The following is a 229220-nucleotide window of genomic DNA, read 5'->3' on the forward strand; positions in this document are numbered from 1 at the left end:
CAAGGTCACCACGCTGGAGGGCAAGCCGTTCGATCTTTCCGCTCAGCACGGCAAGTGGGTGATCGTGAATTACTGGGCCACCTGGTGCGTGCCGTGTATCAAGGAGATGCCCGACATTTCCGCGTTCGTGAAGAGCCGCAAGGACGTCGTGGCGATCGGTCTCGCCTTCGAGGACACCGACGCGAAGGAGATCAAGGCCTTCGTCGACAAGCATCCGGTGGTCTACCCCATCGCTCAGCTCGACGTCACGGCACCGCCGAAGGACTTCGACCCGCCCAAGGGTTTGCCCACCACCTACCTGATCGCGCCGGACGGCCACGTCGCCCAGCGCTTCGTCGGCCCGGTGACGGGCGAGAAACTGAGCGAGGCCATCGCCAGGGGGTCATGAGATGAAAGCCGCACGCTTCATCGTGAGAGGCAAGGTGCAGGGCGTGTTCTACCGCGCTTCGGCGCGCGAGCGGGCCGTGGCGCTGAAGCTCACCGGCCATGCGCGCAATCTGCCGGATGGCAGCGTCGAGGTGGTCGCTTACGGTGATGCCGCGGCGATCGACCAGCTCGAGGTCTGGCTGCGTGACGGACCGGAACACGCGCGGGTGGACGAGATGTATCGCGAGGACATCGGGGCGCACGATGCGCCCGTCGATTTCCTCATCCGGTAGGAGCGCGCCTCAGTCCTTCGGGCCCGTGGCGTTCGCCGGCCGTGCCACGAAGCTCACCGGCAGCTTCTTCCCGTCGGACAAATCGAAGGTGATGGTCAGCGTATCGCCCGCCTTCACCGGATGCTTCGGCTTCTCCAGCATCACGTGATAGCCGCCCGGGTTGAACTCGACTTTGCCATTCGCGGGCAGGGGCACGCTGTCCACCATTTCCATGCGCCCCATGCCACCTTCGGTACTGCTGCGGTGGATCATGGCTTCGGCGTAGTCGGCGCTTTCCGCACCGACGATCTTCAGTGCGGTCGTCGACCGGTTCTCGAACGTCACGTACGCGCCGGCGGGCAGGCTGCCGGGGAGGACGCGGATCCATGCGGCGCTGGCGTCGACGACAGGCGCGGTATCGGCGGCATGCGCCGTCGTGGCGAAAACGAGCAGAGCGGCGGCGAGCGAGCGAAGCATCATGCGTGGGGTTCCAGCGAGGTGAGCAGGGTCAGGTCGTGGACCATGTCGTCCTGTGACGCCGACGGTGTGGCAAGCAGGCGTGCCTTGCCCTGAGCATCGAAGAAGTAGATGGCCGAACTGTGGCTGACATCATAAGCGCCGTCGCCCTTGTCGGGCTCACGGGTGAATGCGGAGCGATAGCGCTTGGCCAGCGCTTCCACATCGGCATCGGAACCGACCAGGCCCACGGCGTGCTTGTCGAAGGCGTTGACGTAGTCGTGCATGATCTGCGGGGTGTCGCGCGCCGGATCCACGCTGACGAAAAGGATGCGGACCTTGTCGGCGGCAGGCCCGAGGCGGCCGAGCACGACGTGCAGCTGCGTCAGGGTCAGCGGGCAGACGTCCGGGCAGTGGGTGTAGCCGAAGTACATGAGCGTCACCTTGCCGCGGTAGTCGGCACCGGTCACCGCCTTGCCGTTGTCGTCGGTCAGCCTGAAGTCCAGGTCGGGAAGGTGGCCCGACACATCGTTCAGTCGCCACTCGGGCTGAGGCTCGTGCTGGCAGGCGCTCAGCGCGGCCAGTGAGACGAGGGCGAGCAGGGTCAGCAGGACCCGGCGGGCAAGGAACGGCTTCATGCGACACTCCGCGGGATATCCTGCGCAGGATACGACACCCGTGCCGGTTCCCAGGCACGCCCTTATCCGGAACGAACCGAATGCGACAACCTGTCAGTGGTACCCATGCTCTCCTCGTCGGCGTGGCCGGTGCTTCGGCCGTGGGGCTAGGGGCTTTCGGTGCGCACGCCTTGCGTGGCGTGGTTGACGATGCCGGGCTGCAGGTGTGGCACACCGCGGTGCAGTATCACTTCTGGCATGCGCTGGCGATGTTCGTCGCGGTGGTCGGGCTGGCGCCGGGACGGGCGCGATCGGTCGCCGTCGCGCTGTTCGCGGTGGGCATCGTGCTGTTTTCGGGGAGCCTCTACGCCCTGGCACTGGGGGCGCCACGGTGGACGGGGGCGATGACGCCGTTTGGCGGGGTGGCGTTTATCGTTGCGTGGATCGCGGTCGGGCTGTCCTTGCGGCGGGCGCCGTAGGATCGCCAGCAGGGCCGGTTCCCTGCAAGAGCGTCTCCATCACCCGCCTTTGCCAGCTCCGCCGCCCATGTCACCCATGCTCGGTGCCGGCATGTCCATCAGCGACGATGCCGGGATGGCGCGCTCGATGCGGACCCTGCCCAGGACCGACATCGACGAGAAGAAGCGCCACGGTTCGCCGTCACCCACGCCCAGTGCGATATGCGTGGCGTCGAAGCGGCGTTGTGCGGAGTCGAAACTCACCCAGCGGTTTTCAATCCACGCCTGTGCCCAGGCATGCGGGATGAAGACCCGGTTCACGCCGCCAAATCGCTCGACGTAGACGACGCCGGTAACCACGCGTGTGGGAATGCCCAGCGAGCGGGCGAGGGCGGTAAGCAGCACCGCGTGTTCCGTGCAGTCGCCACGCCGGGTCTGGATCGTCTCCAGCGCCGAGGCGTAACCGACGTCCAGCCCTTTCTCCGTGATGTAGTCCGAGAGGTAGGAGCGCAGGCGTCGCATGCGTTGAATATCGGTCGCCGCGTCGCCCACGATCGATCGCGCCATGCTGAGTACTTCAGGCGAGTCGGATTGCACCCAGGGATTGGGCGCCGTGTCCTCCGGAAGCGGGCCGGGCTCGCCGCTGTGCGACTGGGAAAACCCGATGTCCAGCTGATAGAGCCCATCGCCGATCGGGGTGACGCGTTGCTCGTCGGTCTGCACAAACGGACTGGTGTAGCCGCCGCGCACGAGGATCGTATATCGGACCGGTGCGAAGCGAAGGTTGGCGGTCATGGGGCGGGGTGCGCCGATCATCGCCGCGCGCAGCAGGTCGACGTCCTGGTCCGGTGCATTGGCACAGGCCTCATCGCATGCCGTCATTTCCATGCGGAAGCCGAGCAAGGGTGCGATGCCGCGACGGACGAAGCCATGGTCGTCGACCCACAGATCGACCGACGGGTTGTTCTTGCCCGAGGCCAGGGTCTGCCGAAGGTGGTGCAGCGATTCGCGCCCCAGCGGCATGTCGACCATCTCGTCGCCGATCACCTCCATGTCGACGGTGGCGACCTGCTGCTTCACCGCATCGAAGCTGCGCATACGGTACGTCGTGCCCGGCTTGAAACCATGAGTGGCCATGGTCAGTCGCTGGCCTTCGATCAGCGCCGCCCCGGATGGCCAGATCAGCAGGTTTACCTTCGACTGGCCGCCCACGGTGTTGGATACCTGAAAGGCTCCGTCGTCGCGAACGGTGCCCTCGACGGTGTTCTCCTGCGCGGACATCCTGCTACGCGCGTAGAACGCGAGGGGAGCACCTGCACTGGTCTCGACCGAGCGAACATCGGTATGCATCGCAAGCGGCGTCTTCACGCGGGTGAGGCGGAAATCCAGGCTCTGCGAGGTAGTCACCCGGTCGCCGACGACGTCACGGTCGATGCGGACCTTGCCGACCTTGCGCCCGTCGAGCAACACGGTCATCCAGGTCTCCGTCGCCAGCGCACACGCGGGCAGGAGACACAGCAGTACGGCGAGAACGACTGGATACCGTCTCATGTGCGTACGTCCGGATGGGCGGGAACGGCTCCATCACAGCACTTTTGCCGTCACAGTCAAGCCCCCCCGTGAGTCGGGGGGTATGCCCGGATCAGCGACGGCCGCCCGTCTGGCCGACAGGGCCCACCGGGTTGAACGATGGGGTCGCGGGCTGCTGCGACGGCGCCGGACCCTGCATGAAATCGGGCATCGATCCGGAGATCTTGACGTCGGCGACCTGCATGCGTCCCAGCGATGCCATCGAGGCGAAGAAGCGCCAGGGATCGCCGCTGCCGACGCCGAGAGCGATATGGGTGGCGTCGAAGCGCGACTGCGCGGAATCGAAGCTTTCCCAGCGCCCGTTGATCCACGCCTGCACCCAGGTGTGCGGGACGAAAACCCGCGATGCGCCCGCGAATCGCTGTGCATAGACGAGGCCGGTGACGATGCGCGTCGGAATGCCTTGCGATCGCGCCATGGCCGCCAGCAGCACGGCGTGTTCCGTGCAGTCGCCACGGCGCGTCTGGATAGTTTCCAGCGCGGAGGCGTAGCCGACTTCCAGACCGGTCTGGTCGATATAACTGGTCAGGAAACTGCGAAGGCGACGCATCCGGTTCAGATCGCTGGATGCATTGCCGACGGCCTCCTTGGCCAGCGCGATCACCTCGGGTGCGTCCGACTGCACCCAGGGGTTGGACGCCGTGTCTTCAGGCGTCGGGCCGGGTTCGTCGTCATGCCTCTGCGGATGGCCGACGGTGATCTCGTAATCGCCGTTCGACAGCTTTTTCACCTGCTGCTCGTCCGTGCTGACGAACGGTGCCGGCAGATCGTCGCGCAGGTGAAAGCGATACGTCATCGCCTGTCCCTGCGACCCGTTCGGAATGATCCGCGGCGACTGCAGCATGGCCGAGCGAAGCACGTCGATGTCCTGGTCGGGCGCCGTCGCGCAGGCTTCGTCGCACGCGGCGACTTCCATACGAAAACCGAGCAGTGGCGAGATGCCGCGACGCACTTCACCGCGGTCGTTCACCCACATGTCCAGCGACTGTGCGCCACTGCCGCCGGCCAGCCGCTGGCGCAGATGATGGAGACGTTCCGTGCCGCCCGGCAGGTCGATCATCTCGTCGCCGATCACCTCGACGTCCAGCGTCGCGACCTCCTGCTTCATGGCGTCGAAGGTCTTCAGCGGGTAGTGGCTGCCCGCCTTGAAGCCGCCGGCGACGATGGCGAGCCGCTGTCCTTCACTGAGCACCGCGCCGGGCGTCCACGCCAGCAGGCTGACGTGCGCATCGTCGCCGACGCGCGTGGTGACCTGAAACGTTCCGTCTGGGCGCGGCTGGCCGTCGACGGCGTTCTCCTGCGATGAGCCGGTCTTGCTGGCGTGGAAGGCCAGAGGCTTGCCGTCGAGGCTCTCCGTCGCGACCGCTTCGTTATGGGTGACCAGTGGCGTGCTGCCACGCGTGACGCGCAGATCGATGGCCTGGCGGGTGGTCACGGTGTCTGCGGTGACGGTACGTTCCGTCACCAGCTTGCCGACTTTGCGCCCGTCGAGCATCACGCTCATCCAGGTCTTCGAATCTTGTGCATGGGCGGTGGCGAGGCTCGACAGGAGCGCGAGCGCGACGATCTGACGACGCATGGGCATACATCCACGTTGTAAGGCCAGATCGCATGAAAGCACGATTAGCTGTCGTGTCAATGATGCAAACCTTCATGTAAGGCCCGCTGGCACCCCTGTGGCGCGCCACCTAGAATGTGCGATCACGCTTTCCTGGACCTCGCTCGCATGAATACCTTCGGTACGCCGCACTCCCATACCGCCCTCAAGGTGCTCCTGCTGGGCTCCGGCGAACTGGGCAAGGAAGTCGCCATCGAGTTGCAGCGCTTCGCTGTCGAGGTGATCGCCGTGGACCGTTACGCCAATGCGCCGGCGATGCAGGTGGCCCACCGCAGCCACGTCATCGACATGCTGGACGGTAAAGCCCTGCGCGCTCTGATCGAGGAAGAGAAGCCGCATCTGGTGGTGCCCGAGATCGAGGCCATCCACACGCCGACGCTGATCGAGATGGAAAAGGAGGGCCTGAGGGTCGTCCCGACCGCGAAGGCGGCCTGGCTGACGATGGATCGGGAGGGCATCCGTCGCCTCGCCGCCGAGGAGCTCGGCCTGCCGACCTCGCCTTACCGGTTCTGCGACACCTACGAGGAGTTCGTCGAGGCGGTGAAGGTGCTCGGTACGCCGTGCGTCACCAAGCCGGTGATGAGCTCGTCGGGCAAGGGTCAGAGCGTGCTGCGCACGCCCGCCGATGCGCAGGCGGCATGGGAATATGCGCAGGCCGGCGGTCGTGCCGGCCGGGGCCGGGTCATCGTCGAGGGCTTCATCGACTTCGATTACGAGATCACCCTGCTGACGGTGCGCCACCGGGACGGCGTGTCGTTCTGCGCGCCCATCGGCCATCGCCAGGAAGACGGCGACTATCGCGAGTCGTGGCAGCCGCAGCCGATGAGCGATACCGCGCGGGCGTCCGCCGAACGCCAGGCCGACGCGATCACGGCCGCGCTCGGTGGCTGGGGTGTGTTCGGGGTGGAGTTCTTCGTCCGTGGCGACGAAGTGATCTTCTCCGAAGTCAGCCCGCGGCCGCACGATACCGGCCTGGTCACCCTGATCTCGCAGGATCTGTCGGAGTTCGCCCTCCATGCGCGCGCCATCCTTGGTCTGCCCGTGCCGGAGATTCACGCCTTTTCGCCCGCCGCCTCCTGCGCGGTGCTGGTGGAAGGGGAGGGGCACTCGCCCACTTACCATGGCGTGGCGGAAGCCCTTGCCGAGACCGGCACCATGCTGCGTATCTTCGGAAAGCCCGAAGTGCGCGGCCGCCGACGCATGGCCGTGACGCTGGCCCGCGCCGCGACGGTCGACGAGGCTCTCGAGAAGGCCAAGCGCGCGGCCAGCCGGATCCGCGTCGAAATCTGACGTGCGCGGCCTACAACGGCCGTTCACGCCTGAATGTTAAGCTGCTCCGCTCCTAGGGAAGACCCACGCCCATGAGCGGACGCAAAGACAACCACGATCACGACCATCGCGGTCGCACCGAGCCGACGCTCGGCCGGCTGGATGACCTCGACCGCCCGGCCGCGCCGGTGGACGATGGCCTGCCTCGCATCGTCGTCGACGAGCCGCGTCGGCGTACGGGTGGACCCACGCCACCGCCGCCACGGCGCGAGCGCAAACGCGGCTGGCTCATTCCGATGCTGGTCCTCGTGCTCATCGGTGGCGTCACCGGCCTGTGGTTGCAGCAGGACCGGTTGCGCAATCTGATGCCGGCGACGGAGCTCAACGATCTCCTCGGTCAGGCCAACCAGGCCCTCGCGGCCGGCAAGCTCGATGGCACGGCGGGTGACAGCGCCCGCGAACTGTTCGAGAAGGCGCGTGACCAGCAGCCCGACAGCGATCAGGCGCGCGACGGCCTGCGCCGCGTCGGCATGGCGGAAGTGGCTCGCGCCGACGCCGCCCTCAGCGCGGGCAACCTCGACGAAGCCGAAGCCGCGCTCAACGTCGCCCGCGAACTGCTCGGGGGTGGCAGCGACGTCGAACGCCTCACCCAGCAGCTGTCGCAGGCGCGTAATCCGCAGGGCCACACCGAATCACTGATCGACCGGGCGCAGGCGGCGTTCGCCGCCGGCAAGTTCGACGGTGACGACGGTGCGGGGGCGCTTTACCGCCGGGTGCTCGACGCCGACCGCAACAATACGGTGGCGGCACGCGGTCTCGATCGTGTGGGCGACGCGCTGGCGGCGCAGGCAAGGCAGGCGATTTCCGACAACGATCGCCCCAGGGCGAATGCGCTGGTCGATCGTATCGCCATCCTCGTGCCCGGCTACAGCGACCTTCCGTCGCTGCGTGCCTCGCTGGCGGAAACACGCAAGCAGGACGACCAGGCGATCGCCACGCTCATCCAGCAGGGCAACGATGCGATGCGCGCGGGGCGCTTCACCGGTGACGGCGACGACACCGCGCTGGCGCGCTTCAACGCCGCGCTCGCCGCGGACCCCGACAACGCGGGCGCGAAGGCCGGGCTCGGCCAGGTGGCGCAGGCGCTGATCGTGCAAGCCAATGCCGCCCTCGACAGCAATGACGACGCCCAGGCGGCGAAGCTGCTCGATCAGGCGACGAAGCTCGCCCCGAAATCCGCCGAACTCGCCGCCGCACGCGCACGACTGGGCGGTGGCGACGGGCATGCGGCCGCTGGCGTCCCGCCCGCGGCAGGCGCGCAGGCAGGTGACGACAACGCACCGGAAGCCTCGCTCGCGGTCAGTCCGGAGCAGAAAGCCAAGGTCGCCGATCTGGTTCGTCGTGCACAGGCCGCGGCGTCGCGCGGCGACATCATGGATCCCCCGGGCGACAGCGCCTACGACCTCTACCGCAATGCGCTGGCGATCGACGGTAACGACCCGACCGCTCGTGCGGGCCTGCAGGGCCTGCCCGCACAGGTCGAGAAGCAGATGCAGCAGGCCGTCGCCGCTGGCAACGTGAAGCGCGCCGAAGATCTGTACGGCACCCTGTCCGACCTGGCGCCGGGCGATGCTTCCCAGGGCGAGATGCGTCATCGCCTCGGCAGCGCCCTCATCGATAACGCGCTGCAGCGCGCGTCCAGTGGCGATCGCCAGGGCGCCTTCCAGTCGCTCGACCACGCACGACGCTACGTGCCGGACGATCCGCGACTGCAAAGCGCCTATGAGCGCATCGCGACAGGGCGCTGAGCACGATGACGGTATTGGTGATGGGCGCGTCCGGCCAGATCGGGCACTTCCTCCTTCCGCGACTCGAGGCGGAGGGATATGCGTGGATGGCGGTCAGCCGGCGCCCGCCGGGCAACGACCCTCGCTGGCGGTCCGGTCATCTTCCGGACGGCATGCCGGAGCTGCCGCCGCTGCAGGCCGTCGTCTCGCTGGGGCCCATCGATCTGCTGGCAAAGTGGCTTGCCGAGATGCGGTTGCCGGGCATTCCCCACATCGTCGCCACGTCGTCGATGAGCGCCGAAACCAAGCGCGAATCGCAGGTGCCCGAAGAGCGGGAAGTCTCGCGCCGCCTGCGGGACGCGGAAACGATGCTGATAGCGACCTGCGCATCGCGCGGTATGCCATGGACCGTCTTCCGGCCGACGCTTATTTACGGGGCCGGCATGGACAAGAGTCTGACGCCTATCGTGGCGTCCGCCCGCCGGCGCCATATCTTTCCGCTGCCGGCAGGTCGGGGGCAGCGCCAGCCGGTGCACGCGGACGATATCGCCGCGGCTGTCGTCGCCGCTCTGCGGACACCGGCGGCGCGCGGCCGCACCCTCTCCATGGGCGGCGGTGAACGGCTCACGGCCGCGGACATGTTCCGGCGGACGCAGCGGAGCGCCGGCGGCTTCGTGTTGCCGCTCCCGGTCCCTCGTCTCGTGCTCGAACTTGCCGCGTCCGTGTCGCCGCTCATGCGCGGACCGGTGAACCGGCTCGATACCGACCTGATTGCCGACAATACGGACCTGGAGGCCATCCTCGGTGTGCATCCGCGGCCTTTCCGGCCGCAGCCCGGCACCTGGCAGCCGGTCCGCTGATCCGCATCGCCCTCACTTTGCCCTCATCCGTTCAGATGGGCGCCGGTGAACTGCCCCTATCATCGGTCTCCGATCTCTCTCGCAGGACTTCCCCGCGTTGGCTTTCCTGAATCGTCTTGGCTCCCTCCTGCGCACGGCCTGGCCGTGGCTGCGTATTCCCTTCTGGCTGGTGATGGGGCTGCTGTTCGGCTTCCTCTTGCCCTACACGCTGATTCTCAATGCGCGCCTGCAGGAGCGCTTCAACGACCTCGTGTTCGCGGTGCCCACCCGCGTCTATGCCCGGCCGCTGCCACTGGAACCGGGCAGGGCACTGACCCCCGCGGCCCTCGAGCTGGAACTGACCTTCGCCGGCTACACCACCGAGGGGGCCGGCAAGATTCAGGGCAGCTACTCGAAGAACGGCTCGCGCTTCATCATCGCCTCGCATGGCTACTTCGGTCCGGATGGCGGCGAGTTGCCGCACCGCATCCGTGTCGTCCTGGCCAACGGTCAGGTCGCCTCGGTGGTGGACGACACCAACGACAAGCCGATCAAGTCGATCCATCTTGATCCCGCGCGTATCGCGACGTTGTATGGCGCGCAGCAGGAAGAGCGTCGCATCGTGCGTCTGGAGAACGTGCCGCCGCTGCTCGTGCAGGGCCTGCAGGCGGTCGAGGACCGCGACTTCAAGAATCACATCGGCCTGGATTTCTCGGCCATCGCGCGCGCGTCGGTCGCCAACATCCGTGCAGGTCATACGGTGCAGGGCGGCTCCACGCTGACCCAGCAGCTGGTGCGCAACCTGTTCCTCGACCGCGACCAGAACATGCTGCGCAAGGTCAACGAGGCCATTCTCTCGTTGCTGATGGAAGCGCATTATCCGAAGGGACGCATCCTCGAGGCCTACGTCAACGAGGTCTTCCTCGGCCAGCAGGGCAATCAGGCGGTGCACGGTTTCGCCGCCGGCGGCGAGTTCTTCTTCGGCCGCCGTCTGGAAGACCTTCGTCCTCAGGAGATCGCCCTGCTGATCGGCCTGGTCAAGGGCCCCAGCTATTACGATCCGCGTCGTTATCCCGACCGTGCCCTGTCGCGTCGCAACCTCGTCCTGCAGCAGTTCCACGACACCGGCCTGCTCGACGACGCGCAGACGAAGGCGGCCCAGGCCGCGCCGCTGGGCATCGCGCCCAACGCACAGCTGCCGCACAACCGCTTCCCGGCCTTCATGCAGCTGGTGCGGTCGCAGATCACGGCGGACTTCGACGAAGCCGCGCTGCGCGACGGCAGCCTGAGCATCTTCACCACGCTCGATCCGACCGCGCAGCTCTATACCGAGCAGGCCATCGTCACGACCATGAAGAGCCTCGGCAAGCGGGGCGCCGCCGCGCAAGCCGCCGCCGTGGTGACCGATACCACCAACGGCAGCGTGCTGGCCGTGGTCGGTTCGCGCGATCCGGGCGAGCAGGGTTTCAACCGTGCGCTCGATGCCCGTCGCTCGATCGGTTCGCTGGTCAAGCCGCTGGTGTATCTCGTCGCGCTGGCGCAGCCGTCCAAATGGTCGCTGGCGTCGATCGTCGACGATTCGCCGATCAACATGCGTCAGCCCGACGGTACCCCATGGACGCCGCAGAACGATGACCGCGAGGTCCACGGCCAGGTACCGATGCTGGACGCGCTGGTCCATTCGTGGAACCTGGCGACGGTCAACCTCGGCATGCAGGTCGGCGTCGGCCGGGTGAAGGGTTTTCTCGAGTCGTTCGGGCTCGAGGGCGTCAATCCCAGCCCGTCGCTCCTGCTCGGCGCCATCGACATCTCGCCGCTGCAGGTGGCGCAGCTGTACGAGTACATCGCCGCCGACGGGCATGCCTTGCCGCTGGTGGCCGTGCGCGGCGTCATGGACAGCAAGGGCCAGGCAATCAAGCGCTACGAAGTGAAAGAAGGCGAAGGCGAGTACCAGACCGCCGCGCGTCTCACGACGTGGGCCATGCAGCAGGTGGTCAACGGCGGCACGGCCGCGGCCATCGGCAATTCGAACCTCGCCTACCTGCACGCGGCGGGCAAGACCGGCACCAGCGACAGCCAGCGCGATGCCTGGTTCGCCGGCTTCACGGGCGACCGTCTCGCGGTGATCTGGATGGGCCGTGACGACAACAAGCCCACCGGCCTTTACGGCGCCACCGGCAGCATGAAGGTCTGGCAGGAGCTGTTCCGCAAGCTGCCGACGCGTCCGCTGTCGGCGGCGCCGGGCGAGGGCCTGGAAATGGCCTCTGTGAATCCGCAGACGGGTAAGCGCACGGACCCGTCGTGCGAAGGCGCGCGTCAGTTCCCGTTTGTGTCCGGTTATGTGCCGGAAGCGGAGGAGGGCTGTTTCTGGCAGCGATTCAAGGGTATGTTCGGCGGCGGTGACGGAGCTGACCAGCCCGCGCCGCCCGTTCCCAGTAATCCTACGGATTGACCCATGCATCGCTTTCGCTTCTGCGCCATTGCCGCCGTCACCCTCGTCGCCGCCTGCAGCCAGCCGGCGCCGCCGCAAGCCACCCGCCCCAGCAAGCCGTCTTACGACATCGTGGCGCAGATCCGCGCCGCGGGTGAGCGTGAAAAGTCGGCGATCGAAGTCGCGCCGCTGCGCGATCCGGGCGTCCAGGGCCTGCAGCAGGCCGCCTCGGCCGACGAGCGCGCGGGCAACTATCCCGATGCCGACGCCAAGCTCGCGCAGGCGCTGAAGCGCGCACCGGACGCGCCCGAGCTGATCCAGGACCGCGCGGAAATCGCCGTGCGCATGCAGGATTTCCCGCGCGCGGAGCAGCTGGCCAAACAGTCGTTCGAGATGGGCCCGAAGTCCGGCAGCCTCTGCGCACGTAACTGGCAGACGGTGGTCGAGATGCGTCTGCAGGCGAACGATCAGGCCGGCGCCGCGTCGGCGAAGACCGAGCTCAACAAATGCCACATCGCGGGACCGAACCGGTTCTGAGATAAGACCTAGGTAGGAGCGCGCCCTGCGCGCGATATCTTCTGGCGCGAACACGTTCGCGGTCAGGAGCATCGCGCGCGGGGCGCGCTCCTACAGGGGTAGGGGGGCTCAGCGCCCCCGGATCGCCCGGCCGTGGGCGTGCACGGTATCGACGAGAACCTTTACGTTCTCCGGATTCACTTCCGGGGTGATGCCGTGGCCGAGGTTGAAGACGTGGCCCGGATGGTTGCCGAACGAATCCAGCACCGCGCGGGCCTCACGCGCCACGATCTCGGGTGACGCGCGCAGGACGGCGGGGTCGAGGTTACCCTGCAGGGCGACCCGGTCGCCCACACGACGACGCGCCTCGCCGATGTCGATGGTCCAGTCCACACCCAGGCCGTCGCAGCCGGTATCGGCCAGCGCTTCGAGCTGACCGTGCGCACCTTTCGAAAACAGGATGACCGGCAGGTCGCGGCTGACCGGGTCGGCCTTCAGTGCGTCGACGACCCGGGCCATGTAGCGCAGCGAGAACTCGCGGAACGGCGCGGGACCGAGCAGGCCGCCCCAGGTGTCGAAAATCATGAGGGCCTGCGCACCGGCGTGCGCCTGAGCGATCAGGTAGGCCGCGACCGAACGCGCGATGGTGTCGAGCAAGCGGTGGGCCAGCGCGGGATCGTTCCAGGCCAGTGCCTTGACCTGCGCGAAGTCCTTCGAGCCCTGACCCTCGACCATGTAGCAGGCGAGCGTCCACGGACTGCCGGAGAAGCCGATCAGCGGCACCCGTCCGTCGAGTTCCTTGCGGATGAGGCGCACCGCGTCCATGACGTAGCGCAGCTCGCCATCCATATCGGGCACGACCAGCTTGTCGATCGCGGCGGCGTCGCGGACGGGGCGTGCGAAGCGCGGGCCCTCGCCCGCTTCGAAGGACAGGCCGAGACCCATCGCATCGGGAATGGTCAGGATGTCCGAAAACAGGATCGCGGCATCCAGCTCGAAACGCTCGAGCGGCTGCAACGTGACTTCGCAGGCGAATTCAGGATTCGTCGCCAGGCCCATGAAGCTGCCGGCCCGCGCACGGGTGGCGCGGTATTCCGGCAGGTAACGGCCGGCCTGGCGCATGACCCAGATGGGGGTGGTGTCGACGGGTTCGCGACGAAGCGCGCGGAGAAAACGGTCGTTACGCAGGACGTCAGCGGCCATGCGCCGACTCCTGACCTTGGCTGAACATCACTTTGAAGCCTTTCTTCAGTTGCGCGTCGCGCGCTTTTTCGAATGCCGCCAGCGCGCTGTCGCGTTCGATATGTACCTCGCGCTTGAGCGAGGCCTTGCCGCCCTGCACGCCGCTTTCGCGGTACAGGGTCCAGCCGCCGAACAGGTCCTGTTCGAGCGTGATCTGGACGTAGCGGGGTGCTTCGGTCCCCGCTTCGGGCATGGTTTGCATGTAGATCCGCATCGAGCGATCCGGGCTGGCGCAGGGCCGATCATTGTAGGCGCTCCCCCGGAAGGGCGCACCCTGTGCGTCAAATGAGCACGCCGAGGACGTCGTCCTCGGCCACGCCGGCGACGATCTCCGCCCGCCCGATACCTCGCCAGAGGATCAGTCGCAGCGTCCCGGCCGTGTTCTTCTTGTCCAGTCGCATCAGTTCCAGAAGTCGGCTGGCGGCATGCTTGCCCGAGGGTTCCGTGGGCAGGTCCAGTCGCCGCAGCAGGGTGACCAGACGCTGCGTGTCCGCCGCCGGGGCCATGCCCAGCCGTTCGGAGAGCTTCGCCGCCAGCACCATGCCGATGGCGACGCCTTCGCCGTGCAGGATCTCGCTGTAATTGCCTGCGGTTTCCAGCGCGTGCCCGAAGGTATGGCCGAGGTTGAGCAACGCGCGCTCGCCTTGTTCGGTTTCATCCCGCGCGACCACGCCCGCCTTGTAGCGGCACTTGCGGGCGATCGCCTCGATGAGGGGGCCGGTTTCGCGTCCGGCCAGTGCATCGGCATGGTCTTCCAGCCAGGTGAAGAAGTCCGGGTCGCCGATGGCCGCGCCTTTGACGATCTCGGCCAGCCCCGCGCGAAACTCGCGCTGCGGTAACGTATCGAGCACATAGGTATCGGCCACTACGGCGCGCGGCTGGTGGAACGCCCCGGCCAGGTTCTTGCCCGCGGGCAGGTTCACGCCCGTCTTGCCACCAACCGACGAGTCGACCATCGCCAGCAGGGTGGTCGGGATCTGCACGAAGTCGATGCCGCGCATCCAGCAGGCGGCGGCGAAACCGGCAAGATCGCCGACGACGCCGCCACCCAGCGCGATCACGCAGGCGTCGCGTGTGGCGCCGAGTTCACCGAGCGCTTCGAGCACCTTGCCGACGTTGGCGAAGGTCTTGTGCGTCTCGCCGTCCTCGAGCAGGTACGACGACCAGCGCAGACCATCCAGCCCCTGGGCCAGCGCGTCGAGATAGAGCGGCGCGACGGTCGTATTGCTGACCACCAGCACGTGGCGGCCGCGGATCGCCGTGCGCCAGCGTGCGTTGTCGGCCAGCAGGCCGGGACCGATCCAGACGGGGTAGCTGCGACCGGCAAGGTCGACGTCGACGGTTGCGATGTCCATCAGGTGCGTTTCCAGTGACGGTCGAGGAGGGCGACGGCGCGGGGCACCGCGGCGTCCACGTGTTCGTGGCGACCGTGGAAGATCAGGTCGGCGATCTCTTCGTAGAGGTGGTTGCGATGTCCGGCCAGCGCTTCGAGTTTGCCGCGCCGGTCGATGCCCGCGATCATCGGCCGTGCCCGGTCGTGCCGCAGACGGTCGAACTGCTCGTCGACGTTGACTGACAGCAGCAGCACGGTGCCGCGCTCCGCCAGCGTCGCGCGATTGCCTTCGTCGAGCACGGCGCCCGCGCCCGTTGCGAGCACGATGCCGTCGGCGCGACTAAACTCGTCCAGATGCGCGGATTCCAGCGCGCGAAACGCCGCCTCACCTTCGCTCTCGAAGAGGCTGGCAATCGTCACGCCGAGGCGGGCTTCGATCTCCACGTCGAGATCGACGAACGGCAGGCCATAATGCGCCGCGAGGCGTTGTCCGATCGTGGTCTTGCCGGCGCCCGTGGGGCCGACCAGAAACAGGTTGGGCGAGGGATTCATCGCATCCATGCTAGCAACAAGCCATCCCCAGAGGTACGAAACCGTGCTCGTCGCGGGCGCGGGTGACGTCGGCACGCGCGTCGCCCGGCGTCTCGTCGAGGCGGGGCATCGCGTCTTCGCCCTGCGCCGGAGCGAACGGCCGGACGGCGACGGCATCCGCTGGCTGCGTGGCGATCTCACGCGCCCCGACACTTTGAAGGCCCTTCCTCACGCCGATGCCGTGGTCTATGCGCCCACGCCCGGCGCGCGCGACGAAGAGGCTTACCGCGCCATCTTCCCCGACGGTCTGCGTCATCTGGTCGATGCGTTGCCTGTGCCGCCGCGTCGAACCGTGTTCGTCTCGTCGACGGCGGTCTACGGTGAGCACGGCGGCGACTGGGTCGATGAAACGAGCGTGCCCGCGCCGATGGGATTCAACGGGCGCGTGTTGCTCGAAGCGGAGCGGTGGCTCGCGTCGCGCGATATCGGTGGTGTCAGCGTGCGTCTGGCGGGCTTATACGGACCGGGGAGGACGCAGCTGCTCGACCGGCTGCGTGAGGGAAAGGTCGTGGTGCCGAGAGGGTGCGGGATCTACGCCAACCGGATTCATGTCGATGATGCCGCGGCCGCGCTGGCGCTGGTGCTTTCGCTGGAGCAGCCCGCGCCGGTGTACGTGGGGGTGGACGACACGCCCCTGCCGATCGACGTGTTGTATGACCATCTGGCGGGATTGCTCGGTGTGGCGTTGCCGGGCGAGGGGCCGGGGCCCGTGGGCATCGGGAACAAGCGCTTGTCGAACGGGTTGTTGCGGGACGCGGGATTCCGGTGTCGCTGGGAGGATGCCCGGGATGGGTATGCGGCTCTGATCTGAGAGGCGTATCGCCCACGGCGCCGACTCCTGCGCTGGCACGCTCCCGCGGGTCCGGTGGGCGCGACGAAACGTCCGGAGACGCCTCGACCGGTCGTGCTAGCATCCGGACACTATGCTGACTTCCGACATTCTCGATACCTTCCGCGGCCTGCTCGACGAGGCGAAAGCCAGCGGCGATCGCGAGCCGACGGCGATGAATCTCGCCACGTCCGATGCCAGTGGCCGGGTGCATTCGCGCATCGTGCTGCTCAAGGGCATCGATGAGCACGGCCTGCGTTTTCACACCAACCGCGAGAGCGCGAAGGGCCGCGAGATCGCCGAGCATCCGCAGGTCGCGCTTTGCTTCCACTGGAAACAGATCCGCGAGGGTGTGCAGGTGCGTTTCGAAGGCCGTGTGCAACGGCTCGACGACGCGGAATCGGACGCTTATTTCGCCAGCCGTCCGCGTGGCAGCCAGATCGGTGCGTGGGCGTCGAAGCAGAGCCAGACGCTTCCGGACCGCCACACCTTCGAGGAGCGCGTCGCGCACTTCGAGCAGGAGTTCGCCGGGCGTGACGTTCCGCGCCCGCCGCACTGGGGTGGCTATCTGGTGAAGCCCGACCGCGTGGAGTTCTGGTACGGCGCTACCTTCCGTCTGCACGAGCGCATCGTGCATGACGAAGACGACGCGCGGTGGTCCACGCGCATGTTGTACCCCTGAGTTACAGCAGCAAACCCAGGTCTTCGGCGCGACGCACGAGTTCCACCGTGCTGTGTACGCCGAGGATCTGCATGATCATGTATTTGTGCGCCTCGACCGTTCGTGCCGACAGGCCCAGCTGTTCGGCGATCTGCCGCGAGCGCAGGCCCGTTCCGACCAGACGCAGCACTTCGCGCTGTTTGGGCGTGAGTTCGCGCAACTCGTTCGGTGGCCGGCTGGTGGAGTGCACGCCGAGCGACGGCGTGACATACGTACTTCCCGCGAGCACTTCGCGCAGGGCCAGCAACAGTTCTTCGCCCGCGGCCATCTTCAGCACGTATCCGTTGGCGCCGGCCTTCATCGCCATCGCGGCGAGCGCCGGCTCGGCGTGCATGGTGAGGAAGACGAAGGGCGTGTTGTCGCCGCGTGCCCGCAGTGCCTTGAGCACTTCGAGCCCGTTGCCGCGTGGCATGTTCACGTCCGAAAGCACGAGGTCGGGCGTCTCGCGGGCGATCGCTTCCATCAGCGTTCCACCGTCCTCGACCAGGGCGACCAGATCGTAGGTGTCCTCCAGCAGACGCTCGATACCCTGGGCGACCATGCGATGGTCGTCCGCGAAGACGATGCGCGGCGGCCCATCGTGGTTCAGTGGTCTTTCAACGGTATGCGTATGCATAGTTCGACTCCTTTGCCTGGCGCACTGCGGAGGTCGAAGCTGCCACCGAGCAGCTTCGCCCGTTCACTCATGCTGATGAGACCGATGCCGGAGGGGTGAAACCGAAGATCGTCCGGGTCGAAACCCTGACCGTCGTCCGCGATCCTCAATACCGCCTGGCTGTCCGAAACCGCCACCGCGATGTCGACGCGGGAAGCCTCGGCATGACGCAGCGCGTTCCGCAGGGCTTCCTGGGCGACCCGATAAAAACACAGAGCGACCTCGCCGGATAGTGCGCCAACCTCGGGAGGCACCGACAAGCTTACATCGGGTTCGCCGGCGTGCCGCGGCGAGGCGCATAACGCCTGCAGCGCTTCCCGCAGTCCGGCATGGCTCAGCCAGCCCGGATGAAGCTGGTGCGACATCAGCCGGAGGTCCTCCGACAGCTCGATCACCTGGGTCTGCAAGGTGCCCACGTCGGTGGAGGCGGGCTGCGGAAGGCGGCGGCGCAAGGCGCTCAGGCCGATGGATGTCGCTGCAAGTCGTTGATTGATATCGTCGTGAATGTCGCGTGCCAGGCGCGCGCGCTCCTGCTCCTGGGTGGCGATGAGATGGCCGGCCAGTTCGCGCATGTCGATCCGCGCGAGGTCGAGAGCGCGCTGGCTGGCGTGGCGCTGCTCCACGATCGCGCTGACGACAAGGGCGCACACGGTGGCGCCGAGCGTCCACAGCTGTACGCCGAGCGTCGTGCTTTGCAGGCTGTCCGAGACGAAAGGACCATGCCGGTCGACGCTCATATGCGCGGCCATCACCACGATGACGAACATCGCCGCAGCGCTGCCGGCCATCTGGGCACGCAGGCAGGCCGCCGTGAGGATCGGCGCCGGCGCCAGACAAAGCAGCGGCAGCAGGCCCGGCCGGTCGCCGAAGGTGTACCAGACGGTACCGAGGAGAGCGATCGAGGCGGCCATCCCGATCAGGAAGAGAACCGATACAGGCCCCGAATGACGCACCGCGGCGTCGGAACTGCGCACGCTGATCCAGGCGGGGATGTACAACACGTAGCCCAGCGAATGGGCCAGCGCGACGTTGGGCCAGTCGCTGAGGATGTAGCCGGGGAAGGCGGTATACGGGGCGACCAGTCCGATCAGGGTGGCGGCCCCGGCCGGCAGGGCCACAATGACGATCGTGCCGAAGGCCATCAGCTTGCCGAAGTCCTGCAGCAGCGGCGAGCCACCCCGCACCTGCAACAGCAGCCAGGCCGTCGGAGGGACGAGCGCCGTCGCCGCGATCAGTACCATGGCGGTATCGAGCACGGGCAGGTGAAACAGGCCGACGCAGGCGCCGATCAGCCCGGCCAGCGCCGATGCCGTCAGCCACGGCCAGCGACACAGCGGCGAGGCGAGCAGGGCACCCAACAGCACGGCGCCCGGGAACCAGACGATGTGCGTGCCGCCCTGCTCACTCCAGAGCGCGGCCGACAGGAGCTGCGCGCCCGCCGTGCCGACAAGGACACCGCTGCACCACAGGGCGGTGCTGCCCGTCGCGCGTTTCATGCTCTGCGGCACAGGCCCTCCCGATACGTCCACGGAGCCGGGCCAGGGCCCGGCGCGCCGCGACGATACCAGCTTGGCATGGGCGCGTCAGGCACGCCGGTCGCTCCAGCCGTGGATGATCCGGCGCAGTTCGGCCAGGCCGTCGGTCAGCGCCGCCGGACCCGGCTGCAGGATCAGCGGCGATTTCACCTCGTGGAGTTCGCCGTCACGGATCGCCGGGACGTTCTCCCATCCCGCGCGTGCGGCGACGTGTTCGGGGCGGAAACGCTTGCCACACCACGAGCCGATGATGATCTCCGGTGCCGTCGAGACGATCTCCTGCGCGTCGCCGATGATCCGGTCCTTCGCCAGCGGCTGCACGGCGCGATGTGGAAGCACGTCGTCCCCGCCGGCCAGCGTCACCAGCTCGGAGACCCACCGAATGCCTGAAATAAAGGGCTCGTCCCATTCCTCGAAATACACCCGCGGCCGTCGTGGCAGACGCGCGGAGGCTTCGCGCGTGGCGTCGAGACCGCGCTCGAGCTCGTCGGCGAGCTGGTTTGCGCGGGTGGCCGCACCGACGAGCGCGCCGAGTCGGCGGATGTAATCGAGGATGCCTTCCACACTGCGGTGGTTGGAAATCCAGACCTCGACGCCGGCCTTGATCAGCGCCTGGGCGATGTCCGCCTGGATATCGGAGAAGCCGATGGCGAGGTCGGGCTGCAGTGCCAGGATCCGGTCGACCTTGGCGCTGGTGAACGCGCTGACCTTCGGTTTGTCGCGGCGCGCTTCCGGCGGGCGCACGGTAAAGCCGCTGATCCCGACGATACGGTCCTGCTCACCGAGACGGTAAAGCGTTTCGGTGGGTTCCTCGGTGAGGCAGACGATGCGGCGCGGGCCCATGGCGGTTCCGATGCGGGACAGGCCCCGATTGTCGTCGCTCGTGGAGCCGGGAGCCAACGTCGGGCCTTCACCTATCGGCAGCCCGGGTCAAAGCTTTACCCGATCGCCCTGGCCGATGACGACATAGCGGACACCCGTGGTGTCGCCTTCGGACAGCTCGCGGGCGATCAGGGCGCGTGGGTCGCGCCCCGGTTCCAGGCTGGGTTTGATGTGGTCGACGATGACGGGAAGCCCGCGCAAAGCATGCAGGTCGCCCGCCTGCGTAGCCAGGGCGGCCAGCTCGCGATGAAGCCAGGCGGGCGTCATGTGTCCGAACAGCTGCGCGTCGGGTACGTCGCCGGGCGACGACACCTCAATCTGCAGTCCTTTCAGCCGATGCCCGCGCACCAGTGGCGCCAGCACCTGCCAGATGTCGGCAAGCCGATGCTGCCCTTTCGAAAGCGCGTCCGGGCCGGTATCGCCGAAGTACGCGTAATACGCATCGCCATGCCGCAGCAGGATCATCGACGACACGGCGCTGTCGTGCCACAGCGGATAGATGGCCGCCTGCATCGAGGTACCGGCGACCTCGAACCAGCGACCGGGCGGTTCGGCGGTGAGCGTATATCGGCCGAGGGCGGGTGCCTTGCCGGTGTTGGCCAGGTTGGGCCAGGCGTCCCAGTTGAAGTAATCTGCGCTGAGGCGTTCGGTGGTCGAGGCGAGCCCGTACAGCGGCTTGCTGCCGCGATCGTCGGGCGATGCGATGACGAGGCCGGCGATATGGTCCAGATGCGCGTGGCTGACGAAATAGCCCGCGATGCCGTTGCGCAACATGTTGCCGGCCGCCGCGAGATCGCTGCCATGGGCCTCCGGCAGCGCGCCGTGCGCCAGGGCCACCTGGATGCCCGAGACCAGCGTTCCGGCGTCGAGACCGAGATACCTGTCGTCACCGCTGGCCTTGAGCAGGTACGCCGAGAGGTTGTCGGTGCGGATGCCGCCTTCGACGCCCAGCGCGACCAGTTCGAACGAGGGCGCGACGTCGGTCGTAGAAGGAGGCGATGCCGCGGCTGCGTCGGCTAAGGCGAAGGCGAAGCACGCCGCGCGGATCAGGGGCAGGGATGTCATACCCGCATGATCGCCGCTCAGGGCGTCTCGATCCAGCGCCCATGCTTGCGGATTTCCAGCGGATGGAAGCGCCGCTTGTAATCCATCTTGGGATGCCCGGCGATCCAGAACCCGAGGTATACGTACGGAATGCCGCGGCGCTTTGCGAGCGCGACCTGCTGCAGGATGCCGAACGTACCCAGGCTTCGCGCCGATTCATCCGGATCGAAAAACGTATAGACGGCCGAGACACCGGCCAGCGCGATGTCGGTCACCGCGACGCCGAGCAGACGTTCGCCCTGGCGCATTTCCAGAAACACGGTCGGGCTCCAGGGCGCGGCGAGAAAACGCTGGAAGTCCTCGGCATCCGCCGCGTCCATGCCGCCGCCAGGGTGTCGCGCGCGGAGATAACGTTCGTAGAGTTCGTGGCGTTCGCTGGTGAAGCCCGGCAGCGTCTCGGTCACGCTGATATCGGCGTTACGCGAGGCGCAACGGCGCTGGGTGCGGTCCGGCGTGAACCGATCGGCGTCGATCCGGCAGGGCACGCAGGCCTGGCAGGCGGCGCACTGTGGCAGGTAAAGATGCCCGCCGGCGCGGCGAAAGCCCTTGGCCAGCGCGGGCCCGTAGAGCTTGTCCAGATGCGGCGCGCCGGGATCGACCACCAGGTTCTGTGCCGTCCGCTCGGCGAAATAGCCGCAGGAATGCGGCAATGTCTGAAACAGGCGGACTCGATCGGTCATGGACCGATCTTATTACGCCCGGTGGTGGACGGACATCCAGTGCGTGATGGTGCCGGTGGCATCGGTGACGGGTTCGAGTTCCAGGCGGCCTTGCAGCACGCCGCCGTCGGCCTTGCGCAGGGCGACATCGATGCGCGCGGCTTCGGCGGCGTCCAGCGTACCCGCGCGACGGGCGAACATGGCGTCATCGCCCACCAGAATGCTGCCGATATGCAGGCCCGCCAGGCTCTCGACGCGATGCCCGGTGGCGCGGACGAAGGCGCCGTTGACGAAGACGATCTGGCATTGGCGCCAGTCGGCATGGCTTGCGTCGGTGATGACGATGGCGTCGGGCAGGCGGGAGAGCGACGCGCGCATCAGCGCGAAGCTCTGCTGGTAATGCTTGCGCTCCATCATCTCGATCAGCACGCGCAGGCCGCGGGCGGAGTCGAGGTGCTGGCGCGACCACGGCCGCGAGCGACCGCGCACCGTTTCCTGCCACGACGAAAAACTCTGCCGGGGCGACAGGCGCGCGCCGGGGATGACCTCGAGCTTGGCCAGTGAGGGGTTGCCTGCCCAGCGTACGTTGCGCACCTGCTCCGCGCGCGTCCAGACCACCGCGTTATGCGAGTCGGCCTGCAGCGGCATGAAGATCACGCCCGCCGCGAGACCGGCGAATTCGGGTCCGGCCAGCTCGGGATAGTGCCTGCCGACCTCGTCGGTATTGAGCACGCCGGTGATGCTGTCGGCCATCATCGGCGTATCCGACGTGCCGACGACATCGCGGATTCGCAGCAGCGCGGCTTCGTCGGGCAGATGGCCATGGCGGATGACGCGGTTGCCGGCGAAGATCGCCACGCCATCGGCGTCGACCACCTCGAGCAATTCCGGTGCGAGCGTGGCCAGCAGTTCGGGATCGATACGATCGCTTTCGTTGAACGCGGTGATCAGCTTTTCGCGGACCGTGAGCAGGGTGCTCTCGACCTCGATCTTATCCATCTCCTCGATCGCGGCGACGCGCGTGGCGAACGCGCGCGCGACGGAATCGGCCACCTGACGCATGCGGTGGTCGCAGAAGAACGGACTGTAGTGATGGCAGGCGATCAGGCCCCAGAGGCGGCCGTTCGCGATGATCGAGGCAACCAGTGTGGCGGTGACGCCCATGTTGCCGAGGTATTCCAGATGCACCGGCGACACGCTGCGCAGTGAGACATCGCTGAGGTCGGTGGCTTCGGACGTCTGCGGATCGTAGGGCGGGAGAATGCGCGACGGGATGTACTTGCAGTCGCTGATCTGGCGGACCCGGTTGCGCAGGTACAGCGCGCGCGCCTGCACCGGAATGTCGGTGGCGGGATAGTGCAGGCCCAGATAGGGCTCCAGCTCGTCCTTGCGCGACTCCGCGACGACTTCGCCGTGCCAGTCGTGATCGAAGCGGTAGACCATGACGCGGTCGTAGCCGAGCAGGCCACGGATGGTGCGCGCGACACGCGTCGCCGCGCGCTGCACGTTGCCGTCGATTTCCAGCTTGTGCGTGAGGTCGTAGGCGACGCGGAGCGGATCGTCGTCGAAATAGTCTTCGCGCGGCTCGATCTCGATCATCCAGCGCGTGTCATAGGCATGCACGGTGGCATACCAGCCCGACTTGTCCACGTCGTGCGGGAACACCACGGGGACCCAGGAGCTGTGCGCCGGCCGCTCATCGTCGATGAACAGGTCGTCGGGGAGGCCGATCACTTCGTGGAGCGGCGCGTCCAGCACGGCGTCGAGGTCGACACCCAGCACGTCGGCCGCGTTTTCGCTGATCTGCAGAATCGTCCGCGTCGCCGCGTCGGCCACGATCAATACCCCATGGGGCTGGATCGAGCCGGGGATGTGGATCGGCTCGCGGTCGCAGGCGTTGAGGTCGGGCAGGTCAGACATGCGCGGCAGGCTCCATCAGGGTCTGTCGAAAGCGGGCGAACATGCGTCGCGCGCCGTCAACGGCGGCGCGACGCGAGGCGTCGTCATGCAGCTGGGTGTCGAGGATGTGCTGGAAACGGCGCCAGGCCGAGGGGGCTTCCTCGCCGATGGCGTAGAACCGGTGGTCGCGGTCGGGGTAGAGTTCGCGCAGGCGGCGGACGATCAGGCGACCGCCGAGGGCGGAGCCTTCGATGACGTAGAGTTCGCCCCAGCAGGTCGCGGAGTCGCGGGTCGAATCGCCGGAAGGGCTGGCTCCTACAGGGGCAGAGGCAGGAGCGTCGCGAGCGGGGCTCGCTCCTACGGGGGCAGGGGCAGGGGCAGGAGCATCGCGAGCGGGGCTCGCTCCTACAGGGGGGGCGTGGCCTTCGACGGGGCGGCTCGTGTAGGAGCGAGCCCCGCTCGCGACAGCCAGATCGCCCCGCAGCAACGACGCCCGCGACACATAGCTCCAACCCGCCTGAGGCACGTCGGAAGCCAGCCACCCGGCACGATCCGCCTCCCACTCCTCGAACAACGCCAGCTGCGCACGCAGCAGCGCCTCATACCCCGCCACGTCCAGCTCACCGTCCATCAGCCGGCGCATGCCGCCCGAGGCTTCGGTGTCCTCGTGCGCTTCGCGGGTTTCCTCGCGCAGCAGGAGATGGGCGGGGCGCGGCGCCACGATGTCGTCCACTCAGAGGACCTGGGTGGCCTTGAGGAATACCACCAGCATCACCCCGGCGACGATGGTCAGCACCATCAGGCGCACGCGGGACGCGGTGCGCTGCGCGACCGGACGGCGGTCCGGCGTGCGGTGCAGCTGGAGTTCCTCCTGGAAACGCACGACCGGTTCGATGCCGATGTCCTTCAGCAAGGCGCGGGCCTGCGGAAAGTCGTCGGCGCTCTTTACCCACACCTGCGGCCAGGTATCGCGGTCGGACTGGCGCTGCGAATAGCTGAAGCGCTGGTAGGTCGGGCGATTCCAGGTCGAACGGTTGGTGACGGTCGTCTCGATCGCGTGCTCGGCGAGCAACGCGACGATACGGTCGATGTTTTCGGGGCGGGGGGAGGTATAGATCTGGCGCATGGCCCGATTCTACGGGATTGCCGCCCCGTCCGCCGTTCAGTGGGCCGGTGTCGCCAGCACGCCCTCGACATCCTTCAGGTGCCCGTCGTTCGGCAGCGGTTCGATGCCGATCAGGTGGGCGAGCAGCGGGTAGACGTCGACGTTGGGGAACGGCGCGATGGTCACGCCATGGCCGATCGACGGACCGCGGGCGACGAACAGCGCGCGCATGGTCGGATCGAGGTTGTCGTAACCGTGCTCGCCGCGCGACATCGGCCCGTTCCGCTTCGCCAGCTGCTCGTGGCTGGTAATCGCCCAGCCGGTGTCGGCGAGGCACAGCAGCGCCGGTACGCGGCGATGGGTGCCGTAGTTCAGGCGCGCCGGCAGGTCTTCCTTCCGATAGCAATGCATGTGCTCGTGCGGACCGAGCAGCCGCGCCACGGCGGCGGTCGAGTCACGATCCGGCTTCGGGTTGAAGGTGGCCATGACACCGAACGACACCGCGTCGAGCGCGTCGAGGTCGGTCTCCTGGTCGGCGAAGACGATGTTGCCCCTGGGCACGTCGGCCATGCCGTGGTCGGACAGCACGATCAGGTTCATCCGGTCGTAGAGCCCGCGCTGGCGCAGCTGCGCGGTCAGGTAGCCCAGCGCGTCGTCCACCTCGCGCAGTGCGGCGTTCACCTCGGGCGAATCGGGGCCGAACTCGTGGCCCGCGTGATCCACCGTGTCGAAGTACAGCGTGTCGAACACCGGCTTCGGACCCGCCTCGTCGATCCATGAGAGCAGCTTGTCGACGCGGGCGCGTGAGGTCAGCGAATCGTCGAAGGGAATCCAGTGGTCCGGGCGCACGCCGTGAATCGCGGCCTCGGTACCCGGCCAGAACATCGTCGCCGTGCGCAGGCCCTGCTTCTGCGCCGTCACCCAGATCGGTTCGGCATCGGCCCACCAGCGGCCGTCGCTCGTGGCCGCGCGGTTGCCCAGGCTGAAGCTGCCCAGCGCCGGATCGCTCATCGTGTTGTTGACGATGCCGTGGTGGTCCGGCACGCGTCCCGTCACCAGGGTGTAGTGGTTGGGGAAGGTCAGGGACGGGAACGACGGCAGCATGTAAGGCGCACGGGCGCCGTCTTTCGCCATGGCGACGAGGTTCGGGGTCAGTCCGCGGTCGAGATAGTCGGGACGGAAGGCGTCGATCGAGATCAGCAGGACGGGGGGATGGGCGGGAGCGGTAACCGGGCGCGTGGCGCAAGCGGTGACGGCCAGCGTGGCGATCAGTGTGAAGATCGCGGCGAGGCGGGGAAACGTGACGTTCATGACGGAAAACGTAGGCTCTGAGCTAATCAATACCCACCATGATGGCGGACTCTCATGACCAATTCATCACGCAACATCTTGCTGTCGGTGCTGTTCGTCGCCGTGCCCGCGCTCGCGGCCGCGCAAACCCCGCCCGCCAAGCCCGCCCGGCCCGCCGCGGCCGCTCCGGCTGCGACACCGCGTCCCCGCGCGGTCGTCTCCACGCCGTCGCAGACGGCGCAGTTCCAGCGCCAGGTCGATCGTCAGCAGCTGCAGAACGCGCAGAACCAGAGCAACGTGCGCCAGCAGCTGCAGCAGAACAACACGGCGATCCAGCGCACCAACGCGACCGACCCGGCCATGCGCAACCAGCTGGACAACGCACAGCGCAGCCAGCAGCAACTGAACCGCGCGCAGCAGGATTCGGCCGCGCGCCAGTACGAGACTACGCCCTCCAACCGCGGCGCCGTGGCTCCGTCGCGACCGTCCACCAGCGGCCAGTAAGCGCCGGCTTTGCTGCGCCGCCGCTGGCGGGCGGCGGCGCGGCGCGCCCATAATCCGGGATTCCCCGAGCTCCGGAGCATCCCGATGACGGCTGTCACGCGCATCGACACCACCCGCACCATCCGCGCGCCGCGCGGCACCGAACTGACCTGCCGCAGCTGGCTGACGGAAGCGCCGTTCCGCATGCTGCAGAACAATCTCGATCCCGAGGTGGCGGAAAACCCGGCGGAACTGGTGGTCTACGGCGGTATCGGGCGTGCCGCGCGTAACTGGGAATGCTTCGACGCCATCCTGCGCAGCCTGCGCGCACTTCGCGACGACGAAACCCTGCTGATTCAGTCCGGTAAGCCGGTCGGCGTGTTTCCGTCGCACCCCGACGCGCCGCGCGTGCTGCTTGCCAATTCCAATCTGGTGCCGGCGTGGGCCGACTGGGAGCACTTCAACGAGCTCGACCGCAAGGGCCTCATGATGTACGGCCAGATGACCGCCGGCTCATGGATCTACATCGGCTCGCAGGGCATCGTGCAGGGTACCTACGAGACGTTCGTCGAGATGGGGCGTCAGCATTACGGCGGATCGCTGGCCGGTCGCTGGATTCTGACGGCGGGCCTCGGCGGCATGGGCGGCGCGCAGCCGCTCGCCGCCTCGCTGGCCGGCGCCTCGTCGCTGACCATCGAATGCCAACAGAGCCGCATCGATTTCCGCCTGAAGACGCGCTACGTGGACGAGCAGGCCAGCGACCTGGACGACGCGCTCGCGCGGCTGGATCGCTACGCGAAGGAAGGCCGCGCCGTGTCCGTGGCGTTGCTGGGCAACGCGGCCGACGTGTTGCCGGAGCTCGTACGCCGGGGCGTCCGTCCCGACGCCGTCACCGACCAGACCAGCGCCCACGACCCCGTCAACGGCTACCTGCCGTCCGGCTGGACCGTCGAGGAATGGTTCGAGCGCCGCAAGGCCGATCCGACCGGCACCGCCCATGCCGCCAAGCTCTCCATGCGCCGTCATGTCGAGGCCATGCTCGCCTTCCATCGGCAGGGCGTGCCGACCTTCGACTACGGCAACAACATCCGTCAGATGGCCAAGGACGAGGGGCTGAGCGAGGCGTTCGCGTTCCCGGGCTTCGTGCCGGCGTTCGTCCGGCCGCTGTTCTGTCGGGGTGTCGGGCCGTTCCGCTGGGTCGCCCTGTCAGGCGACCCGGAAGATATCTACAGGACCGACGCCAAAGTTAAGGAGCTGATTCCAGACGATCCGCATCTGCACCGCTGGCTGGACATGGCGCGCGAGCGGATCAGCTTCCAGGGCCTGCCGGCGCGTATCTGCTGGGTGGGTCTGGGGCAGCGGCACCGGCTGGCGCTCGCCTTCAACGAGATGGTGCGCAACGGCGAACTGAAGGCGCCCATCGTGATCGGCCGCGACCACCTGGATTCCGGCTCGGTCGCCAGCCCGAACCGGGAAACCGAAGCCATGCGCGACGGCAGCGACGCGGTCAGCGACTGGCCGTTGCTCAACGCGATGCTCAACGTGGCGGGCGGGGCGACCTGGGTCAGCCTGCACCACGGCGGCGGTGTCGGCATGGGTTACAGCCAGCACAGCGGCGTGGTGATCGTGGCCGACGGCAGCGAGGCGGCGGACAAGCGACTGGCCCGGGTGCTGTGGAACGACCCCGGCACCGGCGTGATGCGGCACGCCGATGCGGGCTACGAGGATGCCGTGGCCTGTGCGAAGGAGCAGGGCCTGAACCTGCCCATGATCTGATCGCTTATGTAGGAGCGCGCCTGCGCGCGACCCGGATATCGCCCTGCGCGACCGGGATATCGCGCGCAGGGCGCGCTCCTACACGAGATTGCGGGTTCTCAGCGGCCGTTGGCCCAGCGGGCCACATACCGCTCCGGATAAATGCGCTGCAGGGCCAGCACCTTCGGCCGGTCGTTGATCGCGATGTACATCGCGTCCGGATTCAGACGCATATAGTCCTGGTGCTCGTCCTCCGCGAGGTAGAAACCCTTAAAAGGCGTTACCTCCGTCACGATTTTCGACGAAAACGCGTGCGCCGCGGTCAGCTGGGCGATATACGCCTCCGCCACCTTCTTCTGCTCCGGCGTCGCATAGAAAATCGCCGACCGGTACTGCGTGCCCGAGTCGGGCCCCTGCCGGTTCAGCAGCGTCGGATCCTGCGCCACCGAGAAGAACACCTGCAGCAACTGCCCGTACGACACCTGTGCCGGATCGTAAACGACCTTTACCGATTCGGCGTGTCCGGTATCACCGTCGCTGACATCGTCGTAATTGGCGTGGGCGGCGTCACCACCCGAGTAGCCGGTGCGGACGCTTTTCACGCCGCGGACGTGCTGGAACACACCCTCGACGCCCCAGAAGCACCCGCCGGCAAACACGGCGGTGGCGTCGCCAGCGGCCGGTGCGGCGTCGACGGTGGGAGCGGGCAGGCGAACCCCCTCGTCGCGCGCCGAAGCGGCCGAGCAGGCGGTGAGGGCGAGGAGCAGAGCGGGGATGAGGGAAAGGCGAGGCATGAGTTTCTCCCGGTCGACATGACCTGATACACCAGACCGGTGTACCCGGGAAAACCTCACACTTTGTGAAGGCCACCTTCACAACTCTGTACCTACAGAATCGGGGTGCAGGGCCGATAAGCCATCGACACGCGCAACACGCTAGAGTCGTGCGCGTATTCGGCCAGCGTGGCTAAAGGAGCGAGGGGAAACGTGGCGTACGATTTAGTGGAGCGACGTGTCTTCGTGTCCGACCTGGAGGTCGGCATGTATGTCAGTCGCCTGGACTGTGACTGGTCCGACACGCCCTTTCCGTTGCAGGGCCTGCCCATCGAGTCCCGTGAGGACATCGAGTCGCTCAGTCGTTTCTGCAAATACGTCTTCGTGGACATGCACCGTCAGGTCGTCCCCGACAGCCGGTTCACCCCGCAGCGCATCGCGCCGAAGGCCGTTGCCACCCCCGCACCGCGTGCCGTGGCGAGCCTGCGTCTGGTCAGTCGGCACGCGTATACCGACACGGCATCGTTCGACGACGAAATGCCGCGCGCCAGAGAGGCCTTCGACACCGTCGCCGAGTTCGCCACGCGCATGGTCGACGACTTGCGGCATGGTCGGCCGGTCGAGCCGCAGGCTGTCGAGAACGCGGTACGCCCCATGGTCGAGAGTGTGCTGCGCAGCGGTGACGCGTTCTTCTGGATCGAAAGCCTGCGGCGGCGCGATGGCTACACCTATCAGCACGCGATCGGCTGCAGCACGCTCGCCGCGGCGTTCGGGCGGCACATGGGCTTCGAAAGCGACGCCATCGTCAGTCTCGCCGCCGGCGGTCTGCTGATGGATGTCGGCAAGTCGCAGCTGCCTGAGGAACTGCTTAGTCGCGACGGGCCGCTGAACGACGACGAATGGGGCCTCGCACGTCAGCACGTCAATGAAGGCGTCGCCATCCTCGATCACTCCGGTGTCCTCGACAACGAAGTGCGCGACATGGTGCTCACCCACCACGAACGTTACGACGGTACCGGCTATCCCGCGGGACTGGCCGGCACCGCCATTCCGCTCGCCGGGCGTATGGCCGCGATCATCGACACCTACCACGCGATGTCGACGCCGCGTCCGTACCGTTCGGCCGTGTCACAGCATGTCGCCTTACGCGAGCTGTACGCCGGCCGCGATCGCGAATTCCAGGGCGAACTGGTCGAACAGTTCCAGGCCTGCCTGGGGGTTTATCCCACGGGCACGCTGGTCGAACTCAACACCGGTGAGGTGGCCATCGTGATGGTGCAGAACCAGTCGCGCCGCCTGCAGCCGCGCGTCGCGATTCTCTCCCGGCCGGACAAGAGTGCGCTCGACGATTTCCTTATCGTCGATCTCATGCGCCAGGTGGATCTGGTGCGCCGTGAGATTCTCCGCACCTTGCCAGCCGGTTCGCATGGCATCGATCCGCGCGAGTACTTCGTCGCATGAGCGAGCGGGCTTACATCCTGCCGGCGGTCCAGTCGATTCTCGACCGGTCGTCGCCGGATGCCGGCCCGTGCGCCGTCCTGATCGTGCGTCTGCAAGGTATGCGCGAGGCGCAACTGCGTTTCGGTTACGACTTCGGCAGCGACATCATGCTGGCCTCGCGCGAACGCATCGTCGATGCCGTACGCCATGTCGACACCGTCTTCGTGGCGGGAGATGACACGTTCGTGGTGGTTCTTCCGATGGTGCGCAACCGCACCCATGCGCTGCTTGCGGCGACCCGCATCGTCGGCGCGTTCGATGGTCCGCTGATGCAGGGTGAGCGTCCCTGGCACGGTCGCGCCGTCGTCGGTGTCGCCATCCATCCCGAGCACGGTGTGACCGCCGATTGGTTGTACCGCCGCGCTGAACTCGCTCACGACGAAGCCCTGCGCATCGGCGAGGCCTTCGCCATCTACAAGCCCGACGTGACACCGGTAGAAATCCTCTACGGCGAGTTACGCGAGGACATCGAAGCCAACCGCCTGCAGGTCGCCTTCCAGCCGCTGCACGATCTGCGCTCGGGTGAAATGAACCGCGTGGAGTCGCTGGCGCGCTGGACCACCGCCGCCAACATCATCGTCCCGCCCAGCGATTTCATCCCCTTTGCCGAGCGCAGCGACCTCATCGTGCCGCTGACCCGCTGGAGCATCAACGCCTCGCTGCGTCATGCGGCGGCCCTGCATCGGGGTGGCTGTGCGCTCGACGTGGCGATCAACCTGTCGCCGCGTGTGTTCGTCGAGCAGGGCTTCGCCGAACAGGTGCTGGGCGCCATCGATATCTGGGGCGTGCCGCCCCAGTCCGTGATCGTGGAAATTACCGAGACGGCGCTGCTCACCGATCTGGACATGAGCGTGCGGGTCCTGCGTCGCCTGCGCGACTGCGGTGTACGCGTCGCCATCGACGACTTCGGCACGGGGTACGCGTCGTTCGCCTACCTGCGTCACTTCCCGGCGACCGAGCTGAAGATCGACCGCAGCTTCGTCGATGCCATGACCGGCGACAGCCGCACCGAACTGCTGGTACAGGCGATGATCGACGTCGCCCACCGCCTGGGGCTGGAAGCGATCGCCGAGGGCGTCGAGGACGAGGCCACGCTGCGTCGCCTCGTCGAGATGGACTGTGATCTGGTGCAGGGCTACCACATCGGCCGGCCCACCCCGGCGGAGTCGTTCGTCAGCGAGAGGCTGACCGCCGCATCAATGGTTTAGGAGCGCGCCTGCGCGCGACAAGCTTTCGCGAAGTCGTTTCGCGCGCACGGCGCGCTCTTACAACGACAGGGTGCGGTAGCGGCGGTCGAGCATCTCCACCTGCGCATCCAGGTTCGCTTCGTCGCCATCGTTGACGAGCACATCATCCGCGATCGCCAGCCGGTCTTCCCGGCTCGCCTGCGCCGCGATCATCTTCCGGGCCAGCGCCTCGTCGATGCCATCCCGACGTACCAGCCGGTCGATCCGCACCGCCTCCGGCGCATCCACTACAAGCACCCGGTCGACCCACGCGTAATGGCGGTGGTTCTCCACGAGCAACGGAATCGACAGGATGCAGTAGGCGCCCGTATCGGCTGCGACAGCCTCCCGCAACCAGTCACGAATGCGCGGATGGAGGATGCCCTCCAGTGTCGTCCGGGCCGACGGATCGTCGAACACGCGCCGGCGCATGGCCGCGCGGTCCAGGCGGCCCTCGTCGTCCAGCGCCCCGGGCCCGAACACACGCGCTACCTCGGCAAGCGCCTCGGACCCCGGCTCCACCACGGCGCGCGACGCCGCATCCGCGTCGTAGGCGTGCACACCGCGCGCTTCGAAGCGGCGCTCCACCGCGCTCTTGCCCGATGCGATCCCGCCGGTAAGCGCGACGACGAAGCCGCTCATCGAATGCCGCTGACCTGCATGTAGAGGGCGAGCAGGCGATCGCCCACCAGAAACCAGACCCAGCCCGCCGCGGCGAGATAGGGCCCGAAAGGAATCGGCACCTCGCGTCCGTGGCGACGAAACAGAATCAGCGCGCCGCCGACGATGGCGCCGATCAGCGACGACAGCATGACGATCGGCAGCAGCGCGACCGGGCCCATCCAGGCGCCCAGCGCAGCGAGCAGCTTGAAGTCGCCGTGACCCATGCCTTCCTTCCCGGTCAGTAGCTTGAACAGCCAGTAGACGCTCCACAGGCTGAGGTAGCCGAGCAGGGCGGCGAGGATGGCGGAGGTCGGGGCGATCGGCAGGGGTTGCCAGGAGGGGATCAAACACAGGCCGAGACCGATCCACAGCAGTGGGTAGTTGAGCTCGTCCGGCAACAGCTGCGTGCGCGCATCGATGCCGGACAGCGCGATCAGGAAATACGTCAGCACCAGCCCGGCCAGGGCTCCCGGCGTCGGCCCGAAACGCCAGACCACCGCGGCACTGGCCAAGCCCGCCAGCAGTTCCACCAGCGGGTACTGGATCGAGATTGGTTCGTGGCAATAGCGGCAGCGGCCGCGCAGCATGAGCCAGCCGAACAGCGGGATGTTGTCCCGGGCGGCCAGCGGGTGCTTGCACTTCGGGCAGTGCGACGACTCTTTCACCACGCCGGGCGGCAGCGCCTCGTCCACGGCGTCCAGTTCGAGGACTTCACGCGCCTGCTTGCGCCATTCCGCCTGCATGCGCGCAGGGACGCGGAGGATCACGACGTTGAGGAAGCTGCCGAACAGCAGGCCGAAGACACCGGCGAGGCCGATCCAGAGAGCGAGGGGCAAGTCGGGCATGGAAGATCCGTGGTCAAGAAAAAACCCTCCGCCCGCGAGGGCGAAGGGTTCCTATTGTGCATGGCTCGGCGGGTGTTCGGTCAGACCGTGCCGGCGAGCTTGAAGATGGGCAGGTAGAGGGAGACCACCATGCCGCCGACGAGCACGCCAAGGATCACCATGATCATGGGTTCCAGCAGCGTCGCCAGATTGTCCACGGCGTTGCTGACTTCCTCCTCGTAGAACTCCGCGACCTTGAAGAGCATCGCGTCGAGCGAACCGGATTCCTCACCGATGGCGGTCATCTGGACCACCATGTTGGGAAACAGCCCAGCCTGACGCATGGACAGCTGCAACTGGTGACCGACGGCGATATCGTCACGCATCTGCATGACCGCCTCGCCGTAGATCACGCTGCCAGTGGCACCGGCCACGGCTTCGAGAGCCTCGACCAGCGGTACACCCGCGTGGAAGGTGACGCCAAGCGTACGCGCGAATCGGGCGATGGCCGACTGGTGCATGATGTTGCCCATCACCGGCAGGCGCAGCATCACGCGCTCCAGGAAATGGGCGAACTTCGGCGAGCGTTTCTTGAAGTAGATCAAAGCAGAGACGCCGCCCACGATGCCACCGATCACCATCCACCAGTACGACTGCATGAACTCGGACGCGCTGACCACGAACTGGGTCGGTGCGGGGAGTTCCGCCCCGGCATCCTTGAACGTCTGCTGGAACACCGGTACCACGAAGAGCAGCAGGATCATGGACACCAAAAGCGCGACCACGAGAACCATGATTGGGTAGAAGAGCGCCTTCTTGATCTTCTTCTTAATGCTCTCCATGCGTTCTTTGTAGGTCGCCACGGTGTCCAGCACCGTATCGAGTACACCGGCCGCTTCGCCAGCATGAACCAGGTTACGGTAGAGCTCGTCGAACTCCACGGGATACAGGGCCAACGCCTCATGCAGCGACGAGCCGCCCTCGATCGACTGCTTGACCTCGATCAGCATGTTCTTGAAACGAGGGTTCTTCTGGCCGCCGGTGATGATCTCCAGCGCCTGCACCATGGGCACGCCGGAGGCCATCATGGTGGCAATCTGGCGGCTGAAGATGGCGACATCGCGCGCCTGCACTTTCTTGCCAGAGGCGCCAAACAGCGGTTTCGAGCGCTCGCGCACCGTCTGAGGGTTCATACCCTGCCGACGGAGTTCCGCTTTGACGAGCGAGGCATTCTTGGCCTGCATCTCGCCCTTCATGCGCTTGCCGCGCTTGTCCAGCGCGGTCCAGTCGTAGACGATCAATTGACTTACTGATGCGCGCGCAGCGCCGATGGCGCGCGCGTTCTTGGTGGCGGTGGCAATGGCCATGACGCGGTGTTCCCCCGGGTGGATGCCTCAGGTGGCCGCCGGCTGGCGGTCGGCCCCTGTTCTTATTCTAGTGTGAACGCAACGCGAGGTGGCTTTCTGCCATCCAGCGCACATCTTCACACGTCTCGTCCCCTGACGAGACGTCAGTCCTTGGTGACGCGGTTGATCTCGGCCAGACTGGTGACGCCGTTGCGGACCTTCAACAAGGCTGATGCCCGCAGATCGTTGATGCCGGCTTTTTTTGCCACCTCAGCGATCTGCATGGCGTTGCCGCCCTCCAGAACGATCTTCTGGATGTCCTCGACCATCGGCATGACCTGATAGATACCTACGCGGCCCTTGTACCCCTCGTTACAGCTGTCGCAGCCGACGGCCTCATACACGGTGATGCCAGCGTCGATTTCTTCCTGGGTAAAACCCTCGGCGAGCAGTGCGGCCGGTGGCAGGCTGATTTCCCTTTTGCAGTCGTGCAGCCGGCGGGCAAGGCGCTGGGCGATGATCAGGGTGACCGACGAGATGATGTTGTACGGGGCGATGCCCATGTTCATCAGGCGCGCGATGGTCTGCGGCGCGTCGTTGGTATGCAGGGTGGACAGGACCATGTGACCGGTCTGCGCGGCCTTGACCGCGATTTCTGCGGTTTCCAGATCGCGGATTTCGCCGACCATGATCACGTCCGGATCCTGGCGCAGGAAGGAGCGCAGAGCGGCCGCGAAGGTCATGCCGCGCTTGACGTTCTGCTGGACCTGATTGATGCCCTCGACGCGGATTTCGACCGGGTCTTCCACCGTGGAGATGTTGCGCCCCTCGGTGTTGAGGATGTTAAGGGCCGTATACAGCGACACCGTTTTACCGGAACCGGTCGGGCCGGTCACCAGGACCATGCCGTAGGGCTTTTCGATGGCATCGAGGTAGAGATTCTTCTGGACCTCCTCGTAGCCGAGTTTGTCGATGCCCAGCTTGGCGGACGAACCATCGAGGATACGCAGTACGATCTTCTCGCCGAACAGGGTCGGCAGGGTGCTGACGCGGAAGTCGATGGCGCGGGTCTTGGTCAGGTTGAGCTTGATACGACCGTCCTGCGGGACGCGGCGCTCGGCGATGTCCAGACCGCTCATGACCTTGAGGCGCGAGGCGATGCGGTTGCCCAGCTTGATCGGCGCCGTGGCGACGACGCGCAGGATGCCGTCCATGCGCAGGCGTACGCGGTAGACCGTTTCGAACGGTTCGAAGTGGATATCCGAGGCGCCGCGCTTGATCGCGTCGACCAGGACCTTGTTGACGAACTTGACGATCGGGGCATCGTCGTTGGCGTTGGCGTCGATGCCGGTAGTGGCGTCGCCGTCTTCGTCGCCGCTGTCCAGCGCCAGGTCGTCGAGGTCGCCTTCGCCGAAGGCGGGCACCGAATTGCTCGCCGCAGCCAGCGCGGTTTCGATCACCCGGCGCAGCTGGGCTCGATCGACCAAGACGGGTTCGACCATGTGGTTCGAATGAAACTTGATTTCGTCCAGCGCATGCGACTGCATAGGGTCGGCGATGCCGACGAAGAGGCGCTTGCCGCGTTTAAAGAGCGGCAGGGCCTGGTGCTTGGCGATGAGCGCCTCAGTCACCAGATCCAGCGGCATGTTGGCCGGGACCATGGCGCCAATGTCCATCAGCGGCATGCCGAACTCGGAAGACGCCACCTGGGACAGCTTGGCGCTCTCCACCAGGTTGTGGTCAACAAGCCACGCGGACAGGGACGAGCGCTTTTCGGCGGCGTCCTGGACGGCCTTGCGAACGTCGGCCTCGGCCATGACGCCTTCGGTGACGAGTCGTCGGGCCATGCCCGTGAGGCCCGCCAGCATGGGCGAATGCATTTGTGAAGCCATGTTGGGTCCCGTTTCCCCGAGATACGCGCCTGAATCTACTCCAGATTGTTCATTTGGTCACGCGTGGACCCGTGAAGCCCGTCGCGGTTCCTCTTGGCCGGAGCCCGCGGAGAACGTCTCGTTTCGCTGCGGGGATATCCCTTATCATTTAACGACCAAAGGGGAGTTCTCTTGAGCCGTATAAGCATCATCCTGCCCGCCAAGAATGAGGCGGCTGCCTTGAAAGACCTGTTGCCTCGCCTGGTGGCCGCCCAGCCGGGCGCAGAGATTATCGTGGTAGACGACGGGTCGACCGATGACACGCCAGGCGTTTGCGCGGCGGCAAACGTCACCTGTCTGTCTTCTCCTTACTCGATGGGCAACGGTGCGGCGATCAAACGCGGTGCCCGCGCGGCGACTGGCGAGATCCTCGTGTTCATGGACGGCGATGGGCAGCACGATCCGGCGGATATCGCCCGACTTGTGGCAAGGCTCGAGCAGGGCTACGACATGGTGGTAGGTGCGCGTGACTGGGAAAGTCAGGCGGGGGTGGGGCGGGGTGTCGCCAATACGGTTTACAACTGGCTCGCTACTAAGATGACTGGGCAGCCGGTGGCGGACCTTACTTCGGGCTTTCGCGTTGCCCGGGCAGGACGCTTTCGCGAGTTCATCCATTTATTGCCTAACGGGTTCTCGTATCCGACGACCAGTACGATGGCGTTCTTTCGAAGTGCGTACGGCGTGGCTTACGAGCCGATCAAGGCGGGGCAACGCGTGGGTAAGAGTCACATCAAGCCGCTGAAGGATGGTGTGCGCTTCTTGCTGATCATCTTCAAGATCGCGACGCTGTATTCGCCGCTAAAGTTGTTTTTCCCGGTGAGCCTCGTGTTTTTTCTGCTTGGCTGCGTGAACTATGCATGGACTTTCATCCATGACGGTCGCCTGACCAACGGAAGCACGCTCATGTGGAGCGCTTCGGTGATCGTCTTCCTGATTGGCCTCGTTTCTGAGCAGATCACCTCGTTGACTTATCGCCCCGGTGATGTTTCGGAGCATCGTCGATGAGCGCCGCCGATCAGCAAAATGAAATCGAGCAGATCCGAAAGTTCTACGATGAGGAGTACTACGGCCGTAAAGGCCTGTCTCGTCGTTTGCCATGGCACTGCCGTCGCGCGGCCGGCCTCTTGGGCGATGTCCGCGGCAGGGCCGTGCTCGATGTCGCTTGCGGGCTCGGTGACTGGCTTGGGTATTTCCGCGACCGCGGTGCGTCCGGCATCAGCGGCATCGACCTATCGGCGCGTGCCATCGAGGCATGCCGCGCAAGCTACCCCTCCGGTGATTTCAAGGTTGGCGAGGCGGAGACGCTTCCCTTTGCCGATGCAAGTTTCGACATCGTTACCTGCATGGGGTCACTCGAGCATTTTGTTGACAAGCCCGCCGCGCTTCGCGAAATGTTGCGTGTCGCCCGCCCCGGTGCGCGCTTTGTACTGCTTGTGCCCAATTCAGGATTTCTCACCCGTCGGCTTGGGCTCTATTCCGGTACGCAGCAGGCAAAGATCAAGGAGGACGTGCAGTCCCTGAACGCATGGGGCGCGCTCTTTAACGCATCTGGCTTGCGCGTGACACGTCGCTTGCGTGATTTGCACCCGCTCAGTGTCTCGTGGATCACGATGGGTAAGCCGCTGAACTGGCCGGTGCGCGCATTGCAGGCACTTGCCCTGACGTTGTGGCCTCTGTCGTGGCAGTATCAGGTGTATCACTTCTGCGAGCGAAGCGCGCCATAGTCAAGGATCCTGATATGGCCTCCCTGCCTTCGCTTCTGCTTATTACGCGTAACCTCCCGCCTTTGCGCGGGGGCATGGAACGCCTCAATGCGCACATGGCCGAGGCCCTCGCGGTCGACTACCGGGTAACAGTCATCGCGCCTCGCGGCAGCTTCGTCGGTGACGACAAGCGCGTGCGCATGCTGCGTTGTCCTGTGCCCGGTCTGGTAGCGTTTCTTGCATGGGCGTTCGTTGCGGGCGTTTTCAGGGCGCTCGTCGACCGGCCACGTTGGGTGCTCGGCGGGAGCGGTCTGGTCGCGCCCATGGTGCTTTTGGCTGGTTGGATCTGCGGCGCGAGTCGTGCCGTCTATCTGCACGGGCTCGACATCGTCGTACCCAACGGCCTGTATCAGCGAGTGTGGCTTCCGGCGATCCGAAAGATGCATCGCTGCATCGTCAACAGCCACAACACGCGCGACCTTGCGGTTAACGCAGGTGTGGCGGCGGATCGTGTCAGCATCGTTTTTCCGGGTGTGACCTTGCCCGAGAAACCACCGGAAGCCGACCCCGAACGATTCCGGGAGCTAAGAAACCTTGGTACGGGCCCCATCATCCTCTCGGTGGGCAGGCTGACGCGTCGCAAGGGGCTCGCGGAGTTTGTAGAACGGGCGCTTGCGACATTGATCGCGGCCGCACCTGATGCCCAGTTGGTCGTCATTGGTGATGACGCGCCCGACGCATTGAACGCATCGGGTATGGGACAGCGCGAGCGCATTGAAGCAGCTGCACGGAAGGCGGGTGCGCAGAGCGCGATCCATCTGCTGGGGGCAGTTCCCGAGGACGAACTGGATGCGGCCTTCGCCGCCGCGGCCGTTCATGTTTTTCCCGGTATCGACGTGCCCGGGGATGTCGAAGGTTTCGGTATGGTGGCCATTGAAGCTGCCGCGCGCGGCCTTTCCACCGTGGCATTTGCCGTCGGCGGCGTGGGCGACGCGGTGGAGGATCCCGCCAGCGGTACGCTCGTGCCAGCGGAGCGCTACGAGCTACTGGTCGAGGCGCTGGTCAAGCGCATAAAGCAAGACGGTAACGATGTGCGCGACAGCTGTCACCGGTTCGCCGCGCGTTTCGCATGGCCGGTGTTCGATCGTGCCATTCGTGCGGCTCTTACGAAGGATGGGAGAGCGTGAAAAGCGAACAGCCGATACATGTCTGGATGCCGAACGTGCGGGGCAACAGCGGCTCGGACGTCTTTATCGAACGCCTAGCCGAAGGCTTGCGCGATCGAGGTGTCACCGTAACGGTCGACTGGTTCGATCGGCCCTTCGAGTTTGTTCCAGAACTTCTGGCGCTGCGTCGTGCGCCGGCGGATGTGAATGTCATTCACGCCAACGGGCTGAACGCGTTTGCCTTTCGCAGGCACGGGTTGCCCCTTGTGGTCTCCGAGCATCACTACGTCCTTGACCCCGGCTACAGGCAGTTCAAAACCCGAGTTCAACATCTCTATCAGCTCACGATAACGGGCCGGTCGTCGAAGCGCTCGTTCGCCGCGGCGTCGATGCTCGTGTCTCCCAGTCGCTTTACCCGGCGCGTGTTGATGGCGGTGGCACCGACGACGCCGCAAGCGACAATTCCACTCTGGGTCGATACCGAGCGATTCTCGCCTGCTGCCGATTCGCAGCGGCGGCCTGGTCCTCTTCGGGTGCTATTTGTGGGTAATAGCTCGTTCCGGAAAGGTGCGGATGTCATCGCGCCGCTTGCGGAGCGACTTGGCCACGGATTTGAATTCCTATGCACCGGTGGCTTGCGTGGAGGGGCGGACGAAAGCGCCGCCGCTTCCGTGCGCCACCTTGGGCGCCTCTCCGTCGACGAACTGGTCGCCGCATATCGCGATTGCGACGCTGTGCTCGTGCCTTCGCGCTACGAAGGGTTTGGCTACGCCGCCCTCGAAGCCATGGCGTGCGCCAAGCCGGTAGTGGCGTTCGCATGCGGCGCGGTTGACGAGATTGTCGACGACGGAGTTACGGGTTTCATGTTGCCCATCGGGGACATCGAGGGCACAGCAGCGGCGATCCGCGCGTTGGCCGACGACTCCTCGCGCGCGGCGGCCATGGGGCGGGCAGGGCGCGCCAGGGCACTGGCGGTCTTCTCCGAATCATCCGGAATCCAGGCGTATCTCGATCTGTATCGTCAATTGCTGCAGGGCACGTCAAGGGGATCGGTCGCATGAAAATACTCAACCTGGGATCTGGCAACGATTACCTCGACAACGCGGTGAACGTTGATTTCTACGCGGCCAAGGCGGATGTTCGGCACGACCTTGAAGCCATGCCATACCCCTTCGAGAATGACTCGTTCGATGCCATTCGCTGCATGAACGTGCTGGAGCACTTGCGGGATCCGATCCGCGTGATTGAAGAGTTGCACCGCATCGGTAAGCATGGTGCCAGGGTGACGATTCGCGTGCCTCACTTTCGAAGTGCGGCGTTGTACGAGGATATAACGCATCAGCGTGGCTACGCCTGGCGCACGCTCGATCACTTCACCGCCGAGGGTGAGGTCTATGGTGACTACACGCGACGTGGGTTTGTCATGGTCGATCGTCAGTACACGCCTTATCTGTTTCCATGGCTGTATCGGATGCTTTCCAAAGTGCCAAGGCTGACCGACAACCTGCTCAGCAAATACATTCCGATGGCGTCGATCCTTTTTACGCTTGAGGTTCGGAAGGCGGCGGAACATCAGGGCTGACGGCGCGCCGCCGCAAGATCAGCAGCATGATGGCGGCGGCGATGGCCACGGTCACTTCCGAGATCATGACCATTCCGACCATGCCGTGCGCCCCGTAACGCGGGATCAGTCGGGCCGCCGTCACAATCATGACAACGCATCCCAGTGCCTCTAGCATGGCGCGCATGCCGGGACGTCCTTCCGCCACCAGCAGGCTGCCGAGGACGAAACGAAGGCCAAAGGCCAGCGGTAACAACGCCAGAAGAACGGCGAAGTCGCCTGCCTGACGATAAGCCTGCCCGAATACCCAAGGCAATGCGGGCGCAAGCACCAGCATCGCGAGGCACCCCGCGAGGGAGCAACCGGCTGCCGTCATGAACACCTTCAACGCGAGGCCTCGGCGGTGCGCGCCCTCCGCTGCAAACAACCTGGGCTGGGCACTCAGAACGAGCGAGGTGGTCGGCGTGCTGAGGGAAGAGGCGAGGCGATACGCCAGGGCGTAGGCAGCTGCGGTCGCAGGCGAGCCGAATCGCACCGCTAGCGATTTATCCATCTCCACAAGTGCATTGTTGGTGAACCAACCGGCGCAGAAACGTAAGGCTTCGGTGGTTGTGCCTTTTGGCACGCCACTGGATGAAGAGGCGGGACGAAGCATGCCTTTGACCAGCCCTATCGTGAGCAGTGCGGCAATCACGGAAGCGATGGCGTGATACGTCAGGTACTCATCGAGCGTCCTGGGGGACGCGGACCCCAGGAACGCAATGGTGCCGGTCAGTCGCGCCGCCGCCATGACGCACGGCAGCGCAGCCGACCACGCGATGCGATCAAAGGCCTGAAAGGCGAAGCCGCCCAGGTAAACCACCGGTAGGCAGATAAGCTCGGAGAGTCCGATGCACGCCAAGGCCGTCGCGGACAGCGAGACATGTAATAGCGAGGGAGCGCTGGCGACGAACAGCAGGGACGAGAAGGTTCCCGTCGACAGGAACATGCGGAGGGCATGCCGCCACGCGGCGCTCCAGAGCGTCGGTCGGGTAGCGACCTGCTTGACCATAAGCATGCCGGTGCCGAGACCAGACAGGCCGGCGGCCGCCGTTGCGAGTCCGGCGGTGCCTACAAAAACGCCATATTGTTCCGGCGCCAGGGCGCGTGCCAGCAGAATGAGGAAGCCGACCTGTAGCAGAAGGCGAAGAAGCTGGAATCCTGTCGCCATCGCTGTGCGGTGGGCGAGGGGGCTTCGCGCCAGCCTTTCGAGTCGCGACTGCAGGGGGAGGCTGTCACTCATGGGTGGGGGCGGCTCTCTTGTGTTCGCTATCGGCCGCTAATGAACGCAAGGTAGCGATTTCACGATCCAGCCGACCTCCCATGTTCATACGGGCGAGGCTTTCAATCTGCGCGTTGGCTTCGGCGAAGTCGCCTGTGCCTGTCGCCATCCTGGCAAGGCCCACTCGATACGCCGTCTCGCGAGGCGACGCGGCGACAGCCTCTTTTTGAACGCGCAGCGCCAGCGGTTTGTCGTTCAGCGTGCTCCAGGCGAAGTTGGCATACATGGCGAGAAGCCGAGCGCTAGGTTTCGGATGATCCATGGCCGCAAGATAGGCGTCGAGCAAGTCCTGAGCGGGGAAGTGGCATGATGCTTCGCGAAGGCAGGCTGAAAGAGCATCGAGTGAACTCTCGTCCTGAACGGTGGGGGGGCGGCTTGCAAGCTTGCGCGTCATGCTCGCCCACCAGACCCGCTCAATCGGCCGGTCCATACGTGAGTTCATGAAGATCAGAGCTTGCTCGGGCAGGATCGAGGAGCCGTCGATGGACGCGGCTCGCTCGAGCGGCGCGCGCGCGAGGTCGGCGTAAGGTGAGTCGGCGCGGTAGTGGGAATAAATGACATAAGTTCGTCCAAGCTCATATTGAGCACGAGGCGAGTTAGGGCTCCGGTAAGCCAGTTCGCTTGCGAGCGCCAGGGGATCGCCCCATGAGCGCGCAGTCAGCAGGGTAAGCCCTGCCTGCCAAGCAACAATGGCGGTGACAAGGGTTACGACCAGCGCGCGACCTGCACGGGCCGTGGCGATGGCCTGCGCAACCAGGTCGGCCACGGCGAGTACCAGGCCGAGGCTGGCGAAATAGTTGCGGTGTTCGTAGACCAACTCGAGCGGCAATACCGTCGCGGTCAGCAGATGGCAGCCCAGATACCACGCGATGCCCAGTGTGAGCAGCGGCCGCGAGTGGCGTAAGCGCCAGGCCAGTGCCGACAGAGCCGCCAGGGCCAGAATACTCGCGAGCGTGGTCCATGGCTGTAGCAGTCCCTGCGAGATGACAAAGTCGTCGTGATAGAACGACAGTGCGCGGGGCGTGGGTACCAGCGTCCAGCCGATGTAATCCACGACAATCCGCGCTTCCGAGAGAAGTCGGGTTCCAAGCGTGAAATCTCGCCTGGCCCAGGTCTGAGGGTCCAGGATCGAGGGCGCCAGCCATGCACTTCCGACCATCATGGGTACGGCAAGCACAAGCATGAAGAAAGCGATCAGGCGGCGATCAATCTTTTGGTCGGACGGATCGTTATGTTGTCTCCATCTGAAAACGATCGCCTCAACGAGAAACGCATACAACGGCAGCATGATCGCCGTCTCTTTCGCCAGCACGCCAATCCCAGTGCATAGGAGGATGCCACCGGCGGAGAGTGCGAATCCTGTGCGCCCGGCAAGCATGCGGGTGCGTCCGGCAACGTATGCATAAAGCCCGAGCAGAACGAAGAAGTTCGCCATGCTCTCCATGCGCTGCACGGTGTAGAGCACCGAGGTGAGGTTGATCGACAGCAAAAGCCACGCGGTTGCTGCGAGTGCGGCGGTTCGGCCTGGATGGAACCGATCACGGGCCTTTCGTAACACTGCCCGTAATAACAGAAAGGTCATTACTCCATTCAAAAGATGGATGACGACGTTTGTCGCCTTCATCGCGGAAGGATCCATTCCAGTGATCAGGAAGTTGATGGCAAAACTAAGAGACGCCAGCGGGCGCTTGAAATCGCTGGACGGCGAGGACAGTGCAGCGTTCAGCAGGGACGGCAGGTCGAATGACCCTGGGTGGACCCCCTGATTGTCGACGATGTTCGGGTAGTCATCGAACAACCATGCGCCTGACAGGCCTGGCGAATAGATCGCGAGTGTCAGCAGCGAGCCGAGGAGCAGCAAGCACCAAGGTGAGCCAACTAGGCGCTTGATCGTTGATGTGCTCATGGGTGGTGGGAATCCTGCAGATCATGTCTCAATGTGCTTTCCAGTCGGGCCCGTTCGCGGGGCCAATAGCCCTGTCGTTTCAAGACCCACTCATGAAGCATTGGCATTCCTATGCCCTCATGAGCGGCTGGCGTCAGTGTGTCGAATGTTTCCAGATGCCGGATACCCTCCGCAGGATAGCCGGAGGATCCCAGGATGGCGGCTTGCTGCATGGCAATCCCTTCGCGAGGCTCGATGGCGAGGGCGTCGTCGAAGGCGGCCAGGGCTGCAGCGGGGTCACGTTGCTCCAGTGCAATCATTCCTTCGACATGCTTGAGGTCCTGGCGGCGCCCTGCGGGAAACTTGGGATTCTGGGCTCCGGCCTTGATCAGCGACGACAGTGCTTCGAGGTCGAGGCCAGGGCATGGATTGTCACGAATGCTGACAATTTCGCGGCCAAACCACGAAACTAGCAGGGCACCCGGATCACGCGCGGATGTCATGGCTTGGCTTGCGTTCTGGACGTCGGCGGGAGTCGCGGTATGCATCGCGCATCGAGCGGCGAGAAGATTTAGAGCAAGCTGTACCTCGTCAGGATGCGCGTCAAGCAAAGGCGCCAGGCGCGCCACGGCTTTTGCCGGGTCGCCGCGGTCCAGATCGCTTTGTGCCGCGTTCACCTGGGCCCTTGGCGATTGGGGATTCAATGCCGCCCAAAGCCGGGCCTGATCGCGGCCGTTGCCCCACAGGGATGCGTTGGCGTAAGTCATCGAGGCCAAGCCAATCAGCAGTAAGCCGCCCAACAGCGCGCGCATCTTCCCTGTGACCGCGATGCCGCCTATGTGAGCCTTTGTCTGGGTAAGCCATCGCGCGATTGGCCAGAACATCAGAAGCGATGGCAGGTAATTGCGGTGTTCGAAGTAGAGCTCGAGAGGGATGGTGGTGGACTCCACCGACTGGCCGACCAGGAAGAAAACGACGGCGGTCGCCAGCACGGGAGCATGTCGGCGTATACCTATTGCCAGAACGACGAGTCCTGCCAAGCCGGCGATCGCAGGTAGTGTCGTCCACGGCTGCAACAGACTGACGGATGCCTCGAACTGGTCGTTAAAGACACCTGCCGTATAGGGGCGCGGTAGCCAGAGAAGGCGCAGGTAGTCCCACAGCACGCGCGGCTCGGTAAGCAGGCGCTGTCCCAAGGTCCATGGCCTTTGGTCGCCGATGCCTTCAGTGAATCCGCGAATTCCTAGCCAGAAAAGTCCGCAGGCGACCGTTGCGGAGATGGCGCCGCATCCGGCTAATACAAGCGTATGAGCATGCGCCGCCTGCGGAAGTCGGATCCGATTGGCGCGGCGTAGCAAGCCGAACTCTATCACCAGTACTAGTGCTGGCAAAAGAATTCCATTCGCCTTGGAGAGGACACTCATGCCTGTCGCCGTTACGAGCGAAGCAATGGCCCAGATCATGCCTGCCGAGATGTGGCCCCGCGCCAATCGCTCACGTCCGCCCAACCAGCCGAGTAAGCCTAGAAGGGTGAACGTGGCCGGCAGCATGGCTTCACGCTGCACGACGTAAAGCGTGGTCGATACAAACAGGGGGTGGAGTATCCAGAAACCCGTGGCAAGCAGCGCGGCGGCGTCGGCGTGTCGTCCGTTCAAATCACTTTCAGGCGAAAGGCCCTTGCCGAGTCGGCTGAGCAAGCAGAACAGCAATACCCCGTTGGTCAGATGAAGTATGAGGTTGGTGCGCTTGAACGGATATGGAGCAGCGGGCCAATCATGTGCATCAACGAGAAAGCTGGCCATGGCGACAGGGCGGCCTGTCGGATCTGCGATGCCGGACGTCACATATCGCGCGAGCGTAGCCAGATCGACCACAGGGCCATCGGCACCGAGCGCAGGCAGATTGGCATAGTCGTCGAACAAAAACGGACCGGAAAGGCCGTTGTCGTAAACCAACCAGCTCATAGCGAGAAGAAGGTAAAGCCCAATGTGGCTTCCCTTGAAGCGGATACGCATCGCCTTTGATCTTGATCCGGATGGTAAGTAACTATGGTGACACGCAACCCATAAAAAAGGAGCCGCTTGCGCGGCTCCTTCGTGTCCAGATTGCTGCTACCAATTAAGCGTTGGTGCGGCAGTTCTGCGGAAGGTAGTTAGCCTTGATCGTGGTGCCTTCCGGCTTGCAAACCCAGGAGATGCTGCCCTGATGCGTGACCGGCGAGAGGATCAGGTGCGCAGCGCTCGTGATTTTTGCGCTGGCTTTGGCGCCGCCGTAAGCTGCGGTGATGATCGAGCCCGCCGCATTGCCCGCAGCCACAGTGATGCTGCTCACGTACTGCCCCTTGATGCTGTCTGCCGGGGCGAGGCCAGCAGACTCGTTGTTGCCCGGGAAGCGGCCCGTGTTCTGATAGAACTCGGCCACGGCTGTCTTGGCGCCATCAGCAAGGACCGGACCTTCCGAGACCTGCGAGCGGATGGTGTAATCCTGGTAAGCGGGAATAGCGATAGCGGCCAGGATGGCGATGATCGCGACGACGATCATCAGTTCGATCAGGGTAAAGCCTTTCTGCACGTTCTTCATGGTGTGTCCTTCAAAGTGGTTAGCTAACCGATTGTGATGCCCCCTGAGCCCCGGTTCCGAATACCCCCTAGGAAGGGTTCGGCCCCCATTCGCACTCACGTGGTCAGGAACGACCAGGAAGCTCGCGTAGTCGACTGCATGTTGCGTGCCAGTGCCGACGGCGCGTATTCCCTCATATAACTGGCACCGGAATTGTGCAGCCTGTCACGCCTGGCAATCAACAGGAAAATTCCCCGATTTTTCAATGCGCTGCACTATGACCCTGCGCGTCATAATGTGACCATGTACGTCAGTTCTCAGGTCGACTGACGACATACGGTTGGCAAATATCGCGCGTCCATGGTGTCGCCACGGCACACCCACACGATGCTTCCCTTCGTCGTGATCGGAGACACGACTAGATTGCTCGTTCGCACATGACTATTGGCTTTGTCGGTCGCATAAGAGACGCGAATGGCGCCATCTGTGGTCACTTCAACTGCCGATACGAAATTACCCGCGATGGATTCGCTGCTGGCAAGGCCTGCAGATACGTTGCTCCTGGGAAGACGACCATTATCGGCAAAAAAATCCCAGATAGCTGTCTTCGCGCCCGTCGAAAGATTAATACCTTCGGAAACCTGAGCGCGGATCATATAGTCCTGATAGGCCGGTATGGCGATCGCCGCGAGGATCGCGATGATCGCGACAACGATCATCAATTCGATGAGGGTAAAACCTGTCGTGGAAGTCTTCGGCGGCATGGTAGTCGGCTGGTGACGGGATGTAACTCAGCCTCAGCACGTTCCGTACCAGAATCCGCCGCGGGCGCTTCGGACTCAGTCTAGCGTGATACTCGTCACGCCTGAGGCGCGTTCCCGTCCATCTTCAGGCATTCCGGGGGGACGGCAGCGCGAGCCCTCCTGAAAAGCCAGTTTACACTACCGATAGCCAGTAGGAACTCACTGCCCCTGAAGGGCACCGCGTACCTGGGCTCTGCTTGAAAGATGCTATACACCACAGTGACATACAGCAGAAGCAAAGCCGGGATGATCAGAGGGCGCAAAGCTCGGCCAGACACGGCAAGAAAGCTGCCTGAAAGGGCAGCTAATGCGATCCAAGGGTTAAGCGCTTGCGCGGCGAGAGTCGTCGCGCGAGCGAGAATATTTGCTTCGAGAGGAGAGTGGCGAGTTGGGAATACATAGAGCGGCGCGGCTGCGATCCGCATTGCCCAACTCCACAGATGCCAGGGCTTGGATGCATACCAGAGTGCATAACAAACGGGCTCGTTTCGCAGACGATCCGCGATCTTGGCTAGCCCAGCCTGCTTATCCCGCACGGCGAGTGTCACTGCCTTGTCGATACGTTTGCTGGTCGCGATGCCGACGGAGTCTCCTCGTAGGCCTGCCTGCCATGAATCATGGTACTCCGGCCATGAGCCCTGGACGAAGTTGATCATTGCCCTCGAACTTGAGCTCGTTGTGGCTGCCGTTACATGAACAGTCGCCAGATTCCTAATCATCCAGATACCCGGTAGCGTGAGCGAGACCAAGAGAAGGGTTGCGTACTGCCGCCTCATCGCCGGCCGTGCGAGACATCCCGCGGCGGCCAGTAGTGGGAGAAACGGTGCGACGACGGCGTTGGTCAAGCCGGCACAGCCAAACAGCAGCGCTCCTCCTTGTAGCCAGCTCATGCGTTGCCGTGCCAATCCCTCCGCGAGGCAGGCGAGGCCCGTGGCCAGAAGAAAACCAAGCAGTGTTTCACTAAGGAGGTAGGCGGGCATCGTGACGGAATGCGGCCAGCAAACGAGAAGGGCGGCCAGCACGAGTAGCCACCCGGCGTTAAGCCATCGTCGCGCTATCAGCAGATAGGCAGTCACGGTGACTGCACCAAGACCGGCCTGGACAAAGGCGACCACAGAGTATCGGAGGGAAGGTTCGCCAATCCACGCCACCCATGGGGTCAAAAAGGCCGGGTACCCAGGATCGCGGTAGCTGTCGGGCAAAACCGGCATGCCAGCCGTTTCCGCGGAGAAGACGTGAAACCGGACCAGATTACTCGCATAGGTTAGGTACTCGCGGGCATCGCCTCTGGCTGGTAGGTCGATTGTTGCTCCATGGATGAACCAGCAACGGAGCGCGAACGCTGCCAGTGTGGCGATCGCGATGATCCAGGCCCTGTAGCGGTGGCTGGCCTGGAACATGGAGCGTCTCGGCAGGGCGGCGGATTTCCGGGAAGTCGATGCTACAGGACGCTGCGTGGGGGACGCGACGATCCGTGGCTTGCGCCGCTCGACGTCACCACTTACCGTCGCCACCAGCTACCAAGGAGCTTCGATCCATGAAACACATCCTAGCCGCGCTGGCCCTCGCCCTCGCGTCCGGCCCCGCCATGGCCGCCGACGCCGACAGCGCCGCCACGCACCCGTTCTCCATCCGCGACCTCGTCATGATGGACCGGGTAGGTGATCCGCAGCTCTCGCCAGACGGCCGCTATGCGCTCTTCACCGTGCGGGCAACAGACTACGCAGCGAACAAGGGTGTGACCTCCATCTACCTGATGGACCTCAATAAGCCGCCGCAGCCGGTCAAGGTGGTGGATAAGGGCTCGTCGCCCCGCTGGGCGCCGGATAGCCAGTCCATTTATTACACGACGTCTAAAGACGGCGTGGCCCAGGTTTTCCATCGTACCTTCGAGGCGGACAAGACCAGGGGTCTGGCGCTGACCGTCCGCGCCGGTGACGCCGTGACCGACGGTCCGCTGGACGTCGGCTCGTTCAAGCTGTCGCCCGATGGCACGAAGCTGCTGCTGAGCTATGAGGTCTTCACCGACTGCGCCGACCTGGCCTGCACCAAAGAGCGTCTGGATGGCCGGGAAAAGAACAAGTCCACTGGCACGGTCTACGACAAGCTGTTCGTCCGTCACTGGGATACCTGGGCCGATGGTCGCCGCAACCAGCTTTATATCGCTGATGCGTCGGCCCCCTCGCCGCCCTTGTTGCTCAGCCGCAGAATCGACGGCGACGTGCCGAGCAAGCCGTTCGGTGGCGAAGACGAGTTCACCTTCTCGCCCGACGGCAAGACCGTCTACTTCGATGCCCGCATCGCCGGCACGACCGAGCCATGGTCGACCAACTTCGACGTCTACAGCGTTCCGGCTGATGGATCGGCCGCGCCGACCAACCTGACGGCGGACAACCTCGCGTGGGACGCTAACCCGCTGGTGTCGCCGGACGGAAAGACGCTGTTCTATACAGCCATGAAGGATCCGGGCTCGGAAGCGGACCGCTTCGGTATCTGGGCGCTGGATATCGCCACGGGCGCGAAGCGCGAGATCGATCCGTCGTGGGACGCTTCGGCAAGCAGCCTGCAGATTTCGGCGGACGGCAAGACGCTTTACACCACGACCGACGACAAAGGCCAGCATCCGCTGTTCGCTGTGGACGTCGCGACAGGCAAGGCGACCATCCTGGTGACCGACGGTGCGGTGGGTGGCTTCTCTGCAGGCGCCAAGAAGATTCTGCTGACGCGCGACGACCTCAAGCGTCCGGCGGATCTGTACACCGCCGACCTCAAGGGGAAGGGCCTGAAGCAGGTGTCGCATTTCAACGCCAAGCGCATCAAGGGTGCGCAGACCGGTGACTTCGAGTTCTTCACCTTCAAGGGTGCGAACAACGACAGCGTGCAGGGCTACGTGGTCAAGCCGGTCGGCTACAAGAAAGGTAAGACCTATCCGGTCGCCTTCATCATTCATGGCGGCCCGCAAGGCGCGATGACCAATAGCTGGAGCTATCGCTGGAACGCCCAGACTTATGCGGGGCAGGGCTTCGCGGTGGTGACGGTGAACTTCCACGGTTCAACCGGATACGGTCAGGCCTTTACCGATGCGATCTCGGGCGACTGGGGCGGCAAGCCGCTGGAAGACCTGAAGCTCGGCTGGAGTGCCGCGCTGTCGAAGTACAGCTTCCTCGATGGCGATCGTGCCTGCGCTCTGGGCGCCAGCTACGGCGGTTACATGGTGTATTGGATCGCCGGTGTTTGGAACCAGCCCTGGAAGTGCCTCGTCGATCACGACGGCGTCTTCGATGCGCGTGCCATGTACTACGACACCGAAGAACTCTGGTTCGAAGAGAAAGAGAACGGCGGTACGCAGTTCGACCATCCGGAGAACTACGAGCGTTTCAACCCGATCAATCACGTGAAGGACTGGCGCGTGCCGATGCTGGTGATCCACGGCGGTAAAGACTTCCGCATTCCGGAAACGCAGGGACTGGGTGCATTCACGGCACTGCAGCGTCGTGGCATTCCGAGCAAGCTGTTGCACTTCCCGGATGAGAACCATTGGGTGGTGAAGCCGCAGAACAGTGTTCAGTGGCATGAGACGGTGAATGCGTGGTTGAAGGAGTGGACGGCTCCCGGAGCTAAGTGACATTTGGGCAAAGCGGCACACTTTTGCGTGTCGCTTTGTCCGTCACGGCTTCTTCTGCTGGTATCTCGGCCCGGGCGGGCGCGTTCTCGCGTAACTGGCGCGGGCGGTGACGAGCGGTGGTCAGTGCCCTACGTTGGCCTATTATTTGAGATCGCCTGACCCTTACCTAATCTTGGCATGGCCTGTTCGACGTGTAATTACATATCGAGCGATCCAAGTCAGGATAACCAGTATGCTGGGGAGCACCCAACCAAGTACCAGACCGAAGGCAGATGCGGCACCGTTCACTTCCGAAGGGTCGCGTATTGTGATCGCCTGAGCAGCAACGACGTATGCGATGTTAAGAAGCCAGCCACTGACCACGCCGACCGCCGCCGCAATTACGTCTGTGGACCAGCGGTGGGACCTAAAGGCGAAAAACACGAGAGCAGGGAGCGTAAGGCTAGTTATCCAGAGGATTCGCAGCGCAAGGTCATCCATGGCGGGGTCGCTCGTGACATTTGATGCAATTATCGCAAGAGTGAAGCAATACGTCGGTATCACGAATTGTCCTTTAGGCGCATGAGCGATGCAGGTGCCGATTGATTTTGCAGGGAGTCGGCCATCGGATCCGCTGCACGGAATAGCGGCAGATGCCCTCGAATACTAACGCCTTAAGTGGTTGACTGGCTTTATGGAGTGGGAAGTAACATGTCGCTCGGTATTTTTTCTGTCCTTCAGGCGCTAAGTTCCGGGCCAGATGCGGGTTATTTTAAGGATGATTTTAAGCGGTGTCGGAACGGAATGGATAACGTGCAGGGCTAGCGTCCAGTTCATTCAGGCGTCTCAAGAAATGCCTTCAAATCCCGTTGGACAAAAACAGTAGGACTGCATGAAAAGGCTGCTTTTGTATCCGTTGATCTTTGTCCTTGGCGCATCGTTCGGCACGCTTCTCTGCTGGTACGCCAGTCCTGTATGGTCGTACAACGAAGCAATTCGCTCTCGCGAGGATCTTGTGGATGCTTCGGTGTTGCAGTTTCGTAGTGGGCGGGTCGCCGAAGCCGCTGTATTGATGCAGCAAGCCAACGAGGTCGCGTCGCGGGCGGATCAATCTTGGCCGGTGATGTTTCCCTGGCATGCGGCGGTTCTGCGTATAACGGGTGTCTTTTCCAGCATTCACGTTTCGAAGGAATATCGCGCGGCAGAGACCGCCTATCTCTTTCGCGCGTCTGGCCAGAATGATCGTGCTGGTCCGTATTACGAGCGCTTGCAGAAACAACGCGGCCGAACACCTGAGCAGTTAGATGCTTCGGCTTCCGCGTTCCTGCGTTCTGCATCGGCTTTCCAAGAGCGGCAGGTGAAAGAGTGAGCTGAGAGAGCTACGGGAAGTCAGGCTGCGTTCTCTAATCAAAAAAACTTGATTCGCCGTGCAGTGGAGCGATCGCCTATAGCGATCCATTTATTCGGCGCCGACGCTTTATCGATGCGTGCGCTCGGGGAGCGGAGTCAGCCATGCACGCATTAGGGGTTGTTCGCTTCATGAGCCTGTCCCGAACGGGAGCCTCCAAGCCTTTACGCTTGCCTTATGAAGAGGCTGGTGCGTGCACCGCGGAATGCTGCACTTACGGCCGATGGATCGTCCGAACCGACACCGCCTTGCGGAAACCCTCCTCTGCTGCATCCGTATCGTCGGGTGTCGCACGGTTGGGTTAAGTCGTTCAGGCTATAGAACGGTCATAACGACCGTGCCCGGCTTGACTCACGTCGTGGCTCCGGTAAAGCTTAACTACAAGAAAGGCGAAGGCACAGGGCTGCTCGACCTCGTGCTCGTCGGCAACTGGTGACGCAATACCCCATGGGCGAGACCTACGATCGCTTCTGGTATCGCGGTGAGGTCTATTCAGATCAGCTCGACCTGCCGGAGGACGCCTTCGGCGATCCACCTTTCAGCAAGTAGCTGAAGGTGATCTCGTGGTCCGTGTATGCCTGGTGGGCCGAGGTCCGGCTGACGTCGGGGCGGACGGGGTCGCCGTCGATGGCGCATCGTTCGATGGCATCGATGGGTGCGAGTGAGATTCAGAGAACGTGTGCATCACATGGAACGGCATTTGAGGTCAGATCTAAACGATCATGAAGAATGTCGAAGTGTTCAAGTTTGGGGTCATGCGTTGGCTACTCCCGATAGTCTCTCTGGGAGTGATCGTTTTTTTTGTCGCCGCGATCGTCGACTCGACCCCGAAAGACCGCTCGGAACACTGGTTTCTGGTGCAGGTGCTTTTCCCCTTCGCCGTCATTTTCCATGTGTGTCTGGCGATGATATGCCGCGATGTGGTGATCTCGACCGAAGGCATTGGACGGTCTTTTCTTGGATTGCGAGGGCGCTTTCTACCATGGGACGCCATCAGTTCCGTTGACTGCTCTCCGCTCCCTTCGTCAGATGGAAAGGTGAAGTACTACCACCTAAGGTGCGGGGGTCAGCGACGTCGCGGCGGCGTTACCCTGTGGAGCGCGATCGATGACGTCGAGCGGCTTGTCTCTCTGATCGAGCTCGAGATCAAGCAGCGGAAGATTCCCATTCTCAAGCGCAATGCGCTGGACACCGGGACGGTTGAGATGGAACGGATGCCGTCACCTGTCACGGATTACAGAACGTGGATCTAAGCGCGCAAGACCTACGGTGAGATCTACTCTGAGCCAGCAAGAGCATTCGTAGCAACCTGCGTGCTTCCGCAGTTTGGTCACCGCCACCCACGTCGGTCTATTATCTCGGGTTTCCCCGTTTGCCTAACGCATCCCATGGGCTGCATCGAGCGTACAGGGGTGGCTTGATTTATGCGACGGGCCAGCAGCAGGGCATAATCAATTACGCTTTGATTGCAGGTCTAGGCGCGGGTGGCACTTGTTAGCGTCCTCGTAACGCAGGAAGGCGCTTGATCGAACCTTGCGTTCGACGAGCTTCGCCCGTTCATCGATGTCGAACTGGAGCGGCATCGCCCCCTATCGGCAAAGCATCGGTCACCGCACGGTCTGTCGGTATCGCAAATACGGATGAATGACCCGCACACCTGCCGTTGGCTGAGTATTTTCTGTGTCGTCCTGCGCGGCGTGTAGCGATGCGGACGCTCCGAGCGCCCGAATATCAGCGCTGCATCGACGGCCTGCTGTCGTCTCGATTCGAGACAACGGGCGCCGTGGACTGCTAGCGTGTGTCACTCGGTCTGTAAGCCATTGGTGCGCTGATCCACGTGCGTATTCGTGTACTACGCAGGCACATGTCCGGGCGTGCGGTGAGCGAGGAGGGCAGTGGGCGGACATCTTCGGTCCATCTTACGGAGCTGTCGCTCCGCTTGAGATTGACGTGACCGTGCGACACACTTACAGAGCGGGCACGAACCCGCGGTGTGGGCGCTAGTCTACTTATCGCTATTCGCCAGGAAATCAGGATATGCACCAGGGCACCAGGGTTTGGACGTCTGTCGCGCTCGGTATGCTGTTTATGTCGGATAGCGCTCGTTCGCAGATGACCCTGCCTCCCGACCCCACTCTCGTTGCTCAGAATGCGGAGCTCCGGCTTCGCCCGTCGTATCAACAGTGTATCGACGCCAGCATGGCTGCCACTCCGTTACTTTTGGAATGCAGTTCGAACGAATTTGCCTTTCAGGATGGGCGGCTGAATGATGCGTACAAGAAGCTACGCGCGTCACTCAACGAGCAGCAGCGGCTGAAGCTCAGGGATGAAGAGCGAGAATGGCTTGCAGGGAAAAAGACTCAATGTTCCAGCGGCGAGGAGCCCGGGCAAGGTGACCTGATCGTCTCGGCGACATGTGAGGTCGTGGAGACGGCGAAACGGGCTAACGAGCTAATCAATCGTTTGAAGTAGCAGAGCCGATTCAACAAGGAGATAGCAATGACGGACCAAAAAGCATGGCAGCTTGGCCATACCTCCTCCATCTTCGAATCTGGAAGTGCCGGACCCGGTACCGTGTCAAGTGGCGCCGGCGATCACGGGGGAGTTTCATATGGAACATACCAATTATCCAGTAAGGCCGGTACGGCCGCAGAGTATGTGGCGCAATCGCGTTACGCAGATCGGTTCAAGGATTTGACGCCCGGAACACCCGAATTTGGCGTTGCATGGGGACGAGTGGCGGCAGACGAACCCGGTTTCGGCGGCGATCAGCACGATTTCATCAAGCGCACACACTATGACCCGCGAAAGGGAGATCTCCTTTCCATAGGTATTGATGTGAACGCCCGCGGGGCCGCCGTGCAAGACATGGTCTGGAGTACGGCGGTTCAGTACCGCGGCCTGACGGCGAGCAAAATTGACCGCGGACTGAAAGAGCGCTTTGGAGAAAGTTACGACGCGTCGAAGCTGTCCGATCAGGACATTGTGGATGCGGTACAAGAATCGAAGCTTCGACATGTCGCCACCGATTTTCGTGGTTCAGCGCAAAACCTTCCGGGTCTGGAAACGCGAATTGCTACGGAGCGCTTAGCCCTTGCGCACTTCGCCATAAGCGGGATGCCAGCGAGCTCTGCTGAAATGAACGCGTACTGGCATGCGTCCGCTCCGCTGGCACAGGGGGCATCCGGTCCAGGTGTTACAGAACTGCAGACCAGGCTGCGCGACCTTGGCTACCACCGAAACGATGGTGCGGCTGTCGTCGCCGATGGTAGCTATGGCCCATCGACGCGTGAGGCAGTGCAGAGCTTTCAACGGACGGTTGGTCTTCCTGCCAGCGGGAACGCTGGTGCGCTGACTCAGCTGCTTCTGAAGGATCAGGAGCAAGCTCGCAACAACGCGATCGAGGCCGTGTCGCAGGCCAATACCCGGAGTCCTGTGTGCCGCCTGGATGACTCTGCACACCCGGATAATGCGAGCTTCCTGCGCACCCGTGCATTGGTCCACGATCTGGATCGAGGTTACGGCCGTGAGCCGGATCAGCGAAGCGACAACCTGGCCGCGTCGCTGATTGTCCGTGCACGAGACGCTGGCCTGGCTCGCGTCGACAAGATAGCGCTGAGTGACGATTGCAGTCGGCTGTGGGGCGTCGAACGCATGCCTGGAGCGCGAGACGCGCTTTTCGATAAATGCACGAGCGTTCCTGTAATAGAGGCGATGAACACGACGATCCTGCAGGCATCACTTCAATGGCCTGAAGCCATGCGATCTTTCGAGCAACAGCAACAACCATCGCGGGCTCAAAGCCAGCAGCATGACATACAGCAAGCGCAGGTTCCGAATAGCGCTCCGACTCGCTGACGTCCCTGATATTCAAAGAGGACGGTTTCGGCGCGGAGGCGATCTAAATCCGGACTGAGATGCTTCAGGGCCGCCGCACCGGGGTGTGGCGGCCCGTTAGAACCGCAGGTCACATCCGCGGACAAAAATTATCCGCAATCTTCCCCGCCCGCTCGTTCTCCACCCGGAGATGAAAGTCCCGCAACATCCGATTCTTCGTCATCTGAAACAACCGCACATCCCCGGTCGCTCCCGGCTCATACGCCGGCAGATGAATCACATGGATATTCACGTGATAAGCATCCGAGAAAATCTGAAACGCCTTCCGGCAAGCCTGACAGGGTGGCTGTGATACCCACGCCGCGATGACCCCGCCCCGTGGGATGTTCCCCGCCAGAATATCGCGCTCGATCGTGCGCAACGCGCGCATCTCCGCGTCATACCCACGCCCGAGACGGGCGGTCGAGTCACCTGCCATCGACTCCTCGAGAATGGAGTGCTCGCCATCGGGAATCCGCGCATACACGTTCGGATTCACATCGGAGTAGTACTGGGCCCAGTCCGGCATATCGAAGCTCGGTACCGGTACGCCCGTCTCGCGCGGCAGGGCCGCCGCGGCCACGCGCCCGGACAGACCGTGATAAAGCGTCGTGCGTGGGCGCCCCGTGCTGTCGATCCACCTGTACTTCACCTGCGCCGCGGTGGCCTTGGCCCATTCCATGCGGAACCCGGTGTAGGCGCGCTCCGTGGTCGTCGCCGGTCCGTGTGCCGCCGCGTAGCGCTGCGCGCCGCGAAGGTGGTACTTGAACGTGCTGACCAGATTTTCCTTCGCGGCGAGCATCGCCTCGGGGGATGTCACTTCGATGTACTTCACCGTTCCCGCGACGGTGATGGACGAGGCGAGAAGCAAGGCGATGGCGGCAGCCGCGCGAAACGAGCGAAACGAACGAAACGATGTCATACGTAAGTCATCCATGATGGAAGGTTCAGAAGCGGCGGCAGAGAAGTCCGGACGAGCGCTCCTTGAGCGCGAGGGCTTCCTCCTCTTCGATCTCACCGGAAGCGGCTAGATCTTCCGCGGCCAGGGTCTCGACGAATTCCGCGGCGGCAAGGACGTCCAGCACGACACCGAACGGGACGAGGAGGGCGAGCACGTTCGCCAGCGGCGACTTCTCCGGCTGGCGTTCGCGGACCAGGCCGGCCTGGCGGCGGAATTCCTCGTTGTACCAGGCGTAGACCGCGCGGTCGCTCGCGTCGACGAAGCACACCGGGCCCTGCGTGGGGTCGAGGCTCGCGACGCCTTCGCGATAGCGGAAGGTCTCCGTGCAGGGCGGCGCGACATACGACTGATTGTCACGATACGCGGCGGCGACGCGCGCGATGCGGAACGGCGTACCGATCTCGCGCAGGCCGCGAAACGATGGCCGGGCGACGGTGTGTCGGTTCACTTCGCTCTCGAGGACGTCGCGTAGATACTGCGCGTCATAGGCATCGAGTGAGCCGCCAGCCGGGGTGGCCATGAAGCGTTCGAGCACGTCGGGCTCGACGTTGCGGACCTCCTGCTGGTCGACCGGTGTCGCGGCGACCCGTTCGCGCAGGATCTGCGCCGCCACGGCGTACTTGGCGGCAAAGGTGCTGTGTGCGCTGCCGAAGATCGTGAGCGACTGGTTAAAAATGTCCGACTCGACGCCCGCCTTGATCGCGCTCAGGGCCGAATGTTCGGACCCGTAGCCGGGGAAGGCGTGGGGCAGGCCCACGTGCTCGGGGTGCGCCTTCGTGAAGCCCAGGTCCCATTGCAGGATCTCCCACGCCTGCTGCCAGTACAGAGGTCGGCCCGGGCGATCGAGCCGTGCCGCGGCGGCGGCGAAGGCGGGATCGATATGGGCGGCGTCAAAAGCGGCCGGCTCGGTATAAGCGTGTGAGGGCAGGTGGCTCGGGCGGAGCAGGCGCTCTTTCCAGTAAGCGTCGTTGAAGCCGGCATCGTAGGCCTCAGCGGGCGTGTGGCGCTCGGCGAGATAGGCCTTGAGGAAATCGACCGGAGGAAGGTCGGCGGCCACGGCCGGCAAAGGGAGCAGGGCGAGGGCCAGGAGTTTGGGTTTGAGGTGCATGGCATCCGTGTCGTGGGCGTCCCTTCAGCGGGACGGGCGACATTGGATCGGATATGCCCTGGACGGTCTGTCGGTGAAAGGGGGTGATGCGTGTGGTTAGAACCACTTGTTCCGTTTCAGCGCGATGAAGATGCCGCCGACGATGCACGCGACCAGACAGGTGATGGCGGGGTACGCCCAGGGCTTATCGAGCTCCGGCATGTGCGTGAAGTTCATGCCGTACCAGCTAGTGATCAGCGTCGGCGCGGCGAGCATGGCCGCCCAGCCGGCGAGCTTTTTCATCACCTCGTTCTGACCGAAGGTCACCAGTGCCAGGTTGACGCTGATGGCGGCCCCGAGCATTTCCCGCATGGCCGAAATCGACTCGTTCACGCGGAACACGTGATCGTAGATGTCGCGGAAGTACGCCCGCAGGTCGTCGTGTATGAGGTGCGGATGCAGGCGTACCAGCTGCGCCACGATGTCCTGCAACGGTACGACCGCCAGCCTCAGCGTCATCAGTTCGCGCTGCATGTCGTACAGGCGCTTGATGGTCTGCCGGTTGTAGGTCTCGGCGAAGATGTCGTTTTCCAGCTCGTGCAGCTCTTCACGGAAGTCGCGCACGATCGGCAGGAAGTTGTCGACGATGAAGTCGAGCACCGAATACAGCGCGTAGCTCGGGCCCATGCGCAGCAGCTCGGGCGACTGCTCGCACGTGCGGCGTGCCGGTGCATACGACAGCGACGCCCCATGCCGCACCGTCACGAAGTACCTCTGCCCGACGAAGATCTGCGTTTCGCCGAAGGCGATGTTGCCGCCGACCAGCTGCGCGGTCTGCGCGACGATAAAGAGCGAGTCGCCGTACGTCTCGATCTTGGTGCGCTGGTGGGCCAGCTGCGCGTCCTCGATGGCGAGGTCGTGCAGGTTGAATTCCTCCTGCAACTTCAGCAGCAGGGTTTCATCGGGTTCGTGCAGTCCGACCCAGACGAAGGTGTCCGGTTCCTTGAGGACATCGCTGATGGCTTCGATGCTGATGTCGCCGATACGGCGGCCATCGGTGCGGTAAGCGACGCAGTTGACCACCATGCCGCCCGAGGGGAAGTAGGTGGGCGCGGATTCGGGAAGGATCGAGACGGAAGCCATGGCGGGCATGATGCCGGGCCGGATGTGACGCGGCAATCGCGACCCGGCGATCCACCGAAAAAGCGCAGGGACTTGCGGCTCAACGCCCCGTGAGGCGTGCAAAAAGTTCCGTCCGGCGCCATCACCTGTGCTTATGCCACCCATAACGAGCAACGATTTCAGCGAAATCCGGGGCTGGCCGACAATGACCCTTCGATTGATGGCATGAAATACAGCCGTCATGTTCATTCATTGCGTCTATTGAAGCCGTAGGAAACCACGATGGCCAAATCGAGCAGCCAGAAGTTCATCGCGCGCAATCGCGCCCCGCGCGTGCAGATCGAATACGACGTCGAGCTTTATGGCGCCCAGAAGAAGGTGAGCATTCCCTTCGTCATGGGGGTGATGACCGACCTGTCGGGTGCCAGCGCGGGCGACCTGCCTCCGGTGGAAGAGCGCAAGGCGCTGGAGATCGACGTCGACAACTTCAATGACCGTCTCGAGTCGACGCGTCCGACCGTTTCCTTCGATGTGCCCAACACGCTGACCGGCGAAGGCAACCTGGCCATCGAGATGCGCTTCAGCCATCTCGACGACTTCTCGCCGGCCGCCATCGCGCGCAACGTCGAACCGCTCGCGAAGCTGCTCGAGGCGCGGATGCAGCTGGCCAACCTGGGCACCTACCTCGACGGCAAGCTCGGTGCCGAGCGGCTGATCGCCCAGGCGATCCAGGATCCGGCGTTGCTCGCGGCCCTTGCCGCGAACCGTCCGGCCACTAACGACGCCAAGGAGGACTGACCGATGGCGACCACGCAGACCCAGGCCGCCGAGGCCCTCGTCGATACGACTGAAGGCAGCGACTTCTCCGCACTGCTTACCAAGGAATTCCGCCCGAAGAGCGAACGCGCTCGTACCGAGGTCGAATCCGCTGTGCGCACGCTGGCCGAGCAGGTGCTCGATCGCGCGGACATCGTGTCCGACGATGTCACGCAGACGATCAACGCGTACATCGCCGAGATCGACCGCAAGCTCAGCGAGCAGATCAACCATATTCTTCACCACCCGGACTTCCAGAAACTGGAAGGGGCCTGGCGCGGCCTGCATCACCTGGTGACCAACACCGAGACGGATCCGCAGCTGAAGATCCGTGTGATGAACCTCTCCAAGAACGACCTCGGTCGTACGCTCAAGCGGTACAAGGGCACGGCGTGGGACCAGAGCCCGATCTTCAAGAAGGTGTACGAAGAGGAATACGGCCAGCTGGGCGGTGAGCCGTATGGCTGCCTCATCGGCGATTACTATTTCGACCACGGTCCGCAGGACGTCGAATTGCTGCGCGGCATGGCCCAGGTGGCTGCCGCGTCGCATGCCCCGTTCATCGCCGCCGCCGCGCCGGGCCTGCTCGGTATGGACAGCTGGGGCGAACTCGCCAACCCGCGCGATCTGGCCAAGATCTACTCGACGCCCGACTACGCCGCCTGGCGCTCGCTGCGTGACGGTGAGGATGCGAAATACGTCGCGCTGACCATGCCGCGCACGCTGTCGCGTCTGCCTTACGGCGCCAAGACCGACCCGGTGGAAGAGTTCGATTTCGAAGAAGACACCAGCGGCGCCGACTCGTCGAAGTACACCTGGCAGAACGCCGCGTACGCGATGGGTGTGAACATCAACCGGTCGTTCAAGCAGTACGGCTGGTGCACGCGTATTCGTGGTGTGGAATCGGGCGGTACGGTGGACAACCTCCCGGCGCACGTCTTCCCGACCGACGACGGCGGCGTGGACATGAAGTGCCCGACCGAGATCGCGATCACCGATCGTCGCTCGGCGGAGCTGGACAAGATGGGCCTCATGCCCGTCGTGCACCGCAAGAACTCCGACATGGCCGCCTTCATCGGTGCGCAGTCGCTGGCCCGTCCGGAAGAGTACGACGATCCGGATGCCACGGCCAACGCGGCGCTCAGCGCACGCCTGCCGTACATGTTCGCCTGCTCGCGCTTCGCGCATTACCTGAAGTGCATCGTGCGGGACAAGATCGGTTCGTTCAGCACGCGTGAGCAGATGCAGGACTGGCTCACCCGCTGGGTCCTCAACTACGTCGACGGCGACCCGATCAACTCCAACGAAGAGACCAAGGCGCGCAAGCCGCTCGCCGCGGCGCAGGTGGTGGTCGAGGAAGTGGAAGGTAACCCCGGTTACTACACCTCCAAGTTCTACCTCAAGCCGCACTACCAGCTGGAAGGCCTCACCGTCTCCCTGCGTCTGGTGGCACGCCTGCCGTCCGGCAAGACCGGCTGACCCTGAGTCTCTCCTCTTCACGCGACACACAAGGAAAAGCGTTCATGGCATTCGACATGCACATCAAGTTCGGCCCCGGTCAGGTCAAGATCGAGGGCGCGTCCAACCACGCCAAGCATAAGGATCAGGTGCCGATCATCGCCTGGTCGTGGGGCGCCAGCAACGCCGGCAACCTGCACACCGGTGCGGGCTACGCGTCCGGCGGTAAGGCCAACGTGCAGGACATCGTGATCACCAAGTACGTCGACTCGTGCTCCAACGCGCTGCTCAACGCGGTGTGCACCGGTGCGCGCGTCGACAGTGCCACGCTGTACGTCACCAACGCCACGGGTGAGCAGACCGACTTCGTCACCATCGAACTCACCGAAGGCGTGATGATCACCTCGGTATCCACCGGTGGCAGCGGCGGCGACGAGCGTCTGACCGAGAACGTCACGCTGCACTTCGGCAAGTTCAAGTACTCGTTCCAGCCGCAGGACGACAAGGGCAAGGCGACGGGCGGCACCAAGGACTTCACGTACGACATGCAGCAGGTGAAGGGTCAGGCCTGATCGCCGCATGGCCGAGCTGACCAACCAGGAGCGTCTCCAGCCGTCGTTGCTGGATCGCCTGCGCGACGACGAGCCACACGTCGCGCAGGAGAGCCGGGAGAAGCGTGTCATGACCGCGGCGCGCCTGCGCGAGTACGTGGTGCGCGACCTGGCCTGGTTGTTCAACTGCACGCGGCACTGGTCGTCCGGGGAACTGGCGGGACTGCCGTACGTCGAGGCTTCCGTTCTCGACTACGGCATCCCGGATCTCACCGGGGCGGCCATCGCGGGCATGGATATCGAGGTACTTCGCCAGCGCATCCGCGCCGCGATCGCCACGTTCGAGCCACGGCTCGATCCGGCCACGCTGCATGTGGATGTGCATGCCGACACCGCGCGGATGGACCGCCTGACGCTGTCCTTCAGCATCGAGTCGACGATGTGGGCGCAACCGTTGCCCCTCAACCTTTACCTGAAGACCGAGGTCGATCTGGAAACCGCGCGTTTCAGTGTTTTCGACGGCCTCGGCTGAGATCATGGACCCCCGACTTCTCCGCTACTACAGCCAGGAACTCCAGCACGTCCGCGAGACGGGTGCGGAGTTTGCCAGCGCCTACCCCAAGATCGCCGGCCGCCTTGGCATGGAGGGGATGGAGTGTGCGGATCCTTATGTGGAACGTCTGCTCGAAGGCTTCGCGTTTCTCTCCGCGCGCGTGCAGATGAAACTCGACGCGCAGCACCCGGTGTTTACCCAGCACTTGCTGCGCATGCTGTACCCGCAATACCTGGCACCGGTGCCCTCGATGGCGGTGGTCGAGATGACGCCGGACCATACCGAGAGCGTGCCGGGCGAAGGGCATCGGGTGCCACGTGGCACCGCGCTGCGCAGCCAGATCGGCTTTGGCGAGCGCACCGCCTGCGAATACCGCACGGCTCATCCGGTCACGCTGCTGCCGCTTTCGCTGAGTGACGCCCGTTACTTCTCGACGCCCGCGGCGATCGCCGCGGCGGGCCTCGCCGTTCCGGCGGGCAAACAGCCCCGCGCGGCCCTGCGCCTGCGCTTCTCATTGAGCCCGGGGGTGACTCTGGATGCCTTGTCATGCGACGAACTGCCCGTGTTCTTCGCGGGGTCCGGCGATCTGGCGAGCCTGCTTCACGAGCAGGTCCTGGGTAACGGCATCGGTTTTTCCGTCGTGGCCGGCGAGCACATCCGGCATCTCGAGCCGTCGCAGATCGAAGCGCGCGGCTTCAGCGACGGCGAAGCCCTGCTGCCGCTGAGCGACCGTTCGTTCAGCGGTTACCGCTTGCTGCAGGAATACTTCGCCTGTCCGCAGCGCTTTCAGTTTGCGGCGTTCACGGGGCTGCGCCGGGCACTGCCTCGCTCCACGGGCCATACCTTCGACATCGTCGTCTGGCTGGATCGCGCGGTCGCAAGGCTGGACAACGCGGTGGACGCCTCCTATGTGCGCCTGCACTGCACACCGGCCATCAACCTCTTCCCGCGCCGCTCGGATCGCATCCATCTGCGTGAGGGGGCGGCGGAGTACCACGTGCTGGCCGACCGAACGCGCCCCATGGATTTCGAGGTGGTGGATGTCGAGGATGTACAGGGCTTCGGTGACAGCCAGGACCCCGAGCAGACGTTTTTCCCGTTTTACGGCGGCAACGCGCGCACGTGGCATCAGCCGGCGTCCGCGTTCTACACGCTGAGGCGCGAACCACGCGTTTCCTCGCAGCGGCAACGCCGCGACGGACCGCGTTCGAGCTACGTCGGTGGCGAAGTGTTCCTTTCGCTGGTGGATGGGCGCGAGGCGCCGTACGCGAGCAGCCTGCGTCAGCTGGGCATGCAGCTGCTGTGCAGTAACCGCGACCTGCCGCTGCACATGCCGGTGGGGAAGGGCGCGACCGATTTTCTGCTCGATACGGATGCGCCGGTCCGGTCGATCCGTTGTGTCGCGGGCCCGACGCGTCCGCGTGCGGCGATGGCCGAAGGGCAGGCGGCCTGGAAGGTCATCAGTCATCTGCAGCTCAATTATCTGTCGTTGCTGGAGCACAGTGACGGCGCCGCCGCCCTTCGCGAGATGCTGTTGCTCTACAGCGACGAGTACGACGCCGCCTCACGACGTTTGATCGAAGGCGTGCGCGACGTACGCTCGGCACCGATCGTGCGTCGCCTGCCGATTCCAGGTCCGGTGACGTATGGCCGCGGACTCCAGATCACGCTCACCTGCGAGGACCGCGCCTTCGAGGGAACGGGTACCTACCTGTTCGGGTCGGTCATGCAGCACTTCTTCGCCCGGTACGTCTCGCTGAACTCGTTCACCGAGACCGTGCTGCACACCCACGAACGCAACGAGGTGGCCCGGTGGACGGCTCGCTCCGGCACGCGCCCGATCCTCTGACGCTCTTCGAAGCGTTGCGCGGGGACCCGTCGTCGTTCGACTGGTTCGAAGCGCTGCGCCGCGTGGAGTGTGTGCACGCCGACCGCCCGCGGCTGGGTCGCTCCGTGCGACCGGCGGACGATCCGGTGCGTCTGGCGCATACCCCGTCGCTCGACTTCGCACCCCGTTCGATCGACCGCGTGGAAATCGCGGCCGGACGCTCGCCGCGTATTCACAGCCTGATGCTGGGGCTGTGGGGCCCCAACGGCGCGCTGCCATTGCATCTGACTGAATACACGCTGGAACGCGAGCGTGTGGCACGCGACGGTACGTTTACCGCCTTCGCGGACGTCTTCCATCACCGCATGCTCAGCCTGTTCTACCGGGCCTGGGCGGACGCGCAACCGACCGTGCAGATGGATCGTCCCGATGAGGATGCCTTTGCGCATTTCCTCGGCGCGCTGGTGGGCATCGACAGCCCGGCGCTGGCCGGACGCGATGCTCTGCCGGATCGCTTCAAGCGCTATATGGCCGGCCGCGTGCTCAGCCAGGCCCGCAATGCCGAAGGGCTTACGGCCTTTCTCGGCGCGTTCTTCGAGGTGCCGGTCCACGTGGAGGAGTTCGCCGTGGCGTGGCTCACGCTGCCGGACGAGGGTCGCCTGCGCATGGGCGTCGCGATGGCCGGGATGGGCACCACCGCCGTGTTGGGCGAGCGGGTGCGTGACGCACAGCACCGTGTTCGCCTGCGCCTGGGGCCGATGCGTTTCGCCGACTACCGCCGTTTCCTCCCGGGCGGCGACGCGCTGGACGAGCTGATCGCCGCGCTGCGTTTCTACGCGGGCGACGCCGTCGACTGGGACGCGCAACTGGTCCTGCGCCGTGAAGAAGTACCGCTCACTCACATGGGGCGGGCGGGTCGCCTCGGCATGTCGTCGTGGATGGGTCGCTTCGCCGGCCCCGGCGATGCCGGGGACCTCGTCGTGCAACCCATGACTCTGCCGAATCGATCGAGGAAACCATCGTGACCGACATTCGTCGTACCGCCCTGTTCGGAAAGCTCAACAGCGTGGCCTACAAGACCATCGAAAGCGCGACCGTGGCCTGCCGGTTGCGCGGCCATCGCGACGTCGAGCTGGTCCACTGGCTGCAGCAGATCCTGGGACTGGGGGATTCGGATCTTCATCGTCTCATTCGTCATGCCGGCATCGATCCGTCGCGTCTCGCGCGCGATGTCACCGAAGCGCTGGACCGGCTGCCGGGTGGCGCGTCGTCTGTCAGCGACCTGTCGGCGGACATCGAGGAAGCCGTGGAACGCGGCTGGGTCTACGCGACGCTCAGCTTCGGCGAATCACAGGTGCGCACCGGCTACCTCATGGCGGGCATCGTGCGTACGCGGCGCCTGCGGCACGTGCTGATGGATATCTCCAAAGAGTTCGCCAAGATCCGCGTGGAGGGACTGGTCGAGGACCTTCCCGCGATGATCGCCGGCTCGCCGGAAGAGCGTCTCGGCGCGACCGATGGGTTTCGCATGGGCGACGGTGCCGCCGATTCGGGCGACACACCCGCGCCGGCGGCGATGGGGAAGCGCGACGCGCTGAAGCGCTATACCGTCGATCTCACGGCACAGGCCCGCGAAGGCAGGATCGATCCGGTCGTCGGTCGTGACGACGAGATTCGCCAGGTCGTCGATATCCTCATGCGCCGCCGGCAGAACAATCCGATGCTGGTGGGCGAGGCTGGCGTCGGCAAGACGGCCGTCGTCGAAGGCTTCGCACAGCGCATCGTCGCGGGCGACGTGCCACCGTCATTGCGCGAGGTGGAACTGCGCGTGCTCGACGTCGGCCTGCTGCAGGCCGGTGCAAGCATGAAAGGCGAGTTCGAAAGCCGACTGCGTCAGGTCATCGACGAGGTGCAGGCTTCCGCGACCCCGGTGATCCTGTTCATCGACGAAGCGCATACGCTGGTCGGTGCCGGTGGCGCCGCGGGTACCGGCGATGCCGCCAACCTGCTCAAGCCAGCGCTCGCGCGTGGCAGCCTGCGCACGATCGGTGCCACGACCTGGGCGGAATACAAGAAACACATCGAGAAGGATCCCGCACTGACCCGGCGCTTCCAGACGGTGCAGGTCGGTGAGCCGGATGAAGCGAAAGCGGTGCTGATGCTGCGCACGGTGGCGGGCGTGATGGAGACGCACCACGGTGTGCAGGTGCTGGACGAGGCGATCGAGGCGGCGGTCCGGTTGTCCCACCGTTACATTCCCGCACGCCAGCTGCCCGACAAGGCGGTGAGTCTGCTCGATACGGCCTGCGCCCGCGTCGCCGTGAGTCACCATGCGGTTCCTGCGCGGGTGGCCGATAGCCGCCGTCGTATCGAGGCGCTGGAAGTGGAGCGCGAGATCGTCCGACGTGAGCGAGCGGTGGGCATCGATGTGACGGAGCGGCAGGCGGCCGTCGATGCCGCGCTGTCGACCGAGACGTCCCGGCAGACGGGACTCGAGGCGGCGTGGCACGAGGAACGCCGGCTGGTCGAGGAAATCCTGGCACTGCGCGCCCGGCTGCGTGGGACGGGCGAACCCGTGGAAGGCACCGGTACGCCGCTGGAACGGGCGGCGCGGGAAGAAGCCGCGGCGATCGTTGTCGATGACGACGGACGTGACGCGGTCCTCGCCGAGTTGCGCGCCCTGCAGGCGACGCTGGCGGAACGGCAAGGCGAGAACCCCATGATCCTGCCGGCGGTCGATCAGCAGGCCGTCGCGGCGGTCGTCGCCGACTGGACCGGCATCCCCGTGGGTCGCATGGTCCGCAGCGAACTCGAGACGGTGATGAACCTCGCGTCGCTGATGGGACAGCGCGTCATCGGTCAGGACCATGCCATGGAGATGATCGCCCGGCGCGTGCAGACCTCGCGTGCGGGCCTGGACAATCCCGGTAAACCGATCGGCGTGTTTCTCCTGGCGGGAACCTCCGGTGTCGGCAAGACCGAAACCGCGCTGGCGCTGGCCGAGACCCTTTACGGCGGCGAGCACAACCTGATCACCATCAACATGAGCGAGTTTCAGGAGGCACACACGGTCTCCACGCTCAAGGGCGCGCCTCCCGGCTACGTCGGTTTTGGCGAAGGCGGCGTGCTCACGGAAGCGGTAAGGCGTCGGCCCTATTCGGTGGTGTTGCTCGACGAAGTCGAGAAGGCGCATCCGGATGTGCACGAACTGTTCTTCCAGGTGTTCGATAAAGGCGTGATGGAAGACGGCGAAGGCCGCCGCATCGACTTCCGCAACACGCTGATTCTTCTTACGACCAATGCCGGTACGGAGACGATCGAGCGCCTTTGCGCGGACGCCTCGCGCGTGCCGGAGGTCGAGGCGATGGCCACGGCCCTGCGCGCGCCGTTGCTCGACGTGTTCCCGCCCGCGTTACTGGGGCGCCTCGTCGCCGTGCCGTACTACCCGCTGAGTCGGCGCATGCTTGGGGAAATCGTGCGGTTGCAGGTCGCGCGGATCAAACGCCGCGTCGAGGAGCGTTATCGCGTGCCTTTCGAGTGCACGGAAGCGGCGACCGCGCTGGTCGTCGGTCGCTGCACGGAAAGCGAGAGCGGTGGGCGCATGATCGATGCCATCCTGACCAACACGATGCTGCCTGAAATCAGCCGCGAGCTGCTGATGCGCACGATCGGTGGCGAACCTGTGGGCCGTGTCGTCGTGGACGCCGGGCACGACGGTTTTGTCTATAGATTCGACGCAGCCACGGCCGACGCAGCCGCCGACGCATCGTTGGCATCGACGGTGGCCGCATGACAGCCTGTCTTTCGGGTCGCGGGTTCTGTCAGGGTCCAGCGAGCACCGGGCACCGGTGCCTCGACTGCCAGAAGGCGGCGCTTGCGCCGCGGCCCGTCGGTGGTCCGGCGTCCGTAACGAACGCGACCATCCGCCCCGCGATCACCCCGGCCGCTGTGCCTGCGGCCGGCACACCCGCCGCGCCGCCCGCGCGCGCAGGCACCCCCGCACCGGTCGGTGGCCCTGGTGCGACCGGTAGGCCCGCGCCCGTCATGCCGCCAGCCAGTGTGGCTCCGGCAGGGGGGAGCGACGCGCCACGGGTGGTCTATCGCGGCGACTCGCGTCTGTTGACGGACCTGCCGCGTGGCTTCGAGGCACGGGTGCCGCTGGAACTGGAAGCGGCGCGAGATTTCATACGCCTCTATACGGGTGTGAAGCAGCTGGAAGACTGCGCATTCGCCGAGGACGTCAGGAAGCGGCGGATCACTCTCGAGAGTGACAGTCCCACCGCCGTGCATACGCCGGTCGATCTGGTCAGGCTGATCATTGCGAGCCGGATTCCGGGGCCCGCCGTTTCGACCGACCCCGACGTCGCCTGTGGCGGTTACGCCAGCGGGCGGCAGATCTATCGCATCGACACGAGCCATCTGCGCGTGGTGCCGTGGAACGAAGCGGTGCCTGGCATGACGCAGCGGCAGACGTCGTTCTGGCCACGGCTCCTGCTCGACAGGGACGCCCGTTCGCTCGACGACGCGACGACGATCGCCGTGTGGAACGTTAAGACAGGTGGCACCCGCGAGGTCATGTTCCTCACACCCATCCCGCGCGACACGATTGCGACGCACACCTCCGCCACGGACGCTTGACTCCAAGGAACCCGACATGCCGGATCTCTACACCAGTCTTCCCAAGCTGCCCTTCACGTATCAGCAATGGTTGCAGCAGACCTCGAAGACGCTGCGTCCCCGCAGTCCCCGACAGGTCGCGCTGGATATTCTGGTCGACGCCTATATCCGCACGCCCAGCGGGAACAACCTGCGTTACCTGAAAAACGGTTTCAGGAACTGGTGTGAAGCGCAGGGCGCCGGCGACGCGTGGATGAAGGCGAAGCGCAACGACCCCGCCAGCCTGCCGTACGTTTCACTCAACGCGGCGCTCAACAAGGACGGCGATACCGATGCCGCGCTCAACGTGCCGTCCTTCATGCAGGCGGACCTGGTGAGTACGCGTCTGGGCCTGCTGTACATGTTCGGTCGGCTCGAATGCGACAGGGACTATTTCAAGATCGTCACCACCGGCGTACTGGACATGGCCGGCGCAGGCCTGGACTACGGTAACGACGTCGGTAGCGACGGTGCCAAGGAAGTCATCGGCAACGTGAAGACCGGCATGGGTGTGGTCCGTCCCGGATTCGACAGCGCCGCCGAACGCCTCGACGACGCCCGGAAAGGAAGCGCGACGCGCAGGACGTTGCCAAGCGGCAGTCGCGATGTGGGCATCATGGATATGGAGCAGATGCGCACGGTCGATGCGCGCCGCCTGCTGGGCGCGCCCAAGCCGTCGCTCAATCCCAACGACAAGCGGACCAGCGACGCCTTGTACGATCAGTTCCGTCGTGCGTGGGAGTTCACGGTTGGCGTGTGGGATGAGCACGCGGGATCCGCCCTGCGGCAGCTTTGCGACTTTCTCACCGGGCGCTATCTGTCGGAGGCGATCGCCGGCACCATCGGCGGGTCGTTCGGAGTGGCGTCCAATCTGATCAAGCTCATCGAATCGAGCTTCGAGCGTTATCGCGTCTGGGCAACGGGTAAGAAGACGCAGGTATTGCTGGGCACGCCTACCGCGATCGTGGATGGCATCAAGCGTGCGATCGACCTGGCCGTGGCCAGCGACCTCTACGCGACCCTCAAGAGCGGCGCGCAGCTGGGCATGCAGATTGCCTCGGTCGGCGCGTCCACCCTGGTCAACCTGGTCAGCTCCATCATCGAGATCCTGATCAAGACCGCATGGCGCTTGTTCGAGATCCACCGCCTGCGCAAGTTCTTCGCCGAAGCGCAGCAGAAGTGGGAAAGCCGCGATACCGAGCAGCTGCATACGCATCCCATCGCCTTCAATCGCTGGTTCCGCGGGTACGCACTCGGTACGCCGATGATCGCCGCCCTCGCGCTGAACAGCGGCATCTGCAACAAGATGCACTTTCTGCAAATGTTCCCCGACGGCAAGGCACCGATCAACCAGGCACAGTACGACGCGGGTGCCGTGCACATCGCCGGCCTGAAGAACTGGAGCTCGAGTTACATCGAGGAATCCGGCTATCACCTGCACAGCACCGACGGCCTGATCATGGAATGGATCAAGCCGAGCCAGCGCGAGGCCGAAACCTCGGTGCGTCGCCACTTGCTGAATCCGATCCTCGGCTTCTTCGAGGGAGGCGGCTGAATTCATGGCGCACGCGATCACGCTGAAGTCCAGCCTGGGCAAGACGTTGCTCTTCGCCAACATGACGGCCGGAGAAGAGCTCGGCCGCCTGTTTTCGTGGGAGCTGGAAGCGATCAGCAAGGATCCCGGCGTGGACCTGCGCGCGCTTCTGGGGACGTCGATGACGGTCACAGTGACGACGCCCCAGGGCTACGTGCGCTACTTCAACGGCATCGTATCGGAAGCGGCGCAGGGTGCCTTCATCAACATCGATAACGTGCGCTACGCGGTATATACGTTCACCCTGGTGCCCAGGCCGTGGCTGCTGCGCAACACGTCCGACTGCCGTATCTACAAGAACAAGACGGTACCGCAGATCGTCCGCGACGTGCTCTCGGAGTTCGGCTATGGCGACGTGCGGCTGAGCCTCAGTGCGAATTACCCGGCCCGCGAGTACTGCGTGCAGTACCGGGAGAGCTACTTCGACTTCATCAGCCGGCTGATGGAGCAGGAGGGCATCTATTATTTCTTCACCCACACCAGCGGCGCGCACACCATGGTGCTCGCCGATGCGCTCGGTGCGCACACCACGGTGCCGGGCTTCGAAACCATTCCTTACGCACCGCCTACCGAGCGCGGCCACCGGATGAAGTCGTCGATCAGCGACTGGACATCCGCCCGTTCGGTCAATCCAACCCGTGTCCGTCTGGACGACTACGATTACCAGCGACCGCGACTCTCGCTGCTGGCCAATGAGCAGGTCAGCGACAGTGCCGACACTCACAATGTTTCGGGGCTGGAGATCTACGACTATCCGTACGGTTCCGTGGGCTACGCGCAGAAGAATGCCGACGGTCAGCGATTCGCCCAGGTGCGCGTCGATGCGCTCAGCGTGCCGCAGGCGACCTCGTCGGGATTCACGGATGCGGTGGGTCTGGCCACGGGCGCGCTGTTCCGCCTGAAGGACTTTCCGCTGGCCCAGGCCAATCAGGAATACCTCGTGATCGGCGCCACGACGCGTCTGGTGGAGGTCGATTACCAGGGCGGCGGTGTCGAACCGGACAAGGACGAGTCCCCGTTCGCGTGCCATTTCCGCGTGATCCGCAGCCGCCAGCCGTTTCGTTCCGCGCAGGTCACGCCGCGCCCTTCCATTGCCGGCGTACAGACCGCCGTGGTGTATGGCCAGACCGATGAGGACATCGAGGTCGACAGCCAGGGGCGCGTGCAGGTCACCTTCTTCTGGAACGCGCCGTCCAAGCCGAAGGCGGATCAGTCGTGTCCGGTCCGCGTCGCGTCGGGCTGGGCCGGCAAGCGCTGGGGTGCGCAGTTCATCCCGCGTGTCGGCCAGGAGGTGGTGGTGGGCTTCCATGAAGGCGACCCCGACCGGCCGTTGCTTCTGGGCAGCGTGTACAACCAGGAGCATATGCCGCCTTACGCGCTGCCCGGGGACAAGACGCGCAGCGGCGTGGTCAGCCGGAGTCTGCGTGGGGCGGCGGGGGAGGCCAACGAGATTCGCTTCGAGGATCGCAAGGGCGCCGAGGAACTGCTGTTTCACGCGCAGCGCGACCTGCGGCATGAGGCCGAGAACGACCACTTCTCGACGATCGATCGCGACGAGACCGAAGAAGTGAAACGCGACCGTTCGCACGAGGTCGGTCGCGACGACACGCTGAAGGTCGGTCGCCGTCTGCGTATCGAGGCGGGCGAAGAGATTGAACTGGTCACCGGCCTGGCGCGCATCGTGATGAAGCGGACCGGCGAGATCCAGATCGTCGGCAGCACACTGCGAGTCAACGCCATGGCGGCGATCAATCTGATGTCCGGCGGCGCGACGTCCCTCACGTCCGGCGCGGCGGTCTCGGTGACGGCCGGCGCCACGGTGACGATCAATGCGACCGCGGCGATCGCGGTCACCTCGGGTGCCGCGCTGATGCTTTCTTCCACGCTGGGACCGGCCGTGCTGAAAGGCATGCCGCCGCTGCTGCTATGAACGGCCCGTCCCTCACGATCGGAACCGCCGCGCGGGAGATGGGTCTCGATCCCTCGTTGCTGCCGTTGCTGCGCGACGACATGAGCGAGCGCGCCGCGGTCCGGACGCTGCTTGCGCATGGCGACGTTCCCGCCGCGCTCCGCCTCGCGATGCGCCTCATGCCCCGCGGCTACGTCGTGCCATGGCTGTGCCAGTGCGTGCGCGACAGCGCGCCCGATGACGCCGCGCGTGAGGGTCTAACGCTGGCCCAGGCATGGCTCGATGAGCGCAGCGAGACACGTCGCCGCGCCGCACTGGCCTATGCGGCGGCCCGCCACTACGTCGGGACCGGTGCGCTGATCGCGGCCACTGCGGGCTGGTCGGAGGGCTTCCTGCTCGATGGCGAGGGCAGGGACGTGGCGCCTGTCGCCGTACCCCTGATGGCCGTGGTCGCGGCGGCCGCGCTGCTGACCCTGGCTTCGTCGTCTCCCGATTTCGATGTCCATTGCCGCGCGTTCGTCGGCTCGGCAATGGAGCTGCTACCACCGGAGGATTTCGCATGAACCGTTCCACCGGACCGAGCCTCGTGCTCTCCATCCTGGGCGACCACGCGGGCGACATCGCCGAGCGCACCTCCGTACGTGCCGAGGCTCACGATCTGAGCATCGGCCGCGCCGAACATTGCGACTGGGTCTTGCAGGCGCAGGGTGTCTCCCGTCAGCACGCCTTCGTCCGCCATCTCAACGGGCTGTATTTCATTGAGGACCGCAGCACCAACGGCATGCTGTTGAACGGCGCGCCGTTGCGCGGTGGCGAGCCGGTCTCGCTCGGCGACGGCGACCGCCTCCAGCTGGACACCTTCGAGATTCTCGTGGCGCTGGAGTCAACCGTCGACGAGCAGGCGACGGCGCGATGCGAGCACGACCGCAGCCTGCAGACGCTTCGTGTGCCGCACACGTCGCCGGCATATCACGACTCGCCGTTGCCGCTGGGCACGGCGCCATCGCTGATCACCGGCGATGCGCATGGCGGATCGTCGCTGATTCCCGGGACCGCCGCGGCACCGCTGGACCCGATGGCGTGGTTCCAGACCGTGATGCCCGTGGTGGATCATGCGCCGGCCGCCGTCGAGGCTTCCGGGCACTGGAACCATGCATCGCCGATGACGGACCGCTTCGATGCACCCACGGTCGATGCGGACCCACCGCGCGTGGCACCCGTGCTGCCCGAGCACTGGGACCGCACCCGAAGTCTGTTCCAGATGCCCCCCGACGTCGCGACGCCCGAAGCGCCCATGGCAGCAGCACCCGCCCAACCCCCAGCCCCCCCTGTAGGAGCGCGCCCCGCGCGCGACCCCACCGCCGATCCCGTTCCATCCACCCCCGCTCCAACACCGACACCACCCAGCCCCACCACCGGCATCGAACCCCTTTTCGCCCTCGTCCTCGACGGCGTCATGGACGTTCTGCGCGCACGCGCCGAACTGAAGAACGGGTTCCGCCTTCCCGCGACCCTGATTCAGCGACGCGAGAACAACCCGCTGAAGTTCGCCCCCACCGGCACCGAAGCACTGGCACGTGTGCTCGCCGCGCCCAACGAGGCCTTTCTCTCCGGAGAGGCGGCGATCGTCGACGCCATGGACGACATCCGCGAACACCAGGTGGCCTTGCTCGCGGGCGTGAGGGCCGCCTTCGACGATCTGATCGCGCAGTTCGACCCGGCGCGTTTCGAAGAGGGCGACACGCGCCGCTCCCGGTTCGGCTTTGCGCCGGCCAGCGGCCCGTGGGAACGCTACCGCGCGCATTTCCAGAAGCTGGCCACCGACCCCGAAGAACGTTTCCGTCGCCTTTTCGGTGACGAATTCGCCCGCGCCTATGAAGACCAGCTCGTGCGCGCCAAGCGCGACAACCGCTGACCGGAACCGACGATGACCGCATTCAACAAGGTGGTGTGGAGCGAAGGTCTGTTCCTTCGCCCGCAGCACATGCAACAGCAGGATCGCTACACCGAACGCTACGTGGAGTTGCGGGCCGCCACCCTGCGGTCGTACCCGTGGGGGTTCGACGAACTGGAACTCGAGCGCGACCTGCTCGCGATCGGCAAGCTCGGCATCCGTCGGGCACGCGGCGTGTTTCCGGACGGCACGCCGTTCTCGATGCCCGACCGCGATCCGTTGCCACCGCCGCTGGAGATCGACGCCAACTGGCGTGACCAGGTGATCTACCTGACCTTGCCGCTGCGTTCGCCCGCACAGGCCGAAAGCCTGTGGCCCGATACGCAGGCGCCGGGCCAGCTTGCCCGTTTCGCCGTGCGTGAGGCCGAGGTGGTCGATGCCTCGGGCAGCACGACGGGGACGGTGGTGCTCGAAGTCGGTGGCCTCAGTACGCGGGTGGTCGCCACGGCGCAGGCGCGCGAAGGCCTGGTCGAGCTGCCGCTGGCGCATCTGGTCGAATGTCGCGCCGACCGGCGCGTGGTGCTCGACGACGGCTTCATGCCCAGCGCGCTCGCGTGTCGCGCCTCGGAGCGTCTGACCCTGTTCCTGACCGAATTGCTCGGTCTGCTTCATCAGCGTGGCGAAGCGCTTGCCGGGCGTGTCGGCGGTGCGGACCGTGCGAGCACGGCGGAACTCACGGACTTCCTCATGTTGCAGGTGGTCAACCGCTACCAGCCGCAGCTCGCGCATCTCGCCGAGGCGCCGCTTCTGCACCCGGAGGATCTGTATCGCCTCCTGCTCGGCATGGCGGGTGAACTCGCTACGTTCACCACGCCGGGCAAACGCAGCGTGACGTTTCCTCCGTACCGTCACGACCGCCTGCGCGAGAGCTTCGAGCCCGTCATTGCCGCGTTGCGACTGAGCCTCAGCGCGGTGCTCGAGCAGACGGCCGTGTCCGTCCCGCTACAACAGCGCAAATATGGCGTGTGGGTGGGTACGGTGGCGGACACGACACTGCTCGATGGCGCCTCGTTCGTGCTGGCGGCGAAGGCCGATATCGCCGCTGCGGACATGCGCCGGCGTCTGCCCACGCAGTCGAAGATCGGGCCGGTCGAAAAGATTCGCGACCTGGTCAACCTGCAGTTGCCCGGCGTATCGGTGGCGTCGCTCGCCGTGGCACCGCGGCAGATTCCGTATCACGCGGGCTACCAGTATTTCGAACTGGATACGGCCTCGCCGATGTGGAAGACGCTGCGTACCTCCGGCGGCGTGGCCCTGCATTTCGGCAACGGCTTCGAGGGACTGGAGCTCGAGTTGTGGGCCGTGAGGACCTGAGCCGATGAACTACGACGAGAGCAACGCGAAACGCGACGCGGACGCCACCGTGGTACGGGCCAGTGCCGCGCGCCAGGACGTACCAGCCCACCCACCGGTACGTGAGCGCGAGCCGGAGCGTGACCTTGCGCGCAGCGTGCAGGACCTGCCGTCGGCGGGCGGAAATCCGCTCGTTCGCGCCGCCAATCCGTTACTGCTGCTGGCCGCGCAGCTGCGCAACAGCGCGGAAGCGCCCGATCCCGGCCTGCTGAGGGATCGCGCCATCGCCTATATCCGGCGCTTCGAAGAGATCGCCACACGCGCCGGTGCCGACGCGCAGACCTCGGTCGCCGCGCGCTATGTGCTGTGCACGATGATCGACGAGGCGGTGCTCGATTCGCCCTGGGGGGAGCAGACCGGCTGGAGCCGGCAGACCTTGCTCGTGACCTTTCACGGTGAGACCTACGGCGGCGAGAAGTTCTTCGCCATCCTCGACCGGCTGTGCCAGGACATGGTCCGGCATGCCGATCTGGTGGAGCTGATGTATCTGTGCCTGGCCCTGGGCTTCGGCGGCAAGTACCTCGTCGAGCCCGGCGGTGTGGCGCGCCTCGCCGATCGCCGCGAAGACGTCTACCGGCGGATCATGGCTTATCGCGCGGCGACGCCCGTCGCGCTGTCGCCGCGCTGGGAAGGTGTCGATCGTCCACTGAAGCCACGGCGTGGCATCCCCATCTGGATGGCCGCGCTGGTGGCGGTGTGTCTGCTTTGCGGGATGTGGATCTACCTGCATGCGCGGCTCAACGGACGTACCGAGCCGGTCAGCGCGAAGCTCGCCGCGATCGGCCTGCGTGGTGTGCCGTTGCCCGTGGCGGCCGCGCCACCGAAGCCGCAGGCGGTGAGCCTGCGTCAGTTGCTGGCCGATGACGCGCGCAGTGGTGCGCTTTCCGTCGAAGAGAAACCCGACGGCCAGGCGACGATCCGCCTGGCCGCCTCGGAAATGTTCCCCTCGGGAGGCGCCGATGTGGCGCCCACACACGCGGCAATGCTGGAGCGCGTCGCCAGGGCGCTGAACCAGGTGCATGGCCGGGTCATCGTCGTGGGGCACACCGACGACCAGCCCATCCGCTCGCTGCGATTCAAGGACAACTTCGAACTCTCCGCGGCACGCGCACGCAACGTCAGCGCGCTGCTGACGAAGCAGCTGGACGATCCGCGACGCGTGGAGGCCAGTGGGGCGGGCGCCTCGCAACCGATCGCCACGCCAGCGAACCTGCCGGCCAACCGCGCGCGCAATCGCCGGGTCGAGATTCTCTTCGTTCCGGAGGCCGGATGAAACGTTTCAACGACATGTTCCGTCACGTGTGGCTGCGCACGGCGATCGGCATCCTGCTCTGCGCGCTGTTGATCGCCTTCGGCGGACCCTATCTGGGAATCGGCGATCGCCAGCCGCTCGCCAGCGTGGCCGCACGCGTCATCGCGATCGCCGCCGTGGCGGCGATCTGGATCGGCGCGGTGTTGCTGCGCCAATGGCTGGCGCGGCGTCGCGACCGGCGCATGGGCGATGCGCTGGCCGGCGAAGACGACGCGCGACGCAAGGACATCGACGCCCGCATCCAGGCGGAGCGGGACGGTCTGCGTGCGCGCTTTCTCGACGCACTCGCCGTGCTGCGCAAGCGCCGCGAGGGTGGCGGCAAGCTGGAAGACCTGCCCTGGTACGTCGTGATCGGTGCGCCGGGATCCGGCAAGAGCACCTTGCTCGAGCATTCCGGGCTCGACTTTCCCCTGGCCAGCACGGCGGGCAAGCAGTCCCTGGCCGGCGTCGGCGGTACACGCCAGTGCGACTGGTGGTTCACCGATCAGGCGGTGTTCCTCGACACCGCCGGCCGCTACACCACACAGGATTCCGATCCCGGCGTGGATGCACCGGCATGGCACGATTTCCTGCGTTTGCTGAGCCGGTACCGTCGTCGTCGCCCGGTCAACGGCGTACTGCTCACCGTCAGTGTCACCGAACTGCTGACGATGGACGTGGCGGGGCGGCAACGTCTCGCCGACACGCTGCGCGAGCGTCTGGACGAACTGGGCACCTGGCTGGGCGTGACCTTGCCGGTCTATCTGGTCTTCACCAAGGTCGATCTGGTCGCCGGCTTCCTCGAAGCGGTCGACACGCTGGATGCCGCGGGACGCGCGCAGGTGTGGGGTGTGACGTTCACGCCGGAGCGCAGCCTCGACGGCGGTGCCTCGTCGCTGCTCGGCGGCGAGTTCGATGCGCTGCTGGAGCGCATCGATGCGGGGACCATCGAACGCATGCACGCCGAACGTGACGTGCGCCGTCGCGCGAGGATCCTTTCCTTCCCGCAGCAGTTGCGTCACCTGCGTGAACTGGCCGTGCCGCTGGCCGCCGCCATCTTCGGCAGTCATGCCTACGGGCGTGCACCCGTGCTGCGTGGCATGTACCTGACTTCCGGCACCCAGGAGGGCACGCCGATCGATCGTGTGCTTTCGGTGGTCGGTCATTCGTTCGGTATTCGTTCGTCGGTTCAGGGCACCACGCGTTCGCCACGGCGTACCTTTTTCGTCGAACGACTGCTCAATGACGTGATTCTTCCCGAGGCGGGTTTTGCAGGGTCGGATCCGCAGCGGCTGCGCCGTCGCCGCCTGGCCGAAGCGGGGGCCATCGCGGCGATTGCCGTGCTGACGGCCGGCTTGCTGATCGGCATGTTCACGAGCGCCGCGCGCAACGCGGATTTTGTCGCCCGTGTCGACGAGGCCTTGCGTGATTATCCGGACGACTCGCGCGTGCCGGTGCCGTCGTCGTTGCGTCAGTACGATGCGCAGGCGCTGCAGCGGCTCGATCCACTTGGCCGCACCGAACAGGTGGCGGCGCAGGTACGCACGGAACGGCCGTGGTCGATGCGCTTCGGCCTGTTCCAGGGCGACGCGTTGTTCGACGAAGTGCGTGCCGCGCACGTGCGCGAGATCAATGCGAGCGTCGTACCGGGGCTGGCGCTGCAGTTCCGTGAAGGCCTGCGCGATGCGGCGGGCGATCCCCAGCGGCTTTATTACGTGCTGAAGGGCTACCTCATGCTGGGCCAGCCGGAGCACCGCGATGGCGAAGCGCTGTCGTTGCTGGCACGCGAGCGCTGGCGTGAGGTATTCCCGGATGAGGACGGGCTGGCGGATGCGCTAGAAGGACACTTCCGTCTGCTGTTCGACGGGCACGACGGGCTGCGCAGCCTGCCTGTCGACGCCGCGCTGGTGGAAGCGGCGCGTGCCTCGTTGCGCGCGGCGGACCTGGCGACCCTGATCTACGGCGGCCTGAAGCTCGACAGTGAGACGCGTCAGGACATGCCGGTACGCCTGGATCGCACCCTGGGGCTGCTTGGCAATGTATTCCGTCGCCGTAGCGGTGCATCCCTGGCCCGGCCGCTGCCGGCGCTCTACACGCGCCCCGTGTTCGCCAACCTCGTGCAGGAGGGCGGCAGTGCCGCGCTGGGCACGCAGGGCGGGATCGCGAAAGCGGTGGATCGTTTCGTGAAGGATGACTGGGTGTTCGGTGCGACGACGGCGGATCCCCTGCGTCGTGCCTCGCTCGTCGCTCAGGTGCAGACGCTATACGTCGCCGACTACATCCGTGCGTGGGACGAACTCATCGGCGACCTGCAGTTGCAGCCGGTGGCCAACGTACAGGAAGCCAGTGGTGTGGCGGCACGTCTGGCCGGGCCGGGGTCGCCGCTGAAGGCTTTGCTGATGCTGGTCCGCGACAACACCAGCGATCTGCTGCGCCAGGCCGCACCGGACGGCGGCGGCAAGGTGGCGACGGTGGCCGAACGCCGGGTGGTCGACCGGGTGAAGAGTCGCAGCGAGATTGCGCGCGTGATCGCCGAAGGCAGCGCACCGGCCGAGCGTGCGACCGTTCAACGTCCCGACGCGACCATCGCCGACCATTTCGCCACGCTCAATCAGCTGACCGATGGCACGCCGGGCAGCATGCCGGTGGATCGCGTGCTCGGTGTGCTGGACCAGATGAGCAAGACGTTGCTGACGCTGCGGCCGGGCGTGGACACCTTCGGACAACCCGACCCCGCTCTGGCGGTGGCGCGACAGGAGGCCGGTCAGTTGCCTCCGCCGCTCTCGACGTGGCTGGGCAGTCTCGTCGGTTCCAGCCAGAGCCTGGTGAGCAAAGGCGCCGACGGCGCGCTCGCCGATGGGTTCCGTCAGGCGGCGGGCGGGGATTGCTCCCGCTTCGTGCAGGGGCGCTATCCGTTCGCGGCAGAGAGCCGATCCGACATCCCGGTGCAGAACTTCGCCGAGCTGTTCGGTAACGGGGGGCGCTTCGACACCTTCTTCAAGCAGACGCTCTCGCGCGCGGTCGACAGCAGTGGCGGCACATGGACGTTCCGCGACGCGGATGGTGCCCGCTCCGGCGGTGCCGTTCTGTCGCAGGCGCAGCTCGCCGACGCGATCCGGCAGGCGTATTTCCGCGACGGCCCCGCGCCACAGGTCGGCTTCACGCTGTCGATTACAACGCCGCCGGCCGGTATCGGTCGCCTGCTGGTGGAGATCGACGGCCAGAAATTCGAGTACAAGGCGGGCGAGGACAGCGCGCCGGTCGCGATGCGCTGGCCGGGACCGACGCCGGGGAGCACGCGCGTCAGCGCGTGGGACACCGCCGGCAATCCGCTGCCGGTCCTCGAGTACCCCGGCGAGTGGGGCTGGTTCCACGCACTCGATGCCGCGTCGCTCCAGCGGCGTACGGAGACCCGCTTCGGTGCCAGCTTCGGCTTCGGCAGCGTGCGGGCCAATGTCGACATCGAGGCGTCCAGCTTGCGCAATCCGTTCGGCGACACCAGCGTGCGCCGCTTCCGGTGTCCGACATGACGCGGGTACTCGTAGGTTTCCACGGCAAGCTGCCCTGCGCGGGAGATTTCGTGCAGCGCCGTCTGCCGGTCGGCTTCGTGGATCGCTGGGATACCGCGATGCAGGCGGCACTGGCCGGTATTGCCGAGGCGCTGGGCGAGGGCTGGAAGGACCGCTTCGGCGCGGCGCCATCCTGGCGATTTGTTCTGGCCGCACACGTATGCGGGCCGCTGGCGTGGGCCGGTGTTATCGCGTCTTCGCACGACCGCGTCGACCGGCCGTTCCCGCTGATGCTCGGCGCCCCCGTGCCGCGCGGACAGAACGGATGGCCGCGGCCGCCTCGTCCCGCGTGGTTCCACGCGCTCGACGCCGCGATGGAGCGCTCGCGTGATGCGGTCAGCGTGTCGATCTTCGACGCGGTGGTCGCCATGCTTCCCGAGCCGGTCGCGGGCCAGCACGATCTGCCCCGCATGCCCGACCACGCGCGAAGCCTCTGGTGGCGCGACGACGTCCCTGGTGACGGCATCGCCATGTCGGGTCTTCCCGGTGTTCCCGATTACCTGCGCCTGCTCGGCGTCGACCGCCTGGAGCCTTTCGCGTGAGCATGCCCTATGTATCCGCCGGCCGGACGGAGACCGGCCATGTGCGTCGTCACAACGAGGACGCGATCCTCGTCGCCGAAGAACGTGGCCTCTGGGCCGTCGCCGATGGGCTCGGCGGCCACAGCGCCGGCGACGTCGCCAGTTCGCTGATCACCGAGCGGCTGCGCGCGTTGCCTCTCGCGCACGACGTGACCGACACGATGGACGCGGTCGAAGACGAACTGCTGCGCATCAATCAGCGTCTGCGCGCGCTCGCCAGCGACAGGCGCGTGGACGCCGTCGCCTCGACAGTGGTGGTGCTCGTACATACGCGCGATCTGGTGGTGGTCGGCTGGGTAGGCGACAGCCGGGCGTACGCATTTGAAGATGGACGTCTGTGGCAGGTGACCCACGACCACGTGCACGGCGACCGCGCCGACGAGACACGGTTCGGAGCACAGACGGCGCAGAAAAACGCCGGTGCACTGACGCGCGCGGTCGGCGCGGAAGATCACCTGTTTGTGGACTGGGTGGTCCATCCGCGCCGTCCGGGCACGTGTTTCGTGCTGTGTTCGGACGGCATCAACAAGGAGCTGACCGATGCGGAGATCGAGGTGCACTGCCGGCGTCATTCCGACCCGGCCGGCCTGATCGATGCGCTGGTCGGTACGGCATTGAATCGCGCCGGCAGGGACAACGTATCCGCCGTGGCGATACGACTGGACGATTACGAGGAGTCGCACCCATGACGCAGCATCCTGGCGACGACGAAACCCGCGTGCTGCCGCTGTCGCCGTCGACGCCACCCCGTGCGGACGATGACGATGATGCGACGGTGTTCAAGCCGCTGCATACCCAGGCCGGTGACGGCGCGGCATCGTCCGCGGCCACGACGGCATCCGCATCGCAGGGCACCGGCGATACCTGGCGCCGCATGTCCGGCATGGCCGAAGGCGAGCGCATCGCCGTCGGCAGCCTGCTCAAGGGTCGCTTCCTCATGGAGCGCGAACTCGGGCGTGGCGGGATGGGCGTGGTGTACCTGGCGCGCGATGAGCGCAAGGTCGAAGCACGCGACCGCGATCCGTATGTCGCGATCAAGGTGCTCAACGACGAATTCCGCAAGCATCCGGACGCACTGATCGCCTTGCAACGCGAGTCGCGCCGTGCGCAGCATCTGGGCAACGATCACATCGTCCGTGTGTACGACTTCGACAAGGACGGCAGTAACGTCTTCATGACGATGGAGTATGTCGAGGGCGACGACCTGCGCACGGTCATCCGTTCGCGCGCGCGTGACGGTATGCCGTTCGATCAGGCGTGGCCCCTGATCGACGGTATGGGCGAAGCGCTTTCCCGCGCGCATGCGGCGGGCATCGTGCATTCGGATTTCAAGCCGGGTAACGTGATGGTCACGCCGTCCGGCGTTGCCAAGGTCTTCGACTTCGGCATCGCGCGGGCGGGTCAGATCGGCCTCGAAGCGGTCGACGACCGTACCGTTTTCGACGCGGGCACGCTGGGTGCGATGACCCCCGCATACGCCAGCCTGGAGATGCTCCAGGGTAGGTCGCCGACCCCCGGCGACGATGTGTATGCGTTCGCCTGTGTCGTGGTCGAATTGCTCACCGGGCGCCACCCTTTCGACAAGGAAAGCGCGGAAGAAGCCATGAACGCGGGGCGTCGTCCGCCCGCGGTACCGGGGCTGGACAAACGCCAGTACAAGGCGCTGTGCGATGGACTGGCGTTTACGGCGGAAAAGCGCACGCGCGACATCGGCGACCTTCTGGCCGGCCTGCGCAAGCGGCGCTGGCGCGAACGCGCGACGCCGTGGCTCGCCGGGGCGGTGTTGCTCACGGTGCTCGCGGTGGGCTTCGCCTGGTATGGCGCGATGCGGATCCACCAGCAGCATGTCGTCGACACATTGCGGCGTTTCGGTCCCGGTCAGGCGGACGGTTTCCGCAACGAAGACGATGCACGCGTCGCCCTGGCGGCGCTCGATGGCGACGAGCGTCGGCGTGTCGTGGTCGACGGTGCGGACGCCATCGACGGTTTCCTTGTCCGGCTGGTGGCGAACGACTGGGATCCCGCGCATGGCCGCTACGACTACGCGGGGGCCCAGGAAGCGTTCCGTCTGCGCGGTGAACTGAAGACCTTCGCACCGCGTCTGGACCGTCGCCGCGAAGAGGTGGCGCACGAACGCGACGAGGCGCTCAATCGACTGGATACGTCACTGAGCCAGGCCATGCTGGCCAATCGGCTTACCGGCACGAGCGACGACGCGGTACCGGCCATCCTGAGCAGAATCCGCGCCATCGATCCTGCGAGCCCCTTGCTTTCCAGCCCGGAGCTGAAACTGAAACTCGCCGCGGTCGCACCGGCGTCGACTGCGGCGCCACCGCCCACGTCGCCTGATATCCGCGCCGCGGAGCAGGCGTCGAGGCTGGAGTCGCTGCGACGCGCTTCCGCGGCGGGGGATCTCGACAAGGCCAGCGACAGCTTTCGCCAGCTCCGCGCGACGCAGGACGGCACGGGAAACGTCAAGGACGAAGCCGCCGATCTGCTGGCGCATGCCTATCTGGGGGCGGCCCGTGCCGCCTGCGCCGCCGGCCACTGGAAAGAAGCCGCCGATCGTATCGTCGCGGGCGTTACCCAGCTTCCGGGGCGCACCGACCTGGCCGCCGCGAACAATCGCTACCAGCTGGCGCTCGCGGTGATGACGGCTGCCAGAGCGTCGACCGTCACGGCGGCCGATCAGGACGGACTGCGTAAGCGGGTCGAAGCGGTGGGCAAGGACGATCCGGAAGGCCTGAAGGATCTCGAGGCCGCGATGGCCGCGTCGAAGGCGCTACCGGACGGCTCCCTGGCCAACGTGGTGAAGAAACTGCGGACGGTGGCGCCGGTCGCCGATCCATGCGCACTGCGCGGGCTGGCAGGCAGCGGGCGCGAATGTTTCGACACGTTTTCCGCCGGCGCCCACGGCCCGGCCATGGTCGTCGTACCTCGTGGCCGCAAGCCGTTCGCGATGATGCGTACCGAGGTACACATCGCCGATCTCGACCAGTTCTGCCGTGCCACGCGGACGTGCGCGATCAAGAAGGACAACCCGCTGACCGATCCCGCGCGCTCGATCGACGCGGCCTTCGCCCGCCGCTATGCGGCGTGGCTGTCGCAGGTCAGCGGGCACGTGTATCGCCTGCCTAGCGAAGACGAGTGGCTGCTGGCCGCGCGTGCGGGCGAGAACTGGGATGCGAAGGAAGCCAACTGCGGCGCTTCGTCATCGGGCCTGGGACGGCTGATGCGCAGCGACGAACTGACCAGCAAGGGCATCGTCAATCCATGGGGACTGATCGATATGACCGGTAGTGTCTGGGAATGGGCGACCCGCGGCGACGCGCTGGTGGTGCATGGCGGCAGTTTCCGAAGCGGTCCGGCGGTCTGTTCCGTCGCCAGCGTGCGCCCGAGCAACGGCTCGCCGGAACGGGATGTCGGCTTCCGGCTGGTGAGGGACATCAAATGACGGCATGGGAGCGGAGCGTCAATCGCGAGCTGAGCGAGCTCAACGACGCCCATAGCGCGGCGCGTATCGATACTCCTGAGTATCGCCGTCGGCGCCGTGCGCTGCTCAACGCGACGTTGCGGCAGGAGGGCACGGCATCGCATACGTTGCGCCGCCCCGCCGCGGCGATGTCCCTGAGCATCCGCGCCGTTCGCGACATGCCGACGCGCCGCGCGATGGTGCGCTCGCGGCGAAGTCTGCGCGGTATCGCCTGGTGGGTGGGCGCGGGGGTCTTGGGTGCTGGAGCGGTCGTCTGGCTGCTGCTGTTTCCGCCGTTCTGACGCCGGGTCCACGCACGTCACGGGTTTTCGTCGTCCCCCGCCAGGGACTGGAATTCGGACAGGCCACCCGGCGCGAGCGTCCGCAACAATTCCGCGAAACTCAGTCCCACCAGGCGACTGGCGCGACGGAGCAGCGGCGGTACCGGACTCGAGGGCTCGTGCCGCGCGTACCACGCGCAGATCTCGTCGAGCATCCGCAGCACGTCGTCGGTGTTGCGCACGGGGCCGTGTGCGGCGACATGCTCCGTTTCCGGACGGGTGGCGTCGCCTTCTCCCGCGGCCTCCGCGTCCTGGCTGGCAAGGGCTTCCGGTGCACGCGACGCGACCTGTGCACGCAGAAACAGATGCAACTCACGCAGGTCGCGTTCGAGCGTGTCGAGGTCGGGGCCGGCACCTGGCGTGCGCGTCTCGAACACGTGTCCGATCGCCTGTACCTGTGAGACGGCCTCCGCAATCGCGGCGTCCGTCGCCAGCAGTTCCGCGATGTCGACGTGCTGCACGACGGCGTCGACGATCTCCTGCGAGACCACCCCGTCGTCCGCCGTCGGTGCGTCGCCTGGCTTCAGCGTTCCGTTAAGCAGGCGCAGGTCGCGCAGGGAGAATGCGCCGATGCGTTCGGCGCGCAGGAGTGGGGTACCGCGCAGATAGCCAGCGGTGCCATCCACCGCCGAGAGCGACGCGAGCGCATTGATCCGCTCGGTCGGATCGTCGCCGTCGAGGCGCGGGTGCACATCGTCCCAGTAGCGCTGAAGCAACCCGGCGATGAGGCCGATGCTCGCCGCCCAGGCCACGACACCGGCGGTCTTCAGCCGTGCGTTGCCCAGGTGAACGGCGACCCGCAGATCGTGCGTACGCCCGGCGACCTGTTCGGCCTGTCGCGCGACGTCGCGCCAGTCGGGTTCCTCGGCCTGCTTCACGGTGTCGCCGATCGCGCGCTCCGGCCGGGGTGCCGCCAGGCTTTCCAGCGTGAGGAAGGCCGCGTCGTATTCGAGATTGGGGCCGCATGGCGCTTCGGCGTCCAGCGGTTCCAGCAGGTGATCAGTGGTATCCGTCACGGAGATGCTCCAGTGGAGGGAAGGGATAGATCTGGCCGCCCGTATGCCGCGTGGGATGCAGTCCACGGCTGATGCGCGTGAGTTCCTCGCGTAGCCATCGGTGGGCCGGTTGCTTGTCGAGCCGGCTGTGCCAGGCCATCGCCAGCGCGGTGTCGGGGATGTCGAAAGGCAATGCGTATGCTTCGATACCCGCGCCGAGCGAGTCGAACATGCTCTGGGGCACCGTACAGACGAGATCGGTCGCGTTGAGCATGGGGCCGATGCTTTCGCCGTTGGATGCGGAGACCAGGACGTCGCGCGCCAGGCCCCGCTGTTTCAGATGCTGGTCCAGCAGACCTTCGAGGCGGCCCGAGGAGGAAACCACCATGTGGCTGAGCGAGCAGTATTCCTCGACGGAGAGACGGTGCGTGCCACGCGGGTGCCCCGCACGCTGCACCATGACGAACTCGTCGGCCATCAGCTGGCGCATTTTCAGCGAGCTGGGTACGTCCTCGTTCGGAACGAGCAGGATGTCGATCTCGCCGCTTTCGAACAGGCCGAGCACGTCCTGGTCTTCGTATCCCGCGCGGAACGCCACCTTGAGGGCACGGTTGCCTTTTTCCTGAAAGGACTGAATGAGGGGAAGCGCGAAGGTCCCCACGGCGCTGGTCGAGCCGGCGATACGAAACGTGGCCGCATCCCGCACGGGATCGAAGGCGCCGCCGGGGTCGGCCAGCGTGCCGAGTTGTGAAAGCGCGTCGCGCAGCGGCGCCGCCATTTCTTCGGCTTTGGGCGTGGGCACCATGCCGCGACCCGTTTCGGACGGAACGAGCAGTGGATCGTTGAACAGGCGGCGAAGCCTCGCCAGTTGCGCGGAAAGCGCAGGCTGGCTCACGTGAAGCTTCGACGCCGCGCGGGTGACGTTACGTTCCTCCAGCAGCATGTCGAGAGAGACGAGTAGGGGCAGGTCGCTCGGTTTGAGATTCATGAATACCGCTGGTCAAACGCGTCGGGGAAGCGCGCAGGTGGCGGGAAAGCAAACGCACCCTCGGGTTGCGCTGCGGCTATTTGTCAGTCAATTCGATGCGTGAAGTGGGTCACGTCATCGCTAACGAAAATTCCTTCCGTGCCGGGGTTTATACGTGGATACATAGGTCATGACATCGTCCACCCGCAGTTGCGTAAACCTGGCCCGAGCGTGACGGGCAACTGTGACATCCTGACAGTCATGACCGACCATACGCAGCCGTCCGTTTCGTGCGGAACGCGTTCTTGCGATGGACTTCGCGTTTTCGCCATGCACGAAATCGGTGACCGACGGCCGTCAGAGTCAGGGAGGGGGATGTCCGTGACCTGCGTCGCACAACCGCGTGCGGCGAAGCCTCGTCAGGCTGCGTTCATGCCCTGGGCTTCGTCTGGAATTAGCCGTCTATTTGCGTGCTTTGACGCGGTGGCGTCAATTACCCGAAAGAGGGAGGGTCAGTCGTGGCGACGGCCGAATGTGGCGAACAATGCGGCCCAGCAGGGCAGTGCGAAAAGCAGCCACGGCATGTTGCGCTGCGGGAAATCAGGCCACAGATGCAGCAGCAGGCCGATGATGCAGGCGGCAAACGAGATTGCTGCGATGCGTGTGCTGAAACGCCCCATCGGGCGACCGGCGCGACGCAGGCGCCAGATGCCGGGAATCAGCAGAAACGCCAGCGGCTGGTAAGCAAGCAGGTTGAAGTTGCCCCAGGCCGAGCGGTGCAGTGTGAAGGCCCACAGTCCCATCATGAGCAGGCCGGCCAGGCCCGCGAAGACGCTGAACACAGTGCCCGCGATCACGAAAGTGAACCTGGCCTCGCGATGCCGCGTAAACGCGGGCAGCGCCAGTGGAACCGCGAGGAGCAGTCCGGCAATCAGCAGGGGCCAGCGGAGGTCCGGCGCCTCGAATGGCGGAGGCAGCAGCCGGCTCTTCGCGAGGATTTCCTCGCCGTCGACAAGGGGGCGTTCGCTCGCGCCATCACCGATACGTACGCGACGCAGCTCGGCTTCGAGCACCATGGGCAGGAAGGCTTCCTTCCATGCTGTCATCGGCTGGTCGGCGTAAGGCCCGAGGCCAAGATCCATGCCGAGCATCAGCCAGGTCTGGTTGCTCATCAGTCGGGCGGTGTGCTCGCGGTAGGTCATGGCGCCGCCCCAGGAGCCGAGCTGGCGGCCAAGCGCGCCGCCGAGTGCCGTGTCGAGTGCGTCGCGCACGCGTGTCGTGCAGTTGTCCGTGTAGTAGTCGTAGTGATAGCCCGCGTTCTCCGGGCGGATGTTCCACAGCATGAAACGGCGCAGTGCGTCTTTCTGTGCGATATCCAGGCTCAGGTGCTGGCGGTGCACATAGCGCCCTTCGCCCGCGTAGAACTCAACATCGGACTGCGTGGTCTCGGCATCCATGCGATAGGCCATGATGCCGCGCGCGAAGTTGAGGATGAATCCCTTCTGATCGAAGTCGAAGACGCCGTAGTTGAACGCGATCGCTTCGCCACTGACGCGGTCACGGATCTCCAGTGCGTCGTGTCCGAACCGTTCCCAGTAGATGTCGCCCGGCCCGTAGGTCATCAGGGAGATATCGAGGTCCGCGGCCGGTGCATCGACGATGCCGGCGCGGGCCATGGGAACGACACAGAGGGCGAGCAGGAAGAGCAGGGCGTGGCGCATGGTCGGGCTTGGATCCTTGCCCGCAGGCATGGCTGTCAGGGGCCGCCGGCCATACGGCCGGCGGTGACGTCATGCGCCGCCGTTGGCGTGCGCGACGTGGAACTGCTGGACGCGACGGTCGTCGGCTTCGGTAACCCGGAAGAGGAAATCGCCCATGGCGATTTCTTCGCCGGCCGCCGGGAGGTGGCCGAACTCCGAGGTGATCATGCCGCCGATGGTATCGAACTCCTCATCGGAGAACCGTGCACCCGCTATCTCGTTGAAGTCGGCGATGGGGGTGAGGGCGCTCACCGCGAAGCCGCCTTCTTCCAGTGCCTGGACCAGGACCGGATCTTCCTCGTCGTCGTGCTCGTCGTCGATCTCGCCGACGATCTGCTCGAGAACGTCCTCGATCGTGATCAGGCCGGCGACGCCGCCGTATTCGTCCACCACGAGCGCCATGTGATTGCGCGTCAGGCGAAATTCCGCCAGGAGCACGTTCAGGCGCATCGATTCGGGAATGAGCACGGCCGGACGGAGCAGCGCGCGCACATCGCCGCCTTCGCTCTGCCCGTAGTATTTCAGCAGGTCTTTCGCCAGCAGGATGCCCAGCACTTCGTCCTTGTCTTCACCGTGGACGGGGAAGCGGGAGTGCCCGGACTCGACGACGGCGGAAAGGATCTCGGGGAGGGAGGCATCGGCGGCGAGGCTGACGATCTGGGCGCGGGGCACCATGACATCGTCGACGCTGAGCTCGGTCACCTTGATGGCACCCTCGACCATGGTCAGGGTGTCGTTGGAAAGCAGGCCGTTGGCCTGGGCGGTACGCAGTTCCTCGATCAGTTCGTCGCGGTTGCGTGGCTCGCCGGAAAACATATGGCCCAGACGGTCCCACCAGGATCGGTGAGTCGGGCCATGGGTACTACCAGGTTCCTCGTTCATCACTCTTTGCGTTTCTGCCCGAAATGAGCGGAACGGTCAGTCTAACGGAATTCCTGTGACGATTCAGGGCGTGTCCCTACACGGTCTCGTAGGGGTCCGCAATTCCCAGACCCGCCAGCACGCGGGTCTCCAGCGCTTCCATCGTCTCGGCCTCGGCGTCGTCGATGTGGTCGTACCCCAGCAGATGCAGCGTCCCGTGCACCGTCAGGTGCGCCCAGTGATCCGCCGCCTTCTTTCCCTGCTCGGCCGCCTCACGCGTGACCACGGGCGCGCAGATGACCAGATCGCCGATCAGCGGCAGGTCGACGCCGGGCGGCAGTTCGACCGGGAACGACAGCACGTTGGTGGCGTAGTCCTTGCCGCGGTACTGCAGATTCAGCGACTGGCCTTCCTCCGCATCGACGATGCGGATCGACAGCTCGGTGCCCTTGCGACGGCGCGCGCCCTTCAACGCCGCCTCGACCCAGCGACGGAAGCTGGCCGGCGCCGGCACACCCTTGCGCGCGGTGGCATAGCCGACGGCCACGTCCAGCTGACTCACTTCGCGGCGTCCTGCTTGTCTTCGAACGCCTCGTAAGCACGGACGATCTTGGCCACCAGCGGATGGCGGACCACGTCGCGCGAGGTGAAGAACGTGAAGCTGATGCCGTCCACGCCGCGCAGCACTTCGACCGCGTGACGAAGACCCGAGCGGATGTGGCGGGGCAGGTCGACCTGGGAGACGTCGCCCGTGATCACCGCGACCGAGCCGAAGCCGATACGGGTCAGGAACATCTTCATCTGTTCGACGGTGGTGTTCTGCGCTTCGTCGAGAATGACGTAGGAATCGTTGAGCGTGCGGCCACGCATATACGCCAGCGGCGCGATCTCGATCACGTTGCGCTCGATGAGCTTGCCGACCTTCTCGAAGCCGACCATCTCGTACAGCGCGTCATACAGAGGGCGCAGGTAGGGATCGATCTTCTGGCTGAGATCGCCGGGCAGAAAGCCGAGTTTTTCGCCGGCCTCGACCGCGGGGCGCACCAGGAGCACGCGCTGTACGCGGTTGGCTTCCAGTGCCTCGATGGCGCTGGCCACGGCCAGATAGGTCTTGCCGGTACCGGCCGGACCTACGCCGAAGTTGATGTCGTGCGTGGTGATGGCGTGCAGATAACGCGCCTGATTGGCGCCACGGCCTTTGATGACACCGCGCTTGACCTTGATGACGACTTCCTGCGAGGACTCCGCCGACTCGTCGTTGATCGCGTCGATGCCCGACTCGGCCAGGTGCAGATTGATCGCGGCACCGTTGAGCACTTCGGTTTCGGTCGCGGCGTAAAGCGCGCGAATGACTTTCTCGCCCGCGCGGGCCGAGCCTTCGTCACCGATGACACGGAAGATGGCGCCGCGATGGTCCACCTCGACGCCCAGGCGCAGTTCGATCTGGCGCACGTGTTCATCCAGCGGGCCACACAGGTTCGCCAGGCGGGTGTTGTCTTCGGGATCGAGGGTGAAATCGCGTTGCGAAAGACCCGGATTCATGCGACCGCAACCTCGTCCGCCAGCAGCACCCGACCGCGCAGCGAGTTGCTCATCGCCTCGGTGATCGTGACGTCCACGAACTGGCCGATCATCCGCGGATGTCCCGGGAAGTTCACATAGCGCATGTTTTCCGTCCGCCCGCTGAGTTCGTTGGGATCGCGGCGGCTGGGCTTCTCGACCAGTACCCGCTGCACGGTGCCTACCATGGCCTCGTTGATCTTGCGCGCGTTCTCGTTGATCGCCGCCTGCAGCCGGCTCAGACGCGCGTGCTTCACCTCGGCCGGAGTCTCGTCGGCGAGGTTTGCCGCCGGCGTACCGGGTCGCGACGAAAACACGAACGAGAAGCTCTGGTCGAAGCCGATATCGTCGATCAGCTTCATGGTCTTCTCGAAGTCGTCGTCCGTCTCGCCGGGAAAGCCGACGATGAAGTCCGACGACACGCAGATATCCGGTCGCACCGCGCGCAGCTTGCGGATGCGCTGCTTGAATTCCAGCGCCGTGTATCCGCGCTTCATGGCCGCGAGGATGCGGTCCGAGCCCGCCTGCACCGGTAGGTGCAGATAGTTGGCCAGCTGCGGCACGTTGGCGTAGGCCTCGATCAGCGAGTCCGAGAACTCCAGCGGATGCGATGTCGTGAAACGAATGCGGCCGATACCGTCGATCTGCGCGATGGCGTGGATCAGCACCGACAGGTCGGCGACGTCGCCGTCGTGCATCGGGCCACGATACGCGTTGACGTTCTGGCCGAGCAGGTTGACCTCGCGTACGCCCTGTTCGGCGAGCTGGGCCACCTCGACGATCACATCGTCGAACGGCCGGCTGATCTCTTCGCCGCGCGTGTAAGGCACCACGCAATACGAGCAGTACTTCGAGCAGCCTTCCATGATCGACACGAAGGCCGTCGGGCCTTCGGCGCGGGGTTCCGGCATGCGGTCGAACTTCTCGATTTCCGGGAAGCTGATGTCGACCTGCGACTTGCCGGTGGCGCGCTGGGCTTCAATCATCTGCGGCAGGCGGTGCAGGGTCTGCGGGCCGAAGACGAGGTCGACGTGCGGCGCGCGCTTGAGGATGGCGTCGCCTTCCTGCGAGGCGACACAACCGCCGACTCCGATCAGTACGGGCTTGCCGTTGGCCTTGTGCGCCTTCCAGCGACCGAGCTGGCTGAAGACCTTCTCCTGCGCCTTTTCGCGGATGGAACACGTGTTGACGAGGATGACGTCGGCCTCGTCCTCGTTCTGCGTGAGTTCCAGGCCATGGGACGCCGCCAGCACGTCGGCCATCTTGGCCGAGTCGTACTCGTTCATCTGGCAGCCGTGGGTCTTGATGAAAAGCTTGCCGCTCATGGGCCGGGTTACCGTGTTTCGTGGGGAGTTTCCGAACCGCGCAGTTTACTCTGCCCCCGGGTCCGTTGCCAGTTGGCCGCCGTGGATCAATGACTTGCGTGAAGAACGTCACGTTTGCGGCCCTTGGCAGGGCAGGGGTGCTCGGGCAAACTCGCGCCCATGGTTGACGACGCGACGCCAGGGGAAAGCGCCGGCCATCACGCCCGCCGTTTCCTGACCTCCCGGACGGCCCTGCGAAGGGTCGCGGGCGCCTGCGTCCTGCTGCTGGGATTGCTGGCCGGGCCGGCGTCGGCGGGTGCGCTCTACCGTTGCATCGGTAGTACGGGCGAGACGGTTTTCTCCGGCGGCACCGCGGGCTACAAGGACTGCAAGCGCATCGGCAGCACGGGCCCCTCGCGTCCGGCGCGGCCCATCGCATTGCCCGCCGCGCCGCAGAAGGCCGTCTTCGAACCGGTCGCCGGGCCCCCGTCGCTTAAAGGCGTGATCGGCTCCGTGGTGCTGGCGCCTGCCGCCGCCGTGCCTTCGCTGGCAGGCGTGACTGGTGGCGTGGTCGGCGGAGCGGATGGTACCGAGCGCGAACCGCTGGCCCTGCCTCCCGTGACCGCGCCAAAAGGGCAGTGGGACTATAAGGAGTCGGCGAGCACCGATTTAACGGCGGCGGCTGCGCCTGCCGCACCTCAGGGCTCCCGGGTCTTGCGTGGCGCGGTCTACCGGATCACCCGGGCGGACGGCGGCGTCGAGTACACCAATATTCCGCCGGGCGGCGGCGGTCAGGGATCGAGCATCAAGATGCTCTTTACCTATATCGCCACCTGCGCCGCCTGCGACGTGCATTCGAAGGTCGACTGGAACAACGTCGGTCTGAATCTGGTCGCGTACGGCGACGCGATCCGCTCGGCGAGCAGCGAGTTCAGCGTGGACGAGGCGTTGCTGCGCGCGGTCATTCACGCCGAGAGCGCGTTCAACCCGCGCGCGCTGTCGGTGGCTGGCGCGCAGGGCCTGATGCAGCTGATTCCGGGTACCGCCCGTGACATGGGCGTCCTGGATGCCTTCGACGCCAATCAGAATATTCGCGGCGGCGCGCGTTATCTCGCGCTGTTGCTGAAGACCTTCAACGGCAACGAGCGCCTGGCCGCGGCGGCGTACAACGCCGGACCCGGTGCGGTGCAGAAGTACAACGGCGTGCCGCCTTATGACGAAACGCAGGTCTATGTCGAGCGCGTCGGCGTGCTGCGCAAGCGCTACGGTGACATGTTGAAGAGCCGCCCCAGCACCGGCGTCCCCCTCGCCGACAACCGAATGTAGCAGCGCGCCCCGCGCGTTATAGAAGCGCCCGGCGCGTTGTAGGAGCGCGCCCCGCGCGTGGTAGGAGCGCGCCCCGCGCGCGAAAAGCCAACGAAGCCCAGAAGCCGCTAACCCCCACCTCCCCCCATCCCCCACCGCGAAAAGACATCGCGCGCAAGGCGCGCTCCTACCGGGCCGCGCCCTGGAGCGCCTGCATCGGCGCCGTGGGCGGCCTCTGCGCCGGCGTTACGGTCGTGTTGAACGCCGCACCGTTGCGCAGCCCGGAGACCTGCACCGGATCGCCCGGTTTCAGCGAGGCCTCGTGCCGGCGCAGATCCGACGGGTCGAGGATGTCCTCATCGCCGATGCGCAGCAGCACGTCGCGTTGCTGGATGCCCGCGAGGGCGGCGGGGCCGCCCGGGGACACGTCGTTGACCACGACACCGCGCGCCGCCGAAGGCAGGCCGCTGTCGGCGGAGACCGGGACGGCGCCGTAGTCGGCACCGATCCAGCCACGCACGACGTGGCCCGTCTGTATGATCTGGTCCAGCACCTCGCGTGCGCTCTGCACGGGGATGGCGAAACCGATGCCTTCGGCGCCGACCGCCTGACCGATCAGCGACGTATTGATACCGACGAGCTCGCCGTGCGCATTGACGAGCGCGCCGCCCGAGTTGCCGAAGTTGATCGCGGCGTCGGTCTGGATGAAGTTTTCCAGGCTGGACAGATTGAGCTGGCGGCCGATGGCACTGACGATGCCCATGGTCACCGTCTGGCCGATGCCGAAGGGGTTGCCGATGGCCAGCACCACGTCGCCGACCCGGGGACGGCTCTCGGCGTCGGTCATGTGGATCGCCGGCAGGTTGCCCGCGTCCACCTTGAGTACCGCAAGGTCCGTCTCATCGTCCGAGCCCACGACCCGGGCCTTGGCCACCCGGCCGTCGTAGAGCAGCAGCTGGATGTCGTCGGCGTTGGCGATCACGTGGTTGTTGGTCAGGACGTAGCCATCTTCCCTGACGATGACGCCCGAGCCGAGGTTCTGCTGACGCCGCGTACGCGCCGGGCCGGTGGGTACGCTGAAGATGCGCTGCAACACGGGATCGGAGTAGAGCTCGCGCGGCTGCTCGGTCACCAGCTTATTCGCATAGATGTTGACGACCGACGGCGCGGCCTTGGCCACGGCATCGGCATACGACACGGGACCCGTGCCCGCCCCGGGAGCGGCCGGCTCGACCGCGGCAGGCTCGTGTTCGGTGACCGGCGGCGTGAAACGCTCACGAAGAAAAGCGCCGCTGCCTGGCCAGAACAGGCCGATGACGAAGGCGACGGCAAGGCCGAGCACGACGAAACGGGCGACGAAGGCAAGCGTACGAGCGGCGTGGTTCATGGAGTAGCGAGGGGTCCTGTCGTCCGGTTTTGCCGAATTTTCCGCATCCTGGCGGGCACTTGGCAGCCCCATCCGTCATGGGGGACAGGGGAAGGTTCAGTTTATTGTACGTGGCTGGTGCTGCCGTTACACTGACTCGATTTAGCGGAAGCCGATTTCCGATACGAGCCGGCGATAGGGGTCCGCATTCTCAATGGCATAAGTTCCGGAGAGCCTGATGGCGAACGAATTCGTCGATCACGGCCGCCGTCGCTTCCTCACCACAACGACCGCGGTCGTTGGCGGAGTCGGGGTAGTCGCGGCGATCGTGCCCTTCATTAAGTCGTGGGAACCAAGCGCAAGGGCAAAGGCAGCAGGAGCGCCTGTTACGGTCGACATCAGTGCCATCGAGGCGGGCCAGAAGGTCACCTTCGCCTGGCGCAGCCTTCCGGTCTTCGTCGTCAATCGCAGCAAGGACCAGCTGGCCCAGCTGAAGGGCCTCGAGCCCCGTCTGCTGGACCCGCAGTCGTCCGATTCGGCGCAACAGCCGAAGTACGCGACCAACGAGAACCGTTCCATCAAGCCCGAGTGGCTGGTCGTCATCGGCCTGTGCACCCACCTGGGCTGCGTGCCGGACTTCGTGCCCGACATCAAGCCCGAGCCGTTCGACGCGAACTGGAAGGGCGGCTTCTACTGCCCCTGCCATAAGTCACGCTATGACTTGTCGGGCCGTGTCTTCGCCGGCGTTCCCGCCCCGAAGAACCTCCCGGTGCCCCCTTATCACTTCGTGGATGACTCGCACATCCAGATCGGTGTCGACCCGGAGGGCAAAAGCTGATGGCCAGCCTTTTCGATTGGGTCAACGAACGCGCGCCGAACCTGGCGCCGACGTTCCGCAAGCACATGACCGAGTACTACGCGCCGAAGAACTTCAACCTCTGGTACTACTTCGGTTCGCTCGCCATGCTGGTCCTGGTCAACCAGATCGTGACCGGCATCTTCCTCACCATGAACTACAAGACGAGTGCGCTCGAAGCGTTCAACTCGGTCGAGTACATCATGCGTGACGTGGAGTGGGGATGGCTCATCCGCTACATGCACTCCACCGGTGCGTCGCTGTTCTTCGTGGTGGTGTTCCTGCATATGTTCCGCGGGATCATGTACGGCTCGTTCAAGCGACCGCGCGAGCTGGTGTGGATCCTGGGCATGCTGATCTTCCTCGTGCTGATGGCCGAGGCCTTCATGGGCTACGTGCTGCCGTGGGGCAACATGTCGTTCTGGGGCGCGAAGGTCATCATCTCGCTGTTCGGCACCATTCCTTATATCGGCTCGTCGCTGGTGGAATGGATCATGGGCGATTTCCTGCCCGCCGACGCCACGTTGAATCGCTTCTTCGCGCTGCACGTCATCGCGCTGCCGCTGGTGCTCCTGCTGCTGGTGGTGCTGCACCTCGCCGCGCTGCACGAGGTGGGTTCGAACAACCCGGACGGCGTCGACGTCAAGCATGGCCCGAAGGGCAATCGCTGGGACGCCGACAAGCCGAAGGATGCCGTGCCGTTCCATCCGTATTACACGGTGAAAGACCTCTTCGGCGTCGGCTTCTTCCTCACCATCGCGGCGTTCATCATCTTCTTCGCGCCGACCTTCGGTGGCTGGTTCCTGGAGCATGACAACTTCACGCCAGCCAACAACCTGGTGACGCCGAGCCACATCAAACCGTCGTGGTACTTCACGCCGTTCTACGCGATCCTCCGCATGATTCCGTCGTTCTTCGGCACGGCGATCTGGGGCGTCATCGGCATGTTCGGCTCGATCCTGCTGCTGGCGCTGCTGCCGTGGATCGATAAGGGAGCGGTGCGCTCCGTGCGCTACCGCGGCCTCGGTTTCCGCATCGCCCTGGGCGTGCTCGTGGTGTCCTTCCTGTCGCTGGGCGCGGTGGGTGCGGGCGTCACGGCGGAGCTGATTCCCGCCTGGTTCCCGCATGCCGACGTCACCACGTGGGAGAACGCCTTCGGTCGCCTGATGGCGCTGGGTTACTTCGGCTTCTTCCTCTTCGTATGGGTCTACACGCGCTTCGGTTTCGAGAAGACCAAGCCGGTTCCGGAACGGGTGACGATGCATGATTAAGCGCTATGTTTTCTCAGTCGCTCTTGCTCTGGGTCTGTTTGTCGCCACGCTGCCCGTCCTTGCCGCCGAAGGTGGCGAGGACCTGCCGTCCGCCGGCACCAACGTCAACGACAGGGCCGCGCTACAGCGCGGTGCCAGGCTCTTCTTCAACTACTGCGTGGGCTGCCACTCGCTGAAGTACGTGCGCTATTCTCGCCTGGCGACCGACCTCGGCCTGTCCGAAGACGAGGTGATGTCCAACCTCAACTTCACTGGTGCGAAGTTCGGCGAACCGGTGCTCTCGCACATGCCTGCCGACGGCGCCAAGGCCTGGTTCGGCAAGGAGCCGCCGGATCTCTCGCTCGAGGCGCGCGCCAAGGGCGTGGACTTCATCTTCAACTACCTCAACGCGTTCTACCTCGACCCGAGCCGGCCGGTGGGCTGGAACAACACGGTGTTCCCGAATGCCTCCATGCCCAATCCCCTGTGGGAATTGCAGGGCCTTCAGGTGGCGGTGCACGGTGAAGCGAAGCCCGGACAGGAAGCCACGGTCGAGAAGCTCGAGCTGCAACGTCCGGGTCGCATGACGCCGGACGAATTCAGGGGCGCCACGCGCGATCTCGCTACCTTCCTCGAGTACACGGCCGAGCCCGCCGCACTCGAGCGCCAGTCGGTCGGTGTGTGGGTGATCCTCTTCCTGGCTGGCCTCACGTTTCTCCTGTACCTGGTGAAGCACGAGTACTGGAAAGACGTTCACGAAGAACATTAAGTTAGGGAGGTCGATGCATGGTCCAGAATGCTCGTTCGCGTGCGGCGCTGACTCTGTACACCAGCGCCGACGACATCCATTGTCACCGGACGCGCCTGGTCCTGGCCGCGAAGGGGGTGGCCTATGACCGGATCATCCTCAAGGCGGACGAGCCCACGCCCGACCTGCTCGATCTCAACCCCTACGGCACGCTGCCGACCCTCGTCGACCGGGACCTGACCCTTTACGACACGCTGGTCGTGGTCGAATACCTCGACGAACGCTATCCGCACCCGCCGCTGATGCCGATCGACCCCTTGTCCCGGGCGCGTCTGCGCCTGGCTACGTGGCGGATCGAGAACGACTGGCTGCCCGAGATCGAGACGATCGGGGAGGGCGGTAAGGCGGCGGAGGGCGCGCGCAAGCGATTGCGCGAGCATCTGTTGCTGTCGGAACCGCTGTTCCGTGCCTCGCGGTTCTTCCTCAATCCGGAAATGAGCCTGATCGACTGCCTCGTAGCCCCCGTGGTCTGGCGTCTGCCGCACCTGGGTGTGGACCTGGGCAAGGAAGGCAAGGCCATCGTGGACTACGGCGAGCGTCTGTTCCACAGCCAGGGATTCGCCCGCAGTCTCACCCCGGAAGAGCGCGACATGCGCCCGGACTTCAATTTCCTGCCCGGTTAGCGTCTTTCGCCGCGTATCCCTTAAACTGTCGTCATGGATACCAATGAAACCGCAGGCATGACCTCCAATCGGCCTTACCTGCTGCGTGCCATCTACGACTGGATCAGCGACAACGGTCTTACCCCGTACGTCCTCGTCGACGCCGGGCAGCCGGGCGTCAAAGTGCCCGCCCACGTCGTGAAGAACGGCCAGGTGGTGCTGAACCTCGCCATGCGCGCGGTGGCCAACCTGGATCTGGGCAACGACCGGATCGGCTTCCAGGCCCGTTTTTCAGGCGTCAGCCAGCAGATCGTCATCCCCGTGCAGGCCGTACTGGCGCTTTACGCGCAGGAAAACGGCCAGGGCATGATGTTCCCGGTCGACGAGAACGACACCGCGCCGGCCACGGCGATCGAAGCGGTCGACGACACCGACGCCCCACCGCCCACCGGTGGCGACGATGACCGGCCCAAGCGCGGCGCGCCGCACCTTCGGGTCGTCAAATAAAAAAAACCCGCCGGGAGGCGGGTTTTTTGTGCCGGGCGACAGGCAAGCTCCGGCAGGAGCCAGCCCTGCTGGCGATTCCGTATCCCTCAGTGCAACCGCCGCCGATCCGCCAGCGAAATCACGTTCGCCCCATGCACGATCGAATCGGTAGCCACCACGGTCTCCAGCTCGGGCGAATCGGTTCCCGGCAGCGAATAGCTGGCGATCTCGCTCCCCGCCATCCAGAGACGCGCCATCTGCCGCGACTGGCCGTCGATGCTTACTTCAAAGCCGTAGCAGCGCTCGAGGCGGCGGACGCCATCGACCCCCTGGAGCCGCACGCCGCGCAGCCCGACCGACTGATCGAGCAGCTGCAGGCCGTAGCGTTTGCATAGCCCTGTCGCGGCGCGTACGGCGACTTCCCTTGCTCGCGTCAGTCGATACCAGCTCGCGATACCGCCTGCGAGGACGAGAAGCCAGAAAAGATCGCTGAAAGATGCCATGGCGTCAGTGTGTGGCCGATTCCGCGTGTCTACAAGTCCCTGGGCGGGAAGCTTGCCGCAGGAGCGCACGACAGGGCGCTCCCTTGCAGGAGCGCACCCTGCGCGAGAAGCCGACTCAACCGCCTGGATGCTTCACATCCAGTCTCAGCGACAGATCGATCGCCCGCACATGCTTGGTCAACGCGCCGCTGGAGACGAAGTCCACGCCGGTCCGCGCGATCGCATGAATGGTGTCCAGCTCCACGTTACCCGACACCTCGAGTGGAATCCGTCCGGCGGTATACGCCACGGCCTCGGTCAGCATTGCCGGGGTGAAGTTATCGAGCAGCGCACGATCGGCCCCCGCCGCGATGGCTTCCGCCAGCTCGTCCATGGTCTCCACCTCGACGATCAGCGGCAGCGTGGGGTGAATGAGGCGCGCCGCGTTGACCGCTGGCCGGATGCCGCCCGCCGCGATGATGTGGTTTTCCTTAAGCATCATCGCGTCGAACAGGCCGATACGGTGGTTGGTACCGCCGCCACAGCGGACAGCGTATTTCTGCGCGCGACGCAGCCCCGGCAGGGTCTTGCGCGTGTCGAGAATGCGCGTGCGCGTGCCCGCCAGCGCGTCGACATAGCGCGAGGTCACCGTCGCCGTCGACGAGAGCAGCTGGAGGAAGTTGAGCGCCGTCCGCTCGGCGGTGACCAGGGCACGTGCCTGACCGGCGAGACGGCAGATGGGTGAGCCGGCAGTCACGCGATCGCCGTCGTGGGCCAGCCACTCGATGCGAACATCCGGATCCAGCTTGCGGAACGCGGCGTCGAACCAGGCGGTTCCGCAGATCACGGCGTCCTCTCGACAGGTCAGGACGGCGGTGGCGGTGGCCTCGGGGTCGAGCAGGTCGGCCGTGGCGTCACCGGGGCCGATGTCTTCGGCGAAGGCGCGATCGATATCGGCAAGGATCTCGGCCGCCGGCGGCAGTGCGTCGGTCAGCGATGGCGAAGCGGTGGAGGTCATCGGAAGGATGCGCCCGTGGAAGAGGGCGCTACCTTATCAAGACTCACCCGTGCGCGGTGTAACCCGCGCGGGTCGGGTCAGGGCCTGGCTTCGGCCTCGGGCGTACGCAGCCGCTCGACGATCGCGTCCATCGCACGATCGAACAGCATCGACGAATCCAGTACGCGGGCATGGCCGCTGGCGAAGGCCTGCGCAAGACCGCCGAGGCTGTGATCGGCGACCTTCAGGCCACGACGGTTGACGAAGAGATAGCGGCCGCTGATCGGGCTGACCCACGAAAGCTTCGCGCGATCGGTGCTGCCGTCTTCGGCGGTGAACTCAAGCCACTGGCCGACTTTCAGTTCACGGGCCTGAGCGAGATTGCGCTCGTCGAAGGCTTCGTCGGGGAGCGATTCGTCCTCGGGCTCCGGTTCGACCGTTGGTTCTTCGATCGCCTGGATGGCCTCGGGCAAGGGCATCACGCTGGTGACGAGCGTGCCCGATTCCGTCTCCGGCACGGACTCGCCGAGCTGCTGGCGATAGAACGCGTGCAGCTGGGCGAGCAGTTGCTCGGTGTCGGCCTCCTGAAAGGCGACGGCGGCGAGACCGCGACGCAGCGAGCGTTCGATCGACGGCAGAATGGCCCGAAGGTCGCGTCGGCCGTTGAGGTCGTAGACCGGACGCGCGCTGGCGATGAAATCGTCGATGAAGCGCAGCGAGTCGCGGAATTCCTGGGCTTCTTCGCCCTGACGCAGGAGGGTGAGCACGATGTAGTTGGCCCACGCCCGCGTCAGCACGCCGTAGATCAGGGGCGGCAGCGCGGCACCGTCGACGCGGCCGACGATTTCCTGAGCGGCGCGGCGGCGCGCGTGCTCGAGCTTCTCGCGACCGCGGGTGGATTCGGCGACACGCTGCTCGGCGAGTTCCGCGCGCTTGCGGCTGATGTCGAGGAAGTCCTGTAGCTCGGCCGCGAGACGGTTGAAGACGGCGACGTCGTCGTCGAAGTCATGCAGCAGCCGCTCGACGATGGATTTGATCTTGTCGAACAGGCGGCCGTCGCGATCGGCTTCGGCGGACCAGCCCTTGGCCGCATCGGCGAGCGCGTCGAGCAACTGACGCGCCGGGTGCGATTTTTGCGCGAACATCCGGCGGTCGAGCAGCGCGACCTTGAGGTAAGGGATCTGCAGGCGCGCGAGCATGACCTGCATCTCGGCCGGCAGGTTGTGATCTTCGAGGATGAACTCGAACAGCATGCCGACAAGGTCGATGGTGTCCTCGTCCACGCCGGACACGTGTGCGGTCTGCTGACCGCGCAACTGGCCGATCTGCGCGAGCAGCTGTTCCTTCAGCTGGGCGACGTCGCGCGTGACATCGGCCTGGCTCGCCATCGGTACGGCGGTCCCGGGCATGCCGGCGATCTGGCTCTGCAGCAGGGTCAGCGCACCGAGCAGCTCCGTCGCGCTGGGCAGCGGGCCGGTAGGCAGCGGAGCGCCTCCGGCGAAGCCCTCTGTACCCACCGTGGTGCCGCGACGCGCCGAGAACATGGCGTGCAGCGACTGCATGAACTCCGCCGCCGCGGCGTCGGTCACCGGCGCGGCCGTCTGTGGAGCGACCACAGACGAGGCTGGGCCTGTCGGGGCGGGCGCATCGCTGCGACGGGTGACGATCTCGTGGCGCAGCTGCGGCAGGACGCCCGCGGCGGCGAGCTCGTTATTGATGTCGTCGTAGAGCTCGTCGATGCCGGCGAGCACGTAGCGATCGAACAGCTTGTAGATGATCAGCTTGACCCGGACCTCGACCATCAGCTCGCGCATGGCCTGGCGGAACGCGGCGGCCAGCGAGGCGGGGCCTACCGGGTTGGACGCGTCGTCCATCCGGGCGCCGCCGCAGATCACCGACAGGCGCTGATTGACGGCAAAGAGGGCGCGCGCAAGGCGCTGCTCGTTCTTGCCGATCATGCTGGTGATCGCGAGAGATTCCTCGAGTTCGTTTTCGCCGACAAGGCTGAGCTCGATATTGGCGAGGGGGCGGGCGTGGGCGTCGGCATCGGGTGCGCGCGTGCGCCCGGCGGAAAAATCGGCCAGATCCCGGGCGACCTGACCCAGGAAGGTGCGCTCGACGATGGCGCGCTTCTTGCGCACTTCACGCATGCCGTCGAAGAACTGGGTCTGCGCGGCGTTGTTCTCGGCCTTTTCGGCCAGATCGAACAGAGCGTCGTCGATGTTCTCGAACATGTTGGTGGCCAGCGCGTGCAGCCGCTTGGTCGCCAGGCCACGCACCGTGACCAGAAGCGCGCCCACACTCTCGCTGCGCGGATCCAGGCGCTGGCTGAGATCGATCACATTGGACGGCTCGCTCGCGTTACTCATCGCGCATCTCTGGATTCAACGGCCCCCGCCTGAGGGGCCATTGTGCGGGAACGAATGCTTTAAATTGTGACGGACGTCACGGATTCTGCGCGAGACCGGATTCCGGAGTAAAGCCCGTCAACTGGAGGGTGCCGATACCCGCTTCGGGGAGCATGACGGGGATGCCGTCCTCGACCCGGTAGACGAGCTGGCCGTCGGTGGTGATCAGGCCTTCGGTCAGTGGCTCGGCCACTTTTTCCCCGGCGACGGTGTCGACCGAGCCGGCGCGGATGGCGCCGTTGAGGTTGTCGCGCTCGGCGGCCGTCAGCGGACGCAGGGGGCGCTTGCTGACCGGGCAGCAGAGGATATCGAGGAGACGCTTGTCCATGAGAGCGGCCGCGGAGGCCAACCTGTAGATCGGGAATGCACTTACAATAGCGACTTTTGGGTGCCCGGGCCATGATTTCCAACGAAGGTAACGAAGCGAGCGCGCCGCGCGTGGGCGTGGTGATGGGCTCGCGATCGGACTGGGAAACGATGGAGCATGCCTCCGCCACGCTGTCCCGTCTGGGCATCGTCCACGAGGTCCAGGTGGTCTCCGCCCACCGCACCCCCGACCTGCTTTTCAGCTACGCCGAAGCGGCCCGTGGCCGTGGCATCCAGGTGATCATCGCCGGTGCCGGTGGCGCCGCCCATCTGCCGGGCATGATCGCCGCCAAGACCGCGCTGCCGGTGTTCGGGGTGCCGGTACAGTCCAAGGCGCTGAACGGTATGGATTCCCTGCTTTCGATCGCGCAGATGCCGGCCGGTATCCCGGTCGGTACCCTGGCGATCGGCCGTGCCGGCGCGACCAATGCCGCCCTGCTGGCCGCCTCGGTCCTGGCGCTGCACGACCCGTCCGTCGCCACGGCCCTCGACACGTTCCGCAGCGACCAGACCCGCACCGTCCTCGATAACCCGGATCCGCGATCGTGAGCCGCAAGCTCCCCACGGTGGGGATCCTCGGCGGCGGGCAGCTGGCGCGCATGCTGACCCTTGCCGCGGCACCCCTCGGCATCCGCACGCTGGTGGTCGACGGTACGTCCGACGCCTGCGCCGGCCAGGTGGCCGAACTGATCGTCGCCGACTGGTCCGACGACGCCGCGCTGGCTGATTTCGCCCGGCGGGTCGACGTCGTCACCTTCGATTTCGAGAACGTTCCCGCCGCCGCCGCCGAGCGTCTGGCCGGGCTGGTCGACGTCTTCCCCAATCCGCGTGCGCTCGCCGTGGCGCAGGATCGTCTCAGCGAGAAGACGCTGTTCCGTGAGACCGGCCTGGACACGCCCGAGTTCGAAACGGTCGACACCCGCGAGGACCTGGTCCGCGCGGTGGCCCGTATCGGCGCCCCGGCCATTCTCAAGACCCGTCGGCTCGGTTACGACGGCAAGGGCCAGTTCCGTCTGAAGACGGCCGGCGACATCGACGCGGCCTGGGCCGCCCTGGGTGAAGCGGCGGGTAAGCACGGGCTGATTCTGGAAGCCTTCGTGCCGTTCGATCGCGAGCTGTCGGTGGTGGCGGTGCGTGGCCGCGATGGCTCGTTCCGCGCATGGCCGTTGACGCGCAACTGGCATGTCGACGGCGTGCTCTCCCTGAGCCTCGCTCCCGCCCCGGGTACGTCCGACGAGCTGGAGCAGGCGGCCACGGCGCATGCCCGCGCCATCGCCGAGGAGCTCGATTACGTGGGAGTCTTCGCGCTGGAGCTGTTCGTCCGCGGCGGCGACCTGCTTGGCAACGAGATGGCCCCCCGCGTGCACAACTCCGGCCACTGGACGATCGAAGGCGCGCACACGAGCCAGTTCGAAAACCACATCCGTGCGGTGCTCGGCCTCCCGCTGGGCGACACCGGTGTACGCGGCGCGAGTGCGATGCTCAACTGGATCGGCGACATGCCGGATCCGGCGCCGGTGCTTTCGGTGGCCGATGGTCATTGGCATGACTACGGTAAAGAGGCTCGCCCGGGCCGCAAGGTGGGCCATGCGACGCTGTGCGCCGCGGACGCCGGCAGCCTGCGGGCGAAGCTGGCCGAGGTCGGTGTCGGCCTTGGACGGGAGAGCCAGGTAGCTCCGGCTGTTGAACTGCTCGGGTGATTGGTTAGGGCGTTTGGGTGTGGTCGGGCTCGGCTTCGCCCTCGCGTTTGGCTTTGTCGCGAGCGTTCGGTGTCGCGGTAAGAGCCGGCGGGTGTGACCCTCGAGGCCACGCCTGCGGCGACCCCTCAGGGAAGGGCCGCTACCGCGGCCGTGTATCAATGGCCTTCGGCCGGGTCGGGCTTCGCCTGGGGGTTTTCGAGTCGGCTGTCCCTGCCTCCCCGAAAACGGCCGGTCATCCCTGACCGTCCCCGCTGCGCGGCCTTGTCCAGTCGAAGCCCTCGCCTGCGGCTACCGGCCTCGAGGGTCACACCCGCCGGCTCTTTCGTGCACTGAGGTGGGGTGGTGATCGAGCGGGTTTCGGCTTCACCGCTTCGTTGGCTTTCGCCGACAAGTCGGCTCCTACGCTAGTCGTCGCACGTCGCACGTCGCACGTCGCACAGCGCTCTTGCCCCTGCGTCGCAACGACCCTGTGGGGTAGGAGCCGACTCCGTCGGCGGACCCTCAACCTGGCTACGGCGAATGAGGCCATACGCAACAGGCAAGCGAGCGGTCCCCGCCACGAAGCGAACCGCCGCTCGACCAACCGATGCCTCACCGTCCGAAAGAGCCGGCGGGTGCCACCCTCGCGTCCGGTAGCCGCAGGCGAGGGGTCCGACTGGAAGAGGCCCGCAGGGGGCCGGTCATGGATGACCGGCCGTTTTCGGGGAGGCAGGGACAGCCGACTCGAAAACCCCCAGTCGGAGTCCGACCCGGCCGAAGGCCATTGATACACGGCCGCGGTAGCGGCCTTTCCTTGAGGGGTCGCCGCAGGCGTGGACGCGAGGGAGGCACCCGCCGGCTCTTGCTCGTACCGCGCGAACGCGGCAAGCCAAGTGCGATGGCGAAGCCGAGCCCTCAAAGCAGTAAACAAAAAAGGCCAGGTCTGAACGACCCAGCCTTTTCATTGAGCAGCTGAAGGAAACCTCAGGCGAGGTTCTTGGCCGCGAAGTCCCAGTTCACCAGATTCCAGAACGCTTCCAGGTACTTCGGACGCGCGTTGCGGTAATCGATGTAATAGGCGTGCTCCCAAACGTCCGCCGTGAACAGCGGCTTGTCGCTGCCGGTGATCGGGGTAGCGGCGTTGGACGTGTTGACGATGGCCAGCGAGCCATCCGGACGCTGCACCAGCCAGGTCCAGCCCGAACCGAAGTTGCCGGCGGCCTGCTTGGCGAACTCTTCCTTGAACTTGTCGACGCCACCGAAGGCCTTGGTCAGCGCGTCGGCGAGCTTGGCCGGCGGCTCGGCGCCGCCGGGGGCGCGCATCGAGTTCCAATAGAAGGTGTGGTTCCACACCTGGGCGGCGTTGTTGAAGATGCCGCCCGAGGACGACTTGACGATCTCTTCCAGGCTCTTGCCTTCGAACTCGGTGCCCTTGATCAGGTTGTTGAGGTTCGTGACATAGGTCTGGTGGTGCTTGCCGTAATGGAACTCCAGCGTTTCAGCGGAGATGTGCGGCTCCAGGGCATTCTTTTCATAAGGGAGCGGGGGAAGTTCGAACGCCATAGCGGGACTCCTTAGCGGTGGCTGGGGGGAAAGGGCGTGGCGAGGGGCGCGGGGCCCACACTGCTACACTACGCAACTAATCGCATTCTAATGATGAAACCCGACCTATGGACGTCGTAGACGAGATCAAGGCCATCGTGGCGGCCCATCCGATCGTGCTTTTCATGAAAGGCACGCCGGAATTCCCTACCTGCGGCTTCTCCGATCGCGCCGTAAAAGCGCTCGACGCCGCGGGCGCGGTCTTCTTTCCGGTCAACGTCCTGGCCGATCCGCGCATCCGTGCGGGGCTGCCGCATTACTCGAACTGGCCGACCTTCCCGCAGCTGTTCCTGCTGGGCGAATTCATCGGCGGCTGCGACATCGTGGAAGACCTGCATTCGGCCGGTGAACTCAAGCGCATGGCGGCCGACGTCGCCGGAGCCGATTCGTGAGTCCGTTGCCGTCAACGCGTCTTCCTGACGACTGGTCTCCCGCGCCGGGCCTGCTCGCGGGTCGTGTGCTGGTGATCACCGGTGCCACGGGCGGCCTTGGCGGCGAGACGGCGAAGGCGGCGATCCGCGCTGGCGCCTCCGTCGTGATCACGGGCCGCAAGGTGCGTGCGCTCGAGAAGCTTTATGACGAGCTGGTCGCGCTCGGCGGTACTGAGCCGGTGATCCATCCGCTGGATCTCGAAAGCGCCACGCCGGCCGACTACGCGTCGCTGGCCGACGGCGTCGAGAAGGAATTCGGTCGCCTGGACGGCATCGTGCATGCCGCCGCGCACTTCAACGAACTGACGCCGATCGCCATGCACAAGCCGGACGACTGGCTGCGCGCGATGCAGGTCAACGTCTCGGCGCCGTTCGCGCTGACCCAGGCCTGCATGCCCCTGCTGGGCAAGGCCGGGGACAGCGCGGTGGTCTTCGTGCTCGACGACCCGGACCTGCTTTCCCGCGCCCATTGGGGCGGCTACGGCGTGTCCAAGGCGGCGGTCGAGCGCATGGCGTCGGTGCTGCACGCGGAGAACGCGCGCGGGGCACTGCGCGTGCATGCCGTGTTGCCGCCGCCGATGCGCACGGCCCTGCGCCGCGCTGCGTACTTCGGCGAAAACACCCTCGACAAGCCCATGCCGACCGCGTCGGCGGAGGCCATCGTCTATCTTCTGTCCGGTGCCGGCGCGGAAACCCGCGGCACCGTACTCGATCTTCGCCCGACCCACTGACCGCGTTATAGGAGTTACCCCATGGAAGCGCAGATGACGACGTTGTCCGCGGGCATCCTGCTTTTCCTGATCATGGACCCCCTGGGCAACATCCCGTTGTTCCTGGCCCTGCTCAAGGATGTGCCCCCCCAGCGCCGCCGCAAGGTGATGGTGCGCGAACTGCTCATTGCCCTCGGCGTGCTGATCGGCTTCCTGTTGGGCGGTCAGTACATCCTCAAGGTGCTGCAGCTGCGCCAGGAGTCGGTGAGCATCGGCGGCGGTATCGTGCTGTTTCTGATCGGCATCCGCATGGTCTTCCCGCCCGTGGAAGGTGGCGTATTCGGCAAGCCGGGCGAGGGCGAGCCCTTCATCGTGCCGATGGCGATCCCCGGTGTCGCGGGTCCGTCGGCCATGGCGGCGCTGTTGTTGCTGACCAATTCCCAGCCGGGCCGTACGGCGGAGTGGGGCATCGCCCTGTTCCTGGCCTGGCTCGCCACCTCGGTGATCCTGCTCAGCTCCACCTTCCTGTTCAAGTGGCTGGGCGAGAGCGTCCTGACCGCGCTGGAGCGGCTGATGGGCATGCTGCTGATCGCCTTGTCGGTGCAGATGTTCCTGACCGGGCTGTCCGCCTACCTGCACATTGCCGTGTGACCTTCCGCCCATTGTCGCAGGAACGTACGCGGCGGTAGGGTTGCTGTCATAATTGCCCGCGAGCATGCACGGGACGGGCGCGGTCCGTCCGGGGCATGCGTCGATGGCCCTGACGAGGGGCAGCTGAGGACGTTCGAAGGCTTATGAGAAACCACGACTGCGCACCGGCCCCGTTCGGTTTGATCCGTTCGACGTCAAGGGAGCCTAAGTCATGCTGAGCATCGATCAGACCCTCCAGGAACGTCTGCCCTGGCTGGCCCAGCACCCGCTGATTCGCAAGCCGCTCGTCGGCATGCTGGAAAAGCTGGCGCATGAGACCCGCTTCAACAAGACGCTGGATCACGCTGGCGCCGCCCTGGGCTTCGACTTCTGCGAACGCACCCTCGACTATCTCGGGGTCAGCTGTCGCATCACGGAGCGAGAGCGCGAGAACATTCCTGTCGAAGGCCCGCTGATCGTCGTCGCCAACCATCCGCTGGGCATGGTCGACGCGATCGCGCTGCTGCAGATGATCGGCTCGGTGCGCCGAGACGTTCGTATTCTCGGCAACGACGTACTGGCTGCCGTACCGCAGCTGGGCCCGCTGCTGCTGCCGGTCGACGTGTTCGGCAAGGGCTCGGCGTCGCGCATGCGCAACGTGTTCCGGGCCATCCAGGCCGGCGAAGTGCTGGTCATGTTCCCGGCGGGCGAAGTGTCGCGTGTCGGTCCCTCCGGCGTGCGTGACGGCAAATGGTCGGATGGCTTCGCGCGCATCGCGATGAAGTCCGGCGTGCCCGTGCTGCCGGTGCACATCGCCGCGCGCAACTCCGTCGCTTTCTATGGCCTGTCGATGCTGGCCAAGCCGCTGAGCACCGCCATGCTTCCGCGCGAAGCCACGTCGGGCCACCAGCGCGTGACCTTCCGCATCGGCAAGCTGGTCGATGCCGATGAACTCAAGCAGGTCAGTGGTGGGTCGGCCGAGCAGGCCGCCAAACTCATGCGCCGCCACGTTTACCGTGTCGGCCGCGGCCGCGATCTGGTCTTCGGCGGGCAGACCCCGCTGGCGCATCCCGAACCCGTCGAGCGCGTCGCGGCGGAGCTGGACAAGGCCGAACTGCTGGCCGAGCTGGCGGATGGCAAACGCATCTTGCTGCTGCAAGGTTCGCCCGACAGTTACGCGCTGCGCGAGATCGGGCGCCTGCGTGAGCTCACCTTCCGTCGCGTGGGCGAGGGCACCGGCAAGCGCCGTGACCTCGATGCCTACGATCCGTACTACGAGCACCTGGTGTTGTGGGACGCCAAGGCGTTGCGCATCGTGGGCGCCTACCGGTTCGGTCATGGCGGTCGCCTGATCGCCGAGCGCGGCATGACCTCGCTCTATACGTCGAGCCTGTTCGATTACTCCCCGGCGCTGGAGTCGCGTCTGGCGCAGGGCCTCGAGCTTGGCCGCAGTTTCATCGCTCCCGCTTACTGGCGCTCACGTGCGCTGGATCAGCTGTGGCAGGGCATCGGCCTGTACCTGCAGCGCCATGCCGACGTGCGTTACCTGTTCGGTCCGGTGAGCATGTCGGTCAGCATGCCGCGCGAGGCGCGTGAGTGGATCGCTGCCGCCCACCAGCATTTCTTCGGTGTGCAGGGGCTCGCGGCGGCCCGCCAGCCGTTCGTGATTCCGCAGTCCACCATCGAATCGGTGCGCGCGGAGCTCGAGGGACTGGATCCGGCGAGCGGCCTGGGCCGCCTCAAGCATCGCCTCGATGCCCTGGGTGTCACCTTGCCGGTGCTCTATCGACAGTACGTCGATCTGGTGGAGCCGACGGGCGTGCAGTTCCTCGCGTTCGGTGAAGACCCGGACTTCGCCGGTTGCGTGGATGGACTGGTGATGCTGGATCTGGCGTCGCTGAAGCCGGCGAAGCGGTCGAGGTATCTGGGGAAGGGCTGACTGGGTCCTCTTGCGAACGTCGCCTGGAGAACCGCTTGGGAGACTGGGCGGTTTTTTTTGTCGCTGATTCTTCGCTGCGTTGGCGGTCGCCAGCAGGGCTGGCTCCTACAGAGCGGCGCGGGGTAATAATTAGCCGGGGTTACGGGGTGATGGCCGCGCTGATTTGCCGCGCTGGAAAAATGCCTATTCCCGATCTGTAAAAAAAGGTCAGATAATCGCTAAACTGTCATTATGTGAGGCTAAGGTGAGGCTTAGCGCTCCGGTCGCTGCGCTTGGTGCGCAACGGCTCTGAAGGCTCCCCAATCCGGTCGTTTCCTTTCGTCCCGCTCGTTGAAGTGGGCGATTCGCTGTGGCCGGTCAAAACGTTTTTTCTTGCGGTGATCGTAATAAATATCGAAAAGAAATAATCGAACTTAATTACGATCAGGGTATTAATTGCATAAACGCGGAAATTAAATAACGGCCTCGCGAGAGGCTCGTCAGGGAAGGCTTTTGGCTTGACTGCCGCGACGCGCACGAGGGGTGCGCGGCGCGAACTCACGATTTCACCCTCAAAACCACGTTCTTTCAGGAAACTGCGATGACCCGTAACTCACTCTCGGCCGCGATCGCCTTGACCCTTCTTGTGGCTACCGGCGCCGCTTCGGCCCAGGACGCCCAGAGCACCCAGGCCAGCAGCACGCAGAGCCAGCGCGCCACGGCCACCAGCACGTCCAACACCTCCAATGACAACGCGACCCGTCGCGCCTCGCAGGCGATGGAAGCCGTGCAGGTGAAGGCCGACTCGCTGTCGCTCGGCGGTGGTCTGATGTCGATACAGGACGCACCGAAGGCCGTGTCCACGGTTTCCCGCGATGCCATCATTCAGGCGGCTCCCGGCGTCAACTTCACCCAGGCGATCGACTCGATCCCGGGCGTCGTGTCGTCCACCGATGACTACACCGGTCTGAACGACGGTAACGCCTCGGTTCGCGGCTTCGGTCTCGACGAAGTGGGCGTCACCGTCAACGGTGCGCCGATCAACGACAGCGGCAACTACAAGATCTACGCCTCGGAGTACGGCGACGCCGAGAACATGGGCGACGTGACCGTACAGCAGGGCTTTCCAGACAACAGCACCCCGATCTCCGGCGCGGCCGGTGGCTCGATCGCGTGGGTGACGGTCGATCCGTCGCACACGGCCGGTCTGGACGTCGCACAGTCGGGCGGCAGCAACAGCTACCACCGCACCTTCATTCGTCTGAACACCGGTGACATCGGTCCGGTGCGTTCGTGGTTGTCGTACTCGGACAACGAGACCAACCTGTGGCGTGGCCGCGGCAAGTCGAAGGTGACCAAGGTCGACGAGAAGTCGGTCTGGCGCATCGACGACAAGAACTCGGTGACCTTCTCGGTGCAGTACAACCGCGAAGTGAAGACCAACTACGAGTCGCTGACCAAGGCTCAGGCCGCCGCCGATTACAAGCAGAGCTACCTCGGCACCTACACCCCGGGCAGCACCAGCAGCAACTATTACGCGCTGCACCAGAACCCGTTCCGTAACTACCTGGCCAGCCTGGACGGTGAGTTCACCCTGTCCGACAACCTGCGCCTGTCCGTGGTCCCGTACTTCCAGTACGGCCTGGGCGGCGGCGGTTCCGGCTCCACCTTCACCGAGAACCCGCTCGCCACCGGCAACTACTACAAGTCGGTGCCGTACGATCTGAACGGCGACGGCAAGATCAGCGGCACGCAGCTGGTCAACTCGTACAGCTACTCGACGACCTACCGTCCCGGCATCATCGCCAAGTTCAACCAGGATCTGTCGGACAGCAACAGCCTGGAATACGGCGTGTGGGCCGAGCGTCCGCGTCAGAGCCAGGGTCAGGTCTTCGTCCCGGTCGACTATGCCACCGGCGTGCCGATCGATACGTGGGCCGAGAAGGGCTCGCGCATCAAGTACCCGGACGGCAGCACGCAGAAGGCGTACAGCCAGTACACGACGACCACCAACGCCAAGGCGTTCGTGACCGACAACTGGAACCCGACCGACAAGCTGACCCTGACCGGCAGCGTGGCGTACATCTGGTCCAAGCGTGATGGCGAAGTGGCGGAATTCCCCGGCTCGGCCGGTGCGATCAATGCCGCCGGCAAGGTCACCGTCACCCCGACCAACGTCGGTTACGGTTCGTCACCGGTGGACACGTTCCACAAGTGGACGCCGACGGCGGGCGCCAAGTACCAGCTCAACGACGAGAACCAGCTGTATTTCGGCATCGGCAAGACCTTCCGTGCGCCGATCAACGGCGCGGTGCTGAGCAACTCGCTGTACGGCTATGGCACGGCCAACGCTGGCGCGCTGCCGAACAAGCCGGAGTCGTCGACCAGCGCCGACCTCGGCTGGCGTTATTACGGTGAGCGCGCGTCGCTCAGCGTCGACGCGTTCGCGGCCAACTTCAACAACAAGCAGGTGTCGGGCTACGACGAGGTCACCGGCCTCAGCGTTTACACGCAGCTGGGCAAGGTGCACAACCGCGGCATGAGCCTCGAGGGTAGCTTCAAGTTCGACGAAAACTGGTCGGTGTACGCCAACTACACTTACCTGCAGTCGCGCATGGAAGACAACCTCGACTCGCTGGGCGACGGCATCTATTACACCAAGGGCAAGACCCTGCTGAATGCCCCGCGCAATGCGGCCTACGTCGCGCTGAACTACAAGAATGGCCCGTTCTGGGCTGCGCTGAACGCGAAGTACCAGGGCGCGATCTGGGGTGACTGGTCGAACACCGAAAAGGTCGGTGGTTACACCACCCTCAACCTCAACGCGGGCTGGGATTTCCCGGACTTCTCGACCACGTTCCGCAAGCCGTTCATCAAGATCAACGTGTACAACCTGACCAACCGTCAGGCGCTTACGTATGCCAGCAACGCCGGCGCCTTCCTCGCCAGCAACCCGAACAAGATCAAGGACGCGAACGGCACCACGCTGTTCACCTCGGCTCCGTACTACTCGGTGCTGCAGGACCGCACGTTCATGGTCACGGTCGGCGCTTCGTTCTTCTGACGAAAGCCGGGGGAGGGCGATACCGCCCTCCCTTCTCAGCGACACGACGATCGCCCTTCGAAAGAGGGGCGATTTTTTTTTGCGTGGCGTTTGCGCCGTTCCGGCCTCTCCCCGCTTGCCCGATGCGGCTTTGGCCCGATCGCCCGAGTCGGCTTTTCCCCGTGCGCCGGATTCGGCTTTTGGTAGGAGCGCGCCCTGCGCGCGACCGGTGCTAGCGGGACCCTCGATCGCGCGCAGGGCGCGCTCCTACAAGAGCCGGTTGGATTCGTGTTGGGCCGGATACCGCAGCGTTTCGCGATTTGGATCGTGACAATCCACGACGCGCCCATGTGTTGTTGCGACTCACATGACCGCGATTCGTTGCGACCGGCTGTAGTGGTTCTTACACGAAGCGAGCGTAAGCTGCCTTTGAAAAATAAATATCCACCAAAAACGGCACGTTAGACAGCAAAACGGCCTGCCTAGGAAAAAGTGGTATTTATCAAACTGGCGTGAAAACGTTACAAATCTGTCATACAATGCCGTTAAAGTTGGCTTAACAACTGTCGCCACCGGTCGCAAGGATGTGAACCGGGTCACACGAGACGACACAGCCACAGATTGGGGAAAGCTCAAGCGAATCGCACCGCCCGGCCCCGGCCAGGCAGCCCATCGTTTGGCAAAAACTTTTTTCGTTGCAAGCCACAGGGTCGACCATTAGATGAATAGCCGAATCCGCGCCAAACTCCTGCCGCTGGCGATCGCCTCGCTCTTCGCGGCACCTGCATTTGCGCAGGAAACGTCCTCCACGATCAGCGGTCGCGTGCTCGACGCCGCCGGTCAGCCGGTGGCCAACGCTACCGTCGTCATCGTCCACGAGCCGTCGGGCACGACGAAGATCACCACCACGGACGCGAGCGGCCGTTATTCGGCCCAGGGTCTGCGCGTCGGCGGCCCGTTCGACGTCACCGCCACGAAGGACGGCACGCCGTCGGCTCGCCAGGACAACGTCTACCTGCAGCTGGGTTCGGACACCTCGGTCAACCTGAGCGCCGGCACCGCCGCCAGCGCGGCTGACGCGACCGCGTTGGATGCGGTCACCGTGTCGGCCGTGTCGGGCCAGTTCTCTTCGGAGAACAAGGGTCTGGGCACGAACATCTCGCAGCAGCAGCTGAAGAACACCCCGTCGCCGAGCCGCAACATCGCGGACATCGCGCGTCTCGATCCGCGCGTCAATGTCGACCACGGCACCGGCGCGATCTCGGCCAACGGCCAGAACACCCGCCTGAACTCGATCAAGGTCGACGGTCTGGGCGTCGGCGACCCGTTCGGTCTGAACTCCACCGGCATGCCGACCGTCGGCTCGCCGGTGTCGATGGACACGATCGACTCGTTCAACATCTCCACCGCCAACTATGACGTCGGCTCCGACACCATCGGTGCGGAAATCAACGCCGTCACCAAGTCGGGTACCAACGACTTCCACGGTTCGGCCTACTACGGCTTCAAGAACGCGAGCAGCATGGTCGGCGAAGCCGGCTGGCTCGACCGCGGCAAGGACTACACCGAGTTCGACCGCAACTGGACGGCGGGTGCCACCGTCGGCGGTCCGATCATCAAGGACAAGCTCTTCTTCTTCGCCGGCTATGAGAAGGAAGAAGTCACGGGCCTCAGCTCGGGCGCCGTCACCGGCCTCGACCCGACGCTGACGGGCTTTTCCACGGCCAACAAGATCTCGCAGACGGATCTCGATCGCACCATCGCCGCCGCCACCGGTCGCGGTCTTTCGCCCGGCACGACCGGCGCGAACGCCGGTACGCTGACCGACAAGCGTTACATCGCCAAGATCGACTGGAACATCACCGACGGTCACCGCATGAACCTTGCGTACTCGCGTACCAAGGAAGTGAAGCCCAATCCTCAGGGCAACTCGACCAACAGCGTCGGTCTCTCGAGCTACTGGTACACCGTCAACACCGACATCAAGAATTACACGCTGCAGTCGTTCGACGACTGGAACGACGTGTTCTCGTCGGAGGCCAAGGTCGGCTACAGCGATTACTCGCTGAACCGTTCGGTCGATCAGCAGCAGCCGATGGTCCAGGTTCGCCTGAACCAGGGCGTCGGCACGTCGGGTCCGTCGGTCTACCTCGGCGAAGACCAGTTCAGCCACTACAACTCGGCGTCGGTGAAGACGCTGAACGCCATGTGGGCGGGCACCCTGTACCTCGGCGACCACACGATCAAGGGTGGTTTCGAGTGGGAACGTAACCGTATCTACAACCTGTTCGGTCGTACCGAGTTCGGTTCGTACCTCTACGACGGTTACGCCAACCTCGCCGCCGGTCGCTACACCAACTATTCGCTGTACCAGCCGGCGCCGGGCTATTCGCTCAACGACATCGCCGCTCAGTGGGAACTGCGTCGCAACACGTTCTTCCTGCAGGATACCTGGCAGGCGAGCGACAACCTCTCGGTGCAGTTCGGTGTGCGCGTCAACAAGTACCTGACCGACGACAAGCCGCTCTACAACGCGACGTTCGCGTCGAAGTACGGCTTCAGCAATGCCAGCACCATCAATGGCAGCCAGCTCGTCGAGCCGCGTCTGTCGTTCAACTACACCTTCGACAGCGAATACAAGACTCAGCTGCGCGGTGGCGTCGGCCTGTTCCAGTCCGATCCGCCGACCGTGTGGATGACCAACCCGTACCAGAACAACGGTATCAATATCGTTACCTATTCGTACAACCGTCAGGGTAACAACTGCACGCTCGGCAATGGCCCGGCCATTCCCTGCCCGGCGTTCAGCGCGAATCCGCTCGCTCAGAACACGAGCGGCGCGGGCACGGTTCCGCAGATGGCGGTCGATACCGTCGACAAGGACTTCCAGCTTCCGAGCGTGTGGAAGTCGTCGCTGGCGTTCGATCGTGAACTGCCGTGGGATGGCATCATCGCGAGCATCGAATGGCAGCATCTCGATACGCGCGACGGCATCTTCTATCAGAACCTCAACATCGGTAATCCGACGGGTATCCTGCCGGACGGTCGCAACACGTACTTCGGTTGCATCGGCGGTGCGCAGGCCGTCGGCGGCGCCACCGGCCGTAACTGTGCGGCGTTCCCGGCGGGCGCGCCTTCCGCGGGGAGCACGACCAACACGGCTCGCTCGCGTTCGGACAACCGCTTCGCCCAGGCCGTTACCTACCTGACCAACACCTCGAAGGGCAAGGCGGACTCGGTCACGCTGTCGTTCAGCAAGGCGATGGAAAACGGCTGGGCGTGGAGCGTGTCGGCCACCGGCGGCCACGCCACGGAAGTCAATCCGGGCACCTCCAGCCAGGCCAGCTCGAACTACTCGAACAACGCGTGGACCAACCCGAACGAAGACATCGCGTCGACGTCGAACACGAACATCGGCAAGCGCCTCAACGCGTCGCTGACGTGGCAGCACAAGTTCTTCGGCGACTACGCCACGACCATCAGCGCGTTCTACGACGGTCATGACGGCGTGCCGTACAGCTGGGTGTTCTCGAACGATGCCAACGGCGACAGCTACTCGCGTGACCTGGCCTACATCCCGAACCGTGGCGACGTGATTCTGCGTAACGCGGCCGGCACGGCGGGCGCCTCGCAGCAGCTGCAGGACCAGTTCTACCAGTACATCCAGGACGACAACTACCTGCGTAAGCGTCAGGGCAAGATCGCCGGCCGTAATGCCACCAAGGCCGCCTGGGTCAACCAGATCGACCTCGGCATCAGCCAGGAAATCCCGGGCATCTTCAAGGGCAACAAGGGCGAGATCCGTCTCGACGTCTACAACTTCCTGAACCTGGTAAACAAGGACTGGGGCCAGCAGTCGTACGTCGGCTTCCCGTACACCCGTAACTTTGCGGCCTTCGGCGGCGTGGATCCGGCCACGGGCAAGTACATCTACAACCTGCCGACCGACGCCAACGGCAACTACCAGCCGGGCACGAAGGCGGTGTATGACGCCCCGACCGACAACAGCGCGACCAAGGTCAACCCGGTCTCGCGTTGGTCCGCCATGCTGACCGTCAAGTACACGTTCTAAGCGAAGGATTCGCTGCTCGATCCCGAGGCCGGTACCCGTGAGGGTGCCGGCCTTTTTTTGCGCCGCCCGGGCCCGGTCTTGACCCTCCGCCGCCGGACGGTGATCCTAGGCGGTCCGCTCCCGATCCGGAGCGGGGTTCGCCGCTAATTCGCGGTCAGAAGGACGAGTAACTCCATGAATGCCATCCATTTCGGGGATCCGGTCAACGGCAGGACAGTCAGCGCGCGGGTGTCCCCGGCCGGCGGCCTCGATATCCTGTCCCGTAATGAGGTCGCGCGCCTGCGCGACGCCAGCGGCTCCGGCCTGCACCAGCTGCTGCGTCGTTGCGCACTGGCCGTGCTGACCTCGGGCAACCTGTCGGACGATCCCGGCACGCTGTTCGAGCAGTACCCCGATTTCGACATCCAGGTGCTGCAGGAAGACCGCGGCATCAAGATCGAACTGAAGAACGCACCGGAACAGGCGTTCGTCGACGGCCGCATCATCCGCGGCATCAACGAGCTGCTGGTCGCCGTCGTGCGCGACATCGTCTACGTGTCGACCCAGCTCGAAACGGGCGCGTTCGATCTCGATGACACCGTGGGCATCACGCACGCCGTGTTCGAGATCCTGCGCAACTCGCGCATCCTGCGTCCGCAGGTCGACCCCAATCTCGTCGTCTGCTGGGGCGGTCACTCGATCTCGCGCGATGAGTACGAGTACACCAAGCGCGTGGGCTACCAGCTCGGCCTGCGTGGCATGGACATCTGCACGGGTTGCGGCCCGGGCGCGATGAAGGGCCCGATGAAGGGCGCGACCATCGCGCATGCCAAGCAGCGTCGCAAGGGTAACCGCTACATCGGTGTGACCGAGCCGGGCATCATCGCGGCCGAGTCGCCCAACCCGATCGTCAACAACCTGGTGATCATGCCCGACATCGAGAAGCGTCTCGAAGCGTTCGTGCGTCTGGGTCACGGCATCATCGTGTTCCCGGGTGGCGTGGGTACGGCGGAAGAGATCCTCTACATGCTCGGCATTCTGTTGCTGCCGAAGAACAAGGGCATTCCGTTCCCGCTGATCTTCACCGGCCCGAAGAATTCCGCCGCGTACTTCGAGCAGATCGATCGCTTCCTTCGTCTGACGCTCGGCGACGACGTGTCCCGGTTGTACAAGATCATCGTCGACGATCCGGCGGCGGTCGCGCATGCCATGGTGTCGGGTATCGAGAAGGTGCGTAACCATCGTCTCGACAACAAGGACGCGTTCTTCTTCAACTGGGCGCTCGACATCCCGCTGCCGTTCCAGCAGCCATTCCGCCCGACGCATGAAGCGATGGCCGGGCTGGCTCTGCATCGCGACCGGCCGAAGCATGAACTCGCGGCGGATCTGCGTCGCGCGTTCTCGGGCATCGTCGCCGGCAACGTCAAGGAGGAGGGCGTGCGTGCGATCGAACAATTCGGTCCGTTCGTGATCGACGGTGAGCCGGAAATCATGCGCGCACTCGACGAGATGCTGAAGGCGTTCGTCGAGCAGCACCGTATGAAGCTGCCCGGCGGTACGGCGTACGAGCCGTGCTACGTAGTGCGTACCTGAAGTCGCTACTTAAGTACTTTCAGGCCGGATTCGCCCGCGGCGATCCGGCCTGCCGTTAGCTGAACGTGACGTGGGAGTGCGGCTTCCGCGTCACATGCTCTAGACGGTTCCACAAGCGACGATGGCTCCCACGCACCACTGCCCGGAGAGTCACCATGCTTGTCACCATCCTGCTCATCGTTCTGGTTCTCGCCCTCATCGGTGGTCTTCCGACCTGGGGTTATTCGAGCTCGTGGGGCTACGGTCCCAGCGGCGGTATCGGCGTCATTCTCGCCATCGTCCTCATTTGCTGGTTGCTCGGCGTATTCTGATCGGGCTTCGCGTCGTCGGTGCCCGCCAGACGCGGGCACCGACCACCGGAGAATGTCATGCATCGACCTCATCGACCCGTTCCCGACACCGACAGTGTGCCACCGGGAACCGCGCCGCCTCCCTACAACCCTGAGCCTGTAAGGCGTCCAGGGCCCGATCCGGATACCGACGGCGCGCCGGTGGAGCCTTAAAGTTGGCTCGTCGCCATCGTTGGCCTGGGGATATCGTTCCGCGATCCTTCTTCCATCGCGATGCACGCGAGGTAGGGCCTCAACTTCTGAACAAACTTCTCGCCAGCGAAGACGGGCGCGCAGGGCGCATCGTCGAGGTCGAGGCTTATGTCGGAGCGATCGATCCCGCCGCGCATACCTTTCGTGGCAAGACCCGACGCAATGCGGTGATGTTCGGCCCCCCGGGCCACATGTATGTGTACTTCACCTATGGCATGCACTGGTGCTGCAACACGGTGTGTGGCGACGAAGGCGAGGGCTCGGGCGTGCTGATTCGCGCGCTGGAACCCATCGACGGCATCGAACGCATGCGTGCCGCGCGCCCGCGCATTCGCAAGGATCGCGAACTGTGCAGCGGCCCCGCACGACTGACCCAGGCGATGGGCATTACCGGCGAGCAGAACGGTATCGACCTTGTCGCGGCGCGAGACGGTTACACCATCCTGGACGATGGCACGCCGCCTCCCGATGAGGTGCCCGGCTCCGCGCGCATCGGCATCCGTGAGGGTACGGATCTGTTATGGCGCTGGTTCGTCGCGGGGAATGTCAACGTCTCGCGTGCCTGAGCGAAGCGAATGGGCTTCCCTTCGCAGTGTCGCGGGTAAGCCAGATCGCGAAACGCCGATCGAATCGTCATCCGGCGGGCTCGAAGGCTATCGTCTCGAGTATTTCAACGGCTGTAAGTCCGTGCAGATCGAGATCGTCAGCGGCAGTTGCTCGATCACGCAGATCGACAGCTGATCGTCGCGCCGGTCAGGCGGCGCTGCTACGAAGCTGCTCGACGTCGCGCCGCGGCGGCGCCCCGAACATGCGCGCGTACTCGCGGCTGAACTGCGAAGCGCTTTCGTAGCCGACGCGGTACGCGGTGGTTTCCACGTTGCTGTTTTCGGCGAGCATCAGCCGTCGCGCCTCGAACAACCGTAGCTGCTTCTGGTACTGCAACGGTGTCATCGAGGTCATGCGCTTGAACTGCCGATGGAACGCGGACGCGCTCATTCGCGCGATATCGGCGAGGTCGTCGACACTCACCGTTTCCGCGTAGCGGTCGCGCAGAGCGTGGATCGCGCCGATGATCGAGGCCTGATGCTCGTTGGCCAACGCGAGTCGTGCGATGGCACCACCCTGTGGCCCTGCGAGCAGCCAGTAACTGAGCTCGCGCATGATGGCCGGATAGAGCACGGGGATGGCTGCGGGGGTGTCCATGAGGCGGATGAGCCGGGTGACGCAGTCGCCGATTCCGCGGTCCAGGTCGGCAACGAATACGCCTGCTTCCGCGTCGCCGTCATCCGGCGGCTGGATGGCCACGAGGACGTCGCGCAGTATCCCCAGATCGAATTCCACGATGGCGCCCAGATACGGCTCGTCCGGACTGGCGGCGGTAACGCGCCCGAGAGCGGGTGTTTCCACACTGACGACCAGCGCCTGTCCCGCGCCGTACTCGATGTGGCGGTCGCCGAACAGCGCCCATTTGGACCCCTGGGCGACGATGCAGAGCGCAGGCTTGTAGATCAGCAGGGCGGGCATCTTCTCGCGAGGCGAGCGTAGCAACGTAAGGCCCGGTACGCCCGTCGACAGAGGGCTTTGCCCGATGGCGCGATCGGTCTGGTGAAGAATCGCGTCGCGCAGGGCTGCAAGCATGGGGGCTCCGGAATCGTCGTGCAGGATCGGGCAGGAAGCGGGTGGGTTCCGGCATTCAGGGCAACGCCCCGTCTGCCTAAGCTGTGATGACTCTTTCCCTGATGGACATGGCGTCATGACTTCAAAAGACAATAACAGTGCCCGCCGTATCGCGGTGGTGACCGGCGGCAGCCGTGGCCTGGGTCGTGCGACCGTGCTCGCCCTTGCCAGGCGCGGCGTCGACAGCGTGTTCACCTACCAGAGCCGTCGGGCGGATGCCGAGGCCGTGGTCGCCGCTGTTGCGGACCTCGGTTCGCGGGCCATGGCGCTCCCGCTCGACGTGGGAGTGGCGTCGTCCTTCGGCCTCTTCGCAACCGAGCTGGCTTCGATGCTGTCGTCCCTGCGCGCCGATCGCTTCGATTACCTCGTCAACAACGCGGGCATCTCGCTGCACAAGGCGTTTGCCGAGACCACGGAGGCCGAGCTGGATGCGGTGTTCAACGTCCACTTCAAAGGTACGTTCCTGCTCTCGCAGACCTTGCTGCCGCTGATTCGAGACGGTGGACGCATCGTCAACCTGTCGTCCGGCCTGGCACGTGTCTCGGCCGCACCGACGGCCGCCTACGGCGCAATGAAAGCCGCTGTCGAGTCACTGACACGGTACATGGCCAAGGAGCTGGGTCCGCGCGGTATCACCGTGAACGCGGTGGCTCCCGGCGCCATCGCGACGGACTTCAGCGGCGGCATGGTTCGCGACAATCCCGAGGTGCAGAAGATGGTGATCGCGAACACGGCGCTTGCGCGGATCGGGCAGCCGGACGATATCGGCGAGATGATCGCCGCGCTGCTCGGTGACGAGAATCGCTGGGTCAACGGGCAGCGCATCGAGGTGGCTGGCGGGATGGCGCTTTAAGCGCGTCGTGCCCGGTCAGGCGCCCATGGGCGAGCAGATCTCGACGATCACGCCGTTGAGGTCACGCAGATGGCCGACGCGCTGACCCCAGGGCTTTTCCTCCATGGGACGAATGGCCGAAGCGCCCTGGGCAATCGCCTTATCGAAGTCGGCGTCGGGCGCGCCGACGCTTAAGAGACGTTCCGAACCATCGCGGCGACCGGTGGCTTATCTCCGAATGTGACGTGGATGGAGCCGGATGCTGCTTTGTAGAGCCCGAACAGCATGGCCAGAAGTCCGGCGCCACCCAAAATCAGCGATTTCCACGTTTTCAGATCGTCAACGTCTTTTTTCGTCGCCGCTGCCAGGTCTGTCAGGTATCTGAGCTCGGTCTCGATGCGCGGAATCGCATCCTTGATCTGGAGCAGGATGGACGCCGCGGTGTTGTCGGTCAGGAATGGACCTCGGGAGGTGGTCGACTCGCCATTCGCGGCTGCATTCCGGTCGTTGGCAAAGGTGTCCATGTCCGCGCGATCTCCTTGTGTGTGCGAGACCCGACTATAGGTGCGCAGCTTTCGCTTGTCCGTAGGCGAACATCGTGCCGACAAAAGAAAAGGGCCTGCATCGCTGCAGACCCTTTCAAAACCTGGCGCCCGAAGTTGGACTCGAACCAACGACCCCCTGATTAACAGTCAAGTGCTCTAACCGGCTGAGCTATTCGGGCGGGGAGCCACGTATTTTGTTGATAACGGTGGGGGCTGTCAAGCGTCTCTAAGCATTTCGTGAAGGACGGCGGGAGCAGGCGGTGGCATCGTCCGACGGAGCGGTGTCGCGCCGGACGCGACCCGCGTTGGATATGACGATGCTGAGCGCTGTCTGCGGCTTGCCGCGCAGGCAGAGGGTGATCCGCTGGTTGCCGCCGCCGGCGCTTCCATCCGGCTGAAAGTCGATCACGGGCGGCTTGCCGTGTCGTGCGGATGCGATGCGCGCTGGGACAATGTCGGACGCGTCGAAAAGGGCGAGGACGTCCCGGTCGCGTGAAATCCAGCCATGATTCCAGCCCGAAGCCGACGAACAGGTCCGCCCATCCGCACTGGCGCACACACGGGTGGAATGTCCGCGGCGGATGGCGGTGGCCCTGGCCCGCTCCAGAGAACCGAAAAGGGCGTCCCCGGTCGCCCTGAGCTGATATCGCCCGATGGCCTCCCCGGCACCGCATACCGCGGCCACGGCAAGCACGGCCGTCACGGCCAGGACGGTCATCAGTTCCGGCAGGGTGAAACCCTTAGGGGGCCAGGGAGGCATGGCGGCTCGCGTCCGGGTGGGGAGGGCGCCTGATCGTGACTGCTGACACCTGCTGTCAGCTGCAGGGGGAAGACGTCACGTCGTGTAGGCGCTGGAGCTTTAAACTCGACCTCCGAACCAGCATATCGTCAGCCATGACCGATCGCTTTCAGCTCGTTTCCCCGTACAAGCCCTCCGGCGACCAGCCCGAGGCCATTCGTCGCCTGACCGAGGGTTTCGAGTCCGGCCTGGCCGCGCAGACCCTGCTCGGCGTGACGGGCTCAGGCAAGACCTACACGATCGCCAACGTGGTCGAGCAGATCCAGAAGCCGACCATCGTGCTGGCGCCGAACAAGACGCTGGCGGCGCAGCTGTACGGTGAGTTCAAGGAGTTCTTCCCGCACAACGCCGTGGAGTATTTCGTCAGCTACTACGACTACTACCAGCCGGAAGCCTACGTGGTTGCCTCGGACACCTTCATCGAGAAGGATTCCAGCATCAACGACCACATCGAGCAGATGCGGCTGGCCGCGACGAAGGCGCTGCTGTCACGCCGCGATTCACTGATCGTGGCGACGGTGTCGGCGATCTACGGTCTGGGTGACCCCGAGGACTATATGAGCCTCCGGTTGATCCTGTCGCGTGGCGAGCATATCGCCCAGCGTGCGCTCATCAAGCAGCTGACCGAACTGCAGTACGTGCGCAACGAAATGGAGCTGCGGCGCGGTACGTATCGCGTGCGCGGCGAGGTGATCGATGTGTTTCCGGCGGAATCGGAAGCGGAGGCACTGCGCATCGAACTGTTCGATGGCGACGTGGAGAACCTCTCGCTTTTCGACCCGCTGACGGGTGAAGTGCTGCGCAAGGTGCCTCGCTATACCGTCTATCCGAAGACGCATTACGCCAGCACCCGCCAGAGCGTGCTCAACGCGATGGAGACGATCAAGATCGAGCTGTCGGAACGTCTGGAGCAGCTGTATCGGGACAACAAGCTCGTCGAGGCGCAGCGGCTGGAGCAGCGCACGCGATTCGACCTCGAAATGATGGCGGAGGTCGGGTTCTGTCAGGGCATCGAGAACTATTCCAGGCATATGACGCGTCGGGGTGCCGGCGAGCCGCCACCGACCCTGTTCGACTACCTGCCGCCGGACGCGCTGATGGTCGTGGACGAGTCGCACGTCACCGTGCCGCAGCTGGGCGCCATGTACAAGGGCGACCGCTCGCGGAAGGAAACCCTTGTGGAATTCGGCTTCCGTCTGCCGTCGGCGATGGACAACCGTCCGCTGCGTTTCGAGGAGTGGGAGCGCAGGGCGCCGCGTGCGATCTACGTATCGGCGACACCGGCGAAGTACGAGCTCGATCGCTCCGACGACAACATCGTCGAGCTGGTCGTCCGTCCGACGGGCCTGATCGATCCCGAGGTCGAAGTGCGTCCGGTGCGCACCCAGGTCGACGATCTGCTTGGTGAGATTCACAAGCGCGTGGCGATGGGCGACCGGGTGCTGGTGACCACCCTGACCAAGCGTATGGCGGAAAACCTCACCGACTACCTGTCCGAGCACGACGTGCGCGTGCGCTATCTGCATGCCGATATCGATACGGTCGAGCGCACGGAGATCATCCGTGACCTGCGTCTGGGTGAGTTCGACGTGCTGGTAGGCATCAACCTGCTTCGTGAGGGCCTCGACATGCCCGAGGTCTCGCTGGTGGCGATTCTGGATGCGGACAAGGAAGGTTTCCTGCGCTCGAACCGTTCGCTGATTCAGACCATCGGCCGGGCAGCCCGTAACGTGCGTGGCAAGGCCATCCTTTATGGCGACACCATCACGGGGTCGATGAAGGAGGCGATGGAGGAAACGGCCCGCCGCCGGGAAAAGCAGATCGAGTACAACACGGCCAACGGCATCACCCCGACGACCGTCGTCCGCCGCATCGCGGACATCATGGAGGGGGCTCGCTCGGATCTGGGCTCGCGAGGCGGTAAGGGGCGCAAGGGCAAGGAAGCGAAGAAGGTCGCCGAGGAACAGGCCGACTACGGCTCGCTGACGCCGGAGCAGGTGGGCTCCACGATCAAGAAGCTGGAGACCCGCATGTACAAGCACGCCCAGAACCTCGAGTTCGAGGAGGCGGGTAAGCTCCGCGATGAGATCCACAAGCTGCGTGAGCGCGCCCTGCGCTGAGCCGCCGGAAAGCTTCGGGTGAAATATTTCACCCGAACCTCTTGCAGACGCGTGCGGGCGTCGGTAAACTGCGCAGCTCTTCGGGCGGTTAGCTCAGCGGTAGAGCACTACCTTGACATGGTAGGGGTCACAAGTTCGATCCTTGTACCGCCCACCACTTTCTTTTGTGGAAGTGGCACGAAGAAGCTGAAAAAAGGAGCCTGAGGCTCCTTTTTTTGTGCCTGTTTTCCGGATCCTCGCTATCGCGTGCGACGCCTGCGGCACTTCCCGGCGCGGCCCGTCGGTTCCAGGGCTTATGGGCGTAAGTGTCGTGGCATCGATGCGTCCTCACGCCGCCGGTCGCCGCGACGGAGAGTCGCTACACTCACGCTATTTCCAGTGGAGCGGCATCCGTGGGCTACCTGCTGATCAAATCCCTGCACATCGTCTTCGTCATCGCCTGGATGGCGACGGTGTTCTACCTGCCCCGAATCCTGATCAACATCGTCGAGGCGGGCAACGAGCCGGCCGTAAAAGCGCGGCTCGAACTGATGGGTCGGCGGCTCTATAAGTTCGGCCACGGCATGTTTGGCATGGCCGTTCTCTTCGGGCTCGTGCTGTGGTTCTATTTTCATATCTACGGCGCCTGGCTGCACGCCAAGCTCGCGCTGGTCGCCGTCATGCTGGCGTATTACATCTGGTCGGGGCGTCTCCTGAAGCGGAGCATGGCGGGCGGGGCGCTGCCGCCCTCCAGAACGTTGCGCATCTTCAACGAACTGCCTGTGCTCGTGCTGCTCGGCATCGTCTACCTCGTGGTCGGGAAACCGTTCTGAGCTTTCGTGCCGCCCCCTTGTTCACCGGAGTCCGACCTTGAGCGCTGGGAACGACGTCGCCCCGGGCCTCATGGTCCTGCATGGCAACCGACTGGAAGAGCTGCGTGACGTTCTGGTCGCGTGGCTTCGTCGTGCACCGTTGCGCCCGCTGGAAGACGAGTGGGTCCTCGTCCAGTCCAACGGTATCGCGCAGTGGTTCCGTCTGGCGCTGGCGCGCGCGGTCGAAGACGGTGGCCTCGGAATCGCCGCCGCCGTCAACGTGCAGTTGCCGGGTCGTTTCCTATGGGTGGCGTATCGCGCCGTGCTCGGCAAGGACGCGGTACCGCCCGAATCGCCGTTCGACAAGTCGCGGCTCGTCTGGCGACTGATGCGGCTGCTGCCGTCGCTGGCGGGCGAGGACGGGTTCGCGCCCCTGGCCGCATTCCTTGGTTCGGATGGCGACGCGCGCAAATGCCACCAGCTCGCCGAGCGACTCGCCGATCTCTATGACGGCTATCAGGTGTATCGCGCCGACTGGCTCGACGACTGGGCCGCTGGACGCGATGTGCTGCGTGACGCGCGTGGCGCGGCGCCGGCAATGGCCGAGGGCGATCGGTGGCAGGCCCTGCTCTGGCGTCGCCTGCTCGACGATGTAGGGCCAGGGGAGGCCGACGGTCATCGCGCCGCGGTGCATGAGCGATTCCTGCGCGCCGTGGCCGCCGCGAGCGAGAGGCCCCCGGCGCTTCCGCGGCGCATCGTCGTATTCGGCATGTCCACGCTGCCGCGACAGACGCTCGAAGCGCTTTCCGCACTGGCGCGCTGGTCGCAGGTCGTTCTCGTGGTCATGAACCCCTGTCGGCACTACTGGGCCGATATCGTCGACGACCGCGAGCTCCTTCGCGCCGAGCGTCGCCGGCAGGAAGCGAAGCCGGGCATGCCGGCTCTGCCGTCCGACGCCGACATGCATCTCTATGCCAATCCGCTGCTGGCGGCCTGGGGCAAGCAGGGCCGGGATTACATTCGTCTCCTTGATGAATTCGATCATCCCGAAAGTTACCGTGAGCGCTTCACGGCGTGGGATCAGCGGATCGACCTGTTCGCCGAGCCTGCCTCCGACACCTTGCTCGGCCAGGTGCAGGCAGCGATTCTCGACCTCGAACCGCTACCGGCCGAACCGCGGCCCGTCGCGACGGACGACACGTCCATCGTTTTCCATCTCGCCCACGGTCCCCAGCGCGAAGTGGAGATCCTTCACGATCAGCTGCTCGCGCGTTTCGAGGCGTCGGCGGACCGGGGCGATCCCATTCTGCCCCGCGACGTCATCGTGATGGTGCCCGACATCGAAACCTATGGCCCGCATATCGATGCGGTCTTCGGGCGCGTGCCGCGCGACGATCCGCGCTTCATACCCTTCAGCGTCGCCGATCGCGCGGCGCGCGGCACCGTTCCCCTCGTCATGGCGCTCGACATGCTCATGGGCATGACCGAGTCGCGCTTCGCGGCAGGGGAGATGGCCGACCTGCTCGACGTTCCGTCGGTGCGTCGCCGTTTCGGATTGAAGGAAGATCACCTGCCGTTGCTTCACCGCTGGATCGAGGGCGCGGGGATTCGCTGGGGACTGGACGCCGCTCAGCGCGGTTCACTGGGTTTGCCGGCGCTCGGGCAGAACACGTGGACGTTCGGGCTGCGTCGCATGCTCCTGGGCTACGCGGTCGGTGCCGGCGAGGCATGGGGCGACATCGAGCCGTTCGACGAGGTGGGTGGTCTCGACGCGGCGCTCGTGGGCCCGCTCGCCGACCTGCTCGACGCGCTCGGCCGTCACTGGCGTCACATGGCGGATCCCGCACCGCCGACGGTGTGGGCCACACGCCTGCGCCAGCTTCTGGACGACTTCTTCGACCGTTCCGATGCCGACGATGCGAAGCTGGTCGAGCGCCTGCTCGACGCCCTCGACGTGTGGGAGGGTGCCTGCGCCGAAGCCGCTTTCGACGAGGCGCTCCCGGTGGACGTCGTTCGCGAGGCCTGGCTCGGGCAATTCGACGACGCCGGCCTGTCGAAGCGATTCCTCGCTGGCGCGGTGAGCTTCGGCACCCTGATGCCGATGCGCGCCATTCCGTTCCGCGTGGTCTGTCTGCTCGGCATGAACGACGGCGACTACCCGCGCGCGCGGCCGCCGATGGACTTCGACCTGATGTCGCGCGCCGGCGCCTGGCGCCCCGGCGACCGATCGCGGCGCGAGGACGATCGTTACCTGTTCCTCGAAGCGTTGCTTTCGGCACGCGATGCGTTGCACATCGGCTGGGTGGCGCGCAGCGCCCGCGACAACAGCGAGCGCGCGCCCTCGGTGCTGGTGGGCCAGCTGCGCGACTACCTGGCCACGGCCTGGCGCGCGTCGTCCGTCGGGGAGACCCTGCTGAACCGGCTCTCCGTCGAGCACCCGCTGCAGCCGTTCAGTCGCGCCTACTTTCGCGAGGGCGATGCGCGGTTGTTCACCTACGCCAGCGAATGGCGTCAGGCGCACGACGCGGCGCCGCATGCGGACCACGTCGAACTTCCCGCTCTGGCGGTCGAGCGTCCGGTCGGCCTGGCGGTGCTTCGCCGGTTTCTTCGTCACCCCGTCAGAGAGTTTTTCCAGGCAAGGCTGGGCGTGCGGTTCGAACTGGCGGACGTCGCGGGCGATGACCTGGAGCCATTTGCGGTCGATGCGCTCGGTCGCTTCGGCATGACCGATACGTTGCTGCGTGCAGCCCTTCACGACGAGCGTGACGCCACGGGTGCGATCGATGCGGCCGCGTCGCGTCTTCAACGCAGCGGCCTGTTGCCGATGGGGGCCTTTGCCGCCCCCGTGCGCAGGGATCTGACGGCGGCGGCTTCCGCGGTATTCGGCAGGTTCGTCACCGAGCGCCGCGCATGGCCGGTCGATGCCGGTAAACGCGAGATTCGTGTCGAAGTGGATGGCGTGATCATCGAGGACTGGCTCGCCGATCTGCGCGCGAACGAGCAGGGCGACCTCGCGTCGTTTCTCCTGTCGCCGTCGAACGTGCTGGATGTGGACGGCAGCCCGCGTGCGCACCGGCTGGTCATGCCCTGGATCGATCACCTCGTGGCGCAGGCAGCGGGTCTGGCCGTCGAGACGCGGTATGTCGGACCGGACGCGACGATCGTCCTCGCTCCCGTCCCGCTCGATCCCGCCACCGCGATGCTGCACACCCTGGTGAAGGCCTGGCGCGAAGGCATGCGTACGCCCTTGCCGGTCGCCGCGCGCACGGCGATCGCGGCGCTTTCCGCGCCGGAGGACGGTGCCCTGCAGGCGGCACGAACCGCCTATGACGGCGTACACGATCGCGCGCGTGGCGAAGTCGACGGCGACCCCTATCTGACACGTGCCTGGCCGAACTTCGATGCCCTGGCGCAGGCGGGCTTCTCTGGCTGGTTGCAGCCCTACCGCGATCTTCTCGGTCTGTTGCGGGTGGACCGGTCGTGAGCATCGATATACAGCCCCTGCGGCCCCTCTCGATGCCCCTGGACGGGGTACGCCTGATCGAGGCGAGCGCCGGCACCGGCAAGACCTGGACGATCGCTGCGCTTTACGTGCGCGCGGTGCTCGGTCACGGACTGGCGCAGCCTTTGCTTCCACCACAGATTCTGGTCGTCACGTTTACCGAGGCCGCGACGCAGGAACTGCGTGAGCGTATCCGGGCGCGTCTCGTCGAGGCCGCGGCCGCGTTCCGCACGGGACACGCGGCGGAGCCTTTTCTCGGCGAATTGCTGGAGGCGTACGCGCCGGATCTGCACGGCGCATGCGCGCGTCGGCTCGACCTCGCGGCCCAGTGGATGGACGAGGCGGCGATCTTCACCATCCACGGCTGGAGCCAGCGCATGCTGGTGCAGCACGCGTTCGGCAGCGGTCACGCCTTCGCGCAGACGCTCGAGCCTGACGAGAGCGAGCTGCTCGCCGAGTGCGTTCGCGATTACTGGCGCAAGGCGTTCTATCCTCTCGACGAGGCCCGGCTTGCGCCGATTCTGGAAGAGTGGCGTACCCCCGATGCGCTCGCCCGTGCGCTGCGACCGCTGTTGTTCGGTGGCGAGGCGACCTTGCGCGTCAATGGTGAGGTGCTCGCGCCTGGTGGCGATACCGATGCCGCGCTGGCCGAGCGCGCGGCGTGGGACGAGGAAGACCGGCGTCGAAACGAGGAGGCCGCGCGCAGCTGGCTGGCGGATCGCGAACGCATCGAATCCATCATCGGCGATGCCGTGCGCGACAAGATTCTGCATAACGGCTGGTACAAGCCCGACCGCATGCCCGCCGACCTCGCCGCCATGCGGCGCTGGGCCGAAGGCGCGGATCGGGCCGACTTCGATATCGCCCGTTATTCGGTAACGCGCCTGGGCCGGGCCACCGGCAAGGGTAAGAGCCGGCCGGAACATCCCGCTTTCGCGGCGCTGGAGCACTGGCACGAGTGGCAGGCAGGCAAGGTTAGTATCAGACACCTCGTACTGGCGGATGCCCTCGTCTGGGTGCGCGAGCGCTTCGCCGCGCAGAAGCGCCGTCGCGCGCAGATCGGATTCGACGACCTGCTGCTGCGCCTCGATCAGGCACTCGCGTCGGACGCGGGCGCCGGTGTCGCCGACACCATCGCCCGGCAGTTTCCCCTGGCGCTGATCGACGAGTTTCAGGATACCGACCCGCTGCAATACCGGATATTCCGCGGCATTTACGCTGTCCGGGAAGAGACGGGGCTGTTGCTCATCGGCGATCCCAAGCAGGCGATCTACGCATTCCGCGGCGCCGACATCCAGACGTATCTCGCCGCGCGTGCGGAGGCGGTCGCGCCACACTACAGCCTGGATACGAACCACCGTTCCAGCGAAGGCATGGTGGCGGCGGTCAACGCCGTGTTCGGCCACGCGGAAGCGCACGCGACGGGCGCCTTCCACTTCGCCGACCGGGGTCTGCCCTTTGTGCCGGTGCGGGCGCGTGGCCGTGCGGAGCGCTTCGTCGTCGATGGTGCGACACCCGCCGCACTCCAGGTCTGGCTGCTCGACGACGAACAACCGGTAGGCGTCCGGATCTATCGCGAGCAGATGGCTGGCGCGTGCGCTACGCGTATCGTCGATCTGCTGACGGCCGCGGAGCGCGGCGACTGCGGGTTCGTCGGTGGCGAGGGTGTGCTCACGCCCTTGAAGCCGGCCGATATCGCCGTCCTCGTGCGCAGTCACAACGAAGCGGCCGAAATCCGCGATGCGCTGTCCGCACGTAACGTTCGCAGCGTGTTCCTTTCCGATCGCGATTCCGTGCTCGAAGGCATCGAAGCCCACGACGTCGTGCTCTGGTTGCGGGCTGTGGCGGAGCCGTCATCGGACACGGCCATGCGCGCCGCGCTGGCCACGCGCAGCCTCGACCTGGGCTATGGCGAACTGGAACGGCTCAACGTCGACGAGCGGCACTGGGAGCATCGCGGCCAGCAATTGTTCGAGTTGCGGGAGACGTGGCGACGTGGCGGCGTGCTTGCCATGCTGCACCGGTTCCTGCACGTCTTCGACCTGCCGGCACGACTGCTTTCAAAACGGGGCGGCGAACGAAGTCTGACCAATCTGCTCCACCTGGCGGAGTTGCTCCAGCAGGCGTCGTCGACCATCGACGGCGAGCAGGCGCTGATTCGCCATCTGGCCGAACGTATCGCCGATACGTCGACGCACTCCGGGGACGATCAGATCGTACGGCTGGAAAGCGACGACGATCTGGTCAAGGTCGTCACCATTCACAAGTCGAAAGGTCTCGAGTACCCCCTGGTATTCCTGCCGTTCGCCTCCGCCGCCGCGGGCGTCCGGGCGGGGCAGGGCTACCGCTATCACGACGGCACCGGCGCGCAGCTCGAGTTGCTGTCGGCCAGTCAGGAGGGGGCTGGTGATTCCGTGCGTGATGCGAAGGACGCCGCCGAGCGCGCCGCACTGCAGGAGGACCTTCGCCTGCTCTACGTCGCGCTGACGCGTGCCCGCCATGCCTGCTGGGTCGGCGTCGCGCCGGTCAGTCATCAGGCGGCGAAAAAACCCCAGCTGCACAAGGCGGCGCTGGGGCACCTCCTGACGGGCGGCGCTGAAATCGACAACGGCGCCATCGAGGGGCTGTTGCGCCGCCTTGCCGACGGCAAGCCCTTCATCAACATCGACTATATGCCCGCGCCCGAGGACCGTCCTTACACACCGCCCCCGCGGATCGAGCGTCCCCTGCCTGCACGGACGGCGCGCGCCTCGCGCGCGGAGCGCTGGTGGATCGCAAGCTACAGCGCGCTGCGACACGCGGAAGATGAGATCGTCGCTCCGGAAACGGCCACCGACGACGTCATCGTCGAATACACGGCCGAGCCGATGGCGGTGCCCGCCCCGGTCGCGGGCGGCGGCATCCACGGGTTCGAGCGCGGCGCGGAAGCCGGTACCTTTCTCCACGACCTGCTCGAATGGATCGCTGAAGAAGGATTCGCCACGATTGCCGCCGATCCCGCGCGCCTGCGCGACATGGTCGCGCGTCGTTGCGAACGGCGTGGCTGGTCGCATGCCATCGACCTTCTGACCGACTGGTTGCTCGTGTTGCTGGCCACGCCGCTTCCGCTGCCGGACGGGGGTTCACTGACACTGGGTGCGCTTGACGACCCCGCCCGTTATCGCGCGGAACTCGAGTTCCTGTTCGAGGCGAAGGGTGTCGATACCCTCGCACTGGACCGTATCGTCCGGACGCATACGCTGGAAGGCGCGGCCCGTCCCGCGCTCGCCGCCGACCGCGTCAATGGCATGCTCAAGGGCTTTATCGATCTCATCGTCGAACACGAGGGGCGCTGGTACGTCGCCGATTACAAATCCAACTGGCTGGGGCCGGATGAGGCGTCGTACACGCCCGAGGCCATGCGTCGCTCCATCCTCGACGCGCGCTACGAACTGCAATACGCGCTCTATCTCCTTGCCCTGCATCGCCAGCTGCGTGCGCGCCTCGGCGACGTCTACGACTACGACACCCACATCGGCGGAGCGGTCTACCTGTACCTGCGGGGCGTGGATGGCCGAGGTCACGGTGTGCACGTCGAACGGCCGCCCCGGGCCATGATCGACGCGCTGGATGCGCTTTTCGAAGGAGGCGTCGCATGACGACCGAGGTCAGTCTGGTCGACGCCATCGGCTGGCTCGACACCGGGGTGGCGGAAGGCCGCCTCCGGGCGGTCGACCGTGCTTTCGCCCGTTTTCTCCTCACGCTGGACCCGGAGGGTGACCGCCGGGTCCTCCTGGCGGCTGCGCTGCTGAGTCGCGAGCTCGGCGACGGACATATCTGTGTCGACGTACGCGACTGGGCGGAAGACGGCGACGCGCTGGCAGGCGTCGACGCCGCGCTCGCCATGTCTCCGCTGGTGGCGGGGCCCGAAGGCGATCCGGCCGCACCGCTGGTGCTCGACGGACACCTGCTCTACCTGCGCCGTTTCTGGCGTGACGAAGCGCGGGTGGCCGAATCGATCATGAGTCGTCTGACGCGGGTGGCGATCCCGGATGATCTGGCCGCGGAACTCGACCGGCTGTTTCCCGCCGGTGACGACGGTCCCGACTGGCAGAAAATCGCGTGTGCCATCGCGGCGCGCGCCGCATTTGCCGTCATCACGGGTGGGCCGGGCACCGGCAAGACCACGACGGTCATCCGCTTGCTCGGGCTGCTCCAGACGATCGCGCATCGCGCCGGTCAGCCGCGCCTGCGTATTCGTCTGGCGGCGCCGACCGGCAAGGCGGCGGCGCGACTGAACGCGTCCATTTCCCTGCAGATCGAGCAGTTGCGGGTCGATGAGGCGGTGAAGCAGGCGATCCCCGCGGAAGTGACGACCTTGCATCGTCTGCTGGGCAGTCGTCCGGACAGTCGGCGGTTCCGCCACGATGCCGATAATCCGCTTCACCTCGATGTGCTCGTCATCGACGAGGCGTCGATGATCGACCTCGAAATGATGGCCGCGACGCTCGATGCCTTGCCTCCGCAGGCGCGCCTCATTCTCCTGGGCGACAAGGATCAGCTCTCGTCGGTGGAGGCGGGCGCCGTCCTCGGCGACCTCTGCGCGCGCGCCGACCGCGGGCACTACGACGAGCGTACGCGCGAGTGGTTGAGCGAGGTGGCCGGTGTGGACGTCACCGCCTGGACCGTCGAAGACGACGCCCGGCCGCTCGACCAGCAGGTCACCATGCTTCGTCGCAGTCGCCGCTTTGGTGCCGACAGTGGCATCGGCGCACTGGCGCTCGGGATAAATCGGGGTGAGATGGCCGGCGCGATGGCCAGTTTTTCCGCCGCGTCGGGTGATGTCGCGATGCTTCCGCCATCGACGTCCGCCATCGCCAGCCTGGCCATCGAGGGGCGCGGGCAGGCACCGGGATACCGGCATTATCTGGACTGGATCGAAAAGCGACGGCCTGCGCTCGATGCGGCGTTCGCTGATTTCGAGGCGTGGGGCGCCGGAGCACTCGCGGCGTACGCGCGCTTTCAGCTGCTGTGCGCTACCCGCCATGGCGACACCGGCGTCGACGCGCAAAACGAACGTATCGCCAGAGGACTGCTCGAGCGTGGCCTGATCGATGCCGTCACGGGCTGGTACGAAGGCCGTCCCGTCATGGTGACGCGCAACGACTACGCGCTGGGCCTCATGAACGGCGACGTGGGTGTGACGCTCTGGGTGCCGGATGGGCAGGGCGCCATGGCGTTGCGCGTGGCGTTCTCCGTCGCGGACGAGCAGGCGGGCGAGCGCATCCGTTTCGTGGTTCCGAGCCGCCTCTCCGCCGTCGATACGGTATTCGCCATGACCGTGCACAAATCGCAGGGCTCGGAATTCGAGCACACCGCGCTCGCTTTGCCGCCCGAACCGTCTCCCGTCCTCACACGCGAACTCGTCTACACCGGTGTGACGCGGGCGCGGAAGGCATTCACCCTGCTGGCATCGGCCGACATCCTCGGCTATGCCATCGCTCGCAAGACCCGCCGCGCCTCCGGACTGTTGCGTCGTCTTATCTGATCATCCGACCTTGTAAAAGTCCTTGTACCACTCGGCGAACTTCCGCAGCCCCTCGTCGATCGACGTCGATGGTGCGTAACCCACATCCCGGCGAATCGCCGATACGTCGGCCCAGGTATCCGGTACATCGCCCGGCTGCATCGGCAACAGTCGCTTCTCCACCGTCCGCCCGAGGTGCTTCTCCAGCAGGCCGATGAAATCGAGCAGCTGCACGGGCTCATCGTTGCCCAGGTTGTAGACGCGATACGGAGCCGCCGAACTTCCCGCATGCGGATCCACGGGATCGTAGGTGGGGTCAGGCTGCGCCGGATGGTCCAGCGTACGGATCACCCCCTCGACGATATCGTCGATGTAAGTGAAATCGCGGCTGTGATTTCCGTGATTGAACACGTCGATCGCCTCGCCGCGCACGATGCGGTTGGCGAAGAGGATCGGCGACATGTCCGGACGACCCCATGGGCCATACACGGTGAAGAAGCGCAGGCCCGTCGTGGGCAATCCGAAGAGATGGCTATAGGTATGCGCCATCAGCTCGTTGGATTTTTTGGTGGCGGCGTAAAGGCTGACCGGATGGTCCACGGCATCCTCGACGGCGAACGGCATCTTCCGGTTCGCGCCGTACACCGAACTGGACGAGGCATAGACCAGATGCCCCACGGCGTGGCGACGGCAGGCCTCGAGGATGTTGACGAAGCCGACCAGGTTGCTCTGCACGTAAGCATGCGGGTGGGTCAGCGAATAGCGCACGCCGGCCTGCGCGGCCAGGTTGACCACGCGCTCGGGCTGGAACTCCGCGAAAGCCTTGTCCACGGCCGCCTGCCCGGCGAGGTCGGCGCGGACGTGGGTGTAATTCGGGTGATCCACGAAACGGGCGACGCGTGCCTCTTTCAGGCCCGGGTCGTAGTAATCGTTGTGATTGTCGAATCCCAGCACGGTATCGCCGCGCGCAAGGAGGCGCTCGGCGAGGGCCGAGCCGACGAAGCCGGCGGTGCCGGTGACCAGGATGCGCATGGGGATGTCCTGCCAGTGGAGCGAGTCGCCCATTGTAGCGGACGCCCGGATTGACACGGCAGCGCCCCTGATCTAGCTTTTACGGGTATCCAACCGACGAAGGTGGCCCGCGGCAACGCTGGCCGAGTGTGCGACATGCGGACTACGCGCTCTTCAATCTGACCTCCCGCCACGTCTTCGTCATTGTCGAAGGGCGCATGGCGCCCTTTTTGTTTGTCCGGAATTCGCATTCATGATCCAGATCACGCTACCCGACGGCAGCCAGCGGCCGTTCGATCACCCCGTATCCGTGCAGGACGTCGCCGCCTCGATCGGTGCCGGCCTCGCCAAGGCCACCCTCGCGGGCAAGGTCGACGGCAAGCTGGTCGATGCCAGCTTCACGATCGATCACGACGCCGCCCTCGAGATCGTCACCGAAAAGAGCCCCGAGGCGCTGGATATCCTGCGTCACTCCACGGCCCACCTTCTGGGTCAGGCCGTGCAGCGCCTGTTCCCCGGCGCGCAGGTCACGATCGGCCCGGTCATCGACAACGGCTTCTTCTACGATTTCGCCTACGAGCGCCCGTTTACGCCGGACGACCTGGAGACCATCCAGGCCGAGATGGAAAAAATCGTCAAGGAACAGATTCCGGTCACGCGCTCGGTCAAGAGCCGCGACGAGGCGATCACGTTCTTCCGCGGCCTGGGTGAAGAGTACAAAGCCCAGATCATCGAGAGCATCCCAGCGAACGAAGAGCTTTCGCTCTACACGCAGGGTGAGTTCACCGATCTCTGCCGCGGGCCGCACGTGTCCAACACGGGCAAGCTCCGCGCGTTCAAGCTGATGAAGGTTGCCGGCGCCTACTGGCGCGGCGATTCCAACAACGAGATGCTGACGCGCATCTACGGTACGTCGTGGCTGAACGACAAGGACCTCAAGGCCTACCTGCTGCAACTGGAGGAAGCCGAAAAGCGCGACCACCGCCGCATCGGCAAGCAGCTCGACCTCTTCCACATGCAGGAAGAGGCGCCGGGCATGATCTTCTGGCACCCGAAGGGGTGGGCGATCTGGCAGGCCGTCGAGCAGTACGTCCGCGGCGTGTACAAGAAGAGCGGTTACCAGGAGGTCCGTGGTCCGCAGATCATGGACGTCAGCCTGTGGAAGAAGTCCGGCCACTGGGACAACTACCAGGAAAACATGTTCTTCACCGAGTCGGAGAAGCGCACGTACGCCCTGAAGCCCATGAACTGCCCGGGCCACATCCAGATCTTCAACACCAACCTGCACAGCTACCGCGACCTGCCGATCCGCTACGGCGAGTTCGGCGGCTGTCACCGCAATGAGCCCTCGGGCGCGCTGCACGGCATCATGCGCGTGCGTGCCTTCACGCAGGACGACGGCCACATCTTCTGCACCCCGGCGCAGATCGAGGGCGAAGTCGCGGCCTTCCACGCCCAGGCCATGAAGGTCTACGAGGACTTCGGGTTCAGCGACATCGCCATGAAGATCGCCCTGCGTCCCGACAAGCGCATCGGTGCCGACGAGGTCTGGGACAAGGCCGAGCACGCCCTGCGGGCGGCTCTGCAGGCGGCTGGCGTCGAGTGGGAGGAACTGCCGGGTGAGGGCGCCTTCTACGGTCCCAAGATCGAGTACCACATGAAGGACTCCATCGGCCGCGCCTGGCAGGTGGGCACGATGCAGGTCGATTTCATGATGCCCGAGCGTCTGGGCGCCGAGTACGTGGACGAGAACAGCCAGCGCCAGCACCCGGTCATGCTGCACCGGGCCATCGTCGGCTCGATGGAGCGATTCATCGGCATCCTGATCGAGCACCACGCGGGCTTGCTTCCGACCTGGCTCGCCCCCATTCAGGCAGTTGCGTTCAGCATTACGGACGCCCAGGCCGATTACGTGCAGGACGTGGCCCAAGCCCTTGTCGGACAAGGGTTCAGGGTAAACGCCGATTTGCGCAACGAAAAAGTCGGATATAAAATCCGCGAGCACACGTTGCAGAAGGTGCCTTATCTGATCGTGGTCGGTGATCGCGAGAAAGAAACGGGTACCATCTCCGTACGTACCCGCGGCGGCGAGGACCTCGGCAGCATGACCGTGGCCCAGTTCGTCGAACGTTTGGAAGCCGAGACCCGCCGCTGAGCGGGGGTCCGGTATTTGGATCATTCTTCTGGAGGATAGCGGTATCGCTACGACCGATAACAAGGGCAATCGCAAGAACAGAGACATCCGTGTCCCGCAGGTCCGCGTGCTTGGCGCGGAAGGCGAGCAGCTCGGAATCATGCGGACTGATGACGCCATCAAGGCCGCTGAAGAGCTGGGCATGGATCTCGTCGAAATCCAGCCGAACGGCGATCCGCCGGTCTGCAAGATCATGGATTACGGCAAGTTCAAGTTCGAAGCCCAGAAGAAGGCCTCGGCTGCCAAGAAGAAGCAGAAGCAGGTAGAGATCAAGGAAGTGAAGTTCCGTCCCGTCACCGACGAGGGCGACTACCAGATCAAGCTGCGCAAGATGCGCGAATTCCTGGAAGAAGGCGACAAGGTCAAGGTCACGATCCGCTTCCGCGGTCGTGAAATGTCCCATCAGGACCTCGGCCAGAATCTGGCCCGCCGGGTCCAGACGGACATCGGCGAAGACGGTGTGGTGGAGTCCTTCCCCCGCCTCGAAGGCCGCCAGATGGTCATGATGATCGGACCGAAGAAAAAGATCTGATCGAACGAGAAGGGCGCTCCGGCGCCCTTTTTCGTTTGAATTCATGTATGATCGCCGGCTCGGCCCGTATGGATGGGCCGAATCACCGTACCCGGCAGGAAGGAAAGTGCTTGTCCCGCAAGGGCTTGCCGCCGGATCAGTCAGTCACCGAATACGGAGCATTCCGATGCCCAAGATCAAGACCAACCGGGCGGCAGCGAAGCGTTTTCGCAAGACCGCATCCGGTAAGTTCAAAGCCGGTCACGCCTTCAAGTCGCATATCCTGACGAAGAAGTCGACCAAGCGTAAGCGCGGCCTGCGCGCTCCCAACCACGTCAAAGCGTGCGACACCAAGGGTGTAGCTCGCATGTTGCCGTATCTCTAAGGGAGGGTTGAACCATGGCTCGTGTTAAGCGTGGCGTTACCGCCCGTCGTCGTCACAAGAAAATCCTCGGCCGTGCAAAGGGTTATTACAACGCCCGTCGCAAGGTCTTCCGCGTAGCCAACCAGGCCGTCATCAAGGCTGGTCAGTACGCCTACATCGGCCGCAAGCAGCGTAAGCGTCAGTTCCGCGCGCTGTGGATCGTGCGTATCAACGCCGCCGCCCGTCAGTTCGGTCTGTCCTACAGCCGCCTGATCAACGGTCTGGCCAAGGCTGAGATCGCCGTCGACCGTAAGGTCCTCGCCGACCTCGCCGTGCACGACATCAAGGCATTTGGCGCGATCGCAGAGAAGGCCAAGGCCAGTCTGGCTGCGTAATCCGCTTTAAACGCGCGGTAGTCTTATCGCGCGAAGATGGATGACGTGGGGAGAAGGCCTTGCCTTCTCCCCACACTTTTTTGTGTGCCTCGAAAAAGTCAGGAAAACCGATGGAATCGATCGAGCATATCGACGCCTCCCTGCGCGACATCGAGTCGGCGGCCTCCCTCGAGGCGCTGGATGCCGTGCGTGTCGCCCTGCTGGGAAAGAACGGTGCGGTGACCGCCGCGCTGAAAGCCCTGGGTCAGTTGTCGGGTGACGAGCGCAAGGCGCGTGGCGCCGAAGTCAACCGGGTCAAGGAGCGTCTCACGGACGCCATTGCCGCCCGCAAGCAGGCGCTGGAACAGGCTGAACTGGATCGCCGCCTCGCTTCCGAGCGAATCGACGTCAGCCTCCCGGGCCGCGACGGCGAGTACGGTGGCATCCACCCGATCACCCGCGCGCTCGAGCGCATCGCCGATATCTTCGGCCGTCTCGGTTACCAGCGTGCCGACGGTCCCGAGATCGAGGACGACTGGCATAACTTCGAGGCGCTGAACTTCCCGCCGCACCATCCCGCGCGCGCGATGCACGACACCTTCTATTTCGGTGACGGTCGCCTGCTGCGTACGCATACCTCGCCGGTGCAGATCCGTTCGATGCAAGGGCGCCAGCCGCCGATCCGCATCATCGCCCCGGGCAAGGTCTATCGCAGCGATTCCGACCAGACCCATTCGCCGATGTTCCATCAGATCGAAGGCCTGCTGGTCGATGAGACCTCGAGCTTCGCCGACCTGAAGGGCACCCTGGCCGAATTCATCCGCGCGTTCTTCGAGCGCGATTTCGAGATGCGCTTCCGTCCGAGCTACTTCCCCTTCACCGAGCCCTCGGCCGAAGTGGACATCCGCTGGGACGCCGAAGACGGCTCCACGCGCTGGCTCGAAGTGCTGGGCTGCGGCATGGTCCACCCGACCGTGCTGAAGAACTGCGGCATCGATCCGGAGCGTTACACGGGTTTCGCCTTCGGCCTCGGCGTTGAGCGTTTCGCGATGCTGCGTTACGGCGTGGGCGATCTGCGCGCGTTCTTCGAGAACGACCTGCGCTTCCTCCGTCAGTTCGCCTGATAGCCCTCCGGATTAGAGAGTCGCTCCCATGAAATTCTCCGAAAACTGGCTGCGCGAGCTGGTCGACATCGACGCGGATCGCGCGGCGCTGGTTCACGCACTCACCATGTCCGGCCTGGAAGTCGAGGAAGTCACCGAGTTGGGTGATGGTCTCGACGGCGTGGTCGTCGCCAGGATCGTCGAAGCCACCAAACATCCCGAAGCCGATCGCCTGCAGGTGTGCAAGGTCGACGCCGGCACGGGTGAGCTGGTGCAGATCGTCTGCGGTGCGCCCAATGCGCGCGTGGGAATCCGCGTGCCGCTGGCAACCGTTGGCAGCACGCTGCCGGGCGAGATCCATATCAAGGCCGCGAAGCTGCGCGGGGTCGAGTCGTTCGGCATGCTCTGCTCGGCGAAAGAGCTTCGCCTCGATGCGGATGCCTCCGGTCTGCTCGAACTGCCGGCCGATGCGCCGGTCGGCAAGCCGCTGGCGGACTACCTCGGTCTGCCCGACGCCAGCATCGAACTGAAGATCACGCCGAACCGTCCGGACGTGCTCGGCCTCAACGGTCTGGCGCACGATGTGGCGGCGCTTTTCGGCAGCCGCGTCAAAGCGATCGGTGTGGGCGACGTCGCCGTCACCGCCAGCGCCACCCGTCCGGTCCGTCTCGAAGCCGGTGCCGACGCGCCGCGCTATCTCGGTCGCATCATCGAAGGTATCGACGCGAGCACGGCGTCGCCCTTGTGGATGGCGGAGCGTCTGCGCCGCGCGGGTATCCGTCCGATCAGCGCGGTGGTCGACGTCACTCAGTACGTGATGCTCGAGCTCGGTCATCCGATGCATGCGTTCGACAACGACAAGCTGACGGGCTCGATCGTCGTCCGTCATGCGGGGCAGGGCGAGACCCTGAAGCTGCTGGATGGCAGCGAAGCCAAGCTCGACCCGTCGTTCGTCGTCATCGCCGACGAGGCCGCACCGCTTGCCGTCGCCGGTGTCATGGGCGGTTTCGACTCGCGCGTCACCGATGCGACGCGCAACATTTTTCTCGAAGCTGCGCACTTCGCGCCGTCGGCCATCATGGGTCGCGCGCGCAAGCTCGGGCTCCACACGGACGCCTCGCATCGCTACGAACGCGGTGTCGACCCGGCCCTGCCGAAGCGCGCGATGGAACGCGCCACCGAACTGCTGCTGCAGATCGCCGGCGGCCAGGCGGGCCCGGTGACGGTCGCTGAGCGGCTCGAAGACCTGCGCGAGCACGCGCCTGTCGTCCTCCGTCATGCGCGTCTGCGTCGCATCCTCGGCATCGATGTCGCCGCCGCCGAAGTGACCCGCATCTTCACCGCGCTGGGCATGGGCGTCGAGGAAATCGCGGACGGCTGGAAAGTCACGCCACCGAGCAGCCGCTTCGACATCGAGCGCGAGGAGGACCTGATCGAAGAGGTCGCCCGTATTCATGGTTACGAGCGCATCCCGACCCATATTCCTGCCGGTCAGATTGCCCTGCGGTCGGAGCCGGAGGCGCGCCTGAGCGAGATGGCGCTGCGCGACCAGCTGGCCGCGCGTGGCTATTTCGAGGCGGTCACGCTGTCGTTCCTCAGCGCCGACCTGCTCAAGACCTGGGGCGTCGACCACGCCTGGGTGCCGTTGGCCAATCCGCTTTCAGCCGACCTGGCCGTCATGCGTACCTCGCTGCTGCCGGGCCTGGTCGAAGCGCTGCGTCACAATCGTGCCCGCCAGCAGGAGCGCGTTCGTCTGTTCGAATTGGCGCGCAGCTTCCACGCGACGGGCGGTGCCCCGGACGAGATCGGCCGGGTGGCCGTCGTCGCTTCAGGCAATGCACGGGCGGAGCAGTGGGGCGAAGCGTCCCGCACGGTCGACTTCTTCGACCTCAAGGGCGACCTCGACGCGCTGATCGCTCACACGGGTGAGCCGGCCCGCTGGTCGGTCGACACCGACGATCTGCCGTCCTGGCTGCATCCCGGTCGTGGCGCACGCGTACTCCGCGACGGACTGCCGGCCGGTTACTTAGGTGCCCTGCACCCGGCACTCGCGAAAGCCCTGGATCTCGGTCCGGATGTTCATGTGATGGAGCTGGCCCTCGAGCCGGTACTGGCCCGACGCCTGCCCAGCGCGGCGCGCGTGGCCCGGTTCCCCGCCGTGCGTCGCGATATCGCGGTCGAACTGCCTGAGGACGTCTCCTGGTCGGCCGTCGAGGCAGCCGTTCGTGGCGCCCTCGGCGAGGTCCTGCGTGAGATCCGCCTGTTCGACCGATACGCCGGGAAAGGGATCGACGAAGGGCGAAAGAGTCTCGCTATGGGCTTGATTTTACAGGACGCTTCACGCACCCTTACCGACGAAGATGCCGACGCTCGTGTGGCAGAAGCGGTGGGGGCATTGGAGAAGACATGCAAGGCAAGATTGCGAGGATAAGATGGCGCTGACCAAGGCGGAAATGGCCGAGCGGCTTTTCCTCGACGTAGGTCTCAACAAGCGTGAGGCCAAAGAGTTCGTTGACGCGTACTTCGAAGTCGTTCGTGAAGCTCTCGAGCGGGGCGAGCAGGTCAAGTTGTCGGGCTTCGGCAATTTCGATCTGCGTCAGAAAAATCAGCGGCCGGGTCGCAATCCCAAGACCGGCGAAGAAATTCCCATCTCTGCCCGGCGGGTCGTCACCTTCCGTCCTGGCCAGAAACTCAAGGTAAGAGTCGAGGGCTATGCTGGATCCAGGGAATAACACCGAACTTCCGGCGATCCCGGCGAAGCGCTACTTCACCATCGGTGAAGTAAGCGAGCTTTGCGGCGTCAAGCCGCATGTCCTTCGCTACTGGGAGCAGGAATTTCCGGCCCTGAAGCCCGTCAAGCGCCGTGGCAACCGCCGCTACTACCAGCGTCACGACGTGCTGATGATCCGCCAGATCCGTTCGCTGCTGTACGACGAGGGTTTCACCATTACGGGTGCGCGCGCACGCCTCGAGGGCCCCCAGGCCCGTATGGAAGCGAGCATGTCGCACCAGATCGTCCGCCAGGTCCGCCTGGAGCTCGAAGAAGTCCTGACCCTGCTTCGTCGCTGACCCGCTTCCGCAGATCGCGGCGTTGCTGTTACAATCGTTTGCTCGTCGGGGTGTAGCGCAGCCTGGTAGCGCACTACGCTGGGGGTGTAGTGGTCGCGAGTTCGAATCTCGCCACCCCGACCATTATTCGAAAAGGCGTCCCTCACGGGGCGCCTTTTTTCGTTACCGCCCCGCCAACCTTCCGCCACCCGGTGGGCTTGCCGCCGCCCCCGAAGCCTGGCGTTCATCCGGCTGATTTTGCTCCCGTAGCCTTTCCTCTTCGCGATCCCGTTCTCGATCTCGCTCCCAGCGCTCCTGAATCGGTCGAAATTCCTCACGCTCCTTTTCATAGAACGCTTCGAGCTTCGCCAGCGTCGCCTTGTCGGCACACCGATCGGTATCGACCATCGGGAATCCGTTAGCCAGGACGATGCGTCGGCCCGCCTCTTTCGAGTCGTTCCAGAACATCATGTTGAACGAAGCGGATGCGTCGAACACGACCGTTTCACCCAGAAAATCGCCTGTGCTGACTTCGTAAGCTCGTTTGAAGAAGGCGCCGTCCCAGTCTCTACCCAAATCGTTTCTGTTTTCGGGATCGGGATCCGGTATGCGATGGAGGAATGATGGGAGCACCCAAAACGCCTTGTAGGTGTCTACACGCAGGCAGCCGTCAGGGCTTGTCTGCGACGAGATGTACGTCGCATAAGCACGCTCCCACCACTCCGAAGCTTGATAAGTCGCGGCTCCAGCAACGACCAGGATGACCCCGATGAGGGCTTTGATATCCATCAGCCCAGATCAAGCACGAAATCCGTGCGCTCCCAGTAGACGTCGGAGTAGATGACGAAATCGCCGCCCAGCCCGGTCTCGATCCGATACTGTTCGAAGTCGGCGTTCGATACATGTCCAGACGGTATGCCCCACTGGAACGATAGTCCGTTCATCACCGCATTCGCGAATATCTGCTTCTTGTTGAGGACGCCATCCTTGGTCCAGGTTCCCAGTGTCTGAGGGCCGTTGAAGTCGTACGTGTCGCGAATGTAGAAGCCAGCGTGTGTAACTCGGAGGCTGATCTTTCCGTTCTGTGCGTCCCGGGTGGCCTCGCCAACCAAAGCAACTTTCAGCGCAGCTGAGCCGAGGGCTCCGTAGAGGTCGTCCATCGTGTCGAGCTTCCCGCCGATTACTTCGTAATTGGACTGGCACTTCCAGTCCAACTGGACGGCGCTATCGTGTTGACTGCCAAAATCGGCGCGTCCGTTTGCCCCCCAGGATAGCTTCGTCGCCCTTCGTTGAAGTAGCTTCTTGGCAGGTCCATTCGCCATTTTTTCCCTCAGCCTCTCCATGCCAATGCGGACACGCGGATTCGCCATCGCCCAGCTCATGCGCACGATGCGTTCGTCGAGCGAAGAAGCCGGAAGCGTTCGCGGATCCGGCGCATCTGGTGATTTCCACACGTCGGGAAGCACCCACGCCGACGAATGAAGCCACCGTTCCATCAGGTCGGCGGCGACCATCCATCCCATATGTCGCATGGCACGCGGGATCGATTCAACTTTATCTATCGCCGACGTCGCGTCTTCCAGTGCGACTGGATTTCCATTCATAGACCTGCTCCTTTGCTACGTAAACGCGCTACGTCTCCATGCAGACAATGTCGAACGTCTCCATCGCGTTGCGCTCCTGTGTAGTCGAGTCGTATGCGACCCGACCGATGCGGCGCGCAGTGTAGTTGTCGGAGCGACCACTTACCCCGTCATGTAAGTCACGCGTTCATGAAATTACGTGGGTAGATGAACGCAATTGAAGCCAAGAAAAACGGTGTCCTTCGTTCTCAAACATATCTTTTTCGAATCCGGTAGAAAGCCTCGTCGTTCGCCTCCGATAGGCAGCGACAGCCTGTATGACCACATCAAGGATTTCGATGAAAAGCATTTACCTGAAGTTGAACGGCCCCGACCTGAAAGGCGAATCCGCGGATAAGGATCATGGGCAGTGGATCGAGCTGAACTCCTTGCACCATCAGATGCACCAACCCACATCCCTGGCTTCGTCGACGGCGGGTGGCCACGCGGTCGGGCGCACCGTGCATGGCGATATCGGGGTGAGGAAGGAGATCGACTCGTCGAGTCCGGCGCTCTATCAGGCGCTCTCAGGCGGAACGACGTTTCAGTCCGCGCAGATCGACATGTATCGGGACGCGGGTGACGGACGACGCGTCAAATATCTTGAGATTCAACTCAAACATGTTCTGATCGCGCAGATCGGTCTCGGCATCGACGACAGGCCGCTACCGATGGAAACGCTCGCGCTCAGATATGCCGCGATCCAGTGGAAATATGTGAAGCAAACGTTCGATGGCGGGCAGGGTGGCATGACGCTTGGCGCGTGGAGCCTGACGAAGAACGACAAGACGTTTGCTGCCTGAAGAAGCACTGCTGCCCGTACGACGAAACGAAGCCCGGCAATGCCGGGCTTCTCGTTAGTCCTTAGTGGCGGCAGGCGCAGCCGTAAACTCCCGGACCACAGAAACCTTCTTCGACTTGCCCTTGAATTCCGTTGTCACCACGAGACGCGAATGATCCGGCGCGACCTCATAGCGCTGCACGATGTCCCCGCGCTTCGGATCGGCGTGAATCACGATTACGAGACTGTCGCCGTCCCAGCCTGCGCGTGTGGCATTCGCATGCGCGTCCTGAGTCGTGATCATGGGAACGCTACGCGGATGCCCGTCGGCGGTTAGCGAAAGCGTGTCAGGCCGCAGGGCGATGTCCAGCGTGTCTGGCAGCAGAAGGGCGCGACGCATCGTGTTCCCGTTACCGCCACTGTCAGGGCTACCTCCCGGGCTGCTTCCGGAGCCTGCACCGCCGCCACCATGTCGGCCTCCGCCCATGCCACCACCACCTCCCATCCCTCCGCCACCCATCCCGCCACCATGGCCGTGACCGCCGCCCATGCCACCTCGGCCGCCACCTGCCGCAGCGCCGGCAGCATCGGGGTCTTCGCTTCGCGAGGGATCCACCACCCAGTGGCCATCGAACGAGTAGGGGTGGACAGGCGCGGTAGCGAGACGAACGCCGCTACTTGCGCATGACGCGAGTGCGATGGCGCATGCAAGGGTCACACCACGCATGGCGAGGGCAGGTAGGGAATCGGGCATCGAGGTCGTCCTCACGTTGGGCATGGATCTCCAACGTCGGCTAGGCGGATAGGTTGACGAGTCGCGTCCTGATGCGTCAGAACTTGCGCCCGGCTGCTAATCTAGAGCCCTGAAAAACAGAGGCCCGCGGATGAATTTTCCACGCCGTCCGTCGAACGACGGGCTCGATCACCGGCTGCACTCACTCGAACAGAACAACGTACGTCTGCCTTCGACGGCGCATCTGCGGGCGTTGGAAGCCGCCGCACGATTAGGCTCTTTCGAACGCGCGAGTTACGAGCTGGCAGTCACGCCCAGCGCCGTCGCCAAACGCGTCGCCGGACTCGAATCCCTACTCGGTGTAAAGATGCTTTCGCGCACAGGCCGCGGCGTCGAGCCCACCGCTATCGGCCGCGAATACCTCGAGCAGGTCAACGTCGCGCTCGGTCTGCTGACACGCTCCGCGTATCACCGCCGCGATTCATCATCACGTCGACGGCTGCGTGTCGCCACGCCACCGACGTTCGGGCGCGATCTTCTCGTCCCGCACCTGCATGCTTTCACTCAGCGGTATCCGGACATCGAACTCGAGCTGATGCCGTCCATCCCGTATCTCGACATCACGGCGCCGGGTTGGGACGTGGAAGTACGCTTCGGGGACGGGCGCTTCGAGGGCGTGGACAGTGAGCGCCTCACCAGCGAGACCGTTTTTCCCGTGGCGAGTCCGGCTTATCTGGCGCAGATTCGCTTCGACTCACCTGCCGACATGATCCGTCGCGCCATCCTGCTGCGCTGTCCGCTCGAGCCTTGGGGGCCATGGATGCGCGCCGCCCGCACCGAGACGGGGCAGGGCGATACCGCCGAACCGACGGACGGCCATCGGCTGATGGACCTCGGCATGCTGATGGAGGCGGCGCTGAATGGTCATGGGGTGGCGCTGGTGCGGCGCAGTCTTGCGCGGCGGCATCTGCAGAGCGGCAAGCTGATCAAGCTGTTCGCGATCGAGGCGGAGCCGGCGTATGCCTATCATCTTTGCTGGCACCGCGTGGCGGAGCCCGACGAGGCCCGAGGGGCTTTTATTGCGTGGTTGCGGGAGGTCTGCGTGGAGGCGCAAAGGCCTTAACCGCGATGACCCAAATGTAGGAGCGCGCCCCGCGCGCGACACCGTTCCGTGTGGAAAAGCATCGCGCGCAAGGCGCGCTCCTACGTCGCTGTTACGGCTGTTGGGCGGCGCGCGGTTCCCTGGTCGGCGAGTCCTTCAGGTCGTGGGCCCGCTTGATCAGGTACTGATGCACCTCTTCCACCTGCTGCATGGTGAGGCCGTCGGCGAACGAGGGCATGCCGTCCATGACGCGGGCGCCGTAGACGATGGCGGCGAAGCGCGCGTGGTTTTCCTTCGACAGCAGGCGCAGGTCGGGCAGCACGCCGCCGGAGACCGCGTTGATGCCGTGGCACTGCGAGCAGTTGGCACCGAACGCTTTCTGGCCTTCGGCGATCTGTTCCGGCGTACCGGTGAGCGGCGGCGGATCGAGCTTGTGGTCGGCGTACTTGTACTTGAAGTCCGGCAGCTTGGCGGTGCCGCCGAGCTTATAGGTGAGAACCTGTGAATTAGGCAGCACGCCGGCATTGAGCGAGATACCGCCCTCGAACGTCGAGAACGCGCCGCCCCAGCCGACCATGAAGGTCACGTACTGCTCGCCGTCCACCGTATAGGTGATCGGTGCGGCCATGACGCCCGTGTTGGCCGGCTGCTCCCAGAGCTTTTTACCCTTGTCGGCGGAGTACGCCACGACGCGACCGTCGGCGGTGCCTTCGAAGACGAGGTTGCCCGCGGTGGACAGCACGCCACCGTTGAAGATCGTCTTGTACGGGACTTCCCAGACCATCTTCTGCGTCTTCGGGTCCCAGGCGGTGAGCTTGCCGCTCCAGGTATTGGCCAGTTCGCGCAGCTCCTTCTCCGCCTCGGGCACCATGCCGGCATCCGCACCGAGCTGATAGGCGCTCTTGAACTTGCGACGCGGCGGTTCCTTGGCCAGATCCTGGTAGTACGCCGACATGATGTGCGTCGGGATGTAGACCAGACCCGTATCCGGGCTGTACGACATCGGCTGCCAGTCGTGCGCGCCCCAGAACGCGGGCTGCACCAGGTGCGGCTTGTGTTCCGGATCCTTCCAGTATTCGGCGCTTTGATTGACCTTCGGACGACCGGTCTTCATGTCGACGCCACTGGACCAGCTGAGCGGGATGATGTTCTTCGCCGACAGCAGCTTGCCGTTGGTGCGATCGATGACGTAGAAGTAGCCGTTCTTCGGCGACTGCATGGCTACTTTGCGCACTTTGCCGTCGATCTTTATGTCGGCAAGGATGATGTGCGCGGTCGCCGTGAAGTCCCAGGCATCGCCCGGGGTGGTCTGGTAGTGCCAGGCGTACTCGCCGGTGTCCACATGGATCGCCACGATGGACGACAGGAACAGGTTGTCGCCCTTGCCCTCGCTGCGGAACTTCGGATTCCACGACGACGCGTTGCCCACGCCGATGTAGAGCAGCTTCAGTTCGGGGTCGTACGACATCGAATCCCATACGGTACCGCCGCCACCCTGCGTGACGAACGCACGACCGGTCCACGTCGGACGGGCGATTTCCATCGCCTTGTTCTCGGCCGGCTTGTCCGGATCGCCCGGCACCGTCCAGAAGCGCCAGTCCTGCTTGCCGGTCTCGGCGTCGTACGCGGTGATGTAGCCGCGCGTGCCGTACTCGGCGCCACCGTTACCGATGATCACCTTGCCTTCGACGATGCGCGGCGCGCCGGTGATCGAGATGCTTCGCGTGGTGTCGTAGCGCGTATCGACCGACCAGACCTTCGTGCCGGTCTTCGCGTCGATCGCCTCGAGGCGGCCGTCGAGCACGCCCACGTAGACCTTGCCATTCCACACGGCCACACCGCGGTTCACCGCGTCGCAGCAGGCTTCGCCTGCGCGTGCACGGTCCGACTTCGGGTCGTACTTCCATTTCAGCTGGCCGGTCTTCGCGTCCAGCGCGTAAACGATGGAGAAGGGGCCCGTGGTGTACATCACACCGTCGACGACGATGGGTGTCGCTTCGACGCCGCGATCGATGTCGATCTTGTACGTCCATGCCAGGCCGAGCTTGTCGACGTTCTTGTCGGTGATCTGCTTCAACGGGCTGTAGCGCTGCTCGTCGTAAGTGCGTCCCGTGGTCATCCAGTTGCCGGGTTCCTTGTCGGCATTGACGATGCGCGCGCCGTCGACGGCGGCCGGTCCCCTGGCGGCCTCCTGAGCAAAAGTGGTGGACCCGCCGACGAGGGCGAGGGCGAGTGCCGTCGTCATCGTCAGGAACCGGGCTGGCTTTCCGCTTGCTGGTTTCATGGTGTCTCCCCTCGTGTGTCGCGCCATCAGTCGTGCTGGATGTAGACGACGTGCGTTTCGGTGTATTCGTAAAGGCCGTGCTTGCCGTCGGCGCCGCCGATGCCCGACTTGCGACGACCCGCGTGGAAGCCCTGCATGGCTTCGAAGTTTTCGCGGTTGACGTACGTTTCGCCGAATTCGAGATCGCGCACACCACGGAAGGCGCTGTTGAGATCGCGCGTATACAGCGACGAAGTAAGGCCGTAGTCGGAGTCGTTGGAGTAGGCGACCGCCTGTTCCAGACCGTCGACCAGCACGATCGGCAGGACCGGACCGAAGGTCTCCTTACGGATGATTTCCTGATCGTTGTCTTTCGCGATCAGCACGGTCGGCTCGTAATGGAAGCCCTGGCCGAGGTCGGCGACCTTGCCGCCCGTGACTACTTCGTTGCCCGCGGCGACGGCTCGCTCGACCGCACCGCGTACCTTGTCCAGGCCTGCCTTGTTGATCAGCGGGCCCATGCCGACCGATGCATCCGAGCCCGGATCGCCATAGGTCGTGGCGGCCATGTTCCGGCGAAGCTTCTCGACGAATTCGTCGGCGACCTTGCGGTCGACGTAGACGCGCTCGGCGCAGTTGCACACCTGTCCGGTATTGATCACTCGCGAATCGGTGATGGCCTTCGCGGCAAGGTCGAGGTCGGCATCGGCCAGCACGATCGCCGGCGCCTTGCCGCCCAGTTCCAGGTTCACGCGGGTGAGGTGCTTGCCCGCCGTCTGCATGATGCGGCTGCCGGTCTCGACGCTGCCGGTGAAGCTGATCAGGCCGACGCCCGGGTTGTCGGTCAGTGCCGCACCGGCCTTGGCGCCGGTGCCGCCGATGAGGTTGAACACGCCCTCGGGCAGGTCGGTCTCCGCGACCAGCTTCGCGAACTCGAACGCATTGAGGGGCGTCTCTTCGCTGGGCTTGATCACCACGGTATTGCCGGTGACCAGTGCGGGAGCCATCTTGCGGGCGATCAGGAAGAACGGGAAGTTCCACGGCAGGATGCCGGCGACGACGCCGATCGGCTTGCGCAGCAGAAAAATGCTTTCGCCCGGGCGGTCGCTGGTGAGCACCTCGCCTTCGAGACGGCGCGCCCATTCGGCCATGTAATCGATGTAGTCGGCGGTGAAGTCGACCTCGACCGCGGCGAGACCCTGCGTCTTGCCTTGTTCGGCGACGATCAGCGCGGCCAGGCGCTCTCGATGCTGGCGCACCTTGGCCGAGATCGCGCGCAGAGCATTGGCGCGCTGGATGGCGGGCAGCTTCGACCACGCCGGCTGCGCCTTGCGCGCTGCATCCACGGCGGAGGCCACGGTACCGGCGGAGGCTTCCGGCACATGGCCGAGCACGGCCTGCGTTGCCGGGTTGGTGACCTCGACGCTGCCATCGGACGAGTCGCTGACGAAACGTCCGCCGATGTAATTCTGGTAGTTGCTGCTCATTTCGTTTCCTTGGGTACGCGCGCCATGCGGCGCGGGGTGTTCAAGCGGTGGGGCGAAGCGGGAGCCAGGGCTCACCGCGTTCGTCGAGAAGAATGGAACGATCGAGGGCGCGCACCGAGGTGTTGCCGGTCAGCGCCATGCTGACATCCAGCTCGCGCCGCAGGATCTCGATTACCCTGGTCACGCCTTCCTGGCCCATGGCACCGAGGCCGTAGAGGAAGGCCTTGCCGATGAGGCCGGCACGCGCGCCGAGGGCCAGCGCTTTCAGCAGCGCCTGGCCGGTCTGGATGCCGCCGTCGAAAAGGACCTCGATGTCGTTGCCGACGGCGTCGACGACACGGGGCAGGGCGTAAGCGGAAGCGACGGCGCCATCGAGCTGCCGCCCGCCATGGTTGGAGACGACAATCGCGTCGACGCCCGCCTTGACCGCTGCGCGTGCGTCATCGGGTTCCATGATCCCCTTGAGGATCAGCTTGCCCGGCCACAGGTCGCGAATCCAGCCGATGTCGTCCCAGGTCAGTCGCGGATCGAACTGGTTGCCGATCCACTGCGCGAGGGTAGTGAGGCCATCCGCCCCGTCGATCTGCCCGGCCAGATTGCCGAACGAGCGACTCGGCGCGGACAGGACGCCGCTCACCCAGCGTGGCTTGCCGAGGATGTCGACGAGGTTGCGCATCGTCAGCTTCGGCGGCACCGTCATGCCGTTCTTGATCTCGCGATGGCGCTGACCCTGGATCTGCAGGTCGGCGGTCACCATCAGCGCCGAGCAGCCCGCCTCGCGGGCACGGGTGATGAGCGACCTGGTAAAGCCCCGGTCGCGCATCACGTAGATCTGAAACCAGAACGGGTCCTTCACCGCCGCGGCGACCTGTTCGACCGAGCAGATCGACATGGTGCTCAGGCAGAAGGGGATCCCGGCGGCCGCCGCCGCGCGGGCGGCGAGGATCTCGCCCGAGCCGTGGGTCAGGCCGGTGAGGCCGGTCGGCGCGATCGCCAGCGGCACGGACAGCGGCTGGCCGATCACTTCTGTGGTCAGATCACGGCGATCGACATCGATCATGACGCGCTGGCGCAGGTGGATGCGATCGAAGACGGCGCGGTTGTCGCGCAGCGTCACTTCTTCATAAGAGCCGCGGTCGTCGTAGTCGAAAAACGCGCGGGGCACACGTTTGCGGGCGAGATCCCGAAGGTCGGCGACGCAGGTGATCGGAGTGGGCATGCTGGACCATCGAAACGAAAAACCTGCCGGATGCTAGGCAGGCGGTCGCTGCGCCTGAACGAAATAATTTCCTGTCAGGCAAGCGCTCGTGGCGGGTCTTTATGCTGCGGTGCGGAAGGAATTGCATGAGAGCCTTCGCAGTGAGGCATATGCGCTAGATTGCGCCGCAGCACACATGTGCCGAGCGTACCGCGTTTTATTTCGTGAGCGGTTCACCCCCCCCGATGGGCGGCAGGGCGTTGAACAGGTGGTCACTCTGGTAGCCCCCGCGATTCCCTTCTATCCTTCGTCCACGAGCGCAGATCACGGCGCTCAGGGGGAAATACCGGACATCCGCCTGCCTGCGCTGACGCGATGATTGCCGCCTTTGCAGGTCTGGGTCTGTCCACACTGGAGAAGGTGTATCAGTTCGCGACCCAGCCCAAAGCCGTCGCGGGTCTGATCATGGCCGTCATCATCTGGATGGCTTTCCTCAACGGCGTCCGCGGTGCGTTCGCCTTGCGCGACTTCGCGCGGAAGGCCGAGCTTCCGGCGCCTGATTCCGTGGCGTCCTGAAGCGGCTCTACCCCGGCCAGACGGCATAGATGATCTGGCTGAGGTGCCTGCGGGGCGTCAAGTGAAGGATCCACTGGCGCCCACGTCGACAGCAGGCGATCATTCCGTCCGTGGCGAGCCTGCCGCATGGGGGGAATGCATGAGTATCCAGGACATCGTTCGCGACGACGACGTCGCGGTCTACAAGACGCTGCTCGAATCGACGCGCGCCATTCCATGGAAGATCGACTGGGCGACGCTGCGTTTTGCCTATGTGGGACCGCAGATCGAGGAGCTGCTCGGCTGGGCACCCGAATCCTGGATGACCGTGCAGGACTGGGCCGATCGCATGCACCCCGAGGACCGCGCGTGGGTTTTCGACTTCTGTGTCTCGCAGTCGATGGCGGGCATCGATCACGAGGCCGATTATCGCGCGCTGCGCAAGGACGGCACCTTCGTCTGGATTCGCGATGTCGTGCATGTGGTGCGCAATGAGGACGGCACCCCGAATGCGCTGGTCGGCTTCATGTTCGACATCAGCGAGCGCAAGCGCACGGAAGAAAAGCTGCTCAACATGCAGCGCGAGCTCGAAGAGCTGTCCTTCAAGGATGGCCTGACCGGCGTGCCCAACCGTCGTCGTTTCGACACGATGATGGAGACGGAATGGCGCGACGCCAAAGACAGTCACAAGTCCATTTCGCTCGTCGTCCTCGATATCGATTTCTTCAAGCAGTACAACGATCACTACGGGCATCTGGAAGGCGACGAATGCCTGAAGCGTGTCGCTTCGGCGCTGTCCGGCATCGTGCGTCGACCCGCCGACCTCTTGTGCCGCTTCGGTGGTGAGGAGTTCGTGCTGTTGTTACCGGATACCGACGAGGCCGAAGCCCTGGCGCTGGGATGGCGCTGCCTCGATCTGGTCGACAAGGCACTGATCCCGCATGCGGGCATCGGTTCGGGCAAACGGATCACCATGAGCGCGGGCGTCAACAGCATCGTGCCGAAGGAGGGCGATGAGCTGTCGGCCTTCATTCGTAGGGCGGACCAGCGTCTGTACAGCGCTAAAGAGCGTGGCCGTGCCCGTGTCGTCGCCGACGGCTGCTGATCACCGCACGGTCAGGGACTGTCTTCCGCGCGAATGGTCCGCCAACTGGCAAGGATGGCCTCGAAGGTGACCCGGTCGCCTTCATAAGCCTCCTCGGTCGTGGTCAGGGATACCGTATAGGTGTGTGAAAACCCGTCGGACGGTTTCACGATATGACGTAAGGCGATCACCACGTCGGAAACGTGCGGCCGACCGGTCGACTTATCACGGTAACGGATGACGCTGCGCTCCGCTTTGAGGCCACCCAGCGACATCGCCCGACGCGAGACAAGGATCACATGATCGATCGTCTCGTCGTGGGTCATACCGTCGATGCGCTCGTCGGTGGCCTGCCGCACGGTATCGTCGAGCGCCGCGTTATAGGCAGCGAACAGGTCAATGCTGCGGTCGCTGCCTGCGGTGTCGTCCAGACTGACCACGCAGCCGTGGTCAGTCATGTCGATGGGTGAATCCGGGTAGGCGTGCAGCGACCCTGGAAACAGGGCGGTGAAACCGTAGTAGTCATTGACGACTTTGCCTGCATCCTTGCAGCGCAGGGTGGTCTCATCGGTTTGGGGTGCTTCCTTTGGAGGCTGAACGCGGGCCTGCGCCATGCCGGCCAAACAGCAGGTGGCGATGCCCAGCCACCTGACGCGTGCCTGTCGTCTCCTGGGTTCTGGCATGGCGTCGTGCCTTCAGTAAAGCACGCGCGCCCGAAGCGTACCCTCGATCGCCGCCAGCTCGTTACGCAGCGCCACGGCATGCTCCTCGCTGGTGGTCACGTCGATCACGACATAACCGACTTGCGGCGAGGTCTGCAGATACTGGCCGTCGATGTTGACCGCCGCTTTGGAGAACACCTCGTTGACCCGCGACAGCACACCCGGAATGTTCCGATGGATGTGCAGCAGGCGGCGGCTGGTCGGATGGCCGGGCAGGGATACCTCGGGGAAATTCACCGCCGAGAGTGTGCTGCCGTTGTCGCTGTAACGCACCAGCTTGGACGCCACCTCGATACCGATGTTCTCCTGCGCCTCGGCCGTACTGCCGCCGACGTGCGGGGTCAGGATGACGTTGTCCATGCCGACCAGTGGCGAGACGAACGGATCGGTATTGCCTTTAGGCTCCACCGGGAACACGTCGATCGCGGCACCGGCGAGGTGCTTCGTACGCAGGGCGTCGGCCAGTGCGTCGATATCCACCACGGTGCCGCGCGAGGCGTTGATCAGCATCGAGCCGGGACGCATGCGGGCGATCTCGGCGGCGCCGATGAGGTTCTTCGTCTGCGGTGTTTCCGGCACGTGCAGCGTGATGACGTCGGCGCGCTCGAGCAGGTCGTCCAGGCTGGCCGCGGGGCGTGCATTGCCCAGCGAAAGCTTCGGCTCGACGTCGTGGAAAATCACGCGCATGCCCAGCGATTCGGCGAGCACGCCGACCTGGGTACCGATGTGGCCGTAACCGACGATGCCGAGCACCTTGTCGCGGACCTCGAAGCTGCCGGCGGCCGACTTGGACCAGCCGCCGCGGTGGCACTCGGCGTTCTTTTCCGGGATGCGGCGGACCAGCATGATCGTTTCGGCGATCACCAGCTCCGCCACGCTGCGCGTGTTGGAGTAGGGCGCGTTGAAGACCGGCACGCCCAGTCGCTCGGCGTCGACCGTATCGACCTGATTGGTACCGATGCAGAAGCACCCCACCGCGATCAGGCGGCGCGCTTCGGCCAGCACGTCGGCGGAGAGATGCGTGCGCGAGCGGATGCCGACGATGTGCGCATCGGCGATGCGCTCTTTCAGCTCGTCCTCGGGCAGTGACTTCTCGTGAAACTCGATCTGCGAGTAGCCGGCCTGGCGGAAGGTGTCGAGCGCGCTGCGGCTGACGCCTTCGAGGAGCAGCACCTTGATGTCTTCTTTCGGGTACGACGTGCGCTTCATGGCTGACGCTTCTGCTTCGCGGATTCAGGGCTGACCACTATGCCAGATCGTGACGCCCATGTTGCAGCGCACCCGGCGGACTGGCACCCTCGGTGGATACCCGAGCGAGACTCCCATGACCGACCCGCGCCTGGCCGAACTGGCCCGCCTCCTTCCCGAACTCAGGCTGTCGACCGATCCGGGCGACCTCGAGCACCATGGCCGCGACTGGACCCGTCGCTGGACGCCCGCGCCGCTCGCCATTGCCTACCCGGCGACCGTGGAAGAGGTGCAGGGCATCGTCCGCTGGGCGAGCGGGCAGGGCGTGGCCCTGGTGCCTTCGGGCGGCCGGACGGGCCTTTCCGGCGGTGCCGTGGCGGCCAACGGCGAGCTGGTGGTGACCCTCGACCGGATGAACCGCGTGCTCGACTTCGACCCGATCGACCGCACCCTGACCGTCCAGCCGGGCATCGCCCTGGAGGCCGTGCACAACGCGGCGAAGGAACGCGGATTGCTTTACCCGGTGGATTTCGCCGCGCGGGGCTCCTGCCAGATCGGCGGCAATATCGCGACCAACGCCGGCGGCATCCGCGTGATCCGTTACGGCAACACGCGACAATGGGTCGCGGGTCTGAAGGTCGTCACCGGGACCGGCGAGCTGCTGGATCTCAACCGGGGCCTGATCAAGAACGCGTCCGGCTACGACCTGCGCCATCTGGTGATCGGCTCGGAAGGCACGCTCGGCATCGTCGTCGAAGCCACCCTGAGCCTCACGTCACCGCCGCCGCCCTCGCAAGTGATGCTGCTCGCGGTTCCGGCGATGGATGCGTTGATGAAAGTCTTCGCCGAGGCACGTCACCGTCTAACACTCGGCGCGTTCGAATTCTTTACCGATCGTGCATTGCTGCACGTGACGGCGCACGGCGCGCAGCGTCCATTCGACGGGGAATATCCGTTCTACGTCGTCACCGAGTTCGATGCGCCGGACGAGGCCGCCGAAGCCGCGGCGCTGGCGTTCTTCGAGTTTTGTCTGGGCGAAGGCTGGGTGGTCGATGGCGCGATCAGCTCCAGCGATGCCCAGGCCGCGTCCCTGTGGCGGCTACGCGAGGGCATCACCGAATCGCTCGCGCCGCACAAGCCCTATAAGAACGACGTTTCGGTGCGCATTTCGGCGGTGCCGGCGTTCATGGCCGAGATGCAGGCGCTGCTGTCGGCCGAGTATCCACACTTCGACGTGGTCTGGTTCGGTCACATTGGCGACGGCAACCTGCACATCAACGTGCTGAAGCCCGCTGATCTTGATAACGCGGCATTCGTCGAGCAGTGCGAACACGTCACCTCGCTGCTGGTCGACACGCTGCAGCGCCACGGGGGCAGCATTTCCGCTGAGCACGGTATCGGCCTGGTCAAGAAGCCCTGGCTGGGTAGTGTCCGCAGCGAAGCCGAGATCGCCCTGATGCGCGGGATCAAGTCGGTGTGGGACCCGAATAACGTCATGAATCCGGGCAAGCTACTTTAGCGAGCCGGTAGGAGCGCGCCCTGCGCGCGAAAAGCCAACAACGCGGTGACGCAGTGGCACCCTGGCGCGCGCGTAGTTCGTTGGTCGCGCGCACGGCGCGGTCGTAGCTCAGCCGGGGAGGTTGGCAGGCGGTGGCAGGGGCATTAGCCTTGGGCTTTCCCCGCACCCCAGAGACGTGCCCCCATGGCCCAGGATTCCCCCGACCTCTACCCCGCGATCGAGCCTTACAACAGCGGCACGCTCGCGGTCTCGCCGCTGCACACGCTCTATTTCGAGGAAAGCGGCAATCCTCAGGGCAAGCCGGTGGTCTTTCTCCACGGCGGCCCGGGTGGCGGCACGAATCCGCGTTGCCGTCGCTTCTTCGATCCGAAGAAGTACCGCATCGTGCTCTTCGACCAGCGTGGCTGTGGCAAGTCCACACCGCATGCCGAACTGACCGATAACACGACGTGGGATCTGGTCGCCGACATCGAGCGCCTTCGCGAGCATCTGGGTATCGACACGTGGCAGGTCTTCGGCGGCTCGTGGGGCTCCACGCTGGCCCTGGCCTATGCCGAGACGCACCCGGATCGCGTGAGCGAACTCGTCCTGCGCGGCATCTTCATGCTGCGTCGTTCGGAGCTGGAGTGGTTCTATCAGGGCGGTTGTGACCAGCTCTATCCCGATGCCTGGGAGACGTATCTGTCGGCCATTCCGCAGGCGGAGCACGGCGATCTGATCAGCGCCTACCATCGCCGGCTGACCAGTGCCGACCCGGCGGTCCGTGTCGCCGCGGCGCGTGCGTGGTCGGTGTGGGAAGGGGCGACGAGCTACCTTTACCAGGACGAGGGGCATATCGCGTCGAGCGGCGAGGACGAGTTCGCGCTCGCGTTCGCCCGCATCGAATGCCACTACTTCGTCAATGCCGGCTTCTTCGAGGTCGATGGCCAGCTGTTGCGCGACGTGGGCAAGATTCGCCATATCCCCACGGTGATCGTGCAGGGACGTTACGACGTGGTGTGTCCCGTGCGTAGCGCATGGGATCTGCATCGCGCGTTCCCGGAAGCCGATCTGAAGATCGTGCAGGACGCGGGGCATTCGGCGTTCGAGCCGGGAATCATCAAGGAGCTGGTGCGGGCTACGGATCGGTTTGCCAGCTGACAAAACAGGTAGGAGCGCGCCCCGCGCGCGAAAAGCCCGTTCGCGACAGAGCGTCGCACGGAGCCTTTCGCGCGCGAGGCGCGCTCCTACAAGGGTTTTAGAACAATCCCAGTGGCAGCGTCACCATGTCGACCACGAAACCATCGTGGTCCGATGAGCCCAGCGCCTTCTTCACATCGGTCGCCGACGCGGAATCGTCCAGCGTCTGTACCGGTGCGTCGAGGTTGCCGCGGCCGTACTGCATCTTGAGGAACAGGCCACGGGCCACCGTGTTGAGCAGCGCATGGTCGAGCACCTGGTGCGTCGGCACCGAGCGCGGGGCCTGGCCCTGGATGTTGCCGAAGTTCTCGGTGAACAGGAACGAATAACGATCGTTCGCAGGTACCGAATCCACGGCGTTCCACAGTGCCGGCCTGACCAGGTTCTTGCCCAGCTTCAGCAGGTTCTGGCTGTCGTCGTAGCGACCCGAGATCAGGCCGACCACGTCGGTGAAGCCATCGCTGAACTGATATGCGTTGAAGTCACCGACGACCAGCAGCGGCGCGAGGAGGTTCTTGCGGTCGGTCTGAATCGCCTGGACCTGGGTCGCCAGCGACTTCGCCTGCAGGAAGCGCTTTTCGCGGTCGCGATCGGCGGTGGTGCCGGTTTTGTCCACGTTCTGGCGTGCCTTCGGGTGCACCGAGATCACGTTGATGCGCATCTTGCCGAGGATCGACGGTACTTCGGCGGTCAGCAGCAGCGGCGGATGGTCGTGCACGAAGGCGGTCGAACCCTGATCCTGCCAGGTTTCATCCGCGCCCAGCTGGCGCACGTCGAGCACGCGTACGCGGTCGGTACGCACCAGGAAACCGACGTTGATACCGCTCGGATCGTGGCCCTCCTGCAGGAACGCTTCGTACTGTGCCGGGTAGTCGTCACCCAGTTGCCTGGCGAGGCCCTGCAGCACGGCGAGGCTCTTCACTTCTTCCACAGAGAGGATGTCGGGTAGCTTGAGCACGCCGCCGATGTATGCGGACAGGCGCTGCGTCTTCAGTTTGACCTGATCCGCCGTCGGCTCGGTGTCGCCACCGCTGCAGGTAAAGGTCGTGTTGAAGTTGGTGTCGCAGAAACGCTCGGTGTTGAGCGCGCCCACCCGCACCGCGTAGAACGCACGCGAGTCCACGGGACGCGGCAGATCGACCGCTTTCTTCACCGTGACCTTGGTCGGGATCAGCGTATACGCACCGAACGCGTACGACATGACGCCTTCCGCGCGGAACGTGGTGCCCGCGTTGAATGGCGTGTTGGCCGGCACGGCACCGTAGTCGGCGGTGTTCATCTTGAACACTTCCGGGTTGCCCGACCAGTTCGGCAGGTTGACGCCATCGGGCACGGCTACCGTGTAGCGCACGCCCGGCTTGCGCAGCGAACGCTGGCCGTTGGCGGTGATGTACACCTCGGCGAACGGTTCGTTGCTGAAGCGCAGGTTGCCGGTGGTGATCATGCCGTTGTCGATGGCGACGCGCATGCCGACGTAGCACTGGAAGTTGGTGTCGCCGCAGGAGAGGGCGTTCGGATCCGTCGACGGGATCTTGTCACCGAAGACGACGGCGGCCGGCAGCTTCGCGCCGTGCATCGTCGTGACGACCGTGGCGCTCTTCAGTTCCGGCAGGTTGTAATAATTGTCGACCGTCGCTTCCACGTTCACCAGGTCGCCGATCTTTACCGTCGGTGCCGAACTGGTGAACACATAGATGCCGTTGGAGGTGAGGCGGTCGTCATCCGCACGGTTGTCCGGCGTCTGGATGGTGAAGCCCGCCGGGCCGACGGCGGTCACCACGTTACCCGTCGTGGCGACACGCTTGCCGACCAGTGGCGAGACCTGACCGCGACCGGTGACCTGCCAGATTTCAGCGGCGATGGGGATCTGATTGAGGATGGCGCCGACCGCGGTGTCCTTCGCCAGCGTCACGTCGCCCGTCGCGTTGGACAGATTCACGCGCAGCGCCTTGTCCGGACCGGCGGCCCTGGCCCCGTGCACGTTCACCGTGAGGGTCGTCGTGGTCGAACCGGCCGGAATCGTCAGCGTCGTATCCACGGCGTCATAGTCGCCGGCCGCCACGGTGGCGGTGTCGTCCGCGGTCCGGGCATACACGGTGACGTCGGTGTCCGCCGGCTCGCTCAGCGTGACGGTGAACGGCATCGGCACGTCGTCGCCGTTACGCAGGCTCACTGTGGCATCGGCGATCGACAGGCTGGTGCCCTGGACGGTACACGGCGACGTGCTTGCGCGCGGCGCGGTCGGCGCGACCTTCACCCAGTCCGCCGAGTTGTCGCCGGTGGACTGCGGCAGGCCCGCGCCGTTGACCTTGCGCTGGTAACCCTGGTCCGAATTGCCGGTACCCAGCGTCGTCAGCGCCGTGCCGAGCTTGTACGCCGAACCCGCGCTGAGGCCGACCTGATCGATGACCGATCCCGAAGCGTCGAGCAGAGCGAGGCCGCCGTCGTCGGTGACGCCTGTCGAGTAGCTCAGGTCAGGCGTAACCGTGCCCGAATAGCCCGATGCCGCCTTGTTGGAAAGCAGCAGGAAGCAGCCCGGAGCGACCGATGTCCCGGCAGGGAAGGTGAAGCGTGTGCCGGTCGTGCCGCTCGCGTTGGACGCGTTGAACTTGTAGCCGGACACGTCCAGCGCGGCGGTGCCGGTGTTCTGCACCTCGACGAATTCGTCGTTGCCGCCGGCGGGCCCGCGTACGCGGAACTGGGTGATGGAAAGGTCCGCCGCCTGCAGCGGAAGGACGGCCATGAGGCCTGCCAGCGCCGCCCATGTGGCGCGCTGTGACGTGGTCAAACGCATTCGAATGTCCCCTCGAGTCGTTGGTTGTACGCGACCCACAGCGTCGCCCGGTCCTCGCGCGACGTTCCCCCCGTGAAGGTCCGTACCGGGGAGTCTGACGCAAATTTATGACAGCGGAATGTGACGCACCGGATGTGTGACGAATGTCGCGCTATTCGCCTGCCGTGCTGGCTAATCTCACTCCCAGCACGGTGGCGAAAACACCGTTTTCAGCGCGTTATCGGGGGATTTCGTGAACAGTGATGCGCTTTTCCGGCAGGAACGGCGAGGGCTGACGTTCGAATGCCGGGACGTCGAGACGCGACATGAAATGGTGCTGCGCTCGCTGATGCGGGTGATCGATGGCCGGCTTCGTCAGCGCTGGACCGCTACGGCGGTCGAAGGCGATCTGGTGGTGCGCAGCGAAGACAATCGCATCGCACTGCAGCCTGTCGGACGGGGTGCCTACGCGGATGCGACCGAACACAGCCGGGTGCTGGCGTTCCCCTTCAACTATCACATGCTCGAAGATGCGTTGAACGACCTGGGCGACCTGCTCGAGCAGGCATCGCCGGCGCTGCCCTCACGCATCGACCGTCATGCGATGGCGACCAACAGCTTTCGGCTGCGTCACTGGCCCGAAGCCGGACTGGTCGCGACGCGGGAGCGCATGCGCATGTCCGCGGTCCTGCTGCGTGCGGACGTCAGCGCCGGCGAGCTCACCCGGATGATCGGCTGCACCGCCGGCGAATGCCGCCAGTTGCTCACCGACCTGCATGACGCGGGGTTGCTGTCCAGCGAACCGCTCGCCGCCGGAAAACGCGATATCCAGAATCCGTTTCTGTCGAGCCTGACCGTGCGTGAGCGCGTCGGCGTGATCGGGCGTATCCGTGCACGACTGGGGCTCTGATAGCGATGCCTGAATTCAAGCTTGTGTTCACCGGCACCACCGGCGCCGGCAAGACCACCGCGATAGCCGCGGTCAGTGACGTCGCGCCGATGGCCACCGAAGCACGCAACATGGATGCGGGTTTCGCCAAGGCGACCACCACGGTCGGCATGGATTACGGCGAACTGGTGCTCGCCGATGGCGAGACGCTGCGCCTTTACGGTACGCCGGGCCAGGAACGTTTCGACTTCATGTGGAAGATCATCGGCCGCGGCGCGCTCGGTCTGATCATCCTCATCGACAACAGCCGGCCGGCCCCGCTCGAGGATTTTTCCCGTTACCTCGCCGGCTTCGCCGACCTGTTGCGCACGGCACCCTGCGTGGTGGGCATCGGCCGCACCGAAGGGCATCCGCTGCCGGGTCTCGATGCCTTCGTCCGCGTGGCGGCACGCCACGGCGTCACCTGTCCGGTGATCGCGGCCAACGCGACGCGCAAGGACGATGTCCTGCAGCTGATCGATCTGCTGCTCTGGCAGCTGACCGCCCATGCGGAGGTCGCGTGCTGACGGTCGACGAGGAATCCCGCACATTATGCGAACGGACGGCCGATCGCCTGCTGCGTGACGTCCGGGGCGTACGCGCCGTGATCGTGACCACGAGCGATGGCTTGCAGCTGGCATGCCGGGTCGAACCGGGCGACGATCCAGCCCGGCTGGCCGCCGTCGCGGGCTCGCTCGCCGCGCTCGGCGAGCTGGGCAGTCACGAAGCGCATCTGGGGGCGTGCCGGCACGTATGCATCGAAGCGGAAGGAGGGCACGTCGTGCTTTGCCAGGCGCGCAGCGAGCATCTCGATGTCGTCGTCTGCGTCGCCGGTGGTACTCACTCGGGACTCGGGCAGATGCTTTACACGACGCGGCAGCATGCCTCCCGGCTGGCCGCCGCGCTCGACGCCCGCGAAGCCGTCACCGGCTGATTCGCGGTGCGACGTTCGTCAGGACTCAGGTCTTCTGCTTGGTGCCGAAGATCTTGTCGCCCGCGTCGCCGAGGCCGGGCAGGATGTAACCCAGTTCATTGAGATGGTCGTCGATGGAGGCGACGTAGATCTCGATGTCCGGATGTGCGGCCTCGATGCGTTTGAGGCCTTCGGGCGCGGCGACCAGGAACAGGCCCTTGATCCGCTTCGCGCCGGCCGCCTTGAGCATGTCGACGGTGGCGACCAGCGTGCCCGCGGTCGCCAGCATCGGATCGACGATGATCGCCGTGCGCTCGTCCATGCCGCCACTGAGCTTTTCGTAGTAGGCGACAGGCTCGAGCGTTTCCTCGTCGCGCTGAAGACCGACCACGCTGACCTTCGCCGCCGGGATCATCTCGAGCACGCCGGTGAGCATGCCGAGGCCCGCGCGCAGGATCGGAACGATGGTGACCTTCTTGCCCTTGATGTGGGTGACCTCGACGGGGCCAGCCCAGCCCTGAATGGTCTTGCACTCGGTTTCCATGTCGGCCGTGGCCTCGTACGTCAGCAGCGCGGCGACCTCGGAGGCCAGCTCACGGAATTCCTTCGTGCTGATGCCCGCGGCGCGCATGAGGCCGAGCTTGTGCTGGATGAGGGGGTGACGGACTTCGACGATTTTCATGGACGGAAACGGGGCAGTGGGCGACGCGCCATTCTCGCACGCGGCGCCCGGTCTGTTGATCAGCCCTTGAGACAGGTGCTCATGTAGCGCTTGCGTTCGTCGCCCTTGAGGCTCTTTGCCGATGCGTCGGCGTTACACGATTTCATTTTGTCCTGCTGCGTCGCCTTTGCCGGCTGCTCACCCTTCAGGCAGCTGCTCATGAAGGCCCTGCGTTCGTCGCCCTTCTTGACGGTGGCTTGCGTATTGCAGGTGCTCATCCGCTGTTGCTGCGGAGTGAGTTCTTTCCCGGCGGGCGCTTGCGGCGAGGCCGCGATGGCGCCTGTGGCGAAGGCGAGAAGCGAAGCTACGGCAAGGACACGAATCTGCGTACGCATGGCGAACCCCTACGTGACGCCGGGCCAATCCGGCGGTCCGAGCTTAACCTGTAGGAGCGCGCCTCGCGCGCGATTTTTCGGGGCTACGCAATGGCGGTCGGGGCTCATCGCGGTCGGGGATCGCGCGCGAGGCGCGCTCCTACAGGGACTGTTACGCCGCCTTGGTTGACGATTCCGCCCGGCGCGGGCCTTCCTTCAGCGCATGGCGGATCTCCTCGATGATGAGGTCCACCTCGGCGCTGGTCACCTGGAAGTGCGGGGTGAAGCGCAGCGAGTTGGCGCCACCATGGATGACGCCGATGCCGCGCTCGCGCATGTATTCCTCGGTGGAGCCCTCGCCGTAGCACTTGAACTCGGGCGCCAGCTCGCATGAGAACAGCAGGCCCGTGCCCTGGACCTTGGTGATCAGGCCGCCGAGTTCGTTCTTGAGACCCTCGAGCTTCTGCACGAATTCACGGCCACGCGCCACGATGTTTTCGCGCACCGTGTCGGTCAGTTCGGCCAGCGTGGCGACGGCGACGTCGAGGGCACGCGGGTTGGCGGTCATCGTGTTGCCGTAGATGCCCTTGCGATACAGGCCGGCGGTGCGCTCGGTGACGGCGAGGACGGAGAGGGGGTACTGGCCGGCGTTGAGCGCCTTGGAAAAGGTCTCCATGTCCGGCGCTTCCATCGACTCGAAGCCGGGGTAATCGACGATCGACAGCACGCCGTGCGCACGCAGGCCGGCCTGGATCGAATCGACCAGCAGCAGGGTGCCGTGCTCGCGGGTGAGTTCGCGTGCGGCGGCGTAAAACTCCGGCGTGAGCGCACGGCCCGGATCGCCTTCGCCCATGACCGGCTCGAGGAACATCGCCTCGATGAACCAGCCCTGGCGATCGGCCTCCGCAAACGCGGCCTTCAGGCTCGCGACGTTATAGGGCTCGACCGTGATCAGCGAGTCTTCGTTACGGAAGCTGGCCAGGTGCTGCTGGTAGTTGCGACGCGAGGAATCGGAGTAGAGGGCCGGGCGCTCGGTGCGGCCATGGAAGGCGCCCTTCACGGCGAGACGCTTGATGCTGCGACCCGCGTGACGCGCGCCCGGATCCGTCATGAGGCGTGCGTTGACGTCGGCGATGCGGCCGGCGAGCGTGACCGATTCCGAGCCGGAGTTGAGACAGAGGAAGTGCGTATACGGGCTGCCGCCGCGTGTGCGACCGAGTTCCTTGCGCAGCGCGGCGCAAAGACGCGTCTGCGAGACGTTGGCCGTCATCACGTTGGCCATGACCTGCGGACGCGACATCGCTTCGATGATCGCCTCCGGGTTATGACCGAAGCCGAGCATGCCGTAGCCGCCGTTGTCGTGGACTACGGCACCTTTCAGCGTGACGACCCACGGGCCGCGAGCCGCGGCGGGCACATACGGGTTGAGACCGTCGTCGGGATAGAAGTTGACTAGGCTCGACTGCAGCTGGTGGATCTGCTCGGCTTCGTCCAGGCGGAGGAAGTCGGCCATGTCGGTACGCAGCGCGCGGTGATAGGCAACCGCCTCTTCGATGGCACGGACCAGCGCGGGGTCGGAGGAGGCAAAGCGGGCGATGGTCGTATCCGGGAGGCCCCGCGTACGCGCCGAGCCACCGAATTCACGCAGCTCACGCAGATGACCGATAACGTCCATAACGCACTCCTTCGACCGCTAAGTGTTTATATGTAAAGGGTTTAATGGACCAGCATAGCATGCGGTTTTTGGCCCCGTAACCCCCGGGTGACGCTTGTCACACTCGCACAATGACGCAAGCGACTGCCACCAACGGGTTGCGTCCGAATATGGTGCGACGCAAGGGAGGGCACTCATGAACAACGACACCTGCATTGCACGTCTGGACCATGTCGGCAAGCGCTACGGCAACCTCGTCGCGCTCGACGGCATCGATCTCTCCATCCACCGCGGCGAGTTGCTGGCACTGCTCGGGCCTAATGGGGCCGGTAAGAGCACGAGCATCGGTCTGCTGCTGGGTCTCATCCGCGCCGACAGCGGTACCGCCAGCCTTTTCGGCCGCGATCCGCAGGACATCGACGCGCGTCGGCGTATCGGCGTCATGTTGCAGTCGGCGAGTCTGCCGCCCACCTTGAAGGTGCGCGAGTTGCTGACCCTCACGGCGAGCTATTACCCGGAGCCGCGCCCCGTCCCGGAGTCCGCCGCCCTGGCCGGCATTGTCGACTTGCTTGGCCGGAAGTACAGTGATCTATCGGGCGGTCAGCAACGCCGTGTGCAGTTCGCCATGGCGCTGGCGGGGCGTCCCGAAATCCTCTTTCTCGACGAGCCTACGGTCGGCATGGATATCACGGCCCGCCAGGCGCTGTGGACCGCTATCCGCACGCTGGTCGCCGGCGGCTGTGCCGTGGTGCTGACTACCCACTATCTGGAAGAAGCCGAAGCGCTGGCGGACCGCGTCTGCGTCATCGCCAAAGGCAAGGTGATCTCCGAAGGGACGGTCGATGCGCTACGCGCGCATGTGGCTGTGCGCCGTATTCGCTGCGTCACCACGATACCCATGGACATCATCGCGCAGTGGCCCGGGGTGACCTCGGTCGACACGCATCAGGGGCGTCTGACCATCGCCACGACGCTGGCGGAAGGCGTCGTGCGCCGCCTGCTCGAAGCGGATCCGACACTGTCCGAACTGGAAGTGCAGCGTGCCGGTCTGGCGGAGGCCTTCACTGAAATCACCCGCGAATCCGAAGCCGGCGACGTCGCCCGGGAGGCCGCATGAACACGATCGAAAGTACCGCCGTGCCGGTGATGACCGCCGGGCGCCTGATCAACGCTTATTTCCAGGAAGCCCGGGCGGAATGCCTGCGTTACCTGCGCAATCCCGGGTTCCTGCTGCCGACGCTGCTGTTTCCGTCGGTGTTCTACGTGATGTTCGGCATCTTCCTCGCGCATTCGAACAGCGCCGATGCGCCACGCTATCTTCTTGCCTCATACGGCACGTTCGGTGTCATGGCGCCGGGGCTCTTCGGCTTCGGCGTGTCGCTGGCGCTGGAGCGCGATACCGGGCTACTGACACTCAAGCGCGCTTTGCCCATGCCTCCCGGCGCATACCTCATCGGTAAGATGTGCATGGCCGTGCTGGTGGCCGCCATCATCTCGATCATCCTGCTTTGCCTGGCGACCTTCGTCGCGGGCGTGTCGTTGCCCGCATCGCGCATCGCCGCCTTTTTCGTACTCCAGGTGCTCGGCGTCCTGCCGTTCTGCGCGCTGGGCCTGCTGATCGGTACGCTGGTGAAGGGGCAGGGCGCGCCCGGGGTGGTCAACCTGATCTACCTGCCGATGGCGTTCCTGTCGGGCCTGTGGATTCCGCTGCCGGTGCTGCCGTCGTTCCTGCAGTCCATCGCGCCGTTGTGGCCCGCGTATCATCTCGACCGGCTGGCGCTCTCGGTGGTGGGTCTGGGAGAGGGCGGTGACGCGATCCACGCGCTTGTGCTGGTCGGGTTCACCGCGGTGTTTCTCCTGATCGCGACGCGCCGCCTGCGCCGCTACGGTTGAAGTAGCATGACGCCACGCCTCTCGTCGGACACCCGTATGGCCCGCTCGTGGTTCACGCCAGCACCGGACTCGCTCTGGAATCGCTTCCGCGACAAGCCGCGCCTGCGCGTTGCCAGCCTGTTCCATCTGGTCTGGACGGTCTACGTCTTCGGCGATCTTGCGTTCACAAGGACGCTTGAGCCGCACTGGTGGCTCGTAACGGCGACTTCGTTTCCGGTGTTCCTCGGCCTGTATGCGCTCTGTTACACGCAGTCGCTGAGATGGTCGCCCTGGCTTGGCGGCGCGGCCGCGCTGCTGGGCTTTGCCGTCATGGGGGTCAATGCGAGCGCCGGGGGGTGTTATGTCATCTATGCCTGCGCGATGGTCGGCTTCGACGGTTCGCCAAAACGGTCATTCAGTGGCATGGGCGGCGTGCTCGGTGCGTTTGTCCTCGTGGGCTGGTACGTCTATTCTTGGCCTCCGGCGATCATCGCCGGCATCACCTTCATTGCGTTGTGCGTCGGCTCGATCAACGTGATCTACCGGTACAACGCGCAGCGTGACGCGGAACTCAAGCTGTCCCACGACGAGGTCCGCCGCCTTGCCGCGATGGCCGAGCGAGAGCGTATCGGCCGCGACCTGCACGATCTGCTCGGTCACACCTTGTCGCTCATTACGCTGAAGCTCGAGCTGTCGCGCCGGCTGCTCGACAAAGACGAAGCGGCGGCGCGCCGTGAGATGGAGGAAGCCGAGCGCGTAGCCCGGCATGCCCTCGCCGAGGTGCGTTCCGCGGTCACCGGTATCCGCGCCTCGGGCATCGCCGCCGAACTGGCCTCGGCGCGTCTTCTGCTGAATGCGTCGATGGTCGGCTTCGAGTACACCACCGAACTGCCCGTCCTTTCCGAGCGGATCGAAGCCGAGCTGGCTCTCGTCCTGCGCGAGGCGGTCACCAACGTGCATCGTCACGCGCGTGCGTCGATCGCCGAAGCGCGCGTCGAGGTGCACGGCAAGGAACTGGTACTCACCGTCATCGATGACGGTAAGGGTGGCGTATCGGATGAAGGCAACGGTATCTGCGGCATGCGCGAGCGCGTGCGCAAGCTGGGGGGCACGCTTTCGTTCGAGTCGGCTCGCGGTGCCGGCACGCGCGTGCGCATCACGGTCCCGCTGAACCCCGGCGACCGTCTGGTGACGCCGCCTCGTGGCGAACTGCCGGGCGCGCTGCCCGGTAACCAGCGTCTCGCGTCATGAAGTACTGGCCGGCTACCCACCCGGATTCGCTGCTGGCGAGTTTCCGTTCCCCGACCTACCTGCGCTGGCAGGCGGGCGTGCAGATGTTCTGGCTGATCGGCCTGGTCCAGGGGCCATTGGCCGTCCACGGTTTTCAGTGGTCGTGGATGGCGCCGACACTTGCCTCGATCGTGGTCTACGTGGCTTGTACGGTGGGCGTTTTCATCGGCCCGTTGTGCCGGTTGCCGTTTTACGCCGCTGCCATCGTCGCACTCGGTTTCGTCCTGTGGCTGGTCAATCCCATCTCGTTGGGCTACGTCGTGCTCGGCGTGTCCCTGTTGGCGTACGCCCGTCGACCGTGGTTCTGGCTGGTGGGCACGCTGGCCGCCACGGCGATGACCCTGGCCTGGGCGTTCGCCTTCGGCATCCCTCTTCTCCATGTATCGATCGTGTTCGCCGCCGGGTTGATCTCAGGTTGCGGCAACTACCTCTACGTGCGCGGCGCCCGCCGCGATGCGGCGCTGCGGCTTTCGCAGGACGAGGTGCAGCGTCTCGCCACGCTGGCCGAGCGCGAGCGCATCGGGCGCGACCTCCACGATCTGCTGGGCCATACGTTGTCGCTGATCACCCTCAAGTCCGAGCTGGCCAAGCGTCTCGCGCTGGCCGATCCGGTGCGGGCGCAGCAGGAAATGGAGGAAGTCGAGCGCGTCGCGCGGCATACACTGGCCGAGGTTCGCAGCGCGGTGACCGGTCTTCGTGCCGGCGATCTCGCCGGGGAAATCGTTTCCGCACGCGTCATGCTGGAAGCGTCCGGTATCGCCTTGTCCGCCGAGCTACCCGATCGCTTCGATCTCGCACCCACGGCGGAGGCCGAACTGGCCCTCGTCCTGCGTGAGGCCGTCACCAATATTCACCGACATTCGAGTGCCACCGAGGCACGTGTCGTCATTACCCGGAAGGGAGAGGAATTTTCGATGCGCATCACGGACAACGGCTGCGGAGGACTGGCGGCCCATGGCAACGGCGTATCGGGCATGCGCGAACGCATCCGGCGGATCGGTGGCCGGCTGGCCATCGAGTCCCCGGCGCGCCAGGGCACTGTGCTCGCGATCGACCTGCCACGCGCCCGTAGCCTGCTGGAGCGCTCCGCATGATCCGGGTACTTCTTGCGGAAGATCAGGCGATGGTACGTGGCGCGTTGTCGGCGCTGCTCAACCTGGAGTCCGATATCGAAATGCTCGGCACCGCCGCCGATGGCGAGACGGCCTGGCGCGAGCTGCAGCGTCTGAAGCCCGATGTGCTGGTCACCGACATCGAGATGCCCGGGCTGACCGGGCTGGAGATCGCGCAGCGGGTGCATCGGCATGAGCTGCCGATCAAGGTCGTCATCGTCACGACGTTCGCTCGTCCGGGCTTTCTACGTCGCGCCCTCGACGCGGGCGTCAGTGGCTATCTGCTCAAGGACGCACCGGCGGAGAACCTGGCCGATGCGTTGCGCACCGTGCATCGCGGCGGTCGCGCCATCGATCCCCAGCTCGCGCTGGAAGCCTGGTCCAATGCCGACCCGCTGAACGATCGCGAACGGCAGGTCCTTCGCCTCGCCGGGGAGGGGCAGTCGGCCAGCGACATCGGTACGCAGCTGAACCTGTCCCACGGCACGGTTCGGAATTACCTGTCAGAAGCTATCGGTAAACTCGGCGCCGCGAACCGGATCGAGGCCTACCGCCTGGCCCGCCAAAAAGGGTGGCTCTGAGAGGCGATCCGCCGGGTAGAATGCACCTGCCCACGCCAGCCGGCGTCACGGAGATCCACTCGCATGCGGCGGCACTCAGGGCCCAATGTAGGAGCGAGCCTGCTCGCGAACACACGCATGAACAGGTCGAGGCCTCCGCGTCTTCGTCCGGCGATCGCTCTGGCGCTGTGGACGCTTCTGTCCGCCTGCACCCACCCGCCCGCGCCACTCACCCACGACGCCTACATCTGGCAGCGCCAGTGGACTCCATCGCTGCGTGAGTCCGTGGCGTCCTCGTCGGATCTGGTTCGCGACTGGCGCGTACTGGTCGCACAGGCCGACAACGACGGCGGCTTTCATGTGTTCACCCCGGACCGCGCCGCGCTGGCCGCCACCGGACGGCCGGTGGTGTTCGTGGTGCGTATCGACGGCCGTCTTTCGCGTTTCGACGAGGCGTCTCTGGTGTCCCGGGTGGTCACGCTCGTGCGCGAAACGACGGCGACAGCGGCGGGCGTCGAGATCGACTACGACTGCCCCACGGCGCGCTTGCCGGCCTATGCCAGCTTTCTGCGCCATCTGAAAGGCGAGCTTGGCGGCGTGCCACTATCGATCACGGCACTTCCCACCTGGATAGGGTCGCCCGATCTCGACACCGTGCTCGCGGTGCCCGATGAGTCCGTCCTGCAGGTGCACGCCGTGCAGGCACCGCAAGCGGGTCTGTTCGATCCGGACGTGGCGATCGGCTGGATCGCCGACTTCGCCCGACATACCCATAAGCCGTTCCGGGTCGCCCTGCCTACATATGGATCCCGGGTGAGCTGGAACGCCGACGGCACCTTGCTCGCGGTCGAAAGCGAGCAAGGCGCACGCGCGGCAGGTGCCGTCGCTTCCGAACTCTACGCCTCACCCGTCGCGGTGCGCGGGGTGGTCGACCGACTCGCTCGCGGCCGGCCGGCAGGTCTGGTCGGCGTGGCCTGGTTCCGCCTTCCGACACCGGAGGACACGCGTGCCTGGAGCCTCGCCACATGGCGCGGCGTGGTGACGGGGAAACTGGACGCACCGGCGCTGCGGGCCACGCTTCGTCCCGGCACCGGCGACGCGGCCGCCGACGTACTCATCGACAACCCCGGCGGTATCGACGCCGTCGCGCCCGTCGCCGTGCGGCTTCCGCATGGCTGCGATGTCGCCGATGGTGTCGACGGATATGTCGTACGTCGCACCGACGACGGCCTCGAACTCGTTTCACGGCAAGCCCGTCCACTGCCCGCACACGTTCAGCGGCCGATCGGCTGGGCGCGCTGCCCGGCGGGTTCGCCCGTCACCTTATCCATCCGCGCTGAAGGAGCGCCGCTTTCATGATGAAGTCCCATTCGCTGGCCGTCGGCACGGCGCTGGCTCTGGCAGGCGCGGTCGCCCTGGCCTGCGGGCCGTGGTTCCCGTCCCAGATGCTGGACGACCGCGCCGCCACCCTGGCGGCCGTGCCGCAGAACACGTTCGCGTTCGAGGCGGCCCATCTGCTGCCGTCGACCGATTCGCTGGTCGCCGTCGAAGCCAGTCGCTACGGCGAACGGGATACGAAGCCCGATCTTCCGCCGGATCAGGCCGAGCGCGTGAAAACGCTCATGGCATCGGCGAGCGGCGCGGATGCCTTCGTCGCGGGCGAGGGTCTCCCGGCGGACGTGCGTGGCTACGTGGCCGGCGCGGTCGACTGGAAGCGCGCGGTGGCCGACTGCCCGGAGGCGCCCGAGGTCGACTACCCCGACGTCGCCGGCCGGCCGCTCTGCACCGACTTCGACGGTGACGCGCTCGCCAAGGCTCAGGGCCAGTTCGAAGCGGTGGCGGCACTGGCACCGGACCAGGCAAAAGCGCGCGGCGCGTGGGCGGCTTACATGCTTGGCGAGGTTCACGCGCTGCGCGCTGGCAAGGCGTTCGGTACGCCTGCGTTTGCCGCCGAACGCGCGGCGGCGGTGAAAGCCTTCCAGGACACGCGTGCCCGCGTGCTCGCCGGCGCCTCGGATGCGCAGGGCCTGGCGGTCGCCAGTTTCGGTGAAGAGGCACGCCAGAGCCTGTACGCGGGTGGGAAACCGTGCCTCTGGGCCGAGATGGTCAGCGGCGACGACTGCATCGCCGATATCCCGGCCGCCGATCTCAAACACGCGATCGCGCTGTACGCCGCGCAAGCCGGTCACGGCTCCGGCATCGCGGTTGAATCGCTTGCCGCCCTGGCCGGCGCGGTCCTCGCCGTGCCGGAGCAGGCGCAGGCACTCGTCGACGGTCCGATCTCCCAGCGCCTGCTCGTTACCTACGCGCTGGCTCGGGTCGCTCCTCAGACGACCGACGGCCAGCCCGATCCCACACTCAGCGCGCTCATCGATGCCATCGGCAAGGTGGCACCGGACAAGGTCGCCGCGGCGGATCGCCTGGCCTCGCTGACTTACTCGCTGGGCAGGTACGACGATGCCGGGAAACTCGTTGCGCACGCGGACGGTCCGCTCGCCGCCTGGGTTCGCGCCAAGCTGGCATTGCGCTCCGGCGATCGCAACGCGGCCGCCGGAGCCTATGCGGAGGCGGCGAAGGCCTTCCCTCGCGCAGACGATCCCAAGGCCGCGCTCGAGCCCGCCAGCGTGCACCAGCTGATGGGCGAACGCGGCGTGCTCGCGCTGGCCCGCGGCGACTACGTCGAAGCGATGACGCGCATGTACGAGGCTTCCACCGCCGTCGGTGGCGACGGCAACGTTTATGGCGAAGATGGCGAGGGCGTCGGCGCAGGCTACGGCAACGACACGATGTACATCGGCGAGCGCGTTCTCACCGTCGATGAACTGAAGAGCTTCGTGGATACGAACGCGCCCACGGCGACGCCCGCGCCGAAGGCCGACGATAAAGATGCTGCGCTCGCGTCGCCGTACTCGCTCACGCTGGGCGATCGCCTGCGCTGGATGCTCGCGCGTCGCCTGATGCGTGCCGACCGTTTCGACGATGCTTATACGTATTTCCCCAGCGGTGTGGATAAGCGTTACGCGGAGGTCGACCTGCGCGCCACCGCGAAGGCCTACGCCGACGACCTGCATGATGGCGATCGCCGCTGGACCGATATCGGCAAGGCCGAGGCGCGTTTCGCGGCGGCGAGGATCGCCCGCGAGCACGGCATGGAACTGCTCGGTTACGAGCAGGGCCCGGACTATCGCGACGAAGGCGGCAGCTACCCGGGCGGCAGCGGCCAGTCCGCGGCGACGCTGAAGGGCGACCTGGTAACCGGCGGGGAGCGTCAGCGCTTCGCCGATAGCACGGCGCAACCCGACCAGCGCTTCCACTACCGTTACGTCGCGGCCGATGAAGCCGTATCCGCCGCTGACCTGCTGCCGCCGCGCTCCCAGGCCTTCGCCGCGAGCCTGTGCGTCGCCGCAGGATGGATGCTCGACGGTCCGCCCGGTTACGACGAGCCGGAAGAGGGCGAGGCAGGCAAACCGGTCAGCGAACGTCAGCGTCGCGCCGAGGCTTACTACGCGCGTTACGTGAAGCAGGGCCCGTACGTCGAATGGGCCGACGACTTCGGTCGGACGTGCGAGCAGCCGGATTTCGATCGGGCTCGGGAACTCAAGCGTGCGCAGCAGGTGAGGGCGGTCAAACACTTCATTCGTAAGCATCTGATCGCCGAAATCATCGTGCTGGCGCTCGTTGCCGCAGGCTTCGGCTGGGTCATCGTCCGGCGTCGACGGAAGCCCCGCGTCTGACGAGGTCGCCCCGGAGGCGGGCGTGGGCGATAATCCCCACCCGTTACCCGATGTTGCCCTTGCCGTGAAGAAATCCGATTTCGACTTCGAACTCCCGCCCGACCTGATCGCCCAGGCCCCGCTGGCCAGGCGCTCAGGCAGTCGGCTGCTCGTGGTCGATGTCGCCGCGCGCAGCAAAAAGGACCGTAAGTTCGACGAACTCCCGGAAATGGTGCGCCCGGGCGATCTGTTGGTGTTCAACGATACCCGTGTCCTGCCGGCCCGCCTGTATGGTCGCAAGGAGTCCGGCGGCGCCGTGGAGATCCTGATCGAGCGTGTCACCGGGCCCCATGAGGCCCGTGCACAACTGGGTGTCAGCAAGAAGCCGAAGGAAGGCGGCAGGATCGAACTGGCCGACGGCAGCATGATCACGGTGCTCGGCCGGGAAGGCGAATTCTTCCTGCTGCGCTTCGAGTCCGAAGAACCGCTGGAGCGCCTGCTGTCGCGTCTGGGTGAGATGCCGCTGCCGCCCTACATCGAGCGCACCGCCGATCAGTCGGATATGGAGCGTTACCAGACCGTGTTCGCTCGTGAGCCCGGTGCGGTCGCGGCGCCTACCGCAGGCCTGCATTTCGACGAGCACCTGTTACAGCGCCTGCGCGACGTGGGCGTCGATATGGGTTACGTGACGCTGCACGTGGGCGCCGGCACGTTTCAGCCCATGCGCGCCGACGACGTGCGTGACCACGTGATGCACCGCGAGTGGCTGAACGTGGGCGCGGCGCTGGTCGAGAAGATCCGTGCGACGCGCGCCGCGGGCGGTCGGGTCATCGCGGTGGGGACGACGGTAGTCCGCGCACTGGAGAGCGCGACGGTGGAAGGGGTGCTTCGCCCCTTCGCCGGTGAGACCCAGATCTTCATCTTCCCCGGCTACAAGATCACCAGCGTCGACGCGCTGATCACCAATTTCCACCTGCCGCAGTCGACCTTGCTGATGCTGGTCTCGGCGCTGGCCGGCAAGGAAACGATCCTCGACGCCTATCGCTATGCGGTACTCCAGCGGTACCGGTTTTTCTCCTACGGCGACGCGATGCTGATCTACCCGGCAGCGACGCCCGCATAAGCGGCAAGGCAGCCGCTCTGGCCTAAAGCTTTGCCAGGGTGGGCCGATAAGCCCATCGAACGACCCACCCACGGTACGGACGATGGCGAAGAAATCCTCCAAAGACGCGACCAGCGCGCCGCTCACGCTCGATGCCGACCTGCGCATCGCCGCGGCGCCTGCGCTGCGCGATACCCTGTTGGCGGCGCTCGCCACCGGCGGCTCGGTCGAGATCGACGGCGGCGCGGTGGCCCAGGTGGACACCGCCGCCCTGCAGCTGCTCGCCGCATTCTCCCGCGACGCAAAAGCCGCCGGGCATGCGGTCACCTGGACGGGCGTCAGCGACTCCCTCCAGCGCGGCGTAGCCGTGCTGGGTCTCAACGGCTTGATTGAACTGCCGGCTCGCGCCGGCGTGAACTGAAGGTGCTTCGATGGCTAAGATTCTTGCGGTAGACGACTCGGCCTCCATGCGCAGCATGGTTGCTTTCACCCTGCGTGGCGCCGGCCACGACGTCGAAGAAGCCGATAACGGCCAGGCGGCGCTCGATTCGGCTGCCGTGCACAAGTTCGACCTGATCCTGGCCGACGTGAACATGCCGGTGATGGACGGCATCACGATGGTCCGCGAGATCCGCACCCGTCCGGACTACCGTGGCGTGCCGATCCTCATGCTGACCACCGAGTCCAATCCGGAAAAGAAGATGGAAGGCAAGGCGGCTGGCGCGACCGGCTGGCTGGTCAAGCCGTTCGATCCGGAGCAGCTGCTGGCCACCGTCGGCCGCGTGCTCGGCTGATTCTTCGTAAACGGCTCTTCCTCAAGTTCCGGTAATCCAGGGTTACTTCCATGTCCAAAGTCGATCTGGCGCAATTCCACAAGGCGTTTCACGAAGAGAGCCTCGACGGTCTCGACGCCATGGAGCAGGCGCTCCTCGCGCTGGACGAAGGCGCCGAGGATCCGGAACTGATCAATGTCGTGTTCCGTGCCGCCCACTCGATTAAGGGCGGCGCGGCCACGTTCGGTTTCACCGACGTGGCGGCGTTCACCCACGTGGCCGAAAACCTGATGGACGAGGTCCGCAGCGGCCGCCGTCCGATGGAAAAGGCCGTCGTGGAGCTGCTGCTGCGCTCGGGCGATACCGTGCGCGACATGCTGTCGCTGTCGATGGCCGGCCAGCCGGCCGCCACGGCGGAGAGCCAGGCCCTGCTGGCCGAGCTCTCGGCGATGGTCTCCGGTGCGCCTGTGGCGGCACCGGTGGCGGTCAAGGCCGCCGCGCCGGTCGAGGCGATCGAAGGCTGGGATATCGCGTTCCGTCCGTTCGATTACCTGCTCAAGACCGGTAACGATCCCGCGCGCATGTTCCGTGAGCTCGAGGCCATGGGCCCGCTCTCGGTCACCTGCGACGCGAGCAAGCTTCCCGCGCTGGCCGATATGGACGCCGAATCGTCCTACCTCGGCTGGACACTCCATCTCGCCGCCGGTGCCAAGCGTGCCGCCGTCGAAGGTGTATTCGACTGGGTCGATGGCGACTGCGAGCTGACGGCGACGCCGCGCATCGCGGCGGCCGCTCCGGTCGCCGCCGCACCGGTTGCCGCCGTGGCCGCGGCCCCGGCCGCCCCCCGTGCCGTGCGCGAGCCCGCCGTCAACAGCGAGGCGAGCTCGGTTCGCGTCGGCATCGAAAAAATCGACACCCTGATCAATCTCGTCGGCGAACTGGTCATCACGCAGTCGATGCTGACCCAGTTCAACGACGGTGTGGACGCCTCGCAGCTGGAAATGTTCCGCCAGGGGCTGGCCCAGCTGGGTCGCCATACGCGCGAACTGCAGGAAAGCGTCATGAGCATCCGCATGCTGCCGATCAGCACGGTGTTCAACCGCTTCCCGCGTCTGGTCCGCGACCTCGCGCAGAAGCTCGACAAGAAAGTCGTGCTCGACATGCGCGGCGAAACCACCGAACTCGACAAGACGGTGCTGGAGAAGATCGGCGACCCGCTGGTGCATCTGGTCCGCAACGCGATCGACCATGGCCTCGAAGTACCGGCTAAACGCCAGGCCGCTGGTAAGGGCGATACGGGCACGCTGCGCATGGAAGCCTTCCACCGCGGCGGTTCCATCGTGGTCGAAGTGGCCGATGACGGTGCGGGTCTGAATCGCGAGGCCATCGTCGCCAAGGCGGTCTCGCGCGGCATCATCGCCTCGGGCGATCACATGTCCGACGACGCCGTGGCCGACCTCATCTTCGAAGCGGGCTTCTCCACCGCCGCCGCCACGACCGACCTCTCGGGCCGTGGCGTGGGCATGGACGTGGTCCGTCGCAACGTCATGGACCTGGGCGGTACGGTCAGTATCCGCAGTGTCGAGGGCAAAGGCACCACCTTCACCATCACCTTGCCGCTGACGCTGGCGATCATCGACGGCCTGACGGCCGCGGTGGGTGAAGAAACCTACATCGTGCCGCTGGTTTCCATCGTCGAATCCGTGCAGGTGAAGCCGGATGCGGTTCGCAGCGTGGCGGGCGGCGGCGAGCTGTTCCGCTTCCGCGATCACTGGCTGCCCATCGTGCGGCTGTTCGACGCGTTCGGCTGCGCCGGTCAGCGCCGTGCCATCGACGACGGTATCGTCATCGTGGTGGAAGGCGAGGGCAGTCGCATCGGTCTGTTCGTCGACGAACTCATCGGCCAGCAGCAGGCGGTGGTGAAGTCGCTGGAAGCCAACTATCGCCGGGTCACCGGCATCTCCGGCGCGACGATTCTGGCCGACGGCTCCGTCGCGCTGATCGCCGACGTGGCCGGGCTGGTGCGTCTGCAGGCGCGTCGCAAGGCGGCCTGATCGCCGTGGGTTGAACGGGGTCGCGCGCAAGGCGCGCTCCTACAATAGCCGGCCATGCCCGCCGCGCGGTACCCCATGCGTTAACACCGTGCTGTACGCCCGTGCGGCACCCCCGTCCGGTATCCCCGTGCGGTGTACCGCCGCGCGGTAGGAGCGCGCCCTGCGCGCGAAAAGCCGACAAAGCAATGAAGCGGCACCCCCGGTTCCCCATTCCGGTTCCTCATTCCGTCTCCCCATCCCCGCCCGTCCCGCCCCATCCCGCCCCCACTCCCCACCGGATGCGGCACCGCAAAATTCCCCCTCAAGTCCCCACCGGAATAGCCGATACCCCAAGGGAAGGGGTCCCGAACCGCCGATCCGATCCGCCGTGGGAACGACATGAATCAAGCAGCCAATACCGCCATCGACGCGTCCGACGAGGCCGCGCAGTACCTGACCGTCAACCTCGGTAACGAGGAATACGCGGTGGATATCCTCGCCGTCCGCGAAATCCGCGGCTGGACACCGGTGACGCGCATCCCGCAGGCACCGTCCTATGTGCTGGGTGTGCTGAACCTGCGCGGGGCGATCGTGCCGGTGCTCGATCTTCGCCTGCGCTTCAATCTGGCGCGCGAGGAATACACCGCCACCACCGTGACCGTCATCGTCATGGTCAACGGCCGTCAGTTCGGCGTGGTGGTCGATGCCGTCTCCGACGTGGTGGAGGTCGCTCCCGGCGGCATCCGTCCGGTTCCCGACATGGGCACCACCGTCGATACCGAATACCTGAAGGGCCTCACGTCCGTCGGCGAGCGCATGGTGTTGCTGCTCGACGTCGACCGTCTCCTGCAGCCGCAGGACGCCCAGATGCTGGAAGCCGCGCTGGCTTCCACCGACGTCAAAGCCGTCGCCTGAGCGTAGAGGCGCCGTGGCGGCTTCGGTCGCCGTGGCGTGAGATGTCCGGTTTGCCACTGCCGCACTTTGCCGATTGGAATCGCAATGAATAAGTTCAAGTTCAAGATGCCCGCCCTGACCGTCCGTGGACGCCTTTACGGCGTGCTCGGTCTTTTGGGCGTCATGCTGATCGGCGGCGCCGCCGTCGGCCTCGGCGCCATGTACTTTCAGAACGAAGGCCTGCGCAAGGTCTACGAGGAAGAACTCGTTCCGTCCGAGATGCTCAGCCAGGTGAGCACGCGCGCCCTGATGGCCTTCGTGGTCATGGGTGAAGCCGCGGCGAAGGTGTCCGAGAAGGATCAGGTCAACCAGAAGCTTGCCGAGTTCCAGAAGCTCCAGGACGAGATGGCCAAGCTGAAGGACGATTACAAAAAGATGCCGATGTCGCCGGAGATCAAGAAGCTCTACGACCGCTGGCAGTCGTCCAACGACGAGTACAACTCGGCCAAGAACGACATGCTCGACGCCCTCAAGCAGGGTGACGAGGGCGCGCTCGACGTCATGGAGATGTCCGTCCGCCCGATCCTCATGGATCGTCAGGCGCAGCTCGCCAAGCTGGTCACCGCCAAGCGCGACGAAGCCGCGGCTATCTATGAAAAGCAGGCCGCCCAGTACAAGACGATCCGTGCCTTCTGCATCATTGCGCTGTCGCTCGGCCTGATCGTCAGCCTGCTGATCGGCGTGCTGGTGATCCGCTCGATCCTCCGCACGCTGTCGGTCACCGTGAACGTCGCCAACCAGATTGCCGAAGGCAAGCTGGGTCACGACGTGCAGGTCACCCGTCGGGACGAACTCGGCCAGCTGCAGGGCGCGTTCCGCGCGATGGACGAGCGCCTCAGCGCCATCGTCACCGAAGTGCGTCACGGTTCCTCGTCGGTCAGCACCGCCGCACAGCAGATCTCGCGCGGTAACGACGACCTCTCGCAGCGCACGCAGGAACAGGCGTCCAGCCTGGAAGAAACCGCTTCGTCGATGGAAGAAATGACCTCGACCGTCAAGCAGAACGCCGAGAACGCCAGCCACGCCAACCAGCTGGCCCGCGGTGCACGCGAGCAGGCGGAGAAGGGCGGCGAAGTCGTCGCCCAGACCGTTGTCGCCATGCGCGAGATCAACAGCTCCAGCAAGAAGATTTCCGACATCGTCAGCCTCATCGACGAAATCGCGTTCCAGACCAACCTGCTGGCGCTCAACGCCGCGGTCGAAGCCGCGCGTGCGGGTGAGCAGGGTCGCGGCTTCGCCGTGGTCGCTACCGAGGTGCGTAACCTCGCCCAGCGTTCGGCGGGTGCGGCCAAGGAGATCAAGGGCCTCATCAACGACAGCGCGAGCAAGGTCAAGGCCGGTTCCGAGCTGGTCGACCAGTCCGGCAAGGCGCTCGCCGAGATCGTCGAGAGCGTGAAGAAGGTGACCGACATCGTCGCCGAGATCGCCGCCGCCAGCTCCGAGCAGTCGGCCGGTATCGACCAGGTCAACCACGCCGTGCTGCAGATGGACGAGATGACCCAGCAGAACGCCGCACTGGTGGAAGAATCCGCCGCCGCCGCCCGTGCCATGCACGAGCAGGCGACCGAGCTGAGCCGTCAGGTGTCGTTCTTCCAGGTCACCGGTACAGTGGCTTCCGCGCCGGCCGCCAGGGCGCCGCGCAAGGACGCCACGCAGGAGGAGATGGAAACGGTGTTCGCCGCGGTGCGCAGCACGCCGGCCGCCCCCGTGCGTCCGTCGCGTCCCGCCGAGTCGGCTGACTCCGGCGTTTGGAAGGAGTTCTGATCGATGAATGCGCTCGTCAACAACGGCGACAGCGTCGTACCGGCGAGCGCAGCGGGCCCGAGCCTGGGCGACGCGGACTTCGCCTTCCTTCGCGACTTCGTGCTTCAGCATTGCGGTATCTCGCTCGGTGAGCATAAGCGCCAGCTGGTCCAGGGGCGTCTGCTCCGCCGGCTGCGCACGCTGCGCCTCGACGGTTTCTCGGCGTACTGCGATCTGCTTCGTCGCGATCCGGACGGCGAACTGGGTGAACTGGCCAGCTGCATCAGCACCAACGTCACCTCGTTCTTCCGTGAGATGCACCATTACGACCTGCTCGTGGACGAGCTCCTGCCACGCTGGCTTGAAGAAAAGCGCAACGGTGGACGCCTGCGCATCTGGTCGGCCGGTTGCTCCACGGGCGAAGAACCGTACGCCATCGCCATGGTGCTGGCCGAGGCCATGGAGCGGATGGGCGTCAACATCGACGCGAAGATTCTCGCGACCGACCTGTCACCGCAGGCGCTGGAATTCGGGCGCAAAGGCGTCTACCCGGTCGACCGCCTGACGGGCGTGAGCGAAGCGCGTCGCAAGCGCTGGTTCCTTCGCGGCGAAGGCTCGTTCGACGGTTTCGCCCAGGTGCACCCGCGCCTGCGCGAGCTGGTCACCATCCAGCCGCTCAACCTGCTTCACGACTGGCCCATGCAGGGCAAGTTCGACGCCATTTTCTGCCGCAACGTCGTCATCTATTTCGATAAGCCGACCAAGCAGCGCCTGTTCTCCCGTTATGCCGGCATGCTGGAAAGCCGCGGCTACCTTTTCCTCGGTCACTCGGAATCCATGTACGGACTGTCCGAAGACTTCGACCTCATCGGTCGAACCGTTTATCGGAAACGCACATGACAGACGCGTTCGCGACCCTGCCACGCACGTTCGTCGGCTTCGATCCAAAGAGTGTGCTGCCGGGGTTCGAACACGTCCGCCGGTTCTGGGATCCCGCGCAGGAAGTGGTGACGGTCAAGATTCTGCCTGGCGAATACTACGTCAGCACGCAGGAAGAAATGATCTCCACCGTACTGGGGTCGTGCGTGTCGGCCTGCGTGCGCGACACGAAACAGCGCATCGGCGGCATGAACCATTTCATGCTGCCCGAGCCCGCGGGCGAGCGTGACAGCTGGAGTTCCACCGTCGGTCGTGCCGCGCGTTACGGCAACGACGCGATGGAGCAGCTGATCAACTCGATCCTCAAAGCCGGCGGCCGTCGTGACGATCTCGAAGTGAAGATCTTCGGCGGCGGGCGTGTGCTGGCGACCATGACCGATATCGGTCAGCGCAATATCGCCTTCGTGCAGCGCTATATCGCCACCGAGAAGCTGCGCCTCTGCGCGGCCGACGTCGGCGACATCTACCCGCGTCAGGTGCAGTTCTTCCCGGTCAGCGGCAAGGTGCGTGTGCGCCAGCTGCGTGCCGCACACGACAACAATCTTGCCGATCGCGAGAAACGATACCTCAAGCGATTGGCTGACGATCCGATAAAGGGAGAGGTGGAGCTTTTCTGACGCGCCGCGCGGAAAGCTTTCCTCAAGACATTCAGTACCGGTCGGTCCACCGACAGGGACGTTACGCCACCCGAGTTGCCAGAGCCCATGCAGAAAGTACGCGTTCTCATCGTCGACGATTCGGCCCTGGTGCGTAAGGTGCTGTCGACCATGCTCGAGTCCGATCCGGGCATCGAGGTGGTCGGTACCGCCGCGGACCCGCTGATCGCGCGTGAGAAGATCAAGCAGCTCAATCCCGACGTGCTCACGCTCGACGTCGAGATGCCGCGCATGGATGGCCTGACCTTCCTCGAAAACCTGATGCGCCTGCGTCCGATGCCGGTGGTGATGGTGTCGACGCTGACCGAGAAGGGCGCGGACGTCACGCTGCGCGCGCTCGAACTCGGTGCCATCGACTTCTTCACCAAGCCGTCGGCGGACCTCGCCAACACCTTCATGGAGCACGCGCCGGAGATCTGCGCCAAGGTTCGCCTTGCCGCCGGCGCCAAGCCGCGCGAGCGCTCCGAGGTGATGCAGCTGGATCATCCGCGCCACGAACCGCGTCACGACGCCGCTCGCCTCGAAGTGCCGCCGCGCCTTTCCGCCGACGCGGTGCTGCCGCGCGCGCAGACCGCCGGCAGCCGTGGCGGCACGCGCATCATCGCCATCGGTGCCTCCACCGGCGGTACCGAAGCCATTCGTGTGGTGCTCGCGGCCATGCCGCCGACCGCACCACCCATCGTCATTACCCAGCACATCCCGGCAGCGTTCAGCGGTCCGTTCGCCGCGCGCATGGATACCTGCTCGGCGATGCGCGTGTGCGAGGCCCGCGACGGGCAGCCGATCCAGCCAGGCCACGCGTACATCGCGCCGGGCAGCCAGCACCTCCTCGTGATGTGGGACGGAGCCAGGCACGTGTGTCGTCTGCACGACGGCCCCCCGGTCAATCGCCACAAGCCGGCGGTCGACGTGCTGTTCCGCTCCATGGCCGCCAGCGTCGGCGCCGCCACCATCGGCGTGCTGCTGACCGGCATGGGCGATGACGGTGCACGCGGCCTCGGTGAACTCAAAGAAATCGGCGCACCCACGCTGGTCCAGGACGAAGCCAGTTCGGTCGTCTGGGGCATGCCGGGTGCCGCCTGGAAAGCCGGTGCCGCCAGCGAGATGCTGCCGCTGGACGCCATCGCCGCGCGCTTGCTCGCGCTCGCCCAAACCCCCGTTTCCGCCGCCGCGCGCGTCGGCACCTGAAGAACGAGACGTCATCATGGTCAATCCCAAGAACGAACGCAGCATCGGCTTCATCGCCAGTGCCATCGCCCTGGTCACCGTCCTGGTGTTCCACGCCGCCTGGGTCGCCCCGGTCGTCGTGGCGCTGCTGACGGCCACCTGGATCGCGATCAGCCTCGTGCCCGCACCGCTGCCCGACGTCGAGGTCGTGCTCAGCTCGACGGCATCCAACGACGAAGCGTCCGTGCGCGAAGCGATGGAAGACGTTCGCAGCGCCATCGTCGACGAGCTCGGTCACGCCAGCCGCGAACTCCATCAGGCACTCGACCTGGTCCGCGACGCGGTCGCCGAACTGGGCGGCGGCTTCAACGGCCTGTCGCACAAGACCGGAAAGCAGCAGAAGCTGCTCAGCCAGATCATCGAGAGCGGCGGCCAGGGCATCTCGGTGCAGGACTTCGCCGATCGCACCGCGGGACTGCTCGAGCACTTCGTCGGCCTGATCGTCCAGCTGTCGCGCGAGAGCCTGCGCATCGTCTACCGCATCGACGGCATGGCGAAGGAAATGGACGCCGTGTTTGCGCTGCTGAAGAACGTCAACACGATCGCCGAAGAGACCAACCTGCTGGCGCTGAACGCGGCCATCGAAGCGGCACGTGCCGGTGAGTCCGGCCGCGGCTTCGCGGTGGTGGCCGGCGAAATCCGCAACCTCGCCCAGCACAGCAACCAGTTCAACGAAAAGATCGGTACCCACGTGGAGCGTTCGCGCACCGCGATGGAACAGCTGCGCGAGCTGGTCGGCCACATGGCCTCGCAGGACATGAACGTGGCGCTGTCCGCCAAGGGCGACATCGACCAGATGATGTCGACCATCACCGAGTCCAACCAGCGCACCAGCGCCGCGGCGGACGAGGCGGCCATGATCAACCGCGGTCTCGGCACGGACGTCTCGACCACCATCCGCTCGCTGCAGTTCGAGGATATCCTCAGCCAGCTGCTGCACCAGACCCGCTCGCGTCTTGTCGAGCTGCAGGAAATCACCGCCGACTGCACGCGTGACATCGAAGAACTCGCCTGCGCGCCGTCCGATCCGTCCGAGCTCGGCGCCCGCGCCCAGCGCGTCCGCTCGCGACTGGCCGAACAGCGTGAACGCGCCCGCCTGCGTGCCCGCGGCCCCGCCCTCCAGCAGTCGATGGCTGCCGGCGACATCGACCTGTTCTGAGGGAAGACACCATGGCCATCAACGTCCACAACGATACCGATCACGGCTGCCTGACCCTGCACCTGGGCGAGCGCTTCGACTTCTCCATCCATCGTGCCTTCCACGATGCCTGCCTGGGCGACGTGGCAGCGGCCCGCAGCTACGTGCTGGACCTCGAGCAGGTCACCAGCATGGACAGCTCCGCGCTGGGCATGCTGATGCTTCTGCGCGAGCACGCCGGCGGCGACCGCGCCGAGATCCGCATCGTCAACGCCGGTGCCGACCTGCGTAATACGCTGCGCATCGCTGGCTTCGATAAGCTTTTCACCGTGCACTAAAAGCGGCTCAAAGACCGGCTTCGGTTTCACGGAAACGCCCCGGCTTGCCGGGGCGTTTTTTTGTGGCCCGGTGAATTGCGACGGCGAAGCCGAGCCCGACGAAGAACACGTCGCTTCCCCCATCCGCCAGCCGATTTTCCGACGGAAAAAACACCGCTTACCCGAATTTCGCGTTTCGCTCGATCCAGCGCGTCGTGGCTTTGGCGCCCGTCGACATTTGGCCGAAATCGCGTCGAAGATGCCCATTTACCCGCCAATTTTGCGTATTTCGGCACCGGGCCTGCGAGTCTCATGAATTTACCGGCTGTGACGTGGGTCACATTCGATGTTTAGCTCCCACATGGCAGGGGGCACTACCCAGAGCGCCGTGCGCTCGAGGAGTGAATCATGAGCGAGCACAAATTCAGCAAGGTTCTCACCCGTACTTTCTTCGTCAGCTGCCTGCTTGCAGGCGCGGTGTCGATGACGGCATGCAGCGGTCATGGTTCGACGCGTTCCGGCGGCGGGTCGGGTACCAGTGTCAATCCGAGCGGACAGGGTGGAGCCGGCGGTAGCGGCGATAGCGGTGGCGGCACGGGCGGTAGCGGCGGCACCGGCGACAACGGCGGCGGTACGGGTGGCGCAGGCACCGGGGGTACCGGCGGCGGTGGAGCGGGCGGCGGCGGAACGGGCGGCACCGGAGCGGGCGGCACCGGAACGGGCGGCACCGGTGGTGGCGATGGTGGCGGTACCGGGGGTGGCACCGGCGGCGGTGGCGATGGCGGTGGCACGGGCGGTGGTGGCACGGTTCCTCCTCCGGTCGTTCGCACCACCACCACGGGAATGGCGGCGTCCGGGCTTGGCGGCATCATTGCCGCCATCGGCAACACGGTGTCCGACGTCGGTTCGACCATTCCCGGCGTGAGCGTCCTGGGTGGCACCACGGGCCTCACCGACGGTCTGGGTAACGCCGTCGATGGCCTTGGTGGAGCGGTCACCACTTTGGGCAACGGCGTGACCAGCGGTCTCGGTCAGATCGGCAATACCTCGGATCCGGTCGGTACGACCACGGATACGCTGGATAACGTCGTGACCCAGGTGGGCGGCGCGGTGAACGATCTGGGTGGCGGTGTCAGCACGGTGGGCGCGGGCACGCCGATCACCCCGATCACGGCGGCGGTCGGCACGGCGGTCTCGATGGTCGGCACGGGCGTCGAGCAGCTCGGTTCGTCGCTGGGTGGCGCGCTCAATTCCAACTCGGCCAATGGGCTGACGCAAACGCTCAGCAATGTCGTCACGCCGGTTGCGATGGCTTTGGGTGACAGCGCGTCGCCGATCAACTCGGGCAACCTGGTCGCGGCGGTCGGTACGGGCGGCGGCAATCTTGTCAGTGGCACGAGCACGGGCGTCAGTGCCCTGGGCGCCAGTATCGCCGCGGTGCAGGCACCGGGCGCGGCCGGTGGCCTCACCACGACAGCGGGAACGGCGGTACAGAACGTGGGAGCGGCGCTGGCTCCGATCGGCAGCGGGCTTTCCAACGGCCTGGGCAAGGCGGGCACTGGCGCAGGCGACACGGTCGGCACGACGCTCGCGGGTGTGACCAGTGGCGTATCCGGCGTGGGAGCCACGGTCTCCGGTCTCGGCACCGGCGCGCTCGCTCCGCTGGCACCGGTTACCACGGGTCTGGGCAATACGGTCACCGCCGTCGGCAACGGCGCCACGGCAGCGGTCTCTGGCGGCGGTGCATTGTCAGGCGTGACCGGCGGCGTCAGCACGGTCGTCAACACCGTGGCCGCCGCCACTGGCGTGGGTGCCACCGCAGGTGGCGGCTCGACGGGTTCGGCAGGCCTCGGCAATGCGCTGGCCGGTGTGACCAATACCGTGGGCAGCTCGGTCGGCGGTCTGGTCGGTGGCCTCACCGGTGGCGCTTTGCAGAACAACAACGACAACCCGAAGCTCGGCCTCAAAGGCCTGCTGGGTGGTGGCAACCGCTGAAAACTGAAAGCGTGGGAAAGACGGGCGGCGCACACGCGCCGCCCGTTGTCGTAGCAACATGGAAAAAATCAGGGGAAAGTCCATGAATCGATGGTTCGGGTGCCTTCTTGGCATGACCGTCGTGTGTTCCGCGCAAGGGCAGGTCCGCGCCCCTGCCAATCCGTTGCAGACCCTTCCCCGAACGGAAGCGCCGAAGCAGGCGCCCGTGAAGGTCAACGTGGAAGCGCCCACCCAGGCTGTGGAAGCTCTGCTCGCCAGCCACCTGACACCGACGCGTTTCGACGTGACCGGTGTCAGGTCCATTCCGTTCGCGAAAGTCGCGGCGGAATTCGCACCCATGCGTGGCAAGGACACCTCGGTGCGCGAACTGATCGCCGCGGCCGACCGTGTCACGGCGATGTACAAGCAGGCCGGCTACGCGTTGTCGTTCGCCTTCGTGCCGAACCAGAGCTTCGCCGGCGGCGTCGTGCACATCGCGGTGGTCGAAGGCTACGTCTCCGAGGTCAGCGTGACCGGCGACACCGGCAACATGGATTCACGCGTCCGGGCCATCGCATCGCACGTCGTCGGCGAGCGTCCGCTGCGGCAGGAGACCTTCGAGCGCTATACCCAGTTGCTCGGGCAACTGCCCGGGCTCACGGTCGGTGCCAACGTCCCCCCGCCGACGACGACGGATGGCGCGACGAAGCTCGAGCTCGTCGCCAAACGCCAGCGCTACGACGTCAACTACGGTATGGACTTCAACCATCCTGGCGCGCAGGGTGTCTTCACCCTGCTGGAAAACGGAGCGACACCGCTCGGTGAGCAGCTCAGCCTGTCCACGCTGTTCCCGAACGGGGGAGGGCAGCGACTCTATTCGCTCGGTTATATGGAGCCGTTCGGCTCGGAAGGCTGGCAGGGCAAGATCGATGCGACCCGCTATTGGGGCTCCCCCGACACCGATAACCAGTTGCCGGCGTATCTCGATCACCGGCTGACGCAGGATCGTCTGGCGCTCTCCACCGTCTACCCCATCGTGCTGACCAATACCCGGCGGCTGAGCCTCACGATGGGCATTTATGCGTCCAGACAGGACGACCGTTATCGCAACACGGACAATGGTGCGATGGTGGCGCTGCAGTCCAGCATCCGGGTACTTAATGCGGAACTGGCATGGCTTCAGGCAGGCACGCAGCGTACCGGGCAGTTCAGCATTGCGGCGGCGCATGGCTTCGCCGGCATGGGTGCGTACTCGCGTGCGGTAAGCAACAACGGACCGCTGGCGATATCCACCCCCGACGTCAGCTTCACCCGCTACACCATGAACTTCGCCTGGTCGGAGCAGTGGAAACACAAGTTCGGTACCGTGGTTCGCGGGACCGGCCAGTACAGCGACAACGCCTTGCCCTCGACCGAGCAGATCAACTTCGGCGGCCCGAGTTACGCCTATGCCTACGACCCGGGCGATGCCGCGGGGGACAGCGGCTGGGCGGCGTCGGCCGAGGTCAATCGCGGCTTTGTCTCCGGTACGAAGTGGATCAAGTCCGTGGTGCCTTATCTGGTCTACCAGACCGCTCGCGTCTACCTCAATGGCTCACGTCCGCTGATCGACAAGCTGGATTCGGCGGCCGTTGGCGTGCGCGTGTCGGACAACAAGCACTACTCCCTGGATTTCGCTCTGGCCAGGCCGACGGGCGACCGTCCCCCGGAAAGCGACGACCGCGAGACCCGGTGGAACCTCACCTTCAGCTACAAGCTGATGTAGCGGCGGCGATGCGCCTTCACGTGGCGTGCCTCGTGCCGACCGGACGTTCACAGCGGCGGCGGCACGATCCACCGACGCCACCTGACCGGAAGCCGCCCTATGCCCCTCTCGTTGACCCCGCCGCCGATCCTTTTCGACGAATCGCTCGAGCACATCGAGGCGGATGAGCCGGAGACCGCGGAGCAGCTCGTCGAGACACTGACGAAGATCAACCAGACCACGCTGGAGCACGAGAAGCACGCGTTCCGCTCGGTGCACGCGAAAAGCCATGGGTTGCTCACCGGTGAGCTGATCGTCCCGGACGATCTCCCCGTGGAACTGGCGCAGGGCATTTTTTCGAAGCCCGGACGGTATCCGCTGGTCATGCGCCTTTCCACGGTGCCGGGCGACATCCTCGACGACAGCGTTTCGACGCCCCGCGGCATGGCGATCAAGATCCTGGGTGTCGAAGGCGAACGTCTTCCCGGCAGTGTCGGCGACGCCACGCAGGACTTCGTCATGGTCAATGGCCCGGCGTTCTCCGCGCCAAACGCGAAGAAGTTCGCCGGCACGCTGAAGCTCGTGGCTGCCACGACCGATCGTGCCGAGGGCGCGAAAAAAGCCTTGTCAGCCGTGTTGCGCGGTACCGAGCGCGTGATCGAGGCCTTTGGCGGCAAGAGTTCCACGCTGCTTGCCCTGGGCGGTCAGCCGGAAACCCATCCGCTGGGCGACACCTACTACAGCCAGGCGCCGATTCGTTTCGGCGACTACGTGGTGAAGGTGTCGGTCGCGCCGCACTCACCGAACCTGACCGCGCTCACGGGTGCGGAGCTCAACGTCAACGGCAAGCCCAACGGCCTGCGTGACGCGATGGTCGAGCACTTCGCCCGCGAGGGCGGTGAGTGGGATCTGCGCGTCCAGTTCTGTACCGATGCCGAGAGCATGCCGATCGAGGACGCCTCGGTGGCCTGGTCGGAAGAAAAGAGCCCGTACATCGACGTGGCGCGCATCGTGCTTCAGCCGCAGGAGGCATGGAACGAAGTGCGCCAGCAGGCGATCGACGATGGCCTGTCCTTCAGTCCGTGGCACGGCGTGGCCGCACATCGCCCGCTGGGTTCGGTGATGCGTGCGCGGCGCGTGGCGTACATGGTGATGGCGAAGTTTCGCGCTCACCACAATCACCGCACGATCGGTGAGCCGAACTCGCTGGACGACCTCAGGCTCTAGGCCTTACCAACCCATGTAGTGGCCGCCGTTGATCGCGAGATTGGATCCGGTGATCCAGCCGGATTCTTCCGAGGTGAGAAACGCCACGGCATGGGCGATCTCCTCGGGGCGGCCCAGCCGTCCTACGGGGATCTGCGCAACGATCTTGGCGCGGATGTCTTCCGGCACGGCCATGACCATGTCGGTGCCCACGTAGCCCGGCGAAACCGTGTTGACCGTGATGCCGAAGCGCGCGTTTTCCTGAGCCAGCGAGATGGTGAAACCGTGCATGCCGGCCTTGGCCGCGGCGTAGTTGGCCTGGCCGTACTGGCCTTTCTGGCCGTTGATCGAGCTGATCTGCACGATACGGCCCCACTGACGCGAGCGCATGCCTTCGATCACCGGGCGGGTGACGTTGAAGCAGGCATTGAGGTTGGTGTTCACCACCTCGGTCCACTGCTGGTAGTCCATCTTGTGGAAGGTGGTGTCGCGGGTAATGCCGGCATTGTTGATCAGGATCTCGACCGGACCGGCCAGCGCCTCGACCTCGCGGACCATGGCTTCGGCGGTGTGCGGCTCGGAGACGTCCCCGGGCACCATGACCACGTCGATGCCGTCGCGGATCATGTCCTCGCGCCAGGCGGCGGCACGGGCTTCGTCGCGGTAATTGGTCGCCACGCGATGACCCTGGCGGGCAAGGTAGCGCACGAGCGCCGTACCGATGCCGCCGGTGCCTCCGGTGACCAGGGCCGTGCGTTGCGTGATCCCTTGCTTCATTTCTGACCTGTTTCGATGGTGGCCCGTTTTGCGGGCAAACGACTTTTATAGCGTCGGGGCGGGGGTAAGACTACTGCGGCGAAGCGACGCAGGCGAAAATCCATCGAGCGCATCGCGCAGGATCCGCTCCGGACGGGTCGCTGCGGATCGGATGTCCACGCCCAGCCACGCCAGGGCGCTGCGGAGGGCGGGCAACGGATCTCCGGCATCGACCGGAAGGGACGCAGCCGACTTCGACAGTTTGCGGCCTTCCGCGTCGAGCACCAGGGGCAAATGCAGATAAGCCGGTGTGGGTAGGCCCAGCAGGCCCTGGAGATGAACCTGCCGGGCCGTCGAGTCGAGCAGGTCGGCGCCACGCACGACCTGGGTGATGCCCTGGTCGCCGTCGTCCACGACGCAGGCCAGCTGATATGACCAGAGCCCCTCCACACGGCGGACCACGAAGTCGCCCGCCGTTTCCCGGAGGTTTTCGCGCTGAGGTCCCTGGAGTTCGTCGTGCCACGTGACGGTCCGGTCGGGCGTGCGCAGGCGCCATGCGGGCGGGCGCGCCCGGTCCGATGGCGCGATGCAACGTCCGTCCCGATGAATGCCTCCGTGGGTGGCCAGGTCGGCACGGCTGCACCAGCAGGGGAAGACCCGATCGGCCGCCTGCAGGCGTGCGAAGGCGGACTCATAGAGGTCGTTCCGGCGCGACTGGTACGCCGGGGCTTCGTCGGCGATCAGGCCGAACGCCTCCAGCGTGGCGAGGATCGACCTGGCCGATCCGGGAACCTCGCGTGGCGGATCGATGTCCTCCACGCGCACCAGCCAGTCACCGCCCGCGCGCCGCGCCATCAGCCAGCTACCCACGGCTGCGACCAGCGAGCCGAAATGCAGGGCGCCGGTGGGGGAGGGAGCGAAGCGTCCCCGGTAGCGTGGAGGGTTCGATGACACGAAAAGTTGAGCAGTTTCTCAAGGCGTGCGGGACGCGGATGACTCAGTGTAGGCGATGACGCCGCCGACGGACCCGCGTCGGGGCGCGGCCCGGCTGAACGCGGCGCACGCGGGCATTGAATCGTTCAGCGTCTGCCCCGAAAACTTCGCCAGGGCGGCGCCATACAGCCAGCCGTCATAAGAGAGAAACCCATGTTCAAACGCATCGCTCTTTTCGTTGCCACCAACCTCGCCGTCATCCTTCTGCTGATGTGCGTGACCCATGTGCTGGGTATCGACCAGTGGGCCGCGCAGCGCGGCATGGGTATCGGCGGCCTGATCGTCTTCGCCTCCGTCTTCGGCATGGGCGGCGCCTTCATTTCGCTGGCCATCTCCAAGTGGACGGCGAAGATGAGCACCGGTGCCAGGGTGATCACGCAGCCAGCCAACGAGACCGAGCGCTGGCTCGTCGAGACCGTCCGCCGTCACGCCGAGAAAGCCGGTATCGGCATGCCGGAGGTGGCGGTCTACGACGCCCCGGAGATGAACGCCTTCGCCACGGGCATGAGCCGCAACAACGCCCTGGTGGCGGTCAGCAGCGGTCTGCTCCAGCAGATGGACCGCGAGCAGGTCTCCGCCGTGCTCGGCCACGAGATCGGGCACGTCGCCAACGGTGACATGGTTACCCTCACCCTGATCCAGGGCGTCCTGAATACGCTCGTGATCGTGCTGGCCCGGATCGTCGGCCGCGTGGTCGACAGCTGGATGAGCGGCGGCCGCGAGCGCGACGGGGAGGGCGGCATCGGGTATTTCGTCGTGGTCATGGTGCTGCAGATCGTCTTCGGCCTGTTCGCCTCGATGATCGTCATGTGGTTCTCCCGCTGGCGCGAATTCCGCGCCGACGCCGCTGGCGCCAGCCTGGCGGGGCGCGCGTCGATGGTTTCGGCCTTGCAGCGCCTGTCGGGCAACCATGGCGATACCTCCCTGCCGCAGACGATCCAGGCCTTCGGCATCTCCGGCCACCTGGCCTCGGGCTTCAAGCGGCTGTTCATGAGCCACCCGCCGATCGAGGAGCGGATCGCGGCGCTTCAGAAGGCGGCCTAACCTTTTTTCCTCACGGAGCCGCCCCCATAATCCGCTGCCAGTCCATCCCATGAAGGAACGGCATCGTGAGCCAGGAAACCCGTAAGTTCGAAGCCGAGGTCGCCCAGGTCCTGCATCTGGTCACCCACTCCCTTTACTCGCACAAGGAAATCTTCCTTCGCGAGCTGATCTCAAACGCCTCCGACGCCTGCGACAAGCTGCGTTTCGAGGCCCTGGCGCAGCCCGACCTGAGCGCCGACGACGCGGACCTGCGCATCCAGATCACCTGGGATCCGGATGCGCGCACCATCAGCATCCGCGACAACGGCATCGGTATGAGCAAGGACGAGGTGGTCGCCAACATCGGCACCATCGCCAGCTCCGGCACCCGTCGCTACCTCGAAGCCCTCTCCGGCGAGCAGAAAGCCGACGCGCGCCTGATCGGCCAGTTCGGCGTCGGTTTCTACTCCGCCTTCGTCGTGGCCGACAAGGTCACCGTGATCACCCGCCGTGCCGGCGCCGCGGACGTCGAAGGCGTGCGCTGGGAGAGCGACGGCAAGGGCGAGTACGTGCTCGAGGACATGACGGTCTCCGAGCGCGGCACCACCGTCGTGCTGCACCTGAAGGCGGATGAGGACGAATTCCTCAAGGCCTGGCAGCTGCGCTCGCTGGTCACCAAGTATTCCGACCACGTGGCGTTTCCGATCAGGATGCCCGTCGAAAAGGACGGTAAGCCGGACCCGACCGAGTGGACCACGATCAACTCGGCGTCCGCGCTGTGGTCGCGCTCGAAGAGCGAGATCACGGACGAGGAATACCAGAACTTCTACAAGGCCCTGGGCCACGACTTCAACGATGCGCTGGCCTGGACGCATAACCGCGTCGAGGGCAGCCAGAGCTTCACCACGTTGCTCTACGTGCCGGAACAGCCGCCGTTCGACCTGATGGGCGGTGGCGGTCGCGAAGAGCCGAAGGGCCTCAAGCTGTACATCAAGCGCGTCTTCATCATGGACGCCGCCAAAGAACTCCTGCCCAACTACCTGCGCTTCGTGCGCGGCGTGGTCGACGCCGACGATCTGCCGCTGAACGTCAGCCGCGAGATCCTGCAGCAGAACCGTCAGCTGGAGCGCATCAAGGCGGCCTGCACCAAGCGCGTGCTCGATCTGCTGGAGAAGATCTCGCGCGACGAGCCGGAGAAGTTCGCCACGTTCCTCGCCGGCTTCGGCAATACGCTCAAGGAAGGCATCGTCGAAGACACCGCCAACCGCGACCGCATCGCCAAGCTGCTGCGCTTTGCCTCGACCAAGGGCGAGGGCTCGGCCAAGACGGTATCGTTCGACGAGTACATCAACCGCGCCGCGGTCGGTCAGGACACCATCTGGTACGTCACCGCCGACAGCTACGCCGCCGCTGCCGGCAGCCCCCAGCTGGAAGCGCTGAAGTCGAAGGACATCGAAGTCCTGCTGATGTTCGACCGCGTCGACGAGTGGATGCTCGGCTACCTCACCGAATACGACGGTAAGCGCCTGCGTAACGTCGCCAAGGGCGAGTTCCCGCTGGACGAGGCCGACAAGGCGAAGCAGGAGGCCGCCAGCGAAGCCGCCGCGCCGCTGATCGATCGCGCCAAGGCGCTGCTCGGCGACCGCGTCGGCGACGTCCGTGTGTCCGCACGTCTTACCGATTCGCCGTCGTGCCTCGCGCTCGCCGACTTCGATCTCGCCCCGCATCTGGCTCGTCTGCTTCGCGAAGCCGGGCAGGACGTGCCGGAGTCCAAGCCGGTGCTCGAGCTCAACCCCGAGCATCCGCTGGTGAAGCGTCTCGCCGCGGAAGCCGATGACACCAGGGCGGCCGATCTCGCCGGGTTGCTGCTCGAGCAGGCCGAGATCACCGCCGGTGCGCAGCTGTCCGACCCCGCCGCCTTCGTGCAGCGGATGAACCGCGTGCTGCTGGGCTAGAGGCGCCGAAGAATGTAGGAGCGCGCCTGCGCGCGACACGCCCGGCGACCACGTGCCGATGGTGAGCCATGTCGCGCGCGAGGCGCGCTCCTACATCTGACGGGGCGGGCTGCTATCGTTCGCCCCATGTCAGCCTTGCTCATCCTCTTCGTCTGTCTGGCGCTTGGCATCCTTTGCCGGCGTTACGCCAGCCTGCCCGAGGGGATAGTGCCGGGGATCAACTGGTGGGTGCTCAACGTCGCGTTGCCAGCGCTGGTTCTCGCGCTGGTGCCGCATGTGACGGTCGATGCACACCTGTGGTTCCCGGTGTTGGGGATGTATGTCACCTTCTTCGGTGCATGGGCGCTTTTTGCGCTGCTTGGCAGGGTGGTGGGCTGGTCGGCGCAGCGGATCGGCTGCCTCACGCTCGTGAGCGGCCTGGGCAATACCTCGTTCATGGGCTATCCGTTGATGGAAGCCCTGCACGGTAAGCCGGGCCTGTCGATCGCGGTGATCGCCGATCAGTTGGGCTGCTTCCCCTTGCTGGCGGCGGGCGGCATCGTGGTCGCGTCGATCTACTCCGGCAAGGGTGCGAGTGTTCCGACCATCGTCCGGCGGGTACTGACTTTTCCGGCCTTTCTGGCCTTGCTCGTGGGTATCGTCGTGAGCGTGTCTGGGGGCTGGCCGGCGGCGATCGAGAAGGTTCTTCTGCAAGTCGGTCAGACCCTGACGCCGCTGGCGCTTTTCTCCGTCGGCTTGCAGTTCAAGCTGCACCTGCGCAGGGAGGAGGCCGGGCCTCTCGCCGCCAGCCTCGGCTGGAAGCTGCTGCTGGCGCCGTTGATCGTCCTGGGTATCGGCCTCGCCGTTGGCGTAAGCGGTCTGATACTCACCGTGGGCGTGCTGCAGGCAGCCATGGCTCCGATGATTTCGGCGGCGATTCTCGCCGACCAGCACGGACTGGAGCCGCGTCTGGCGAATACCGTCCTGGGCGCAGGCATTCTGCTGTCACTCGTGACCATTCCGCTGGGCAACCTGTTTCTCCCCGCCGGCTGACCGCTTGGATTTCGGGCGGGGCGTCCGCACACTCTTCGCATGACCGATCAGACCAGTTCCGCAGGTGTGCGTGCCGACGTGTGGCTGTGGGCCGCGCGTTTTTTCAAGACGCGCAGCCTGGCCAAGCAGGCGATTGAAGGAGGGAAGGTTGAGCTCAACGAGGGCACCTGCAAGCCCGCCAAGCTAGTGGCCGTCGGCGACACGTTCAAGATCACCCGCGGGGAAGAACGCCTGACCTGCATCGTCGCCGCGTTGTCGGGCAAACGCGGACCCGCACCAGAGGCGCGCAAGCTCTATACGGAAACCGACGAAAGCGTTGCCGAACGCGAACGTCAGCGCGAGGATCGCCGCCTCACCGGCGGTGCGTTGCTGCGCCCGGACTCGCGCCCTGACAAGCACGCACGGCGCCTGATCCAGGACCTGAAGAAAACCCTGTAAAAACCGTTCCCATCGGTCATGGCAGGGTGATAGGGCGGCGGAAAAAACTTCGATGAGCCTTGACTGACCTCTGGGATCGGCGCCGCTTGTTCCCGTGACCCTTTCAGTGTCCAATCGCCGGATGCCGGCTGGCAGGATCATTTTCAGGGAACAAGGACAGCATGATGTTTTACGGTCTACGCGAGCGATCCCCTCGATCCATCGCTTCAACGTGCCTATCGGGCGTGGCGGCGCTAGTTTTTCTGTCACTCTGTCCTGCCGTTCGGGCCGCGGACACGTGTGAGTCCACGTTCAAGTCCTCCGGAAGTCTGTTTTCCGGGAAGGTTTTCGAGGCACATTCGATCGCTCCTGGCGTCACGGCGCAGGGCGCAGTCGCGCAGATGAAGGCCATCGCACCGGGCGAGGACTTTGAAGTCGGCCAGGACACGCTGACCGGATCGACTGCCACGCTTGCGCTCACCAACAAGGCGCAGGCCAATGCACGAGGATTTCCTGTCGAGTTTTCAGCTGATGACAAGGGGCAACTCGTACTGAAGGCCAGTCTGCCCGCCGGGATGGGGGCCAGTGAAAAGGACATGCGCGCGTCGATGTGCGGCATTCTTGCGCGGGTAAAGTCCGGCGGATCACAGCCGTCCGTCGCGGCTGCAGGCATTTCCGGCGTACCGGCGCTACAAAGTGGATCGGGCGCGTTACCCGACCCCATTTCCCCAGAGGATTCCACACGCCTCTGCGAGGCGAACTTCACAGACGAAACCGATGTGGTGGGTGGAACCCGTTCCGTCTTCGGTACGTGGACATTGACCTCGTCCGGAGAAGACGCACGACAAGCTCTGGCTCGTCTCAAGGCGTTCCTCGCCAAGACCCCGGACGCGCGCATGGTGCGGGAGGAGTATCGCGGCAAGAAGGGCGCCATGGACATTGCGCTCACTAGTGCCGCCTACGTTCGCTCGACGATCATGGATGTGCCCGATGTCAGGCCGTTTCCCGTGCGAGTGGAGTTCGATGGCGACATGGGGGCGGCATCTCTCGTGCTTCGTACGTTCTCGAAGCAGCAAGGGTCGCGCGACGTGCTTCGCACTGCGGCTTGCGCCATGGTGGCAGCCGCAGTGGCTGGCGCCGCCCCGTCGTTACCCAGCCGCACCGGGAGTGCCTCGCGGTTCCGAAACCCGTTCAAGCAGGCCGAAGATCCCGCGATGGCGAAACGCACGGATGACCTGAAACGCCGAAACGATGGTATCGAAGCGCTGTTCGTGCGTGCGATCCGTGCCGGCAAGGCGTTTGTCGCTGTGCCGTCCCTGTTCGTATCCAAGAAATACCAGGCCATGGGAGTCGACAAGCTCAGGGAGGAACAACTGGTCAATTACTGGATCGACCTCACGGCTACGACTGAGTGGCGTCGTACGGATGATCCTGCCGATGTACTGCATACGGGCTCCATGTCGAGCATGATCGAGCAGGGCTTGCATGGGTTTGCGTACAGGTACCCGGGCGGCAGCGGCAACTCGGAGTACGGCCTGTTTATCGTGGATCCCGGCACCTATGACCTGAAAGGCACCAGCGCAGAGTTTCGCCGTTCGCCCATGCCGGACATGTCGGAGAAGGCTGCCTCGGCGAAGTCGCCGTTGGGCACGGCATCGTTTGTGTCCACGCAGGATACCGAGTACTACAAGACCCAGGTGTGGCAGAGCGCCACGTATCAAAACGGCAGTTATACCGGCACCTATTGCGCCCTCATGGATGCCACGACGGGCGGATGCGCCGGCTTCGACGTCGGCACCCGAAGCTATTCGAAGCAGGTGACCGCAGGGGGATACCAGACCGTGCTGCGCGACAAGCAAGTCAGCGGGCTGCTGGTCACGACGCAGCTGTTGCATCCGTTTGCGTCGTTCCGGGTCGGCAAGGGCGATGTGGTTTATGTCGACGGTTTTGTCGTGGACGGCGCCAGTGTCGTCATCGATCACGACGCATGCAGGCAGTCCGATGGCGACATGGCGACCTGCGCCCTGAAGTCGTTCAACCTGTTGCGTATCCCCGCCACGGCTGAGCATGTTGCGGAATGGCAACGAAGCGGTTTGCTTGCTCCATCGCTGGCTGACCTGCTCCGCGCGGCGAAGCCGGCCAGGCTGACGCTCGGTGCCGGCGTTAGCGCCCTGCCTCAGAAGCCAGGTACTTTCGAGTCCGGTTGGGCGACGCGCTACGCTCTGAAAGGCAGGTAGATAAAAACCGCCCCCCGAATTCCAACCCCGGGCTGCTGACTCGGGATGGGAGCGGGGGGCGTCACGGAGCCGAAGATGGAGAGTCGTAAGACTCCGTGAAATGGAACGACTCCACTATAAGAACAGACGTCGCTCAGTGGAATTCGATTGTTCAGATCGATCCCATAGGGTGCTTCAATGGTTCAGCGCAGCATTTTCCGCAGCCTGTAAAGCTGGTCCAGCGCCTCCCTGGGTGTGAGGTCATCCGGATCGACCGCCCGCAGTGCCTCCTCGACCGGCGACGGCAACGGAGGCGCGAACAACCCCATCTGCGGCGCCGCGGCAGGCGGCGTCGCGACGGCCGCCGTGACCTCGTGGCCCTGCTCGAGCGCGGCCAGATAACGACGCGCGTCCGCGATCACGGCCTTGGGCAAACCTGCCAGCGCGGCCACCTGCAACCCGAAACTGCGATTGGCCGGGCCATCCTTCACCGTGTGCATGAAGACCAGCTGCTCGCCGTATTCGACCGCGTCGAGATGCACATTGGCGATCGTGCGGTAATCGCCGGCCAGTTCCGTGAGCTCGAAGTAGTGCGTGGCGAAGAGCGTGTACGCACAGCTCGTCGCCGCAAGATGCACCGCTGCCGCGCGCGCCAGCGACAAGCCGTCGTACGTGCTGGTACCGCGACCCACTTCGTCCATCAGTACGAGGCTGCACTCGGTCGCGTTATGCAGGATGTTAGCGGTCTCGCTCATCTCGACCATGAAGGTCGACTGGCCTCGCGACAGGTCGTCACCCGCCCCGATACGCGTGAAGATGCGATCGATCGGTCCGATCGTCGCGCCCGACGCGGGCACGTAACTGCCGACGTGCGCGAGCAGGACGATCAACGCGTTCTGGCGCATGTAGGTCGACTTACCGCCCATGTTCGGACCGGTGATCACGAGCATGCGACGATCGCTGTCCAGTGCGAGGTCATTCGGCTCGAACGGTTCGTCGCGCACCTTCTCCACGACGGGATGGCGGCCACGGTCGATGCGGATGCCGGGTACGTCGGTGAGCTCCGGCGCGGCCCAGTCGAGCGTCTCCGCACGGTCGGCGAGGTCCGCCAGTACGTCGAGTTCAGCCATCGCCGAGGCGGCGATCTTCAGTTCCGGCAGGCGTTCGGTGAGCTTGTCGAGCAGCAGCTCGTACAGGGCTCGCTCGCGCATCAGCGACCGTTCCTTCGCCGACAGCACCTTGTCTTCGAACTGCTTCAGTTCTTCGGTGATGTAGCGCTCGGCGTTCTTTGTGGTCTGCCGCCGCGTGTAGTGCTGTGGCGCCTTCTCGGACTGCGCCTTGGAGATTTCGATGTAATAGCCGTGTACGCGGTTGTAGCCGACCTTCAGCGTGGCGATGCCACTGGCCGCTTTCTCGCGCTCCTCCATGTCGACGAGGAACTGGTCGGCATTGGTGGACAGCTGGCGCAGTTCGTCGAGTTCGTCGTCATAGCCTTCGGCGAGCACGCCGCCGTCGCGCAGAAGCACCGGCGGTTGCGCGATCACCGCACGGGCGAGCAGTGCCGCGGTTTCCGCGTGGTCGCCGATACGCTCGACCAGACTGTGCAGCAAGGGGCTGTCCAGGCCGGCGATGTCTTCGCGCAACGCCGGTGCGGCAGCCAGGCCGTCGCGTAACGTGGACAGATCGCGCGGACGCGCGGAGCGCAGTGCCACGCGCGCCAGGATGCGCTCGAGGTCGCCAATGCCGCGAAGGCGTTCGCGCAGCGTCGCATGACGGCGGGTATCGATCAGACTGCCGATCGCCTGATGGCGTCCGCGCAGGACGGTGCGATCGCGCAGCGGACGATTGAGCCAGCGACGCAGCAGACGCGCACCCATCGGCGTCACCGTCTCGTCGAGCACGCCGAGCAGCGTGTTCTCGACGCGGCCGCTCTGGTGCGTGTCGATTTCCAGGTTACGGCGCGTGGCGGCGTCCATCGCGATCGTCTCGCCCGCGTTCTCCACGGCCATGCCGGTGAGATGGGGCAGGGCGGCCTTCTGGGTTTCTTCGACGTAGCCAAGCAGACAACCCGCGGCGGCAACGGCAAGCAGCATACCGTCGACACCGAAGCCACGCAGGTCGCGCGTTCTGAAGAAGCGGCAGAGCTCACGCGTGGCGGCATCCCCGTCGAAATGCCACGGCTGGCGCTTGCGCAGGCCCGGCAGCGAGGAGACCAGCTTCGGCCATGCAACGTCCTCACCGACCAGCGTTTCGGCCGGCTGCAGGCGTGCGAGTTCGGCGGCAAGACCTTCGGCGCTGCCCACTTCGGTCAGCAGAAAACGCCCGGTCGACAGGTCGACCCAGGCCAGGCCATAGCCTGTCTGGCCAGCGGCGATGGACAGCAGCAGATTGTCGCGGCGCTCTTCCATCAACGCCGCATCGGTCACGGTACCCGGGGTGACGATGCGGACGACCTCGCGCTTCACGGGCCCCTTGGAGGTGGCCGGATCGCCGATCTGTTCGCACAGCGCCACGGACTCACCCAGCCTGACCAGGCGCGCCAGGTAATTCTCGACCGCGTGATAGGGCACGCCGGCCATCGGAATGGGGGCGCCCGCCGACTGGCCGCGCTGCGTCAGGGTGATATCGAGCAGCCGCGCCGCCTTGCGGGCGTCGTCGTAGAACAGCTCGTAGAAGTCGCCCATCCGGAAGAACAGCAGGATGTCCGGATACTCCGCCTTCGCCCCGAGGTACTGGCGCATGAAGGGCGTATGCCCGGCGGCCGAGCGGTCGTCGTCTGGTAAAGCCATGATTTTCCGAGGGGTTGCGATGGGGCAGGGCGCCTGTGATGGCGCGCTGGCCGTGCATGATACCGCTGCCGCGCGGTTCCTTCAGAAGAGGCGTCAACCTATGACATCTGGTGACGGATGCCTGACACTATGAGGCGAGTGATCGTAAGCTGATGGAGGATGGCAGGAATGACTACCGAAGCATTGGACCTGACGCCGTTGGAGCGGGCGGTGGCTCGCCTGCGGGAAGGCTGGGTTCGCTATCAGCAGGACATTACCGATACGCAGATCCGTGATGGTCTGATCCAGCGCTTCGAGTTCACGTATGAAATCAGCCACAAGATGCTCAAGCGATTCCTGGAGATGACCTCGGCGAACCCGGTCGAACTGGATGCCATGAGTTTTCAGGACCAGATTCGTACGGGTAATGAGCGCGGTTTGCTGCGTAGTGACTGGCCTGCCTGGCGTAAGTATCGGGATATGCGTGCACGTACGAGCCATACGTATTCGGAAGACGTGGCGTTACAGGTCGTCTCTGGTATTCCCGATTTCCTGGAAGAAGCCGCCCACCTGCTACGGCAACTGCAAGAAGCCCAGGCATGACTGGCGGAGGCATCCCCGATATCGATATCCGCCCCGAGCACTGGGCTATCGTCCGGGAGATTCTCCACACCTGTGTCCCTCAGTACGAAGTCTGGGCTTTCGGTTCGCGGGCAAAACGTACAGCAAAGACATATTCCGATCTGGATCTGGCGGTCGTTACCCAGGAGCCGCTGTCGCTGGACGTAAGGGCGGAACTGGCAGATCGATTTTCCGAGTCGGACCTGCCTTGGAAAGTGGATGTCGTCGACTGGGCTGTGACCACGCACTCGTTCCGCGAGGCTATCAAGCAGAGAAGGGTGCTAGTGCAACCGGCAGGCGCATAGGGAGCCTGCGCCAGGCACCGCCGCTCCGCAACGCGACCCAATGCACGAATTTTTTGCGATCTGCTGCTACCCTCCCGCGCGGGGAAGCAGGGTGACCCGACCACAGGAGCTACAATGCTTGGCAGGCGGAAGGATATGACCCGGGCGCGTTGCGTCCACATCGGTTTGGCGGCTGCGGTGGCCCTGGCGTTTTGCCAGATGGCTGGCGCAGCACCGGCACCTCAGGATGCCGCGGCGCAGGCGTATGACGCCCAGGACGCGCGGCTCAACACGGCTTACAAGGCGCTGTCCAAGTCGCTGGACGACGCGGGTCGTCAGGCCCTGCGCGCTGAAGAGCGCCAGTGGATCGCCGGCCGCGATCAGTCGTGCGGCGTCCCCGCAGGCACGGCGGTCAAGAACGAATGCACGACGACGCAGACCAGCTTCCGTGCTGACGAGCTCACCTCGCGACTGAAACAAGCCACACCCGCCAGTTCGGCAACGGCCTCGTCTGCCGCCGGTACGTCCATCACCGGTGACTGGGGTTACCGCAGCGACTGCAACCTCGGACACTCGGCCCAGCTGGGCGTCACGGCATCGTCGGCGACAGCCGCTGAGGGCACTTGGTCGGATGGCACGCGCGTTTCCGGCAACCAGGGGAAGTTCAAGGGCGAATGGCGCCAGGGCAAGCTGTACCTCCGATTCTGCGCGGAAGACGCCGAGCGCGGTGGTTACCCTGTCTGCCCGGCCTTCAGCGATGTGGCCGCCTATGTCGCACCCGAAGGCAAGCGCCTGACATGGTTCCAGGTGGACGGCCCCGCAAGCGAAGGCACGTTTTCGAAATACGTCACGCTGGATCGCGTGCCGAAGGGTGGCAGGGCGCCACTCGACAAGCCGTGCAAGGACGGCCAGTAAGACCGACCATTAACCAGGAGTTAGAAAATGCCAGGATTGACTGATAACGAAGCCAGGGCGTTGTCGTACTTCGCCATTGGTGTGAGTTCCGAAGGCGGCGATGTCGCCTATAAGCTGAGTTTCGCGGGCAATGTCCGCAATGATGCCCGCGGCAACCCCGTGATGCACCCCATCGGTAACAGCGGCTTCTCCATCGGCACGCTGCAGACCGATCTGGGTCAGCATCCGGAAGTGGCCACCCAGCTCACCGATGCGTACCAGACGTGGGCGCGTACCGAGCATCCGGACTGGACGCTCAATGCCGCACAGCGCACACAGACGATCGCCGATCTGGGACGCAACGGCCACGAAATCACGGCCCAGCACGGTCGTCCGATGGACGCCACGGTGAAGTCGCATCTCGACTCGTTCATGGCCAGCGATGCCGGCGTCAACTTCGTCCACCAGCGCGATACGGCGCAGGTGGACCGGCTGATGACCCGGGCCATCGGACCGCTACAGCAGACCTCGCTTTACCAGCATGCGTCCGAGCAGGATCAGGCCAAGCTGATCACCATGACCGCCAAGCTCTACAACCAGAGCGAAGTCTACGGTGGCCGCCTGGTCGACCAGCTGCAGCACAACCAGCACCACAGCGTCGATGACGTCAGTCGTTCCATCGACCGTTATGCCGACTACGTGCGTGACGGTCGCGATCATGCGCTTGCAGGCACGGCGCTCTTCAACGATATGCGCGCCACCGGTGCGACTCATCCGTTGCGTCCCGCCTGGGATAACGTGGTCGCCAACCCGACGGTCAACCCGACACAGCTGGGCAACGACCCGACGCATCCCAACCTGCCGCACGAGTACGCGGCGATCCGCGACGCGTTCACGGATCCGGGGCATGCGCGTGGCATGGTGCAGGCGCTGGGCAATGGCGGCTCCTACGCCAACACCAACAACCACCGCGGCTTTGTCGCCGAAGGCCATGACCTCGTAACATGGGACCGCTCCGGCCATGCCCAGGCCCTGGTCAACGGTCAGTGGAACACGCTCAACACCCGCGACATCTCCACGCACGTCAATGCCGACAAGTCGCTCGACGTGAACGTGCATCGCAACGGTGCCGACGAGCGGCTGTTGCATGTCACGCATCCCGGCAACGTGCGTAGCCAGCCGGCGGCGCATGCTACCCCGGCTCCCGCTGCGCATGCTCCTGCCGCGCATGCCACCCCGGCACAGGCGACAGGTGACCACGTTCAGCGTGCGGGTACGCTTCGAGAGCACGATCACGCGCCCGAGGTACAGGCTCTGCAGACCCAGCTGGCGACGCTCGGTTACAAAGGCGCGAACGGAAAGGCGTTGCATCCGGACGGCGATTTTGGTGGCAACACAAGGCACGCGCTGCAGTCGTTCCAGCGCGACCATCAATTGACCGACGATGGCATCGCCGGCTCGAAGACGATGGATGCGTTGAAGACCGCGCAGCATCCTGCGGCCCCCGGCCTGGCGGATGCGAGGCATCCCGGCAACACGATGTACAAGCAGGCACTGGAAGGCGTGCACACGGTCGATTCGCAGCAGGGACGAGTGCCGGATGCGCTGAGTGGAAACATCGCCGGTTCACTCGCAAACAAGGCGCACGAGCAAGGCCTTACCCGTATCGACCATGTGGTGCTCAGCGATGACGCCAAGCGTGCTTATGCGGTGCAGGGTGAGCTGAATTCGCCGTTCAAGAAAATTGCCGAGGTAGACGTCGCGCAGGCGGTGGCCAAGCCGCTGGCACAGAGCAGTGCGGAGTGGCAGCAACCGCATCAGCAGGCCGCCCAGCAGGCTCAACAGGGCCAACAGCAGGGTCAGTCGCAGCAAGGGCAGGCCCAGCAAGGGCAGGTCCAGCAAGGGCAGGTCCAGCAAGGGCAGGTCCAGCAGGCTCAGCCGCAGCAGGCCCAGCGGCAGGCCCAGCAGCAAAATCAGCCCGCGGCACCTTCCGGTCCGCAGCGCTGACAAAAAACGGCCGCCCTTGGGCGGCCGTTTTTTCATCGATCCGAGTGGATTCGATCAGATCGCGACAGCCGCCGACACGTCAGCCGTACGGCGACGCGCCAGCGCCAGGTTCGACTTGGCGCGGTCGAGCACCACGTACAGGAACAGGCCCGGGTACTTCGCGACCGGATTGATCACGTGGTACTGCTTTTCCAGCGTGATCAGCATGTCTTCGATCGCTTCCTTGATGCCCAGCGACGCCATCGTCTTCATCTTCGCGCGGACCACTTCGGTGTTACCGGCGGCAGCGATGTCGAGGTCGAAGGTGCCGGTGTTGCCGGCGGTGCCGAGGCACATACCGCTGTTGGAGTCGACCAGGGCGGCGCAGACGGCGCCATCGGTGGTCATCAGTTCGGCGAGCGATTCTTGCAGAGTAGCCATGGTGTTTCCCCTTGTTTGTGTTCGTAGGTTGTTCCGGTCAGGGCCGGAGCGATTCGCGGATCTGGGTGGCGCATTCGCGGATAGCCCACAGGCTGCTGCCCAGGAGCACGTCCGCGCGGGCGACGAGTGCGAGTACGTAGTCGCTTCGTTCGCCACGGATGGAAACGACCTGCATCTGCCGGTCGCTGAACTGGAGGCTGATGATTTCCAGCCCGCCCGCATCGATCTGCGCGCCGGCCGCTTCACCCAGCGCGCAAAGCGAGCTCATCACGGCCGCGACACGGTTCTGCATGGTCTCGTCCAGCGCACCCGAGAAGGCCGATGGAAACCCGTCAGCCGTGGCCAGCATCGCCCCTTCGGCCCCATTGATCCGTTCGATCATCCCCGACAGGAACTGCTCGAGCACGAAACGCTGGGTACGGGACAACGACGACATCGGCGCAGCAAATGAGGTGTTCATGGGGCGAGTTCCAGGGCAGCGCCGTCCGTGCGGCCTTCCAGCTGCACGAACAGTACGTCGAGAAGCAGGTGGACGTCTGCGCGCTGGCGCACGTCTACGGAAAAAACCGGGGTGGTGTAACCGCGGGAGGCGAGATGTTCGATGAAGTCGTCCGTCGAGACCGCACCGGGCACGTCACCGCGACCCACACCGAGCACGGCTCGCTGATCGCGCAGCAGGTGCCCGAAAGCCTCAAGGAACGGGTCGAGGGCGGCCAGTGCGTCGGGCGCCGCGGCGTCGGCCAGCAGGACCGCCCCCAGCGCGCCCTTGCCGACCATGGGCCACATGAAGGAGAAGCGGGTCTGTCCGGGCACGCCATAGAGGCGCAACAGACCGCCGCCTTCGATCACCACTTCGCCGTAGTCCAGAGCGACCGTGGTCGACGCCTTGGCGTGCGCCTCCCGGTCCGTATTGCGCACCTCGGTGACGACCGGTGGCTTGCTGCTGATCGCGGTAATCGCGGTCGTCTTGCCAGCCCCCATGGGACCGATGAAGACGAGCTTGTAATCCTTGCTCATCGGCTCGCTTCCTTCATGCCCAGGGCGCGGCGGATCGCACCGACCGCCGCATACAGGCGGCTCGGTGCGGCAGCGACGACCGGGGGTGGTGTGTCGTCGATGTCGGCGGTGACCTCCAGCCATCCGCACAGTCGGCAGCCGGCGAGGAAAACGAGGAGATCGTCGCGATCTTTCGAAAAGGTCGTGAGCAGGGCATGCAGCGAGGTCGGCTGACGGGTCAGGCGGGACGCTACATGAAGAAAGGTGTCGCGTCGCTCGAGCGAACCGAAGTCCGGCCAGCGACGCAGCTTGAGGCGGCGGTCGCCGGGGATGCCCAGCGCGTCGGGTTGCCAGTTGCCGGTCAGCGCCAGCGCCCACAACACGTGCGCGAGCGATGAGCGCACGGCGGTCGACGGCGGAATACCACGCGGCACGCTGGACAGCATCACCTGGCCCTCGCCAAGTACTTCCGCGAGACGACCCACGGCCGACGGCGCCAGCCAGGCGCAGCGATTGGCCGGGTCGAGCAGCGCGGTCGGGCCCGATGCCGTAGACACGTGGACCATGCGGTCGCGCGTCTCCGCTCGTGCCACTTCGTCCAGCCAGCGATCGAGCGGGCTGGGAGGAAGGGCGGCGGTCATGTGGGGCGAATTCGCGGCGGCGGGCAGGTCGCGCACAGGCGTGCGAAGCAGCGACATCACATCGGACATCTGGCTGATGTTGGGCCAGCGATCCAGGAAGATGGCGGGAACCGACGAGGCGCGACGCGGACCCGCGATGACGCAGCGCGGGCCGCCACGGACGGCGGGCGGGAGGTCGCCCAGGCTCACCGCGAAGAACACGTCGCATTTCTCACGTGGCGCGGTGTGCCATGTGATGCCCGCCAGACGGAGCCCGGCGCGTAGCAACATGGCGTCGCCCAGCGGCATGGGGCCAAAGGCGATGGCGAGGGCGGCCTCGCTCATGCGGCCCCCGTACCGACCAGGGTGCGGTCGCGACGCTCGCGGACGATACCCACGAGCCAGCGCACCTCGTTGTGATCGTCCGACACCGGCGAGACGTAAAGCTCGTTATCGAACGCTTCGCCATTCTTGCGGTAATTGCGGACCACGACCTGGGTGGCCTGCTTCAGTGCGATCGCACGACGCAGCGCCGAAATCGCCTGGGGATCCGAATCCGGACCCTGCAGGAAGCGGCAGTTGCGCCCGATGCACTCCGCGGCTGTGTAGCCGGTCAGCTGTTCGAAGCGACGGTTGACGAAAGCGATGGGCTGATCGACCGCCTGTGCGTCGACCATGATGACGCCCGCACCGATCGCCTCGAGCGTGCTCTGCAGATCGCTGAGACGCCCACGGCTGACGCCGAAAAGACTGACATCCATGACGCTGATGACGCGGAACCGCTCGCCCCGCTGGGTGACGGTACGTGCCTGGAAAAGAAGAAATTTCTCAATCGCGCCATCGCGTCGAAGCTGGCCTTCGGTGCTCAGCTCCGCACTGTCGATGTCCAGCAAGGGGGCGGCCTGGGGCAGCATGAGTGTGGCCGGCATGCGAAGGCGCAGCTCCGCGCCGAGCAGGTCCTTCTCTTGGATACCCAGCCGATCAGCGAAATCACCGGCGGTCTGTACGACCCGACCCGATGCGTCGGTGATGCAGAGGCCGAGCCGGGTGGCTCGTATTCCCTCACGAAGAAGCGCGTTTTCTGCTTCCAGATAGTCCATGACTCGCGTAACCCCTGTTCGGCGTGCGATTGGATCGATTTAGGTGATTTTGCCGAATTTTACTACTTAAGTGTGATGCAGTGCTCATTGACGGCCGACTTCGGCTCGGCTTTAGGCCGCACATGTGAAGACGCCCCCGGAGGGGGCGTCTGGTTTTGTTCGCTATGCGCGACCAGCTGGCACGACTGGTCAACCCAGTCGTGCCATTTATGTGCATTGTGAGGTACGCACGGATGGCGTGCTGTGACCGGCACCCGCTTATTGAAAATCGTCCCTCGGGTCATCCTCCCGTCATGTCCGGGAGGGGGCGCTCTGCACAGCTTCGTGGTTCTGCATGATCGACTGCGACGGCTGGGCTTGCTGGCGCGCCAGGTCGCTCGCAACGAATGCCTCGGCGCTGCTCTGCGCCAAGGGTGTATTGGCCGCTTTCACCACATCGACCTCCGCATGCTGCTTGAAGGGCGAGTTCTCGGCGCCCTGCATGGCATAGACCTTGGTCGCGTCCTGGTTGAGCACGACCTGATCGATGCTCCTCATCCCGGCGACGGTCGCCGCCGACGTGAGCGAGCCCGCGATGTTGGTGGTGTGCGGGCCGGACTCGCGGCCATGCTGTACATCGAGCCCCTGCACACGGTCGAGCGCCTGACGGAACATACCGTTGGCGGGATGGCTTGCGTCGGCGAGTGACGGTACGCCCGCCTGGCGTTGCGCGCTTTTGATCGCCTGGAAGGTCTTCGGGCCTGCTATACCGTCGGCCTCGAGGCCATGCGCACGCTGGAAAGACTGCAGCGCTTCCCTGGTCTGCGTGCCGAAGTGTCCGTCCGCGGCAAGCGGGCGCCCGTTCGAGCCGGTGATGCCCTGATCGCGCAGGTGGGCTTGCAGCGCTTCGACCGACGCGCCCATGGCGCCTTCGCGCAGTGAAGCCGCCGTCGGCGAGTGTGTTGCGGAGGGTGTTGCCGGCGCCGGTGCCGGTGCCGCCGGTGCTGCCGGCGTTGCGGCGGGCTGCGCCTTGTCATGCTGCAGGTTCTGCTCGAGCGCCTTCAGCGTGGCCGGTCCAACGATGCCGTCCGCCTTGAGATGATGGTCCGTCTGGAACCGCTCGATGGCGAGCTTGGTTTCCTTGCCGGCGTGGCCGTCCACGACCAGTGGCTTGCCGTTGGTGTCGGTGTAGCCATGGGCGTTGAGCAGGGTCTGGACGTGCTCGGCTTTCTCTTTGCTCATCCGGTGGCCGCCGCCACCGGGCACCGGGATCGGATCCGGACCGCCGGGCTTGTAGCCCTTGTCGAGCGCGCCTTCCCATGCCTGCGCGGCGTTCTTACGCTCGGCAAGGCCGTTGTGGCCGCCATTGATGTCCTTGCAGGCACCGGTGACATCGGTCTGATGACCGTGGGGCTGGACGCGATCCTTCCAGTAGTGGATGGCGATCTTCGCGGCGACGTCGCGATCGGCGGCCAGCTCGGGATGGTTGACCAGATCGAGTCCCAGCTCCTTGCCGACGGCCTCGTAGTTGGCACGGCCGGTCAACTGCACATAGCCGCGACCGTGGAATTTCCAGCCGTCGCCCGGCTCGGTGTTCCCGAGGTTTTTCTTGCCCCAGGCACCGCCGTAGATTTCGTTGGCGATCGCTTCCTGACCACCCGCGGCGACCTTGTTGGCTTCGGCGAGCGTGTTCATCCCGTTGCGGCCGGGGAAGACTTCGAGCAGGCGACTGCCGGAGTAGCCCAGGCCTTCGTTCATGCTCGAGTAGCCTCCGCACTCCACCTGCATCTGGCCCATGAAATTGGCCAGTTCCCTGGGGTCGGTAATGCCCGCCTTCGTGGCGGCGTCCATCAGATAGTCGGCGTTCTCTTTCGCGGACATGGTGTAACTCCTGGTTGACTTAAAAGGGAAGGTCGTCCGCGCTTACTGCCCCGGGACGCCGTTCTTTTCGATCGCCGGATCGCTCTTGAGCTTGAGCGTCGCGTCGATCAGTGCATCGTCATCCGTGTCGGTGACCTTGCCCGCCTGGCAAGCGCTCTGTTTCACCGGTTTGTCCCGGCCGTCCTTGAGTACCACCAACCCGCCGTCTTGCAGGTTGTTCGAGCCTGAAACCGAATAAACGACGTATTTGAACCCAGCGTTGGTGAACGAATAGGCATAACCGCCGGTATTACCAGCGAAGCCCAGGTGCGTACGCGTGAATTCGGCCGGAGCATTGGCAGCGGGATAGGTCAGCTCCGGCTTTGCCGCATCGCGCCCGTAGGCGTAGTAGAAATGGCCGCTGCCGTGCGTAACGTCGCCTGCCGCGCACATGGAGACCGTCTTGCCACCTCCGGCAAGCGGACACGAAAACACCGGTTTGTCGCCCCTGGCGCACATCGTCGGCGCGGGCGCGGCAACGCCGATAGCGGGGGCGATGAGTGCGGCGGCGAGCAGAAACGCGTTTGAATAGGTCTTCATGATGGAACTCGACTCCTGGATGACGTAGTGGCGGGACGTTCGCGCCGGCCTCAAATGTTAAGTGGCTCGACCTTAGCTTTTTCCATCAGCCGCGAGGTGAAGTACTTGTCTTCGTAGTGAGGGATGTACGTCACCCTCCTTGCCCTCGATGTGCCCCGCTTCCTTATGCAGGATGAGCATGTCGCGCTGCCTGGTGGCACCGCCGCTTTCATTCTCAAAAACGGCTACGGCATCAGCACCGTCGGCGTCGCCGCTGGACTTGAAGGCGACGAGCTTCGTACCCGCGGGAGCAAAGGCGGCAACCTCCGTTGGCGCAGAGGGCTGCGCGGCCGCCGCTATCAGGGTAGCGGGGAGGGCTATCGCTGCGATGGTTACCAGGGCAATGCGCATGCTGCGGGCGTCCTGTTCGACGGGACGAATCGTGGTCATTTTATGACGGATTTTTCGACAGTGGCGCCTCTGTGCCTGCGCATATCATTGTTCGCCTGGTTTCTGTGCCAGCCGGTAACTCGGTGTCCGCGGCGCACATATTCTGCAGGGTCATGCCGCACATAGGTGTGACTCCTGTTGAAACGCCGTAATCGATGGTTCGTTATGGCGTGGGTATGCCCTGATCCTCGAGCACCGGGTCGCTCTCCCACTTCAGGGTCTTCTCTATCAAAGAACGCTCCCGTGCAAAGCTGACCTTGCCAGCTTCGCAGCGGGATTGCCTGATGGGCTTCGTCTCGCCGTCTTTCAACACGACCAGCCCCTGATTTTCCAGGTTGTTTGCCCCAGAAATCGAGTAGATGACGTACTTGAATCCCCTATTGGTGAAAGCGTATGCAAAGCCGCCGGTATTACCGCCGAACATCAAGTGAGTTCGAGTGAACTTGGCCTCGTCGCCCGCACCGGGATACCGCAACTCCGGTTTCGAAACGTCGCTTCCGTAGGCATAGTAAAACTGACCTCCACCATGGGGTGCACCAGCAGCGGCACAAAGTGAAACGGTCTTCTTGCTTCCGGCCAGGGGACACGAGAAGACCGGCTGGTCGCTACTTGCGCACATCGTCTGCGCGGGCGCGGCGCCGACGGCGGGAGCGATGAGGGTGGCGGCGACCAGAAGCGCGCTTGCACAGGTCTTCATGATCGAACTCGACTCCGGGATGACGTGGTGGTGGGACATTCGCGCCGATCTTAGATGTTAAGCGGTTCGACCTTGGCCTTTTCCATCAGCCGCGAGGTGAAGTACTTGTCTTCGTAGTAACGGATCTTCTCGCAGAGGACCGGATGCGGAATGCCTTCGTAGAGGAATACTTCCTTGTCCGTGCCCATCGCCTTGAGCTCCTGCGGCAGCATCAGGGCGCGCTTCTCTTCGCTGTGGCTGGTCGAAACGTCACCCTTCTTGCTCTTGGTGATGTTCTCGCGACGCACCGTGGTGTAGCCCAGCATGTCGGAGTAGTCGTTGGCGTCCTGCTGCTCGCGCGGGGCGAAGACGATCTGCAAGGCATGGTTGGTGATGACCGTGCGTGAGACGTCCTTGCCGTAGGTCGCGTCCAGCTGCGCCATGCTCTGGATGATCGGTAGCAGACGGATGTTATAGCCGGCCATGTACGAAACGGCCGAGGCGATGATTTCGACCTTGCCGATCGAAGTGAACTCGTCCATGAGCAACAGGCACTGATGCTTCAGTTCCTTGTTGTTCTGCGGCAGTTCCTTCGTGTTGAGGTTGATCAGCTGGCTGAAGAACAGGTTCACGATCAGCCGGCTTTCGGACAGCTTGTTGGGCTGGATGCCGATATAGATCGTCATCTTCTTCTTGCGGACATCGGTCAGCAGGAAGTCGTCTTCGCTGGTGGCCGCGTCCAGCACCGGGTTGATCCAGGCGTTCAGCGGCTCCTTGAATGTACCGAGGATCGAGGCGAACGTTTCGGCCGCCTGCGAAAGCATGTTGGCGAAGGCCGACTGGGCATTCGAACTCAGGAACGGCTGCTTCGACAGGGTGGTGTACAGCTCCCGCAGGTCGGTACCGTCACCCGACGACAGGCGATAGATCATGCCGAGCGTGGGCTTGCTGCGCAGCATCAAGGGCAGGTTGTTCTTCTCGTCGAACTCCCACTTCTCGCAGAGGTAAAGCGAGAAGGCCATGAAGGCGTTACGTGCCTGGCTGACCCAGAACTTCTGGTCATCGGAGCCGTCCGGGTACAGCATCGTGGCGATGCTCATCAGATCGGACACGCGGAAGGCGGGGTCCTTTGAGACATAACTCAAAGGATTCCAGCGGTGCGTGCGACGGTCTTCCGCAAACGGGTTGAACAGGTAGATTTCCTGTCCCTGGGATTTACGCCATCCGCTGGTCAGGTCGAAGTTTTCCTGCTTGATGTCCAGGACCACGATGGATTCCTGGTAGTCGAGCAGGTTGGGGATGACCACGCCCACGCCCTTGCCCGAACGGGTCGGGGCGGCGAGGATGACGAACTGCTGCCCCGGCAGGCGGACGAGGTCTCCCTTGAACTTGCCGACGAGAATGCCGTTGTCCGCGGGGGAGAGCATCTTTTGCTTGCGCAGGTCCGACGCATGGGCGAAGCGTGCGTCGCCGTGCATGGCCTGCTGCTTCTTCTTCATGAGGAAGTAAAGCGCCACGAACCACAGGATCAGCGGCAGGCCGAAGCCCAAGCCACCTGCGGTCTTGATCTTCCACGCATAGGGCGCGACCTGCGGCAGGCCCAGTGCCCGGACGTATTCGTAGTAGGTGGCGAACCTCAGCGGAATCTGCCCCAGGCCGAGAAACAGCAGGGTCAGGTACCCCGAGAGCACCTCACCTGCGACGAGCGCGATGACGAACAGGCCGGCGGCCCAATATCCCCTGGTCTTACTCATGCTCTATCTACCTTCCTGGCACGGTTGGATTGCGGGCGGAAGTGTAACGTTGCGATTGGTTTTTGGCATGGGCTCATCTCAAAGTCCATGGCTCGGTTGGGAGGGATCGCGCGACGGCGGTTGTTGCTGCGCCACCTGCGCGTTCTGCCGCCCCTGCGCGGCTTGTGCCGCGGCGATCCAGGCGTCGCTGCTCTCGGCCACGCTGGTGCGGGCCGCCTGCTCCGTCGGCAGCTCGGCGACGCGCTTGAGCGGCGACTCCATTGCGCCCTGCACGCCATAGATGCGCGAGGCGTCGTCGCTGAGCACCGCCTTGTCGATCCGCTCAAGCCCGTCCTGCCGCGCCTTGACCACCATGCTGCCGGCGATGTTCTCGCTGATGCCGTCCGGCTGACGTCCCTGGGCACGGTCCAGTTCGTGAACGGCGCTGCGCGCCTGCCTGAACATCAGGTGGTCGGGGTGATCCGGGTCGTTCAGGGGCACGCCCGGCTTGTCGTGCGCCAACCAGGAACCGGGGTGGGTGAGGGTGTTCCAGGCGCTGTGGGCTTTTTCCTCGACAGCGTGGATGCCCTGGGAGATTTCGTGGCCGACGTGTTGGACACCTTCCTTCAGGTGCTCGAAGCCATGTTCGACAGCCAATACGCCTGCGCCCACGGCGTCGACGACGCGGTGCTCAACGGCGTCCTTGAACTCGCCGATCGCCTTGGGAATTTCCCACGCGGCCGACAAGCCCATGCGGATGTCGCGGACGTCGTTGCGATAGCGGTCGACCATGCCTTCGTGGGCGCGATACCGAGCCTGGCTTTCCGCATCCATGATGGAGTGACCGAGGCGCGGATTGATCGGCGTGAAGTTGTCGATGGCATGCGCATCGAAATCGATGGCCTTGACCGGGTTGCGAGGACTCAGCAGCGTGCTGTCGTCGCGGTATCCCGCCTTGCTTAGGGTGTCGATGTCCTTCTCGGTCGCGTAGACACGCACTTCCCCAAAGTGCGGACTCGCTGCGGCGACAACGTCGCCGGCGCGAACATGGTCGATGACCTGCGAGCCACCTGACGGAATGCCCTGATTCAGGCCGGCCGCGCCGTAAGCATTGAACGTTTCGCCGTGCAGGCCGAACCGCGACGCGTTGATCTCGGCCAGCGTGCCGCCCAGCGAATGGCCGGTGACGGTGACATTCAGAGGCGTGCCATAGGTCTCTGACTTTTCCTTCGCCGCCGCAAGTACGCGCTTCGTAAATGCTTCGGAGTCCGCGGTTTGAAGGTTGATGCCCGTAAGCACCATGGCGGCATCGACACCACCATCCTGGACCGGTTCGCGATCGAACTCGGTGCCTCGATAAGCAATCACGACCTCGCCGGTGTCCACGCGCTCGTACGCGGTGGCCTGAAAGCCGGTCCGCGGATTGTTCATGGTGTCGATGGCCTTGTACTCGACGCCGTCCAGGATGGTGCTCTTGTCGAGCACCGGGTCGTTATAAGCGTCCTGTGCGAGTAAGGCGTAATCGGTCGACTTGAACGTCATGGCGTACGCTCCTCAGCCTTCATCGTGACCGAGAACAAACGGCCGGCTCCGTGGAACTGGCTGCGGTCGGCAATACCGGTGTCGACTCGGACCGTCTGCGCCTTCGTGTACGAACCTTCCGCGAAGTAGCGAGGGATGGCATTTCCGGCAAGGACATCGTCGTGAAACAGCGATGCGCTGAACGTTACCGTCGCATGGGTGAGTTCGATACCTGCCGCCATCAGCGCCCAGTGACAGGTGCCCTTGCCAAAGTAATCTTCATCCTGGAGCAAATCGAGATATACCGTCGCGCGATAGATGTTGTCGTGATCGTGACGGAATTCGATGTCGGCGCGTTTTTCAGGGACGATGCGCGCGCCCATGACCGGCGTCGGCGGGACGCACAGCTCGTTCGTGACGCGATAGTCGGCGATGCCGTGGATTCGGTCGAACGGACCCGGCGCGCCATCGATCGTCGCGGTGATCTCGTACCGCATTTTGGGGGCCGGATTCTGCTTGATGTCGGGCTGGGTCATGTTGGCACCGTAAGCGTTGAGATGGATGGCGAATAAAGAAAGAAAGGGTAGGGCGAGTCGTCGGTTCATGGTTGGCTCGTGCTCCTATCGGCCCATGGCGGAGCCGTAATGAATCGTCGGCGTTTCGGTCTGCGCGGTTTGCTGCATTGTCGGCGGGTTGTGGTGCGCTACTTGGGGCACCTGCGCGGCGACGGACTGAAGCACGGCGGTGCTTCGATCGATGGACGTGGATATGCCTGTTTCTGTCGGCACCTCCACCATCTTTTTGAAAGGGGAGTTCATATCGCCCTGGACGGCGAACGTACGGCTGAAGTCGTCGTTCATCACGACATGGTCAATCCGGCTAAGCTCGTGCAGGCGTGCTTCGGCTGTCAGCGCACCGGCCAGGTTTTCGCTCATGTGATCGGGCTTACGGCCGGTGCTGGCGTCGATCGCATGCACTCGCTTGAGTGCATCGGTATACATGGCATGGTCTGGGTGACTCGCGTCGGTAAGCCTTGGGGGATGGAGCAGGCGATCGAGCTCGGCTGAGCCCGTGTCTGAACCCCACACGCTCCGTGCAACTGACTCGGGGATCATGTCGAACGCGCGGGCGCCGTGTACGCTTGCGGCAGCGACGTGGCTTGCAGCTGCGTCAATCGCCCGGGAGGCTTCGATGGCCCCCTGTCCAGCCGCTCGTGCCGCTAGCGCGGAGCGGTCGGCGAGTTCGTGGAGATCCCGTTCGACGCGGTTGGCGTACAACGCCGCGGCGTGCACGGCAAGGGACGGGCCGACGATGGCCGGGTTCTCCAAGGCGTGCGTGTACGCCTCGCGCGCACGAAGGACATCGGACCGGTAACGGTCGACCATCCCGCTGTTGGCCCGGTAACGCGCTTCACCCTCAGGGCCGATCAACGCCGTTTCTCCCTCCCTCGGAACGAAGTTGCTCATGGAATGCGACTTGAGCGCTATCGCGCTTACCGTGCCGCCCAAGGTGGTGTTCTCACGGCCGTAACCAGCCCGCTGCAGCGTGCTGATGTCATCGGCTGTCGCGTAGACGCGCACTTCGCCAAAATGACGGTTCGCGGCGCTGACGGGGTCGCCGGCGCGAACATGGTTGATGACCTGGGTGCCTCCCTCAGGTGCGCCACCTATCAGGCCTGCGGCGCCGTATGCGTTGAAGGTCTCGCCTTTGAGGCCGAACTTTGCTGCGTTGAGTTCGGCCAGGCCACCGCCCAGGGAGTGACCGGTCAGGGTGACGTCGGGTTGTTTCCCTGCGGCTTTGGCATCCCGTGCAGCGCGAGCCAGTACGTCCCGTGTGAAGAGCTCGGACTCCAGCTGTTGGATATCCAGACGCGATGACGCCATGGTTATATCGACGATGCCGTCCAGCGGATCATCCGTTCCGCGGTAGGCAATGACGACCTGCCCTGTGTCGACGTCGCGATACGCGGTCGCGAAGAAGCCCGATGCTCCATCCATCGCCGTGTCTTCTATGGAGAACGTTCGGTCGCCATTTGTGATGGTCCGCTCCATCGGGCCTGTCGAGTAAACGTTGTTCGCAAGAAAAGCATAATCACTGGTCGATAGGTTCACGGCTGCATTTCCTTTGCAGTGACACTAATTGAAAACGTTTTATGAGAATACGGGTACGCGTGACGATCCCTGTTACCCATGTTTCGAGTTTCGAACTCGTCGTTCTGGTAGGCATCGAACGAGAAATATCGGGTCTCGCTCTTCCGTTCCGCAAAGGTTCTTGCGGACACCGGGGTGATAAATCTCATGCGTCCTTTGGCGGCCTCAGCAGTAATGCCTGCCAGCTTCCAGTGACACACACCCTTGCCGAAATAGTCTTCGTCTTTGAGTAAGTCGACATATATTTCCGTGGTGTAAGTGGTATCGCTTGCCTTAACGAGCCGCAGCGGGACGTGCTTGCCGGGAAGATGCCGTGCACCCGATATGGGCTGCTCCGGCACACAACCGTAGTCTGTCACTCCATAGTCTGCGGACGCGTCGACGCTATCGAACGCCCCAGGCGCGCCGTCGATGACCACGGCCAGGGCGTAATGCATCGCCGGATGCGGATTTAGTTCGATCTTTGGCTCTTCCATGTTTCCACCACATGCAGTCAGCAAGAGAAACAGGCCGGGGACGGCGACCTGCACGATTTTCCGGGCCACCCTTGCGGGGGTAGCCCAGGTAAACGCGCCAGGGACGAATCGCGCGAAACGGTTGATGCGAATGCTGTTCATAGGACGGGCGCGATCACGCGCCCGTATCTTCGGGTTTCAGCCCCATCGAGTATTCCTCGAGATCCTTGCCGTCGATCCATCCTGTCGCGCAATCGCCCGCGTAGTGGCCATCAGGTTTGAGCGTGCAAGCGGTGCCGCTCACCGGGCGTTTCCACTCCACATGCGTATCCGCGTCCTTGCAGGCGTCGTTGCCCTTGCAGTTCTTCACGGTGGCCGTGGGGCCCACCTTTACCAATGCGCGGATGAGTTCGCCTTCTTTGCGCTGAGACGCGAGGAGGCATACGAGCTGGTTCTTGCCGACGTGCGCGACCGGTCTGGCTCCGGCGCTCCTGAAGTTGTCCTGCAGCATCGTTCCCTTATCGTTAGCGATGCCACCGAAGGCCAGGTTCGACGTGCAGTCATCGCCGACGTCGACAGCCTCGCCATCGATAGTGCAGGCGACGTTGCCGTACGAATCCTTGCCGCATGCCACCTTGGAACCGTTTGAAGACGACTGCAGCAGCGATTGGTAGTTCTGTGCATCGGCCTTGGCGGCGAAAGCCGGTGCGGCCGTCACTAGCAGTGGTGCGGCGACGCAGAGGAGGAGGGCGAGGCGATGCCTGGCGATAGTCATAGTTACATCCTTGCTGACGGCCGGAAGGCCTCAGGCGGTCTGGCTCGGCGCATGGGAGGGCGTCGCCTGCGTCGGGACGTTAGTTGCGAGCTGCGACTGCTGAGCCGAAGCTTGCAATGCCTGCTTGCCGCTTTCTTCAAGAGACGTGTTTGCCGCTTGCTGTGTCGACGCTTCGGCAACCTGCTTGAACGGCGAGTTCAGCTCGCCCTGGACGGCGTAGACCTTGCTGGCGTCTTCGTTGAGGACGGCATGGTCGACCCGGGTCATGCCCTGTGCGATGGCTTTGCCGGTAAGGACGCCAGCGATCTGGTCGCTCTGTACATCGGGCGTGCGCTGATGCTGCGCGTCGAGACGATGTACTGCGTCACGCGCCGTCTGGAAGACGGGGTGGGCGGGGTGCGCCGCGCTATCTAGTCGTGGCGTCGCCGTGTGCAGGGCTTGCATCGTGGCTTTGCCGACGATGCCATCGGCTTCGAGGCCGTGCGCACGCTGGAACTTCTCCACCGCTGCCTTGGTGTGTTCGCCGAAGTGACCATCGGGTTTGATCGCGTGGCCGTTCTCGTCCTTGTAACCGAGGCGGCTCAGCGATTCCTGCAGAGCCGTGACCTTGGTGCTCTCGTCACCCTTGCTCAGGGTGTCGGGATGATCAGTCGGAGTGTTTGCAGCCTTTGCGACCGCGTGGGAGGGCTCCGCCTTTGCGTGCGTTGCGACCGGGGCGGCTGTGTCGGCCCGGGCTTTGCCGTGAACCGGTTCATGGGTACGGAATTCAGGCTTGGCGCGCAGGGCGCCGACGATCTCCATGTCCTTGCCCCAGAACTTGTCCGGCATGATCGTGACGGGAGCGGGGCCGGTCGAGGTCTGGGAGCCGATAAACTGGATGTGGCCCTCGGCGTCGTAGCCCTTGAATATGGCGACGTGCTGGTCAGAGCCATGCTTGCTCTTCAGCATGAGGACGTCGCCGGGCTGCAGGTCGCCCGGCGTCTTTCCCGCGTCGGTCTTCGAGATCACATCGAAATGCTTTTCCGCATACGCGGTCGTGTGTTTACCGTTGTACAGCGTGTGCGTACTAAAAGGCTGATCACCCACGTCGTAACCCGCGTTCTTCATTCCTCGCCAGACGAAGGAGGAGCAGTCGACGCCACGGTATCCGTCGCCATCGAGATCCTGTTCCGTGCGGCTGGAGTCGATCAGATGGTTGCCGCGGCTGTTGCTGTGGCGCATATCCGGTCGTCCGTACTCGAACTTGAGCCCGGAGCGGAAAAAATGTTCTTCGGCGGCGTCGAGGATGTCTTTGCTCATTGCGGTCTTCCTTATGCGTCAATGCATGCCCATGGAGAACTGTTCGACTTTGTCTTCGTCTACCCATCCTGCGGCGCAACCACCCGAAAAATCGCCATCGTGGCCGATCCACTTGCATTCGTCGGCTGGCTTCGGCGCGATCCATTGCACGGCATGCGAGGCGCACAGATGGTTGCCCTTGCACGCCGCGACACGCTCGATGGGAAGCGCCTCAACGTAGAGGCGAGTAGTGGCTCCCTCCTTCTCCGCGGTCGCAGCAATGCACAGGAATTGCCCGTCAGCGAGTTGCGCCACCGGTTTTGCCTTGTCGGGAGCAATCGCGTCGCCGAGGGTCGCTCCCGGCTTACGAAGCACCTGACCGAAGAAGCTGTCGCCGCGATCGTCGCACCCGGTCACATCGACGTCATAGCCACCGGCTGTGCAGGCGGGATTGCCGTACTTATCCGTGTGACATTCCACAGTGGACGAGTTGTCCATTTTTGCCAAGCGTGCCTGGAGCGCGGCGGGCGTAAGCTCTGGAGCCGCAGGAGCGCCGGAAGCCATGGTCTGCGCCATCGGCACAAGCAGGGCCAGGAGGAAGGTCAATGCCGACCTCGGGACGGATGGTGCGGTGGCGTGGTCGGGGTTGCGATTTAGCATCATGGATTTCCGGGAAGTTCCGTCAATGGAGGAAGGGGGCGCTCTCAGCGACCGGGTGTTGGGGCGTCTGGCGTTTGCTTCGGACGTTGTTCGTCAGCCGTCGGGGAGCTCAGCTTTGCCACCTCGGCACTGCTCTGCTCAACGGGCGTATTGACGGCCTTCGCCGTATCCACCTCCACCATGCGTTTAAGCGGTGAATTGAGGTCGCCCTGCACGCCATACGCACGGCTGCCATCGTCACTGAGTACGACGTGGTCGATCTTCGTCAGGCCCTGTTTCTTTGCTTCGAGCACGACGGAACCGGCGAGCTGATCGCTCTGCGTATCCGGTGTGCGTCCGTAGTGAGCATCGAGGCGATGGACGGCGGCGCGCGTCGTTTCGAAGAGTGCATGGTCGGGGTGAGCGGGGTTGTCCAGGCGGGCAGGGCTGATCTGGGTCTGCGAGGCAGGTGGCGTCTCCTGGGGCTGGCCCACGTTCCCGTCCGCGAGACGCTGCATCACTTCGGGCGTCAGTCGTCGCTGCCAGTCCTCGAAGCGGTTCTCGCGGTCGTCCAGCCCGGCTGGTCGGCCGTTGAGTGCCTGGGTAGCGGCGCGGACATCCTCTCGGGCGTCCTGCGGCACCTGCTTCTCCCAGTACCACGCGGCGATCTTCGAGGCGTGCTGCGGGTCGGCCGCGAGGTCCGGCTGCCTGACCAGATCGAGGTCCAGCGCTTCGCCAGCGGCGCGGTAGTTGTCCTTACCGATGAGGGGGACGTAGCCGCGGCCGTGATACTTCCATCCGTCGCCCGGCTCGTCGTTGCCGAGCCGTCCGCCGTACATCAGTTCGGCCAATTGCTCTGGCTTGCCCATCAGGGCCTGTTTGCGCGCGGCGTCCAGGGCGTCGTTGCCCTCGCGCCATGCTTCGGGCACCGGGATCTGGGAGATGTTTCGCGTATAGCGAAAACTCTCCTCGAGCCGGTTCAGCCCGTTGGATTCGTGAGTGACCTGGGCCATGAAGTTGGCCAGTTCCCTCGGGTGGGTGATCCCTGCGGCCGTCGCATCCGTCAGCACCTGGGTTTCGCGGTCAAGCGGCATCTACAACTCCTGGTTAGCTCCTATGCCGTCGTGCTCCTTGGGGCCTGGCAACTCCGCCGTCCGTGGCGGAAGCCATGAGCGATGGATCAGGAGCTACGGGCCGTGATGCGGTGCCGGCGCAGCCTGCTGTGCCTGCCCCTGGTTCTGTTGCGCGGCCTGCTGGGTCTGGCCCTGTGCCGCGTTGCGGAAGAGGTGCTCGTCCGCGACCTGGGTGCTCTGGGCGAGTGGTGTATTGAGGCCGCGCATCACATCCACCTCGGCGACCATCTTGAACGGCGAGTTCAGATCGCCCTGAACGCCGTACAGCTTGCTGGCGTTGTCGTTGAGCATGACGTGGTCGATTCGGCACATGTTGGCGGCCGCAGCGGAGGCCACGAGCGAGCCCGCGAGCTGGCCACTCTGCAGCGACGGTTCGCGACCATGCTCGCGGTCGATCTTGTTCACGCCGGTTTCCGCCTGCTTGAACATGCCATGAGCCTCGTGCTTCGGATCGGCCATGGTTGTGGCCGGCGCCTTCTGCTGCGCTTCCTTGATCGCTTCCAGCGTCCTGGGGCCGGCGACGCCATCGTCCTTCAGGTGATGGTCGCGTTGGAAGGCTTTCAGGGCAAGATCGGTGTTGCCGCCGAACTTGCCGTCCGTACCGAGCGGCGTACCGTTGGGGTTGGTATAGCCGAGGTTTTTCAGCGACGTCTGAAGCTCGGTGACGGGGGTGCCGACGCTATGCATCCGCAGGTAGTCGTCCTTCGGCTGCGCGTGGCTCTTGCCCTGCGCATGGTCGGGTTCGGCCTGACCCGTCGCGAGCGCGATGCCCTTGCGCATGGTGGGGCCGTTGGCGATCTCGATCAGGTTGGCGGCGTACTTAGGATCGGTGGCGTAGCCGGCCGCCTGTAGTGCTTTTGCTTCACCCTCGAGGTTGCCCTTTACGCCGGGATCGAACAGGCCATGCTTCGCGTAAGTGGGGTTTTCCTGGACGAACTTGATGCGGTCCTTGATCGACTCTTCATACGAGCCGTACACCCGGAACTTCGACGTCTCCATGACGTCCTTGCCGTTCTTGTGCTCCCAGGCGGTCACCGACTTCGACTCGCCGTGCCAGCTGGAGTCGGCCTTGATGTTGTACAGATTGTGGGTGCCGTGCAGGGTCTTCTGGCCCCAGCCCGTTTCCGCGGCGGCCTGGGCAAGAAGAAGTCGCTCGGAAACACCGGTTTCCTGCGCGATTTTATGAATCGAGGGATAGATTTCGGCGATGAACTGCTGCTGTGGTGTCGACATCACGTGGCTCCTTGTGTCCGGCGATCAATGGGATTCGTGCGCGGGCACGGACATCGTGAACGGGATGCGCTTGTTCGCATCGTTCATGAGGAAGTACTGGCCTGAAATCTTCAGCTGGCCGGATACCTCGTGAAAGCCTTCGGTGCCCTTGTCGACCCACGCCGAGTACGCGTCCTCCACACCCGGGAGTTCTTCATCCCGCGTGGTCTTGATCGTGCCGTCGGTGGCCGAAAGCTCGACAACGCTGAGCAGGGTCTGGTTCAGCGAGGTCTGCTGGTGCATGTCCGTCTGAACCAGCACGAACAATGAGTCACCGATGGCGACGCAGTGTGTCGCGCGGTTCTGGTAGCGCCGGGGCGGCAACGGAATCGACTTGATCCACTTGACCTGATGGGACGTCGGGTCGTCTACATAGACGGTGGCACGCCCATTCATGCCTTCCTTTGTGACGGCGCCTGCCACGCATTCGCCGCCGTTGAACGGGGTCGATCCGTAAGCACTGAAGGACTTGGGCACCGTCACAACCGAAGCTGCCGTGGCCGCGGCTGGGGCTGCATCGTAAGCGTGCGCGAGCATCGGGACCCAAACCAGTTGGGCGACCAGAGCAGCCGCGAGGGCCATGGTGCGTACGCGCTTGCCTGAACGATCGATTGTCATGTGTAGCTCCTGTTTGACGAACGGGTAAGTGGTTGGCACGAGGAACCGCGCCTATCCGTAGGACGGATAACGGTGCCGGCAAATGCGGGCTGAAACGGCTTGAGGTGAACTTGGCGCAGCAAAGGCGCCCGCGAGCATCGGCATGCTCAAGCGGAGAAGAAGCGCGCGCACGGGCGCAGTGCCGGTGTGCACCGGCCTGGAACGGTCAATCGTCACGTGTAACTCCTGTTTGATGATCGCCTGGCTTTGCCTCCTGCTGGCCGATCCCGCCGTCCTGATGGGATGTCGCGGGGCGCCTCAGCGAAGTACCCTGTGCCTTTTTAGCACAGGTACGCTGCTGTCTTCAGCGTCTTGCCGTATTTCCCCATGGCGCCAGTCCATGCCGATCGATGCCTCAGGGGCCCGCGATTCAGGCCTAGCGCTTACCGAGTATAGATTTTTTTGGAGGCTAAAACCGTGCGCCCCCCGCAATTTCGGGTTGGTGGCGAGCTTAGCGCGGGCGCTGCGAGGCAAATAGTGTGATTGTCAGTAGCAGGGCTTTCATAAGCTTCGGTCGGCACCGCCTCACCCTGTTGGTATTCCTTGAGTAGGGGCAGTTTCCGCAAGCGCATTATAAGGGCTGAAATTGCCCTCGAGGGTTGCAGAACCATGCTGCTGATGTCGTCGGTGTTACCGATGCTAGCGCAGGCTTTAGGTCAGTTCACTCGTTCTGAAACACAAAAGCCCCACGCGGGTGCGGTGCGGACGACTTTCTTCGGTTTGCGCGCTCGTCGGCAGCGCCTTGAGCGCTTGCTTTGAAGCTTTTAGCAATCGCGCCGCATGAAGTCGGACGCAGAACGTGATTGGTCAAACGCTGGGAAACAAGTTAACGCCATTATCAGCGAAGGCGCTTATCGAACGCGTACAGGATGTGCACATAGCGTAGACGTCACTTCGCAATCCTTGCCGTTACCGCAATGACGAGGAGCCCGCGTGGATGCCTCATTCGTATCTGTCGTGGTGGCCGGATAGGCCAGTCCGTCGCTTGGTAGTCGATGGCGATCGCACCCCAACGGTCCTCCCACACGGGAGCAGGACCTGCGTTGGTACGCGGAAGATTCGGATTGCCTGATTGCTCGTACGGAGAGCCGGGTGCCGTTGGAGGGATGCATCCGGGATTGCCGGCACCGCACTGTGCCGACCCAAACGGGGTGTAAGCCACCATCAGAAACCATAGTAGGGTCTTGGACTTCACACTTTAAGCTCAGTCGGAGTTCTGAGTGCCCATCTCCGAGGTGTTCGCGGTGGGGATCCCGCCCCCAAGCTCTAATGGGCTAACGTGGATGGTGCGAGTCGACCCGCCTGGGTTGCGTGCTACATCCTGGCCACCCATTCGGGGGCGGGCCGTCAGTGCTGCCGAACCCAGCGAACGTCGCGAGGTATCTCGCGGCGGCGATGGCCTTCATCAATTGCATCTCTGTAGTGACTATCTTGGACCGTACGACGAGCGCGAACATGGTTCCTATCCTGATAATCGACGACAGTGATCCGAACACATCGTACGACGTTAGCGTAGGTTCTAGGGGTACTGCACTTGCTATAGAGCACGTGGAAAGTATTTTCTGATCTGCAACCACGCAATGCGCGGCGCCCCGGCCGCGCGAGAAAATCCACTGGTCCAGACGGTTACGCTATTAGTATACTCGCCGGGGTACCGTGCATTTACTGTAAATAACCTGGCAGGTCCCCCGGCAGGCAGAAAGTGCTCGCTGTTCCGCAACTCCGGTGGATTCACCAGTGTCCCAGTTCAGGCCGCCCCCGTTTATCTTTTGGGTCAACGCCGCGCATTGGTTGTGAAAAGCAAATATCACTTCGCACTTTACGCCGCCTCCGCGGGCGCACGTTTCAACGGCCAATCGCTCAGCTTCACTGCGGGATTGCCTGTTTTCTACAGTTCCCGCTTCACCGGTGACGTCATCCATAGCGAACGCCCCCCATGTCTCCTCCCATACCGGTTGGGGGCCGACGGACTGGATACCTGACGCACCGCTGTCAGAACCTTGTGAATACGGCGAATTCGGCGCCGTTGGCGGAATGCAGCCTGGGTTACCAGCGCCCGGGATTCCTGGCGCGCATTGCGACCAGGCTGACGAGGCATAGGCGCAAGCAAATAGCAAGAAGGGCAGAGCCTGTTTCATCACGCGATTTCCCAAATTACGTGGAGCTGCCGGTTTTCACCGTATCTGAATTGGTGGGTCGATTATTCCCACATGACCCAACGTGAGTCACCGGCCGCGCTTGATCCCGCTGCGCGGGCTGCGTGTTACCGCTCAAACCCGGCGCACGCGTACTCATTGCATCCGGCCGACGCTGAGCATTGGCACTTGATCTTGCCACCGAGCTAGGATTGCTCACGGTATCAAACGACGAGTACGCTGCAAATGGCCCCAGCTTACCCTGGAAGAGTGCGGCAGCCATCGGCGGCGCCATGACGATGAAAGTGGAAAGCAAGAGACCGACGCCGACCTGCTGTAGTGCTTCGACGATACTTATCCGACCTGGATCTCGCGCTTTTAGCGTACGGGGTGGGGGCGCTGCACTTGCTATAGATCACGTGGCAGTCGTTCCTGATTTGCGGAGAACCCGGTACTGTTGGAGGGATGCATCCTGGATTGCCAGCGCCAGGAATGCCGGCGTCGCACTGTGCCCATGGTGCCAGAGGTGAAAGCAGTACGAGTAACAGCGCGGCTTGGCAACCGTTCGGAATCATTCGATGTCCCATCGGATGTGTTCGTCCGTTGGCCGTCGGTTTGACCACGATCCGTCGTGTGGAGCGTGCAAGAAGTGCTTGTTCATGCTTGATCCGAGTCCCCGAGTCCCCGAGTGCTTCCGAATTCTGCGTAACAAGCGTTCGCCACCCGAAAAACCAATATCTTGACGTTCATATCCACGTCGATACGCATGGGCACGAACTGTCGGCTGCGACGACTTACCAGGCAAAGCTGTGACGCGAACGCAGTCGGTTAGTTCACTCGTTCCGGCATGCTGCAGTCACTATAAACAACGCGGCAAGATGAATCGCCGCATTCGGTCAGTGCGTTCGATTTTGCCATGCTGACGGTTGGCGCAGTTGATGTGCCCATGATTCCGCCGGATGGCTTCTGCGCGATCGCCGCGCACTGGTTGTAATACGACACTGCGATGTCGCACGACGTCCCGCCACTTGAACTGCACTTCTGGAGCGCGTCGTGTTCGGCGGAAGACTTACTCACTGCCCCGGTAACGATACCTACGTGTCCCCGTGGGTCGACCGAGACCGCCCCCCATCTGTCTTCCCATCTGGCAGTCGGAGCAGGTTGGGCCGGAAGCTGATCGCTCCCCTGATAATAAGGCGATCCCTGTTGGGTAGGAGGTACGCAGCCCGGGTTGCCAGCGCCTGGGATTCCAGGAGCACACTGCGCCCACACCGCGCAAGTCATCAGTGTCGCGCTAACGAATGCCAGGAGCTGTTTCATCATTGTGGAGTCTTTCCGGTTCCGGTGAGTGACGTAAATTTACTGCCGTCCTGGACGAATCGGGAGCTACTCGCTCCGGAACATGCGGCGGAATCGAGCGAATCATAGCTAGACTGCCCATCGTGCCTATTTTCCACAATGGTATTTGCAGGCTGAGGTGGCGGCGTAGTCACCGCAGCCTGCTTACCGTGAGCAATGGCCGCCTGATCCTGCCCACCAAGCTGGGATCCGACGCCACTGAACGACGAGTACGACGCAACGTGACCCAGCATGCCCTGGAAGCATGCGGCGGCCATCGGCGGTGCTATGGCAATCAGCATCGGTGTCAAGGCCGATGCAACCCAGTTGCAGGGGTACGCTGTCGTCCTGTCGTTGTTGCCGATGCCTGCAAAAGCTCCCGGTCAGTTCACTAGTTCCGACATGCTGCAGCCAGTATAGGCAACTCGGCAAGATGAATCGCGGCATTGGGTCAGCGCAGTGGATCTCGCAATGTCAATGGTCGGTGCCGATGCAGTACCCATGGTTCCACCCGACGGTTTTTGAGCGATGGCGGCGAACTGGTCGTGATACGACAGCGATATCACACGCAGTTCCGCCGTTGTCACTGTGTCGACTCCCCGTAAACTTACTCCAGACATAAACCGAGGTCTCCGGGCAAAATATCCCCAAGGAGACCCACGATGCGCAAGAGCAAGTTCACCGAGAGCCAGATCGTCGCGACGCTGAAGCAGGTCGAAGGCGGCAGGCAGGTCAAAGATATGTGCCGGGAGCTGGGCATTTCCGAGGCGACGTACTACGCCTGGAAGTCAAAGTACGGCGGCATGGAGGCATCCGATGTGCATCGACTGCGCGATCTGGAAGCGGAGCACAACAAGCTCAAACGGATGTACGCGGATCTGGCGATGGAGAACCATGGGCTGA

General features: G+C 64.8%; 198 protein-coding genes and 3 tRNA genes (1 of these 201 only partly in view). 117 read left to right on the top strand and 84 right to left on the bottom strand.

Translation table 11 applies throughout. The features are described from left to right. Window positions 1-388, top strand: the 3' portion of a protein-coding gene (locus B5X73_RS04770) for a TlpA family protein disulfide reductase (RefSeq protein ID WP_079520777.1). It extends 80 nt beyond the left edge of the window; 388 of the gene's 468 nt are visible here — the last part of the coding sequence; its start codon lies off the left edge, out of view; its stop codon occupies window positions 386-388. Between the two features lies 1 nt (window position 389). Continuing rightward, window positions 390-659, top strand: a complete 270-nt coding sequence (locus tag B5X73_RS04775; protein ID WP_036115200.1) for an acylphosphatase — start codon at window positions 390-392, stop codon at window positions 657-659. A 9-nt stretch (window positions 660-668) separates the two neighbouring features. Here B5X73_RS04775 and B5X73_RS04780 read toward each other — a convergent pair whose 3' ends face one another. Beyond that, window positions 669-1118 carry a copper chaperone PCu(A)C gene (locus tag B5X73_RS04780; RefSeq protein ID WP_079520778.1) on the bottom strand — a complete coding sequence of 150 codons (450 nt, stop codon included), beginning with the start codon at window positions 1116-1118 and terminating at the stop codon, window positions 669-671. Continuing rightward, window positions 1115-1732: an SCO family protein gene (locus B5X73_RS04785; RefSeq protein ID WP_079520779.1), complete on the bottom strand. Its 618-nt coding sequence runs from the start codon at window positions 1730-1732 to the stop codon at window positions 1115-1117. The genes B5X73_RS04780 and B5X73_RS04785 overlap by 4 nt, the downstream gene beginning before the upstream one ends. 80 nt (window positions 1733-1812) lie before the next feature. Here B5X73_RS04785 and B5X73_RS04790 point away from each other — a divergent pair, with 80 nt between their 5' ends. Next, window positions 1813-2190, top strand: a complete 378-nt coding sequence (locus B5X73_RS04790) for a DUF423 domain-containing protein (protein WP_079520780.1) — start codon at window positions 1813-1815, stop codon at window positions 2188-2190. A gap of 39 nt (window positions 2191-2229) precedes the next feature. Here the strand turns inward: B5X73_RS04790 and B5X73_RS04795 are convergent, their stop codons facing one another. Together B5X73_RS04795 and B5X73_RS04800 are read right to left on the bottom strand one after the other, a co-directional pair. Further along, the gene (locus B5X73_RS04795) at window positions 2230-3720 is read right to left on the bottom strand and encodes a transglutaminase-like domain-containing protein (RefSeq protein ID WP_079520781.1); all 1491 of its coding nucleotides are present in this window, start codon (window positions 3718-3720) and stop codon (window positions 2230-2232) included. Between the two features lie 91 nt (window positions 3721-3811). Next, window positions 3812-5338: a transglutaminase-like domain-containing protein gene (locus B5X73_RS04800; protein ID WP_176167725.1), complete on the bottom strand. Its 1527-nt coding sequence runs from the start codon at window positions 5336-5338 to the stop codon at window positions 3812-3814. A gap of 147 nt (window positions 5339-5485) precedes the next feature. On the opposite strand from B5X73_RS04800, the gene purT reads away from it, so the two are divergent. From purT to B5X73_RS04825, 5 genes are all read left to right on the top strand, one after another. Continuing rightward, complete coding sequence (gene purT / locus B5X73_RS04805) at window positions 5486-6667, top strand: formate-dependent phosphoribosylglycinamide formyltransferase (protein WP_079520921.1); 1182 nt, start codon at window positions 5486-5488, stop codon at window positions 6665-6667. Window positions 6668-6738: 71 nt separating this feature from the next. Further along, complete coding sequence (locus tag B5X73_RS04810; protein WP_079520783.1) at window positions 6739-8454, top strand: tetratricopeptide repeat protein; 1716 nt, start codon at window positions 6739-6741, stop codon at window positions 8452-8454. Window positions 8455-8459: 5 nt separating this feature from the next. After that, window positions 8460-9293, top strand: coding sequence for an NAD(P)H-binding protein (locus tag B5X73_RS04815; protein WP_079520784.1), 834 nt, complete (start codon window positions 8460-8462; stop codon window positions 9291-9293). A 97-nt stretch (window positions 9294-9390) separates the two neighbouring features. After that, a complete protein-coding gene (gene mrcB / locus B5X73_RS04820; RefSeq protein ID WP_079520785.1) occupies window positions 9391-11724 on the top strand; it encodes a penicillin-binding protein 1B in 2334 nt (777 codons plus the stop codon). 3 nt (window positions 11725-11727) lie between these two features. Beyond that, on the top strand, window positions 11728-12240 hold the full coding sequence (locus tag B5X73_RS04825; protein ID WP_043692760.1) for a tetratricopeptide repeat protein: 513 nt from the start codon (window positions 11728-11730) through the stop codon (window positions 12238-12240). 108 nt (window positions 12241-12348) lie between these two features. Here the strand turns inward: B5X73_RS04825 and hemE are convergent, their stop codons facing one another. From hemE to B5X73_RS04845, 4 genes are all read right to left on the bottom strand, one after another. Further along, window positions 12349-13422 (bottom strand): uroporphyrinogen decarboxylase, encoded by a 1074-nt coding sequence (gene hemE, locus B5X73_RS04830; protein WP_079520786.1) that lies wholly within the window; start codon window positions 13420-13422, stop codon window positions 12349-12351. Next, on the bottom strand, window positions 13412-13675 hold the full coding sequence (locus tag B5X73_RS04835; protein ID WP_036115167.1) for a WGR domain-containing protein: 264 nt from the start codon (window positions 13673-13675) through the stop codon (window positions 13412-13414). The genes hemE and B5X73_RS04835 overlap by 11 nt, the downstream gene beginning before the upstream one ends. Before the next feature lie 67 nt (window positions 13676-13742). Further along, window positions 13743-14816, bottom strand: a complete 1074-nt coding sequence (aroB, locus tag B5X73_RS04840) for a 3-dehydroquinate synthase (RefSeq protein WP_139382654.1) — start codon at window positions 14814-14816, stop codon at window positions 13743-13745. Next, window positions 14816-15346 carry a shikimate kinase gene (locus tag B5X73_RS04845; RefSeq protein WP_079520922.1) on the bottom strand — a complete coding sequence of 177 codons (531 nt, stop codon included), beginning with the start codon at window positions 15344-15346 and terminating at the stop codon, window positions 14816-14818. Before B5X73_RS04845 ends, aroB begins: the two co-directional genes overlap by 1 nt. A gap of 7 nt (window positions 15347-15353) precedes the next feature. Here B5X73_RS04845 and B5X73_RS04850 point away from each other — a divergent pair, with 7 nt between their 5' ends. Both B5X73_RS04850 and pdxH read left to right on the top strand, forming a co-directional pair. After that, window positions 15354-16196 (top strand): NAD-dependent epimerase/dehydratase family protein, encoded by an 843-nt coding sequence (locus B5X73_RS04850; RefSeq protein WP_079520788.1) that lies wholly within the window; start codon window positions 15354-15356, stop codon window positions 16194-16196. A gap of 112 nt (window positions 16197-16308) precedes the next feature. After that, entirely contained in the window at window positions 16309-16896 is a 588-nt protein-coding gene (pdxH, locus tag B5X73_RS04855; protein ID WP_079520789.1) for a pyridoxamine 5'-phosphate oxidase, read from the top strand. A gap of 1 nt (window position 16897) precedes the next feature. Here the strand turns inward: pdxH and B5X73_RS04860 are convergent, their stop codons facing one another. The 9 genes from B5X73_RS04860 to B5X73_RS04895 all read right to left on the bottom strand — a co-directional run bounded on the left by B5X73_RS04860 (window position 16898) and on the right by B5X73_RS04895 (window position 26085). Then, window positions 16898-17551, bottom strand: a complete 654-nt coding sequence (locus tag B5X73_RS04860) for a response regulator (protein WP_079520790.1) — start codon at window positions 17549-17551, stop codon at window positions 16898-16900. Continuing rightward, window positions 17521-19086: a sensor histidine kinase gene (locus tag B5X73_RS04865; protein ID WP_079520791.1), complete on the bottom strand. Its 1566-nt coding sequence runs from the start codon at window positions 19084-19086 to the stop codon at window positions 17521-17523. The genes B5X73_RS04860 and B5X73_RS04865 overlap by 31 nt, the downstream gene beginning before the upstream one ends. 87 nt (window positions 19087-19173) lie before the next feature. Beyond that, window positions 19174-19968: a cobalamin-binding protein gene (locus B5X73_RS04870; protein WP_079520792.1), complete on the bottom strand. Its 795-nt coding sequence runs from the start codon at window positions 19966-19968 to the stop codon at window positions 19174-19176. Window positions 19969-20055: 87 nt separating this feature from the next. Further along, complete coding sequence (locus B5X73_RS04875) at window positions 20056-21072, bottom strand: 3',5'-cyclic-nucleotide phosphodiesterase (RefSeq protein WP_079520793.1); 1017 nt, start codon at window positions 21070-21072, stop codon at window positions 20056-20058. A 17-nt stretch (window positions 21073-21089) separates the two neighbouring features. Next, complete coding sequence (locus B5X73_RS20910; RefSeq protein WP_176167726.1) at window positions 21090-21791, bottom strand: arginyltransferase; 702 nt, start codon at window positions 21789-21791, stop codon at window positions 21090-21092. A 12-nt stretch (window positions 21792-21803) separates the two neighbouring features. After that, window positions 21804-23690 carry a PAS domain-containing sensor histidine kinase gene (locus B5X73_RS04880; RefSeq protein ID WP_176167727.1) on the bottom strand — a complete coding sequence of 629 codons (1887 nt, stop codon included), beginning with the start codon at window positions 23688-23690 and terminating at the stop codon, window positions 21804-21806. Continuing rightward, window positions 23683-24390, bottom strand: a complete 708-nt coding sequence (locus B5X73_RS04885) for a biliverdin-producing heme oxygenase (protein ID WP_176167728.1) — start codon at window positions 24388-24390, stop codon at window positions 23683-23685. The genes B5X73_RS04880 and B5X73_RS04885 overlap by 8 nt, the downstream gene beginning before the upstream one ends. A 12-nt stretch (window positions 24391-24402) precedes the next feature. Then, a complete protein-coding gene (locus B5X73_RS04890; RefSeq protein WP_036115141.1) occupies window positions 24403-24795 on the bottom strand; it encodes a putative signal transducing protein in 393 nt (130 codons plus the stop codon). 36 nt (window positions 24796-24831) lie between these two features. Beyond that, a complete protein-coding gene (locus B5X73_RS04895; protein WP_079520795.1) occupies window positions 24832-26085 on the bottom strand; it encodes an alkaline phosphatase family protein in 1254 nt (417 codons plus the stop codon). Window positions 26086-26139: 54 nt separating this feature from the next. Here B5X73_RS04895 and B5X73_RS04900 point away from each other — a divergent pair, with 54 nt between their 5' ends. Both B5X73_RS04900 and hutU read left to right on the top strand, forming a co-directional pair. Further along, on the top strand, window positions 26140-26568 hold the full coding sequence (locus B5X73_RS04900; protein ID WP_079520796.1) for a hypothetical protein: 429 nt from the start codon (window positions 26140-26142) through the stop codon (window positions 26566-26568). Window positions 26569-26652: 84 nt separating this feature from the next. After that, on the top strand, window positions 26653-28323 hold the full coding sequence (hutU, locus tag B5X73_RS04905) for a urocanate hydratase (RefSeq protein ID WP_079520797.1): 1671 nt from the start codon (window positions 26653-26655) through the stop codon (window positions 28321-28323). 98 nt (window positions 28324-28421) lie between these two features. On the opposite strand, the gene msrA is transcribed toward hutU, so the two are convergent. Continuing rightward, window positions 28422-29096, bottom strand: a complete 675-nt coding sequence (gene msrA / locus B5X73_RS04910) for a peptide-methionine (S)-S-oxide reductase MsrA (RefSeq protein WP_079520798.1) — start codon at window positions 29094-29096, stop codon at window positions 28422-28424. Between the two features lie 192 nt (window positions 29097-29288). Here msrA and B5X73_RS04915 point away from each other — a divergent pair, with 192 nt between their 5' ends. Both B5X73_RS04915 and B5X73_RS04920 read left to right on the top strand, forming a co-directional pair. Then, complete coding sequence (locus tag B5X73_RS04915; RefSeq protein ID WP_079520799.1) at window positions 29289-30536, top strand: HD-GYP domain-containing protein; 1248 nt, start codon at window positions 29289-29291, stop codon at window positions 30534-30536. After that, window positions 30533-31783: a putative bifunctional diguanylate cyclase/phosphodiesterase gene (locus B5X73_RS04920; RefSeq protein WP_043692790.1), complete on the top strand. Its 1251-nt coding sequence runs from the start codon at window positions 30533-30535 to the stop codon at window positions 31781-31783. Before B5X73_RS04915 ends, B5X73_RS04920 begins: the two co-directional genes overlap by 4 nt. A gap of 57 nt (window positions 31784-31840) precedes the next feature. Here the strand turns inward: B5X73_RS04920 and coaE are convergent, their stop codons facing one another. The 4 genes from coaE to pilB form a co-directional block, all read right to left on the bottom strand. Continuing rightward, complete coding sequence (coaE, locus tag B5X73_RS04925; RefSeq protein ID WP_079520800.1) at window positions 31841-32443, bottom strand: dephospho-CoA kinase; 603 nt, start codon at window positions 32441-32443, stop codon at window positions 31841-31843. Beyond that, window positions 32440-33309, bottom strand: coding sequence for a prepilin peptidase (locus B5X73_RS04930; protein ID WP_036115119.1), 870 nt, complete (start codon window positions 33307-33309; stop codon window positions 32440-32442). Before B5X73_RS04930 ends, coaE begins: the two co-directional genes overlap by 4 nt. Before the next feature lie 80 nt (window positions 33310-33389). Further along, the gene (locus B5X73_RS04935; protein WP_043692798.1) at window positions 33390-34655 is read right to left on the bottom strand and encodes a type II secretion system F family protein; all 1266 of its coding nucleotides are present in this window, start codon (window positions 34653-34655) and stop codon (window positions 33390-33392) included. A 143-nt stretch (window positions 34656-34798) separates the two neighbouring features. Next, complete coding sequence (gene pilB, locus B5X73_RS04940; RefSeq protein ID WP_079520801.1) at window positions 34799-36526, bottom strand: type IV-A pilus assembly ATPase PilB; 1728 nt, start codon at window positions 36524-36526, stop codon at window positions 34799-34801. Between the two features lie 171 nt (window positions 36527-36697). Between pilB and B5X73_RS04945 the strand changes: the two genes are divergently transcribed. The 5 genes from B5X73_RS04945 to B5X73_RS04965 are packed head-to-tail and all read left to right on the top strand — an operon-like array spanning window position 36698 to window position 41016. Continuing rightward, window positions 36698-37570, top strand: coding sequence for a glycosyltransferase family 2 protein (locus tag B5X73_RS04945; protein WP_079520802.1), 873 nt, complete (start codon window positions 36698-36700; stop codon window positions 37568-37570). Then, window positions 37567-38289 (top strand): class I SAM-dependent methyltransferase, encoded by a 723-nt coding sequence (locus B5X73_RS04950; RefSeq protein WP_079520803.1) that lies wholly within the window; start codon window positions 37567-37569, stop codon window positions 38287-38289. Before B5X73_RS04945 ends, B5X73_RS04950 begins: the two co-directional genes overlap by 4 nt. Window positions 38290-38303: 14 nt before the next feature. Next, complete coding sequence (locus tag B5X73_RS04955) at window positions 38304-39455, top strand: glycosyltransferase family 4 protein (protein WP_079520804.1); 1152 nt, start codon at window positions 38304-38306, stop codon at window positions 39453-39455. After that, a complete protein-coding gene (locus tag B5X73_RS04960) occupies window positions 39452-40495 on the top strand; it encodes a glycosyltransferase family 4 protein (RefSeq protein ID WP_176167729.1) in 1044 nt (347 codons plus the stop codon). The genes B5X73_RS04955 and B5X73_RS04960 overlap by 4 nt, the downstream gene beginning before the upstream one ends. Further along, on the top strand, window positions 40492-41016 hold the full coding sequence (locus B5X73_RS04965) for a methyltransferase domain-containing protein (protein WP_079520806.1): 525 nt from the start codon (window positions 40492-40494) through the stop codon (window positions 41014-41016). Before B5X73_RS04960 ends, B5X73_RS04965 begins: the two co-directional genes overlap by 4 nt. On the opposite strand, the gene B5X73_RS04970 is transcribed toward B5X73_RS04965, so the two are convergent. The 6 genes from B5X73_RS04970 to B5X73_RS04995 all read right to left on the bottom strand — a co-directional run bounded on the left by B5X73_RS04970 (window position 40976) and on the right by B5X73_RS04995 (window position 48963). Continuing rightward, the gene (locus B5X73_RS04970) at window positions 40976-42277 is read right to left on the bottom strand and encodes a lipopolysaccharide biosynthesis protein (protein WP_079520807.1); all 1302 of its coding nucleotides are present in this window, start codon (window positions 42275-42277) and stop codon (window positions 40976-40978) included. The genes B5X73_RS04965 and B5X73_RS04970 overlap by 41 nt on opposite strands. Further along, window positions 42270-44222: a hypothetical protein gene (locus tag B5X73_RS04975; protein ID WP_079520808.1), complete on the bottom strand. Its 1953-nt coding sequence runs from the start codon at window positions 44220-44222 to the stop codon at window positions 42270-42272. Before B5X73_RS04975 ends, B5X73_RS04970 begins: the two co-directional genes overlap by 8 nt. Further along, a complete protein-coding gene (locus B5X73_RS04980; RefSeq protein ID WP_079520809.1) occupies window positions 44219-46216 on the bottom strand; it encodes a hypothetical protein in 1998 nt (665 codons plus the stop codon). The genes B5X73_RS04975 and B5X73_RS04980 overlap by 4 nt, the downstream gene beginning before the upstream one ends. Window positions 46217-46319: 103 nt before the next feature. Beyond that, window positions 46320-46781, bottom strand: coding sequence for a pilin (locus B5X73_RS04985; protein WP_079520810.1), 462 nt, complete (start codon window positions 46779-46781; stop codon window positions 46320-46322). Window positions 46782-47077: 296 nt separating this feature from the next. Next, a complete protein-coding gene (locus tag B5X73_RS04990) occupies window positions 47078-47524 on the bottom strand; it encodes a pilin (protein ID WP_079520811.1) in 447 nt (148 codons plus the stop codon). A 95-nt stretch (window positions 47525-47619) separates the two neighbouring features. Next, a complete protein-coding gene (locus B5X73_RS04995) occupies window positions 47620-48963 on the bottom strand; it encodes a hypothetical protein (protein WP_079520812.1) in 1344 nt (447 codons plus the stop codon). Window positions 48964-49100: 137 nt separating this feature from the next. Between B5X73_RS04995 and B5X73_RS05000 the strand changes: the two genes are divergently transcribed. The 5 genes from B5X73_RS05000 (at window position 49101) to B5X73_RS05025 (ending at window position 56433) form a co-directional block, all read left to right on the top strand. Beyond that, on the top strand, window positions 49101-51188 hold the full coding sequence (locus B5X73_RS05000; protein ID WP_079520813.1) for a S9 family peptidase: 2088 nt from the start codon (window positions 49101-49103) through the stop codon (window positions 51186-51188). Between the two features lie 871 nt (window positions 51189-52059). Beyond that, a complete protein-coding gene (locus B5X73_RS05010; RefSeq protein ID WP_079520815.1) occupies window positions 52060-52536 on the top strand; it encodes a hypothetical protein in 477 nt (158 codons plus the stop codon). Between the two features lie 761 nt (window positions 52537-53297). Next, the gene (locus tag B5X73_RS05015; protein WP_079520816.1) at window positions 53298-53828 is read left to right on the top strand and encodes a hypothetical protein; all 531 of its coding nucleotides are present in this window, start codon (window positions 53298-53300) and stop codon (window positions 53826-53828) included. A gap of 784 nt (window positions 53829-54612) precedes the next feature. Then, window positions 54613-55047, top strand: a complete 435-nt coding sequence (locus B5X73_RS05020) for a lysozyme inhibitor LprI family protein (protein WP_079520817.1) — start codon at window positions 54613-54615, stop codon at window positions 55045-55047. Between the two features lie 27 nt (window positions 55048-55074). Then, entirely contained in the window at window positions 55075-56433 is a 1359-nt protein-coding gene (locus tag B5X73_RS05025) for a peptidoglycan-binding domain-containing protein (RefSeq protein WP_079520818.1), read from the top strand. Window positions 56434-56542: 109 nt separating this feature from the next. Here B5X73_RS05025 and B5X73_RS05030 read toward each other — a convergent pair whose 3' ends face one another. The 3 genes from B5X73_RS05030 to B5X73_RS05040 all read right to left on the bottom strand — a co-directional run bounded on the left by B5X73_RS05030 (window position 56543) and on the right by B5X73_RS05040 (window position 59642). After that, window positions 56543-57373 (bottom strand): hypothetical protein, encoded by an 831-nt coding sequence (locus B5X73_RS05030; RefSeq protein WP_079520819.1) that lies wholly within the window; start codon window positions 57371-57373, stop codon window positions 56543-56545. A gap of 25 nt (window positions 57374-57398) precedes the next feature. After that, window positions 57399-58520 carry a hypothetical protein gene (locus B5X73_RS05035; protein WP_079520820.1) on the bottom strand — a complete coding sequence of 374 codons (1122 nt, stop codon included), beginning with the start codon at window positions 58518-58520 and terminating at the stop codon, window positions 57399-57401. A 96-nt stretch (window positions 58521-58616) separates the two neighbouring features. Continuing rightward, entirely contained in the window at window positions 58617-59642 is a 1026-nt protein-coding gene (locus B5X73_RS05040) for a magnesium and cobalt transport protein CorA (protein ID WP_254857231.1), read from the bottom strand. Between the two features lie 261 nt (window positions 59643-59903). Here B5X73_RS05040 and tssB point away from each other — a divergent pair, with 261 nt between their 5' ends. The 19 genes from tssB (at window position 59904) to B5X73_RS05135 (ending at window position 85508) form a co-directional block, all read left to right on the top strand. Further along, window positions 59904-60419 carry a type VI secretion system contractile sheath small subunit gene (gene tssB / locus B5X73_RS05045; RefSeq protein ID WP_036115058.1) on the top strand — a complete coding sequence of 172 codons (516 nt, stop codon included), beginning with the start codon at window positions 59904-59906 and terminating at the stop codon, window positions 60417-60419. Window positions 60420-60422: 3 nt separating this feature from the next. Next, window positions 60423-61916: a type VI secretion system contractile sheath large subunit gene (tssC, locus tag B5X73_RS05050; protein ID WP_036115055.1), complete on the top strand. Its 1494-nt coding sequence runs from the start codon at window positions 60423-60425 to the stop codon at window positions 61914-61916. A 44-nt stretch (window positions 61917-61960) separates the two neighbouring features. Next, window positions 61961-62467 (top strand): Hcp family type VI secretion system effector, encoded by a 507-nt coding sequence (locus B5X73_RS05055; protein WP_036115052.1) that lies wholly within the window; start codon window positions 61961-61963, stop codon window positions 62465-62467. Window positions 62468-62474: 7 nt separating this feature from the next. Continuing rightward, window positions 62475-62978 carry a type VI secretion system baseplate subunit TssE gene (gene tssE, locus B5X73_RS05060; RefSeq protein ID WP_079520822.1) on the top strand — a complete coding sequence of 168 codons (504 nt, stop codon included), beginning with the start codon at window positions 62475-62477 and terminating at the stop codon, window positions 62976-62978. Between the two features lie 4 nt (window positions 62979-62982). Continuing rightward, a complete protein-coding gene (gene tssF / locus B5X73_RS05065) occupies window positions 62983-64848 on the top strand; it encodes a type VI secretion system baseplate subunit TssF (RefSeq protein WP_079520923.1) in 1866 nt (621 codons plus the stop codon). Next, complete coding sequence (gene tssG, locus B5X73_RS05070) at window positions 64812-65852, top strand: type VI secretion system baseplate subunit TssG (RefSeq protein ID WP_079520823.1); 1041 nt, start codon at window positions 64812-64814, stop codon at window positions 65850-65852. Before tssF ends, tssG begins: the two co-directional genes overlap by 37 nt. Next, window positions 65849-68620, top strand: a complete 2772-nt coding sequence (gene tssH, locus B5X73_RS05075) for a type VI secretion system ATPase TssH (protein ID WP_079520824.1) — start codon at window positions 65849-65851, stop codon at window positions 68618-68620. The genes tssG and tssH overlap by 4 nt, the downstream gene beginning before the upstream one ends. A gap of 251 nt (window positions 68621-68871) precedes the next feature. Next, a complete protein-coding gene (locus B5X73_RS05080; protein WP_139382655.1) occupies window positions 68872-69465 on the top strand; it encodes a hypothetical protein in 594 nt (197 codons plus the stop codon). A gap of 16 nt (window positions 69466-69481) precedes the next feature. Next, entirely contained in the window at window positions 69482-71038 is a 1557-nt protein-coding gene (locus B5X73_RS21260; RefSeq protein WP_254857232.1) for a hypothetical protein, read from the top strand. A gap of 4 nt (window positions 71039-71042) precedes the next feature. Next, window positions 71043-73007: a type VI secretion system Vgr family protein gene (tssI, locus tag B5X73_RS05090; protein WP_079520826.1), complete on the top strand. Its 1965-nt coding sequence runs from the start codon at window positions 71043-71045 to the stop codon at window positions 73005-73007. Continuing rightward, window positions 73004-73549, top strand: a complete 546-nt coding sequence (locus tag B5X73_RS05095; RefSeq protein WP_079520827.1) for a DUF6931 family protein — start codon at window positions 73004-73006, stop codon at window positions 73547-73549. The genes tssI and B5X73_RS05095 overlap by 4 nt, the downstream gene beginning before the upstream one ends. Further along, complete coding sequence (gene tagH / locus B5X73_RS05100) at window positions 73546-74901, top strand: type VI secretion system-associated FHA domain protein TagH (protein WP_079520828.1); 1356 nt, start codon at window positions 73546-73548, stop codon at window positions 74899-74901. The genes B5X73_RS05095 and tagH overlap by 4 nt, the downstream gene beginning before the upstream one ends. A gap of 12 nt (window positions 74902-74913) precedes the next feature. Then, window positions 74914-76254, top strand: coding sequence for a type VI secretion system baseplate subunit TssK (tssK, locus tag B5X73_RS05105; RefSeq protein ID WP_079520829.1), 1341 nt, complete (start codon window positions 74914-74916; stop codon window positions 76252-76254). A gap of 4 nt (window positions 76255-76258) precedes the next feature. Beyond that, window positions 76259-77566, top strand: a complete 1308-nt coding sequence (gene icmH, locus B5X73_RS05110) for a type IVB secretion system protein IcmH/DotU (RefSeq protein ID WP_079520830.1) — start codon at window positions 76259-76261, stop codon at window positions 77564-77566. Then, window positions 77563-81114 carry a type VI secretion system membrane subunit TssM gene (gene tssM / locus B5X73_RS05115; RefSeq protein ID WP_079520831.1) on the top strand — a complete coding sequence of 1184 codons (3552 nt, stop codon included), beginning with the start codon at window positions 77563-77565 and terminating at the stop codon, window positions 81112-81114. Before icmH ends, tssM begins: the two co-directional genes overlap by 4 nt. Further along, a complete protein-coding gene (gene tagF, locus B5X73_RS05120) occupies window positions 81111-81695 on the top strand; it encodes a type VI secretion system-associated protein TagF (protein ID WP_051943880.1) in 585 nt (194 codons plus the stop codon). The genes tssM and tagF overlap by 4 nt, the downstream gene beginning before the upstream one ends. Then, a complete protein-coding gene (locus tag B5X73_RS05125; protein WP_036115027.1) occupies window positions 81692-82423 on the top strand; it encodes a PP2C family protein-serine/threonine phosphatase in 732 nt (243 codons plus the stop codon). The genes tagF and B5X73_RS05125 overlap by 4 nt, the downstream gene beginning before the upstream one ends. Continuing rightward, complete coding sequence (locus B5X73_RS05130; protein ID WP_079520832.1) at window positions 82420-85188, top strand: bifunctional serine/threonine-protein kinase/formylglycine-generating enzyme family protein; 2769 nt, start codon at window positions 82420-82422, stop codon at window positions 85186-85188. Before B5X73_RS05125 ends, B5X73_RS05130 begins: the two co-directional genes overlap by 4 nt. Continuing rightward, window positions 85185-85508, top strand: coding sequence for a hypothetical protein (locus tag B5X73_RS05135; protein ID WP_079520833.1), 324 nt, complete (start codon window positions 85185-85187; stop codon window positions 85506-85508). Before B5X73_RS05130 ends, B5X73_RS05135 begins: the two co-directional genes overlap by 4 nt. Before the next feature lie 17 nt (window positions 85509-85525). Here the strand turns inward: B5X73_RS05135 and tssA are convergent, their stop codons facing one another. The 7 genes from tssA to miaB form a co-directional block, all read right to left on the bottom strand. Next, window positions 85526-86563: a type VI secretion system protein TssA gene (gene tssA / locus B5X73_RS05140; RefSeq protein ID WP_176167730.1), complete on the bottom strand. Its 1038-nt coding sequence runs from the start codon at window positions 86561-86563 to the stop codon at window positions 85526-85528. Further along, on the bottom strand, window positions 86547-87530 hold the full coding sequence (locus B5X73_RS05145; protein WP_079520835.1) for a LysR family transcriptional regulator: 984 nt from the start codon (window positions 87528-87530) through the stop codon (window positions 86547-86549). Before B5X73_RS05145 ends, tssA begins: the two co-directional genes overlap by 17 nt. A 491-nt stretch (window positions 87531-88021) precedes the next feature. Continuing rightward, the gene (locus B5X73_RS05150) at window positions 88022-89230 is read right to left on the bottom strand and encodes a lipoprotein N-acyltransferase Lnb domain-containing protein (protein ID WP_079520836.1); all 1209 of its coding nucleotides are present in this window, start codon (window positions 89228-89230) and stop codon (window positions 88022-88024) included. A gap of 69 nt (window positions 89231-89299) precedes the next feature. Continuing rightward, a complete protein-coding gene (locus B5X73_RS05155) occupies window positions 89300-90151 on the bottom strand; it encodes an HlyC/CorC family transporter (protein WP_036115017.1) in 852 nt (283 codons plus the stop codon). Between the two features lie 76 nt (window positions 90152-90227). After that, window positions 90228-90692 carry an rRNA maturation RNase YbeY gene (ybeY, locus tag B5X73_RS05160; RefSeq protein ID WP_079520837.1) on the bottom strand — a complete coding sequence of 155 codons (465 nt, stop codon included), beginning with the start codon at window positions 90690-90692 and terminating at the stop codon, window positions 90228-90230. Next, complete coding sequence (locus B5X73_RS05165) at window positions 90689-91672, bottom strand: PhoH family protein (protein WP_036115013.1); 984 nt, start codon at window positions 91670-91672, stop codon at window positions 90689-90691. The genes ybeY and B5X73_RS05165 overlap by 4 nt, the downstream gene beginning before the upstream one ends. Then, a complete protein-coding gene (miaB, locus tag B5X73_RS05170) occupies window positions 91669-93015 on the bottom strand; it encodes a tRNA (N6-isopentenyl adenosine(37)-C2)-methylthiotransferase MiaB (RefSeq protein ID WP_036115011.1) in 1347 nt (448 codons plus the stop codon). Before miaB ends, B5X73_RS05165 begins: the two co-directional genes overlap by 4 nt. A gap of 159 nt (window positions 93016-93174) precedes the next feature. On the opposite strand from miaB, the gene B5X73_RS05175 reads away from it, so the two are divergent. Continuing rightward, on the top strand, window positions 93175-94320 hold the full coding sequence (locus B5X73_RS05175; protein WP_079520838.1) for a lytic transglycosylase domain-containing protein: 1146 nt from the start codon (window positions 93175-93177) through the stop codon (window positions 94318-94320). Between the two features lie 166 nt (window positions 94321-94486). Here the strand turns inward: B5X73_RS05175 and B5X73_RS05180 are convergent, their stop codons facing one another. Beyond that, the gene (locus B5X73_RS05180; protein WP_043692910.1) at window positions 94487-95686 is read right to left on the bottom strand and encodes a S1C family serine protease; all 1200 of its coding nucleotides are present in this window, start codon (window positions 95684-95686) and stop codon (window positions 94487-94489) included. A gap of 217 nt (window positions 95687-95903) precedes the next feature. Here B5X73_RS05180 and petA point away from each other — a divergent pair, with 217 nt between their 5' ends. The 5 genes from petA to B5X73_RS05205 are packed head-to-tail and all read left to right on the top strand — an operon-like array spanning window position 95904 to window position 99688. Continuing rightward, window positions 95904-96503 (top strand): ubiquinol-cytochrome c reductase iron-sulfur subunit, encoded by a 600-nt coding sequence (gene petA, locus B5X73_RS05185; RefSeq protein WP_036115004.1) that lies wholly within the window; start codon window positions 95904-95906, stop codon window positions 96501-96503. Then, a complete protein-coding gene (locus B5X73_RS05190; RefSeq protein WP_036115002.1) occupies window positions 96503-97792 on the top strand; it encodes a cytochrome b in 1290 nt (429 codons plus the stop codon). The genes petA and B5X73_RS05190 overlap by 1 nt, the downstream gene beginning before the upstream one ends. Next, window positions 97785-98540: a cytochrome c1 gene (locus B5X73_RS05195; RefSeq protein ID WP_176167731.1), complete on the top strand. Its 756-nt coding sequence runs from the start codon at window positions 97785-97787 to the stop codon at window positions 98538-98540. The genes B5X73_RS05190 and B5X73_RS05195 overlap by 8 nt, the downstream gene beginning before the upstream one ends. Window positions 98541-98557: 17 nt before the next feature. After that, window positions 98558-99202, top strand: a complete 645-nt coding sequence (locus B5X73_RS05200; protein WP_079520839.1) for a glutathione S-transferase N-terminal domain-containing protein — start codon at window positions 98558-98560, stop codon at window positions 99200-99202. Between the two features lie 57 nt (window positions 99203-99259). Further along, on the top strand, window positions 99260-99688 hold the full coding sequence (locus B5X73_RS05205) for a ClpXP protease specificity-enhancing factor (RefSeq protein WP_079520840.1): 429 nt from the start codon (window positions 99260-99262) through the stop codon (window positions 99686-99688). 86 nt (window positions 99689-99774) lie between these two features. Here B5X73_RS05205 and B5X73_RS05210 read toward each other — a convergent pair whose 3' ends face one another. The 4 genes from B5X73_RS05210 to B5X73_RS05225 form a co-directional block, all read right to left on the bottom strand. Beyond that, the gene (locus B5X73_RS05210; protein ID WP_079520841.1) at window positions 99775-100170 is read right to left on the bottom strand and encodes a DUF3301 domain-containing protein; all 396 of its coding nucleotides are present in this window, start codon (window positions 100168-100170) and stop codon (window positions 99775-99777) included. A gap of 115 nt (window positions 100171-100285) precedes the next feature. Next, window positions 100286-101167 carry a carboxylating nicotinate-nucleotide diphosphorylase gene (nadC, locus tag B5X73_RS05215; protein ID WP_079520842.1) on the bottom strand — a complete coding sequence of 294 codons (882 nt, stop codon included), beginning with the start codon at window positions 101165-101167 and terminating at the stop codon, window positions 100286-100288. Window positions 101168-101244: 77 nt separating this feature from the next. Beyond that, window positions 101245-103515 carry a DUF1631 domain-containing protein gene (locus B5X73_RS05220; RefSeq protein WP_079520843.1) on the bottom strand — a complete coding sequence of 757 codons (2271 nt, stop codon included), beginning with the start codon at window positions 103513-103515 and terminating at the stop codon, window positions 101245-101247. A 76-nt stretch (window positions 103516-103591) separates the two neighbouring features. Next, complete coding sequence (locus B5X73_RS05225; protein ID WP_036114983.1) at window positions 103592-103882, bottom strand: Trm112 family protein; 291 nt, start codon at window positions 103880-103882, stop codon at window positions 103592-103594. 71 nt (window positions 103883-103953) lie between these two features. On the opposite strand from B5X73_RS05225, the gene purE reads away from it, so the two are divergent. Together purE and B5X73_RS05235 are read left to right on the top strand one after the other, a co-directional pair. Next, entirely contained in the window at window positions 103954-104469 is a 516-nt protein-coding gene (gene purE, locus B5X73_RS05230; protein WP_036114980.1) for a 5-(carboxyamino)imidazole ribonucleotide mutase, read from the top strand. Next, window positions 104463-105620 carry a 5-(carboxyamino)imidazole ribonucleotide synthase gene (locus tag B5X73_RS05235; RefSeq protein WP_079520844.1) on the top strand — a complete coding sequence of 386 codons (1158 nt, stop codon included), beginning with the start codon at window positions 104463-104465 and terminating at the stop codon, window positions 105618-105620. Before purE ends, B5X73_RS05235 begins: the two co-directional genes overlap by 7 nt. 963 nt (window positions 105621-106583) lie before the next feature. Here B5X73_RS05235 and B5X73_RS05240 read toward each other — a convergent pair. Then, window positions 106584-107162 (bottom strand): superoxide dismutase, encoded by a 579-nt coding sequence (locus B5X73_RS05240; RefSeq protein WP_036114975.1) that lies wholly within the window; start codon window positions 107160-107162, stop codon window positions 106584-106586. Between the two features lie 107 nt (window positions 107163-107269). On the opposite strand from B5X73_RS05240, the gene grxD reads away from it, so the two are divergent. From grxD to B5X73_RS05290, 10 genes are all read left to right on the top strand, one after another. Further along, window positions 107270-107593 (top strand): Grx4 family monothiol glutaredoxin, encoded by a 324-nt coding sequence (grxD, locus tag B5X73_RS05245; RefSeq protein WP_036114973.1) that lies wholly within the window; start codon window positions 107270-107272, stop codon window positions 107591-107593. Beyond that, on the top strand, window positions 107590-108363 hold the full coding sequence (locus B5X73_RS05250) for an SDR family NAD(P)-dependent oxidoreductase (protein ID WP_036114971.1): 774 nt from the start codon (window positions 107590-107592) through the stop codon (window positions 108361-108363). The genes grxD and B5X73_RS05250 overlap by 4 nt, the downstream gene beginning before the upstream one ends. 33 nt (window positions 108364-108396) lie before the next feature. After that, a complete protein-coding gene (locus B5X73_RS05255) occupies window positions 108397-108993 on the top strand; it encodes a YhgN family NAAT transporter (RefSeq protein WP_036118129.1) in 597 nt (198 codons plus the stop codon). A 211-nt stretch (window positions 108994-109204) separates the two neighbouring features. Then, window positions 109205-110911, top strand: a complete 1707-nt coding sequence (locus tag B5X73_RS05260; RefSeq protein ID WP_079520845.1) for a bifunctional ornithine lipid synthase OlsF — start codon at window positions 109205-109207, stop codon at window positions 110909-110911. A 580-nt stretch (window positions 110912-111491) separates the two neighbouring features. Further along, window positions 111492-113954, top strand: coding sequence for a TonB-dependent receptor (locus B5X73_RS05265; RefSeq protein WP_036114967.1), 2463 nt, complete (start codon window positions 111492-111494; stop codon window positions 113952-113954). A 700-nt stretch (window positions 113955-114654) separates the two neighbouring features. Continuing rightward, complete coding sequence (locus tag B5X73_RS05270) at window positions 114655-118005, top strand: TonB-dependent receptor (RefSeq protein WP_079520846.1); 3351 nt, start codon at window positions 114655-114657, stop codon at window positions 118003-118005. 174 nt (window positions 118006-118179) lie between these two features. After that, window positions 118180-119577, top strand: a complete 1398-nt coding sequence (gene ppnN, locus B5X73_RS05275) for a nucleotide 5'-monophosphate nucleosidase PpnN (RefSeq protein WP_051943872.1) — start codon at window positions 118180-118182, stop codon at window positions 119575-119577. A 155-nt stretch (window positions 119578-119732) separates the two neighbouring features. Then, window positions 119733-119888 carry a DUF3309 family protein gene (locus B5X73_RS05280; RefSeq protein ID WP_079520847.1) on the top strand — a complete coding sequence of 52 codons (156 nt, stop codon included), beginning with the start codon at window positions 119733-119735 and terminating at the stop codon, window positions 119886-119888. 194 nt (window positions 119889-120082) lie between these two features. Beyond that, a complete protein-coding gene (locus B5X73_RS05285; RefSeq protein ID WP_079520848.1) occupies window positions 120083-120685 on the top strand; it encodes a DNA-3-methyladenine glycosylase in 603 nt (200 codons plus the stop codon). Next, window positions 120678-120860: a hypothetical protein gene (locus tag B5X73_RS05290; RefSeq protein WP_079520849.1), complete on the top strand. Its 183-nt coding sequence runs from the start codon at window positions 120678-120680 to the stop codon at window positions 120858-120860. The genes B5X73_RS05285 and B5X73_RS05290 overlap by 8 nt, the downstream gene beginning before the upstream one ends. A 12-nt stretch (window positions 120861-120872) precedes the next feature. On the opposite strand, the gene B5X73_RS05295 is transcribed toward B5X73_RS05290, so the two are convergent. Further along, on the bottom strand, window positions 120873-121757 hold the full coding sequence (locus B5X73_RS05295) for an AraC family transcriptional regulator (RefSeq protein WP_079520850.1): 885 nt from the start codon (window positions 121755-121757) through the stop codon (window positions 120873-120875). A gap of 115 nt (window positions 121758-121872) precedes the next feature. Here B5X73_RS05295 and B5X73_RS05300 point away from each other — a divergent pair, with 115 nt between their 5' ends. Further along, a complete protein-coding gene (locus B5X73_RS05300; protein ID WP_079520851.1) occupies window positions 121873-122649 on the top strand; it encodes an SDR family NAD(P)-dependent oxidoreductase in 777 nt (258 codons plus the stop codon). A 170-nt stretch (window positions 122650-122819) separates the two neighbouring features. Here B5X73_RS05300 and B5X73_RS05305 read toward each other — a convergent pair whose 3' ends face one another. From B5X73_RS05305 to B5X73_RS05315, 3 genes are all read right to left on the bottom strand, one after another. Then, the gene (locus B5X73_RS05305) at window positions 122820-123152 is read right to left on the bottom strand and encodes a hypothetical protein (protein ID WP_079520852.1); all 333 of its coding nucleotides are present in this window, start codon (window positions 123150-123152) and stop codon (window positions 122820-122822) included. A gap of 123 nt (window positions 123153-123275) precedes the next feature. Continuing rightward, window positions 123276-123352, bottom strand: a tRNA-Asn gene (locus B5X73_RS05310). Window positions 123353-123399: 47 nt separating this feature from the next. Then, complete coding sequence (locus B5X73_RS05315; RefSeq protein ID WP_079520853.1) at window positions 123400-123933, bottom strand: GspH/FimT family pseudopilin; 534 nt, start codon at window positions 123931-123933, stop codon at window positions 123400-123402. 134 nt (window positions 123934-124067) lie between these two features. On the opposite strand from B5X73_RS05315, the gene uvrB reads away from it, so the two are divergent. The 6 genes from uvrB (at window position 124068) to recD (ending at window position 135912) form a co-directional block, all read left to right on the top strand. After that, window positions 124068-126092 carry an excinuclease ABC subunit UvrB gene (gene uvrB, locus B5X73_RS05320; RefSeq protein ID WP_079520854.1) on the top strand — a complete coding sequence of 675 codons (2025 nt, stop codon included), beginning with the start codon at window positions 124068-124070 and terminating at the stop codon, window positions 126090-126092. 82 nt (window positions 126093-126174) lie between these two features. Further along, window positions 126175-126249: transfer RNA gene (locus B5X73_RS05325), tRNA-Val, on the top strand. A 235-nt stretch (window positions 126250-126484) separates the two neighbouring features. Beyond that, complete coding sequence (locus tag B5X73_RS05330; protein WP_036114943.1) at window positions 126485-126904, top strand: CopD family protein; 420 nt, start codon at window positions 126485-126487, stop codon at window positions 126902-126904. Window positions 126905-126941: 37 nt separating this feature from the next. Further along, a complete protein-coding gene (gene recC / locus B5X73_RS05335; RefSeq protein ID WP_254857233.1) occupies window positions 126942-130367 on the top strand; it encodes an exodeoxyribonuclease V subunit gamma in 3426 nt (1141 codons plus the stop codon). After that, the gene (gene recB, locus B5X73_RS05340; RefSeq protein WP_254857234.1) at window positions 130364-134023 is read left to right on the top strand and encodes an exodeoxyribonuclease V subunit beta; all 3660 of its coding nucleotides are present in this window, start codon (window positions 130364-130366) and stop codon (window positions 134021-134023) included. The genes recC and recB overlap by 4 nt, the downstream gene beginning before the upstream one ends. Next, window positions 134020-135912: an exodeoxyribonuclease V subunit alpha gene (gene recD / locus B5X73_RS05345; protein WP_079520857.1), complete on the top strand. Its 1893-nt coding sequence runs from the start codon at window positions 134020-134022 to the stop codon at window positions 135910-135912. Before recB ends, recD begins: the two co-directional genes overlap by 4 nt. On the opposite strand, the gene B5X73_RS05350 is transcribed toward recD, so the two are convergent. Next, complete coding sequence (locus B5X73_RS05350) at window positions 135913-136923, bottom strand: NAD-dependent epimerase (protein ID WP_079520924.1); 1011 nt, start codon at window positions 136921-136923, stop codon at window positions 135913-135915. It lies immediately after the preceding gene. A gap of 232 nt (window positions 136924-137155) precedes the next feature. On the opposite strand from B5X73_RS05350, the gene thrS reads away from it, so the two are divergent. From thrS to B5X73_RS05395, 9 genes are all read left to right on the top strand, one after another. Beyond that, complete coding sequence (gene thrS, locus B5X73_RS05355) at window positions 137156-139057, top strand: threonine--tRNA ligase (protein WP_079520858.1); 1902 nt, start codon at window positions 137156-137158, stop codon at window positions 139055-139057. Between the two features lie 43 nt (window positions 139058-139100). Further along, the gene (gene infC, locus B5X73_RS05360; RefSeq protein ID WP_303048752.1) at window positions 139101-139628 is read left to right on the top strand and encodes a translation initiation factor IF-3; all 528 of its coding nucleotides are present in this window, start codon (window positions 139101-139103) and stop codon (window positions 139626-139628) included. 166 nt (window positions 139629-139794) lie between these two features. Beyond that, window positions 139795-139992, top strand: coding sequence for a 50S ribosomal protein L35 (gene rpmI, locus B5X73_RS05365; protein WP_036114929.1), 198 nt, complete (start codon window positions 139795-139797; stop codon window positions 139990-139992). 14 nt (window positions 139993-140006) lie between these two features. Next, the gene (rplT, locus tag B5X73_RS05370) at window positions 140007-140366 is read left to right on the top strand and encodes a 50S ribosomal protein L20 (protein ID WP_036114926.1); all 360 of its coding nucleotides are present in this window, start codon (window positions 140007-140009) and stop codon (window positions 140364-140366) included. A 110-nt stretch (window positions 140367-140476) separates the two neighbouring features. After that, window positions 140477-141469 carry a phenylalanine--tRNA ligase subunit alpha gene (gene pheS, locus B5X73_RS05375; RefSeq protein ID WP_079520860.1) on the top strand — a complete coding sequence of 331 codons (993 nt, stop codon included), beginning with the start codon at window positions 140477-140479 and terminating at the stop codon, window positions 141467-141469. 28 nt (window positions 141470-141497) lie between these two features. Beyond that, the gene (gene pheT / locus B5X73_RS05380; RefSeq protein ID WP_079520861.1) at window positions 141498-143879 is read left to right on the top strand and encodes a phenylalanine--tRNA ligase subunit beta; all 2382 of its coding nucleotides are present in this window, start codon (window positions 141498-141500) and stop codon (window positions 143877-143879) included. A 1-nt stretch (window position 143880) separates the two neighbouring features. Next, window positions 143881-144180, top strand: coding sequence for an integration host factor subunit alpha (gene ihfA / locus B5X73_RS05385; protein WP_036114917.1), 300 nt, complete (start codon window positions 143881-143883; stop codon window positions 144178-144180). After that, window positions 144161-144517 (top strand): MerR family transcriptional regulator, encoded by a 357-nt coding sequence (locus tag B5X73_RS05390; protein ID WP_036114913.1) that lies wholly within the window; start codon window positions 144161-144163, stop codon window positions 144515-144517. Before ihfA ends, B5X73_RS05390 begins: the two co-directional genes overlap by 20 nt. A 46-nt stretch (window positions 144518-144563) precedes the next feature. After that, a tRNA-Pro gene (locus tag B5X73_RS05395) sits at window positions 144564-144640 on the top strand. A 39-nt stretch (window positions 144641-144679) separates the two neighbouring features. On the opposite strand, the gene B5X73_RS05400 is transcribed toward B5X73_RS05395, so the two are convergent. Together B5X73_RS05400 and B5X73_RS05405 are read right to left on the bottom strand one after the other, a co-directional pair. Continuing rightward, window positions 144680-145285: a hypothetical protein gene (locus tag B5X73_RS05400; protein WP_079520862.1), complete on the bottom strand. Its 606-nt coding sequence runs from the start codon at window positions 145283-145285 to the stop codon at window positions 144680-144682. Then, window positions 145285-146100, bottom strand: a complete 816-nt coding sequence (locus tag B5X73_RS05405; RefSeq protein WP_079520863.1) for a DUF6402 family protein — start codon at window positions 146098-146100, stop codon at window positions 145285-145287. Before B5X73_RS05405 ends, B5X73_RS05400 begins: the two co-directional genes overlap by 1 nt. A gap of 317 nt (window positions 146101-146417) precedes the next feature. Here B5X73_RS05405 and B5X73_RS05410 point away from each other — a divergent pair, with 317 nt between their 5' ends. After that, window positions 146418-146921 carry an Hcp family type VI secretion system effector gene (locus tag B5X73_RS05410; protein WP_079520864.1) on the top strand — a complete coding sequence of 168 codons (504 nt, stop codon included), beginning with the start codon at window positions 146418-146420 and terminating at the stop codon, window positions 146919-146921. A 54-nt stretch (window positions 146922-146975) separates the two neighbouring features. On the opposite strand, the gene B5X73_RS20915 is transcribed toward B5X73_RS05410, so the two are convergent. Beyond that, window positions 146976-147653 (bottom strand): hypothetical protein, encoded by a 678-nt coding sequence (locus tag B5X73_RS20915; protein WP_176167732.1) that lies wholly within the window; start codon window positions 147651-147653, stop codon window positions 146976-146978. A gap of 130 nt (window positions 147654-147783) precedes the next feature. Here B5X73_RS20915 and B5X73_RS05420 point away from each other — a divergent pair, with 130 nt between their 5' ends. Next, complete coding sequence (locus B5X73_RS05420; protein ID WP_079520866.1) at window positions 147784-148755, top strand: LysR substrate-binding domain-containing protein; 972 nt, start codon at window positions 147784-147786, stop codon at window positions 148753-148755. Between the two features lie 91 nt (window positions 148756-148846). Here the strand turns inward: B5X73_RS05420 and B5X73_RS05425 are convergent, their stop codons facing one another. Genes B5X73_RS05425 through B5X73_RS05435 form a run of 3 tightly spaced genes read right to left on the bottom strand, consistent with a single transcriptional unit; the run spans window position 148847 to window position 153703 of the window. Further along, complete coding sequence (locus B5X73_RS05425; protein WP_139382656.1) at window positions 148847-151018, bottom strand: PQQ-dependent dehydrogenase, methanol/ethanol family; 2172 nt, start codon at window positions 151016-151018, stop codon at window positions 148847-148849. Between the two features lie 26 nt (window positions 151019-151044). Then, on the bottom strand, window positions 151045-152484 hold the full coding sequence (gene aldA, locus B5X73_RS05430; protein WP_079520868.1) for an aldehyde dehydrogenase: 1440 nt from the start codon (window positions 152482-152484) through the stop codon (window positions 151045-151047). Between the two features lie 40 nt (window positions 152485-152524). Next, a complete protein-coding gene (locus B5X73_RS05435; RefSeq protein WP_079520869.1) occupies window positions 152525-153703 on the bottom strand; it encodes an alpha-hydroxy acid oxidase in 1179 nt (392 codons plus the stop codon). Window positions 153704-154057: 354 nt separating this feature from the next. Between B5X73_RS05435 and B5X73_RS05440 the strand changes: the two genes are divergently transcribed. Further along, on the top strand, window positions 154058-154258 hold the full coding sequence (locus tag B5X73_RS05440) for a hypothetical protein (RefSeq protein WP_079520870.1): 201 nt from the start codon (window positions 154058-154060) through the stop codon (window positions 154256-154258). 139 nt (window positions 154259-154397) lie between these two features. Next, window positions 154398-155342, top strand: coding sequence for a GGDEF domain-containing protein (locus B5X73_RS05445; protein WP_079520871.1), 945 nt, complete (start codon window positions 154398-154400; stop codon window positions 155340-155342). 11 nt (window positions 155343-155353) lie between these two features. Here the strand turns inward: B5X73_RS05445 and B5X73_RS05450 are convergent, their stop codons facing one another. Then, window positions 155354-155935: a hypothetical protein gene (locus tag B5X73_RS05450; RefSeq protein ID WP_079520872.1), complete on the bottom strand. Its 582-nt coding sequence runs from the start codon at window positions 155933-155935 to the stop codon at window positions 155354-155356. Between the two features lie 81 nt (window positions 155936-156016). Next, window positions 156017-157252: a phosphoglycerate dehydrogenase gene (gene serA / locus B5X73_RS05455; RefSeq protein ID WP_036114897.1), complete on the bottom strand. Its 1236-nt coding sequence runs from the start codon at window positions 157250-157252 to the stop codon at window positions 156017-156019. A 115-nt stretch (window positions 157253-157367) separates the two neighbouring features. Here serA and B5X73_RS05460 point away from each other — a divergent pair, with 115 nt between their 5' ends. After that, on the top strand, window positions 157368-158750 hold the full coding sequence (locus tag B5X73_RS05460) for an FAD-binding oxidoreductase (protein ID WP_079520873.1): 1383 nt from the start codon (window positions 157368-157370) through the stop codon (window positions 158748-158750). Window positions 158751-158933: 183 nt separating this feature from the next. Continuing rightward, window positions 158934-159890, top strand: a complete 957-nt coding sequence (gene pip / locus B5X73_RS05465; protein WP_079520874.1) for a prolyl aminopeptidase — start codon at window positions 158934-158936, stop codon at window positions 159888-159890. Window positions 159891-159987: 97 nt separating this feature from the next. On the opposite strand, the gene B5X73_RS05470 is transcribed toward pip, so the two are convergent. After that, window positions 159988-162723 (bottom strand): lamin tail domain-containing protein, encoded by a 2736-nt coding sequence (locus B5X73_RS05470; RefSeq protein ID WP_079520875.1) that lies wholly within the window; start codon window positions 162721-162723, stop codon window positions 159988-159990. A 232-nt stretch (window positions 162724-162955) separates the two neighbouring features. On the opposite strand from B5X73_RS05470, the gene B5X73_RS05475 reads away from it, so the two are divergent. The 3 genes from B5X73_RS05475 to B5X73_RS20920 are packed head-to-tail and all read left to right on the top strand — an operon-like array spanning window position 162956 to window position 164564. Continuing rightward, window positions 162956-163612 carry a hypothetical protein gene (locus B5X73_RS05475; RefSeq protein WP_139382657.1) on the top strand — a complete coding sequence of 219 codons (657 nt, stop codon included), beginning with the start codon at window positions 162956-162958 and terminating at the stop codon, window positions 163610-163612. Between the two features lie 5 nt (window positions 163613-163617). Continuing rightward, complete coding sequence (locus tag B5X73_RS05480) at window positions 163618-164157, top strand: GTP-binding protein (protein ID WP_036114875.1); 540 nt, start codon at window positions 163618-163620, stop codon at window positions 164155-164157. Continuing rightward, the gene (locus tag B5X73_RS20920) at window positions 164151-164564 is read left to right on the top strand and encodes a roadblock/LC7 domain-containing protein (protein WP_176167733.1); all 414 of its coding nucleotides are present in this window, start codon (window positions 164151-164153) and stop codon (window positions 164562-164564) included. The genes B5X73_RS05480 and B5X73_RS20920 overlap by 7 nt, the downstream gene beginning before the upstream one ends. Window positions 164565-164589: 25 nt before the next feature. Here the strand turns inward: B5X73_RS20920 and upp are convergent, their stop codons facing one another. From upp to B5X73_RS05500, 3 genes are all read right to left on the bottom strand, one after another. Further along, a complete protein-coding gene (upp, locus tag B5X73_RS05490; RefSeq protein WP_036114872.1) occupies window positions 164590-165225 on the bottom strand; it encodes a uracil phosphoribosyltransferase in 636 nt (211 codons plus the stop codon). A gap of 59 nt (window positions 165226-165284) precedes the next feature. Beyond that, window positions 165285-165599, bottom strand: a complete 315-nt coding sequence (locus B5X73_RS05495) for a PsiF family protein (protein ID WP_079520877.1) — start codon at window positions 165597-165599, stop codon at window positions 165285-165287. 151 nt (window positions 165600-165750) lie between these two features. Further along, on the bottom strand, window positions 165751-167253 hold the full coding sequence (locus tag B5X73_RS05500) for an aminotransferase class III-fold pyridoxal phosphate-dependent enzyme (RefSeq protein WP_079520878.1): 1503 nt from the start codon (window positions 167251-167253) through the stop codon (window positions 165751-165753). A gap of 175 nt (window positions 167254-167428) precedes the next feature. Between B5X73_RS05500 and B5X73_RS05505 the strand changes: the two genes are divergently transcribed. The 21 genes from B5X73_RS05505 to B5X73_RS05610 all read left to right on the top strand — a co-directional run bounded on the left by B5X73_RS05505 (window position 167429) and on the right by B5X73_RS05610 (window position 191606). Beyond that, window positions 167429-168349 carry an ABC transporter ATP-binding protein gene (locus B5X73_RS05505; RefSeq protein ID WP_079520879.1) on the top strand — a complete coding sequence of 307 codons (921 nt, stop codon included), beginning with the start codon at window positions 167429-167431 and terminating at the stop codon, window positions 168347-168349. Beyond that, window positions 168346-169125 (top strand): ABC transporter permease, encoded by a 780-nt coding sequence (locus tag B5X73_RS05510; protein WP_079520880.1) that lies wholly within the window; start codon window positions 168346-168348, stop codon window positions 169123-169125. Before B5X73_RS05505 ends, B5X73_RS05510 begins: the two co-directional genes overlap by 4 nt. 6 nt (window positions 169126-169131) lie before the next feature. Further along, entirely contained in the window at window positions 169132-170355 is a 1224-nt protein-coding gene (locus tag B5X73_RS05515; protein ID WP_079520881.1) for a sensor histidine kinase, read from the top strand. Further along, a complete protein-coding gene (locus B5X73_RS05520; protein ID WP_079520882.1) occupies window positions 170352-171488 on the top strand; it encodes a sensor histidine kinase in 1137 nt (378 codons plus the stop codon). Before B5X73_RS05515 ends, B5X73_RS05520 begins: the two co-directional genes overlap by 4 nt. After that, window positions 171485-172087: a response regulator transcription factor gene (locus B5X73_RS05525; RefSeq protein ID WP_079520883.1), complete on the top strand. Its 603-nt coding sequence runs from the start codon at window positions 171485-171487 to the stop codon at window positions 172085-172087. Before B5X73_RS05520 ends, B5X73_RS05525 begins: the two co-directional genes overlap by 4 nt. Window positions 172088-172204: 117 nt before the next feature. Then, entirely contained in the window at window positions 172205-173425 is a 1221-nt protein-coding gene (locus tag B5X73_RS05530; protein ID WP_176167734.1) for a DUF3142 domain-containing protein, read from the top strand. Then, a complete protein-coding gene (locus B5X73_RS05535) occupies window positions 173422-175800 on the top strand; it encodes a hypothetical protein (RefSeq protein ID WP_079520885.1) in 2379 nt (792 codons plus the stop codon). The genes B5X73_RS05530 and B5X73_RS05535 overlap by 4 nt, the downstream gene beginning before the upstream one ends. Before the next feature lie 64 nt (window positions 175801-175864). Further along, entirely contained in the window at window positions 175865-176902 is a 1038-nt protein-coding gene (gene queA, locus B5X73_RS05540; protein ID WP_036118098.1) for a tRNA preQ1(34) S-adenosylmethionine ribosyltransferase-isomerase QueA, read from the top strand. Between the two features lie 82 nt (window positions 176903-176984). After that, the gene (locus tag B5X73_RS05545) at window positions 176985-177302 is read left to right on the top strand and encodes an STAS domain-containing protein (protein ID WP_043692994.1); all 318 of its coding nucleotides are present in this window, start codon (window positions 176985-176987) and stop codon (window positions 177300-177302) included. 10 nt (window positions 177303-177312) lie between these two features. Continuing rightward, a complete protein-coding gene (locus tag B5X73_RS05550; RefSeq protein WP_036114852.1) occupies window positions 177313-177675 on the top strand; it encodes a response regulator in 363 nt (120 codons plus the stop codon). A 50-nt stretch (window positions 177676-177725) separates the two neighbouring features. Continuing rightward, a complete protein-coding gene (locus tag B5X73_RS05555; RefSeq protein WP_079520886.1) occupies window positions 177726-179708 on the top strand; it encodes a chemotaxis protein CheA in 1983 nt (660 codons plus the stop codon). Window positions 179709-180086: 378 nt separating this feature from the next. Then, window positions 180087-180602 carry a chemotaxis protein CheW gene (locus B5X73_RS05560; RefSeq protein WP_036114845.1) on the top strand — a complete coding sequence of 172 codons (516 nt, stop codon included), beginning with the start codon at window positions 180087-180089 and terminating at the stop codon, window positions 180600-180602. Between the two features lie 84 nt (window positions 180603-180686). Further along, window positions 180687-182405: a methyl-accepting chemotaxis protein gene (locus B5X73_RS05565; RefSeq protein WP_079520887.1), complete on the top strand. Its 1719-nt coding sequence runs from the start codon at window positions 180687-180689 to the stop codon at window positions 182403-182405. 3 nt (window positions 182406-182408) lie between these two features. Next, window positions 182409-183284, top strand: a complete 876-nt coding sequence (locus tag B5X73_RS05570) for a CheR family methyltransferase (RefSeq protein ID WP_036114839.1) — start codon at window positions 182409-182411, stop codon at window positions 183282-183284. Further along, window positions 183281-183940 (top strand): chemoreceptor glutamine deamidase CheD, encoded by a 660-nt coding sequence (gene cheD, locus B5X73_RS05575; RefSeq protein WP_051943858.1) that lies wholly within the window; start codon window positions 183281-183283, stop codon window positions 183938-183940. The genes B5X73_RS05570 and cheD overlap by 4 nt, the downstream gene beginning before the upstream one ends. A gap of 87 nt (window positions 183941-184027) precedes the next feature. After that, entirely contained in the window at window positions 184028-185167 is a 1140-nt protein-coding gene (locus B5X73_RS05580; RefSeq protein ID WP_036114835.1) for a protein-glutamate methylesterase/protein-glutamine glutaminase, read from the top strand. Between the two features lie 16 nt (window positions 185168-185183). Beyond that, window positions 185184-186365, top strand: coding sequence for a methyl-accepting chemotaxis protein (locus B5X73_RS05585; protein WP_036114832.1), 1182 nt, complete (start codon window positions 185184-185186; stop codon window positions 186363-186365). A gap of 11 nt (window positions 186366-186376) precedes the next feature. Beyond that, window positions 186377-186682, top strand: coding sequence for an STAS domain-containing protein (locus B5X73_RS05590; protein WP_176167735.1), 306 nt, complete (start codon window positions 186377-186379; stop codon window positions 186680-186682). A 387-nt stretch (window positions 186683-187069) separates the two neighbouring features. Continuing rightward, complete coding sequence (locus B5X73_RS05600) at window positions 187070-188656, top strand: collagen-like triple helix repeat-containing protein (RefSeq protein WP_139382659.1); 1587 nt, start codon at window positions 187070-187072, stop codon at window positions 188654-188656. An 82-nt stretch (window positions 188657-188738) separates the two neighbouring features. Continuing rightward, entirely contained in the window at window positions 188739-190400 is a 1662-nt protein-coding gene (locus B5X73_RS05605) for a ShlB/FhaC/HecB family hemolysin secretion/activation protein (protein WP_176167736.1), read from the top strand. Between the two features lie 99 nt (window positions 190401-190499). Beyond that, complete coding sequence (locus B5X73_RS05610) at window positions 190500-191606, top strand: catalase family protein (RefSeq protein WP_079520890.1); 1107 nt, start codon at window positions 190500-190502, stop codon at window positions 191604-191606. 3 nt (window positions 191607-191609) lie between these two features. On the opposite strand, the gene phbB is transcribed toward B5X73_RS05610, so the two are convergent. Further along, window positions 191610-192350, bottom strand: a complete 741-nt coding sequence (gene phbB, locus B5X73_RS05615) for an acetoacetyl-CoA reductase (RefSeq protein ID WP_036118085.1) — start codon at window positions 192348-192350, stop codon at window positions 191610-191612. Window positions 192351-192407: 57 nt separating this feature from the next. Beyond that, window positions 192408-193295 (bottom strand): tRNA glutamyl-Q(34) synthetase GluQRS, encoded by an 888-nt coding sequence (gene gluQRS / locus B5X73_RS05620; RefSeq protein WP_079520891.1) that lies wholly within the window; start codon window positions 193293-193295, stop codon window positions 192408-192410. A 192-nt stretch (window positions 193296-193487) separates the two neighbouring features. On the opposite strand from gluQRS, the gene htpX reads away from it, so the two are divergent. The 5 genes from htpX to B5X73_RS05645 all read left to right on the top strand — a co-directional run bounded on the left by htpX (window position 193488) and on the right by B5X73_RS05645 (window position 199998). After that, a complete protein-coding gene (gene htpX, locus B5X73_RS05625) occupies window positions 193488-194378 on the top strand; it encodes a protease HtpX (RefSeq protein ID WP_079520892.1) in 891 nt (296 codons plus the stop codon). Between the two features lie 65 nt (window positions 194379-194443). Further along, window positions 194444-196312, top strand: a complete 1869-nt coding sequence (gene htpG / locus B5X73_RS05630) for a molecular chaperone HtpG (protein WP_254857235.1) — start codon at window positions 194444-194446, stop codon at window positions 196310-196312. 126 nt (window positions 196313-196438) lie between these two features. Next, window positions 196439-197344: an AEC family transporter gene (locus B5X73_RS05635; protein WP_176167737.1), complete on the top strand. Its 906-nt coding sequence runs from the start codon at window positions 196439-196441 to the stop codon at window positions 197342-197344. A gap of 39 nt (window positions 197345-197383) precedes the next feature. Further along, a complete protein-coding gene (locus tag B5X73_RS05640) occupies window positions 197384-197782 on the top strand; it encodes an RNA-binding S4 domain-containing protein (RefSeq protein WP_036114816.1) in 399 nt (132 codons plus the stop codon). Window positions 197783-197943: 161 nt separating this feature from the next. Further along, window positions 197944-199998 (top strand): hypothetical protein, encoded by a 2055-nt coding sequence (locus B5X73_RS05645; protein WP_139382660.1) that lies wholly within the window; start codon window positions 197944-197946, stop codon window positions 199996-199998. A gap of 182 nt (window positions 199999-200180) precedes the next feature. Here B5X73_RS05645 and mutS read toward each other — a convergent pair whose 3' ends face one another. Then, complete coding sequence (gene mutS / locus B5X73_RS05650; RefSeq protein WP_254857236.1) at window positions 200181-202766, bottom strand: DNA mismatch repair protein MutS; 2586 nt, start codon at window positions 202764-202766, stop codon at window positions 200181-200183. Window positions 202767-202934: 168 nt separating this feature from the next. Between mutS and B5X73_RS05655 the strand changes: the two genes are divergently transcribed. The 4 genes from B5X73_RS05655 (at window position 202935) to B5X73_RS05670 (ending at window position 206551) form a co-directional block, all read left to right on the top strand. Further along, window positions 202935-203348, top strand: a complete 414-nt coding sequence (locus B5X73_RS05655; RefSeq protein ID WP_079520895.1) for a nucleotidyltransferase substrate binding protein — start codon at window positions 202935-202937, stop codon at window positions 203346-203348. Further along, window positions 203345-203671: a nucleotidyltransferase family protein gene (locus tag B5X73_RS05660; protein WP_079520896.1), complete on the top strand. Its 327-nt coding sequence runs from the start codon at window positions 203345-203347 to the stop codon at window positions 203669-203671. The genes B5X73_RS05655 and B5X73_RS05660 overlap by 4 nt, the downstream gene beginning before the upstream one ends. A 135-nt stretch (window positions 203672-203806) precedes the next feature. Then, window positions 203807-204565: a lysozyme inhibitor LprI family protein gene (locus B5X73_RS05665; RefSeq protein WP_176167738.1), complete on the top strand. Its 759-nt coding sequence runs from the start codon at window positions 203807-203809 to the stop codon at window positions 204563-204565. A 27-nt stretch (window positions 204566-204592) separates the two neighbouring features. Further along, on the top strand, window positions 204593-206551 hold the full coding sequence (locus B5X73_RS05670) for a peptidoglycan-binding domain-containing protein (protein ID WP_079520898.1): 1959 nt from the start codon (window positions 204593-204595) through the stop codon (window positions 206549-206551). A gap of 54 nt (window positions 206552-206605) precedes the next feature. Here B5X73_RS05670 and B5X73_RS05675 read toward each other — a convergent pair whose 3' ends face one another. From B5X73_RS05675 to B5X73_RS05770, 20 genes are all read right to left on the bottom strand, one after another. After that, window positions 206606-206971, bottom strand: a complete 366-nt coding sequence (locus tag B5X73_RS05675; RefSeq protein ID WP_079520899.1) for a hypothetical protein — start codon at window positions 206969-206971, stop codon at window positions 206606-206608. 37 nt (window positions 206972-207008) lie between these two features. Continuing rightward, window positions 207009-207431, bottom strand: coding sequence for a roadblock/LC7 domain-containing protein (locus B5X73_RS05680; protein WP_036114805.1), 423 nt, complete (start codon window positions 207429-207431; stop codon window positions 207009-207011). Further along, complete coding sequence (locus tag B5X73_RS05685; protein ID WP_079520900.1) at window positions 207428-207988, bottom strand: GTP-binding protein; 561 nt, start codon at window positions 207986-207988, stop codon at window positions 207428-207430. Before B5X73_RS05685 ends, B5X73_RS05680 begins: the two co-directional genes overlap by 4 nt. Then, window positions 207985-208932, bottom strand: coding sequence for a hypothetical protein (locus tag B5X73_RS05690; RefSeq protein WP_079520901.1), 948 nt, complete (start codon window positions 208930-208932; stop codon window positions 207985-207987). The genes B5X73_RS05685 and B5X73_RS05690 overlap by 4 nt, the downstream gene beginning before the upstream one ends. Beyond that, complete coding sequence (locus B5X73_RS05695) at window positions 208929-209687, bottom strand: PAS domain-containing protein (RefSeq protein ID WP_079520902.1); 759 nt, start codon at window positions 209685-209687, stop codon at window positions 208929-208931. Before B5X73_RS05695 ends, B5X73_RS05690 begins: the two co-directional genes overlap by 4 nt. Before the next feature lie 291 nt (window positions 209688-209978). Next, window positions 209979-211547 (bottom strand): peptidoglycan-binding protein, encoded by a 1569-nt coding sequence (locus B5X73_RS21490; RefSeq protein ID WP_079520903.1) that lies wholly within the window; start codon window positions 211545-211547, stop codon window positions 209979-209981. Between the two features lie 42 nt (window positions 211548-211589). Further along, complete coding sequence (locus tag B5X73_RS05705) at window positions 211590-212126, bottom strand: hypothetical protein (protein ID WP_079520904.1); 537 nt, start codon at window positions 212124-212126, stop codon at window positions 211590-211592. A 72-nt stretch (window positions 212127-212198) separates the two neighbouring features. Further along, on the bottom strand, window positions 212199-212516 hold the full coding sequence (locus B5X73_RS05710) for a hypothetical protein (RefSeq protein WP_217699739.1): 318 nt from the start codon (window positions 212514-212516) through the stop codon (window positions 212199-212201). Window positions 212517-212718: 202 nt separating this feature from the next. Further along, on the bottom strand, window positions 212719-213291 hold the full coding sequence (locus tag B5X73_RS05715) for a hypothetical protein (protein ID WP_079520906.1): 573 nt from the start codon (window positions 213289-213291) through the stop codon (window positions 212719-212721). Window positions 213292-213302: 11 nt separating this feature from the next. Further along, entirely contained in the window at window positions 213303-214985 is a 1683-nt protein-coding gene (locus B5X73_RS05720) for a type IV secretory system conjugative DNA transfer family protein (protein ID WP_079520907.1), read from the bottom strand. A 78-nt stretch (window positions 214986-215063) separates the two neighbouring features. After that, the gene (locus tag B5X73_RS05725; protein WP_079520908.1) at window positions 215064-216506 is read right to left on the bottom strand and encodes an XVIPCD domain-containing protein; all 1443 of its coding nucleotides are present in this window, start codon (window positions 216504-216506) and stop codon (window positions 215064-215066) included. Then, window positions 216503-217090 (bottom strand): hypothetical protein, encoded by a 588-nt coding sequence (locus B5X73_RS05730; RefSeq protein WP_079520909.1) that lies wholly within the window; start codon window positions 217088-217090, stop codon window positions 216503-216505. The genes B5X73_RS05725 and B5X73_RS05730 overlap by 4 nt, the downstream gene beginning before the upstream one ends. Before the next feature lie 15 nt (window positions 217091-217105). After that, window positions 217106-218596, bottom strand: a complete 1491-nt coding sequence (locus B5X73_RS05735) for an XVIPCD domain-containing protein (protein ID WP_079520910.1) — start codon at window positions 218594-218596, stop codon at window positions 217106-217108. Beyond that, window positions 218593-219252 carry a hypothetical protein gene (locus tag B5X73_RS05740; RefSeq protein WP_079520911.1) on the bottom strand — a complete coding sequence of 220 codons (660 nt, stop codon included), beginning with the start codon at window positions 219250-219252 and terminating at the stop codon, window positions 218593-218595. Before B5X73_RS05740 ends, B5X73_RS05735 begins: the two co-directional genes overlap by 4 nt. Before the next feature lie 13 nt (window positions 219253-219265). Then, a complete protein-coding gene (locus tag B5X73_RS05745) occupies window positions 219266-219865 on the bottom strand; it encodes a hypothetical protein (RefSeq protein ID WP_079520912.1) in 600 nt (199 codons plus the stop codon). Window positions 219866-219895: 30 nt separating this feature from the next. Beyond that, window positions 219896-221164 carry a peptidoglycan-binding domain-containing protein gene (locus B5X73_RS05750; protein ID WP_079520913.1) on the bottom strand — a complete coding sequence of 423 codons (1269 nt, stop codon included), beginning with the start codon at window positions 221162-221164 and terminating at the stop codon, window positions 219896-219898. Window positions 221165-221182: 18 nt separating this feature from the next. Further along, the gene (locus B5X73_RS05755; protein WP_139382661.1) at window positions 221183-221749 is read right to left on the bottom strand and encodes a hypothetical protein; all 567 of its coding nucleotides are present in this window, start codon (window positions 221747-221749) and stop codon (window positions 221183-221185) included. Between the two features lie 98 nt (window positions 221750-221847). Next, window positions 221848-222876: an XVIPCD domain-containing protein gene (locus B5X73_RS05760; RefSeq protein WP_079520914.1), complete on the bottom strand. Its 1029-nt coding sequence runs from the start codon at window positions 222874-222876 to the stop codon at window positions 221848-221850. A gap of 93 nt (window positions 222877-222969) precedes the next feature. Continuing rightward, complete coding sequence (locus tag B5X73_RS05765; RefSeq protein ID WP_079520915.1) at window positions 222970-224148, bottom strand: glucosaminidase domain-containing protein; 1179 nt, start codon at window positions 224146-224148, stop codon at window positions 222970-222972. Between the two features lie 24 nt (window positions 224149-224172). Further along, the gene (locus B5X73_RS05770; RefSeq protein WP_079520916.1) at window positions 224173-224805 is read right to left on the bottom strand and encodes a hypothetical protein; all 633 of its coding nucleotides are present in this window, start codon (window positions 224803-224805) and stop codon (window positions 224173-224175) included. Window positions 224806-228979: 4174 nt separating this feature from the next. Between B5X73_RS05770 and B5X73_RS05790 the strand changes: the two genes are divergently transcribed. Further along, the coding region (locus B5X73_RS05790) for a transposase (RefSeq protein ID WP_139382663.1) at window positions 228980-229220 on the top strand (241 nt) is incomplete at its 3' end.

This window comes from Luteibacter sp. 22Crub2.1 (genome assembly GCF_900167995.1).
Taxonomy (GTDB): domain Bacteria; phylum Pseudomonadota; class Gammaproteobacteria; order Xanthomonadales; family Rhodanobacteraceae; genus Luteibacter; species Luteibacter mycovicinus.

Excerpts from the sequence above, each read along its gene's own strand:
- B5X73_RS04775 (WP_036115200.1), top strand. The coding sequence starts at position 390 with ATGAAAGCCGCACGCTTCATCGTGAGAGGCAAGGTGCAGGGCGTGTTC.
- B5X73_RS04780 (WP_079520778.1), bottom strand. The coding sequence starts at position 1,118 with ATGATGCTTCGCTCGCTCGCCGCCGCTCTGCTCGTTTTCGCCACGACG.
- B5X73_RS04785 (WP_079520779.1), bottom strand. The coding sequence starts at position 1,732 with ATGAAGCCGTTCCTTGCCCGCCGGGTCCTGCTGACCCTGCTCGCCCTC.
- B5X73_RS04790 (WP_079520780.1), top strand. The coding sequence starts at position 1,813 with ATGCGACAACCTGTCAGTGGTACCCATGCTCTCCTCGTCGGCGTGGCC.
- B5X73_RS04795 (WP_079520781.1), bottom strand. The coding sequence starts at position 3,720 with ATGAGACGGTATCCAGTCGTTCTCGCCGTACTGCTGTGTCTCCTGCCC.
- B5X73_RS04800 (WP_176167725.1), bottom strand. The coding sequence starts at position 5,338 with ATGCGTCGTCAGATCGTCGCGCTCGCGCTCCTGTCGAGCCTCGCCACC.
- purT (WP_079520921.1), top strand. The coding sequence starts at position 5,486 with ATGAATACCTTCGGTACGCCGCACTCCCATACCGCCCTCAAGGTGCTC.
- B5X73_RS04810 (WP_079520783.1), top strand. The coding sequence starts at position 6,739 with ATGAGCGGACGCAAAGACAACCACGATCACGACCATCGCGGTCGCACC.
- B5X73_RS04815 (WP_079520784.1), top strand. The coding sequence starts at position 8,460 with ATGACGGTATTGGTGATGGGCGCGTCCGGCCAGATCGGGCACTTCCTC.
- B5X73_RS04825 (WP_043692760.1), top strand. The coding sequence starts at position 11,728 with ATGCATCGCTTTCGCTTCTGCGCCATTGCCGCCGTCACCCTCGTCGCC.
- hemE (WP_079520786.1), bottom strand. The coding sequence starts at position 13,422 with ATGGCCGCTGACGTCCTGCGTAACGACCGTTTTCTCCGCGCGCTTCGT.
- B5X73_RS04835 (WP_036115167.1), bottom strand. The coding sequence starts at position 13,675 with ATGCGGATCTACATGCAAACCATGCCCGAAGCGGGGACCGAAGCACCC.
- aroB (WP_139382654.1), bottom strand. The coding sequence starts at position 14,816 with ATGGACATCGCAACCGTCGACGTCGACCTTGCCGGTCGCAGCTACCCC.
- B5X73_RS04845 (WP_079520922.1), bottom strand. The coding sequence starts at position 15,346 with ATGAATCCCTCGCCCAACCTGTTTCTGGTCGGCCCCACGGGCGCCGGC.
- B5X73_RS04850 (WP_079520788.1), top strand. The coding sequence starts at position 15,354 with ATGCTAGCAACAAGCCATCCCCAGAGGTACGAAACCGTGCTCGTCGCG.
- pdxH (WP_079520789.1), top strand. The coding sequence starts at position 16,309 with ATGCTGACTTCCGACATTCTCGATACCTTCCGCGGCCTGCTCGACGAG.
- B5X73_RS04860 (WP_079520790.1), bottom strand. The coding sequence starts at position 17,551 with ATGCATACGCATACCGTTGAAAGACCACTGAACCACGATGGGCCGCCG.
- B5X73_RS04865 (WP_079520791.1), bottom strand. The coding sequence starts at position 19,086 with ATGAAACGCGCGACGGGCAGCACCGCCCTGTGGTGCAGCGGTGTCCTT.
- B5X73_RS04870 (WP_079520792.1), bottom strand. The coding sequence starts at position 19,968 with ATGGGCCCGCGCCGCATCGTCTGCCTCACCGAGGAACCCACCGAAACG.
- B5X73_RS04875 (WP_079520793.1), bottom strand. The coding sequence starts at position 21,072 with ATGACATCCCTGCCCCTGATCCGCGCGGCGTGCTTCGCCTTCGCCTTA.
- B5X73_RS20910 (WP_176167726.1), bottom strand. The coding sequence starts at position 21,791 with ATGACCGATCGAGTCCGCCTGTTTCAGACATTGCCGCATTCCTGCGGC.
- B5X73_RS04880 (WP_176167727.1), bottom strand. The coding sequence starts at position 23,690 with ATGTCTGACCTGCCCGACCTCAACGCCTGCGACCGCGAGCCGATCCAC.
- B5X73_RS04890 (WP_036115141.1), bottom strand. The coding sequence starts at position 24,795 with ATGCGCCAGATCTATACCTCCCCCCGCCCCGAAAACATCGACCGTATC.
- B5X73_RS04895 (WP_079520795.1), bottom strand. The coding sequence starts at position 26,085 with ATGAACGTCACGTTTCCCCGCCTCGCCGCGATCTTCACACTGATCGCC.
- B5X73_RS04900 (WP_079520796.1), top strand. The coding sequence starts at position 26,140 with ATGACCAATTCATCACGCAACATCTTGCTGTCGGTGCTGTTCGTCGCC.
- hutU (WP_079520797.1), top strand. The coding sequence starts at position 26,653 with ATGACGGCTGTCACGCGCATCGACACCACCCGCACCATCCGCGCGCCG.
- msrA (WP_079520798.1), bottom strand. The coding sequence starts at position 29,096 with ATGCCTCGCCTTTCCCTCATCCCCGCTCTGCTCCTCGCCCTCACCGCC.
- B5X73_RS04920 (WP_043692790.1), top strand. The coding sequence starts at position 30,533 with ATGAGCGAGCGGGCTTACATCCTGCCGGCGGTCCAGTCGATTCTCGAC.
- coaE (WP_079520800.1), bottom strand. The coding sequence starts at position 32,443 with ATGAGCGGCTTCGTCGTCGCGCTTACCGGCGGGATCGCATCGGGCAAG.
- B5X73_RS04930 (WP_036115119.1), bottom strand. The coding sequence starts at position 33,309 with ATGCCCGACTTGCCCCTCGCTCTCTGGATCGGCCTCGCCGGTGTCTTC.
- B5X73_RS04935 (WP_043692798.1), bottom strand. The coding sequence starts at position 34,655 with ATGGCCATTGCCACCGCCACCAAGAACGCGCGCGCCATCGGCGCTGCG.
- pilB (WP_079520801.1), bottom strand. The coding sequence starts at position 36,526 with ATGGCTTCACAAATGCATTCGCCCATGCTGGCGGGCCTCACGGGCATG.
- B5X73_RS04950 (WP_079520803.1), top strand. The coding sequence starts at position 37,567 with ATGAGCGCCGCCGATCAGCAAAATGAAATCGAGCAGATCCGAAAGTTC.
- B5X73_RS04955 (WP_079520804.1), top strand. The coding sequence starts at position 38,304 with ATGGCCTCCCTGCCTTCGCTTCTGCTTATTACGCGTAACCTCCCGCCT.
- B5X73_RS04965 (WP_079520806.1), top strand. The coding sequence starts at position 40,492 with ATGAAAATACTCAACCTGGGATCTGGCAACGATTACCTCGACAACGCG.
- B5X73_RS04970 (WP_079520807.1), bottom strand. The coding sequence starts at position 42,277 with ATGAGTGACAGCCTCCCCCTGCAGTCGCGACTCGAAAGGCTGGCGCGA.
- B5X73_RS04975 (WP_079520808.1), bottom strand. The coding sequence starts at position 44,222 with ATGAGCACATCAACGATCAAGCGCCTAGTTGGCTCACCTTGGTGCTTG.
- B5X73_RS04980 (WP_079520809.1), bottom strand. The coding sequence starts at position 46,216 with ATGCGTATCCGCTTCAAGGGAAGCCACATTGGGCTTTACCTTCTTCTC.
- B5X73_RS04985 (WP_079520810.1), bottom strand. The coding sequence starts at position 46,781 with ATGAAGAACGTGCAGAAAGGCTTTACCCTGATCGAACTGATGATCGTC.
- B5X73_RS04990 (WP_079520811.1), bottom strand. The coding sequence starts at position 47,524 with ATGCCGCCGAAGACTTCCACGACAGGTTTTACCCTCATCGAATTGATG.
- B5X73_RS04995 (WP_079520812.1), bottom strand. The coding sequence starts at position 48,963 with ATGTTCCAGGCCAGCCACCGCTACAGGGCCTGGATCATCGCGATCGCC.
- B5X73_RS05000 (WP_079520813.1), top strand. The coding sequence starts at position 49,101 with ATGAAACACATCCTAGCCGCGCTGGCCCTCGCCCTCGCGTCCGGCCCC.
- B5X73_RS05010 (WP_079520815.1), top strand. The coding sequence starts at position 52,060 with ATGAAAAGGCTGCTTTTGTATCCGTTGATCTTTGTCCTTGGCGCATCG.
- B5X73_RS05015 (WP_079520816.1), top strand. The coding sequence starts at position 53,298 with ATGAAGAATGTCGAAGTGTTCAAGTTTGGGGTCATGCGTTGGCTACTC.
- B5X73_RS05020 (WP_079520817.1), top strand. The coding sequence starts at position 54,613 with ATGCACCAGGGCACCAGGGTTTGGACGTCTGTCGCGCTCGGTATGCTG.
- B5X73_RS05025 (WP_079520818.1), top strand. The coding sequence starts at position 55,075 with ATGACGGACCAAAAAGCATGGCAGCTTGGCCATACCTCCTCCATCTTC.
- B5X73_RS05030 (WP_079520819.1), bottom strand. The coding sequence starts at position 57,373 with ATGACATCGTTTCGTTCGTTTCGCTCGTTTCGCGCGGCTGCCGCCATC.
- B5X73_RS05035 (WP_079520820.1), bottom strand. The coding sequence starts at position 58,520 with ATGCACCTCAAACCCAAACTCCTGGCCCTCGCCCTGCTCCCTTTGCCG.
- B5X73_RS05040 (WP_254857231.1), bottom strand. The coding sequence starts at position 59,642 with ATGGCTTCCGTCTCGATCCTTCCCGAATCCGCGCCCACCTACTTCCCC.
- tssB (WP_036115058.1), top strand. The coding sequence starts at position 59,904 with ATGGCCAAATCGAGCAGCCAGAAGTTCATCGCGCGCAATCGCGCCCCG.
- tssC (WP_036115055.1), top strand. The coding sequence starts at position 60,423 with ATGGCGACCACGCAGACCCAGGCCGCCGAGGCCCTCGTCGATACGACT.
- B5X73_RS05055 (WP_036115052.1), top strand. The coding sequence starts at position 61,961 with ATGGCATTCGACATGCACATCAAGTTCGGCCCCGGTCAGGTCAAGATC.
- tssE (WP_079520822.1), top strand. The coding sequence starts at position 62,475 with ATGGCCGAGCTGACCAACCAGGAGCGTCTCCAGCCGTCGTTGCTGGAT.
- tssF (WP_079520923.1), top strand. The coding sequence starts at position 62,983 with ATGGACCCCCGACTTCTCCGCTACTACAGCCAGGAACTCCAGCACGTC.
- B5X73_RS05080 (WP_139382655.1), top strand. The coding sequence starts at position 68,872 with ATGCCGCCAGCCAGTGTGGCTCCGGCAGGGGGGAGCGACGCGCCACGG.
- B5X73_RS21260 (WP_254857232.1), top strand. The coding sequence starts at position 69,482 with ATGCCGGATCTCTACACCAGTCTTCCCAAGCTGCCCTTCACGTATCAG.
- tssI (WP_079520826.1), top strand. The coding sequence starts at position 71,043 with ATGGCGCACGCGATCACGCTGAAGTCCAGCCTGGGCAAGACGTTGCTC.
- B5X73_RS05095 (WP_079520827.1), top strand. The coding sequence starts at position 73,004 with ATGAACGGCCCGTCCCTCACGATCGGAACCGCCGCGCGGGAGATGGGT.
- tagH (WP_079520828.1), top strand. The coding sequence starts at position 73,546 with ATGAACCGTTCCACCGGACCGAGCCTCGTGCTCTCCATCCTGGGCGAC.
- tssK (WP_079520829.1), top strand. The coding sequence starts at position 74,914 with ATGACCGCATTCAACAAGGTGGTGTGGAGCGAAGGTCTGTTCCTTCGC.
- icmH (WP_079520830.1), top strand. The coding sequence starts at position 76,259 with ATGAACTACGACGAGAGCAACGCGAAACGCGACGCGGACGCCACCGTG.
- tssM (WP_079520831.1), top strand. The coding sequence starts at position 77,563 with ATGAAACGTTTCAACGACATGTTCCGTCACGTGTGGCTGCGCACGGCG.
- tagF (WP_051943880.1), top strand. The coding sequence starts at position 81,111 with ATGACGCGGGTACTCGTAGGTTTCCACGGCAAGCTGCCCTGCGCGGGA.
- B5X73_RS05130 (WP_079520832.1), top strand. The coding sequence starts at position 82,420 with ATGACGCAGCATCCTGGCGACGACGAAACCCGCGTGCTGCCGCTGTCG.
- B5X73_RS05135 (WP_079520833.1), top strand. The coding sequence starts at position 85,185 with ATGACGGCATGGGAGCGGAGCGTCAATCGCGAGCTGAGCGAGCTCAAC.
- B5X73_RS05145 (WP_079520835.1), bottom strand. The coding sequence starts at position 87,530 with ATGAATCTCAAACCGAGCGACCTGCCCCTACTCGTCTCTCTCGACATG.
- B5X73_RS05150 (WP_079520836.1), bottom strand. The coding sequence starts at position 89,230 with ATGCGCCACGCCCTGCTCTTCCTGCTCGCCCTCTGTGTCGTTCCCATG.
- B5X73_RS05155 (WP_036115017.1), bottom strand. The coding sequence starts at position 90,151 with ATGAACGAGGAACCTGGTAGTACCCATGGCCCGACTCACCGATCCTGG.
- B5X73_RS05165 (WP_036115013.1), bottom strand. The coding sequence starts at position 91,672 with ATGAATCCGGGTCTTTCGCAACGCGATTTCACCCTCGATCCCGAAGAC.
- miaB (WP_036115011.1), bottom strand. The coding sequence starts at position 93,015 with ATGAGCGGCAAGCTTTTCATCAAGACCCACGGCTGCCAGATGAACGAG.
- B5X73_RS05175 (WP_079520838.1), top strand. The coding sequence starts at position 93,175 with ATGGTTGACGACGCGACGCCAGGGGAAAGCGCCGGCCATCACGCCCGC.
- B5X73_RS05180 (WP_043692910.1), bottom strand. The coding sequence starts at position 95,686 with ATGAACCACGCCGCTCGTACGCTTGCCTTCGTCGCCCGTTTCGTCGTG.
- petA (WP_036115004.1), top strand. The coding sequence starts at position 95,904 with ATGGCGAACGAATTCGTCGATCACGGCCGCCGTCGCTTCCTCACCACA.
- B5X73_RS05190 (WP_036115002.1), top strand. The coding sequence starts at position 96,503 with ATGGCCAGCCTTTTCGATTGGGTCAACGAACGCGCGCCGAACCTGGCG.
- B5X73_RS05195 (WP_176167731.1), top strand. The coding sequence starts at position 97,785 with ATGATTAAGCGCTATGTTTTCTCAGTCGCTCTTGCTCTGGGTCTGTTT.
- B5X73_RS05200 (WP_079520839.1), top strand. The coding sequence starts at position 98,558 with ATGGTCCAGAATGCTCGTTCGCGTGCGGCGCTGACTCTGTACACCAGC.
- B5X73_RS05205 (WP_079520840.1), top strand. The coding sequence starts at position 99,260 with ATGACCTCCAATCGGCCTTACCTGCTGCGTGCCATCTACGACTGGATC.
- B5X73_RS05210 (WP_079520841.1), bottom strand. The coding sequence starts at position 100,170 with ATGGCATCTTTCAGCGATCTTTTCTGGCTTCTCGTCCTCGCAGGCGGT.
- nadC (WP_079520842.1), bottom strand. The coding sequence starts at position 101,167 with ATGACCTCCACCGCTTCGCCATCGCTGACCGACGCACTGCCGCCGGCG.
- B5X73_RS05220 (WP_079520843.1), bottom strand. The coding sequence starts at position 103,515 with ATGAGTAACGCGAGCGAGCCGTCCAATGTGATCGATCTCAGCCAGCGC.
- B5X73_RS05225 (WP_036114983.1), bottom strand. The coding sequence starts at position 103,882 with ATGGACAAGCGTCTCCTCGATATCCTCTGCTGCCCGGTCAGCAAGCGC.
- purE (WP_036114980.1), top strand. The coding sequence starts at position 103,954 with ATGATTTCCAACGAAGGTAACGAAGCGAGCGCGCCGCGCGTGGGCGTG.
- B5X73_RS05240 (WP_036114975.1), bottom strand. The coding sequence starts at position 107,162 with ATGGCGTTCGAACTTCCCCCGCTCCCTTATGAAAAGAATGCCCTGGAG.
- grxD (WP_036114973.1), top strand. The coding sequence starts at position 107,270 with ATGGACGTCGTAGACGAGATCAAGGCCATCGTGGCGGCCCATCCGATC.
- B5X73_RS05255 (WP_036118129.1), top strand. The coding sequence starts at position 108,397 with ATGACGACGTTGTCCGCGGGCATCCTGCTTTTCCTGATCATGGACCCC.
- B5X73_RS05260 (WP_079520845.1), top strand. The coding sequence starts at position 109,205 with ATGCTGAGCATCGATCAGACCCTCCAGGAACGTCTGCCCTGGCTGGCC.
- B5X73_RS05265 (WP_036114967.1), top strand. The coding sequence starts at position 111,492 with ATGACCCGTAACTCACTCTCGGCCGCGATCGCCTTGACCCTTCTTGTG.
- B5X73_RS05270 (WP_079520846.1), top strand. The coding sequence starts at position 114,655 with ATGAATAGCCGAATCCGCGCCAAACTCCTGCCGCTGGCGATCGCCTCG.
- ppnN (WP_051943872.1), top strand. The coding sequence starts at position 118,180 with ATGAATGCCATCCATTTCGGGGATCCGGTCAACGGCAGGACAGTCAGC.
- B5X73_RS05280 (WP_079520847.1), top strand. The coding sequence starts at position 119,733 with ATGCTTGTCACCATCCTGCTCATCGTTCTGGTTCTCGCCCTCATCGGT.
- B5X73_RS05295 (WP_079520850.1), bottom strand. The coding sequence starts at position 121,757 with ATGCTTGCAGCCCTGCGCGACGCGATTCTTCACCAGACCGATCGCGCC.
- B5X73_RS05300 (WP_079520851.1), top strand. The coding sequence starts at position 121,873 with ATGACTTCAAAAGACAATAACAGTGCCCGCCGTATCGCGGTGGTGACC.
- B5X73_RS05305 (WP_079520852.1), bottom strand. The coding sequence starts at position 123,152 with ATGGACACCTTTGCCAACGACCGGAATGCAGCCGCGAATGGCGAGTCG.
- B5X73_RS05315 (WP_079520853.1), bottom strand. The coding sequence starts at position 123,933 with ATGCCTCCCTGGCCCCCTAAGGGTTTCACCCTGCCGGAACTGATGACC.
- uvrB (WP_079520854.1), top strand. The coding sequence starts at position 124,068 with ATGACCGATCGCTTTCAGCTCGTTTCCCCGTACAAGCCCTCCGGCGAC.
- recD (WP_079520857.1), top strand. The coding sequence starts at position 134,020 with ATGACGACCGAGGTCAGTCTGGTCGACGCCATCGGCTGGCTCGACACC.
- B5X73_RS05350 (WP_079520924.1), bottom strand. The coding sequence starts at position 136,923 with ATGCGCATCCTGGTCACCGGCACCGCCGGCTTCGTCGGCTCGGCCCTC.
- thrS (WP_079520858.1), top strand. The coding sequence starts at position 137,156 with ATGATCCAGATCACGCTACCCGACGGCAGCCAGCGGCCGTTCGATCAC.
- rpmI (WP_036114929.1), top strand. The coding sequence starts at position 139,795 with ATGCCCAAGATCAAGACCAACCGGGCGGCAGCGAAGCGTTTTCGCAAG.
- rplT (WP_036114926.1), top strand. The coding sequence starts at position 140,007 with ATGGCTCGTGTTAAGCGTGGCGTTACCGCCCGTCGTCGTCACAAGAAA.
- pheS (WP_079520860.1), top strand. The coding sequence starts at position 140,477 with ATGGAATCGATCGAGCATATCGACGCCTCCCTGCGCGACATCGAGTCG.
- pheT (WP_079520861.1), top strand. The coding sequence starts at position 141,498 with ATGAAATTCTCCGAAAACTGGCTGCGCGAGCTGGTCGACATCGACGCG.
- ihfA (WP_036114917.1), top strand. The coding sequence starts at position 143,881 with ATGGCGCTGACCAAGGCGGAAATGGCCGAGCGGCTTTTCCTCGACGTA.
- B5X73_RS05390 (WP_036114913.1), top strand. The coding sequence starts at position 144,161 with ATGCTGGATCCAGGGAATAACACCGAACTTCCGGCGATCCCGGCGAAG.
- B5X73_RS05400 (WP_079520862.1), bottom strand. The coding sequence starts at position 145,285 with ATGGATATCAAAGCCCTCATCGGGGTCATCCTGGTCGTTGCTGGAGCC.
- B5X73_RS05405 (WP_079520863.1), bottom strand. The coding sequence starts at position 146,100 with ATGAATGGAAATCCAGTCGCACTGGAAGACGCGACGTCGGCGATAGAT.
- B5X73_RS05410 (WP_079520864.1), top strand. The coding sequence starts at position 146,418 with ATGAAAAGCATTTACCTGAAGTTGAACGGCCCCGACCTGAAAGGCGAA.
- B5X73_RS20915 (WP_176167732.1), bottom strand. The coding sequence starts at position 147,653 with ATGCCCGATTCCCTACCTGCCCTCGCCATGCGTGGTGTGACCCTTGCA.
- B5X73_RS05420 (WP_079520866.1), top strand. The coding sequence starts at position 147,784 with ATGAATTTTCCACGCCGTCCGTCGAACGACGGGCTCGATCACCGGCTG.
- B5X73_RS05425 (WP_139382656.1), bottom strand. The coding sequence starts at position 151,018 with ATGAAACCAGCAAGCGGAAAGCCAGCCCGGTTCCTGACGATGACGACG.
- aldA (WP_079520868.1), bottom strand. The coding sequence starts at position 152,484 with ATGAGCAGCAACTACCAGAATTACATCGGCGGACGTTTCGTCAGCGAC.
- B5X73_RS05435 (WP_079520869.1), bottom strand. The coding sequence starts at position 153,703 with ATGCCCACTCCGATCACCTGCGTCGCCGACCTTCGGGATCTCGCCCGC.
- B5X73_RS05440 (WP_079520870.1), top strand. The coding sequence starts at position 154,058 with ATGATTGCCGCCTTTGCAGGTCTGGGTCTGTCCACACTGGAGAAGGTG.
- B5X73_RS05445 (WP_079520871.1), top strand. The coding sequence starts at position 154,398 with ATGAGTATCCAGGACATCGTTCGCGACGACGACGTCGCGGTCTACAAG.
- B5X73_RS05450 (WP_079520872.1), bottom strand. The coding sequence starts at position 155,935 with ATGGCGCAGGCCCGCGTTCAGCCTCCAAAGGAAGCACCCCAAACCGAT.
- serA (WP_036114897.1), bottom strand. The coding sequence starts at position 157,252 with ATGAAGCGCACGTCGTACCCGAAAGAAGACATCAAGGTGCTGCTCCTC.
- B5X73_RS05460 (WP_079520873.1), top strand. The coding sequence starts at position 157,368 with ATGACCGACCCGCGCCTGGCCGAACTGGCCCGCCTCCTTCCCGAACTC.
- pip (WP_079520874.1), top strand. The coding sequence starts at position 158,934 with ATGGCCCAGGATTCCCCCGACCTCTACCCCGCGATCGAGCCTTACAAC.
- B5X73_RS05470 (WP_079520875.1), bottom strand. The coding sequence starts at position 162,723 with ATGCGTTTGACCACGTCACAGCGCGCCACATGGGCGGCGCTGGCAGGC.
- B5X73_RS05480 (WP_036114875.1), top strand. The coding sequence starts at position 163,618 with ATGCCTGAATTCAAGCTTGTGTTCACCGGCACCACCGGCGCCGGCAAG.
- upp (WP_036114872.1), bottom strand. The coding sequence starts at position 165,225 with ATGAAAATCGTCGAAGTCCGTCACCCCCTCATCCAGCACAAGCTCGGC.
- B5X73_RS05495 (WP_079520877.1), bottom strand. The coding sequence starts at position 165,599 with ATGCGTACGCAGATTCGTGTCCTTGCCGTAGCTTCGCTTCTCGCCTTC.
- B5X73_RS05500 (WP_079520878.1), bottom strand. The coding sequence starts at position 167,253 with ATGGACGTTATCGGTCATCTGCGTGAGCTGCGTGAATTCGGTGGCTCG.
- B5X73_RS05505 (WP_079520879.1), top strand. The coding sequence starts at position 167,429 with ATGAACAACGACACCTGCATTGCACGTCTGGACCATGTCGGCAAGCGC.
- B5X73_RS05510 (WP_079520880.1), top strand. The coding sequence starts at position 168,346 with ATGAACACGATCGAAAGTACCGCCGTGCCGGTGATGACCGCCGGGCGC.
- B5X73_RS05515 (WP_079520881.1), top strand. The coding sequence starts at position 169,132 with ATGACGCCACGCCTCTCGTCGGACACCCGTATGGCCCGCTCGTGGTTC.
- B5X73_RS05520 (WP_079520882.1), top strand. The coding sequence starts at position 170,352 with ATGAAGTACTGGCCGGCTACCCACCCGGATTCGCTGCTGGCGAGTTTC.
- B5X73_RS05525 (WP_079520883.1), top strand. The coding sequence starts at position 171,485 with ATGATCCGGGTACTTCTTGCGGAAGATCAGGCGATGGTACGTGGCGCG.
- B5X73_RS05530 (WP_176167734.1), top strand. The coding sequence starts at position 172,205 with ATGAACAGGTCGAGGCCTCCGCGTCTTCGTCCGGCGATCGCTCTGGCG.
- B5X73_RS05535 (WP_079520885.1), top strand. The coding sequence starts at position 173,422 with ATGATGAAGTCCCATTCGCTGGCCGTCGGCACGGCGCTGGCTCTGGCA.
- B5X73_RS05545 (WP_043692994.1), top strand. The coding sequence starts at position 176,985 with ATGGCGAAGAAATCCTCCAAAGACGCGACCAGCGCGCCGCTCACGCTC.
- B5X73_RS05550 (WP_036114852.1), top strand. The coding sequence starts at position 177,313 with ATGGCTAAGATTCTTGCGGTAGACGACTCGGCCTCCATGCGCAGCATG.
- B5X73_RS05555 (WP_079520886.1), top strand. The coding sequence starts at position 177,726 with ATGTCCAAAGTCGATCTGGCGCAATTCCACAAGGCGTTTCACGAAGAG.
- B5X73_RS05560 (WP_036114845.1), top strand. The coding sequence starts at position 180,087 with ATGAATCAAGCAGCCAATACCGCCATCGACGCGTCCGACGAGGCCGCG.
- B5X73_RS05565 (WP_079520887.1), top strand. The coding sequence starts at position 180,687 with ATGAATAAGTTCAAGTTCAAGATGCCCGCCCTGACCGTCCGTGGACGC.
- B5X73_RS05570 (WP_036114839.1), top strand. The coding sequence starts at position 182,409 with ATGAATGCGCTCGTCAACAACGGCGACAGCGTCGTACCGGCGAGCGCA.
- cheD (WP_051943858.1), top strand. The coding sequence starts at position 183,281 with ATGACAGACGCGTTCGCGACCCTGCCACGCACGTTCGTCGGCTTCGAT.
- B5X73_RS05580 (WP_036114835.1), top strand. The coding sequence starts at position 184,028 with ATGCAGAAAGTACGCGTTCTCATCGTCGACGATTCGGCCCTGGTGCGT.
- B5X73_RS05585 (WP_036114832.1), top strand. The coding sequence starts at position 185,184 with ATGGTCAATCCCAAGAACGAACGCAGCATCGGCTTCATCGCCAGTGCC.
- B5X73_RS05590 (WP_176167735.1), top strand. The coding sequence starts at position 186,377 with ATGGCCATCAACGTCCACAACGATACCGATCACGGCTGCCTGACCCTG.
- B5X73_RS05600 (WP_139382659.1), top strand. The coding sequence starts at position 187,070 with ATGAGCGAGCACAAATTCAGCAAGGTTCTCACCCGTACTTTCTTCGTC.
- B5X73_RS05605 (WP_176167736.1), top strand. The coding sequence starts at position 188,739 with ATGAATCGATGGTTCGGGTGCCTTCTTGGCATGACCGTCGTGTGTTCC.
- B5X73_RS05610 (WP_079520890.1), top strand. The coding sequence starts at position 190,500 with ATGCCCCTCTCGTTGACCCCGCCGCCGATCCTTTTCGACGAATCGCTC.
- htpX (WP_079520892.1), top strand. The coding sequence starts at position 193,488 with ATGTTCAAACGCATCGCTCTTTTCGTTGCCACCAACCTCGCCGTCATC.
- B5X73_RS05635 (WP_176167737.1), top strand. The coding sequence starts at position 196,439 with ATGTCAGCCTTGCTCATCCTCTTCGTCTGTCTGGCGCTTGGCATCCTT.
- B5X73_RS05640 (WP_036114816.1), top strand. The coding sequence starts at position 197,384 with ATGACCGATCAGACCAGTTCCGCAGGTGTGCGTGCCGACGTGTGGCTG.
- B5X73_RS05645 (WP_139382660.1), top strand. The coding sequence starts at position 197,944 with ATGATGTTTTACGGTCTACGCGAGCGATCCCCTCGATCCATCGCTTCA.
- mutS (WP_254857236.1), bottom strand. The coding sequence starts at position 202,766 with ATGGCTTTACCAGACGACGACCGCTCGGCCGCCGGGCATACGCCCTTC.
- B5X73_RS05655 (WP_079520895.1), top strand. The coding sequence starts at position 202,935 with ATGACTACCGAAGCATTGGACCTGACGCCGTTGGAGCGGGCGGTGGCT.
- B5X73_RS05660 (WP_079520896.1), top strand. The coding sequence starts at position 203,345 with ATGACTGGCGGAGGCATCCCCGATATCGATATCCGCCCCGAGCACTGG.
- B5X73_RS05665 (WP_176167738.1), top strand. The coding sequence starts at position 203,807 with ATGACCCGGGCGCGTTGCGTCCACATCGGTTTGGCGGCTGCGGTGGCC.
- B5X73_RS05670 (WP_079520898.1), top strand. The coding sequence starts at position 204,593 with ATGCCAGGATTGACTGATAACGAAGCCAGGGCGTTGTCGTACTTCGCC.
- B5X73_RS05675 (WP_079520899.1), bottom strand. The coding sequence starts at position 206,971 with ATGGCTACTCTGCAAGAATCGCTCGCCGAACTGATGACCACCGATGGC.
- B5X73_RS05680 (WP_036114805.1), bottom strand. The coding sequence starts at position 207,431 with ATGAACACCTCATTTGCTGCGCCGATGTCGTCGTTGTCCCGTACCCAG.
- B5X73_RS05685 (WP_079520900.1), bottom strand. The coding sequence starts at position 207,988 with ATGAGCAAGGATTACAAGCTCGTCTTCATCGGTCCCATGGGGGCTGGC.
- B5X73_RS05690 (WP_079520901.1), bottom strand. The coding sequence starts at position 208,932 with ATGAGCGAGGCCGCCCTCGCCATCGCCTTTGGCCCCATGCCGCTGGGC.
- B5X73_RS05695 (WP_079520902.1), bottom strand. The coding sequence starts at position 209,687 with ATGGACTATCTGGAAGCAGAAAACGCGCTTCTTCGTGAGGGAATACGA.
- B5X73_RS21490 (WP_079520903.1), bottom strand. The coding sequence starts at position 211,547 with ATGTCCGCGAAAGAGAACGCCGACTATCTGATGGACGCCGCCACGAAG.
- B5X73_RS05705 (WP_079520904.1), bottom strand. The coding sequence starts at position 212,126 with ATGAAGACCTATTCAAACGCGTTTCTGCTCGCCGCCGCACTCATCGCC.
- B5X73_RS05710 (WP_217699739.1), bottom strand. The coding sequence starts at position 212,516 with ATGCGCATTGCCCTGGTAACCATCGCAGCGATAGCCCTCCCCGCTACC.
- B5X73_RS05715 (WP_079520906.1), bottom strand. The coding sequence starts at position 213,291 with ATGTCCCACCACCACGTCATCCCGGAGTCGAGTTCGATCATGAAGACC.
- B5X73_RS05720 (WP_079520907.1), bottom strand. The coding sequence starts at position 214,985 with ATGAGTAAGACCAGGGGATATTGGGCCGCCGGCCTGTTCGTCATCGCG.
- B5X73_RS05725 (WP_079520908.1), bottom strand. The coding sequence starts at position 216,506 with ATGACGTTCAAGTCGACCGATTACGCCTTACTCGCACAGGACGCTTAT.
- B5X73_RS05730 (WP_079520909.1), bottom strand. The coding sequence starts at position 217,090 with ATGAACCGACGACTCGCCCTACCCTTTCTTTCTTTATTCGCCATCCAT.
- B5X73_RS05740 (WP_079520911.1), bottom strand. The coding sequence starts at position 219,252 with ATGAACAGCATTCGCATCAACCGTTTCGCGCGATTCGTCCCTGGCGCG.
- B5X73_RS05745 (WP_079520912.1), bottom strand. The coding sequence starts at position 219,865 with ATGACTATCGCCAGGCATCGCCTCGCCCTCCTCCTCTGCGTCGCCGCA.
- B5X73_RS05750 (WP_079520913.1), bottom strand. The coding sequence starts at position 221,164 with ATGAGCAAAGACATCCTCGACGCCGCCGAAGAACATTTTTTCCGCTCC.
- B5X73_RS05760 (WP_079520914.1), bottom strand. The coding sequence starts at position 222,876 with ATGCCGCTTGACCGCGAAACCCAGGTGCTGACGGATGCGACGGCCGCA.
- B5X73_RS05765 (WP_079520915.1), bottom strand. The coding sequence starts at position 224,148 with ATGTCGACACCACAGCAGCAGTTCATCGCCGAAATCTATCCCTCGATT.
- B5X73_RS05770 (WP_079520916.1), bottom strand. The coding sequence starts at position 224,805 with ATGACAATCGATCGTTCAGGCAAGCGCGTACGCACCATGGCCCTCGCG.